Genomic DNA, 229,997 nt, shown 5'->3' on the forward strand with positions numbered 1-229,997 from the left:
GCGACTTCTGCTTCAACGGCAACCTGATCATGCGCGCGACCGGCGACCGGATGCTGCTGTCGCCGCCGCTCGTGATTTCGCGTCAGGAAATCGATGAACTCGTATCGAAGGCGAAGAAGGCCGTCGATGCGACCGCCCAGCAACTGGGCCTTTCGTAACGACTTTGCCTACAGGCGTGCGGCGGGTGCCGCGCGCCGCCATAACCCAGGGGAATTCCACCATGCGTGCCTGCTTTCTTCGCCAAGCCTGTTCCATCGCGGCCCTTGCCGCGGTGGCCGCGTTCACGTCGGTCGCCAGCCCGTCGGCGCATGCCGACGAGCTGAACGTCTACAACTGGTCCGACTACATCGCACCCGACACGATCCCGAACTTCCAGAAGCAGACGGGCATCCACGTCAAGTACGACAACTACGACAGCGACGACACGCTGCAGGCGAAGCTGCTGGCGGGCAGCTCGGGCTACGACATCGTCGTGCCGACCTCGAACTACATGGCCAAGCAGATCCAGGCCGGCGTGTACCAGAAGCTCGACAAGTCGAAGATCCCGAACCTCGCGAACCTCGACCCGCTGCTGATGAAGATGATCTCGGACGCCGATCCGGGCAACCAGTACGGCGTTCCCTGGGCCTACGGCACCGACGGCATCGGCTACAACGCGCAGGCGGTGAAGAAGGCGCTCGGCGACAAGGCGCCCGTCGACAGCTGGGCGCTGGTGTTCGACCCGGCCAACATGGAAAAGCTGAAGAGCTGCGGCGTGTCGTTCCTCGACCAGGCCGTCGACGTGTTCGCGGCCACGCTGCAGTACATGGGCAAGGATCCGAACAGCAAGAACCCCGGCGACTACCAGGCTGCGTTCGAAGTCCTGAAGAAAGTCCGCCCGTACATCACCCAGTTCAACTCGTCCGGCTACATCAACGACCTCGCGAACAACGACGTGTGCGTCGTGCTCGGCTGGTCGGGCGACGTCGGCATCGCGCACCGCCGCTCGTCGGAGGCGAAGCGCCCGTACGACATCAAGTTCTCGAACCCGAAGGAAGGCGGCCTGCTGTGGTTCGACGTGATGGTGATCCCGAAGGATGCACCGCACCCCGAGGCCGCGCTGAAGTGGATCAACTACGTGTCCGACCCGAAGGTCAATGCGGCGATCACCAACACGGTGTTCTACCCGACCGCGAACAAGGCCGCGCACCCGTTCGTCACGCCGGCCGTCGCGCAGGATCCGACCGTCTATCCGCCCGAGGACGTGCTGAAGAAGATGGTGCTGATGAAGCCGATGCCGGCCGACATCCTGCGCCTCGAGAACCGTCTGTGGGCGCAGCTGAAGACGGGCCACTGATCACGAACCATCACGGCGGCGCAGGCATCGGCTGAACGCCTGCCCGCCAGAGATCCGCGGACGCTTCGTCCGCCCGCGCGCACCGCGCGCTGTTCCATCCGGCACGAGCCGTTGTCCGCGAGTCGCGTTGTACGCCTCGCGCGGGAACGCTCACGCCTGCAATCCGTGAAGAACGAATGGTGACTCCCATGCAATCGATACCCTCTTCCGCTGCCGCACGCCACACCCAACCGGCCGCCGCGGCCCGCACGAAGAACGATGCGTTCGTGCGCATCGAAAACGTCGTGAAGAAGTTCGGCGACAGCACGGCCGTCGACAACGTGAACCTGACGATCGCGAAGAACGAGCTGTTCGCGCTGCTCGGCAGCTCCGGCTGCGGCAAGTCGACGCTGTTGCGCATGCTCGCCGGGCTCGAGACGGCGACCTCCGGCAAGATCTTCGTCGACGGCGAGGACCTCGCGTCGCTGCCGCCGTACCGCCGCCCGGTCAACATGATGTTCCAGTCGTATGCGCTGTTCCCGCACATGTCGGTCGAGTCGAACGTCGCGTTCGGGCTGAAGCAGGAAGGCACGCCGAAAAACGAGATCAAGGAACGCGTGGCCGACGCGCTCGCGCTGGTGCAGATGAGCAAGTACGCGAAGCGCAAGCCGCACCAACTGTCCGGCGGCCAGCAGCAGCGCGTCGCGCTCGCGCGCTCGCTGGTGAAGCGCCCGAAGCTGCTGCTGCTCGACGAGCCGATGTCCGCGCTCGACAAAAAGATCCGCCAGAAGACCCAGCTCGAACTGGTGAACATCATCGAGAAGGTCGACGTGACCTGCGTGATGGTCACGCACGACCAGGAAGAGGCGATGACGATGGCGAGCCGCCTCGCGGTGATGAGCGAAGGCAAGATCGTGCAGATCGGCACGCCGGGCGAAGTGTACGAATACCCGAACAGCCGCTTCTCGGCCGAGTTCATCGGCTCGACGAACCTGTTCGAAGGCCGGGTGGTCGAGGACGAACCCGATCACATCTTCGTCGAAAGCGACGACCTCGAGGCACGCATGTACGTGAGCCACGGCGTGACCGGCCCGCTCGGGATGCCGGTCGGCATCTCGGTGCGGCCGGAGCGCGTGCACGTATCGCGCGAGAAGCCGGGCTCGCATCACAACTGGGCGCGCGGCGTGGTGACCGACATCGCGTACATGGGCGCCTACTCGCTGTATCACGTGCGTTTGCCGAGCGGCAAGACGGTCGTGTCGAACCTGTCGAGTTCGCACCTGATGCACGACAGCGCGCCGGCGTGGAACGACGACGTGTTCGTGTCGTGGTCGCCGGCCAGCGGCGTCGTGCTGACGCAGTGAGGACGACATGATGAGAACTTCCGCCTCCACTCCGTCCGCGCCGGTTTCGACCGGTACCGCCGCAACGACACAGGCTTCGAAGCGCCGCAGCCGCTTCGCCGCGCTGTCGCGCTTCCTGCCGTCGGGCCGCGGCGTCGCGATCGGCGTGCCGTTCCTGTGGCTCGTGATCTTCTTCGCGCTGCCGTTCGTGCTGGTGTTCAAGATCAGCTTCGCCGACCAGGTGATGGGGATCCCGCCGTACACGTCGCTCGTCGAGATCAAGGACGGCGTCGTGCACTTCGCGCTGCAGCTGTCGCACTACGCGTTCCTGCTGCAGGACGACCTGTACATCGCGACCTATCTCAGCTCGCTGAAGATGGCCGCCGTGTCGACGCTGCTGTGCCTGCTGATCGGATTCCCGATGGCGTACTACATCGCACGCTCGGAGCCGGGCCGGCGCAACGTGCTGATGATGGCCGTGATGCTGCCGTTCTGGACGTCGTTCCTGATCCGCGTGTACGCATGGATCGGGATCCTGAAGGATGACGGCCTCCTGAACCACACGCTGATCGCGCTCGGCATCATCCACACCCCGCTGCGCCTCTATCACAGCGACGCGGGCGTCTACATCGGGATGGTCTATTCGTACCTGCCGTTCATGGTGATGCCGCTCTACGCGCACCTCGTGAAGATGGACCTCACGCTGCTCGAGGCCGCCTACGACCTCGGCGCGAAGCCGTGGGTCGCGTTCACGCGCATCACGCTGCCGCTGTCGAAGAACGGGATCATCGCCGGCAGCCTGCTGGTGTTCATCCCGGCAGTCGGCGAGTACGTGATTCCGGAACTGCTCGGCGGCGCCGACACGCTGATGATCGGCCGCGTGATGTGGGATGAATTCTTCAACAACATGGACTGGCCGATGGCGTCCGCGGTGACGGTCGCGATGGTGCTGCTGTTGCTGGTGCCGATGGCGCTGTTCCAGTACTACCAGGTCAAGGAACTGGAGGAAGCGAAATGATCAAGCCGAGCAAACCGCTGTCGACGGGCGTCCTCGCCTTCGGCTTCCTGTTCCTGTACATCCCGATCATCAGCCTGGTCGTGTACTCGTTCAACGAGTCGAAGCTGGTGACGGTGTGGTCGGGCTTCTCGCTGAAGTGGTACGCGGCGCTGTGGCAGGACGACGAGCTGCTCACCGCCGCGTGGCTGTCGCTGAAGATCGGCCTCCTGACGGCCACCGCGTCGGTCGTGATCGGCACGTGGGCGGGCTTCGTGCTCGCGCGCTTCGGCCGCTTCAAGGGCTTCACGCTGTACACGGGGATGATCAACGCGCCGCTGGTGATTCCGGAGGTGATCCAGGGGATCTCGCTGCTGCTGCTGTTCGTTGCGCTGGAGCAGATGTTCGGCTGGCCGAAGGGCCGCGGGATGGTGACGATCTGGATCGGCCACGTGATGCTGTGCGTGTCGTACGTGGCGATCATCGTGCAGTCGCGCGTGAAGGAGATGAACAAGTCGCTGGAGGAAGCCGCGCTCGACCTGGGTGCGACGCCGCTGAAGGTGTTCTTCGTGGTGACGCTGCCGCTGATCTCGCAGGCGCTGCTGTCGGGCTGGCTGCTGTCGTTCACGCTGTCGATCGACGACCTGGTGCTGTCGGCGTTCCTGTCGGGGCCGGGCTCGACCACGCTGCCGCTGGTGGTGTTCTCGCGCGTGCGGCTCGGGCTGAACCCGGAAATGAACGCACTGGCGACGCTGTTCATCACCGCGGTGACGATCGGCGTGATCGTCGTGAACCAGATGATGATCGCGCGCGAACGGCGCCGGGTGGCCGACATGAAGGCGGCGTTCGCGGCGGCCTGACGCCCCGCTTCCCTTTTCATCGATAACAAGACCCGCGCGCCGCGAGAAGCGGCGCGCGGGCCGATCACAGATTGACCAAGCGCACGACAAGGAGAATCCGCAATGAAGAAGAAACTGATCTGCCTGCTGGTGGCCGGCGCGTTGCCCGGCATCGCGCTGGCCGACTCGACCTCCGCCGAAATCAAGGCACTGCAGGCGCAGGTCGCCGCGCTGCAGAAGCAGATGAAGGCCATGCAGGCGCAACTCGCCGCGAAGCCGGGCGGCACCCCGGTCGCGCAGGCCGGCGCGACGATCGCGGCTAAGCCGGTGATCGTGGCCGCAGACCCGTCCTCGCCGGACTACGGCAAGGCTCAAGCCACGCTGACCAACGACGAAGTCAGTGAAATGAAGCAGCAGATCGCGAACCAGCAGCTGAAGGTCGACTCGCTGACGGACGCGGCCAACACCGGGCCGCTCGCGGGCCTGTCGGTCACCGGCTACATCGACCCGACCTACATCTACAACCGCGCGGCCGGCACGTCGTCGTTCCTGTTCGCGAACCACGAGAACGCGTACAACTACTTCAACAGCACGTTCGGCGATCTCTACCTCGACATCAAGAAGACCTTCGGCGTCGGCCCGATGGCGCCGTCGGCGGAGATCACGCTGATGCCGAACCGCGGCAACGGCATCACGCTGCTGCAGAACTCGCGCGGCTCGATCACCGACAACCTGCTGAACACCGCGGTCGTCAACGTGCCGATCACCGCCGAGACGACGCTGGTCGCCGGCTTGATCCCGAGCTTCGGCGGCTACGAGGTGCAGCAGTCGAACCAGATGCTCACGCTCACGCACAACCTGCTGTACGATTTCTCGGATCCGGGCAGCTACGTCGGTGTCGGCGCGAACTACACGAAGGGCGCCTGGGCGTGGAAGTTCTTCCTCGGCAACGAGCAGTACCGCACGTACGGTTCGGTCACGCAGACGGGCACCAACGCGCTCGGCGACCCGATCTCCACCAGCAACAAGGTGCCGACCTTCACCGCGCGCGCGGACTACACGTGGTCGAGCGCGCTCGACATCGGCGGTTCGTTCAACATCGGGCGGCAGACGCTGGCGAGCGCGATCGACGACCAGGGCAACGTCCACTACGGCCCGGGCGGCGCGGCACCGAGCGCCTACGGTTCGTTCTTCTTCGGCGAACTCGACGCGACCTACACGCTCGCCGACATTCAGTACAACGCCGAAGTCGACTACGGCCGACAGCAGCATGCGGCGTTCAACGGCGGGCTCGCGCAGTGGTACGGCCTGTCGCTGCTCGCGCACCGCAAGTTCAACGCGCCGGTGGTCGGCCGCATGGGCGTGACGCTGCGCTACGACCTGCTCGCCAACTCGAAGAACGGCGGCGGCGGCGGCGGTATCGCGCTGAACGGCAACGGGATGGATCCGAGCAACGGCTTCGGCGTCGACGCGGACTGTCTCGCGCAGTCGAAGGCCGGCGGCGGCCTGGGCTTCGAGTGCAAGGGCGCGGTGCGCCAGGACGTCGCACTCGACCTGCTGTTCTATCCGACCCAGCAGATCACCGTGAAGGTCGAATACCGGCACGACTGGGCGAACAACAAGGTGTTCCTGCGCAACGACGGTTCGTACGGCAAGTCCAACGACCTGCTCGCGACGCAGTTCATCTATTCGTTCTGATGCGGGCCGCGCGGGACGCCCTGCCGCGCGCATGGCGTCCCGCATCGTTTCACCCGGCCGGATCGCGGTGCGTCGCGCACCGGCGCCGGCCGTCTTCGACGGAGTCGGTTTGATGACGCAGTCTTTCACCCGCCGCGCCGACGCGCTCGCGCGCGACTCGTACTACGAAGCAACCGCCACGCGCCCCGTGGCCGACGACCCCGTGCTCGAGGAAGCGATCGACGTCGACGTGTGCGTGATCGGCGCGGGCTTCGCGGGCCTGTCGACGGCGCTCGATTGCCGTGCGCGCGGGCTGTCGGTCGCCGTGATCGATGCGCATCGGCCCGGCTGGGGCGCATCGGGCCGCAACGGCGGACAGGCGATCACGGGTTTCGCGAAAGACGAGGTGATCGAGCAGCAGCTCGGCGCCGCCGGCGCACGCGCCGCGTGGTCGCTGTCGCTCGACGGCGTCGCGCTGATCGCCGAGCGGATCGCGCGCCACGGCATCGACTGCGACTTCACGCGCGGCTACCTGACGGTCGCGACCAAGCCGCGCCGCATCGACGACCTGCGCGCCTGGATGGATGCCGCGCGCTCGCGCTGGGGCCATCCGTCGCTGTCGTGGCTCGATACCGGCGAAATCCGCGCGCGCATCGCGTCGCCGCGCTATCTGGCGGGCGTCTACGATCCGCTGTCGGGCCACCTGCATCCGCTCAAGTATTGCCTCGGCCTCGCCGAGGCCGCGCGCCGCGAAGGCGTCGCGCTCCACGCGCACACGCCCGCGCTCGACGTCGTGCGCGGCGCCCGGCCGGTGGTGCGCACGCCGTCGGGCGAGGTGCGCTGCCGCTTCGTCGTGTCGTGCTGCAACGCGGGCCCCGGCGGCATCCTGCCGGCCGCGACCGCCGCGCGCATCGCGCCGGTCGCGTCGTACATCATCGCAACCGAACCGCTCGGCCGCGCGCGCGCCGACGCGCTGATCGCGCAGCGCGAAGCCGTGTGCGACAACAACTTCTTCCTCGACTACTTCCGGCTGTCGGCCGACCACCGGATGCTGTTCGGCGGCCGTGCGAACTCCGCGGGCGCGTCGCCCGACACGCTCGCCGACACGATCCGGCAGCGCATGGTCGGCGTGTTCCCGCAGCTCGCCGACGTGCGCGTCGACCACGCGTGGGGCGGCTTCGTCGACGTCACGCGCAACCGCGCGCCGGACTTCGGCGCGCTCGATCCGAACTTCTTCTACGTCCAGGGCTTCAGCGGGCACGGCGTCGCGCTGACCGGCATCGCCGGACGCGCGATCGCTGGCGCGATCGCGGGCGACACGCGCGCGTTCGACCTGTTCGCGCAGCTGCGCCACCGGCGCTTTCCCGGCGGCGACGCATGGCGGCAGCCCGCGCTCGAACTCGGGATGCTGTATCACCGCGTGCGCGAGCTGTTCTGAGTCCCCTTCATTCGTTTTCCTGATCATGCAGACATTCGCCAACCAGCCGCACGTCGCGTCGTACTACGCGGCGACCGCCAACGATACGACCCGCCATGCGCCGCTCGCCGGCGCGACCGACGCCGACGTGTGCGTGATCGGCGCGGGCCTCACCGGCTTGTCCGCCGCGCTCAACCTCGCCGAGCGCGGCCATTCGGTGACGGTACTCGAGGCATCGCGGGTCGGATGGGCGGCGAGCGGGCGCAACGGCGGCCAGCTGATCGGCGGCTTTGCATGCGACATCGACACGTTCGGCAACTTCATGCCGGAAGGCGACGTGAAGCGGATCTGGGACATGGGGCTCGAAACGCTGTCGCTCGTGAAGTCGCGCATCGCGAAGCACGACATCGACTGCGCGCTCGTGCCCGGCTACCTGACCGCCGCGAACACCGAGCGCGACGCGGATGCGCTGAAACGCTGGCGCGACGAGGCCGCGAAGCGCTTCGGTTACGACCGCTTTCATTTCGTCGAAGCGGACGAACTCGGCGACTACGTGCAATCGGCGCGCTATCGCGGCGGCCTGTACGACCCCGACAGCGGCCACCTGCATCCGCTGAACTACACGCTCGGGCTCGCGCGCGCGGCCGCCGACGCGGGCGTGCGGATCCACGAGGACAGCTGCGTGACGCGCGTGCGCGACGTGTCGGGCGGCCACGTCGTCGAGACCGGCCAGGGGCAGGTGCGCGCGCGCTTCGTGGTGCTCGCGTGCAACACGTACGTCGGCACGCTCGCGCCCGCGCTGTCGAAGAAGATCATGCCGGTCGGCACCTACGTGATCGCGACCGAGCCGCTCGGCGCGGCGCGCGCCGCCGTGCTGATGCCCGCGCGCGCGGCGATCTGCGACAGCCGCTTCGTGCTCGACTATTTCCGGCCGGCGCCCGACACGCGGCTCGTGTGGGGCGGCAAGGTCAGCTATTCGACGCGGGAGCCGCGCAATCTCGCCGACGCGATGCGCGCGGACATGCTGAAGACGTTCCCGCAGCTCGCGGACGTGAAGGTCGACTACGCATGGGGCGGCTTCGTCGACATCACGATGAACCGCGCGCCGCACTTCGGGCGCGTCGCGCCGACGCTGTATTTCGCGCAGGGTTTCTCGGGGCACGGCGTGAACACGACCGCGCTCGCGGGCAAGCTGATCGCCGAGGCGATCGACGGCCAGGCGAGCCGCTTCGACCTGTTCGGCAAGATCCGGCATCGCGACTTCCCCGGCGGCGCGACGCTGCGCACGCCGGCGCTGGTGCTCGCGATGAGCTGGTACCGGCTGCTCGACGCGTTCGGCATGCATTGAGCGGCGGCGCACGGCACGACGCACGCGACGTACCGGCCACGCAAAACGGCCGCGCAAGCGCGGCCGTTTCATCGAATCTCGCGGCTTCGGCACGGCATGCAGGCGACCTTGCCTGCCCGACGCGCCGAAGCCGAGGTCCGCGCGCCGGTCAGTCGGTCCCGTACTTCGGCGAACGCGGCCCGTACAGCAGCCCGTTCGGCGGCCCCGCGGACAGCAGCCTGCTGCTCGTCAAACCGGCCACATCGTGCGCTTCGTCGGTCAGCGAATGCGCGACCTGCTTGACGGCCGCCTGCACCAGCATCCCGACGACCCCGAACGCGTTGACGCTCATGTTGTTGCCGACTTCCTTGCCGGTCGCACGGCCCTCGCCCTGCCACAGCACGTCGCCGGTCTTCAGGTCGACGAGCTTCGCCGACGCCGCGACCACCGTCGTGCTGTCCACCACCTGGTAGACGGATCCGTATTGCGTGATCTTCGCGTACAGCGCGGCGTCCGCGCCGAAGATTTCGCGCAGCTTCGCCGGCGACGTGCCCTGGATTTCCGCGGCGTTCGTGAGGCCGTTCTGCTTGAACGTCTCGTCCATCACCGCGACCGGCACCACGTAGTAGCCCGACTCGGCCAGCGGCTGCGTCATCTGCGACAGCACACCGTAGGTCGCGCCGACATCGGTCGTCTCGTTGAGCGGCGGCAGCACGAGGATCGAGCGCGGCTGGCTCTTCTTGAAGGCCGTGTAGTCGGGGCGTTTGACGGGCTGCGCGCACGCGCTCAACAGCGCGACGATCGACAGTACGGACAGCAGCTTGAATGAAAGTGTCTTGATCATGGCAGGCACGTCACTGTTTGGCGGGAGTCGGATCGGCATTCTTCTGGCCGGCGATCGTCTGGCCGGCGGCCGACGGATTCGCGGCCTTCGCGGCCTTCGCGTCGCCGGCTTTCTTCTTCATCAGGAAATCCATGAACGACGCGGATTCCGGAAAGAGCGCCTTCTCGGCCTGGAATTCCTGCGCGGCCTGCTGTTCGCTGCCGACGCTCGCGTAGAGCATCCCGAGATGCGCATGGAAGCCCGGCGGCGGCGTCTTGCCCTTCGCGCGAATCTCCTGCAGCGCCTTTTCGAGCGCGTCGATCTGCTCCTGCGGGGACTTCTGCCCCTTGAAGTATTCGTACACCTGCGGCTGATAGCCGTTCCATTGATAGAGCGGCGGCGTGGTCGGCGCCGCGCAGCCCGCGAGCAGCATGACGGCCGCCGTCGCCGGCAGCCAGATTCCCCGTTTCATGGTCTTGTCTCTTCTGGTTGGTGAATGATTCGTCGCGCCGTACTGCGCACGGCGCCTACTGCGGTGCCTTCAGCGTGCCGGCGTCGACCTGGTCGACGAGATGATTCACGGCTTCCTGGATCGCGAGGTCCAGCACCTTGCCGTTGAGCGTCGAGTCGTAACCGGCCGTGCCGCCGAAGCCGATCACTTCGCGGTTCGACAGGCTGAACTCGCCCGCGCCCTGGCTCGACGCGACGACTTCCGACGTCGTCGTGTCGACGATGTTCAGGTTGACCTTCGCATACGCGACCTGCGTCTTGCCGCGGCCGAGAATACCGAACAGCTGGTGATCGCCGACGTCCTTGCGGCCGAACTCCGTCACGTCGCCGGTCACGACGTAGTTCGCGCCCTTCACCGCCTGCGCCTTCTTCATGAAGCCGGCTTCCTGCTTGATCTCGTCGAGGTTCTCGCGATCGAGCACGTTGAAACGGCGGCTCTGCTGCAGGCGCGTGACGAGGATCGTCTTCGCCTGTCCGCCGAGGCGGTCGATGCCGTCCGAGAAGATGCCGCGCATGTAGCTCGAGCGGTTGTCGAACTTGCCGACCGCGATCGCGACGGGCTTGCCCGCGTACGGCTTCTGCGCGCTGCTCACGGCCGGCACGTCGAGCGTGCGCGACGACTCGGTCGCGCAGCCGGACAGCGCCGCGACGAGCGCCGCCGCCACGAGAACGGTGCGTCGTGTCTGAATGTTCACTGCGGGTCTCCTTACGTGAAAAGATTGCCCGGAACGGGCTCGCCGGCTTGCCGACAAACCGGCGGTCGATGCGATGATCGAAGCGGCCGGGGCGCGCATCGGCGCGCGCGCGACTTCATCGCCCGGACGGCGATGGAGATGGCGGCATGCGAAGGGAAATTGCACGCAACGGACGTGTTGCGGCGAGACGCGAACGCGCGGCGCATGGATCGACGACCCCGCTTGCGCCGGCTACCGCGTGATTCTGGTTACTGCGCTGTTGATCGCGCATGATCGGCCCCGTATATGATTTTGGCCGATCATACCAAGTCTGATTGTCGAGACGGGATTTCTTTAGAAGAATTGACGATCTTTACAAATCGCCGCGGATCCGTGGTGCGTCACACGCCAGCGGAGCGTGTGCGGGACGCCCGCGCCGGCCCGCGAGCCGGCGCGCCGCTGGCGGTCAGTCGGCCACCTTCTGCCGCATCGTCACGAACTCCTCGGCCGCGGTGGGGTGAATGCCGATCGTATCGTCGAATTGCGCCTTCGTCGCGCCCGCGCGAATCGCGATCGCGATGCCCTGGATGATCTCGCCCGCGTCGCGGCCGACCATGTGCGCGCCGATCACGCGCTGGCTGTCGCGCGCGACCACCAGCTTCATCAGCGTGCGCTCGTTGCGGCCCGACAGCGTGTGGCGCAGCGCCTTGAAGGACGTGCGGTAGATGTCGACGTCACCGTGCACGCGACGCGCATCGGCCTCGGTCAGGCCGACCGTCGCGACCTCCGGCTGGCTGAACACGGCCGACGGGACGTAATCGTGATCGGCCGCGACGCGTGCGCCGCCGAACAGCGTGCGCGCGAGCAGCGCGCCGTCGCGCGTCGCCACCGGCGTGAGCTGCGGCCGCGACGTGACGTCGCCGAGCGCATGGATCGAAGGCACCGACGTCGCCGAATACGCATCGACCGCGATCGCGCCGCGCGCGTCGAGCATGACGCCCGCGCGCTCGAGGCCGAGCCCTTCGACGTTCGGCACGCGGCCGGTCGCATAGAGCACCGCGTCGTACGGCCCGTGCTGCGCGTCGCCGACGTGCACGGAGAGCGTGCCGTCGTCCGCGCGCGCGATCGACTCGACCACCGCGCGCGCGTGGATCGCGACGCCCTGCTTCGTCATTTCGTCGGTGAGGAACTGGCGCACGTCGTCGTCGAAGCCGCGCAGGATCTTCTCGCCGCGATAGAACAGATCGACCTGGCTGCCGAAGCCGTTGAAGATGCCGGCGAACTCGACCGCGATATAGCCGCCGCCGACCACCGCGATGCGCTTGGGGCACGCCGGGAGCGACAGCGCCTCGCGCGACGTGATCGCATGCTCGATGCCGGGACGGTGCGGCAGCGCCGGCCGCGAGCCGGTCGCGATCGCGATGTGGCGCGCGCGGATGGTGCGCTCGCCGATCGCGACCGTATGCGCGTCGACGAGGGTCGCGCGTCCTGCGTGCATCGCGACGCCGGATTGCCGCAGCAGGTCGATGTAGATGTCGCTGAGCCGGTTGATCTCGCGATCCTTCGCGGCGATCAGCGCGGACCAGTCGAGCGTGCCGGCGCCGAAGGTCCAGCCGAAGCCCTTCGCATCGTCGAGTTCGTGCGGATAGTGCGATGCGTAGACGAGCAGCTTCTTCGGGATGCAGCCGCGCAGCACGCAGGTGCCGCCGATCTGCTCCTGTTCCGCTATGCCGACGCGCGCGCCGTATGACGCCGCCATCCGGGCGAGCCTCACGCCGCCGGAGCCGGCCCCGATGACGAACAGGTCGTAGTCGAAATCCATCGCAAGCCCTCATCGCAGTTCGGATGACGGCACGATAGCAAGATTCGGGAATTCGTGCGGAACGTGGCGCCGCAGGACGCGCGCGCCATAAAAAACGGCGAGAGACGTTGCCTCTCGCCGGTCAAACCGGCTGCCGGGTGTGCCATGCGTCACCGATCGACCACATGCCCGGCCTGCCGGCCGCGCGGCACCGGTCCGCCCGGATGCGCGAACGGCGCACCCGCGGCGGGACCAGCCGCCTTGCTCAGGCCTGCGACGTGTCGCTGCCGTCCGTCGCCTGCGTATCGTCTGCCTGCTGCGGCTGCTCTTCCTTCTTCTCGAGCATGCCTTCGATCGCCTCGGCGCCCTTGAAGCCGGCGACGGCCGCCGCCGCCTTGGTCAGCAGGCCCGCATCCGGATCGACCTTCTCCGCCGCCTCGACGGCTGCCACTGCGCCAGCGATTTCACCCACGGTGTTCAGGATACCCATCGTCATCCCCTTTCAAGAAATTCGTGAGCGCATCGTCCCACGAAAAAAAACCGGCGGACCGTGTTTGTCATCACCGGATACACAAGTTACGCACCAGGCCGGCCGCACGCGAAACGCGCGCCGGAACGACGCCCGCGCGTGCGTTGCGGCACGCGGCGGACCCTGCACGCAGCGTAGCGGAATCGCTTCGCGCGCACTGTCAAAGTATGTTCTGGAATGCCGACGGAACCCTTACGGGCGGCGTGTTCCCGATGGAGCAATCGCTGAATGGTCGTCTGCGCGCAGGAAGGCGCGTGGCGAAAAAAAAGAGGCTCCTTCCTGGAGCCTCTTCGATGCGCGCCGAACCGGGGCCGGCGCACGCGTTGACGATTTTCGTCAGAAGATATTGCGCAGGCCGATCGCGATGCCGGTCTGGTTGCTGCGACCCGGCAGCTCGACGTTCGCCGCGCCGTTCGTCTTGTTGAAGTCGACCGTGCCGTAGACTTCCGTGCGCTTGCTGAGCGCGTATTCGGCGATGCCGACGATCGCGTAGCGGTTTCCGCTCGCGAGCGTGCCGTTGGCGGTCATCGCGTTGCGCATGTGGTCGTAGTAGAACGCGCCCGTCAGCGTCAGCGGCGTGCTGACCTGCCAGCTCACGCCCGCGAACGGACCGTCGTCGATCCGGCCCGTGCCCTTCGCGACCGGAATCGACTGCTGCGCGAGCAGGCTGTCGACGAAACCGGTGTCGTCCTTCGAGCGCAGGTAGCCCGCATAGATCTTCGCCTTGCTGAACGCATACACGACGTTCGCGTGGTAGATCGTCTGCTTGCGTGCGGAGTTGTCGCTGTTCTGCTGCGCGCCGGCCGCGATGCTGAGCGGGCCCGTCACGTACGACAGCGACACGCCCCATGCGTTGCCCTTGCCGAGCGAGCCCGGGATCTGGCCCGAGAAGCCGCCGGCGCCGGTCGATTCGTAGTTGGTGCCCGTCGAGTACATCGCCTTCGCGGTCAGGCCCGCGAACGTGCCCGTGTACTTGATCTGGTTGTCCGCATACAGGCCGCCGCCGAGTGCGACCGGCAGCCATGCATTTTCGAGGTAGTTGCCGACCGTCAGCGGATCGTAGGTGTCCGACAGCAGGTCGAACAGCGGCGTCTTCTGGCGGCCGAGGGTCACCGTGCCGTACGGGCTGTCCAGGCCGACGTATGCCGCACGGTTGAACAGGCGGCCGCTGTCGGCGAATGCGCCGTTCTGCAGGTTCACGCCGCTTTCGAGCTTGAACACGGCCTTCAGGCCGCTGCCGAGGTCTTCCGTGCCGTAGATGCCGAAGCGGCTGTTGGTGATCGCGCCGTTGGACATCGACAGCAGGCCGTCGTTCTTGGCGTTCGCGTTGGTCAGGTAGCGAACGCTGACGTCGGCGACGCCCCACAGCGTGACCGAGCTTTGTGCTGCTGCGTACTGGCTGGCGAAGGCCAGCACCGCGCCCCCTGCGATGGCTGCGAGCCGGGTGGTCTGCTTCATGAGCTTTCCTTTTTGTAGGTGTCTCCATTCATGGCCGGCCGCGTGCGCAGCCGGGTGGCGATCGCGGACGCTCATGGCGCGCGCGATGTGGGCTGAATCATAAGACCAGTGCGCACGCCGAAAGAAATTGAAACGCGCGGTCGCGCGCGATTGTCGCCCTGGAACAACGTTTCCCGCGCCGGGCTTGCCTGTCGCGCGACGGATGCGGGTCGCGGCGATGGCGGGACGAAGGCTGGCGCTGTAAGGCGCGGCCGGAGCAACCGGTTTGCGCTGGGGCAGCGTGGCGGAGGGTGGCGCGATGAGCCGGTGATTCGGTCGCGCGGCGGACCGGCGGGCCGCATGGCGGCGGCCCTGCGCGCGTCAGGCCGGCCGCGGCGTCCCGCCGTCGGGGTTGCTGCCGTTGCTGCCGTTGCTGCCGTTGCTGCCGTTGCTGCCGTTGCTGCCGCGAACTTCGGCGCCCCCGTTGCCGGCCGCCCCATCGCCACTGTCACGCCCACCGCCCGCGCGCCGCCGCGCCCGCCGCACGATCTCCGCGAACGCACCGGCGAGCAGCAACACGGCGCCCCACAGCGCGACGTCCGGCACGAGCCGCGTCACGAGGCCGCCGACCACCGCGCCGGCCAGGAAGCAGAAGCTGATCGTCGCGAGCAGCGCCGAATCGTGCAGCGCGCCCGCGTCGTAGCGGGGAATCAGCCCGACGAACAGCTTCTGCGCGGCGCGCCGCAGGTTGCCGGTCGTCATCACCGACGTGTACGACAGTTCCTCGAGATGAGTAAACGACAGCGTCTGCAGCGTCGCGACGAACGAGATCCCGGGAATCAGCCACGCGCTCGACGCGCCGACGAGCCCGCTCGCGGCGACGCCGAGAAACGCGATCTCGACGATCAGGCTCGCGAACGCGGTGTGCCGCATCCAGCCGCGCTGCGCGGCGAGACCGAGCAGGTGCGCGACGAACACCGCGACCACGAAACCGCCGAGCGGCGGCACGTGATGCAGCGCGGCCGCCCATTCGCCGGCCGATACGTTGATGCCGAGCAGCGCGACGTTGCCGGTCATCGTGTTCGCGAACACGTGGCCGTGACCGACGTACGTGTACGCGTCGAGATAGCCGCCGGACAGCGTGAGCAGCGCGGCGACGGTGAGATTGCGGCTGGCGCCGTCGAGATCCATCAGGCCTCCCGTGAAGAGTCGCGCCAGTATCGCGCACGGGAGGCCGGTTGTGCGCCGCTCACTGGCCGATGCCGGTGAGCCCGATCAGCGCGCCGGCCGCGAGCAGCCACAGCGGATGGATGCGCGTGCGCCACGCGAGCACCGCGCATGCGGCGGTGATGCCCCACTGGATCGCGGAGCGGTTCGACGCTTCCGAGATCAGCACCGCGCTGGCCGCGACGAGCCCGGCCGTGACCGGCATCAGCCCCTGTTGCACGTAGCGGCGCCACGGCCGGTCGCGAAAGCGCTCCCACGCGTGCAGCGCGAGCACCGTGACGATCGACGACGGCCCGAACTTCGCGATCGATGCGACCAGCAGCCCGGCCCAGCCGGCCACATGCCAGCCGACCAGCGGCACGATCATCATGTTCGGCCCCGGCGCGGCCTGCGCGAGCGCGAACAGCGCGGTGAACGCGTGCGCGCTCATCCAGTGGTGCACGTCGACGACCTGCCGCTGCATCTCCGGCAGGATCGTGTTGCCGCCGCCGAATGCGAGCAGCGACAGCTGGCTGAAGATCGTCGCGATCGCGATCAGCGTGTCGTTCATCACCGGCCTCCGTCGCGCACGGCGGCGCGCTGCGGTGCCGGCGTCTCGCGGCGCCGCGACGCGAGCCAGATGCTCACGGGCGTCAGCACCAGCATCGCGCTCAGGAGCGGGATGCGCAGCACCGCGATCGCGGCGAATGCGAGGGCCGCGATGCCGGCCGCGGTGCGCGGCGCGTGCAGCAGCGGCTTCGCGACCTTCACGGCCATCGCGACGAGCAGGCCGGCGGCCGCGGCGGCGAGCCCGCCGAACAGGTGCTGCACGCGCGGATCGCCCTGCGTCTTCGCATACAGCACACCGAGCCCGACGACCACGAGCGTCGGGCCCGCGATCAGCCCGAGAATGCCGGCGAACGCGCCCGCGACGCCGCGAAAGCGCATGCCGACGGCGACCGACAGGTTGATCACGTTGCCGCCCGGCAGGAACTGGCACAGCCCGAGCAGATCGGTGAATTCGTCGGCGGTGAGCCATTTGCGGTCGTCGACGATCGTGCGCCTCGCGAACGGCAGCGCGCCGCCGAACGACATCAGGCCGAGCGACAGGAAGCCGGTGAACAGCTCGGCGAGGCCGACACGGCGTGGAGGCGCGGCAGGCGACGGAGAAACGGATTGCATGGGGCTCCTCATCAAACGATGCCCCGAGGTTACCGCCGTGCGGCACGCCGGCAAAACGATTTTATCGGCGCGTCCTTGTGATCTAGAATCACAAGCATGGCACGCGATCTCCCGCCCTTTTCCGCGCTTCGGGCCTTTGAAGCAGCGGCACGACATGAAAGCTTCAGCGCCGCCGGCGACGAGCTGCATGTGACTCATGGTGCCATCAGCCGGCAGATCGCCGGGTTCGAGGCGTGGCTCGGCAAGCCGGTGTTCCACCGCTACGGCAAGCGCGTGAAGCTCACCGACGAAGGCCGCCGCTATCTGGATACCGTCCGCGCCGCGTTCGACAGCATCGCGCTCGCCACCGAGCAGCTGCGCAACACCGGGGCCGCGCGCGTGCTGCGCATCAATGCGCTGCCGACGTTCGCGATGAAATGGCTGCTGCCGCGCCTGTCGCGGTTCCAGCGCGACGTGCCGAACGTCGAGCTGAAGCTGTCCACGTCGAACGCGCCGCTCGATGCGCTCGACGGTTTCGACGTCGCGATCCGCCGCGGCCCCGGCCACTGGCCGAACTGCACGAGCGGCCACTTCCTCGACGAAAGCGTGATTCCGGTCTGCAGCCCCGCGCTGCTCAAGCGCGCGCCGATCACCCGCGCGGACGATCTCGCGCGGCACGTGCTGCTGCATTCGGACACGCGGCCGGAAGGCTGGCGCGACTGGTTCGCGGCGGCCGGCGTGACGATGAAGGGGCGCAAGCGGCAGTCGTTCGACCACTTCTACCTGGCGCTGCAGGCAGCCGTCGACGGGCTGGGCGTCGCGCTCGGCCCGCTGCCGCTGATCGACGACGAGCTCGCGAGCGGGCGTCTGGTGATGCCGCTCGACGGGCCGCGCATCGCGACACGCAGCTACTGGTGGATCGCGCCGGGCACGCCGGCCGACGATCCGCTGGTCGCGCAGTTCTGCGCGTGGCTCGCAGCCCAGTCGAATGTGAACGCCTGACGCGTCGCCCCCCGCCCCCTGATCGAAACGGCCGCGATCCGCCGCCCCCCGCCTCCGCGCACGTTGCGGAAATGAAACCGAACCGCACGCGACGCGTGCGATTCCCCAGCGGAATCCCCGTCGCGCGGCCGCTGTATTTCCCCCTTCACTCCAGCCACCGCGTACCAGCCATGGCGAGCGGCCGACCAGCCCGCCGCCTCGCGTTTCACGGCTGAAACACTTCCGCCTCCGCCGCGTTGCACCGGCGCCATGCCGCGACCGCTCAGCCCCCGTTGGCGCGGCAGTCCGCGTGCTGGCCCGCTGTTTGCTGAGGCAACCGTGCACACAACGACACTGCACGGGCCAAGGGCTCGATGCAGGCGACAAACAATCATCAAGCGGGTCGGGGAAATCATGTCCAAACTCATATCGGCCGTCACACGGCTGCTGTCCATCATCACCGCTCCTGTCACGCATCCACTGATGCCGGCGGCGCGACTTCGCGCCGTGCCCGTCCGATGCGCGAACACGGCCCGCCCCGTCACCCGACGTCACGGCGCTCCGATCCGATAGGCGAATCCCCGGGAACCCGCTGCCAGGCGCATGCGCGCCAGGACGAGCCCTGCCGTTCGCGCGGGCATTGCCGCCCGCGCTCGCCCGCACGCCGACGTGCATGCGGGCGGCGACAGCCGCGCCTGACGTCCCGTGCGCCGCAGCGCCGCCAGGGTGCCGGGAGAGCGCGCCGGTCCGACTCCGCATCACACGACACGAAGGAGGTGCCCGCCCAGCCAGCGATCCGATTCAGACGCAGAGAAGACCTGTCGCGCATCCGGACCATCGAGCTTCCGTCCCGAACGACCCGCTCGCCGCACCGGCCGCGCTTTCCAGCCTTGAAGGGAGAAATTCATCATGACGCAGTCCTTACTGACCAAGGCGGCACTTGCCGCATCGCTCGCCTGCGCGGCCGTCACCGCATCGGCCGCACAGGCCAGCGCGACGTTCGGCGTATCGGCCACCGTCAACGCAACCTGCCTGATCGACTCGGCCGGCGCGTTGACCTTCCCCGCCTATACGCCGGGCACCGGCGATCAAGCCGCGCAATCGACGATCACGGTCCGCTGCACGAACGGCACGAACTTCAACATCGGCCTGAATGCGGGCACGACGTCCGGTGCCACGGTGACCAACCGCATCATGACGAGCGGCTCGAATCAGCTCAACTACTCGCTGTACCAGGATTCGAACCGCACGGTCGTCTGGGGCAACACGCCGCCGACCGATACCGTCAACGGCACCGGCCAGGGGATGGCAAGTGGCCAGGCGATCAGCAAGACCGTCTACGGCAAGGTGCCCGACCAGCCCAACGCGGTGCCCGGCAGCTACGCCGATACGGTGACGGTCACCGTGACGTTTTAGTGCCGCGCGGAGGGTGCGCCGCATCGCGGATGCGCGCGCCCCTCCCGGGCGGGATACGTCAACGCGCCGAAGCGCATCCCCTGGAGGTGGATCTGTGATGAAACCGAACGTGTGCAAACTCGCGACCTGGATCGCGGCCGTGACGCTCGCCGCCGCATGCGTCGACAGCCAGGCCACCGACTTCACCGTGTCTCCCGTTCGCGTCGAGCTCTCCGCCGCGCAACGGAGCGTCGCGCTCACGGTGAGGAACGAGTCGCCCGACCAGTCCGTCGTCGTCCAGCTGCGCACTGCGGCGTGGTCGCAGAACGCGGGCGACGACGTCTATGCGTCGACCGGCGACCTGATTGCGGCGCCGCCCATTTTCACGATCGCGCCCGGCAGTTCGCAGGTCGTGCGCATCGGCCTGCGGCACGCGCCGGGCGCGGACCGGGAAACCAGCTACCGGCTCTATCTGCAGGAGATTCCGCCGGCGCCGAAACCGGGCTTCGCCGGCGTGCAGATCGCGCTGGAGATGAGCCTTCCGATCTTCGTCAAGCCGGCCGCCGACACCGCCCCGCGGCTGCGCTGGAGCGCGGAGCCGCGACCGGGCGGCACGGGCATGCTCGCGCTGCGCGTGACCAACGACGGCACCGCGCATGCGCAGGTGGCGAACCTCGCGCTGTTCGCGCCGGGCAGCGATCGCCCCGTCGCCACGCATGCGGAATTCGCGTACGTCCTGCCGGGCCAGTCCCGCGAACTGATGTTCAAGCCCGGCGCCGGAGCCGCGCCGGCCGCTGCTTCCGGAATGCACCTGGTCGGCTACTCCGATGCGGGCGATATCGACTCCACGGTCGCGCCGAACGCGCGCTGACGCGGCGCTGCTGATCGCGATGCTCATGAGCGCGCAGACCACACTCGCGGAAGAGCGGCTTGTAGCGGCCCCGAGGGCACCGGCCGCGCAAGCGTCGCATGGCGCGGCGGCCGGCCCGGCCGAGCTGCTGTATCAGGTCGACATCAACCGCCAGGGGCTCGACGAGACCGCGTTGCTGATCAAGGCGGCCGACGGCGCGTTCTACGTGTCGGCCGACGACCTGAAGCGCTGGCGGCTCAGGCTGCCGGACGCCGCGCCGCTGGCCGGCAGCGACACGCCGTTCTACCCGCTGAACGCGATCGCGGGGCTCACGTACACCGTCGACGAGCGGAACCTGACGATGGCGATCAGCGTCCCCGCGCAAGCGTTCGTCGGCGCGACCTTCGACGAGACCGACCGGCACCGCGCGAGCGCGGTCGAGCCGGGCATCGGCGGCTTCTTCAACTACGATCTGCTCGCCGAGCAGGCCGCCGGCCAGACGCACGGCTCGGGGCTGTTCGAGCTCGGCTTCTTCAACCGCTTCGGCGTCGGCGTCGGCACGTTCCTCGCTGACGAATCGGGCCCGACCCGGCGCCTGACCCGCCTCGAAACCACGTGGACGACCGATCGGCCCGGCCACCTCGCCAGCCTGCGCATCGGCGACGCGATCAGCCGTCCGGGCATGTGGGGCCGCGCGATCCGCTTCGGCGGCATCCAGTACGCGACCAATTTCGCGACGCAGCCCGGACTCGTCACGATTCCGCTGCAGGGCGTGAGCGGGCAGGCCGTGCTGCCGTCGACCGTCGACGTCTACGTCAACAACGCGCTGACTTCGACGCGCGAGGTGGCGCCCGGCCCGTTCGCGATCAACAACGTGCCGGTGGTGACCGGCCAGGGCGACGTGCGGGTGGTGGTGCGCGACGTCATGGGCCGCGAGCAGGTGATCACCCAGTCGTTCTATGCAAGCGCGAATCTGCTGAAGCAGGGCATGCAGGATTATTCGTACGAGGTCGGCAAGGAGCGGCGGGATTTCGGCCTCGCGAGCAACGACTACGGGCGCTGGTTCGCCAGTGCGACGCACCGGGTCGGCCTGACCGACCGGTTCACCGGCGAGATCCACGCGGAAGCCGAAGGGGCCCGGCAGAACCTCGGCATCGGCGGCGTGGTGCTGGCCGGGCCGCTCGGCGTCGTCAACGCGTCCGCGGCGGCGAGCCGCAGCGCCGACGGCCCGGGCGCACTGGCGACGATCGGCGCCGAGAGCCAGGCCGGCCTCGTCGAGATCGGCGCGCACGCGCAATGGGCGACGCCGCATTTCGCACAGATCGGGCTCGAGCCGGGCACGCTCGCGCCGAAGCTGCTGACGAGCGTCAACCTCGGCATCGGGATGGGCCGCTTCGGCTCGCTCGGGCTCGCGCACGTGTTCCTCGACAATCGCGACGGCTACAAGACCCAGTTGCTGTCGCTCAGCTACAGCGCGCAACTGGGTCGCTTCGGCTTCGCCAACGTCAGCGTCAGCAAGCCGCTGAGCGGCTCGGGCACGACGATCGTCGGCGTCGCGTGGACGATCCCGGTCGACAACCGGACGAGCGCATCCGTCACGCTGACGCACCAGCAGGGCGGCACCGAAATGCTCGCGCAACTGCAGCGCAGCCTGCCGGCCGGCGAAGGATTCGGCTATGCGCTGCAGGCCGGCAACGACACGCAGGACGCGAGCGCGACGCTGCAGACGCGCACCGGCACCTACAGCGTCGAGGCGGCTGCGTATCGCGGCCGCGCCGGCGTGCGCGCCAACGCCGCGGGCGGCATCGCGTTCGTCGACGGCACCGCGCGCCTGTCGCGACAGGTCACGGACAGCTTCGCACTGGTCAAGGTGCCGGGCTTCGCCAACGTCGGCATCCTCGCGGACAACCAGCTCGTCGCGCGTACCGACGCCAGCGGCGTCGCGCTGCTGCCGCGGCTGCGCGCGTACGAAAGCAACCCAATCTCGATCGAGCAGGTCGACCTGCCGTTCGACGCGACGATCGGCACGCTGAAGCTCGACGCGGTGCCCTACTTCCGCAGCGGCATGGCGCTCGTGTTCCCGATTACGCGCTCGCGCGGCGCGGTGCTGACGCTCGATCTCGAAAACGGCGCGCACCTGCCGGCCGGCGCGACCGTCACGATCGACGGGCAGAAGGACGTGTTTCCCGTCGGCCGCGACGGCGTCGTCTACGTGACCGGACTGTCGGCGCAGAACCGCCTGCATGCGGCGTGGCACGACCGGCAGTGCGACGTGACCGTGCGCTTTCCCGCCGGCGACGACCCGCTGCCGGACCTGGGCACCCATCTTTGCAAGGGAGTCACACCATGAGACATCGCAAGCATGACGGGCGGCCGGTCCGGCTCGCACGCTTTCGCGCGGCAGCCGCGGCGCTCGCGGCCGGTGCCGTCGTGCTGGCCGCGCTGCCCGCGCGCGCGGCAACGACCTGCACGATGAATGCGCCGTCGTCGATGGCATTCGGCACGTACGACACGATCAACGCGGCCACGTCCGCCGTCACGATCTCGGTGAACTGCACCGGCAGCGGCAACGCCACGCCGACGGTCACCGCGAGCCCGGGCGGCGGCACCTTCGCGAACCGCCTGATGACGCGGACCGGCAATACGCAGACGCTCGGCTACAACCTGTATCTCGACAGCGCGCATACGTCGATCTGGGGCGACGGCACGAGCGGCACGTCGGCGATTTCGTGGGGCAAGATCACGGGCGGCGGCACCTTCAACGCCACCGTGTACGGGCTGATCCGCGGTGGCCAGAACGCCGTGCCGGGCAGCTACGCGGACCACAACATCACGATCCTGTTCAACTACTAGGCGCGCCGGCGGCGCATGCGGTGCGCATGCCGCCGTCGATCGCCATCACGGACCCGGACAATGGGGGGCAGACATGAATCGAACCGAGACAGCGAGCGCCGCCGCATCGCGGCGCGCCCGATGCGCACGGACCCGCACGCGGCCGCTCGCGCTTCGGCGGGCCGGCGGCCGCGCGGGCGCCCGGCTCGCCGCGATGGCGGCGCTGTCGATCGCGCTGCTCGGCGCCGCGCCCGGCCATGCCGATGCGAAGCAGGCCAGCCGGTCGGTGCAGGTCGGCACGACGGTCCAGGCGTATGCGCGGCTCAACGCGACCAATCCGGCGAAGCTCGTGATCGCGAACAAGGACACGAGCATCGGCAACCTGGCCGTGCCGAACACCAGCAACCCGTCCGGGACGACGCTCGCGATCCAGACCAACGACCGGGCCGGCTACACGGTGCTCGTGCAGGTCGCCGCCGCCAGCCAGTCGCAGTTCAGTTCGATCGAGATCACCGGCTTCGGCGGCAAGGTCGTGCTGCCGGGCACGGGCGGCACGATCGCCGTGCCCTATACGGCGCTGAAGACGACGTTCACGCTGACCTACCGTTTCGTGTTCGCGCCGAAGGCAAAGGACGGAACCTTTGCCTGGCCGCTCACGTTTTCGGTGCAGCCGAACCCGTGACGCCCGCGACGCCGGCGCCCGCGGCCCTGCTCCCGCCGCGGCTCACACCACCGGCCCCGGCTCCTTTTCCTTGCGCAGGATCGCGTACAGGATGATCGCGCCGAACGTCGCGGTGCCGATCCCGCCGAGCCCGAAGCCGCCGATCTTCAGCGAGAAGTCGCCGGCGCCGAGCACCAGCGTGACGGCCGCGACGATCAGGTTGCGGTTGTCGGAGAAGTCGACCTTGTTGACGACCCAGATCCGCGCGCCCGTCACCGCGATCAGCCCGAACACGACGATCGACACGCCGCCGAGCACCGGGCCCGGAATCGTCTGGATCACCGCGCCGAACTTCGGCGAGAAGCCCAGCCCGATCGCGATCAGCGCGGCGACCGCGAACACGAGCGTCGAATAGATCCGCGTGACGGCCATCACGCCGATGTTCTCCGCATAGGTGGTCACGCCGGTGCCGCCGACGCTGCCCGACACGATCGTCGCGAGCCCGTCGCCGATGAACGCGCGACCGACGTAGCGGTCGAGGTTGGTGCCCGTCATCGCGCTGACGGCCTTGATGTGGCCGAGGTTCTCCGCGACCAGGATCACCGCGACCGGCGCGAGCATCAGCATCGCGTGCGGATCGAACACCGGCGCGCGGAAGCTCGGCACGCCGAACCACGCGGCCTGCGCGACGATCGCGAAATCGACCGGCTTGCCGAGGCCCATCCCGTTGGTCGCGATCGCATAGATCACGTAGGCGATCACCAGCCCGACGAGGATCAGCAGGCGCTGCATCATCCCGCGCGCGAACACCGCGACGCCGCCGACGCACAGCACCGTGACGAGCGCCATCACCGAGTCGAAGGTCGATGCCGACACGCCCTTGACCGCGATCGGCGCGAGGTTCAGCCCGATCACCGCGACCACCGCGCCGGTGACGACGGGCGGCATCAGCGTCTCGATCCAGCGCGTGCCGATGGCCTGCACCAGCGCGCCGAGCGCGACGTACACGACGCCGCACGCGACGATCCCGCCGAGCGCGACCGGGATGTTCGGGTTCGGGCCGCTGCCGCCGTAGCCCGTCACCGCGATCACGAGGCCGATGAACGCGAAGCTCGAGCCGAGGTAGCTCGGCACGCGGCCGCCGACCAGCACGAAGAACAGCAGCGTGCCGATACCCGACATGAAGATGCACAGGTTCGGATCGAAGCCCATCAGCAGCGGTGCGAGCACGGTCGAGCCGAACATCGCGACGACGTGCTGCACGCCCATCGCGACCATCTGCGGCCACGCGAGGCGTTCGTCGGGGCCGACCACGCGCGAGACCGCGCCGGTCGGTTGCACCCGCCAGCGCGGGAAGTAGGAATCGGACATGGGGAAAAGGGCTCCTGTCGTACGCCGGCTGCGGGACGGTGCGCCGGTCTGGAATCTGGCGCGAGTTTACGGAGCGGAAATGGGGCTGGCAAGCGCGAACCGCCGGGGCGGCGGGCGTGCCTGCCGGGCGGGCATCGGCGCGGGAATCGGCGCGGGAATCGGCGCGGCGCGACCGCATCGGCGGCGGCCGGCCGGCGCACCGCGCGATGTGAGCGGGCGCTCACATCGCAGCGGACGCGACGCGGATTACGGATTGATGTACTGGAACAGCGACATGTTCTGCAGCTGCGCGTAAGCCTTCTGCGCGCCGCTCAGCGCGTTCTGCACCTGCAGGTACTGGCTGATGGTCGTGACCATGTTGGCGCTCGTCAGGTCCGACAGGTTGCTGGTCGTCTGCAGCGCCGCGGTCTGGTTGACGGTCTGCATCGCCTTGACCTCCTGCTCGCGGCCGCCGACCGAAGCCAGCACGGTCGTGACGTTGCGCATCGAGTTGCCGATCTTCGTCGCGGCCGTGCTCAGCGTGTTCGACAGCGCGGCGGTCGCCGTCGGATTGCCGGCGACGGGCGTCTTCAACGCCGTGATCATCGAATCGAGCGTCGAGAACACGTCGACCCCGCTCGCCTGCGGCGCGGGCGTGACCGAAAAGGTGTCGGTGGGCGACGGCGTGCCCGACACGGCGACCTTCATCCCGTTGCCGAGCGCGATCGCGGTGCCCGACGTATAGGCCTGCGCGGGCCCGGGAGTCGGGGGTGAAATCGAGTTGTCGGTCACCGTGTAGGTCGGCGCGGCCGCCGTGCCGCCGAAGGTGATCGTGAACTGATGGCCGTTGGTCGCAGCCGACGGATCCGTCACCGTGACGTTGCCGATGGTGGCCGTGCCGGTGTTGGCCGCGCCGGCCGCCTGGACGGGCGAGTTGCCCAGCGCCTGCACCGACATGAACACCGAGAGGCCCGAGTCGCCCTGCGGCACGCTGCGCGAATCGTCGATCTGCACGGTGCGCGTGCCCGTATCGCCGACATAGCTGATGCTGCCGGCGGCGTCCTTCGTGAACGGCGCCGTCGAATTCTGGTAGCCGGCGAACAGGTAGTTGCCCGCGCCGTCGGTCGAGTTCGCGAGCGACACCAGCTGGTCGCGGTAGCCCTCGAGCTGCGCCGCGAGCGCTGCGCGGTTATTGTCGGCGAGCGAGCCGTCGCCGGCGCGCACGATCAACGACTGGACGCTGCCGAGTACGTTGCCGACGCTCTGCAGCGCCTGGTCCTCGGCCTGCAGCGACGCGAGCGCCGTGCTCTGGTTCGCCGCGTATTGCGACAGCGTGGCCGACGTCATCGACAGCTGCACGGCCTGCGCCGCGCCCAACGGGTTGTCGGCCGGCGTCGACAGGCTCACGCCGCTCGAGATCTGCTGGTAGAGCTGCGCGAGCTGGGCCTGCTGATCGTTCATCTGGCCGACGTTCAGCTGGTAGAACTGGGTCGTGGAAATCCGCATCGTTTCTATCCTCTCGAATCCGCTCAGCTGAACAGGCCCAGCACGGTCTGGAACAGCGAAGCCGCCGTCTGGATCACCTTCGCGTTCGCCTGGTAGAGCTGCTGGTACTGCATCAGGTTCGCGGCTTCCTCGTTCTGGTTCACGCCCGACACCGACTGCTGCGCGGACGTGATCTGGCCGACCAGCGCCGTCTGTGCGGTACTCGACGACTTGAGCTGGCTCGCCGCATTGCCGATGTTGTTCACATAGTTCGCGTAGGCGCCCGTAAGCGTCGTCGTGCCGCCGCCGAGGGTCTTCGCGTTGACGAGCCGCGACAGCGCGAGCGCGTTGCTGCCGTCGCTCGTGCCGCCCGCGTACGGCCCGATCGTGAACGAATCGCCGTCCGACGGCGTGCCCGACAGCGTGACGGTCACGCCGTTCAGCGCACCGGCGGCCGTGCCCGACATCGTCATCGCCGCGCCGGTCGACGGGTCGTACGGCACGGGGTCGGTCGGATTGCTGATCGTCACCGACGTCGGCGGCGTGCCCGGGATCGTCACCGTGGTACCGGCCGGGAAGCCCGACAGCGACTGCGTCGCCGCGTCGTAGGTCAGCTTGGTCGACGGCACCTGATAGCCGGAGGTCACCCCGCTCAGCGCGATCTTGGCGGTGCCGATGTTGGTGCTCGACGCCGACGTGACGGCCGGCGACGCGGCCGCGATCGCCGAGCCGCTCGTCGTCGCGAGGCCGAAGCCCGTCAGCGCGCCGCGCGTCGGCAGCACGGTGAACTGGTCGCCGGCATTCATCGCGCCGGACGAGGACGAGAAGTTCAGCCCGCCGAGCGAGACCGGCATCGGCCCCGCCTTCTGGTCGACCACCGACCCGCTCGCGCGGTCGGTCAGCGTGTAGTTCGTGCCGTCAAACGACAGCGTGTAGTCGCTCGTCGTAGGCTGCGACGCGTTGGCGAACGAGACGGACAGCGCCGCGTTGCCGGTATTGCCCTGGTTCGAATAGACGGTCGGGTTCGCCACCGTGAACAGGTTGCCGCCCGGATTGCCCGCCAGGTCGACGCCGAGCGCGTTCTGCCCGTTGACCTGCGCGGCGAAGCTGGTCGCGAGCGCGCCGAGCTGCGCCTGCGCGGGGTCGAGCGTCTGGCTGCGGAACGCGAGCAGGCCGCCGAGCGTGCCGCCCGACAGCGACGCATCGGGCAGCGCCTGGTTCGGCCCCGGCGGGTTCGCGCCGGCGATCCCCTGCGACACGACGGTCAGCTCGCTCGGATCGGACGACGACGTGACGGTCGCGAGCTGGTAGCTCTTGTCGGCAAGAACGAGCGGCTGGCCGCCCGCGAGGAACACGCTGTAGCCGCTGTCGTTGCGCACCACCTGCACGCCGGCGAGGCTCGACAGGTTCGACACCGCGAGGTCGCGCTGGTCCATCAGCTGGTTCGGCGGCTGCCCCTGGCTGCTCGCTGCGGAGATCTGCCGGTTCAGCTGCGCGATCTGCTTGGTGTACGTGTTGATCTGCGACACGGTGTCGGTGAGCTGCGTATTCACGCTCTGGCGCAGCGCGTCGTACTGCTGGCCGGCCGCGTTGAGCTGGTTCGCGAGGATCTGCGCGTTGCTGACCGCGGTCTGCCGTACCGACGGATCGGACGCGTTGTTCGCGACGTTCTGCAGCCCGGTGAAATAGCCCGTGATCCCGGTCGAGATGCCGGCCGTCGGGCTGCCGACGTAATTGTTCAGCTGCGCGACGAGCGAATACCACGTCGACAGCGAGCCGCCCTGCGACTGCGCGCTGTTCAGCTGGTCGCTCAGATACTGGCTGTACTGCCGCTGCACGGTGACGGTATTCACGCCCTGCGGCATGTAGCCGCTCGCCGTGTACTGACCGCTCGCCTCGGCATAGACCGGGCGCTCGACCGAATAGCCGGGCGTCGCGGCGTTGCTGATGTTCTGGCCGGTCGTCGTGAGGCCCCAGAGCGCGGCATTGAGGCCGCTGACACCGAGGTTCATGAGTGAGTTGGACATGCGCGATCCTGATGAGCCGGCCGCGCTGCGGCCGCCGGGTTGCGTGACTCCCGGTATAACGGCCGCGGATCGGAAAAATTGAGGGAAAAATGCGCGCGCGACGCGCGCATGCGCGTCGTCCGGCGAGCGGCCCGGCGCACGCTGCCGGCGCCGGTGCGAGAGCGGCCCCGAACCGGGCCGCGAGCGGATGCGTCAGGCCCGCGCGAGCGAGCGGCGCTTCATCTCGAGCTGCGTGATCAGGCGCTGCAGCGTGTTCTCCGCGCTGCCCGGCAGCGACATGAAGCGAAAGCCGAGCTGGTAGCGGCGCGAGCCGTTCGGCATCTGGGTCGAACGCTGCGACACGAGCTGCAGGTCGAGCGACAGCTTGCCGTGGCCGTTCAGCTCGAGCTCCACGCCCGGCAGCAGCGTGCCGACATCGAGCGTCTCGACGCGCTCGTCGGCGGTCCGCAGGCCGACGCCGCCGAGCGACAGGTTATGCACCTCGAACATGAAGCCCTCGCCGTCCGGCAACCGGCCGCGGCACAGGAACGGATCGACGATCGGTGCATCGACGCGGAAATACTCGCGGCGCTGGATGCACATCAGCACGTCGGGGAAATCGGCGACGAACGCGGGCAGCCCCTCGTAGCGCGTCTCGCGCGGCGTGTTCGTGGTGAATTCGACGCGCACGCCTTCCGGCGCGGCCGCGAAGGTGCAATGCGACGCGCCGAGGATGCCGGCGTTCTGCTCGGACAGCGCGCCCCAGTCGAACGCGAACGTGCGCGCGCCGACGTCGACCTCGAGCAGGCGCGTGACGAGCTGGCCGCCCGGGTACTGGACGGTCAGGAAGTCGCCCCGGTTCACGAGGTTGCGCAGCTGCACGCCGATCTCCAGCGGATTGCGGCGGGCGTAGTCGGGCCCGGAATGGCCCGCATCCAGGCTCGGATCGGTCGACGTTTCGATATTCATGGCTAGCCGGTTTTCTTTTCAGGGCGCCCGGGCGACCGGTGCGCAGTAAAACCGGGCCAGAACATGGCCCGGTTACAGGTCTCTCACACTTAGCGGCAGTGCTCACCGAAAGTTTAGATCGAAACGCCGGTATTTTTCGCGCAAACGTTGAAAACCGCGCGCGGCGGGATACCGGGCACGGTTCGTAAGATTGTAAAAACGGCGGCAGGCGGGGCCATTGCGGCCCGGCCCCGTCAGCCGATCTGCTGCATGATCGAGATCAGCTTCTTCGCGTAATTCGGGTCCGTCGCGTAACCGGCCTTCTGCATTCCGTGCGCGAAACCCTCGACGCTGCGGCTCGCGCTGAGCACGCCCGCATAGCGCGGGTTGTTCTTCAGCAGGTTCGCATAGTCGGTCATCGCGTGCTCGTACGAGTCGTACGCGCGGAATTTCGCGACGACGCGGCGCGGCGTGCCGTTCACGTATTCGGTCGTCAGCGCCGACACCGTGCGGCCCGTCCAGCCCTTGTTCGCCTTGATGCCGAACACGTTGTAGCTCGTCGAGCCGTCGCTCGCGCGGATCTCGCGCTTGCCCCAGCCCGATTCGAGCGCGGCCTGGCCGACGATGAAGCGCGCCGGGATGCCGGTGGTCGCGCTCGCCGCCTGCGCCGGGCCGGCGAGCCGGTCGACGAACGCGTCGGCGTCCTGCACGCCGCTCGCGCCCTTCAGCGGCGGCGTCAGCGCGCTGCCGGCCGTGTAGCCGCGCGAGCCGGCGAGCCCGCCGTTGTTCGCCGCGTTCGCGTAGGCCCGCGCCATCGCGTTCATCGCGGCGAGGCTGCCTTCGTTGCCCGACGTGCCCGAGCCGGCCGCACCCAGGCCCGCCGCAGCGAGCCCGGCCGCGCCCGCGTCGGCCGCCGTGTCGCTGCCCGTGCCCTGCCCCGCGTTGCGCAGCAGCTGCTTCATCAGCGCGTCGGCCACGCCGATCCCGCGCTTCGACATCTGCTGCGCGAGCTGCTGGTCGAGCATCGACGTGTACATCTTCGACGTGTGCGAATCGAGCAGCCCGCCGTCGGGCGACGCATCGCGCATGCTCTTGAGCATCATCTGCGTGAACATCGCGTCGAACTGGCCCGCGACCGCCTTCGCACCGGCCTGCGGCGACTGCTTCGCCTGCGCGCGCAGCGCGTCGAAGCCCTGCACGTCGAGGGCGAAGCGCTGCGTCAGGTCGTTCGCGTTCGGAAGATTCGCCGCCATTCAGATCACCTCCAGGTCTGCGCGCAGCGCGCCGGCCGCCTTCATCGCCTGCAGGATCGACATCAGGTCCGCCGGCGTCGCGCCGAGCGTGTTCAGCGCCTTCACGACGTCGGCCAGGTTCGCGCCGGCCGTCACCATCTTGAGCGCGCCGTTGTCCTGCTTCAGCTGGATCTGCGACTGCTGCGCGACCACCGTCTGCCCGTTCGAGAACGGCCCCGGCTGCGACACCACCGGCTGCGTGTTGACGACCACCGACAGGTTGCCGTGCGCGACCGCGCAGCTTTGCAGCGTGACCATCTGGTTCATCACGATCGAGCCGGTGCGCGCGTTCAGGATCACCTTCGCGGCGGCCTTGTCCGGGCTCACGTCGAGGTTCTGCAGGCGCGCCATGAACGCGACCTGCTGCGCGGAATCCGCCGGCGCGGCGAGCTGGATCGTGCGGCCGTCGAGCGCCGTCGCGGTGCCCGGGCCGAAGCTCGAATTGACCGCGGACACGATCCGCTGCGCGGTGCCGTAGTCCATGTCGTTCAGCTGCAGCTGCAGCACGCCGTTCATCTGCGCGATCGCGTTCGGCACCGCGCGCTCGACGATCGCGCCGCCGACGATCCGGCCGGCCGCGAGCTGGTTCACCTGCACGCGGCTGCCGTTCGCACTCGCGCCCGCGCCGCCGACCGCCATGTTGCCCTGCGCGAGCGCGTACACCTGCCCGTCCGCGCCCTTCAGCGGCGTGAGCAGCAGCGTGCCGCCGCGCAGGCTCTTCGCGTTGCCGAGCGACGACACGGTCACGTCGAGCGCCTCGCCCGGCCGCGCGAACGGCGGCAGCGTCGCGGTCACCATCACGGCCGCGACGTTCTTCAGCTGCATGTTGTTCAGCGACGACGGCCCGCCGTTGGCCGAGCCGTTGTTGATCGAGATGCCGAGGTTCGCGAGCATGTTCGCGAGCGTCTGCGTCGTGAACGGCGTCTGCATCGTCTGGTCGCCGGTGCCGTCGAGGCCGACGACGAGGCCATAGCCGATCAGCGGGTTGTCGCGCACGCCCTGGATCTGCGCGAGGTCCTTCAGGCGCTCCGCGTGCGCGGGTGCCGCGCCGAGCGCGCACACCGCCAGCACGAACGCGGCGGCGATCCGCGCGACGGCACGCGCACGGGACGACAGGCGGTGGAAAAGAGGCTGCTGCATCGTCATCACCACGGTGCGATGTTGAGGAAGAAGCGCTGCAGCCAGCCCATCGTCTCGGCTTCGTTGATGTAGCCCTTCGACGAGTATTCGATCTTCGCGTCGGCGACCTGCGTCGAATAGACGGAGTTCGCGCCCGAGATCGTGTTCGGGTTGACGACCCCCGAGAAGCGCACGAATTCGTTGCCCTGGTTGATCAGCATCTGCTTCTCGCCGCTGACCACGAGGTTGCCGTTCGGCAGCACGTTGGTGACGGTCACCGTGATCGTGCCGTTGAACGTGTTCGCCGCGCTCGCGCCGCCGGTGGCCGCGAACTTGTTGGTGCCGGCCGCCGACAGGTTCGCCTTCGCGAACAGCCCGCCGAGGAAGCCGGCCGTCGGCACGTTGAAGTCGGTGTTGCCCTGGCGGTTCGTGTTCGCGCCCGACGACTTGGTCGCGTTGATGTTCTCCGCGATCATGATCGTCAGGATGTCGCCGACGTTGCGCGGCCGCTGATCCTCGAACAGCGGCCGCCCCGCATAGCCGGGGTTGTAGATCGAGCCGGGCGCCTGCATCGACATCGGCATCGGCGGCTGCGCCGTCATCGGCTGCTGGATGATCGGGTCGCGCGGAATCTGCGCGCAACCGGCGAGCGCGGCCACCGCGACCGCGCACGCGGCGCGGACGGGGGCTGACGGGAGGAGGCGAACCTGCTTCATGGCGACGACGGGACGTTCCGGTTAGCTCTTCATCTGCGTGACGGTCTGCAGCATCTGGTCGGACGTCGTCACGGCCTTGCTGTTGATCTCGTAGGCACGCTGCGTCTGGATCATGTTGACGAGCTCCTGCACGACGTTCACGTTCGACGCCTCGACATAGCCCTGGTTGAGCACGCCCGCGCCGTTCAGGCCCGGCTGCGACACGTTCGGCGCGCCCGACGACGTGGTCTCGGCGAACAGGTTCTCGCCCTTCGCCTCGAGGCCGGCCGGGTTGATGAAGGTCGCGATCTGCAGCGAGCCGATCTGCACCGCGTTGCTCGAGCCCGGCTGCGTGACCGACACGACGCCGTCCTTGCCGATCGTCAGCGACTGCGCGTTCTGCGGCACCGTGATCGCCGGCAGGATCTGGTAGCCGCTCGACGTGACGAGCTGGCCCTGTGCGTTGGTCTGGAACGAGCCGTCGCGCGTATACGCGTTCGTGCCGTCCGGCATCAGCACCTGGAAGAAGCCCGCGCCGTTGATCGCGACGTCCTTCGAGTTGCCGGTCTGCGTGAGGCCGCCCTGCGTGTACAGGCGCTCGGTTGCGACCTGCTGCACGCCGGTGCCGAGCTGCAGGCCCGACGGCAGCTCGGTCTGCTGCGTCGAGTTCGCGCCCGGTTGGCGGATGGTCTGGTACAGCAGATCCTCGAACACCGCGCGCGACGCCTTGAAGCCGTTCGTGCTGGTGTTCGCGAGGTTGTTCGAGATCACGTCCATCTGCGCCTGCTGCGCATTCATGCCGGTGGCGGCAATGTAGAGCGAACGGTTCATGTTGAATCTTCTCCTGGGTGCGAGGGCCGGGCCGCTCAGCTGAAGTTGAGCAGCTGGTTCGCCGACTGCTCGTTCTGGTCGGCCGTCTGGATCAGCTTCGACTGCAGCTGGAACGCCCGTGCGTTGTCGATCATCGCGACCATCGCGGTCACCGGGTTCACGTTGCTGCCTTCGAGCGAATTCGGCGTGACGACCACGGTCGGGTCGGCGTCGGCCGGATTGCCGTCGGCGGTGCGGAACAGCCCGTCGTTGCCGCGCGCGAGCGTGGCCGGGTCGGGGTTCACGAGCTTCATCTGGTCGACGATCGCGACCGCCGTCGGCGGGTCGCCCGGCATCAGCGCGGACACCGTGCCGTCCTTGCCGATCGTCACTTCCGCGTTCGGCGGCACCGAGATCGGGCCGCCGTTGCCGAGCACCGGCAGGTTGCTCGCGTTGACGAGCTGGCCGTTTTCATCGACGTGCAGGTTGCCGGCGCGCGTGTACGCCTCGCTGCCGTCGGCGGTCTGCACCGACAGCCAGCCGGCGCCCTGCACGGCGACGTCGAGCGGGTTGCCGGTGCGCGTGATCGGACCCGGCGCGTAATCCGCGCCGGGCGTCGACGCGAGCACGTAGGTGCGCGTCGTCGTCGGGTCGATGTTGCTGCCGTCGCCGAAATTCATCGGCACCGCGCGGTAGGTCGCGAGCTGCGCGCGAAAACCCGTCGTCGACGCGTTCGCGAGGTTGTTCGCGACGATCGCCTGCTGGTCGAGCGACTGCGACGCGCCCGTCATCGCCGTGTAGATCAGTCGGTCCATGGCTGCCGGTTATCCGCGCGTTACAGGTTGATGAGCGTCTGGTCGACGGTCTGCTGCGTCTTGATCGTCTGCGCGTTCGCCTGGTAGTTGCGCTGCGCGGTGATCAGGTTGACGAGCTGCGACGTCAGGTCGACGTTCGAGTTCTCCAGCGCGCTGCCCTGCAGCGTGCCGTGGTTCGTGCTGCCCGGCGCGGAGATCTGCGGCACGCCCGACGCGGCCGTCTCGGCGTACTGGTTGCCGCCGAGGCTGGTCAGCCCGTTCGGGTTGTTGAAGTTCGCGATCGCGATCTGGCCGAGCACCGCCGTCTGGCCGTTCGAGTAGTTGCCGGTCAGCTTGCCGTCCGAGCCGATCGAGAAGGTCGTCAGCGTGCCGCTCGCGTAGCCGTCCTGCGCGAGGTTGTTCACGCCGTCCTTGCCGCCGTACTGCGTGGTGCCGGTCAGGTCGAGCGTGAGGTTCTGCGGCGTCGCCGAGCCGTCGGTGGTCGGTACGGTGAACTGGAACTGGCCGAGCGATGCGGTCGGCGTGGCGGAACCCGGCAGCGTCGTGCTCTGGATCGCGCCCGACGTGTCGAACGTGACCGTGCCGAGGTCGGTCGCGGTGCCGCCCTGCACGCCCGCGTAGGCTTCCCACGAGCCGGCCGCCGACTTCACGAAATACATGTTGACCGCCTGCGAGCCGCCGAGCGAGTCGTACACCTGGATCGACGTCGAATAGTTGTACGTCGTGGTGTCGGTCGGGTCGAACGGCGTCTTGGCCGGCACCGTGTCCTGCGAGTTCAGGTTGAACTGGCCGGTGATCTTGGTCGTCGGGGTCGGCGCGATGTTGGTCGTCGGCGCCTGCAGCGCCACGGTCTGCGCGGTGTTCAGCACGCCGTTCTTGCCGGCCGCGTAGCCCATCAGGTTCGCGCCCGCCGAGTTGACGATGAAGCCGTTCTTGTCGCGCTGGAACGTGCCGTCGCGCGAGTACGTCGTCACGCCGTTGTTCGACATCTGGAAGAAGCCGTTGCCGTTGATCGCGACGTCGAGCGACGAGTTCGTCGTGTTGATCGTGCCCTGGCCGAACTGCTGCTGCACCGACGCGAGCGTCGTGCCGATCCCGATCTGCGTGTTGACCGACGTCGCGAGCGAGTTCGCGTACATGTCGGAGAACTGCGCGGTGCTCGACTTGAAGCCGACCGTGTTCGCGTTCGCGATGTTGTTGCCGATCACGTCGAGCGCGTTCGATGCGCCGGCGAGGCCGCTCAGACCCTGTTGATAACCCATTTCGGTCTCCGTTTTCGAGAAAGCTGGATCAGTTGCTGGTGGTCGTGCCGCCGGACGACGACGACGCGGTGTTCGGGAAAATCGACGCGACCTGGGTCAAGCCCACCGTCGTGCCGTTCGACAGCACGAGCCCCGCCGTGCCGTCGGCCTGCTTGATCACGCTCTGTACCTGCGCGGCCGCGAGCACGGTCGGCGCGTACGTCTTGCCGTCGCTGCCCGTGTACTGCGCGCTCACGGTGTACTTGCCGTCCGGCAGCGCGTTGCCGGCCGTATCCGTCGGCGTCCAGTTGAACGGCACCGTGCCGGCCGACTGCTGGCCCGCGTTGATCGTGTTCACGACGACGCCCGCGCTGTTCTTCACGGTGATCGTCAGGTTCGACACGTCGCTCGTGAGCGACACGCCGAACGGCGATGCCGCGCCGCTCTTCACCGCGACGCTGTTGCCCGGCGCGAGCACGTTCGTGCCGATCAGCAGCGCGGCCTGCGTCTGCTGGCCGGCCGCGAGTTGCGTCGACAGCGACGTGAGCGACGTATTCAGCTGCGCGATGCCGCTCACCGTGTTGATCTGCGCGAGCTGCGACGTCATCTGCGAGCTGTCGACCGGGCTCGTCGGATCCTGGTTCTGCAGCTGCGTGACGAGCAGCTTCAGGAACGTCGCCTGCAGGTCGCTCGCCGAGGTGCCGGTCGTCGACACGTTGTTGGTGTTCATCGTGTCGGTCGGCAGGGTCGACACGTTGGTGCCGCTGCTGCCGATCGTCGTGCTGGAGGAAGTCATCCTGGATAGCCTTGTGTCGAAACGGTCGGGTCTGGGCCCGGGTGTGGAAGGTCGCTCGGCGCGCGGCTTACGTGCCGATCGTCAGCGTCTTGAGCATCAGCGTCTTCGCGGTGTTCAGCGTCTCGACGTTGGCCTGGTACGAGCGCGACGCCGAGATCATGTTCACCATCTCCTGCACCGGATCGACGTTCGGCATCTGCACGTAGCCGTTCGCGTCGGCGGCCGGGTTCGCCGGGTCGTAGGTCGACTTCATCGGCGACGGATCGTCGACGACCTTCGTCACGCGCACGCCGCCCACGCCCTGGCCGGACGCGGTGCGCGCGCCGCCCATCGGGTCGGTCGCGAACACGACCTGCTTGGCCTTGTACGGCTTGCCGTCGGGGCCGGTCGCGCTGTCGGCGTTCGCGAGGTTCGACGCGGTGACGTTCAGGCGCTGCGATTGCGCGGACAGCGCCGAACCGGCGACGCCGAAGATGTTCATCAACGAGGGCATGGAGGCTCCTGGTGCTTGTGCTCGGGTTCGGTTGCGCTTACGAGTTCGTCGAGATCGCGGCGATCATCGCCTTGATCTGCTGGGTCATCACGGTCATCCCGGTTTCGTAGTGCAGCGCGTTGTTCGCGAACTGCACGCGCTCGACGTCGAGATCGACCGTGTTGCCGTCGAGCGACGGCTGCAGCGGCATCCGGTACTGCGCGCGGCCGTAGTCGTCGGCCGGGCCGCCGGCCGGCATCAGCTTCGCGGTGCCGGCCATGTGGCCGGGTGCCGTCGACACCATCGTCATCCCGCTCGCCACGCCGGCCGGCTGCGCCATCGGCAGCTGCGCGGCGTTGCTCGGCGCGAGGCCGCCGCCGGCCTGCTTCAGCGAGCGCGCGAGGGTCGACGCGAAATCGGCGTCGCGGGCCTGGTAGCCGGGCGTGTCGGCGTTCGCGATGTTCGACGACAGCAATTCCTGCCGATAGGCGCGCACGTCGAGCGCCTGTCGGCCGAACGCGAATTCGGCATCGAGTTTGTCCAGCATGTGTGCGTCTCTCCGTATGAAGCGCTGCACGCCCGTTGCGCCGGATGGCGACCCAAGGGGCTTTTTTCCATGACAGCGATGGTAGGCGGCGGGCGCAACCGGCAATCGGACGAATAACGCGGCAAAGGCCCCCTCTATTCATCGTTTGCGCGGCGGCCCGGCTCCCTAGAATGCGAATCGGATCAACGGCTTCGAGGACACGGCGATGACAGGCAGCGCACTTCGCGGCAACCACGGACGCGGCACGCGCTGGCCGCGTGCGTTCGCGCTCGCCGCGGCGCTGTGGCTCGCGGTGCCGGCCGCGCACGCGGACGACGGGATGATCGTGATTCCCGGCCGCGGCGAAACGGCCGAGACCGCGCTCGCGCAGGCGAACGCGGCGAGCGGCGGTCAGTTCGGCGGGAATTCGGGGACGGCTTCGGGTACGGGTACAGGTGTGGCCACGACGGTCGGTGCAGTCGGTGCAGTCGGTGCAGTCGGTGCAGTCGGTGCAGTCGGTGCAGTCGGTGCAGTCGGTGCAGTCGGTGCGGGTGGCGCAGGTGGCGCGGGTGGTGCTGCCGGCGTGACCGGCGCGGCCGCGGCCCGCTACGCGGCGCAGCCGGCTGGCTCGATGGTCGTGATGAATGTCCCGCCGCCGGCTGCCGTGCCGACGCCGCGCCCCGCCTACGCCGCCGCGCGCACGAACGCCACGACCACCGCGAACGCCTCGAACGCCTCGAACGCCTCGAACGCCTCGAACGCCTCGAACGCAGGTTATGGTGCCCTGCGCGCCGCCGATCCGGGCGCCGTCGCGACCGTCGTCGCCGGCGCGGCCGACCCGGCATCGAATTCCGCGCGACCGGCCATCGCCGCGCGCCTCGCCGCGGCCCGCGCCGCTTCAGCCGCGCCGGCCGCGCGCGCACCGGCGGCTGCCGCCAACCCGCCCCAGGTAGCCGCCGCGCCCCAGCCGGCGACACCGCCCGGCCAGCAGGACCCCGACACGATCCGGCGCACGGCGCTCGCATTCCTGCAGCAGCAGGTCGCGGGCCTGCCGGGCAAGACGACCGCGACCGTCGCGGCCGCGTTTCCGCGCGGGCTCGCCGCGTGCACGACGCTCGAGCCGTTCCTGCCGACCGGCGCGCGCCTGTGGGGCCGCACAACGGTCGGCGTGCGCTGCGCGGGCGAGCGGCCGTGGACCGTCTACCTGCAGGCGAAGGTTGCCGTGCAGGCCACCTATTACGTCGCCGCGCGCCAGATCGCGCCCGGCGAGCCGCTCACCGCGGCCGACCTCGTCGCGCGCGAAGGCGACCTGACTGTGCTGCCGCTCGCGGTGATCACCGATCCCGCGCAGGCGGTCGGCGCGACCGCGCTGGCGCGGATCTCGGCCGGGCTGCCGCTGCGCCAGGACATGCTGAAGAGCGCCGCGTCGGTGTCGGCCGGGCAGACGGTACGGGTCGTCGCGGCCGGGCCCGGCTTCACGATCTCGGCCGAGGGCAGCGCGCTCGCGAATGCGGCGCCGGGGCAGTCGGTGCGGGTCCGGATGGCCGCGGGGCAAATCGTCACGGCGATCGTCAAGGATGCCGGAACCGTCGAAATTCCGCTGTAGGGCCGGATCGCACCGCAAGATTGTAAAGAATTGTTTATTCGGAGAATTTCGGGCTCACGATGCTAAAGTTCGGGCCGACCCGGCCGTTATCTGGGTCATACCGTCCAGGAAACCCCATCGTGAAGATCGATTCCACTCCGAACCCGAGCCCACTCGCGTCGACCGGCAACGGCGCGGCCCGCGCGCAATCCGGCGCGGCTTCGTCGTCGTCCGCGCAGGCGGCCGACGCAGGATCGACCGGCGGCGACGCGAGCGTGAACCTGTCGGGTCTGTCCGGCCAGCTGCGTTCGCTGTCGGCCTCCGGCAGCGCCGACATCGACACGGCCCTCGTCCAGTCGATCAAGGACGCGCTGAACAACGGCACGTTGACGATCGACGTGAACAAGATCGCCGACGGCGTATTGAATACCGCCCGCGACCTGCTGCAACAGCAGCGCTCGCAGGGCAACTGAGCCGGCCCGGGGCCCGTCACGCCCTGACCGGTCCCCTGGTTTGCCGGCATGCGGCCCCGCGTGCCGGCGCGACGAGCATGACGCGATGAGAGAAGAGCTGCTGGCCACGGTCAACGACGAACACGCGACGGTCGAAGCGTTCGCGTCCCTGCTCGCCTACGAGGAAAAGGCGCTGACGACGCCGGAGCCGCTTGAAATGCTGCCCGGCATCGTCGAGAAGAAGAGCGCGCTGATCGACCGGCTCGCGCAGCTCGAGCGCACGCGCGACACGCAGCTGTCCGCGCTCGGCTTTCCGGCCGGCAAGAAAGGGATGGACCAGGCCGCCGAACGCGACGCACGCCTCGCGGGCCGCTGGCAGTTGCTGCTGCAGGCCGCCGAACGCGCGCGCCAGGCCAATGCGACCAACGGGATGCTGATCCGGATCCGGATGGACTACAACGAGCGCGCGCTCGCGGTGCTGCGCTCGGCGCCCGCGCCGGCCGGCGTCTACGGGCCCGACGGGCGGGTATCGGCGCTGATGCGCTGATTCTCCGACGTACTGATTCTCTGACGTACGGATTCCCTGACGCACCGATTCCCTGACGCACCGATTCCCTGACGCACCGATTCTCTGACGTACCGATTCTCTGACGTACGGATTCCCGACGGGCCGATCACGCCGGCGCATCGACGCGCCGCGCGTGCATCGCGCGGCCCGCCTGCGGCCGCGCGCCCCTTCCCCGCCTTACAGCAGCGGACACGCAGTGACCTGCGTGCCGCGTTCCACGCAAAGCCGTTCGTAGTCGCGCAGGTACGCGCGCTCGTCGTCGTTCAGCAGTTCGACGTCGATCAGGTCCCAGTCGTAGCCGACCGTGACGATGTTCTCGAACGCGACGGTGTCCGATGCGTCGTCGTCCGCGCGCACGATCACGATGTTCTCGATCCGCACGCCGCCCTTGCCCGCCACGTAAATGCCCGGCTCGACCGAAATCACCGCGTTCGGCACCAGCCCGTACCGCGCGCCCGGCGCGAACCGCACGCCGCCCTCGTGCACGTGGATCCCGACGCCGTGCCCGGTGCCGTGACCGAAATCGTAGCCGTGGTCGCGGCACACCTGGCGCACCGCCGCGTCGACGTCGTCGCCCGTCGCCGTCTTCGGGAAACGCGTGACGAGCCCCTTGATGCAGGCCTTCAGCGCGACCGTGTAGATCTCGCGCTGCCACGGCTGCGCGACCGTCTCCGGCCGCGTGCGGCGCAGCACGACGCGCGTGCAGTCCGTCGCGAAACCGGCGTCGTAATACGCGCCGCTGTCGAGCAGCACGAGTTCGCCTTCGGTCAGCTCGACGTCGGCGCTCGCCGCCGTGTAGTGCGCGAACGCGCTGTTCGCGCCGTTCGCCGCGATCGACGGGAAGGTCAGCGCGACCGCCGAGCGGGCGCCGTACGCGTCGTTGATCGTGCGGGCCAGGTCGTACTCGGTATGGCGCTGCCCCGGCTCGCCGGCCTTCGCCCAGCGCATCGTTTCGGCGATCGCCGCCGAACTGCGCGCGAACGCGTCGCGGAACCGGTCGAGCACCGCCGGCGTCTTGCCGGCGCGCAGCGCCTCGACCGGGTTGAAGTCGGCGTGCCGCGCGTGCGGCCACACGCGGCGCACCGACTCGACGAGCGCGCAGTTGACCGACTCGAAGCCGTAACACACGTGCTCGACCGCGAACCGCGCGAGGAAGCGCTCGAGTTCGGCGAAGTCGCGCCGGATCACGTGCAGCGCCGGATACGACGCCAGTTCGACCGGGCAGCGGTCGCAGCCCTCCGGCAGGAACAACGCGACCTGCTCGCCGATAGCGAACAGGAAGCCCAGGTGCGACGACGCATTCGGGATGTGATAGCCGCGGCTGTTCAGCAGGTACGCGAGGTCGTCCGACGCGCACGTGAAGAACGCGGTCGTGCCGGGCGCAGCGCCGGTGTGCGCGGCGAGCCGCCGGTTCAGCGCGTCGAGGTTCTGCGCGACGCTCGCGCCGGTCATCGCGTCCGGCAGCTCGAAGATCGGCCGCTCGACCACCCAGCCCGGCAGCGCGATCGCGCGGTCGATCTCGCGCTCGACGAGGCTCGTCCAGTCGAGCGATGCCGCCTGCGTCTGCTCGACCAGCCGGTCGCGCTGCGCGACGCTGATCCGCAGCGCGTCGTAGCCGACCCGCGCGAGCCGGCTCGCGTGCGCGAGCAGCCAGTCGGCCAGCGCCTGCCAGATCGTCACGTTCATGCCGAGCTTCTCGATGCGCACGCGCGCCGGGTCGCACTGCTGTTCGGCCTGCAGGTGATAGCGGCCGTCGACGAACAGCACGAACGGCGGCACGCCGAGCGCCTCGGCGGTCGCCGCGCTCAGGAAGATGCCGCAGCCGGCCGAGCCGTCGAAACCCGACAGCGCGTAGCGGGGGTTGTTGCGGCGCGGCAGGTATTCGGTGATGTATTCGTCCTGCGACGTGACCACGACCGCGTCGAGCCGGGTGGCGTCGAGCAGGCGCGACAGGCCGGCCTGCGTGTCGGCGACGGACGCGTCGTACGGGGGAAGGCCGGAGAAGCTGTATTTCAGTCGATCGATCATCGGATACCCGTTATGGATTGTTGTCGGCGGCCGGCGGCGTCACGCGGCATGGCGCACGCCTCGCGCGGCACGCTGCCCGCGCGGACGACGCGCGGCCCGGCGGGCAGCCGGGCCGTGGCGCCGTTCCAGCGGCAGGCTTTCGGGGAAATTTTTGTCTCACTTAACTTTGTTTGATGCGTGCGACAGAATCTAGAGCACGGTGAAATTGAGGTCAAGCTAAAATTTTCGTAGGGCTAAAATTGCCGATGCGTGAGGTGCGCGACGGCGGCACCGCCGTGCGCGGCGTGGCGGCGGACCGGCGCGACTGCACGGTACAATGCGCCCGCATCGTCGTCCCGACGGCCGTGCTTCGTGCGATTCGCGGAACGGCAACGTCCGGCGACTGCACCGCCCTCTCGCTCGCCTCCCGACTCGTTGCCACGAAAGAGATCCATGGATTCAGACATCATGCGTATCGGCCAGCGCATTCGCCGCCTGCGCCGGGAAGCGAAGAAAACGCTGCTGGAAGTCGCGACCGAAGCGAACCTGTCGGTCGGGTTCCTGTCGCAGGTCGAGCGCCATCTGACCGGTATCTCGCTGTCATCGCTGGTCAACGTCGCGAAAGCGCTCGACGTACCGCTCAGCACGCTGATCGACCAGCCGCGCCAGGCGCAGCCCGACTCGCACGCGGGCCGCCGCGAACCGTACGCGGTCGACGCCGCGTCGCAGTGGTACGAACGGCTGTCCACCACCTTCGACGGCAGCCAGATCAACGCGCTCAAGGTCCGGATGATGGAGGGCTACCGGTCGGAATGGGTCGCGCACGGCGGCGACGAGTTCGTGTACGTGCTGACCGGCCGGCTCTGCTACACGATCGGCAAGAAGGATTACCCGCTGTCGCCCGGTGATTCGCTGCACTTCGACGCGAGGAAGCGCCATCGCGTCGCGAACGTCGGCGACGGGCCCGCGGAGCTGATCGCGGTCGGCACGCTGCCCCTCTTCGACGACAACTGCGCCGAGTTGGGGTCCGCCGCGATGAAAATCAGGCTGCTCGCGCGCGATGCCGGCGCGACGCCGGGCGAGCCGCGCGTGAGCCGCCGCGAACCGTCACCGAAGCGGGAGCGCGACGCGGACGCCGCGCAGCCCGCCGACAAGCCGGCCGGCGCCGCGGCCAACACGGCTGCCGGGAAGTCCCGCGCGGCCACCGGCAAACGTCCGGCTGCCGCCACGCCGGCGCGCCGCACCGCCAAGCGCATGAAGAGATGACGGCTGGCGGCCGGGCGGCGCACCGCTCGGCACGGTCCGCACGATTTGCGGAATCGATTCACGGCCTGATTCGCAACCCGATTCCCCCGCCTATTCCGCGATCGCCAGCGCCTGCTTGACGGCCTCGACCCGCGCGCGATGCACGGCGTCCTTGATCTGCATCGCATCGTTGCCGACGCCGCGCGCGATCGCGCCCGCGTCGACGCTGCGCGCCGCCACCAGCGCCACGCGCAGCCGCTCGGCCTGCGGATACGGCTGCGTGTCGAGCCCGAGCCGGCCGCGCGCATCCGCTTCGCACGCCTGCAGCATCTCCGCGAAGCGCGCCGGCTTGCGCAGCGCGTCGCTGCGCTCGAAGAAACGCACCAGCGCGGCCGCGCCCATTTCCATCACGCGATGCAGGTTGCCGTGCTCGCGCGCGACCACCAGCGCGAGATCGCGGCAATCGTTCGGCACGCGCAGCCGCTCGCACAGCGGCTTGATGAGGTCGACGCTGCGGCCTTCGTGGCCGACATGGCGCGGCAGCACGTCGGCGGGCGTCGTCGCCTTGCCGAGATCGTGCGTGAGCGCCGCGAAGCGCACCGGCAGCGAATAGCCCTGCTTCGCCGCGTAGTCGACGACCATCATCACGTGCACGCCGGTGTCGACTTCCGGGTGATAGTCGGCGCGCTGCGGCACGCCCCACAGCGCGTCGACCTCGGGCAGGATGCGCGCGAGCGCGCCGCACTCGCGCAGCACCGCGAACATCCGCGACGGTTTCGCCTCCATCAGCCCGCGCGCGATCTCCTGCCACACGCGCTCGGGCACCAGCGCATCCGCTTCGCCCGCGTCGACCATCCGCCGCATCAGCGCGAGCGTGTCGTCCGCGACCGTGAAATCGGCGAAGCGCGCGGCAAAGCGCGCGATCCGCAGGATCCGCACCGGATCCTCGACGAACGCGTCGCCGACATGCCGGAACACGCGTGCGCGCAGGTCGGCCTGCCCGTCGAACGGATCGATCACCGGGCCGACCAGCGCGCCCTCCGGGCTCACTTCGCGCGCCATCGCGTTGATCGTCAGGTCACGCCGCGCGAGGTCCTCTTCGAGCGTCACGTCCGGCGCATAGTAGAACTGGAAGCCGTGATAGCCGGCCGCCGTCTTGCGCTCGGTGCGCGCGAGCGCGTATTCCTCCTGCGTGCCCGGATGCAGGAACACGGGGAAATCCTTGCCGACCGGCCGGAAGCCCTGCGCGGCCATCTGCTCGGGCGTCGCGCCCACCACCACGTAGTCGCGGTCCTGCACCGGCACGCCGAGCAATTCGTCGCGGATCGCTCCGCCTACTGCGTAGATGTTCATGGCGTCGGTTCGTATTCGGCGATCACGTTGGTTTCGCGGCGCGCGCCATCGATCCAGCGCTGCACCGCCGGCAGTGCCGTCACGCGCGCCGCATACCCGGCCGCTTCCGGCGACAGCGCCGGCGCATACGTGTTGAAGCGCATCACGACGGGCGCATACATCGCATCGGCGATGCCGAATTCGCCGAACAGGAACGGGCCGCCCGAGGCCTCGATGCACGCGCTCCACAGCGCGTCGATGCGCGCGACGTCGGCGAGCGCCTCGGGCGTCGCGCCGCGCCCCGGCATCGACGCGCGCACGCTCATTCCCATCTGCGTGCGCAGCGCGGCGAAGCCCGAATGCATCTCGGCCGAGATGCAGCGCGCATGCGCGCGATCGAGCGGATCAGCGGGCCACATCGGGAACTGCGGATAGCGCTCGGCGAGCGTCTCGGCGATCGCGAGCGAATCCCAGATCGCGACGCCGTGGTCGTCGATCAGGCACGGCACCTTGCCGGTCGGCGAATACTCGCGGATGCGCGCGGCCGTGTCGTCGCGGCGCAGCTCGATCACGATCTCGTCGAACGGGATGCCGAAATGCGCGAGCAGCAGCCACGGCCGCATCGACCACGACGAGTAGTTCTTGTCTCCAATGACGAGTTTCATGGCGGTGTTCCGGAAAGCGCGAAAGTGAATGACGGAAGCGACGGTCCGCGGCGCCTAGCGGCGGCGCGAGCGGAACCAGTCGAAGCGGGAGCGCCGCGCGGCATGGCCGAGATACGCGGGCGCGATACTCTCGAGACTCGCGGGCGAGATCCCGAGTTCCGGTGCGAGCGGCCCGGACAGCACGTTCGGCACCGACATCGACGCGAGATTGTCGCGCGTGATCACCGGCTCGCCGGGCAGGCATTCGAACACGCTCGCCTGCAGCCGCGCGAGCGCGTCGGGCAGCCGCACGATGCGTGCCTGCCGGCCGACCAGCGTGCCGCAATAGCGCACCAGCTGCTCGAGCGTATAGACGGTCGGGCCGCCGAGTTCGTAGGTCTTGCCGTGCGCGGCCGCGAGATCGAGCGTGTTGACGAACGCGCGCACGACGTCGCCGACGAACACCGGCTGGAAGCGCGCATCGGGCATCGCGAGCGGCAGCACCGGCAGCGTGCGCTGCAGGTTCGCGAATGTGTTCAGGAATGCGTCGCCGGGGCCGAAGACGACCGACGGGCGGAAGATCGTCAGCGTGAGCGAATCGGTCGCCGCGACCGCATGCAGCGCGGCCTCGCCGTCGCCCTTCGAGCGCTGGTACATGCTCGGGCCGTGCGAATCGGCGCCGAGCGCGCTCATGTGCAGCACGCGCCGCACGCCGACTTCGACGCACGCGGCGGCCAGCGCGGCCGGCAGCGCGACGTGCGCGCGCTCGAACCCGGGCCCGTACGGCGTGCCACGGCCGCCGTGCAGCACGCCGACGAGATTGACGGCCGCATGCGCGCCGGCGACGAACCGGGCGAGCGTGCGCGTATCGAGCGCGTCGAGCTCGACGATCTCGACCGGCAGCATCTGCAGGTGGCGTGCGTGCTCGCGCCGCCGCGTGCCGATCCGCACCTGCTTGCCGGCGTCGATCAGCGCGTTGACGAGCCGGCTGCCGATGAAGCCGGTGCCGCCCAGCAGCGCGACGGTCTGGCGATCCATGTTCGGGTCCTCAAAAGAACACTGCCGCGTCTCGCGCGGCAGTGTGAAGATTGCGGATCAGGGCGAGATCATGCCTAGGCGTTTCTTCAACGACTGCGGTTTGCCCTCGAAGAGCGCCGCGTAGTAGACGGTGTTCGACAGCACGTTCTTCACGTAGTCGCGCGTCTCGTTGAACGGAATCGTCTCCGCGAAGATCGCGCCTTCGACCGGCTGCGTCAACACCTGGCGCCACTGGCGCGGCCGGCCCGGGCCCGCGTTGTAGCCGGCGGTTGCCAGCACCGGCGAGCTGTCGAAGTTGTTGTAGATGTCCGCCAGATACCAGGTGCCGAGCTGGATGTTGGTATTGATGTCGTGCATCTGCGCACGCGTGATCGTGCCCATCCCGAGCTTCTTCGCGACGAGCTGCGCGGTGGCCGGCATCAGCTGCATCAGGCCGCCCGCGCCGACCGACGAACGCGCGTTCGTGATGAAGCGCGACTCCTGGCGGATCAGCCCGTATGCCCATTCGATGTCGAGGCCCGACGACTGCGCGTAGCGCTCGACGATGTCACGGTACGGCGACGGGTAGCGCAGCGTGAAGTCGTGCTCGGCCTTCGTGCGGTCGGCCGTGTTGACGGTGCGGTCGAGCAGGTCGATGCGCTTGCCGTATTCGGCGGCCGCGAGCAGCTGGCGATCGGTCATCCCGCGCAGCGGCCAGTTCCATTCGCGGTTGCCTTCGAGACGCAGGTTCAGCCCGTAGAAGCGTTGCGCGAGCGCGAAGCCCGGGATCTTGCTCATCGCGTCGATGTCGCCATCGCTCACCTTCGTGCGCGGCGGGATCGACGTGCGCTGGCCGAGCTCTTCGCCGGCGAGCTGCCCGTAGAAGTTGTACTGGCCCGCGACCTGCTCGAATTCCTGGTTCGCCTGCAGCGTGTCGCCGCTCTGCTTGAGCGCGCGCGCATGCCAGTAGATCCATGCCGGATCGTCGCGCAGCGACGGCGGCATCTGTTCGATCGACCAGCGCACCATCGGCCAGTTGCCGGCGAGCAGCGCGGCGCGCGTGCGCCATTCGTAGCCCGGGTTCGACAGCGGCGCGTTCGCGGATTTCGCATACCAGACCGACGCGAGCGCCGAGCGCTTGATCGCGCCCTGGTAGCCGATCGCGCCCCACGCGATCGCCTGCTCCTGCTTCGTCAGCGAGCCGGCGATCGACGTCAGCATCCCGGCCGCCGCGTCCGGATCGTTGCGCGCCATGCGGCCGAGCGCGATCAGCGCGAGCTGGTGCGATGCCGCGTCGGGGCCGACGCCGCGCGCGAGGTACAGCGGCGGCGCGCTGGTCGCCTGGTCGAAACCGACCGGGCGCGCGCCGAGCGCGTCGACGATCTTGCCGCCGAGCGTCGTGTAGTTCTGCTCGTACGCGAGGCGCGCCTGCTGCCACACGTCGTCGCTGGTGAACTGCTGGTTGACGGTGAGCGCCGTAATCAGGTCGACACAGGCGTCGCCGTAGTATTTCGGCTCGACGAGCAACGCACGCGCCGCCTCGGCGACGTTCTCGCCGCGCGCCGCGCGCGATTCGAGCGCGTAGCACTTGACCTGCGTGTCGTCGTCGAGCACGAAGCGCTTGTACTGGTCGTCGAAGTTGCGCCAGTCGTGACGCGCGCCGAGCACGAGCAGGTAGTCGTTGCGCAGGCGGTCGGCGATCGCCTGGCCGTCGTAGCGCTGCAGGAACGACTGCACCGGCGCGTCCGGTGCGTCGACGCGTGCGCGGCCGGTCGAATCGAACAGCTGCGGCTTGATCTGGAAATACTCGACGTAGGACGGGACCGGATAGTTCGGGATCATCGACGCGAGCTGCGCGGCCTTCGCGGCGTCGTTGCGGCGCGCGGCTTCGCGCAGCTGCACGAAGATCTGGTCGTCCCCGGCGAGCGTGTCGTCGCCCGGTGCGGCGCACGCGGCCGTGCCCGCGACGAGCGCGGCGGCCGAAAGCGTGAGCGCGACCGCGCGATATACTCGGAAAAGGCTGTTCGACATCGTTATGAATGGAGCACGAAGTGAGCGAAAGCATAGCATGCAACCCTGTGCCGAACCCGAAGGTTGCACTGCGCAAAACGCTGTCCGGCGCGCGTCGCGACGCCGCGTCGCAGCCCGCCGCGAACGCCGCGCTCGACACGCGGCTGCGGCGGTTGCTCGAGCGCCTCGCGCCCGCGACGGTCGGCTTCTACTGGCCGCTGCCGGGCGAATTCGACGCGCGCGACGCGGTGCTCGCGTGGGCCGCGGCCGGCACGGGCCGCCGCGCCGCGCTGCCGGTGATCGGCGAGCGTCACACGCCGCTCGCGTTCCATGCGTGGGATGCGGATACGCCGATGCGCGAAGGCCATCACCGGATTCCGGAACCGGCGTCGGGCGTCGTCGTCGTGCCCGACCTGCTGCTGATTCCGTGCGTGGGATTCGATCTGCAGCGCTACCGGCTCGGCTACGGCGGCGGCTACTACGACCGCACGCTCGCGGTGTGGCCCGGCGACACGCTGCCGGTGACGGTCGGCATCGCGTATGAAGCGTGCCGCGTCGATGCGTTGCCGGCCGAGGCGCACGATCTCGCGATGCGCTGGATCGTGACCGACGGCGCGCTGTACCCGGCCGCCTGATGACGCGGCGCGCGCTGCTGCGTGAGCGGCATGCCGCGCGTCACCGCGCTCACCCTCCCGTCCGCAATCGTTTACAGCGACGCCGCCGCGCGCGCGGCCGTGTCGTAGAGGCCCGATGCGTGGCGCAGCAACTGCGCCGCGTCGCCGATCTGCTCGTTGGTGAGGCCGCTGTCCTTGAGCGTCTCGATCAGGCAGTGCTCGCGCACCTCCCGATACTTCAGGCACAGCTCGCGGCCCGCCTCGGTCGCGAAGAAGAACACCTCCTTGCCGCTCTTCTCGCTCTTCACATAGCCGCGCGCGATCAGTTTTTTCAGCGCATAGGTCGCGACGTGCGTATCCTCGATATTGAGCACGAAGCAGATGTCGGCGAGCTTCTTCTTGCGTTCGCGGTGGCTCACGTGATGCAGCAGCGACACCTCGACCGCCGTCATGTCCTTCGCGCCCGCGGCCGACATGCAGCGCACCATCCAGCGGTTGAATGCGTTGCCGGCCATGATGAGCCCGTATTCGAGTTCCGACAGCTCCGCGCTCGAATCGGAAACGAGGTGTTCGGATGACACGATCTTGGTCGCAGGACGCTTCATGGAAAGGCGGAGCAAGCCGGATGACAGGGTGTGCCGAGTGTACGCCAGAAGCCCGGACATACGGGCTAGGCGAAAACGCTTATTGGGAAGTTGTCGATATTTTATTGACAATGTGCGCTAACATTGCCGTCCGAACCGTGCCAGTCCGATGACGCAACCCCGCATTTATCCGCTCGGCGATGCCGCCCTCGTCTGCGAGGTGCCGCCGCCCGCCACGCTCGATTGCCAGCGCCGCGTCTGGGCCGTCGCCGAGGTCGCGCGCGCGTGGCCCGACGTGATCGACGTCGTGCCGGGCATGAACAACCTGACGATCGTGTTCGACGCGCTCGCCACGACGGCCGACTCGCTCACGCCGGCGCTGCGCGACGCGTGGGAAACCGCCGACGTCGAGCACGCGGACGGCCGGGAAATCGACATCCCGGTCGAATACGGCGGTGCCGCCGGTCCCGACCTCGCGGCCGTCGCCGCGCACACCGGGCTGTCGGCCGACGAAGTCGTCGCGCGCCACGCGGCCGGCGCCTACGTCGTGTTCTTCGTCGGCTTCCAGCCGGGCTTCGCGTATCTCGGCGGCCTCGATGCGTCGCTGCACACGCCGCGCCGCGCGGCCCCGCGCCTCGAGGTGCCGGCCGGCTCGGTCGGCATCGGCGGCGCGCAGACGGGCATCTATCCGGCCACGTCGCCCGGCGGCTGGCAACTGATCGGCCGCACGTCGCACGTGCTGTTCGACCCGGCGCGGCCGCAGCCGACGCTGCTGCTGCCCGGCGACCGCGTGCGCTTCACCATTGCCGGAGTCGACGCGACATGAGCCAGAACACCGCACCGGGCACGATCGAGGTCGTCCGCGCCGGCCCGCTGTCGACCGTGCAGGATCTCGGCCGCCGCGGCACACGCCATCTCGGCGTCGCGCAGGGCGGCGCGCTCGACGGCCTCGCGCTCGAGGTCGGCAACCGGCTGGTCGGCAACCGCCCCGACGCGGCGGCCGTCGAAATCACGATCGGGCCGGCCGCGTTCCGCTTCACGCGCGCGACGCGCATCGCGATCACCGGCACCGAATTCGGCGCAACGCTCGACGGCCGGCCCGTGTATTCCTGGTGGAGCCTGCCGGTCGACGCCGGGCAGACGCTCGTGCTGCCGGCCGCGAAACGCGGCATGCGCGGCTACCTGTGCATCGCGGGCGGCATCGACGTGCTGCCGATGCTCGGCTCGCGCAGCACCGATCTCGCGTCGCGCTTCGGCGGCCTCGGCGGCCGCGCGCTGCGCGACGGCGACCGGCTGCCGGTCGGCGTGCCGCCGGCCGGCGCCGGCTGCCTCGCGGCCGACGCGCCCGAATTCGGCGTGAAGGCGCCCGCGTGGTGCGCGTTCGTGCGCGTCGACGAACCGCCGCGCCGCCACCGGCCCGCGCATGCGCCGTGGGCGATGCCCGTGCGCGTGCTGCCGGGCCCCGACTACGCGTCGTTCGCGGCCGATTCTCAGCAGGCGTTCTGGGACGAGGAATGGCTCGTCACCGCGAACAGCAACCGGATGGGCTATCGTCTCGCCGGCGCCGAACTGGTGCGCGAGCGGCCGGTCGAGCTGCTGTCGCACGCGGTGCTGCCCGGCACGATCCAGGTGCCGCCGAACGGCCAGCCGATCGTGCTGATGCACGATGCGCAGACCACCGGCGGCTATCCGAAGATCGGCACGGTGATCCGCGCGGATCTCTGGAAACTCGCACAGGCTCGGCTCAACCTGCCGATCCGCTTCGTGCGCACGACACCCGACGCCGCGCGCGCCGCCCTGGTCGCAGAACGTGCCTATCTGCGCCAGATCGACGTCGCGATCGAGATGCGCGAGGAAACGCGCCGCCGCGCGCAATCGCGCGCAGCGTGACAATGACGGAAGCAGGACGAAGGACGCGCCACGCACCCGTGGACGAGGAACATCATGGAAATCGATCTGAATGCCGATCTCGGTGAAGGATGCGGATCGGACGAGGCGCTGCTCGACCTCGTCACGTCGGCGAACATCGCGTGCGGCTGGCATGCAGGCGGCGCCAATGCGATGCGCGACTGCGTGCGCTGGGCCGTGCAGAAAGGCGTGTCGATCGGCGCGCACCCGAGCTTTCACGACCCGGAGAATTTCGGCCGCAAGGAAATGCAGCTGCCGGCCGGCGACATCTACGCGGGCGTGCTGTACCAGCTCGGCGCGCTGTCGGCGATCGCGCAGGCCGAGGGCGGCCGCATCGCGCACGTTAAGCCGCACGGCGCGCTGTACAACCAGGCCGCGCGCGACCCGCTGATCGCCGACGCGGTGGTGTCCGCGATCCACGACTTCGATCCGTCGCTGGCCGTGTTCGGGCTCGCGAACAGCGTGTTCGTCGCGGCCGCGCGCCACGCGGGGCTCGCCGCGGTGGAGGAAGTATTCGCCGACCGCGGCTACCGCGCGGACGGCTCGCTCGTGCCGCGCAACCAGCCCGGCGCGCTGATCGACGATGAAGAAGCGGTGCTCGCGCGCACGCTCGACATGGTGCGCGAGCGGCAGGTGCGGGCAGTGAGCGGCGAGTGGGTGCCGCTCAACGCGCAAACGGTCTGCCTGCACGGCGACGGCCCGCATGCGCTCGCGTTCGCGAAGCGGATCCGCGCGGCGCTCGAAGCGGCGGGTGTCGATGTCGTCGCGCCCGGCGCGCTGCAGGCCGGCGAAGACGCATGATGACGTGACGCGTCGTCGAAGCGCTCAGCCGTCGCAGGTCGAAAACCGCCGCCACAAAAGAAAAAAGCGCCCTCGTGGCGCTTTTCTGTTGGCGCAATCGCCGCGGACTTCGCCGTCTGTCGATTCGCCCCCCGAAACCGTCTGTCGACGGTGACCGGAAACATGCTCCGGATCAAAAAACGTCCGCCGCCGCCCGCTTGCTGCTTCCCCCGGTCGGACGACGGAACGTTGCTTATGCCGCAAGTCTGTCGCATGCATTTGTTGTGCCGACGATGTTTGGCCCCGCCGTGCATGCAGACACTCCGCGGCCGGCACGTTACATACGTGCCGGCTACGCTAACCCCGCGCTTTGTTTTCTGCTACCCCGTAGAACTTATCTATTCTTTTCATTTTTTCAACTTGTGGGATGAAGAATAGAGATTGGCAGAACCGGATGTCAATCGTTTTAAACGCTATTTCCTGAAGATTCGAGGGTTTTCCTTATCGAGCCGCGTGGCCGCGCGGGCGCCTCGCAGCGCGTGCATCTCGTCGATCAAACAGGGGAGGATCGGCGCGCGGTGCGCGGCGCGATCAGTTCGCGTCGACCTGATACCCTTGCTGGCGCAACAATTCGAGCACGCCGCGCGGGCCGCCCAGATGCAGCGCGCCGATGGCCACGAATACCGGCCGGTTCGGCGCGGCGATTGCCGTCATCCGTGCAACGAAGCGCCGGTTGCGCTCGTACAGGATCTTGTTGTCGATCGACGCCGACAGCGCCTTCGAACGGGCCAGCCGCTCGCTCTTCGCGACCGCCCACGCCGAGATCGCGTCGGCGTCGCCAATTCGCCACAGCCGGTGCAGCGCCTTGATGTCGTCGGCGTTCTGCGCCGGGGTCTGCACCATGTCCTGCGCGAGCATCTCGCGCTGCTCGGCGAGCGTCAGTCCGGTGAACGCGCGCATCTGCTCGGCGAGCGTCTCGAGCCCGATCACGCGGCCGCCCTTCTTCTTCAGGAACACGTTCTGCAGCTGCGCCTCGGTGCCGTACTCGGTCTGCAGGCCGGCCGCCAGCGAGTCGTAGGTTTCGACGACCAGCGCCGCGAGCCACGGCCGCATCCGGCGGATCTCCGCGAGCGCGGCCGGGTTGCCGCGCAGGCGCGCCGCGAGGCGCTGCCACTGCGGCTCGGGCAGCAGGCGCTGCAGGCACGGGTAGCGGCACACGCCGTACTTCGACACGTCGTCCTGCGATTCGAGGAGATCGTCCGGCGACAGCTCGAGCGCGAGCGTCGGCGACGCGGCGAGCGCCGCGAGGATGCGCGGCCGGAACGGCTGCGCGGGCGGATAGTCGGACGGGTCGCCCGTGTGCAGCGTGCCGAGCACGTACAGCGTGACCCTGCCCCGGGTCGCGACATAGAACGGCATGCGCGCGGGCTGCACGCGCACCGTGCCGCGCGCGACCGTGCCGTTCGACACGGACGGCACGTGGAAGCCCGGCAGGTTCATGCCGGGCGGCGGAACCTGCGACGGATGGATCGGCGAACTCGCCGGCGCGCGCCTTTCGGCACGCGCGGCGTCGACCGGGACCAGCACGCTGGCCGCCACGCACGCGCCGGCCAGCGCCGCGCCCGTGACCGTGCGCACGCTCCAGCGCCGTGCGTTGCGGCACGCGCGCATCACGCGCGCGCGGCCGCCCCCCGAACGGCGCACGCCAGGCGCGCGCGCCGCCAAACCATCAGGCATTCACCTCCCCTACCTCCTCGGCGCGATGGCAGGCCACGCGGCGTCCGTCGACGTCGCGCAGCTGCGGTTCCTCGACGCGGCAGCGCTCGACCGCGTACGGGCAGCGCTGGTGAAACGCGCAGCCCGACGGCGGATTGAGCGGCGACGGCAGCTCGCCCTGCAGCTTGATCTGCACGCGGCGGTCTTCCTCGAAGATCGCCGGCGTCGCCGACATCAGCGCGCGCGTGTACGGATGGCGCGGATGCGCGTAGATCGTCGCCTTGTCGCCGAGCTCGGCGACGCTGCCGAAGTACATCACCATCACGTCGTCGGCGACGTGCTCGACCACCGACAGGTTGTGCGAGATGAACACGTAGCTCGTCTTGAACTGCTCCTGCAGGTCCATGAACAGGTTCAGGATCTGCGCCTGGATCGACACGTCGAGCGCGGACACCGGTTCGTCGGCGACCACGATCCGCGGATCGAGGATCATCGCGCGCGCGATCGCGACCCGCTGGCGCTGGCCGCCCGAGAACATGTGCGGATAACGCTTCGCGTGCTCGGGCCGCAGGCCGACCGTGCGCATGATCTGCGCGACGCGCTGCGCGCGTTCGGCGGCCGTCAGGTTCGCGTTGATCTCGAGCGGCTCGGAGAGCGTCTGCTCGACGGTCTTGCGCGGGTTCAGCGACGCGAACGGGTTCTGGAACACCATCTGTACGCGGCGGCGCAGGTCGGCGACCGTCTCGCGGCTCGCGCCGGCCACGTCCTTGCCGTCGATCGTCAGGTGGCCCGAGGTGGGCGTCTCGATCATCGTGAGCTGGCGCGCGAGCGTCGATTTCCCGCAGCCCGACTCGCCGACGACGGCGAGCGTCTTGCCGCGCTTGAGCGTGAACGACACGCCGTTCAGCGCCTTCACGGTGCCCTGCCCGAACATCCCGCGCTTGACCGTGTAGTGCTTCGCGAGCCGGTCGGCGACCAGCACCGCTTCCTCGTCGTGCGGCGTGGCACGCGTTTCGTGGACTGCATTCATCGTGCGCCTCCCGTCAGGTCGAGGTTGGAAACATTGAGCGGCTTGATGCAGCGCGCGCGCATCGCATCGTTGGCCGGCACCAGCGTATCGAGCGCCGGACGCGCCTTGCGGCAATCGTCGACGACGTACTTGCAGCGCGGCGCGAACAGGCACCCGGACGGGCGATCATCGCGGCCCGGCACCATGCCCGGCAATGCGGCAAGGCGACGCGCCCCCTGATTGTGCTCGGGAATCGCCGCGAGCAGCGCTTCGGTATACGGATGATGCGGCGCACGGAAGATGTCCGGCACGCGATTGGTCTCGATGACCTCGCCCGCATACATCACGGCGACGCGCTGCGCGACCTCCGACACGACGGCCAGGTCGTGCGAGATCAGCACGAGCGCCATCCCGCGCTCCTTCTGCAGCTTCACGAGCAGGTCCATGATCTGCGCCTGGATCGTCACGTCGAGCGCGGTGGTCGGCTCGTCGGCGATCAGCAGCTTCGGGTTGCACGCGACCGCCATCGCGATCATCACGCGCTGGTTCATGCCGCCCGACATCTGGTGCGGGAACGCCGTGATGCGGTTCTTCGCATCCGGAATGCCGACCTGGTCGAGCAGCTCGAGCGCGCGCCGGTGCAGCGCGTCGCCGCGCAGGCCTTCGTGCAGCTTCAGCACCTCCTTGATCTGGTAGCCGACCGTGTAGCTCGGGTTCAGGCTCGTCAGCGCATCCTGGAACACCATCGCGATGTCCTTGCCGACGATCTTGCGGCGCGCCTTCGGCGACGCCTTCAGCAGGTCCACACCGTTGAACGTGACCTCGTCGGCCGTCACCTTGCCCGGCGCATCGATCAGGCCCATCAGCGCCATCATCGTCACGCTCTTGCCAGAGCCCGATTCGCCGACGACGCCCACCACCTCGCCCGGCGCGATCGACAGGTTGATCCGGTCGACCGCGGGCAGGCCGTTGAAGTTCACCGCGAGATTGCGGATAGTCAGTAGATCTTGGCTCATGGTCACGCCATCCGCTTCAGTTTGGGATCGAGCGCGTCGCGCAGCCCGTCGCCGAGCAGGTTGATCGCGAGCACCGAAATCAGGATCGACAGGCCGGGCATCGTCACGATCCACCACGCGTTGTCGATGTAGTCGCGCGCGGACGCGAGCATCGCGCCCCACTCGGCGGTCGGCGGCTGCACGCCGAGGCCGAGGAAGCCGAGCGCGGCCGCGTCGAGGATGGCCGACGAGAAGCCGAGCGTCGCCTGCACGATCAGCGGCGCCGTGCAGTTCGGCAGCACCTGCGAGAACATCAGGCGCAGCGTGCCGGCACCGGCCACGCGCGATGCCGTCACGTACTCCTTCTGCAGTTCGCCGAGCGCGGATGCGCGCGTGAGGCGCACGTAGGCCGGCAGCGCGACGATCGCGATCGCGAACATCGTGTTGGTGAGGCCCGGGCCGATGATCGCGACGACCGCGACCGCGAGCAGCAGCGACGGCAGCGCGAGCAGCACGTCCATGATGCGCATCACGGGCGTGTCGGCCCACTTCTGGAAGAACGCGGCGATCAGCCCGAGCACGATGCCGGGGATCAGCGCGAGCACGACCGACACGAAGCCGATCCAGAACGACATGCGCGCGCCGAACATCAGGCGCGAAAGGATGTCGCGGCCCGCTTCGTCGGTGCCGAGGATGAACTGCCAGTTGCCGCCCGCGAGCCATGCGGGCGGGATCTTCACGTAGTCGCGGTATTGCTCGACCGGGCTGTGCGGCGCGATCAGCGGCGCGAACAGCGCGACCAGGATCAGCACCAGCACGACGATGCCGGCGCCGACGGCGCCGCGGTTGCGCGAGAAGTTGGCCCAGAACTCGCGCAGCGCGAGCGCACGGCCGCCGGCCGGCGCGGATTCGCTCGGCAGGGTGTTTTGCAGATTGCTCATGGAATTACCTCGTGTGGCGGATGCGCGGATTCAGCACGCCGTACAGCAGGTCGACGACCAGGTTCACGACGATCACGAGCGTCGCGATCAGCAGGATGCCGCCCTGGACGACCGGATAGTCGCGGCGGCCGATCGCATCGATCAGCCACTTGCCGACACCGGGCCACGAAAAGAGCGTCTCGGTCAGCACGGCGCCGGCCAGCAGCGTGCCGATCTGCAGGCCGATCACGGTGACGACCGGGATCAGCGCATTGCGCAGCGCATGCACGACGACCACGCGCACGGGCGACAGCCCCTTCGCGCGCGCCGTGCGGATGTAGTCCTCGCGCAGCACTTCGAGCATCGACGAGCGCGTCATCCGCGCGATCACCGCGAGCGGGATCGTGCCGAGCACGATCGCCGGCAGGATCAGGTGGCTGACCGCCGATTTGAACGCGCCTTCGTCGGGTGCGAGCAGCGCGTCGATCAGCATGAAACCGGTCGGATGCGGGAAATCGTATTCGACCGCGATGCGGCCCGACACGGGCGTCCAGCCGAGGTACGACGAAAACACCATGATGAGGATCAGCCCCCACCAGAAGATCGGCATCGAGTAGCCGGTGAGCGCGGTGCCCATCACGCCGTGATCGACGACCGAGCCGCGCCGCAGCGCGGCGATCACGCCGGCCGGCAGCCCGACCGCGAGCGCGAACACGAGCGCGCACAGTGACAGTTCGACGGTCGCCGGGAAGCGCGCGAAGAATTCGCCCGCGACGCTGGTGTTGGTGATGATCGACGTGCCGAGGTCGCCATGCAGCGCCCGGCCGATGTAGTGGATGTACTGCAGGGGCAGCGGCTGGTCGAGCCCGAGGCGTTTCATGGCCTCCGCATGCATCGCGGGATCGACGCCGCGCTCGCCCATCATCACTTCGATGGGGTCGCCCGGTATCAGGTGAATCAGCGCAAACGCCAGGATGGTGATGCCGATGAAGGTCGGGATCACCATGCCCACGCGGCGCAACACGAATGTGAACATGATGCGTCTCGTATTTTCTTGTGGGAAATGTACGACCGGCGACGAGGGGCTTTTGGCCCCTCGTCGCCGGATGATTTCAAGCCGGTCTTCTCAAGACGACAGCTTACGCCAGGCCGGTTACTTCACGCTGACACCGTCGAAACGCGCATAGCCGAGCGGCTCGATGCGCATGTCGACCACGTTCTTGCGTACCGGCTGGTAGACCGTCGAGTTCGCGATCGGCGAGAACGGCAGCTGCTGCGCGAAGATCTGCTGGGCCTGCGTGTAGATCTTCGTGCGCGCGTCCTGGCCCGTCGTCGTGCGACCCTTCTGGATCAGGTCGTCGAACGGCTTGTAGCACCAGTGCGAGAAGTTGTTGCCCTTGATCGCCTCGCAGCCGAGCAGCGTGCCGAGCCAGTTGTCGGGGTCGCCGTTGTCGCCCGTCCAGCCGATCAGCATCGTGTCCTGCTCGCCCGTGTGCGCGCGCTTGATGTACTCGCCCCACTCGTACGTGACGATCTTCGCCTTCACGCCGATCTTCGCCCAGTCGGCCTGGATCATCTCGGCCATCAGGCGGGCGTTCGGGTTGTATGCGCGCTGCACCGGCATCGCCCACAGCGTGATGTCGAAACCGTTCGGATAGCCGGCCTTCGCGAGCAGCGCCTTGGCCTTCTCGGTGTCGTTCGGGGCCATCTTCAGGTTCTTGTCGTACGACCATTGGGTCGGCGGCATCGGCGCGCTGGCGGCCTGGCCGGCACCCTGATAGACGGATTCGAGAATCGCCTTCTTGTTGATCGCCATGTCGAGCGCCTGACGCACTTCGAGCTTGTCGACCGGCTTGTGCTCGACGTTGTACGCGAGGTAGCCGAGGTTGAAGCCCGGCTGCGACGGCATGTCGATGCCCGAGTCGGCCTTCAGCGCCGCGATGTCGGCCGGACGCGGATAGCTCATCACCTGGCATTCGTTGCGCTTGATCTTCTGCACGCGCACGCCCGGGTCGGGCGTGATCGAGAAGATCAGCTTCGACAGCTTCACCGCGCCCTTCTTCCAGTAATCAGGATTGCCATCGAAACGGATCGTCGCGTCCTTCGTATAGCTGCGGAAGATGAACGGGCCCGTGCCGACCGGCTTCTGGTTGATGTCGGCGGCCTTGCCGGCCTTCATCAGCTGGTCGCCGTACTCGGCCGACAGGATCGACGCGAATTCCATCGCCATGTTCTGGATGAACGGCGCGTTCGGCTCGGACAGCGTGAACTTCACGGTGTACGGATCGACCTTCTCGATCTTCGTGATCAGCTTGTCGAGGCCCATGTCGGTGAAGTACGGGAACGACACCGGGTAGGCCTTGCGGAACGCATTGTTCGGATCGAGCATGCGCTCGAACGAGAACACGACGTCGTCCGCGTTGAATTCACGCGTCGGCTTGAAGAAGTCGGTCGTGTGGAACTTCACGCCATGACGCAGGTGGAACGTGTACACCTTGCCGTCGGACGAGACGTCCCACTTCTCGGCGAGGCCGGGCTCGACCTTGGTGCCGCCGCGCTCGAATTCGACGAGGCGGTTGTAGACGGTGAACGTGGCGGCGGTGAAATCGACGCCGGTCGTGAATTGCGCGGAATCAAAACCCGCCGGGCTGCCTTCTGAGCAGTAGACGAGCGTTTTGTTCGGGATCTGTGCGAATGCAGAACCCGCGACGCCGAGCGATGCCGCTGCCACGCCTGCGATGGCGGTAACACGCAGGGTGTGCAACAGACGGTTGTATTCCATGTTTCCTCCAGGTCTCCAGATCGGAACCGGTCCCCCTGGGGGCCGGGTACGCGGATATTACTTGAGCTAGCGATTTTGCAACAAGCTGGAGAAAAAACTCTTCTAGACGCGCATCCACGCGGGTTTTTGCCGATGTCTTGCACACGCGAAAAGTGCCTCTGCGCGCACGAGCGGCCATTTCGTTCATCCCGCGCATGTTTCGTTCGACAACTAAACAATTCGGGCGCGAACGCAGAGGGTTGTCGCGCCGTGTTCGCGGCCAGTCCGCACATCGTTGCGGCTTCCGAAACGATGCATGCGATGCAATGCAACCGTCAGGCCGGCGCGTCGAGATCCGCGCTGCGCGCGGGCACGAACGCGACCGCGACGATCGACAGTGCGATTCCCGCCATCACGTAATAGGTCGGTGCGAGCGGCGTGCCCGTCACCTTGATCAGCCACGTGACGATGAACTGCCCGAAACCGCCGAACAGCATCACCGCGACGTTGTACGCGATCGACAGCCCGGTCGAGCGCACGTTGGCCGGGAACAGCTCGGCGATCATCGCGCCGAACGGCCCGTAGTAGCCGGCGAGCGTCACCGACAGCACGGCCTGCACCACGATCAGCCGCGCGATGCTCGGCGCCGCGTCGAGCCACGCGAACAGCGGATACATCAGCACGAGCGTCAGCCCGAGCGACCACAAAGACAGACCCTTGCGGCCGATGCGGTCCGACCATGCGCCCGCGACCGGCGACAGCACCATCAGCAGCAGGTTGCCGATGATCACCGCATAGAACGATTGCGCATACGGCAGCTTCAGCTGCTTCACCGCGAAGGTCGGCAGATAGCTGATCAGCACGTAGACCGTCACCGTCAGCGCGATCACCGAGCCGAGCCCGCACAGCACCTCGCGCGGATGGCGCGTGAACACTTCGCCGAGCGTCGCGCGGCGTGCGCTTTGCTGCGCATGCAGGAACGCTTCGGAATCGGCGAGATGACGGCGGATGTAGAAACCGATCGGGCCGATCACGAGCCCGAGGATGAACGGCACGCGCCAGCCCCAGCTGCGCAGCGCGTCGTGCGACAGCCCGCGCGTGACGGCCGCGCCGACGAGCGCGCCGATCAGCAGCGCGCCCGCCTGGCTCGCCATCTGCCAGCTGCCGTAGAAGCCGCGTTTCGAGAACGGCGCGGCTTCGATCAGCAGCGCCGTTGCGCTGCCGAATTCACCGCCCGCCGAGAAGCCTTGCAGCAGGCGGCCGAGCACGATCAGGAGCGGGCCGCCGATGCCGATCGCCGCATAGGGCGGCGCGATCGCGAGCAGGAAGATGCCGGCCGTCATCAGCAGGATCACGAGCGACAGCGCGGCCTTGCGGCCCGCGCGGTCGGCGTACAGCCCGAACACGATGCCGCCGATCGGGCGCATGAAGAACGCGACGCCGAAGGTCGCGGTGGTCAAGAGCAGCGACGAGTATTCGCTGGTCGTCGGGAAGAACAGTTCGGCGATCACGACGGTCATGAAGCCGAACACCGTGAAGTCGTACCACTCGAGCGCGTTGCCGATCACGGCGGCGACTACCGCGCGGCGGTTCAGCGCGCGCTCGGGCCGGATCGTTTTCGTTGAATTCGCAATCGTCGCCATGCGAGCCTCGTTCTCGTGAATCCGCCGTATCGGGCGCGGCGCGCGGAGGGCCCGCGGCGCGTTGGTTTGCAGCGAGTGTAGAAAGCGACGGAACCGTTTTCAAGCATAAAAAACGCCCGCCATCGTCCGATGGCGGGCGTTTTGCGGTTTTCGCCACATTGCGGCATCGCACGATGCCGCCGCGGGCATCAACCCATCTTCGAGAATGCGCTGCACCAGCCCTTCGCCGATACCTGCTTGCCCGGGAATGCACCGCACGGGCCCGACGCCGAGCCCTTCTTGCCCTGGTACAGCATGCAGGCCGCGCAATCCTGGCCCGCTGCGTATTTCGGATACTTCGTCTTGTCGACCTTCGTCGCATCGGCCTTGTAGCCGAGCGCCACGGCGGTCGGATCCGTTTCCGACAGCATCGGCGCATCGGCCAGCGCTTCGCGCGACAGCGCCAGCGCGGACACGGCGCCGATGCTCGTGATCAGGAAACTCCGACGGGATGTTTTCATGGGGGACTCGCTCCAACGTTATCGGTTTGAAAGCCGTTCTGGCGACGGCCGTTCAACAGAATAACGCTCAAGCGCATGAATGTGCGCGCCGAAATGCCGGAGATAAGGGATTTCACACAAGGGATTTCACACGGGTCTCGCCCGGGGTTTCGCACGGCCGGCCCGCACGGATGCGGGCCGTGAGTGTCAGCCATGCGACGTCATGTCGGCGACGCGCTGCCCGAGCGCGAGCGACGCGGTCAGCCCCGGCGACTCGATGCCGAACAGGTTCACGAGGCCGCGCACGCCGTGCTGCGCCGTGCCTTGCACGATGAAGTCGGCCGGCGGCTCGCCGGGCCCCGCGAGCTTCGGCCGGATCCCCGCGTAGGCCGGCTGCAACGCGTCGTCCGGCAGGTCGGGCCAGTACGTGCGGATCGACGTGTAGAACGCCTGCGCGCGCGCCGGATCGACTTCGTAGCGCAGCGCATCGACCCACTCGACGTCCGGGCCGAAGCGCGCGTGCCCGGCGAGATCGAGCGTCAGATGCACGCCGAGCCCCGCGCGGTCGGGTATCGGATAGACGAGATGCGAGAACGGCGCGCGGCCGGACAGGCTGAAGTAGTTGCCGCGCGCGAGATAGAGCGGCGGCACCCAGCGCGGATCGAGGCCGCGCGTGCGGCGCGCGAGCGCCTGCGCGCCGAGGCCCGCGCTGTTGATCACGCACGCGGCCTCGATTTCGGTCGGCGCGTCGCCGCCGGTGCGCACGACGAAGCGGCCGCCGCGCAACACGTCGATCGACTCTACCGGGGATTTCAGCGCGCACACCGCGCCGTCGCGCTCCGCGTCGCCGAGCAGCGCGAGCATCAGCTGGTGGCTGTCGACGATGCCGGTGCTCGGCGAAAACAGCGCCTCCACGCAATCGAGCGCGGGCTCGAGCGTCTGCGCCTCGGTACGCGTGAGCGGCATCAGGTCGAGCACGCCGTTTTCCGCCGCGCGCGCGGCGATCGCCTTCAACTGCTTCACCTGCGCGGCGCTTGTCGCGACGAGCAGCTTGCCCACGCGCCGGTGCGGCACGTGACGCGTCTCGCAGAACTCGTACAGCAGGTCGCGCCCGCGCACGCACGACATCGCCTTCAGCGAGCCGCGCGAGTAGTAGAGCCCCGCGTGAATCACCTCGCTGTTGCGCGAACTCGTGCCCGTGCCGATTGCGTCGGCCGCCTCGAGCACGATCGTTTCGCGTCCGCGCGCGGCCAGCTCCCGCGCAATCGCAAGACCGACGACACCCGCGCCGATCACCACACAATCCATCTGCTCCATGGCGTTTCGCGTCGCTCACGCGTCGAGGGGAGAGAAGAGAATTGTACGTCCCGGTTCGCCCGCCTGCCGAACGCGCTTGCATCGGCATGTCGCGTGCGCCGCGCCGCACGGCGCGACGCGCGCAGGCCGCGGCGAGGCGCGCGCCGCCGGCTCAGAACCCGATCGGCCGGCGCTTCGCCGCGCCCTCGTCGGCGCGGATGTCGGACGGTGCGATCACGTCCCGGCCGTCGAGCCGCGCGGCGCCGAACGCATGCAGCAGCGCACGGCGCATCGTGCGCGGCGGCGTCGCGGCCAGCACGTCGAGCGCGTCGTCGTCGAGCGTGTCGGGGAAGCGCCGCCCCCACGCGTGCGACGTGCGGATCTCGTCGTAGATCGTCTGCGCGATCCGGCGCGCGCCGGCCGCGTCCGGCGGCGCGATCTCGTAAACGTTCATCCGGTTCAGCAGCGGCTCCGGGATCGCCTGCGCATCGTTCGCGGTCGCGACCCAGATCACGTTGCCCGCATCGATCGGCACCTCGGCGAATTCGTCGACGAACGCGCGCGCGGTGTCGTGCTCGAGCAACGCGTACAGCGCGCCGAGCGGATCGTATTGCGCGTCGCTGCCCGCCTTGTCGATCTCGTCGACCGCGATCACCGGGTTCGCGTAGCTGCCGTTGACGAGCGCTTCGAACACCTTGCCGGGCTTCGCGTTCTTCCATTGCGACGATGCGCCCGACAGGATCCAGCCGGCTGTCAGCGAACTCATCGGCACGTAGTGGTACGCGGTGCCGAGCAGCTGCGCGAGCGCCTTCGCGAAATGCGTCTTGCCGATGCCGGGCGGCCCGAGCAGCAGGATCGGCATCAGTTCGAGCCGGTCGTCGGTCTCGAGGCACAGCGCGACCTGCTTGCGCACGTCGTCGAGGGGTTCGGTGAAATTGGGCAGCGCGTCGCCGAGTTCGTCGAACGACGGCATCCGGTTCGGCTTCACGCAAAAGCGCAGATTGCCGGTCTTGAGCATCCGCTCGTAGGTGGCGCGCAGTGCGTCGCTCGCGCTCTCGTTCAGCTCGTTCAACGCGGTCTCGACCTGCTCGAGGTCGTACACCGTGCTGAAGGACGCCACCGCCAGTTCCTGTTTCACCATCGCCGTCGTCATACCAACCTCGCCGCTGCTGCCGTCACACGATCATCAGACCCTTACGATTTCAGTGTAGCGATCCCGCATCGGCGTGCAAGCAAGCAGCCACCGCGGTCTGCTGCTAACACCGTGCGCGCGCTGCGGCGTCGCGCCGCGCGGCGTATGATCGATGGTTCACCGGCCGTCGCGCCGGCCTCGCCACGGCGCCCGCACGGCGCCGCGCGCTTCGTCTCGAAGGGTTGCCGATGTCCGTCCCCGCTGCTGCCCCGCGCGTCGATCCCGACGCGATCCACGCCGTCGACGCTGTCGACGCCGCGCTCAAGTCGCGCCGCGCGATTCGCGCGTTCCTGCCGACGCCCGTGCCGCGCGACACGCTCGAGGCAATCCTCGAAGCCGCGAGCCGCGCGCCGTCGGGCACCAACATCCAGCCGTGGCACGTGTACGTCGCGACCGGCGCGACCCGCGACGCGCTCGCCGCGGCCCTCACCGCGGCATACGACGATCCGGCGCGCGACGAGAAATACGTCGCCGAGTACGACTACTATCCGCGCGAATGGGTGTCGCCGTACATCGACCGGCGCCGCAAGGTCGGCTGGGACCTGTATGGTCTGTTGAACATCGGCCGCGACGAAAAGGCCCGCATGCACGCGCAGCATGCGCGCAACTTCCGCTTCTTCGATGCGCCGGTCGCACTGTTCTTCACGCTCGACCGCGTGATGACGCACGGCGCATGGCTCGACTGCGGGATGTTCCTGCAGGGCGTGATGACGGCCGCGCGCGCACGCGGCCTCGACACCTGCCCGCAAGCCGCGTTCGTGCCGTTCCACCGGATCGTCGCCGAGCATCTCGGCATCCCGGCCAACGAGCAACTCGTGTGCGGGATGTCGCTCGGCCATGCGGACCCGCACGCGATCGAGAACCGCCTCGTCACCGAGCGCGCGAGCGTCGCCGAGTTCGCGCGCTTTTTCGCTTGAAAACGCGTGACGCGCACCTACCTTTCGATCAGGACCAGATCGTGCTGCGAACCCGCGGCGACGCATCGTGTCACGCGACCGTCCGGATCGATCGGGCGTAAGATGTGCGTCCGTTCCCCGCTACCCCGCGTTTCCGGAGAAGTTTCATGCTGAAACACGGCCTGGCCGTCCTGCTCGCGAGCGCCGCGCTCGCGGCCCATGCGCAGAGCGCCGCACCGGCAGCCGTCGCATGGGAGATCCAGGTGGTGCGCGACGGTCAGACGATCGACACGTTCCAGCAACGCACCACCGTCGGTCAGACCCGCACCGACACCCATCGCTATCCGTCCGCCGTGCCCGTCGGCTGCGGCAACGCCGCGCGCGTCGTGCCGACCGAGCGCTCGCGCTCGGTGACGGTCGCGCCGCTCACCGTCGACGACGCCGCCCGCACCGTGTCGCTCGCGCTCGACGTGCAGGAAACCCTCGACGACGAAAACGCGACGCGCAGCGATCCGTGCGTGCCCGCGTCGCCGCGGCAGATCGTCGCGAGCCATCCGGGGCTGTCGGTCGGCGGCGACGCATGGACCGACTGGACGCTCGTCGAGCAACGCCCGCATCTCGTCTACCGCGTGCGCGCGCACGTCGCGAAGGACTGAGCGCCATGTCCGCCGACGCCCTGTCCCTCCCGTTCGCCGAACCGCACGCCGCGCCCGACGAAATCACCGCGGTCAGCTGGAACCTGCACAAGGGCCGCTCGCCGCTCGGCTTCACCGCATGGAACGCGATGCGCAACTGGATGCAGTCGACGCACGCCGACGTGTATTTCCTGCAGGAAGCGATGGCGCGCCGCATGCCGCGTCCGATGCTCGCCCCCGGCTTCGGCGCGCCGATGGACGACGCGGTCGACGACGTGTGGCACTGCCAGGCCACCGAGATCGCGCAAGCGCTCGACTGGCAGATCGCGCTCGGACCGAACGTGTTCAAGCCGTCGTGGCGGCACGGCAACGCGATCCTGTCGCCGCACCCGCTCGACCTCGGCGGCCGCTGGGACATCTCCGCGCACCGCTTCGAGCGGCGCGGGCTGCTGGTCGCGCGCGCGACGCTCGCCGGCGCGCGGCCCGTCACGCTCCTGTGCGCGCACCTCGCGCTCACGCGTGCGGCGCGGCTGCGCCAGATGCACTGGATCGCGCACTGGATCGTGCGCAACGCGGGCGACGACCCGCTCGTGCTCGCCGGCGACTTCAACGACTGGCGCAACGATTCGGTCGCGCTGTTCGCCGAGATCGGGCTGTCCGAGGTCGCGACGCTGCTCGGCGAGTCGGGCCGCACGTTCCCCGCGTTCTCCCCGGCGCTCGCGCTCGACAAGATGTTCGTGCGCGGGCTGACGCCGCTCGAATGGCAGGCGCCGTCCGGCGAAACCGCGTGGCTGTCGGACCACCTGCCGTATATCGCGCGGCTGCGCCTCGATTCGCGGTGACGCGGCAGCACCGCATGCCCGCGACTACCGAAGCGCATATCGCAGCGGCCGGTTCACCTGCGTGACCGGCTCGAAAGCGTGCGCGTTCCGGACCAGCATGTTCGCGGCGCGAAGCTCGCTGCCGATTACTGAAAGCTGTTTGCAAGATTCCGTTGCGCCAAATCCGCGCAGCCGCGCGGGTCAAGCCCGCATCTGCCCCAAGCAGGGTAAAATAAAGAGTTCATCAAACGTCTGTCATCGAGAAGGCGCGTGTCCGACGCGCCGGCCGGCCGATCCGCGATCGGGCCGACGCACTCGGTTTTTTTGCCCGTTTTTGGGCCCGTTACACGCGTCCGCTACGCGCGTCCGTTTTCAAAGCCATGAGCAAATACGACACCGCCACCGTCCAATCCGTCCATCACTGGACCGACACGCTTTTCAGCTTCACCTGCACCCGTGAGCCGAGCCTGCGCTTCAACAACGGCGAATTCACGATGGTCGGCCTCGAGGTCGACGGCAAGCCGCTCGCGCGTGCCTACTCGATCGTCAGCCCGAACTACGAAGAGCACCTCGAATTCTTCAGCATCAAGGTCCAGAACGGCCCGCTGACGTCGCGCCTGCAGCACCTGAAGGTGGGCGACTCGGTGCTGATCGGCAAGAAGCCGACCGGCACGCTCGTCGCCGACAACCTGCTGCCCGGCAAGACGCTGTGGATGCTGTCGACCGGCACGGGCCTCGCGCCGTTCATGTCGATCATCCGCGACCCGGACATCTACGAACGCTTCGACAAGGTCATCCTGACGCACACCTGCCGCCTGAAGGGCGAGCTGGCGTACATGGACTACATCAAGCACGACCTGCCGGGCCACGAGTACCTCGGCGACATCATCAAGGAAAAGCTCGTCTACTACCCGACGGTCACGCGCGAAGCGTTCGACAACGAGGGCCGGATCACCGACCTGATCGCGACGGGCAAGCTGTTCACGGACCTCGGCGTGCCGGCGTTCTCGCCGGAAAACGACCGCGTAATGCTGTGCGGCAGCACCGCGATGCTGAAGGACACGACCGACCTGCTGAAGCAGGCCGGCCTCGTCGAAGGCAAGAACAGCGCGCCGGGTCACTACGTGATCGAGCGTGCATTCGTGGACTGATCGAACCCCGAATTTGTGCCGTATCAAGAACCGGAGCCAAAGCTCCGGTTTTTTTTCGTCCCTACTTGGCGAATTCGTAACAAACTGGGACTATTCCATGTCAAATCGTTACATTTGGATACGCGCAACGCCGGTGCTTTCGTGTCGGTGTTTTTCCTACAGCCAGCTTCATTCCGATTATTCACATTTACCCTTAAACCTCCGTCTGACATGACCTTTTCAAAATTTTTGAGATATTATTCGGCCCGCATGGTTGGCGTCGGGACGGTCATTGAAGGGTCGGACTCAAACGTTACAAATTGTAACTTCTGTTACCTCGGCAAGGGGCGATTCTCTGACGGCGACCGTCATCGAAACGGCAGCCGATCCACGCAGCCAGCCGGTGCCCGAACCGCTTTCTGACAGCAGGGAGAGTCATGGATACGTCGCTCAACGCGCCCCCGGGCGCCCACGCCCCGTTCCCGTCGCAGCCGCGCGTGCCTGGCGACGGCGCGGCAGCAGCCCCCGTGGCCGAAGCCCTGCCCAACCGCGACGCGTCCGCCGCCCGGATCGCGGCGCTGTCCCTTCAGCTGACGGCCGCCGACGAAGCGGCCCGCCGCCATCTGGCCGGCGAACTGCACGACGGGCTCGGCGCCGAACTCACCGCCGCGCGTTTCGCGCTCGCAAACGTTCAAACGTGGCTGCCGGCCGATGCGCCGGAGGGCTGCCTGCGCGCGCTCGAGCTGGCGCAGCGGTCGCTCGACGCCGCGACCGACGCCAACCGCAGGCTGATCGACGAGCGCGACACGCCGGCACTCGACGGCGGCGTCGTCGGCGCACTGTCGACGTGGGCCGACAGCCACGCGGCCCGCACTGGCCTGCGTACGAGCTTCGTCTGCGCGGCCGACGCGCGCCTCACGCAACTCGGCGGCGCCGGCGCGCTCGCGATCTTCCGTGTCGCGCAGGAAGCGCTGTCGAACGTCGCGAAGCATGCGCGCGCGGCGTCCGTCGACGTGCAGATCGACACGGACGCCACGCATCTGTCCCTGATCGTCACCGACGACGGGACCGGTTTTACCCGCAGCCGGCGCGCCGGCTACGGCCTCGCCGGGATGCGCGCACGCTGCGAGGCGTTCGGCGGCAGCTTCGACGCGCGTGCGCCGGAAGCGGGCCGCGGCACGCGCGTCATCGCGCGCTTCGCGTGGGACTCGCTGTTCGCGGTGCCGGCCGCCGCGCGCCGCGCGTCGCTTTCGTGAGGTCGCCATGAGCCTGAACATCCTGCTCGTGGACGATCATGCGATCGTCCGCCAAGGGATCCGCCACCTGCTGATCGACCGCGGTGTCGCGCGCGACGTGACCGAAGCCGAGACCGGCAGCGATGCGATGGCCGCGGTCGACCGCCAGGCCTTCGATGTGATCCTGCTCGACATCTCGCTGCCGGACGCGAACGGCATCGAGGTGCTCAAGCGCATCAAGCGCAAGCTGCCGGGCGCGCCGGTGCTGATGTTCTCGATGTACCGCGAGGATCAGTACGCGGTGCGCGCGCTGAAGGCCGGCGCCTCCGGCTACCTGTCGAAGACGGTGAATGCCGCGCAGATGATCGGCGCGATCCAGCAGGTCGCGGCCGGCCGCAAGTACGTGAGCCCGGCGATGGCCGAGGCGCTCGCCGAATACGTGTCGTTCGAGAACGAACCGCTGCCGCACGAGAAGCTGTCCGACCGCGAATACCAGACGCTCTGCATGCTCGCGTCGGGCAAGCGCCTCACCGACATCGCGAACACGCTGTCGCTGTCGGTGAAGACGGTCAGCGTGTACCGGTCGCGGCTGCTCGAGAAGATGCGGCTGTCGAACAACGCGGAACTGACGTTCTACGTGATGAGCAACCGGCTCGTCGAGATGACGCCCGCGTCGGGCGCCTGATCCGCCGGATTCACCGGAATCGCGCCGTTCACCGCGCCGGCCTGCGCCGCGCCGGCGCCGGCCGCCGAATGCTGCGCGCAAGCGCTTGTTTTGTCGGGCGATTCCGGAGCACGCCGCTGCGCCGCAGCGGGTCTTTCACGCCAAATCGGCTAAAATTGCGGGTTTTCACTCACTCGGCGCCGCCGCGCTCGCGCGCGCCGGAGACACATCCGCAATGTCCCTCTTCCGCAAGAAAAACGTCGATCGCATGATCGCCGGCGCGCACGGCGCCGGGCTCAAGAAAGCGCTCGGCGCAATCGACCTCACCTTCCTCGGCATCGGCGCGATCATCGGCACCGGCATCTTCGTGCTGACCGGCACGGGCGCCGTGCAGGCCGGCCCAGCGCTGATGCTGTCGTTCGTGATCGCCGCGATCGCATGCGGCCTCGCGGCGCTGTCGTACGCCGAATTCGCGTCGACGATTCCGGTCGCGGGCTCGATCTACACGTATTCGTACGCGACGCTCGGCGAGCTCGTCGCCTGGATCATCGGCTGGGACCTGATGCTCGAATACGGCCTCGCGGCGTCGGCCGTGTCGGTCGGCTGGTCGGGCTACCTGCAGTCGCTGCTGCAGGGCTTCGGGCTCTCGCTGCCGACCGTGCTGACGGCCGCACCCGGCGCGATTCCGGGCGTCGTCACGTGGTTCAACCTGCCGGCATTCCTCGTGATGCTGGTGATCACGACGCTGCTGTCGATCGGCATCCGCGAGTCGACCCGCATCAACAACATCATGGTGTTCATCAAGGTGTCGGTTGTGCTGCTCGTGATCGCGGTCGGCGTGTTCCACGTGACGCCCGCGAACTGGAAGCCGTTCATGCCGCACGGCTGGAACGGCGTGTTCGGCGCCGCGGCCGTGATGTTCTTCGCGTTCATCGGCTTCGACGCGGTGTCGTCGGCGGCCGAGGAAGTGAAGAACCCGAAGCGCGACCTGCCGATCGGCATCATCGCGTCGCTCGCGGTGTGCGCGGTGCTGTACGTGACGGTCGCGGCGGTCGCGACCGGCATCGTGCCGTCGGCGCAGTACGCGAACGTGTCGCACCCGATCTCGTATGCGCTGCAGATCGCCGGCGAGAAGTGGGTCGCGGGCTTCATCGACCTCGGCGCGGTGCTCGGCATGCTGACCGTGATCCTCGTGATGAGCTACGGCCAGACGCGGATCATCTTCGCGATGTCGCGCGACGGGCTGCTGCCGGCGACGCTGTCGCGCGTGCATCCGCGCTACGCGACGCCGTTCCTGACGACCTGGCTCGTCGGCCTGTTCTTCGGGCTGATCGCCGCGCTCGTGCCGCTCAACGTGCTCGCCGAGCTGATCAACATCGGCACGCTCGCCGCGTTCTCGATGGTGTCGATCGCGGTGCTGGTGCTGCGCCGCACGCACCCGGAACTGCCGCGCGCGTTCCGTTGCCCGGGCGTGCCGGTGGTGCCGATCCTCGCGGTCGGCGCGTGCCTGTTCCTGATGCTGAACCTGCAGCCCGTCACGTGGGCCGCGTTCGGCATCTGGCTCGTGATCGGCCTCGTGATCTACTTCCTGTATTCGCGGCGCCACTCGAAGCTCGCGCACGGTCACCACGACGCGCATTGACCGCCGCCGCTGCGCGCGCACACCGCGCGCAGCACCCAGCGTGTAGCGGTACGACGCCACGCCGGGCCGGCACCGGCCCCGTGCGCCCCGCTCCCTCCCGCCTGAATCGTCTCCCGCCCGAATCGTCCTCGCCACAGGCGCACCCGCGCGGGCGGCGCGACATGCGCCGCTTCGCCCCGCCCGCGCACGATCGCTGCCCGATCGTCGCGATTTCTTGCCCGATCGTCCGGATTTGCCGCCACGATCTGCACGCTGCCGGCACGCGCGCGCCGGCCGGTTCATAATCCCGCCATCGAACGACGGCCCGGCCCGGCGGGCCGTCCGGCAACAGGAACAGGATGATGGAAAGCGTCGATCTCGATGTACTGAAATCCAGCGCGCGCTGGCTCGACGAAGGGCGCCGCGTGCTGCTCGTGACGGTCGTGAAGACGTGGGGCTCGTCGCCGCGCCCCGAAGGCGCGATGCTCGCGGTGCGCGAGGACGGGCTCGTGGTCGGCTCCGTGTCCGGCGGATGCATCGAGGACGACCTGATCGCCCGCGTGCATGCGAGCGGGATCGCGGCCGACGCGCGCCCGGAAGCCGTCAAGTACGGCGTGACGGCCGAGGAAGCGCACCGCTTCGGGCTGCCCTGCGGCGGCACGATCCAGCTCGTGCTGGAGCCGCTCACGCGCGACAGCGGGATCGCCGCGTTGTGCGCGGAAGTCGAAGCCGGCCGCCTCGTCACGCGCACGATGACGCTCGCGACCGGGCGCGCGTCGCTGTCACCCGCGCAGGCGACCGACGGGCTCGCGTTCGACGGCGAGCGGCTCGTGACGATCCACGGGCCGCGCTACCGGATGCTCGTGATCGGCGCCGGGCAATTGTCGCGCTATCTGTGCCAGATCGCGGTCGGCCTCGACTATCAGGTGACGGTTTGCGATCCGCGCGAGGAATACACGGATGCGTGGGATGTGCCGGGCACGCGCGTCGTGCACACGATGCCCGACGACACGGTGCTCGACATGAAGCTCGACGCGCGTTCGGCCGTGATCGCGCTCACGCACGACCCGAAGCTCGACGATCTCGCGCTGATGGAGGCGTTGAAGACGCCCGCGTTCTACGTGGGCGCGCTCGGCTCGCGACGCAACAATGCGGCGCGGCGCGAGCGGCTGCTCGAATTCGACCTGAGCGAGGCGGAACTTGCGCGGCTGCACGGGCCGGCCGGCATCTACATCGGCAGCCGCACGCCGCCCGAAATCGCGATCTCGATCCTCGCCGAAGTGACGGCCGCGAAGAACAACGTGTCGCTGCCGACGATCCTGCAGGTCGAGGGCGCGAAGGCCGCCCGCGAAATCGCGGCAAACGGCGGCGCGGCCTGCGGCCTCTGAGGCCCCCTCCAAACCGGTCGCTTCGCGCCAGCCCCCCAAGGAGACTTCCTTCGGGACGGAAAACCTGGGGCGGCCCGGCGTTTTCTTGACGCCGTCGCTGCGGTGCAAGGCCGCGCCGGATGGCCGTCATGCGTCGGCGAAAACCGGCGCGCGTCGATGCCGACGTCAGGCGAGTCCCGCCGCGAGCGCCGCAGCGACCGAGCCGGCCACCAGCACCACGCCGACCGTGCGGCGCTTGTTCAGCTCCGTCCACAGCAGCACGCCCGTCAGCGATAGCAGGATCAGCGAACCCGCGATCGTGTCCATCAGCAGCACCCAGCCGAGATTCATGCCGACGCCGCGATGCAGGTTGTTCAGCGTCGTCAGGAACGTGTTGCCGGTGCGCTTCACCGACACGTAGCCGTTGCCGACCCAGTATTCCGCCTGCAGGTTCTGGTGCGGACCGAACAGGCCCATCTGCCAGTGCTCGGGCTGCATCACGCGCTTGTCGCCCCAGGTGACCGGCTGCGCAGGCTCCTTGCGCACGCGGCCCGGCCGGCCGTCGAAGTGCAGTTCCTGCTGGAGCCACTTCGTCATCGCGGCGGGCGACTTCGGCACCGGGTCCGGCAGCGCGATCTGCATCTGCTCGACCTGCGGTTCCCCGGTCGGGATCTTCAGCGGCGGCGCACGGTGGTTCAGCAGTACGCCCGTCACGCCGAACAGCAATCCGAGCACCGCGCCCCACAGTCCGATCCAGCCATGCACCTTGCGCAGCCATTTGATGAAGGTCGCGCGGCGCGAGCGCTGGCGGCGCACCGCCAGTTCGGCGTCGCTCAGGGGCCGTGCGGCCGGATGGAGCACGGTAACGCCCGCGGGGGGCCTGCCGGCCTGCGGGGGGGCGATAGTTTCGGGCGCGTTCACGCGAGAGTATCCATTCGTTCAAAGCAACGGGCGGCGCACGGAAAACGTACGCCGCCAGGACAGCATGAAAATGAGAATGGATATCATTACACAAATGACGCGACCGCTCAATCCGCCGGCACACGCCGGAGCGGGCGAGAAAGTCCAGAGATAACCGAAAAAGCATACAGATCGCGCACAGATTCCGGTCAATAGACGAAAAATGCCGACGAAATGATCGCGAAAGACCCGGACAGCATTTCGCAAGAAAACCCGGGGGGAGGCGTGGACGCGGACTCAGCGACTCAGCGGCGCAGCGGCGGCAACGGAAAGCGCGGCGCGGCGTCATCCGGTTCGGGCTCGGTGCGATCGAGCGCATACAGCCACGCGAGCAGATCCGCGACGGCGTGGTAAAGCTGCGGCGGAATCCGGTCGTCGAGGTCGACCTGCATCAGCAGCGACACCATCTCCGGCGCGGTATGCACGTACAGCCCCGCATCACGGGCACGCGCGACGATCATCTCGGCGAGCAGGCCATACCCCTTCGCGACCACGCGCGGCGCGGCATCGCCGCCTTTCGGATCGTAGACGAGCGCGGCCGCGCGCTTGCGCGACGTCATGCTCATCGCGGCACCTCGTCGTCGGCGCCCGGCATGCCGCCAGCCGCACTGCGCGCATACGCGGCAGCGGCGGCCTGCGCGACGAGCGGATCGAAGCCGTCCGGCTCGTCGCCGACCGCGCGGATCGACAGTCCGCCGAGCTGCAGGCCCGATCCCTCGAACCGTTGCCGCAACGCCGCCTCGTTTCGCGTGAGCCGGTCGGCGCCGGCCGAATTCGCGCGCAGCCGCGCGACGAGCTGCTTGCCGTTCAACACCAGCTCCGCGTCGACCGTGCCGAGCGACGGCAACGTGAGCGTCAGCCGGGTGCGCCAGGCGATCCCGTCCCCCGTGTCGTCGCCGCCGCGCGACGCGCGGCCGCCCGGCTCGTCGGGCTCGATCGTCCAGTCGAGCCGCGCGCCGGGCCATGCCTCGCCCGCCCAGCGAAACTGGTCCGTCGCGAGTGCGTCGAGCTGCTGCCGGACGATCGGCACGGCGGCCGGATGCACGGGAGCCGATGCCTGCGCCTGCGGATCGGCCGACGCGGCGGCCAGTTCGGCGCGCGCCGGCGTCCAGCGCGGGTCGGGATGGTCGCCGAGCGGGTCGGTCAGCGCGGCCGTGCCCGACGCGGTACCCGGCCGGGCGACCAGCTGGGCGTTCTGCACAGGCTCGTGCGGCACTGCACCGCTCGGCGCGGGCGCGCCCGGTTGCATGGCGAATCGCGGCGCGGCCGCCGGCAACGGCAGACGCGGCGCGAGCAGTTCGTCGAGCACATCGGGCGCATCGTGCTGCGCGGCATCCGGGGCGGGCTGCACCGGCACGGTCGTGAGGCGCGCCTGCGGTTCGCGCATCAGCGCGGCGAGCGGGCGCTGGCCGGCCAGCCACTGCGCGAGATGGGATTCGTAGAAGAGGCCGCTTTCGCTCACGGCCTGCGCGAGCGCCGCGCGCAGCGCCGCGACGGGCGGTGCGGCAGCCGCAGCCCGCGTGGCCGCGACGTCGGACGCGGGCGACGCGGTTGAAGAAGTGCTGGAAGAAGCGGTGTAGGAAGCAGTGGAAGAAGCGGCGGCCGAAGCGGCCGGATCGGAGGCGCTCTGCCCGACCGGCGGCGCGGTCGCCGCGCCGCCCAGCAGCACGGAAGGGTCGGCCAGCAGCGGCGTGCGCCCGACGATCACGGGCGTCGCGACACCGCCCGAGCGCGAGATCGCATCGAGCACGAGCGCGACATCGGATAACGCCGTCTGCGCGGACGCCGGCGGCGCGGCCGGCGTGGCCCCCGTCGCGGGCGGCGACGACGCGCCGGCACCCGGCGTGCCGACTTGCGCGGTCGCGCCGCCGCCGGCGGGCGCCGTCACGGTGCCGGCCAGCAGGCTGTCGAGGCGGCTCGCCAGCAGGGCGGCCGCAACGGAGTCGATACCGGTCATGATCGAAGCCTGCTCACCTCAGCCACATCGTTGCGATGCCGGGCACGCGGCTACCGCCGCCCCGGCAAACGGGCACTATCCGCGAGCGCGGTAGAGATCGGTCAATACCTCGGTCGAGCGCCGCGCCTCGAACAGCGCGGACAACCGCGCGACTTCCGGGCTCGCGAGATCGCGGATCGCGGCGTCGTCGGCGAGGATGCGGCGGATCAGCGCGAGCTTGCGGCCGAGGTCCGCTTCGTCGAGCGCGACACCCGGAGCGGCCGCCTTCAACCCGTCGACGAGCCTCAGGAATTCGGCCTGCAACTCCGGCAGCGCGCGCCAGTCCGCGCCGCGCGCCGCGCACAGCATGCGGCCCGACACGGCCGCGAGCGCCTCGTAGCGAGCGAAGTATTCGGCCTTGAGATTCATCGCGCCGCGCCCGCCGCCTGTTGCGCGGCCATGCGCGCGACTTCCGGAGCGATGCCCGTCCATGCTTCCTCGAGCGTCGCGAGCAGCCCGTCGACCTCGACCAGCATCGCGTCGCTCGCGTGCATGTTGGCTTCCAGCAGGCGCCGGCCGATATAGGTGTACAGCGCGTCGAGGCGCTCGGCGATCTGGCCGCCCGCGTCGCGATTCAGCGACACCTGCAGGCCGTTCTCGACGATCCCGATCGCCTTGCCGATCGCTTCGCCGCGTGCGGACACGTTGCCCTGCTGCAAATGCATGCGCGCGAGCGCGATGGCCTGCCGCGCGCCCTGATACAGCATCGCGATCAGCCGGTGCGGGGAGGCGCCCATCACCCCCGTCTCGACGCCGACACGCGCGTACGCACTGGCTCCAGCGTGTCCTGGGGAAAACATGCGCTTCTCCTTGTGATGCGTTGGCTATGCGGTGGCCGCCGCCTTGCGATGCACGACGCGGCCTCGTTCCAGAGTTATCGGAACGGAATTGGAAAGCTTTAGGTGCGCGGGCCGCCGGCGCGGCAGGCAGGCTGCTCCCCTGGGCGGCTGCCCCGGGAAGCCCGTCGCCGGATGCCCGTCGCCGGTTGCCGGCGGGTCAGACCGACATCTGCATGATGTCGTTGTACGCGCTCACGAGCTTGTTGCGGACCTGGAGCCCGAACTGGAAACCGATGTTGGCCTTCTGCATGTCGACCATCACGTCGTTCAGCGACACGTTCGCCGCGCCGACCTCGAACGCGTGCGCCTCGCCGAGCGCGTGCTGCTGGTCGCCGCTGATCTTGTCGAGCGACGCCTTCATCGCGCTCGCGAACGTGCCGGCCGTCGCGGCGCCCGAGCCGGCGAGCGCTGCCGCCGGGCTCCCGACGCCGCCGCTCGCCTGCGCGGCCATCGCCTGCATCTGTTGCAACACCGAACCGATTCCGCTGACGTTGGCAGCCATGTTGTCCCCAGACCTGTAAGAGATGAGACCCGGGCACACCGGGCGTTTCCGACGGCGCCGTACGACGCGCACCATGCCGGATCGCGAAAAAGGATAGCAGCGCGGCGCGCGCCAAAGCCGCGAAAGTACGGGGGAAACCCCGCTCTTTTCGGTCGATCGGAGTCGCGCCCGGGTCCCGATAATCGCATCGTGTCATTGTCCGTCCGCTCGTCCGAGCGGCTCAGTCGTCCCGCTCCGGAGAAACTCCACGCATGGATTCGCAGGCCAACTCGCTGATCAACCCCGACGCCCGCACGGGCCTCGCCAGCCCGGTGCCAGGCGCCACCGCGGCCGCCGCGTTGCCGGGAGCAGGCGGCGCCGGCGCGGACTTCGGGTTCGGCGGCTTCGCGGAACGCATCCCCGGCATCTCGCGGATGAAGGGCAACCCGAAGCTGCCGTTCGTGATCGCGGTCGCGTTCGCCGTCGCCGCGATCACCGCGCTCGTGCTGTGGAGCCGCGCGCCCGACTATCGCGTGCTGTACAGCAACCTGTCGGACCGCGACGGCGGCGCGATCATCACCGCGCTCCAGCAGGCAAACGTTCCCTACAAGTTCGCCGACGCGGGCGGCGCGATCCTGGTGCCGTCGAACCAGGTGCACGAAACGCGCCTGAAGCTCGCCGCGATGGGCCTGCCCAAGGGCGGCTCGGTCGGCTTCGAGCTGATGGACAACCAGAAATTCGGCATCAGCCAGTTCGCGGAGCAGGTGAACTACCAGCGCGCGCTCGAAGGCGAGCTGCAGCGCACGATCGAGTCGATCAACGCGGTGAAAACGGCGCGCGTGCATCTCGCGATCCCGAAGCCGTCGGTGTTCGTGCGCGACAAGGAAGCGCCGAGCGCGTCGGTGTTCGTCGACCTCTACCCGGGCCGCGTGCTCGACGAGGGCCAGGTCCAGGCGATCACGCGGATGGTGTCGTCCGGCGTGCCCGACATGCCGGCCAAGAACGTGACGATCGTCGACCAGGACGGCAACCTGCTGACCCAGACGGCGTCGGCCTCCGGCCTCGACGCGAGCCAGCTCAAGTACGTGCAGCAGGTCGAGCGCAACACGCAGAAGCGCATCGACGCGATCCTCGCGCCGATCTTCGGCGCCGGCAACGCGCGCTCGCAGGTCAGCGCGGACGTCGATTTCTCCAGGCTCGAGCAGACCTCGGAAAGCTACGGCCCGAACGCCTCGCCGCAGCAGACCGCGATCCGCAGCCAGCAGACCAGCACGGCCACCGAACTCGCGCAGGGCGGCGCCTCGGGCGTGCCGGGCGCGCTGTCGAACACGCCGCCGCAGCCGGCCTCCGCGCCGATCGTCGCCGGCAACGGCCAGAGCGGGCCGCAGTCGACGCCCGTCAGCGACCGCAAGGACCAGACGACCAACTACGAACTCGACAAGACGATCCGCCACGTCGAGCAGCCGATGGGCAACGTGAAGCGGCTGTCGGTCGCCGTCGTCGTCAATTACCAGCCGGTGGCCGACGCGAAGGGCCACGTGACGATGCAGCCGCTGCCACCCGCGAAGCTCGCCCAGATCGAGCAGCTCGTGAAGGACGCGATGGGCTACGACGAGAAGCGCGGCGACTCGGTGAACGTCGTGAACAGCGCGTTCTCGACCGCGAGCGATCCGTACGCCGACCTGCCGTGGTGGCGCCAGCCGGACATGATCGCGATGGCGAAGGAAGCCGCGAAGTGGCTCGGCATCGCGGCGGCCGCGGCGGCGCTCTATTTCATGTTCGTGCGCCCGGCGATGCGCCGCGCGTTCCCGCCGCCCGAGCCGGCCGCGCCGGCGCTCGCGGCGCCGGAGGATGCGGTCGTGCTCGACGGCCTGCCCGCCCCGGACAAGGCCGACGAGCCCGATGCGCTGCTGCTCGGCTTCGAGAACGAAAAGAACCGCTACGAACGCAACCTCGACTACGCGCGCACGATCGCCCGCCAGGATCCGAAGATCGTCGCCACCGTCGTGAAGAACTGGGTGTCCGATGAACGCTGAAGGCCTGACCAAGAGCGCGCTGCTGCTGATGTCGATCGGCGAGGAAGAGGCCGCTGAAGTATTCAAGTTCCTCGCGCCGCGCGAGGTGCAGAAGATCGGCGCCGCGATGGCCGCGCTGAAGAACGTCACGCGCGAGCAGGTCGAGGACGTGCTGCAGGAGTTCGCGAGGGAAGCCGAGCAGCACACCGCGCTGTCGCTCGATTCGAGCGATTACATCCGCTCGGTGCTGACCAAGGCGCTCGGCGAGGACAAGGCCGGCGTGCTGATCGACCGGATCCTGCAGGGCAGCGACACGAGCGGCATCGAGGGCCTGAAGTGGATGGACTCGGGCGCGGTGGCCGAACTGATCAAGAACGAGCATCCGCAGATCATCGCGACCATCCTCGTGCACCTCGACCGCGACCAGGCGTCCGAGATCGCATCGTGCTTCACCGAGCGGCTGCGCAACGACGTGCTGCTGCGGATCGCGACGCTCGACGGCATCCAGCCGGCCGCGCTGCGCGAGCTCGACGACGTGCTGACCGGCCTGCTGTCCGGCAGCGACAACCTGAAGCGCAGCCCGATGGGCGGCATCCGCACCGCGGCCGAGATCCTGAACTTCATGACGAGCAATCATGAGGAAGGCGTGCTCGAAAGCGTGCGCCAGTACGACGCGGAGCTCGCGCAGAAGATCATCGACCAGATGTTCGTGTTCGAGAACCTGCTCGACCTCGAGGATCGCGCGATCCAGATGGTGCTGAAGGAAGTCGAGTCGGAAACGCTGATCATCGCGCTGAAGGGCGCGCCGCCCGCGCTGCGCCAGAAGTTCCTCGCGAACATGTCGCAACGCGCGGCCGAACTGCTCGCCGAGGATCTCGACGCGCGCGGCCCGGTGCGCGTGTCCGAAGTCGAGACGCAGCAGCGCCGCATCCTGCAAATCGTCCGCAATCTCGCCGAAAGCGGCCAGGTCGTGATCGGCGGCAAGGCGGAAGACGCGTATGTCTGATTCCGCGCGCGAGCCCGCCGGCACCCTCACCGCGTACCAGCGGTGGGAGATGGCGTCGTTCGATCCGCCGCCGCCCCCGCCGCCGCCCGACGCTGCCGCAGCGGCCGCCGCCGCGCTCGCCGCGGACCTGCAGCGCGTGCGCGACGCCGCGCATGCCGAAGGCCATGCGGCCGGTCACGTCGAAGGCCAGGCGCTGGGTTATCAGGCCGGTTTCGACCAGGGCCGCGAGCAGGGTTTCGAAGCCGGCCAGGCCGAAGCCCGCAAACAGGCCGCGCAGCTCGCGGCGCTCGCCGCGTCGTTCCGCGAAGCCGTGTCGAGCATCGAGCACGATCTCGCGTCCGACCTCGCGCAGCTCGCGCTCGACATCGCGCAGCAGGTCGTGCGCCAGCACGTGAAGCACGATCCGGCCGCGCTCGTCGCGGCGGTGCGCGACGTGCTCGCCGCCGAACCGGCGCTGTCCGGCGCGCCGCATCTCGCGGTGAATCCGGCCGACCTGCCCGTCGTCGAAGCCTATCTGCAGGACGAACTCGATACGCTCGGCTGGAACGTGCGCACCGACGCGTCGATCGAGCGCGGCGGCTGCCGCGCGCACGCCGCGACGGGCGAGGTCGACGCGACGCTGCCCACCCGCTGGCAGCGCGTCGCCGCCGCGATCGGCAAGGTGAGCGCATGGTGACGCCCACGCCCGAATCGATCCTGCACGACGGAATGACGCCGCTCGAGCGCGAACTCGCGCTCGCGTCGTTCGGCCCCGACGGTCCGCACGACACCGCGCACGACGCGCCGGCACACGCGACGGATGCCGCCTGCGACACGCCGCGCGCGCCGCACAATCCGCATCTCGCGCACTGGCGCACGCACCTGAACGGGCTCGCGACACGCAGCCACCGCGCGCTGCCGCTGCGGCCGTGCGGGCGCCTCACGCGCGCCGCGGGCCTCGTGCTCGAGGCGATCGGGCTGCGCCTGTCGGTCGGCGCCGAATGCACGATCGAATTGCCGCCCGGCAGCACGCTGCCGCACGCGGAAGCGGAAGTCGTCGGGTTCTCCGGCGATCGCCTGTTCCTGATGCCGACCACCGACGTCGCCGGCGTCCTGCCCGGCGCGCGCGTATGGCCGCTGGAGGCCGCGCCCGTCGCCGATCCGCTCGCGGGCGCCAAGCGGCTGCCGGTCGGCTGGGAAATGCTCGGGCGCGTCGTCGACGCGTCGGGCCGCCCGCTCGACGGCCTCGGCCCGCTCGGGTCGAAGGTCGATGCGCCGCTGTCGGCGCCGTCGATCAACCCGCTCGATCGCGAGCCGATCCACCACGTACTCGACGTCGGCGTGCGCGCGATCAACGGCCTGCTCACCGTCGGCCGCGGGCAGCGGATGGGCCTGTTCGCCGGCTCCGGCGTCGGCAAGTCGGTGCTGCTCGGCACGATGGCGCGCTACACCAGCGCGGAAGTGATCGTGATCGGGCTGATCGGTGAACGCGGCCGCGAAGTGAAGGAATTCATCGAACAGATCCTCGGCGAGGACGGGCTCGCGCGCTCGGTCGTCGTCGCGGCGCCGGCCGACGTGTCGCCGCTGCTGCGGATGCAGGGCGCCGCCTACGCGACGTCGCTCGCCGAGTATTTCCGCGACCAGGGCAAGCACGTGCTGCTGCTGATGGATTCGCTGACGCGCTACGCGATGGCGCAGCGCGAGATCGCGCTCGCGATCGGCGAGCCGCCCGCGACCAAGGGTTATCCGCCGTCGGTGTTCGCGAAGCTGCCCGCGCTCGTCGAGCGCACCGGCAACGGGCCCGAAGGCGGCGGCTCGATCACCGCGTTCTACACGGTGCTGACCGAAGGCGACGACCAGCAGGACCCGATCGCCGACTCGGCGCGCGCGATCCTCGATGGCCACGTCGTGCTGTCGCGCGCGCTCGCCGAGGCCGGCCACTATCCGGCGATCGACATCGAGGCGTCGATCAGCCGCGCGATGACCGCGCTGATCGACGAACCGCATCTCGACCGCGTTCGGCAGTTCAAGCAGATGCTGTCGCGCTACCAGCGCAATCGCGACCTGATCGCGGTCGGCGCCTATGCGCCCGGCCGCGACGCGCAGCTCGACCGCGCGATCGCGCTCTACCCGCGCATCGAATCGTTCCTGCAGCAGGGCTTTCGCGAATGCGCACCGTTCGAATCGAGCCTCGCCGCGCTCGATGCGCTGTTCGACGTACACGGAGGCTGATCCCGATGGCACACGGCTTTCCCCTTCAACTGCTGCTCGACCGCGCGCAGGAAGATCTCGATACGGCCGCGAAGCAGCTCGGCACCGCGCAGCGCGACCGCACCGCTGCCGCCGAGCAGCTCGATGCGCTGCTGCGCTATCGCGACGAATACCACGCACGCTTCGCGCAGTCCGCGCAGAGCGGGATGCCGGCCGGCAACTGGCGCAATTTCCAGGCGTTCATCGACACGCTCGACGCTGCGATCGCGCAGCAGCGCAACGTGCTGGCCGCAGCTGAACGCCGCATCGACGAGGCGCGCCCGAACTGGCAACAGAAGAAACGCACCGTCGGCTCATACGAAATCCTGCAGGCGCGCGGCGTCGCGCAGGAAGCGCAGCGTACCGCGAAGCGCGAACAGCGCGACGCCGACGAACACGCCGCGAAGATCCTGCGCATGCGGGCCGACGCCGCCCGCTCGGCATAGCCGCTCACCGCTTTCGAACGAGAGAATCGTCATGCCTCCCCTGCCCCTGCTCGGCGCGCTGCTCGACACCGCCGGCACCGCACTCAAGGCCGTCCGCGACGCGGGTTCGTCGGCCGCCGCCGGCAACGATGCCGCCGCCAGCCCGGCCGCCGTGCCGTTCGCACAGACGCTGAAGCAAAGCGTCGACACGCGGCACGACGCGACGAATGCCGGCATGCCGGACGCCGCGACGAAACAGGTGTCGGCGACGCCGGCCGCCGGCACCAAGCCGTACGGCACGGGCGACGACAAGCCGATCGACGATGCGAACGCGACGCCCAATCCCGACGCCGCCGCACTCGCTGCGGCCGCCGCCGTGCAGGCGCAACTGCTGGCTCGCACGAACGACGCGGCGCCGGCCGATGCCGACAGCACCGCTGCCGCCGCGCAGACGACGGCCGTGTCCGGCCAGCCCGACGCCACGGCCGCGCTGCCGAATCATGCCGGCAAGGATGCGGCCGCCGAGCCGGCTGCCCCCGCGTCGGGTCGCGACGCGCTGCAGGCCGCGCTGGCGAAGCTGACCGGCGGTGCGGGCGCGATCGCGATGCCCGCGACGGGCGCGGCGGCGACCGCAGCGCCGGCACCGGCAGCGACGACGTCGGCCTCGGCCGCCGCCCCGCTGACGCCGAAGGTCCCGACCTTCGACCGCGCGCTCGCCGACGCCAAAGGCGCGCCCGCGACACAGCAGCCCGCCACGCAGGCCGCCGCACCGCTGCAGGCCGGCGCAACGGCCCAACCCGCCGCGCAACATGCATTCGCGGCCGCCGAAGAAACCGCCAGCCCGGCCGCCGACGCAACGGTCGCTGCCGCCGCCACGGCTGCGGCAGCCGCCCAGGCGAACCTCCAGGCATCGCCCGCCGCAAGCACGATCGCCGCGGCCAATCCGCACGTGCTGGCCCCGCACGTCGGCACCGCCGACTGGACGGATGCGCTGAGCCAGAAGGTCGTGTTCCTGTCGAATGCGCACCAGCAGAGCGCCGAGCTGACGCTGAACCCGCCGGACCTCGGCCCGCTGCAGGTCGTGCTGCGCGTCGCGGACAACCACGCGCATGCACTGTTCGTATCGCAGCACGCGCAGGTGCGTGACGCGGTGGAAGCCGCGCTGCCGAAGTTGCGCGAGGCGATGGAAGCGGGCGGGCTCGGCCTGGGCAGCGCGACGGTCAGCGACGGCGGCTTCGCGTCGCAGCAGCAGAACCCGCAGCAAAGCTTCGCCGGCGGCCGGTCGTCGCCGCGCGCGCGCGCCGGATCGTCAGCCGTCGACGCACCGGTCGACGCCGCGCAATCCGCATCGGCCGCCGCCACCGTGAGCCGCGCGGGCCTCGTCGATACGTTCGCCTGAGCATCGCGTCGCTCGCGTGCCGGTATGTGCCGGTACGTGCGAGTATGTGCCGCTCAGCGGCCGTGCGCGGCCGCGGCCGCCTCGCCGCGCGGCACGCTGCCCCGGCGCGCCGCGACGATGAAGTCCGCCGCGCGTTCGCCGATCATCACCGACGGCGCATTCGTGTTCCCGCCGATCAGCGTCGGCATCACCGACGCATCCACCACCCGCAGCCTTTCGACACCCCGCACGCGCAGTTGCGGATCCACGACCGCGCGCGCATCCGAGCCCATCCGGCAGGTGCCGACCGGGTGATAGATCGTGTCGGCGTGCGCGACGATCGTCGCGCGCAGCTCGGCTTCGCTCTGGCCCGCGCGCGTGTACAACTCGCGCCCGCCCTGCGACGCGAGCGGCGCCTGCGACAGGATCCGGCGCATCGCCTGCGCACCGCGCACGAGCAGGTCGAGATCGCGCGTATCGCTGAAGAAACGCGGATCGATCAGCGGCGCGTCGCGCGCATCGCCGCTCGCGAGCGCGACCGTGCCGCGGCTGAACGGGCGCAGCGCGCACACGTGCAGCGAATAACCGAAGCCCCAGTGCATCTTGCGGTTGTGATCGTCGACGAGCGCCGTGCAGAAATGCAGTTGCAGGTCCGGACGATCGAGCGACGGATCGCTCTTGATGAAGCCGCCGGCCTCCGCGACGTTGCTCGTCATCATCCCCGTGCGGCTCGAGAAATAGCGCGCGAGCGCCGGCGCCATCTTCGCGATCCCGCGCAGGCAGATGCCGACCAGCTCCGACGAATTCACGCGCGTGTTGATGATGAAGTCGATATGGTCGATCAGGTTGGTGCCGACATCCGGTGCGTCCTGCACGACCGCGATCCCGTGCCGGCGCAGTTGTTCCGCCGGCCCGATCCCCGAGCACATCAGCAGTTGCGGCGAATTGAACGCGCCGGCCGACAGGATCACTTCCGCGCGCGCGCCGAGCGTCTCGACGCGTCCGTCGCGCGACACCACCACACCGACCGCGCGCCTGCCGTCGAAGCCCACGCGCAGCACCGTCGCATCGGTGATCACATGCAGGTTCGGCCGGTCACGGTCGTAGATGTACGCACGTGCAACGCTGCAGCGCGAGCCGTCGCGATGCGTGACCTGATAGAAGCCGACGCCTTCCTGCGTCGCGCCGTTGAAGTCGTCGTTGAGCGGATAACCGGCCGCGTGCGCGGCCTGGATGAATCGTTCGGAGAACGGATTGCGAAAGCGCAGATCGGACACCGTCAGCGGCCCGTCCGCGCCGTGCCAGGCGTCGGCGCCGCGCGCGTTGCCTTCCGCGCGGCGGAAATACGGCAGCACGTCCTGCCAGCCCCAGCCCGTCGCACCGAGTTGTGCCCACTCGTCGTAGTCGCCCGGATGGCCGCGCGTGTAGATCATCGCGTTGATCGCGCTCGAGCCGCCCATCCCGCGTCCGCGCGGCTGGTAGCCGCGGCGGCCGCCGAGGCCCGGCTGCGGCACCGTCTCGTAGCCGTAGTTCGTGCCGAGCTTGAACGGCACGAGCGCCGCGATCCCCACCGGCATGTTGACGAGCAGGTTGCGCGCCGTGTGCGAACCGGTCTCGATCAACGCGATCGTCGCGTCGGGGCATGCATCGGCGAGGCGGCTCGCGAGGCTCGACCCGCCCGATCCTCCGCCGACGATGATGTAGTCGTATTGCATGTCACGTCTCCTTCGTGTCATGAACGGCGCCCGGCGCGGCCCGGCTCCCGCTTGTAATGTTCGGGCATTGTAGGAATGGCCGTCGCGCGCGCGGCACGCCGATTCAAGAGCGATTCCTCTAAACGCCCGCGTGAACTAAATTTAAGATGTATCGATGAATTCGACGCGATGCAGCGGCCGCCAGAAGCCGCGCCGTCGCGAAACTGGGGAGACGACGATGCAGCGCGACGTTCTGCAGGCCGCGTGCCGACCGGGTTGTCCGGACGCACCGCGCGCGGCCCGCATTTCATTTCAAACGGATGCCTTGGCGGTGACGTGCAACACCGTGCGCGCGGCCGGTCGAAATCGAACGACGCCGCGTATCGCCGACCGTTTGAACGGCGCGTCGCATGCGCGGCTCGACCTGCCGATTCATGCATCGTCGCGCGCATCGCGTCATGCCGCTTCGGTGCGCCGGCAAGCATCGGCAATTCGCGATCGCGCACCATTCGGAAGTCGCAGCGAGCCGCACGCGCACCCCGAGCAATCCCGTTTTCGAACACGAATACCGTCGCGCGGATACGACGCTTGCCGCACGTTGCACCCTGTTTTCGACCGTGCATTGCATCCGGCCCCGTGCCGCGCGACGCGCGCCATCCCGACCCGCCCCACCACGCTCGCCGAGCGGGTACGTGCGGCCTGACTGCTGGCCGACGTGCCACGCCCAACTGGAGTAGACGACATGAAGAACGACCTGCCCGAACTGGCCCCGCAAACGGCGCCGTCGGTCGATGCGCTGACGTCGCTGCTGCGCGACCAGCGCGCGGCCTACCTGCGCGCGCCGTATCCGGAGTGGGACACCCGCGCGCAGCACCTGCGCGCGCTGCGCACGATGCTGCTCGATCACGCGGATGCGCTCGCCGATGCGATCAGCGCCGACTTCGGGCATCGCGCGAAGCAGGAAGTACTGCTGTCGGAAATCTGGATGGCGAAGGAAGAGATCGACGATGCGCTCAAGCACGGCAAGCGCTGGATGAAGCCCATCCGCAAGCCGATGAACAAGTGGCTGCGGCCGGCGCGCGCGAAGGTGCTGCCGCAGCCGCTCGGCGTGGTCGGCATCGTCGTGCCGTGGAACTATCCGCTCCTGCTCGCGGCCGGGCCGCTGATCTGCGCGCTCGCGGCCGGCAACCGCGCGATCATCAAGATGTCCGAACTGACGCCGCGCACGTCGGCGCTGTTCGCGCAACTGATCGGGAAGACCTTCTCGCGCGACCACGTCGCGGTCGTGAACGGCGATGCGGAGATCGGCGCCGCATTCAGCGCGCTGCCGTTCGATCACCTGCTGTTCACCGGGTCGACGCACGTCGGCCGCCATGTGATGCGCGCCGCGGCCGACAACCTCACACCCGTCACGCTCGAACTCGGCGGCAAGTCTCCGGCGATCGTCGGTCCGAATGCGCGCTTCGATGCGGCCGTCGACGCGATCATCGGCGGCAAGACGCTGAACGCGGGCCAGACCTGCATCGCGCCCGACTACGTGCTGCTGCCGCGCGGGATGGAAGCCGCGTTCATCGAGCGGGCACGAGCGCGCTTCGCGAAGCTGTATCCGGACCTGTCGACCAACGGCGACTACACGACGATCGTGTCGCCGCGCCATTACGCCCGGCTGCAGCAACTGGCGACCGACGCGCAGGCGGCAGGCGCGCAATTGCATCCGCTGTCGGACGCGCAGTCCGATCCCGCGTCACGCCGCTTCGTGCCGTGCGCGGTCACGCACGTGCCGGCCGCGTCGCAACTGATGCAGGAGGAAATCTTCGGGCCGTTGCTGCCGCTCGTGCCGTACGAGCGGCTCGACGAGGCGATCGCGTACGTGAACGCGCGGCCGCGGCCGCTCGCGCTGTACCTGTTCGACGAGGATGGCGGCACGGTCGAGCGCGTGATGCGCGAAACGATCTCGGGCGGCGTGACGGTGAACGACGCACTGCTGCACATTGCGTGCGGCAGCCTGCCGTTCGGCGGCGTCGGCGCGAGCGGGATGGGCGCGTATCACGGCTACGACGGCTTCGTGACGTTCTCGAAGATGAAGCCCGTGCTCACGCAGGCGCGCCTGAATACCCGTGGGCTGATCGCACCGCCTTACGGCAAGCGCTTCGCCGCGGTCATCAGGATGATGCTGAAGTTCTGAGCGATGCGGGCCGCGCGCCACACGCGCCGGCCCGCCCGCGAACGCCGCGCGGCGACGCTGCCGCGCGCGCCGTCGCACGTCACACGGGCCAGAGCGGCCCTTCCTGCATCGCGCCGATCTGCTCGCGCAGCTCGAGCACGCGTGCTTCCCAGTAGCGATGCGTGTTGAACCACGGGAACGCGGCCGGAAACGCCGGATCGTCCCAGCGGCGCGCCAGCCAGGCCGCGTAGTGGATCAAGCGCAGCGTGCGCAGCGCTTCGACCAGATGCAGCTCGCGCGGCTCGAATTCGCAGAAGTCCTCATAACCTGCGAGCAGGTCCGCGAGCGCGCGCGACGCGCCTTCGCGATCGCCCGGCAGCAGCAGCCACAGATCCTGGACGGCGGGCGCCATCCGGCTATCGTCGAAGTCGACGAAATGCGGGCCTGCGTCGGTCCACAACACGTTGCTCGGATGGCAGTCGCCGTGCGTGCGCAGCAGGCGAATCTCGCCCGCACGCTCGAACGCGGCCTCGACGCCTTCGAGCGCGAGGTTCACCGCCGTCTCGTAGGCGGGCCGGACATCGTCGGGAAGAAAATCGTGCGCGAGCAGGTAGTCGCGCGGCTCGTAGCCGAACGTGCGGATGTCGAGCACCGGACGCGCGACATACGGCTCGGTCGCGCCGACCGCGTGAATCCGGCCGATGAAGCGGCCGAGCCATTCGAGCGTGTCGCTGCGGTCGAGATCGGGCGCGCGGCCGCCGCGCCGCTCGAAGATCGAGAAGCGGAAGCCGTCGAACGCATGCAGCGTGCGGCCGTCGAACGCGCGCGCGGGCACCGCCGGAATCTCGCGCGCGGCGAGCTCGGCGACGAAGGCGTGTTCTTCCAGGATCGCGTCGTCCGACCAGCGCGCGGGCCGGTAGAACTTCGCGACGACCGGCGGGCCGTCTTCGATGCCGACCTGGTAGACGCGGTTCTCGTAGCTGTTGAGCGCGAGCAGGCGCCCGTCGGTGCGCAGCCCGGACGGCATCAGCACGCTGTCGAGCGCGTCGAGCACGCACTCGGGCGTGAGGCCGGCGAACGGCGGGCCGGCGGGAGCTGCGGGGGCGGAAGTGTCGTCTTTCATGCCCCGCATTGTGCCGTCAGCCGCGCCGAAACACGAGCGCCCGGTGCGGCACGCGCGCTCAGTGGATCGCGGCGCCGGCCGGCAGCACGGATTCGCCGGTGTCGATCAGGTCCTCGAGAAAGAACGGCTCGGTGTTGAGTTCCTTCGACTCGCCCGGCACGCCCGCGTACCAGGTCACCATGGCCATGTCGCCCAGAACGCGCTGAACGATGCCGCGCGCGCCCTTCGGCACTGCGATATGGGTAGTGCAGACAATCGACCCGACATGCATGATGGTTCCCCACTCTTGAAACTTGAAACCCGGCTCGCTGGCGAGCCGGCAAATGCACGATCCGCGCCGCCCTCGTCGGGGTGTTGCGCGTGATCCCATTGTTCACGGTTTATCGAAGCGCGAAAAGAAGAAGAAGCAGGCGAAGTGCCGCGAATTCGTCGAATGTCTCCAATCAACCACTGCGCCGCGCGTGCGCTTGCACGGGCGGATACCCCCATCATACCCTGTCGAATGTGACTGTCCGCCGAATCCGGCCATACGCGCGGCGCGCACGCGAATCGCACGACAGGCTTATCGTCTGCCCTTTGCCCGGTCGCGAGGAGACTTCGCGTGAGCGCAGCGAACGGAACCACGCCCGCGGCCTCGCGCCTCAATGCCGCGCCCCCTACCTCGAACGAGACTCACGAAGCTACCGGCGCGCGGCGTGCGGCGTGATGTCGTAGTGTCGTGGCGCCATAGCGTATGGCGGTGCCGGTGCGCCAGCGGTTGCGCTGCACGGCCGCCTTGCGTTACCTTTGACGTTCATTCGCGTTCAAGCGCATTTCGACACGATGCATCCGCTCACGTCCGCTCTCGCAAAATCCCGGCCGCAGTTCGACTCGCGGCCGCAGGCGTGCGCGCATCCGTCGGTCCTCCCTCCTCCTGTCGCACCGCCGCGCGTCGGCGCCGCGCCGCCCCCGCCGGCGGCACACGTCGGCTGACCAGCCGGCTTTCGGTTTCCGTTTTCCATTTGCCCGTTTGGGCCGTTCGTGCGTGATCGCGCACGACGCGTTCCCGCACGCGCGACATGGAACGTTTCGATCCGTTCGACAGGTGGATTCACATGGTTTCGTTCAAACACGCGCTCGCCGCGCATGGCGTGACGTCGCTCTTCGTCCTGCTGTGGAGCAGCGGCGCGATCTTCGCGGAACTCGGTCTGCATCACGCATCCGCGTTCGTCTTTCTCACCACGCGATTCGCGCTCGCGTCACTCGTGCTGCTCGCGCTGGCCGTCATGCGCGGACGCTGGCTGCCGCCACGCGGCGAGCGCCGCATGGCCGCGCTGACCGGCCTGCTGATGATGGGCGGCTATTCGATCTTCTACCTGCTCGCGCTCGATCGCGGGATCGCGCCGGGCGTGCTCGCGACGATCCTCGGCGTGCAGCCGATCCTCACGCTCGCGATCGTCGAGCGGCGCTGGCAACCGATACGTATCGCCGGGCTCGGGCTGTCGTTGGCTGGTCTCGCGCTCGTCGTGTGCCGCGGCGTGGGCGGCACCGGCCTGCCGGTCATCGGCGTCGCCTGCGCGCTCACGGCGCTCGTCGCGCTGACCGCCGGCTCGCTGCTGCAAAAGCGCGTGCGCGCGGCGCCTGCCGACGTGCTGCCGCTGCAGAACGCGATCGGCCTCGTGCTGTGCGTGGCGATCCTGCCGTTCCGGCCGATCTCGCTCGAGATCGGCTGGGCGTTTGTCGTGCCGCTGCTGTGGCTCGGGATCGTGATCTCGGTGATCGCGCAGTTGCTGTTCTACCGGTTGATGCAGCGCGGCGATCTCGTCAACGTGACGAGCCTGTTCTATCTCGTGCCCGTCGTCACCACGCTGATGGACGCGCTCTGGCTCGGCAACCGGCCCGAACCGCTCGCGCTCGCCGGCATGGGGGCGATCGTCGGGGGCCTCGCGCTCGTGTTCCGCACGCCCGCCGTTCGCGCGCAACCCGATCGCGCGTAAGCGGCTGGGCTGCCGCGCCCGCGGGTGCGGCAGCCCGTAGCGAACACGTACGACGTTTCCGCGCCAATCGAAAGGAACGGGAAAGACTGGCGCAAGGCATTCGTCCAATTCGCGGGAAAAATGCGGAATCCCCGGGGTTTTCCGCATACTTTTAATGGTTCGGATAGCGAAAAACGCGGCGAGCTTGCCTATACTCGAACTGTCCGACCCGCTCGCAATCGCGAATCGGTCGGCCGAACAAGAGAAATGCCCGGCATGGGGCTGGAAGACGCGCATGCGCCTGTTCCGGCCGACTACGGAGACACGCATGACGACCTATTTCACGATCGGCGACTTCATCCTGTTGATTCCGATGGCGCTGGCCGGAGCGCTATTTCTCGGCGCGGTGCCGTGCGCAACCGAATTCCGCCACAACCTGCTGCGCGTGCTCGGCGTCATCCTCGGCGTCGGCGTTGCGGTATTGCTCGTCGAGGGCCTGCCTGCACTCCTCTAGCCACGCGTCGGCGCGCGGCGGTCACGTCGCTGCATTGCAGCGACGCGACGGCGTGTGTGCGTGCGCGGCGATACGGCATGCAATGCTTCGCATCCCGTATCGACGGTCGTTGCTGCCGGTCAGATCGCCTGATCGGTGGACGGCTTTTCCCACAGATTGATGCCGCCCTCGATCGCGTGGCGATCGATCTCCGCGAGTTCGTCGGCCGAGAATTCGAGATTCTTCAGCGCGCCGACGTTTTCACGCACCTGCTCCGCACGGCTCGCGCCGATCAGTGCGGACGTCACGCGGCCATTGCGCAGCACCCACGCGAGCGCCATTTGCGCGAGGCTCTGCCCGCGCCGCTCGGCGATGCCGTTGAGCTTGCGCACGTGCTCGAGGTTCTCCGCGCTCAGGTGATCCTGCTTCAGCGAGCCGCCGCCCGGTTTGTTCACGCGTGCGTCGTCCGGCACGCCGTTCAGGTATTTCGACGTCAGCAGCCCCTGCGCGAGCGGCGTGAACGCGATGCTGCCCGTGCCGATCTCGTCGAGCGTGCCGAGCAGGTCCGGCTCGATCCAGCGGTTCAGCATGTTGTAGGACGGCTGGTGGATCAGCAGCGGCACCTTGTATTGCGCGAGCAGTTCGGCCATCTCGCGCGTCTTCGCGGCCGAGTACGACGAGATGCCGATATACAGCGCCTTGCCCTGCTGCACGGCCGATGCGAGCGCGCCGGCGGTTTCCTCGAGGGGCGTGTGTGCGTCGAAGCGGTGCGAATAGAAGATGTCGACGTAGTCGAGGCCCATGCGCTGCAGGCTCTGGTCAAGGCTCGCGAGCACGTACTTGCGCGACCCGCCGCCGCTGCCGTACGGCCCCGGCCACATGTCCCAGCCGGCCTTCGTCGAGATCAGCAGCTCGTCGCGGTACGGCCGGAAATCTTCCTTCAGCAGCCGGCCGAAGTTGGTTTCGGCGCTGCCGTACGGCGGCCCGTAGTTGTTCGCGAGGTCGAAGTGATTGATGCCGAGGTCGAACGCGGTGCGCAGGATCTCGCGCTGCGTCGCGATCGGCGTCGAGTCGCCGAAGTTGTGCCACAGGCCGAGCGACAGGGCGGGCAGTTTGAGCCCGGATTTGCCGCAGGTGCGGTATTGCATGTCGGCATAACGTTCGGAAGCTGCTTCGTAGGCCATGAGTCGGTTCCGTCAGGACGTCGGGGAAGGGACGCGCGCCGCGCGCGAACATCACGCGCCGGCGGCGAAGGAAACATACGACGGCTATGGTAGCGAACGTGGCCGACGCGCGCACGGCAATGGACGCGGCTGCGCGCGTCGCCTACACTGCGGCGTCTCGAATCACCGTTACAGCGAGGTTGGTATGTCCCGGGTCATCTCGGTTGCGCTGCTCGTCGGCGGCGTCGTGCTGCTGTATTTCGGCGGCCAGTCGTTCCATTCGATCAACGACAACGTGTCGCGCTTCTTCACCGGCTCGCCCGCCACGAAAACGATCCTGCTGATCGCCAGCGGCGCCGTCGCGATGCTGATCGGCCTGATCGGCCTCGCGATGCCGGCCAACAAGCGCTGATCACGCAGTCGCGCGACGCACGACGACGTTCCCGCCTCGCGTGATGCGGGCCGCACAAAACGCAACGGGCGGCCAGGCCGCCCGTTTCTTCATCCGCTCATGCGGCCGCCGCGCCGCATCGAACCATCGACGCGGCTGCAGCGCCGCCCGAACCGCTGCTAGAACTGCACTTCCGGCTTCGCCGCCGAACGCGTGCCCGGCACCGGCCGGTTGCTCACGCCGTGATACGTGTAGACGAGCGAGAACTTCACCTGGTCGGAGCGGTTCTGCCCCGCCGAATGCAGCGTGTTGCAGTGGAAAAACACGACGTCGCCCGTCTGGAGCGGCGGGCAGGTTGCCGCGTCGATCATCTTGCGGTTTTCCGGCAGGTCGCTGCGGAAGAACTTCGCGTCGTCGAACGCTTCCGGCCCGAATTCGGCCGTGTGCGAACCCGGCACCAGCCAGAGCGCCCCGTTTTCATTCGTTTCCGGGCCGAGCGCGAGCCACACCGACACCATGTCCGCGCGTTCGAACGACCAGTAGCGGAAGTCGCGATGCCAGCCCGTCAGGCTGCCGTACGCCGGATGCTTCGTCATCATGCAGTTGTGATGCGCGCGCGACAGCACCGGCTGCTCGCCGAAGTACTCGCGCATCCACGCGCCGATTTCCGGCGCGATCGCGCGCTCGGCGAACGCCGGATCGCGCGTGTAGGCGTCCAGCAGCCGCCGCACCGTATGCCCGCCCGGCGCATGCTTCGACTCGGGCGCGCCCGGGTAGCGCAAATCCGCCTCGAACTCGATCGGCTCCGCCGCTTCCTGCAACTGGCGCGCCGCGATCCGCTTGAGCGTCGCGCACTGCGCTTCGCCGACGAGGCCGCGCGCGACGACGAAGCCGCGTTCGCGCAATTCCGCGACTTGCGCGCGGATCGATTCCGACTGCAATGAAGACGACATGGGATGCCAGACGTTTATTGTGTGAATGTGACGATTGTAAATCGGCGCCGGATGCCGCGAACAGCGCCATTGTCGTACGCAGGGGCATGCCAATCGCCGATTTGATCTGGCTCAAGGGAACTGTGCGGCGCGGCGCGAGCCTCAGCGACAGGCGGTATGCGACGACACGCTTGCGGCACAAGGGTTTATCGCGACTTTTGCACGTCATGAAACCCCGGTAGCCTGTCGCGGCCTGTCAATTCTGGCGGGCGCGGCGCGCAACGACTTTCGGTAAGATCCGTTGCGCCATCCGAGGCCGTTCATACCAGTGCGCTCTTCAAGGGCGCCATCCATACAAGCGAAGCATCGTTCACATGCCATTCCGTCTGACTTCCCGTCTCAGCCGCGCTGCGAAGCGCGTCGTGCCGTCCGCTCCCGCCCGCCCGCTGCGCCATCACCGCGCGCGCACGCAGGCGCTCGCCGAGCACACGCACGCGCACAGCCGGCTGGACGGCATCCGCGCGTGGTTCCACGCGTTCTTCTCGATGATGAGCGCACAGGCGTTCGCCCGCCGCGCCGGCCTGCGCTCGCTGCTGCAGAAGCCGTCGTCGCTGCGCGCGCTCGCGCTGCGCCGCACGCTGGGCCCGCAGCGCCGCGTCAATCGCCCGCGCCGCCTCGCGGCCAGCAACGGCTGGTTCGGGTTCGGCGCACGCTGAAGCCGAGCCGGCGGCACGCTGCCCGCCACGATCGTCGCGCGCGCGTCATTCCGCCGGCGCGCGACGCGCATAAAAAAACCCCGGCATGCCGGGGTTTTTCGTTTCAGGCGGACGACGCTTATGCGACGCGTGCCGTCGGCTCCACGCCAGCCGCTTCGGCCAGCGCGAGTGCCTTGTCGGTTGCTTCCCACGAGAATTCCGGCTCGTCGCGGCCGAAGTGGCCGTAAGCGGCCGTCTTCTCGTAGATCGGGCGCAGCAGGTCGAGCATCTTGATGATGCCCTTCGGACGCAGGTCGAAATGCTCGCGGACGAGCTTCGTGATCACCGCATCCGACACGCGGCCCGTGCCGAACGTGTTGACCATCACCGAGGTCGGCTCGGCAACGCCGATCGCGTACGACACCTGGATCAGCGCGCGCGATGCGAGACCTGCCGCGACGATGTTCTTCGCGACGTAACGGCCGGCATACGCTGCCGAACGGTCGACCTTCGACGGATCCTTGCCCGAGAACGCGCCGCCGCCGTGCGGTGCGGCACCGCCGTAGGTATCGACGATGATCTTGCGACCCGTCAGGCCGCAGTCGCCCTGCGGGCCACCGATCACGAACCGGCCGGTCGGGTTCACCAGGAACTTGATGTCGCCCTTGATCAGGTCGGCCGGCAGCGTCGGCTTGATGATTTCCTCGATCACTGCTTCGCGCAGCGCCGGCAGCTCGATGTCCGGTGCGTGCTGCGTCGACAGCACGACGGTGTCGATCGAATCGGGCTTGCCGTCGACGTAGCGGACCGTGACCTGCGACTTCGCGTCCGGGCGCAGCCACTGCAGGCGGCCGTCGCGGCGCAGGCTGGCCTGGCGCTCGACGAGACGGTGCGACAGGTAGATCGGCAGCGGCATCAGTTCCGGCGTTTCGTCGCATGCGTAACCGAACATCAGGCCCTGGTCGCCCGCGCCTTGATCGAGGTTGTCGTCATGCGCGCGGTCGACGCCCTGCGCGATGTCCGGTGACTGCTTGTCGTACGCGACGAGCACCGCGCAGCCCTTGTAGTCGATGCCGTAGTCGGTGTTGTCGTAGCCGATGCGCTTGATGGTGTCGCGCGCGATCTGGATGTAGTCGATGTTGGCCGTCGTGGTGATTTCACCGGCCAGCACGACGAGACCCGTGTTGCACAGCGTTTCGGCCGCAACGCGGGAGTATTTGTCCTGCTCGAGGATGGCGTCGAGAATCGCGTCCGAGATTTGGTCCGCGACCTTGTCCGGATGGCCTTCGGAGACGGATTCGGACGTGAAGAGATAATCGTTTGCCACTTTTTCAGGCTCCTGTGTGGTTACGGTGGGTTTCACGTAGCCAGCTTCGTTGGCCTGAAGCGGCGACGCTTTAGCGGATTACCAGGACCGGGCAGCGCGCTTCGCGCCAGCCGGCTTCGCCCCGCAAGTTGTCAGTTAACTCGGCGAAGCCCGTATTATAGCGGCTTTCGTGAATTGTCACAGAGCGCCACACGTGCTGCATCGTCCGCTGTCCTACCCCCCTGTTCGCAACGCGCCGGCCAGCCGGCCCCACGGAGATTCCGCATGCTAGGCCGCCTCGGCACGCACCTCGCCATCGGCTTGCTGAAGCTGCTCGCCCTGCTGCCGTACGGTCTGACCGCACGGTTCGGCGACGGCCTCGGCTGGCTGCTGTACCAGATTCCCAGCCGGCGAAAGCGCATCGTACATACCAATCTGAAACTCTGCTTCCCCGACTGGAGCGACGAGCGGCGCGAGGAAGTGGCGGGCCGGCATTTCCGCCACGCGATCCGCAGCTACGTCGAGCGCAGCGTCCAGTGGTTCGGCTCCGAGCGCAAGCTCGCGAAACTGATCCAGGTCGACAGCGCGGTCGATCTCACGGACCCCGATCTGCCCCCGACGCTGTTCCTGGGCCTGCATTTCGTCGGCATCGAAGCCGGCTCGATCTGGCTGAACCGTTCACTGCAGCGCCGTTGCGGATCGCTGTACCAGCCGTTCTCGAATGCGATACTCGAGGAAGAAGCGAAGAAGGCGCGCGGGCGTTTCGACGCCGAGATGGTCGGCCGCGCGGACAGCGCGCGCGTCGTGCTGCGCTGGCTGCGCGACCGCAAGCCGGTGATGCTCGGCGCCGACATGGACTACGGGCTGCGCAATTCGACGTTCGTACCCTTCTTCGGCGTGCCCGCGTGCACGCTGACGGCCGTCGGCCGGCTCGCGAAGACGGGCCGCGCGCAGGTCGTGCCGTTCATCGGCGAAGTGCTGCCGAACTACCAGGGTTACCGGCTGAAGGTGTTCAAGCCGTGGGATCACTATCCGACCGGCGACGACGATCTCGACGCGCGGCGGATGAACGAATTCCTCGAAGAGCAGATTCCGCTGATGCCCGAGCAGTATTACTGGGTGCACAAGCGCTTCAAGACGCGCCCGCCCGGCGAGCCGAGCCTCTACTGAGTCGAACCCGCGGGCGCGTCGTCAGATACGCGCCTGTACCCTCGCCACTTTCGGCGCGCCTTTCGCGCGCGCCTGCCAGAGATCGTAGGCCGACTGCTGCGCCAGCCACAGATCCGCCTTCCCGCCGTTTTCCTCGCCCAGCCACGCTTCGAGACGCAGCGCCATTTCAGGCGAGATGCCGGCATGGCCGTGCAGGATGCGCGACAGCGCCGCGCGCGTGACGCCGAGCTGCGCGGCGGCTTCGGTGACGGTCAGGCCGAGCGCCGGCAAGACGTCGTCGCGCAGCGCCTCGCCCGGATGGGGCGGATTGAAGATGCGAGTCATGGCGTTGAATGACCTCAGTGATAGTCTTGATAGTTGACCAGGACGGCATCCGGGCCCTCGAATCTGAACGTCAGGCGCCAGTTGACGCTCACGCTCACCGAGCAGTAACCCTCCAGCCCGCCGGCGAGGCCATGCAGGCGCCAGCCGGGTACGTTCATGTCGAACGGCTGGCTCGCCATGTCGAGACGGGCAAGCTGGCGCCGCAACCTCGGGGCATGATCCGGCCGGATGCCAGCCTTGCTCCCGTTCGTGAAAAACGCTTCCAGCCCCTTGTGCTGCCATGACTTGATCATGGGCCTCCCACACTCGAGTGCGATTCGACGGCATGGCCCACATGGCGTATAGCCAGACTATACGAATCGCCTGATTGATTTGTCAATTTGACCGGTACGAAAACGCGCACGCGGCGAAATCCCGTGCGCTGGAAACGGCGCGACGCGTACCGCCGGATTCACCTGTCCCGACAACGCTCGCCACACCGCACCACCTCAATCTGCCGACTCGGTGCCCACGCGACCAGTCAGCCGATCGGCCGGCATCGCCGCGCTCCGCCGCCCGAACGGCACCCGGCGCCCCGCCCGCGCAGGACGCCCCTGTCGGCTGCATGTATCATTTGCGGTTGAGATCAGCACGACGAACGACGCCGCCCGGCATGACGGCGCGCCGCGTCCGTCGTGCCGGCCGCCCTGTTCGCCATGGAATTCCGGACCCAGTGAAACTCTCGTTCACCAAGATGCACGGCGCGGGCAACGACTTCGTCGTGCTCGACAGCTATTCGCGCGCGCTGCCGCCGCTCACCGAGGCGCAGGTGCGCGCGCTCGCCAACCGACACTTCGGCATCGGCGCCGACCAGTTGCTGCTCGTCGAGAAACCGACCGTCGACGGCGCGGATTTCAAGTACCGGATCTTCAATTGCGACGGCGGCGAAGTCGAACACTGCGGTAACGGCGCGCGCTGCTTCGTGAAGTTCGTCAGCGACCGCGGCCTGACCGACAAGCGCAGCGTGCGCGTGCAGGTGATGAAGGGCCTGATCACGTTGACGATGCAGGACAACGGCGAAGTCGTCGTCGACATGGGCGCGCCCGTGTTTGCGCCGGCGGAGGTGCCGTTCGACGCCGCGGGGCTCGACGGCCGGACGGAAGGCAACGACACGCTGTGGCCACTCGACGTCGGCGGCCACACGCGCTGGATCTCGACGGTGTCGATGGGCAACCCGCACGCGGTGCAGGTCGTCGACGACGTCGAAGCGTATCCCGTGCTCGACGAAGGCCCGCTGATCGAGCGCCACGCCCGCTTCCCGCAGCGCGTGAACGCCGGCTTCATGCAGATCGTGTCGCGCAGCGAGGTGAAGCTGCGCGTGTACGAACGCGGCGCGGGCGAGACGCTCGCATGCGGCACCGGCGCGTGCGCGGCGGTGGCGGCCGGCATCCGGCGCGGCCTGCTCGATTCGCCGGTGACCGTGCACACGCATGGCGGCACGCTGACGATCGGCTGGGGCGGCGCGCGCGACGAAGCCGCCGCGCTGATGATGTCCGGGCCCGCCACGACCGTGTTCGAAGGCGAGATCGACCTGAACGTCTGACCCTTCAACGTCCCGATAACCGAAGAACGCTCCAGCCACATGAACGATCGCGAAGTCGCCGACTACCTGCTCGCCAATCCCGAATTCTTCGCGCAACACGCGGAATTGCTCGCGACGATCCGTCTCGCGAACCCGCACGGCAAGGCCGCGATCTCGCTGCAGGAGCGGCAGATGGAGATGCTGCGCGACAAGAACAAGCATCTCGAGCGCCGGCTCGCCGAACTCGTGCGCTACGGCCACGAGAACGACAGCCTGTCCGCGAAGTTCAGCCGCTGGACCGCGCGCGTGATCGCGGAACGCGACCCGTACGCGCTGCCGCGCACGATCGCCGAAGGCATCGCCGACGTGTTCGATGTGCCGCAAACCGCGCTGCGCGTTTGGGACGTCGCCGACACCTATGCGCAGGCCGATTTCGCGCGCCAGGTCGGCGAGGAAGTGCGGCTCTTCACGAACGGGCTGTCGACGCCGTACTGCGGCGCGAACACCGGATTCGAAGCGGCCCAGTGGCTCGCGCCCGCGCTCGCGGCGCCGGCCGCGAATGCGGCGGAAGGCGCCGAAGCCGCGCCGGCCGGCGACGGCGCGGCCACGTCGGTCGCGCTGCTCGCGCTGCGTGCGCCGCTCGGCGGCACCGATGCGCCCGCGTTCGGCCTGCTCGTGCTCGGCTCGCCCGATCCGCGCCGCTTCCACGACGGGATGGCGACCGACTTCCTCGCGCAGATCGCGACGCTCGCGAGCGCCGCGCTCACGCGTCTGCTGCCGCATTGAGATCGCTCCCGCGATGACCGACGATCCGATCGCCGCCTACCTGTCGAACCTGAAACACGTCAGGCAGCTGTCGGAACACACGCTGCGTGCGTACACGCACGAACTCGACGAACTGAAGAAACTCGCCGCCGGCCGCCCGCTCGACGCGCTGACGGCCGCCGACATGCGCGGCGCGGTCGTGCGCGCACACGCGGGCGGCTTGTCCGCTCGCTCGATCTCGCACCGGCTTTCCGCATGGCGTGCGTTCTATCGCTGGCTCGCGCAGCGCGTCGAGCTGCCCGCGAATCCCGTTGCCGGGGTGCGCGCGCCCAAACGCGAGAAATCGCTGCCCAAGGCGCTGTCGGTCGACGATGCGGTCGCACTCATGGATACGCCGCTCGCCGGCACGACCGAAGGCATCCGCGATCACGCGATCCTCGAGCTGTTCTATTCGTCCGGGCTGCGCCTCGCGGAACTGGTCGGGCTCGACGTCATGTATACGCAGGCCGACGGCTACCGCTCGGCCGGCTGGCTCGATCTCGCCGAAGCCGAAGTCACCGTGCGCGGCAAGGGCAACAAGGAGCGCAAGGTGCCGGTCGGCCGCAAGGCGATCGACGCGCTGAACGCGTGGCTCGCGGTGCGCGGCGAATTCGTGAAGCACGATCCGCATCCGCTGTTCGTGTCGGTGCGCGGCAACCGGATGGCGCCGGGCGTCGTGCGCGACCGCGTGAAGCGCGCGGCGCTGGCCGCGGGCATCCCCGCCAACGTCCACCCGCACGTGCTGCGCCATTCGTTCGCGACGCACGTGCTGCAGTCGAGCGGCGACCTGCGCGCGGTGCAGGAGCTGCTGGGCCACGCGAGCGTCGCCGCCACGCAGGTCTACACGTCGCTCGACTTCCAGCATCTCGCGAAAATTTACGACAGCGCGCATCCGCGCGCGAAGAAGCGCGACTGACGCGCGTTCCGCCCTACCCGCCGCGCGCGGCGGCCGGCAACGGCCAGCGCCGTCCGCGGCCCCAATCGATCCGATCATGCAAACCGTCACACTCAGACCGTCCAAGGAAAAATCGCTGCTGCGCCGGCATCCGTGGATCTATGCCAATGCGATCGACCGCGTCGACGGCACGCCCGCCCCCGGCGCGACCGTGGTCGTGCGCGCGCACGACGGCCGCTTCCTCGCGCGCGGCGCGTACAGCCCGCAGTCGCAGATCCGCGTGCGCGTGTGGAGCTTCGACGAAAACGAGCCGATCGATCACGCCTTCTTCAAGCGCCGCGTGCAGCGCGCGGTCGCGCACCGCACGACGATGGTGTCGGGCACGGGCGCGGTGCGGCTCGTGTTCGGCGAAGCCGACGGGCTGCCGGGGCTGATCGTCGACTACTACATCGCGGACACGGCGGAGCCGGGCGCCGCGCCGCGCGGCCAGCTCGTGTGCCAGTTCATGGCCGCGGGCGTCGAGGCATGGAAGGATGCGATCGTCGCGGCGCTCAGCGGCGCGACCGGCTGCCCGAACGTGTACGAACGCTCGGACGTGTCGATCCGCGACAAGGAAGGGCTCGCGCAGACGACCGGCGTGCTCGCCGGCGACGCGCCGCCCGCTACGCTGATCGCGAACGAAAACGGCGTGCGTTATCACGTCGACGTGCCGAACGGCCACAAGACCGGCTTCTACGTCGACCAGCGCGACAACCGCGCGCTCGTCGCGCAATACGCGGACGGCCGCGACGTACTGAACTGCTTCTGCTACACGGGCGGCTTCTCGCTCGCGGCGCTCAAGGGCGGCGCGAAACGCGTCGTGTCGATCGATTCGTCGGGCGACGCGCTCGCGCTCGCGCAGCAGAACGTCGTCGCGAACGGTTTCGATCCCGACCGCGCGACCTGGCTCGACGCGGACGCGTTCAAGACGCTGCGCCGCCTCGTCGACGAAGGCGAGCGCTTCGACCTGATCGTGCTCGATCCGCCGAAGTTCGCGCCGACCCGCGACAGCGTCGATCGCGCGTCGCGCGCCTACAAGGACATCAACCTGAGCGGCTTCAAGCTGCTGCGTCCGGGCGGCCTGCTGTTCACGTACTCGTGCTCGGGCGCGATCGACATGGACCTGTTCCAGAAGATCGTCGCGGGCGCGGCTGCCGACGCGAAGGTCGACGCGCGGATCCTGAAGCGGCTCGGCGCGGGCGTCGATCACCCGCTGCTCGCCGCGTTCCCGGAAGGCGAATATCTGAAGGGCCTGCTGTTGCAAATCGTCTGATCGCCCCGATCTAGACGCACACCCGTCCGCCGGCCGTTCGTGCGCTGGCGGAACCGCGCTCTCGCCTGTCGTCCGGACGACGGGCGAGGGCTTGACAGGTATGTTTCAATGGATGGTTGTGCGCCCCGGCTCGCGAGTCGACGGCGCGACGCACACATCCTGGTTTTGACCCCGATTCACGAACCACAGGCGACCGACATGGCCACTCCCGTCACCATCCTCACCGGCTTCCTCGGCAGCGGCAAGACGACGCTGCTCAAGCGCATCCTGAATGAACAGCACGGCATGAAGATCGCCGTGATCGAGAACGAGTTCGGCGAAGAGAACATCGACAACGAGATCCTCGTCCAGGACACGAACGAGCAGATCATCCAGATGAGCAACGGCTGCATCTGCTGCACGATCCGCGGCGACCTCGCCCGCGCGCTCGGCGATCTGGCCGCGAAGAAGCGCGAAGGCAAGCTCGACTTCGACCGCATCGTGATCGAGACGACCGGCCTCGCGAACCCGGGCCCCGTCGCACAGACCTTCTTCATCGACAGCGAGATCGCCGACGATTTCCTGCTCGACGCCGTCATCACGCTGGTCGACGCTAAGCATGCGAACGCGCAGCTCGACGAACACGAAGTGGTGCAGCGCCAGGTCGGCTTCGCCGATCGCCTGTTCATCACGAAGTCGGACCTCGTCGACGACCAGGCCGTCGCGGCGCTCAAGCACCGCCTGATGCACATGAACCCGAAGGCGACGATCAAGGTCGTGAATTTTGGCGAAGCCGACATCAAGGAAATCTTCGACCTGCGCGGCTTCAACCTGAACGCGAAGCTCGAGATCGACCCGGACTTCCTCGCCGAGGACGACCACGCGCACCATCACCACGATCACGACCATGATCACGATCACGCGGATTGCGACCACGATCACGGTCAATGCGCGCACGATCACGACCACGGCCATCATCATCACGCGCACCACGACGACAAGATCAAGTCGTTCGTGTACCGCAACGACCGTCCGTTCGACCCGAACAAGCTGGAAGACTTCCTCGGCGGCATCCTGCAGATCTACGGGGAACGGATGTTGCGCTACAAGGGCGTGCTGTACATGAAGGGCGTCGACCGCAAGGTCGTGTTCCAGGGCGTGCACCAGATGATGGGCAGCGACCTCGCCGCGAAGTGGCTGCCGGTCGAGAAGAAGACCAACAAGATGGTGTTCATCGGCGTCGACCTGCCGCAGGACCTGATCACCGACGGCCTCGACGCCTGCCTCGCCTGAGCGGTCGGGCCGGTGTCGCAGGCCTTCCGTGCGGCCGCCTTCGCGGGCGGCCGCGGGGCTTGCGGGGTGCCGTTTCCGGGCAGGGTTTCGCCGTCATCGCTTTTTCGCGATTTGCGCGTTATATTTTCTAGATATTGGCGCAGCCGACGGGGATCGACCCGATACGGCGCCCGCTTGCGATTCAGTTACAATACGTGCCCGCTGGAGTACGGCAATAACAGGCCCGGTTCTTGCAGAACCATTACCCGGGCATCGCAACCGCGCCGGATCGCCCATCCGCCACCCGGCCGCGGCCGATGCGATCTGCCGCGCAGTACCGGTTCGCCGCGCGCGCAAATCCGCGCCAGGCCTGTCCTGGTATTTGAGAACCGGTTTTCCAGAGGCTTTCGGCCCCGCGACGGCAAATCGCAAATGATTGCAAGCGGCAGTTGCGGGTAATCCCAAAGTGCAGGCACTATCTCCTGATTTGCCGCACATTGAAGAAGCAAGCAGATGACGAAGAAACTCTTGACCGAAGCCGAAATCCTGAAGATGAGCGACAAGGATTACATGAATGAGGATCAGCTCGCCTTCTTCAAAAATCGGCTCGAACAGTTGCAGGCGGACATCCTCAAGAACGCAGGCCAGACGACCGAGAACCTGCGCGAGACGGTGATCGTCCCCGATCCCGCCGACCGCGCGACGATCGAGGAAGAGCACGCGCTCGAGCTGCGCACGCGCGATCGCGAACGCAAGCTCCTCAAGAAGGTTCAGCAGTCGCTCGCCCGCATCGATTCCGGCGACTACGGCTGGTGCGAGGAAACCGGCGAACCGATCGGCATTCCGCGCCTGCTCGCGCGTCCGACGGCCACGCTGTCGCTCGAGGCGCAAGAGCGCCGCGAGCTGCGCCAAAAGCTGTTCGGCGACTGATCGAGCGGCGTTCCGCTCCGACACGCTGCTTCCCGAAAGCGCGCGGCCTGCCGCGCGCTTTTTGTTTTTCCGGCACCGGTTCCCGGCCCGCCGGCCGATTTGCGTCCCCCTCTTGATATCCCGGCGCCCGCCCTAAAATGAAACGGACGCGCGCCGGGCCGCTCCCCGGCGCACTGCGGATTCACGCGGCGGCGCGTCGCGCCGCCCGACTCTTCCCCGTTTTTCTCAAGGAACGCAGATGGAGCAATTTCACGGCACGACCATCGTTTCGGTCCGGCGCGGCGACAAGGTCGCGCTCGGCGGCGACGGCCAGGTAACCCTCGGCAACATCGTCATGAAGGGTGGCGCGCGGAAAGTGCGGCGGATCTACAACAACCAGGTACTGGTCGGATTCGCGGGCGGCACCGCCGATGCGTTCTCGCTGCTCGATCGCTTCGAGGCGAAGCTCGAGAAGCACCAGGGCAACCTGACCCGCGCGGCCGTCGAGCTCGCGAAGGACTGGCGCACCGACCGGATGCTGCGCCGCCTCGAGGCGATGCTGATCACGGCCGACGCGACCACCACGCTCGTGATCACCGGCAACGGCGACGTGCTCGACCCGGAAGGCGGCATCTGCGCGATCGGTTCGGGCGGCGCCTATGCGCAGGCCGCGGCCCGCGCGCTCGCGGAGAACACCGAGCTGTCGCCGCGCGAGATCGTCGAGAAGTCGCTCGAGATCGCCGGCGACATGTGCATCTACACGAACCACAACCGCATCATCGAAACGATCGAGTAAGGACCGCCCCATGAGCACCATGACCCCTGCCGAGATCGTCTCGGAACTCGACAAGCACATCATCGGCCAGGCCAAGGCGAAGAAGGCCGTCGCGGTCGCGCTGCGCAACCGCTGGCGCCGCCAGCAGGTCGCCGACCCGCTGCGCCAGGAAATCACGCCGAAGAACATCCTGATGATCGGGCCGACGGGCGTCGGCAAGACCGAAATCGCACGACGCCTCGCGAAGCTCGCCGACGCGCCGTTCATCAAGATCGAAGCGACCAAGTTCACCGAGGTCGGCTACGTCGGCCGCGACGTCGACAGCATCGTGCGCGACCTGATCGAGATCTCGGTCAAGCAGACGCGCGAATCCGAGATGCGCAAGGTGCGCAGCAAGGCCACCGACCAGGCGGAAGACCGCATCCTCGACATCCTGCTGCCGCAGCCGCGCGCGGTGGGCTTCGGCGGCAATGCCGACCACGCGAACGACGACAACAACGCGACGCGCCAGACCTTCCGCAAGCGCCTGCGCGAAGGCCAGCTCGACGACAAGGAAGTCGAGCTCGACCTCGAGCAGCCGTCGGCCGGCATGGACATCATGGCGCCGCCGGGGATGGAAGAAATGACCGAGCAGATCCGCTCGATGTTCTCGAACCTCGGCAGCGGCAAGAAGCAGCGCCGCAAGGTGAAGATCAAGGAAGCGCTGAAGCTGCTGACCGACGAGGAAGCGGCGAAGATGCTCAACGACGAGGAAGTGAAGACGAAGGCCGTGCAGAACGTCGAGCAGAACGGCATCGTGTTCCTCGACGAGATCGACAAGATCACGTCGCGCAACAACGAAGGCAGCGGCGGCGAAGTGTCGCGCCAGGGCGTGCAGCGCGACCTGCTGCCGCTCGTCGAGGGCACGACGGTCAACACGAAGTACGGGATGGTGAAGACCGATCACATCCTGTTCATCGCGAGCGGCGCATTCCACCTCGCGAAGCCGAGCGACCTGATTCCCGAACTGCAGGGCCGCTTCCCGATCCGCGTCGAGCTCGACTCGCTGTCGGTGAAGGATTTCGAGGCAATCCTCGTCGCGACCGATGCCAGCCTCGTCAAACAGTACCAGGCGCTGCTCGCCACCGAAGACGTGCAGCTCGAGTTCGCCGAAGACGGCATTCGCCGCCTGGCCGAAATCGCGTACGCGGTCAACGAGAAGACCGAGAACATCGGTGCGCGCCGGCTCTACACGGTGATCGAGAAGCTGCTCGAGGAAGTGTCGTTCTCGGCCGGCAACCACGCCGGCGAGCGCGTGACGATCGATGCGCAGTATGTCGACCGTGCGCTCGGCGAAGTGTCGCAGGACGAAGACCTGTCGCGCTACGTGCTGTAACGCGCGCGGTGGCGAATGCGAAACGGGCGGCTCCTTCGGGGCCGCCCGTTTTCGTTGGGGCGGCCGGCCGCTGCCGCCGCACCGCTTACTGGCGCACCGGCTTCTTCGCGAGCTTGCGCTGCAGCGTGCGGCGGTGCATGTTCAGCGCGCGCGCGGTTGCCGAAATGTTGTTGTTGTTCTCCGCGAGCACGCGCTGGATGTGCTCCCATTCGAGCCGGTCGACCGACAGCACGACCGGATTCTCGAGCGCCTCGTCGGCCTGCACTTCGCTCGCGTTGGTCTGCAGCGCGGCCAGGATCGACTCGATGTTCGCCGGCTTCGCGAGATAGTTGTCGGCGCCTTCCTTCACGGCCTGCACGGCGGTCGCGATGCTCGCGTAGCCGGTCAGCACGAGAATCCGCGCGTCGGGCTGCAGGTCGCACAGCGGCGCGATCAGGCTCAGCCCCGAATCGTCGCCGAGATGCAGGTCGACGGTGATGAACTGGAACTTGCCGCCGGCCGCGAGCCGCAGCGCCGCCTCCTTGTCGTGCGCCTGCTGGACCGCGTAGCCGCGGCGCTCGAGGCCGCGCGCGAGCGTGCCCGCGAACACCTCGTTGTCGTCGATCACCAGGAAATTGTTCTCGCTCATGTGGTTTCTCCGTCTACGTGTTGGTTGAGGCGGCCGGCGCCGTGACGCGCGCCACCGGCAGGCGCAGCACCGCGCGGGTGCCGCGGCCGGTGACGCCAGCCGGGCGGCTGTCCGGCGCGGCTGCCGCTCGTTCGCTCGCGCGCTGGCCCGACGCAGCAGCGGCGTGACCGTTCGCACCGCCACCCGCGCGCCCGTTGCCGCCCGCCGCGCGCGGCGTGACATCGGACAGCTCGACCTCGCCGCCGAGGCGCGCGGCCGCGCTGAACGCAAGATACAGGCCGACCCCGTGCCCGCCCTGCGTGCTGTCGACCGGCATCGCGCCGAGCGATTCGCGCAATGCGGCCGGAATGCCCGGGCCGTCGTCGCATACTTCGAATTCGATCTGGTCGCCCGCCCGGTCGTTGTGCGCGAGCTTCGCGGCCAGCGTCACGCGGTGCGGGCTCGCCCGCGCGGCATTGTCGAGCAGGATCGTCAGGATCTGGCCGGCCGCGACCGTGTCGTCGAGCGCGACGCCAGACGGGCGCGCACCCAGCAGCTCGAACTGCACGTGCGGATGCCGCAGGCGCCAGTGCTCGACGAACGTGTCGAGCCAGTCATCCACCGGCTGACGGCTCGCCGGCGCGCTCGCGCGGCTGCGCAGCCGCGCGAGCGCCGACGTGCAGAGCGTCATCTGTTCTTCCAGCACCTTCAGGTCGCCCTCGTAGCGCGCGAGCCCCGGATCGGCGCGGGCCGCATCGCGCAGTTCCTCCGCGAGCATCGCGATCGTCGACAGCGGCGTGCCCATCTCGTGCGCGACGGTGGCCGCCTGCACGCCGAGCGCGACCGCCCGCTCGTCGCGCAGCAGGTGCGCCTGCGCCTCGCCGAGCGCCGCATCGCGCTGGCGCAGCGCGTTCGACATGCGCGCGACGAACCATGCGATCAGCCCGACGCTGACCATGAAGTTCGCCCACATCCCGGTGCGGTAGTAGTCGAACAGGTTCGCCGGGTTATCCATGTTGAGCGGCACCGAATCGAAGCCGAGCGCCGCGTAGCACGCGACCGCGAACGCCGCGAGCCAGATCATCAGGTGCCACGGCAGCACGGCCGCCGCGATCGCGAGCGACGGCAGGTACAGCGACACGAACGGGTTGGTCGTGCCGCCCGACAGGAACAGCAGCGCCGACAATGCGCCGAGGTCGACCCACAGCTGGCCGAGCAGCTCGAAATTGGTCTCGGGCCGCGCGCGCAGCACGCGCACCCAGGTCAGCGCGTTGAAAACGATTTCGAGCGCGATGACCATCAGCATCGCCGGCAGCGGCAGATGCACGCCGAAATAGGTCTGCACGACGCCGATCGTCACGAGCTGGCCGATGATCGCGAGATTGCGCAGCCAGAACAGGTGACTGAGGTTGACGCGCCCGGTGGTGGTGATTCGTTGCATCCGAGCAGTTTACCCGTTTAGCGCCCGGCGCCTCTACCGGGGGCCGGATCGGTGGGGACGAACGGAGCACCGGGCGAGCCGGCGTCGCATCGGGTTGCACGGGCCGGCAACCGTCAGCCGGCCGCACCGGTCATGCGTTGCGCGATCTCGTCGGCGAGGCACTCCGGACAGCGGCAACGCGTACCGGCTGCCGACGGCGCGCCGCCGGGCAGGGCCGGCATCGATGCACACCAGCACTCGAACGGCTGCGTGCCGGCGCCGCAGTCGAAGCCGCGCCCGCAGTGCGGGCAACGCGCTCGGCGCGGGGTCGAACGGGCGGCGGCGGCGGAATCGGTCATGGCTCAAGCGTGAAAGCGGGCATGCACGTCGCCCTACGCGACAAGCATAGCGCGGCGCACGGATTTTGCACGTCTGCCGTCCGGCCGATGCGTGCCGCCGACACCGCGCCGCACGCGGCGCACGTCGCCCCGCTCGCGCCGCCGGCGCGGGGGTCGGCGCAGGGTTCGGCGTGGGGTTCGGCGTGGGGTTCGGCGCAGGGTCCGGCGCAGGGTCCGGCGCCATGGCCGACGGGCCGCCGCGCGTGGCGCCGGGCCCGCGCGATCGGCCGTCCGGCCAGCCCAAAAACCCGATGCTGCGCTGCGCCACTCCTGTACAATTCGCCCTGTTTCAACCGTTCCCAGCCAGAGCCGCCGCCATGTCCGAGCCCATCGACCTCTCGCAGATCGCCCCCACGCTGAAGGCAGAAATCCTCGCCGAGGCGCTGCCGTACATCCGCCGCTACCACGGCAAGACCGTGGTGATCAAATACGGCGGCAACGCGATGACGGAAGAGCGGCTCAAGCAGGGTTTCGCGCGCGACGTGATCCTGCTGAAACTGGTCGGCATCAATCCGGTGATCGTCCACGGCGGCGGCCCGCAGATCGATCATGCGCTGAAGAAGATCGGCAAGGCCGGCACCTTCATCCAGGGCATGCGCGTCACCGACGAAGAAACGATGGAAGTCGTCGAATGGGTGCTGGGCGGCGAAGTCCAGCAGGACATCGTGATGCTGATCAACCACTTCGGCGGCCATGCGGTGGGCCTGACGGGCAAGGACGGCGGCCTGATCCATGCTCGCAAGCTGCTGATGCCGGACCGCGACAATCCGGGCCAGTACATCGACATCGGCCAGGTCGGCGAAGTCGAGGCGATCAACCCGGCGGTCGTGAAGGCGCTGCAGGACGACGCATTCATCCCGGTGATCTCGCCGATCGGCTTCGGCGAGGACGGCCTCTCATACAACATCAACGCCGATCTGGTCGCGGGCAAGCTCGCCACGGTGCTGAACGCCGAGAAGCTGCTGATGATGACCAACATCCCCGGCGTGATGGACAAGGACGGCAACCTGCTGACCGACCTGTCGGCGCGCGAGATCGACGCGCTGTTCGAGGACGGCACGATCTCGGGCGGCATGCTGCCGAAGATCTCGTCGGCGCTCGACGCGGCGAAGAGCGGCGTGAAGTCGGTGCACATCGTCGACGGCCGCATCGAGCACTCGGTGCTGCTGGAAATCCTGACCGAGCAGCCGTTCGGCACGATGATCCGCTCGCATTGAGCGCGCGCCGCAAGACCACCCGCCCCGACCTGCCGGCGTCGCTGCGACGCCGGCGCATCTCCCGCAGCCGGCCGCGCGCCGGCTCGCCTGTCTGGCTGTTCGATCTCGACAACACGCTTCACCACGCATCGCACGCGATCTTCCCGGAGATCAACCGCGCGATGACGCAATACATCATCGACACGCTCCACGTCGGGCGCGTCGAAGCCGATCGCCTGCGCACCGGCTACACGCAGCGCTACGGCGCCGCGCTCCTCGGCCTCACGCGCCACCATCCGATCGATCCGAACGACTTCCTGCGGGTCGTGCACACGTTTTCCGACCTGCCCGCGATGCTGCGCGCCGAGCGCGGCCTTGCGCGCATCATCGCCGCGCTGCCGGGCCGCAAGTTCGTGCTGACCAACGCGCCCGAGAACTACGCGCGCGCGGTGCTGCGCGAGCTGCGCATCGAACGCCTGTTCGAGCGCGTGATCGCGATCGAGCACATGCGAGACCGGCGTGCGTGGCGCGCAAAGCCCGATCACACGATGCTGCGCCGCACGCTGCGCGCCGCGCACGCGCGGCTCGCCGACGCGATCCTCGTCGAGGATACCCGCAGCCACCTGAAGCGCTACAAGCGCCTCGGCATCGGCACCGTATGGATCACGGGCCACCTTCCGGGTCATCTGCCGAACATCGGCCGGCCGCATTATGTCGACCAGCGCATTCGTTCGTTAAAATCGCTGCGACTGGGCACACGATCGGGGCGACAAAAATGCAGCCGACTTACCCGCAGGACCAAGCCGTAACGGAAGACCAGGCCACGCCGTCCCGCCCGCGCCCGAAGCCGGGCGAGCGGCGCGTGATGATCCTGCAGACGCTCGCCGCGATGCTGGAGGCGCCGAAGCCCGAAAAAATCACGACGGCCTCGCTCGCGGCCCGGCTCGACGTGTCGGAAGCCGCGCTGTACCGGCACTTCTCCAGCAAGGCGAAGATGTACGAAGGGCTGATCGAGTTCATCGAGCAGGCGCTGTTCGGCCTCGTCAACCAGATCGTCGCGAAGGAGCCGAACGGCGTGCTGCAGGCACGCACGATCGCGCTGACGATGCTCAATTTCGCCGCGAAGAACCCCGGCATGACGCGCGTGCTGACCGGCGAGGCGCTGGTCGGCGAGGACGAGCGGCTCACCGAGCGCGTGAACCAGCTGCTCGACCGGATCGAGGCGACCGTCAAGCAGTGCCTGCGGGTCGCGCGCACCGAATCCCAGGCGCCCGACGGCGCGGCGCCGTTCGTGCTGCCGGCCGATTACGATCCCGCCGCGCGCGCAAGCCTGCTCGTCAGCTATGTGATCGGCCGGTGGCATCGCTTTGCCAAAGGCGGGTTCCAGAAGCCGCCCGGGGAACAGGCCGATGCGCATTTGCGGCTGATTCTGCAGTGACGCGCGCTTCCATCCGACTCGGCACGACCGGACAAGTGAGCCAGCGCTTCTCGATATCGGCCAGCCTCCGCGCGGAAGGCAACCTGTCCGACTACTCGGTGGCCACGGGGCAATTCACGGCAAAGTACCGCTGCTGGTAACGGGCCAGCGGGCCGCACGCCCCGATGCAATCCGCCTCCGGCGGAATTCCGCTATACTTTGCCGACTTGCCGCCCCCTTGGCGGCAGGCCGGAAGCGCGCCGATTTGCTGACTCGATTGCGGGCGCGCGAACCGGCCGGGGCCTTGACGCGTCGATGCGTCGTTCCCCGGCGGTTCACTACAAATGCGGCTAAAGAGGTCGTCAGCCGCGCACCTTCGACTCCGCGCCTCGCCGACACCATTTAGCCGCCCAGTCATATGGCATAAGGCGGAACGAATGGAATCGATCGGCATCGTCGCTCCACAGACCATGCACTTCGCCGAACCGCTGCGCTTGCAAAGCGGCAGCGTGATCGGCAACTATCAGCTCGTCGTCGAGACGTACGGCGAGCTCAACGCCGCGCGCTCGAACGCGGTGCTCGTCTGCCACGCGCTCAACGCGTCGCACCACGTCGCCGGCGTCTACGCGGACGATCCGCGCAGCACCGGCTGGTGGGACAACATGGTCGGCCCCGGCAAGCCGCTCGACACCAACCGCTTCTTCGTGATCGGCGTGAACAATCTCGGGTCGTGTTTCGGCTCGACCGGCCCGATGAGCATCGATCCGTCGACCGGCAAGCCGTACGGCGCGCGCTTCCCCGTCGTCACCGTCGAGGACTGGGTGCACGCGCAGGCGCGCGTCGCCGACGCATTCGGCATCGAGCGCTTCGCCGCCGTGATGGGCGGCAGCCTCGGCGGGATGCAGGCGCTCGCGTGGAGCCTGATGTATCCGGAGCGCGTCGCGCACTGCATCGACATCGCGTCGACACCGAAGCTGTCCGCGCAGAACATCGCGTTCAACGAGGTCGCACGCTCGGCGATCCTGTCCGATCCCGACTTCCACGGCGGCGACTACTACGCACACGGCGTGAAGCCGAAGCGCGGCCTGCGCGTCGCGCGGATGATCGGCCACATCACGTACCTGTCCGACGACGACATGGCCGAGAAATTCGGCCGTGCGCTGCGCCGTGCGGACGGCGCGCTCGACGCGTACAACTTCAGCTTCGACGTGGAGTTCGAGGTCGAGTCGTACCTGCGCTATCAGGGCGACAAGTTCGCCGACTACTTCGACGCGAACACCTATCTGCTGATCACGCGCGCGCTCGACTACTTCGATCCGGCGAAGGCGTTCGACGGCAACCTGACGGCCGCGCTCGCGCACACGCAGGCGAAATACCTGATCGCGAGCTTCTCGACCGACTGGCGCTTCGCGCCGGCGCGTTCGCGCGAGATCGTGAAGGCGCTGCTCGACAACAAGCGCACGGTCAGCTACGCGGAAATCGACGCGCCGCACGGCCACGACGCGTTCCTGCTCGACGACGCGCGCTATCACAACCTGCTCCGCGCGTATTACGAACGAATCGCCATCGAGGTGGGGGCATGAACCAGCAAGCACTGAATTCCCTGTCCGCCCGCGCGGACTTCCGCGCGATCGCCCGCTGGGTCGAACCGCGCGCGACCGTGCTCGACCTCGGCTGCGGCGACGGCTCGCTGCTGTCGCTGCTGTCGGAAGAACTCGACGTGTCCGGCTACGGGATCGAACTGAACGACGCGGGCGTGCTCGCCAGCGCGAAGAACGGGATCAACGTGATCCAGCAGAACCTCGAGGACGGCCTGCGCCTGTTCGAGGATCACAGCTTCGATTTCGCGATCCTGTCGCAAACCCTTCAGACGATCCACCAGACGGCCGCGATCCTGCGCGAAACCGCGCGCGTCGGACGCGAATGCATCGTGTCGTTCCCGAACTTCGGCTACTGGGCGCACCGGTTGTCGGTGCTGCGCGGCCGGATGCCGGTGTCGAAGTCGCTGCCTTACCAGTGGCACAACACGCCGAACGTCCGGGTGCTGACGATCAAGGATTTCGAGGCGCTCGCGCCCGAAGTCGGCGTCACGATCCTCGACCGCATCGTGCTGCACGAAGGCCAGCCGATTCGATGGGGAGCGAACTGGCGTGGTAGTCTTGCTGTCTATCGCGTCAAGCGCAGCTGAGCCGGGGGGCCGTTGACGGACGCCGACGGCCCGCACGCACGTACGGCCGCGCTCCTGTGCTACCCGCGCCGCCGCCTGCGCTGCCGCCGCCATCAGTCAACGCTACCCAGTTTCCGTCCATGTCCAAAACGCCACACGAGGCGCCCGCACTCACCGCTCACGAGGATCACCCCGGCTGGCGCGCCTATCTGAACACGCACATGCTGATCTGCGTGTTCCTGGGCTTCACGTCGGGGCTGCCCCTGTTCACGCTCGTCTACCTCGTGCAGGCATGGCTGCGCTCCGAGGGCGTGAACCTGAAGGAAATCGGCCTGTTCGCGCTGATCCAGTTCCCGTATACGTGGAAGTTCCTGTGGGCGCCGCTGATGGACCGCTACATCCCGCGCCTGCCCGGCTGGCGGCCGGGCCGCCGGCGCGGCTGGATGCTGCTCACGCAGGTGCTGGTCGCCGGCGCGATCGCCGCGCTCGGCTTCGTGTCGCCGCGCGACTCGATCTGGACGGTCGCCGCGCTCACGACGCTCGTCGCGTTCTTCGGCGCAAGCTCCGACATCGTGATCGACGCCTATCGCCGCGAACTGCTGCGCGACACCGAGCAAGGCCTCGGCAACGCGGTGCACGTGAACGCATACAAGCTCGCCGCGCTGATCCCCGGCTCGCTCGCGCTGATCCTGTCCGACCACATGCCATGGGACGCCGTGTTCGCGCTCACCGGCGCGTTCATGCTGCCGGGCATCCTGATGACGCTGCTCGTGCGCGAACCGGAAGTCGTCGGCGCGCCGCCGCGCAACCTGCGCGACGCGATCGTGCTGCCGTTCCGCGAATTCATCCAGCGCGACGGCTGGAGCGGCGCGCTGCTCGTCATCGCGTTCATCTTCCTGTTCAAGATCGGCGACACGATGGCCACCACGCTGTCGACGTCGTTCTTCCTCGACATCGGCTTCACGCGCACCGAGATCGGCATCGTCGCGAAGACCACCGCGCTCGTCGCGAGCGTCGCCGGCGGCATCATCGGCGGCGTCTGGCTCGTGAAGATCGGGATCGGCCGCGGGCTGTGGATCTTCGGCGCGCTGCAGATGGTGTCGACGCTCGGCTTCGCATGGCTCGCGCAACTCGGCCCCGGCTCGCCGGTGCTCGCGATGCTGTACGACTTCACGGTATCGACGAGCCATGCGATCGCGGCGGCGCTGTCCGTGTTCGGCGTCGCGGTCACGCCGCAATTCAGCCCGATGACGGTCGCGCTCGCGATCGTCTACGGCGTCGAAACCTTCACGACCGGCCTGACGATGGCCGCGTTCGTCGCGTATATCGCGAGCACGACCGATCCGCGCTACACGGCCACGCAGTTCGCGCTGTTCACGAGCCTCGCGTCCGTGCCGCGCACCCTCGCATCGGCCGCGAGCGGCTTCATCGTCGCGAAGATCGGCTGGTTCGACTACTTCATCGTGTGCACCGCGCTCGCGATCCCCGGCATGCTGCTGCTGTTCAAGATCGCGCCGTGGAACGGCACCGCGCGCAACGGCGAGGCCAGCCGTGCGCAATGACCGCCTGCATCGCGTGGCGCGCGTCGCCGCCGCGCTGGGCGTCGGCTTCGCGACGCTTGGCGCGGCGGGAAGCGCTCATGCGTCCGACACCGTTGCGGCCATGGCCGGCTCCGCGCCCGCTGCCCCGGCATCGCCGTCCACACCGGCTGCATCCGCTCCCCCGCCTGCAGCCGAAGCCGCGCAGCCGACCGGCGCCGCCGTGCCCGCGAAAGCCTATACGCCGGCGCCGCAGCAGGTTCGCTACGGCAATGCGATCGCGTTCCGCACGCTGATCCCGTCGCCGCTGCTCGAACAACTCACCGCGAACGAATACGCGCAGATCGTCCAGGCCGCCGCCGACAGCGACCGCCTGCTGCCCGCGAACCAGCCGCGCGTGAAGCGGCTGCGCGCGATCGTCATGAAGCTCGCGCCGTATTCGGTGAAGTGGAACGATCGTGTGAAGAGCTGGGCGTGGGACGTCAACGTGATCCGCTCGCGCGACATCCGCATCACCTGCCTGCCGGGCGGCAAGGTGCTCGTGTACGGCGGGCTGCTCGATCGCGTCCGCCTGAACGACGACGAGTTCGGCGTGCTGATCGCACACGGCATCGCGCATGCGCTGCGCGAACACGCGCGCAGCAATTTCAGCGCGACGTCGCAAACGTCGCTGCGCGCCGCCACGCTGCCGCCGCTGTTCGGCGTCGGCGATCCGTTGCCGCAGGCGCTGAACCTCGGCGAACGCCTGCAGACGCTGCGCTACGACCCGACCGACGAAACCGAAGCCGACGTGATCGGCGGCGACATCGCCGCCCGCGCGGGCTTCGATCCGCGCGCGGCGATCACGCTGTGGGACAAGCTCGCGGCGGCGACGCGCGCGAACAAGACGTCGGGCTTCATCTACATGCATCCGTACAGCGCCGCGCGGCGGCAGGATCTGCTGAACCGCCTGCCGGACCTGATGCCGCTGTATGCGAAGGCGACGGCCAAACGCGTCGACACGCTGCCCGACTACGCGGGCATCAGCGCGCAGCGGCGCAAGGTCGTACGGCGCTGAGCGCCGCACCCGGCGGCTTCCCCGGGAATCACCGGCACGCATCACCGGCGCACGAGGCCAGGCGCTACGCGCCGACTTCCGACTCGACCGGCCGGCTGCCGATTTCGCGCATCCAGCGTACTTCGTCTCCCGGGCTGCGGCCGAACAGCCGCTTGAACTCGCGGCTGAACTGCGACGCGCTCGCATAACCGACCCGTGCCGACGCCGCACCCGCGCCGAGACCGTCCTGCACCATCATCAACCGGGCCTGGTGCAGGCGCGCGGCCTTCACATACTGCATCGGCGACGTCGCCGTCACGTGCTTGAACTGCGCGTGGAACACCGCAACGCTCATCCCGGCCTCGCGCGCGAGCGTCTCGACGTCGAGATCGGCCTTCAGGTCCGCATGGATGCGCCGCAGCGCCTTCGCGATGCGGCCGAAATGATGCTGCTGGACGAGCGCCGCCCGAATCGCGTCGCCCTGCGCCCCCGTCAGCACGCGGTATGCGATCTCGCGCATGATCGCCGGCCCGAGCACGCACGTGTCGTGCGGCGACGCGAGCGCTTCGAGCAGCCGCACCACCGCGTCGGCGAGCGGCGCGTCGAGCGGCGTCGAATAGACGCCGTGCGGCTCGCTGACTGAAGCACCCAGCGTCTCGTCGAGCAGGATCGCGAGCTCGGCGATCACCGCGAGATCGACGCGGATCGAGATCGCGAGAAACGGCTCGTCCATGCTCGCGAAGGTCTCGCATTCGAACGGTAGCGGCACCGACAGCACGAGATACTGCTGCGCGTCGTAGACGAACGAGCGGTCGCCGAGATAGCCGAGCTTGCGGCCCTGGCACACGACGATGATGCTCGGTTCGTACAGCACCGGCATGCGCGGCACGGGGCGGTTCACGCGGAAGAAGCGCACGCCGTCGAGCGCCGCCGGCGTATCGCCCTCGTTCGGCGCGAGACGCGCATGCAGCTCGATCATGCGGCGCCGCACACGGTCGCCCGTGTCGTCGAAAAGGGGTTGGAAGCTCACGGGCGTCGTCATGTCCGGCAAGAGAATCAGGCTCGCAATGTAGCACCTTGAAAGCGTTTTGACGGCCGTTCGCGTGCACTTCGAGAGGAATAGGCAAATCTTCGAGACCTTCGTGTATTTCGCCGACGCGGCCCGCTCCTTACGATGGGCACCTGTCTCGCCGCGTCGCCACATGATGCGGCGGCAGTCTGATTCGCCGGACTTTTTGCCGGACAAGGAGCCCCCTGCATGAGCACAACCTACGCTTACGCGGCGACCGACGCGCGCTCGCCGCTCGCCCCGTTCGAATTCCAGCGCCGCGCGCTGCGCGACCTCGACGTCCAGATCGAGGTGCTCTACTGCGGCGTCTGCCACTCGGACCTGCACCAGGCCCGCAACGAATGGCGCAACACGATCTACCCGGTCGTGCCGGGCCATGAAATCGTCGGCCGCGTGACCGCGACCGGCCCGCAAGTGTCGCGCTTCAAGGTCGGTGAGCTGGTCGGCGTCGGCTGTCTCGTCGATTCGTGCCGCACCTGCCCGAGCTGCGCGGAAGGCCTCGAGCAGTATTGCGAGAACGGCTTCGTCGGCACCTACAACGGCCAGGACCGCGTGACCGGCGACGTCACGTACGGCGGCTATTCGACGCAGCTCGTCGTCGACGAGGCATTCGTGCTGCGCGTGCCCGAGACACTCGACCCGGCCGGCGCCGCGCCGCTGTTGTGCGCGGGGATCACGACCTATTCGCCGCTGCGCCAGTGGAACGTCGGGCCCGGCAAGAAGGTCGGGATCGTCGGCCTCGGCGGCCTCGGTCACATGGGCGTGAAGCTCGCGCGCGCGATGGGCGCGCACGTCGTGCTGTTCACGACGTCGCCGTCGAAGATCGAGGACGGCAAGCGTCTCGGCGCGCATGAGGTCGTGATCTCGAAGGACGAAGCGCAGATGAACGCGCACCTGAACAGCTTCGACTTCATCCTGAACACGGTCGCCGCGCAGCACGACCTGAATCCGTTCCTGCACCTGCTGAAGCGCGACGGCACGATGACGCTCGTCGGCGCGCCGGAGCACGACCATCCGTCGCCGCAGGTGTTCAACCTGATCTTCAAGCGCCGCCGCCTCGCGGGCTCGCTGATCGGCGGGATCGCGGAAACGCAGGAAATGCTCGACTTCTGCGCGGAGCACGGCATTACGTCGGATATCGAAACGATTCCGATGCAGCAGATCAATGCCGCTTACGAGCGGATGCTGAAGAGCGACGTGAAGTACCGGTTCGTGATCGACATGGCGTCGATCAAGCAGTAAGCGACGCACCAAACGAAACGGGGCCGCATGTTCGACATGCGGCCCCGTTTTGCGTCCGGCGACCGGACGACTCGACGGCGACGCGCAGCGCGTCGCGCCGACGCTCACTTCTTGTAGTCGTAATCGACCGTCAGCGGCGCGTGATCGCTGAACTTGATGTCCTTGAAGATCGACGTGCGCTTCGCGGTGCCGGCCACGCCCGGCGTCGCGATCTGGTAATCGATCCGCCACCCGACGTTCTTCGCGTACGCCTGGCCGCGATTGCTCCACCACGTGTACTGCTCGGGGCGCGGATCGAGCGTGCGGAACACGTCGACGTAGCCGACATCGTCGAACAGCTGCGTGAGCCACGCGCGCTCTTCCGGCAGGCAGCCCGAATTCTTCTGGTTGCTCTTCCAGTTCTTGATGTCGATTTCCTTGTGCACGATGTTCACGTCGCCGCACAGGATCACCTCGCGCTTCTTCTTCAGCTCGGCGAGGTGCGGCATGAACTCGTCCATGAAGCGGTACTTCGCCTGCTGGCGCTCTTCGCCGCTCGAGCCGGACGGCACATACACCGACACGACCGACAGCTTGCCGTAGCGCGCCTCGACGTAGCGCCCCTCGGAGTCGAATTCGCTGCTGCCGAAGCCGATGATCACGTCATCGGGCTCGTGGCGGCTGTACACGCCCGCGCCGCTGTAGCCCTTCTTCTCGGCGTGATGGAAGTAGCTCCTGAAGCCGTGCGGCTCGACGAATTCGGCCGGCAGGTCGTCGGCCGATACCTTGATTTCCTGCACGCACACGCAGTCGGCATTCTGTTCGCCGAGCCATTCGAAGAAGCCCTTCTTCGCGGCGGAGCGGATGCCGTTCAGGTTGGCGGTAATCACTCGCATCATGTCGGGTTCCGTTGTTCAGTTCAGTTCGATGTGGTTGCAGGTTCGCAGCCTAGCGGATCTTCACGCCTTCGAGTTCCGGCTTCGGCGGCGGGAATTCGAGCTTCATGTCGGTCATCGTGCGCAGCAGCAGCTCGGCGATCATCACGTTGCGGTGCGTCTTCGAGTTCGCCGGGATCACGTACCACGGCGCATGCTCGGCCGACGTCGCGGCGAGCGCATCGCGGTACGCCGACTGGTACGCCTCCCAGTGCTTGCGCGCGTCGAGATCGGCGATGTCGAACTTCCAGTGCTTGGTCGGATCGTCGATGCGCGCCTGCAGCCGCTCGCGCTGCTCGTCCTTCGAGATGTGCAGGAAGCACTTGACGATCGTCGTGCCGTTCTCGAACAGCATCGTCTCGAAATCGCGGATCTGCCGGTAGCGGCGCTCGCATTCCTTGTCATCGATCGCGCCGATCACGCGCGGCACGAGCACGTCTTCGTAGTGGCTGCGGTTGAAGATCGCGAGCTCGCCCGCGGCCGGTACCTGCGCATGCACGCGCCAGAGGAAGTCGTGCGCGGCCTCGATCGGCGTCGGCGCCTTGAACGACACGACGCGCAGGCCGAGCGGATCGACCTCGCGGAACACGGCGCGCACGGTGCCGTCCTTGCCGCTGGTATCCATCCCCTGCAGCACGAGCAGCACGCGCTTCTTCTGCTGCGTGTGCAGGCGCTCCTGCTGGACGTCGAGCTCGGTCGATACGGCCGACAGCCGTTCGCGGTCGGCGTCCTTCGACCCCGACGAAAACGGCTTCGCGGCCGGATCGAACGCATCGAGCTTGAATGCGGCAGCTTCCTTCTCGCGCGTGCTGTACGGCACGCGGAAATCGTCGAGCGACGGTTGTTTCGCCATTCGTTCCTCCGTTGGACGGTGCGATGCACACGCGCACACGATAACGCATGCACCAAAACGACGGGCCGCCCCGAACAGGTTCGGCGGCGGCCCGTGGTCAGGCGCGGTTCAGGCGCGCGGCCATGCTCAGCCGAGTTTCTTCTTCAGCAGCTCGTTGACCTGCTGCGGATTGGCCTTGCCCTTGGTCGCCTTCATCGCTTGGCCGATCAGCGCGTTGAACGCCTTTTCCTTGCCGGCGCGGAACTCCTCGACCGACTTCGCGTTCGCCGCCAGCACCTCGTCGATGATCGCTTCCAGCGCGCCGGTGTCGGAAATCTGCTTCAGGCCCTTCGCGTCGATGATGCGGTCGGCCGCGCCTTCGTCGGTCGCCTTCTCGTCCCAGATCGTCGCGAAGATTTCCTTCGCGATCTTGTTCGAGATCGTGCCGTCGGCGATGCGCTGCAGCACCAGCGCAAGCTGCGCGGCCGACACGGGAATCGCGTCGATCTCGATGCCGTCGCGGTTCAGCTGCGACGACACGTCGCCCATCAGCCAGTTCGCGGCGATCTTCGCGTTCGCCGCGCCGGCCTTCGCGACCACCGCCTCGAAGTAGGCGGCCATCGCCTTGCTCGACGTCAGCACGCCCGCGTCGTACGCGGACACGCCGTACTGCTCGACGAAGCGCTGCTGCATCGCGGCCGGCAGCTCGGGCATGCCGGCCTGCACGCGCTCGACCCAGTCACGGCCGATCACGAGCGGCATCAGGTCGGGGTCGGGGAAGTAGCGGTAGTCGTGCGCGTCTTCCTTGCTGCGCATCGAACGCGTCTCGCGCTTGTCCGGATCGTAGAGGCGCGTTTCCTGCACGACTTCGCCGCCGTCCTCGATCAGCTCGATCTGGCGGCGCACTTCGTAGTTGATCGCCTCTTCAAGGAACCGGAACGAGTTCAGGTTCTTGATCTCGGCACGCGTGCCGAACTTTTCCTGGCCGACCGGGCGCACCGACACGTTCGCGTCGCAGCGGAACGAGCCTTCCTGCATGTTGCCGTCGCAGATGCCGAGCCACACGACGAGCGCGTGCAGCGCCTTCGCATACGCGACGGCCTCGGCCGCGCTGCGCATTTCCGGCTCGGTGACGATCTCGAGCAGCGGCGTGCCCGCGCGGTTCAGGTCGATCCCGGTCATCCCGGCGAAGTCTTCATGCAGCGACTTGCCCGCATCTTCCTCGAGGTGCGCGCGGGTCAGGTTGACGGTCTTCTCGTACGCTTCCTTGCCGGCCTTTTCGTTGGCGGGCACCTGGATCGTGATCTGGCCGCCCTGCACGACCGGAATCTCGTACTGGCTGATCTGATAGCCCTTCGGCAGATCGGGGTAGAAGTAATTCTTGCGCGCGAAGATGCTGCGCGGCGCGATGGTCGAGCCGATCGCGAGGCCGAAGCGGATCGCGCGCTCGACCGCGCCGCGGTTCAGCACCGGCAGCACGCCCGGCAGCGCCAGGTCGACCGGGCAAGCCTGCGTGTTCGGCTCCGCGCCGAACTGCGTCGACGCGCCCGAGAAAATCTTCGAGACGGTCGACAGTTGCGCGTGCGTCTCGAGACCGATGACGACTTCCCATTGCGTAGTCATTGCTTACACCCCTGCCGGAACTTGCTTGTGCCAGTCGGTCGCGCGCTGGAACGCGTCGGCGACCTGCAGCATCCGGGCTTCGTTGAAATAGTTGCCGATGATCTGCAGACCGACCGGGCGCTTCGCGTTCGCGCCGGCGCCGAAGCCGCACGGCACGCTCATGCCGGGCAGACCGGCGAGGCTCACCGACAGCGTGTAGATATCCGCGAGATACATCTGCACCGGATCGTCGCCCTTCGCGCCGAGATCCCATGCGACCGTCGGCGACGCCGGGCCCATGATCACGTCGCACGACTTGAACGCTTCCTGGAAATCGTTCGCGATGATGCGGCGGATCTTCTGCGCCTGCAGGTAGTACGCGTCGTAGTAGCCGTGCGACAGCACGTAGGTGCCGACCAGGATCCGGCGCTTCACCTCGGGGCCGAAGCCTTCGGCGCGCGACTTCTTGTACATGTCGAGCAGGTCGCCGTACTGCGCGGCGCGGTGGCCGAAGCGCACGCCGTCGAAACGCGACAGGTTCGACGATGCTTCCGCCGGTGCGATCACGTAGTACACGGGGATCGACAGTTCCGTCTTCGGCAGCGACACCGGCACGAGCGTCGCGCCGAGCGCTTCATACTGCTTGAGCGCCGCGTCGATCGACGCGCGCACGTCGTCGGCCAGACCATCACCGAAATACTCGTTCGGCAGGCCGATGCGCAGCCCCGCGAGCGGCTTGCCCGCATCGTTGCCGGCCGCCCACGGCTGGCCGAGGTGACGCGTGAAATCCTCGTCGTCGCGCTCGAGGCTCGTCGAGTCGCGCTCGTCGAAGCCGGCCATCGCGTTCAGCAGCAGCGCGCAGTCGGACGCGCTCTGCGCCATCGGGCCGCCCTGGTCGAGCGACGACGCGAACGCGATCATCCCGTAGCGCGACACGCGGCCGTAGGTCGGCTTGATGCCCGTTACGCCCGCGAACGACGCGGGCTGGCGGATCGAGCCGCCGGTGTCGGTGCCGGTCGCGGCCGGCGCGAGGCGCGCGGCGACGGCCGCCGAGCTGCCGCCCGAGCTGCCGCCCGGCACGGCGTTCGTGTCCCACGGGTTCTTCACCGCGCCGAACGCCGAGTTCTCGTTGGACGAGCCCATCGCGAACTCGTCCATGTTGGTCTTGCCGAGCGTGACCATGCCGGCCGCCTGCAGGCGGGCGACGACGGTCGCGTCGAACGGGCTTTCGTAGTTCGCGAGCATCTTCGAGCCGGCGGTCGAGCGCCAGCCGCGCGTGACGAACACGTCCTTGTGCGCGATCGGCAGGCCGGTCAGCGCGCCGCCCGCGCCGCGCGCGAGCTCGGCGTCGGCGGCCTTCGCCTGCGCAAGAGTGAGGTCGGCATCGACATGGACGAACGCGTTCAGGTCGCGTGCCGCGTCGATCCGTTTCAGGTAGAGCTGCGCGAGCTCGACGGCCGAGCATTCCTTGGCGGCGAGCGCGGCGCGCAGTTCGGTCAGGCTTTTTGCGTGCATTGAGTGGTTTTCCTGGGAATTCTGGGTGGCGCGCGGCGCAGGCCGGCCGGCGCGCTTCTCATCGAATGCTTACTCGATCACCTTCGGCACGAGATAGAGGCCGTCCTGGACGGCCGGCGCCGGACGCTGGTTGTCGTCGCGATTGACGACTTCCGTCACGGCGTCGTCGCGCAGGCGCTGCGCGACTTCCTGGATCTGTTCGATCGGGTGGGCGAGCGGCGCGATGCCGGCGGTGTCGACCGCCTGCATCTGCTCGACGAGGCCGAAGAATTCATTGAGCTGGCCGAGCGTATGCTCGGCGTCGGCGTCGGCCATTTCGAGTCGCGCGAGGTGCGCGATGCGTTTCACATCGGTCAGGGTCAGGGCCATGCGATCACCGGAAAAACAAGGCTGCGCAGCGCATCGAAAAGCGCGCTGCGGCGGGGGGTTGGAGGGTACGATCCCACCCTCAAAAATCAGGGCCGAAGCGGCAAAAATACCGTCCGTTTCGATTCAAATACCGCGAAATTATAAGGTATCATTACGCGTTCGACCCAAACCCGGCAGCCTTTTCCCGCACCGTTTCGCCCCGCTTCGGCAAGCCGTGCGTGCTTCGTGCGATTCCCGGTAGACATCACTCGCAGCTTCGTGCGCCGCGGCGGCCGCTTCCGCCACGCTTCCCGAGGCTGTTATTTTTTCCGCTGCCCGCCCTCAGCGTTCGCTATGCAGGGCCGGCCCAGAGCGAAACAGGATTCTGAATGTTCGGTTTTTTGCGCAGCTACTTCTCCAACGACCTGGCGATCGACCTCGGCACCGCAAACACCCTGATCTACATGCGCGGCAAGGGCATCGTGCTCGATGAGCCGTCGGTCGTGTCGATCCGCCAGGAAGGCGGCCCCAACGGCAAGAAGACGATCCAGGCAGTCGGCAAGGAAGCCAAGCAGATGCTCGGCAAGGTGCCGGGCAACATCGAGGCGATCCGCCCGATGAAGGACGGCGTGATCGCCGACTTCACCGTCACCGAGCAGATGATCAAGCAGTTCATCAAGACGGCGCACGAGTCGCGCATGTTCTCGCCGTCGCCGCGCATCATCATCTGCGTGCCGTGCGGCTCGACCCAGGTCGAGCGCCGCGCGATCAAGGAAGCCGCGCACGGCGCCGGCGCATCGCAGGTCTACCTGATCGAGGAGCCGATGGCGGCCGCGATCGGCGCCGGCCTGCCGGTGTCGGAAGCCACCGGCTCGATGGTCGTCGACATCGGCGGCGGCACCACGGAAGTCGGCGTGATCTCGCTCGGCGGCATCGTCTACAAAGGCTCGGTGCGCGTCGGCGGCGACAAGTTCGACGAAGCGATCGTCAACTACATCCGCCGCAACTACGGGATGCTGATCGGCGAACAAACCGCCGAGGCGATCAAGAAGGAAATCGGCTCCGCGTTCCCGGGCTCCGAAGTCAAGGAAATGGAAGTGAAGGGCCGCAACCTGTCGGAAGGCATTCCGCGCAGCTTCACGATCTCCAGCAACGAAATCCTCGAAGCGCTGACCGATCCGCTGAACCAGATCGTGTCGTCGGTGAAGATCGCCCTCGAGCAGACGCCGCCGGAACTCGGCGCCGACATCGCCGAGCGCGGGATGATGCTGACGGGCGGCGGCGCACTGCTGCGCGACCTCGACCGCCTGCTCGCGGAAGAAACCGGCCTGCCGGTGCTCGTCGCCGAAGATCCGCTCACCTGCGTCGTACGCGGTTCGGGCATGGCGCTCGAACGCATGGACAAGCTGGGCAGCATCTTCTCGTACGAGTGATCGACGAGTGATCGCCTAAGCAGTCCCGTTTGATATGGCGCACCCGCGGCGTGGCCGGATCGCTCGTTCAGAACGAACCGCCACGCCGTTCGCGCGTCTGAGCATTATTTAACCGATCGCCACGCGCCCGGCGCCGACCATGGAATACAGTCCGCCGCCCCTCTTCAAGCAAGGTCCGCCCGCGCTCGCGCGGCTCATCTTCTTCGTCGCCCTCGCCATCGCGCTTCTCGTATCGGACGCGCGCTTCAGCACGCTCGAAATCGTCCGCGGCGTGCTCGGCACCGTGCTGTACCCGCTGCAGCGCGCGGCGCTCGTGCCGCGCGACCTGTTCATGGGCGCGGCCGACATCGCCGTCACCGGTGCGTCGCTGCGCCACGAGAACGACGCGCTGCGCAAGCGCAACCTGCAGCTGTCCACGCAGGCCAACCAGGCCGCGGTGCTCGCGCAGGAGAACACGCATCTGCGCGCGGTGCTCGAGCTGCGCCAGCACATCGCGACGCATTCGACGCCGGTCGAGATCCAGTACGACACCAGCGACCCGTTCACGCAGAAGATCGTGATCGGCCAGGGTTCGCAGCAGGGCATCCAGAACGGCGCGCCGGTCGTCAGCGAGGACGGCGTGATCGGCCAGGTCACGCGCGTGTTCCCGCTGCAGGCCGAAGTCACGCTGATCACCGACCGCGATCTCGCGATTCCCGTGCAGGTGCTGCGCACCGGCCTGCGCAGCGTGATCTACGGCACGCCGAAGGGCGATTCGCTCGACCTGCGCTTCGTGCCGACGAGCTCGGACCTCGTCGCGGGCGACGAGCTCGTCACGAGCGGCCTCGATGGCGTCTATCCGCCGGGCCTGCCGGTCGCGAAGGTCGCGAAGGTCGACAAGCTCGCCGATACCGCGTTCGCGCGCGTGACCTGCGCGCCGGTCGCCGCCGTGCGCGGCGCGCGGCAGATGCTCGTGCTGCATTACCAGAACGATGTCCCGCCGCGCCCGGCCGAGCCCGAGCCGGCCGACAAGAACGCGAAGGGCAAGAAGGGCGCCAAGGCCGCCTCGAAGGGCGACAAGGCCGAGAAGGCCGACGCGAACGCGAAGCCGGCCGCCGCGGCCGCACCCGGCGCGAAACCGGCGCCGGCTGCACCTGCCGCCCCCGCCGCTCCGGCCAAGCCCGCCGCCGCGCCCGCGAAGCCCGCGGCCGGGCAACCAGGAGCCCAGCGATGAACCGCCCGCAATACATCCTGCAGCCGGTCAACCCGTACTTCATCGTCTTCAGCCTCGCCGCCGCGTTCCTGCTGAACCTGATGCCGTGGGGCCGCCTGCCCGGCGTGCCCGACTTCGTCGCGCTCGTGCTGCTGTTCTGGAACATCCACCAGCCGCGCAAGGTCGGAATGGGCGTCGCGTTCGCGCTCGGCATCCTGATGGACGTGCATGACGCGGGGCTGCTCGGCGAGCATGCGCTCGCCTATACGCTGCTGTCGTACGGCGCGATCACGATCCACCGCCGCGTGCTGTGGATGCCGATCGGCGTGCAGGTGCTGTACGTCACGCCGCTGCTCGTCGTCGCGCAGCTGGTGCCGTTCGTGATCCGCCTCGTGATGGGCGCCGCGTTTCCCGGCTGGCGCTATCTGGTGGACGGCTTCGTCGAGGCCGCGCTGTGGCCGATCGCGAGCCACCTGCTGCTGATGCCGCAACGCCGCCCGGTCGACCCGGACGATACGCGCCCCATCTGAGCCGGACCGACCTTGAATACCCGCCGCCCCCACGCCCGCGCGCCGCGCTCCGGGGCGGCTCCTCGCCCGCGCGCGCTCGCCGCGCACGGGCCAGATCGATCGTAACCGCATGACCGAATTCAACGACACCCAACAGCAGCTCTCGAAGTTCCGCCTGCGCGTCGCGGCGGCGGGCGTGTTCGTGTTCGTCTGCTTCGGGCTGCTCGCGAGCCGCTTCTTCTACCTGCAGCTGATGCAGCACGGCAAATACGCGCTGCAGGCCGAGGAAAACCGCATCTCGGTCGCGCCGATCGTGCCGAACCGCGGGATCATCACCGACCGCAACGGCGTGGTCCTCGCGAAGAACTATTCGGCCTACACGCTCGAGATCACGCCGTCGAAGCTCGACGACACGCTCGACAACACGATCGACAAGCTGTCCGAGATCATCCCGATCGACGCGCGCGACCGCCGCCGCTTCAAGAAGCTGCAGGAAGACTCGAAGAACTTCGAGAGCCTGCCGATCCGCACGCGCCTCACCGACGCGGAAGTCGCGCGCTTCACCGCGCAGCGCTTCCGCTTTCCCGGCGTCGACGTGCGCGCGCGGCTGTTCCGCCAGTACCCGCTCGGCATGACGGCCGCGCACGTGATCGGCTACATCGGCCGGATCTCGAAGCGCGACCAGGATCGCATCGACGCGATGAGCGACGACAACGACAGCGACCAGGAACACTACGATCCGCGCCGCGACGCGAACAACTACAAGGGCACCGACTACATCGGCAAGATCGGCGTCGAGCAGAGCTACGAAACCGAGCTGCACGGCCTCACGGGCTTCGAGGAAGTCGAGGTGACGGCCGGCGGCCGGCCCGTGCGCACGCTGTCGCGCACGCAGGCGACGCCCGGCAACAACCTCGTGCTGTCGCTCGACATCGCGCTGCAGCAGGTCGCCGAGCAGGCGTTCGCCGGCAAGCGCGGCGCGCTCGTCGCGATCGAGCCGAAGACGGGCGACGTGCTCGCGTTCGTGTCGTCGCCGAGCTTCGACCCGAACTCGTTCGTCGACGGCATCGACCAGCAGACCTGGGACGAACTGAACAACTCGCCCGACAAGCCGCTCCTGAACCGCCCGCTGCACGGCACCTACCCGCCCGGCTCGACGTACAAGCCGTTCATGGCGCTGGCCGGCCTGACGCTCGGTAAGCGCACGCCGGGCTGGGGCTTCCAGGATCCCGGCTACTTCACGTTCGGCGGGCACACGTTCCGCAACGACGTGCGCTCGGGCCAGGGCTGGGTCGACATGAACAAGGCGATCATGGTGTCGAACGACACCTACTTCTACATGCTCGCGCGCGATCTCGGCGTGAACGCGATCGCGAACTTCATGAAGCCGTTCGGCTTCGGCCAGATCACCGGCATCGACATCCAGGGCGAGGCGCGCGGGATCCTGCCGTCGACCGACTGGAAGAAGAAAGCGTTCAAGAAGGCCGCGCAGCAGAAGTGGTTCGACGGCGAGACGATCAGCCTCGGGATCGGCCAGGGCTACAACTCGTACACGATCCTGCAGCTCGCGCATGCCACCGCGACGCTCGCGAACAACGGCGTCGTGATGAAGCCCCACCTCGTGAAGGAAGTCGAGGATCCGATCACGCGCGGGCGCCACCTGACCGTGCCGAAGGAAAGTGAAACGATCCCGCTCAAGCAGGCCGACATCGATGTCGTGAAGCGCGGGATGGAGAACGTGATCGAGAATCCGTCCGGCACCGCGTACAAGGTGTTCCGCGGCGCGTCGTACCTCGCGGCCGGCAAGACCGGTACCGCGCAGGTGTTCTCGCTGCAGGGCTCGAACTACAAGGGCCACCTGCTCGCCGAGCACCTGCGCGACCACGCTCTGTTCATCGCGTACGCGCCGGTCGACCATCCGCAGATCGCGCTCGCGCTGGTCGTCGAGAACGGAGGCTGGGGCGCGCAGGCCGCGGGCCCGATCGCGCGCCGCGTGCTCGACTTCTATCTCGTCGAGCGCCAGAAACCGGAGAACGAGGCGGCCGCCGTCGCCGCCGCCGCGTCGGCGACCGAGCCGATCAGCGCACCGGTGATCGGCGATGCCTCGAAGGCCGTGTCCGTCGCGGCCGGCTTCAAGGCGCTGCCGCAGCCCGTCGTGCCGGCCGCGGCCAGCGCGGCGGATGCGGCATCGGCCGCGTCGGCGCCCGATGCGTCGGGTGCGGCCGCGGCAAGCGCGGCGCAGCCCGCCGACGCGAGCGCCGCGGCGCCGAGGGCCGCGAGCCTGCCGCCGATCCGGCGCCCGCACCGGCCGCGCCGGCCCGCCAGCGACGCGCAGCCGCTCGCCGCCGCGCCGCGCGACGACAACTTCCGTGTCACGGCCTCCGCGAAAGCGGTGAACGCCGGCACCGCTCATTAACGGAGAAAGGCATGCAATTCGACAAGCGCGCCTGGCTCGACAAGATCAAGCAGATGTTCGCGGGCTTCGACCGCCCGCTCGCCCTCATCGTGTTCCTGCTGCTGTGCGTCGGCATCGTCACGCTGTACAGCGCGTCGATCGACATGCCGGGCCGCGTCGAGGATCAGCTGCGCAACATCCTGCTGACGTTCGTGCTGATGTGGGTGATCGCCAACATCCCGCCGACGACACTGATGCGCTTCGCGGTCCCGCTCTATACGTTCGGGGTCACGCTGCTGGTCGCCGTCGCGCTGTTCGGGATGACCAAGAAGGGCGCGAAGCGCTGGCTGAACGTCGGCGTCGTGATCCAGCCGTCGGAAATCCTCAAGATCGCGACACCGCTGATGCTCGCGTGGTACTACCAGCGCCGCGAAGGCGGGCTGCGCTGGTACGACTTCATCGCCGCGTTCGCGATCCTGCTGGTGCCGGTCGGCCTGATCGCGAAGCAGCCCGACCTCGGCACGGGCCTGCTCGTGTTCGCGGCCGGCTTCTTCGTGATCTACCTCGCGGGCCTGTCGTTCAAGCTGATCGTGCCGGTGCTCGTCGCGGGCGTGATCGCGGTCGGCTCGATCGCCGTGTTCGAAGAGCGCATCTGCCAGCCCGAAGTGCAGTGGCCGCTGATGCACGACTACCAGAAGCACCGCGTGTGCACGCTGCTCGATCCGACCTCCGACCCGCTCGGCAAGGGCTTCCACACGATCCAGGCCGTGATCGCGATCGGCTCGGGCGGCGCGCTCGGCAAGGGCTACCTGAAGGGCACCCAGGCCCACCTCGAATTCATTCCGGAGAAGCACACCGACTTCATCTTCGCGGTGTTCTCGGAAGAATGGGGGCTCGCCGGCGGCCTCGTGCTGCTGACGCTGTACATGGCGCTGATCGCACGCGGACTCTATATCGCCGCGCAGGGCGCGACGCTGTTCGGCCGGCTGCTCGCGGGCTCGCTCACACTCGCGTTCTTCGTCTACGCATTCGTCAACATCGGGATGGTGAGCGGCGTGCTGCCCGTCGTCGGCGTGCCGTTGCCGTTCATGAGTTACGGCGGCACCGCACTCGCGACGCTCGGTGTCGCGATCGGCATGATCATGAGCGTCGGGCGACAGCGGCGGTTGATGAAGAGCTGACGGCGCGGCGCGACACGGCACGCAGTCGCAAGTAATGAAAAACGGCGCCTCGGCGCCGTTTTTTCGTTCTGCGCGTATCGCATGGCGCCGGCGCTGCCTACTCACTGCGGTGGCGTCGCGCGCGGGCTCCCATGATCCGCACCGGCGCCCGATGCAGGCTCCTGCGCCTTGAGCCGCGCGCTCAGTTCCTTGAATTTCAGCCCGGCCGTCTCGTCGCCCTGCGCGGCCGCGGCCGCGTAATACGCGCGCGCGATGTTCAGGTTCTGCGTGACGCCGTCGCCACCGCGCTCGTAGAACGACGCGGTCACGTACTGCGCGGTCGGCTCGCCCGCGTCGGCCGCCTGCTTGTACCACTCGAACGCCCGCCGGTTGTCGCGCGGCGTGCCGCGCCCGTCGAGGAACTGGTTCGCGAGCGACAGCTCGGCCTGCACGTGCCCCTGCTTCGCCGCGCGCAGGAACCAGCGGTGCGCTTCGGCCGGGTTGCGCGCAACGAACTCGCCGTCGTCGAACATGCGCCCGTACACGTACTGCGCATGCGACATGTTCGCGTCGGCCGCCCGCTTCAGCCAGCGCAGCCCTTCGTCGACGTTCGCGGTCACGCCGACACCCGTGAGCAGCATCATCGCGTAGTTGAACTGCGCGAGCCGGTCGCCGCGTTCGGCCGCGTCGTGGAACTGCACCAGCGCCGCGCGATAGTCGCCCGCGTTGTAGTCGGCCACTGCGGATTGCGTCTCGCGCGCCGGGTCCGGCTTCGCGTGCGGCGCATTCTGCGCAACCGCCGCGACGCATACGGCCCACAGCCCGAGCAGCGCGCCGATCCGCCCGCGTACACCGGCCGCAAGCCGCACACCATCGTGCCCCGCGCCGTCGCCATCGTTCATGACCGCACCTCCTGCAATGCCTGGCGCGTCGCACGCAGCAGCCAGCTCACGTCGGCCGACAGCGTGATCATCCGGAAGCCGGCCTCGCGATACTGGCGCGCGGTTGCGGTATCGCTCGCAAAGATGCCGACCGCGACGCCGGCCTGCTTGCCGGCCGCGAGCACGCGCGCGATCGCGGTTTCGACGTCCGGATGGCGGCTGTCGCCGAGGTGCCCGAGGCTTGCCGCCAGATCGGCCGGGCCGACGAACAGGCAGTCGACGCCCGGCGTCGCGGCGATCCGCTCGACTTCGTCGATACCGCGCGCCGATTCGATCTGCACGATCACCGCGACCTGCGCGTTCGCCGTCTGCAGGTAATCGCGGCGCATGCCGAACGCCGCCGCACGCACCATGCCGGCCACGCCGCGCAACCCGTCGGGGGAATCCGGCGACGGGAAGCGCGTGAGCCGCACCGCGTGCGCGGCCTCGTCGGGCGTCTCGATGCACGGGAACATCAGCGTGCGCGCGCCGGCGTCGAGCGCGCGCTTCACGAGCCACGGCTCGCGCCCCGGCACACGCACGACGGGCTCGCTCGGCAGGTGCGCGGCGGCCAGCGCGCGCAGTTGCGACGCGACGTCGCGGCTGTCGTTCGGCGCATGCTCCATGTCGATGCAGAGCCAGTCGTAGCCGGCGTGGGCGAGCGCTTCCGCGGCCGAATCGCAGCCGAGCGACAGCCACAGGCCGTACAGCGGCTCGTCGCCGTCGTGCAGGCGTTGTTTGAGGGAATTGGTGAGCGTGCTCATCGATACGGGCTCCTGGACGGAACGGCAATCGAACGGGACAAGCAACGGGCGAAGCGGGCGCAATGCGCCGGGCCGCGATGCCCGGCGGCGCCGGACCGGGCCCTGGAACGTCAGTCGGTCGTGAGCAGCGGATCTGACAGCGCGGGCCGCGCGATGTCGCACGGATGCGTTTTCCGGTGCCACGCAACGATCATAGCGCGGCGTCACGCGGAATGTGGGAACAGGCGGGGAACGGCGCCGGGCGAGGCCGCGCGGCGTGGCGGCAGGCAGCCCGCGCCGGCTGGCGGGGCTGCCGGGAAGGCAGGATCAGCGGCCGGGCTGGCGCTCGACGTCGGCCCAGCAGTTCGGCGTTTCGTACAGGCGCACGCGCTCCAGGCGCAGGTTCACGCCGTAGTGCGCGTCGTACACGTTCGCGAGGATGTCGAACGCGATCGCCGCGAGGTTCTCGACGGTCGGGATCCGGTCGAGCACGACGGTCTTGTGGTCGGCCATCTGCTCGAGGAACGAGCGCACGACTTCGTCGCGCGCGTAGACCAGGAACGCGTGATCCCACTTGTTCACGAGGTGCTCGACCGCGAGCGCCTTCACGTCGGCGAAGTCCATTACCATGCCGCGGTCGGGCGCCCCCTCGGTATCGACGAGATCGCCGCGCAGCGTGACTTCGAGCACGTAGCGATGGCCGTGCAGGTTGCGGCACTGGCTGCGGTGATCGGGAATGCGGTGGCCCGCGTCGAATTCGAGTTTTCGGGTAATCAGCACGATGTCAAAAGCCGTGGCTCAGGGAATGTTCAGATATTTGTGGGTCTGCATCGACAGCCGCCATTGCGGATGCCGCTTGCACCAGTCGATCGCGAGCTTCGTATTGAGATCGCGCGACGGGCCGTCCATCGGCTGCACGAGAAAATACTCGAAATCGAGCTTCGCGTAATCGGCCAGCCGCTGGTTGTCCTGCGGGATCACGACCTTCAGTTCGTTGCCCTTCGTGACGACGAGCGGCGCGTCGGCCTTCGGGCTCACGCAGATCCAGTCGATCGTCTCGAGCACCGGCAGCGAGCCGTTGGTCTCGATCGCGATCTCGAAGCCCGCCGCGTGCAGCGCGTCGACGAGCGGCTGGTCGAGCTGCAGCATCGGCTCGCCGCCCGTGCAGACGACGAAGCGGTGCGCCTCGCCGTCCGGCCACAGGCCGGCGATCGTCGCGACGAGCGCGTCGGCGTCCTTGAACTTGCCGCCGTTCTCGCCGTCGGTGCCGACGAAGTCGGTATCGCAGAAGCGGCACACGGCGTCCGCCCGATCCTCTTCGCGACCCGACCACAGATTGCAGCCGGCGAACCGGCAGAACACGGCCGGACGGCCCGCGTTCGCGCCCTCGCCCTGCAACGTGTAGAAAATTTCCTTGACCGCGTAAGTCATCGTGCTTCGTCCGGCTCGCGCCGCTCGTTGTCGATCAGAATCCGTTATCCATCCGGCACTGCCGGCGCACCCGCGTCACAGCGGTGCTTCGGTCACGCGCTCGCCCTTCAGGTAGGCCTCGTAGCCGCGCTTGCGCAGCTTGCAGGCCGGGCATTCGCCGCAGCCGAAGCCCCAGTCGTGCAGTTCCGCGCGCTCGCCCACGTAGCACGTGTGCGTCTCGACGCGGATCAGCTCGACGAGCGCCTCGCCGCCGAGCTGCTCGGCGAGTTGCCAGGTCTGCGCCTTGTCGAGCCACATCAGTGGCGTCTCGAGCACCATGCGCGTGTCCATGCCGAGGTTCAGCGCGACCTGCAGCGCCTTCATCGTATCGTCGCGGCAGTCCGGGTAGCCCGAGAAATCGGTCTCGCACATCCCGCCGACCAGCACGCGCAAGCCGCGGCGATAGGCGATCGCGGCCGCGATCGTCATGAACAGCAGGTTGCGGCCCGGCACGAACGTGTTCGGCAAGCCGTTCGCCGCGGTCTCGATCTCGATCGTGCGGGTCATCGCGGTATCGCTGATCGCGCCGAGCACCGACAGGTCGACCATGTGATCGTCGCCGAGGCGGTCGGCCCAGGCGGGAAACTGACGCTTCAGCGCGTCGCGCACGCCTTCGCGACATTCGAGTTCGACGCGGTGGCGCTGGCCGTAATCGAAGCCGAGCGTCTCGACCGTCTGGTAGCGTTCGAGGGCCCAGGCCACGCACGTGGCCGAGTCCTGCCCGCCGGAAAACAACACGAGCGCGCCGTCTTTAGCGTCTGTCCGAATCACCGTGATACTCCGTGAATGTGTAGGCTCGCGTCGCGCTGCGCCCCGGGGCCGGCTGCCGCCGGGCGGCCCGACGCGTGCCGGCCTGCGCCGGCTCGACCAGTATAGGCAGCGCGGTCGGCCGCGAACGCGGCGGAGCGCTTATACCGCCCATCGCGCGGCTTCGTTGCCGCACATCACGGCAGCGCCTGCGGGCAACCTTGCCGTGCGCATGAAGCGATGCGCTAAGTCATTGAGCGGGCACGGATTTTATCACGCCCCGGCGAATGCTGCCGGACGCACCGCCGACGCCGCGCGAACCCACCACAAACGAAAAACCCCAAGAACCTTCCGATTCTTGGGGTTGGAACTGCTGGTGGCCTGGGACGGAATCGAACCATCGACACGCGGATTTTCAATCCGCTGCTCTACCAACTGAGCTACCGGGCCAACGAAGAAACAAAGTATATCGAGCTTTATTGAGTCGCACAAGGGGTTTCGTGAAATTTCTTATACGGCCCCTTCCGACGGCTTCTTGCCGAGCTCGACGCCGAGCTGCTTGAGCTTGCGATACAGGTGCGTGCGCTCGAGGCCCGTCTTCTCCGCGACGCGCGTCATGCTGCCGTTCTCGCGCGCGAGGTGATATTCGAAGTACGCGCGTTCGAACGCGTCGCGCGCTTCGCGCAACGGGATGTCGAACGAAATCGCGGCCGTCTGGCCCGCGAGGCCGAGCGCCGCGGCCATGTCGTCGCCGAGCGTCGGCAGCGCGGCCGCGGACGCGACCGCCGCCTGGCCCGATGCCTGGCCGCCACCCGCCTTCGCCGCCGCATTGGCAGACACCGGTGCCGCGCCGCGCGCGAGACCGTGCTCGACGGACTTCAGCAGCTTCTGCAGTGCGATCGGCTTCTCGAGGAAATCGAGTGCGCCGATCTTCGTCGCCTCGACGGCGGTATCGATCGTCGCGTGCCCGGACATCATGATCACGGGCATCGTCAACAGGCCCTGCGCCGCCCATTCCTTGAGCAGCGTGACGCCGTCGGTATCGGGCATCCAGATATCGAGCAGCACGAGATCGGGCGCCTGATTCAGACGGTATTCCCGCGCGGCCTGCGCGTTTTCCGCCGCCTCGACGACATGTCCTTCATCGCTGAGGATCTCCGAGAGCAATTCCCGGATGCCCATTTCATCATCTACCACCAGGATGGTTGCCATTTACGCTGCCTTTGTCTGCACACTTGCTTTTGTCTTGGCGGGAGCCGCCCCGCCCTGCGCGCCGGATTCGACGCCTGGCGTATCGCTCGCCATCTGCAGGAACAGGATCGACACCTGCGCACCCTCGACGGTCTCGCCGTGCATGCGATTGCGCAGATCGATCCGCGCGCCGTGCTCATCGACGATTTTCTTGACCGTGGCCAATCCGAGCCCCGTGCCCTTCGCCTTCGTCGTCACGTAAGGCTCGAACGCACGGGTCAGGATGCGTGCCGGAAAACCGGGCCCGTTGTCGGACACGGTAAGACGTACCGCGACGCGCGTTTTGCCCTCGGCGTCGGGGTCGCCATATTCTACTGTCTTGGTTTCGATCAACACACGCGGATGCGCGACTTCCGCGACCGAATCCTGCGCGTTCTGCAGCAGGTTGTGAATCACCTGGCGCAGTTGCGTCGCGTCGCCGCGGATCACCGGCAGCGACGGCGCGAGTTCGGCGACGATCGCGCTCTTGCCTTCGCCGACACCATACAGCCCGAGCACCTCGCTCGCCAGTTCGTTCAGCTGCAGGTTGGCGAGCACCGCCGGCGGCGTGCGCGCATATTCGCGGAAGTCGTCCACCATCCGCTTCATCGCGGCCACCTGGTTGACGATCATCGTCGCGCCGCGCTTGAGCACGTCGGCATCGGGCGGCGCGAGCTTGTCGGACAGCTTCATCTGCAGCCGCTCGGCCGACAGCTGGATCGGCGTCAGCGGGTTCTTGATCTCGTGCGCGAGCCGCCGCGCGACCTCGCCCCATGCGACCGAACGCTGCGCGGAAATCACGTCGGAGATGTCGTCGAACACGACGACGTAGCCGGACGTCTGCGGATCGTCGGCCTCGCCCTCGACGGTCGATACGAGGCGCGTGCCGCGTACGAGCAAGGTCAGCGGATCGGCTTCGCCCGGCACTTCGATCGCGAACTGCTGCTGCCAGTGGCCGCGGTCGCCGCCGCCGTCGTCGGACGCCGCTTCGCGATCGGCGAACGCCTTGCGCACCATCGCGCCGAATTCCGCGACGACGCCGATCCGGTCGAGCGCCGTGCCGATCATCGCGCCGAACGGCTGGCGGAAAATTCGCTCGGCGCCGCGGTTGGCCGTCGTCAGCCGGAACTGGCGGTCGAGCACGAACACGCCGGCGGTCAGGTTCGCGAGGATGCTCTCGAGATAGGTCTTCGAATGCTCGAGCGCGACGCGGTTCTTCTCGACCGCGAGCCGCGCCTCGGACAGCTGGCGCGTCATCGCATTGAACGACTGCGTGAGGAAGCCGAGCTCGTCGCGCGACTTGATCTCGCGCTTCGGCGTGTAGTCGCCTTCCGTGATCTCCTTCGTGCCCTGCGCGAGCAGGAACAGCGGCCGCGCGAGCTGCTGGCCGAGCGCGAGCGCGAGCATCATCGCGATGAAGGTCGCGAGGAACAGCGCGAGCGTCAGCGTGCCGATGTACATCTTGCGCAAGCCCGTGCGGCCGAGCGATTTTTCCTGGTACTCGCGATACGCGCGCTGCACTGCGTCCGCATTGTGCGCGAGCGTGGGCGGCACCGGCTGCGTGAGCTGCAGGAACCGCTCCGCCGGCTGCAGCAGCGACGTCGTCGCATCGGGAATCGGCCGCACGACGCGCAGCCGCAGCGCGCCCTTCGCGCCATGCGCGCGCGGGTCGCCGTCGACCTCGCCCTCGATCGCCGCATACGCGCCGTGTTCGCGCGCCTGGCTCAGCATCAGCGGTGTCGGCAGGTCGTCCGGAATCAGCGCGGCGAAATTGCCCGATGCCTGCGCGACGATGTGCAGGTCGGGCGCCGCGCCGGAGCCGCCGCGGCTCGGCTCGACGATCGTCGCATCCTGCACGCCGAACTGGTCGCGCAGGCGCAAGAGCGTGAGCGTCGTGCCGTTCGTGTTCGCATCGACGCTCGCGAGCTGGTCGGACATCAGCCGCGCCTTCGTCTGCAGGTCGGACAGCGACGCGTCGAGCATCCCGCGGCCGAGGTTCAGGCCGGCCGTCAGCGCGGTCTCGACGTTCACGTCGAACCACGACTCGATACTGCGCGACACGAACTGGTACGACACGATGTAGATGATCCCGCCCGGCACCACGCCGACGAGCGCGAAGAACACCGCGAGCTTCGCGAGCAGCCGCGTGCCGAACTTGCCCTTCCTCAGGCGCACGACGATCATCCCGATCAGCCCGAGCACCACGAGCAGGAACACGAGCGCGACGACGATATTCGTCGCGTACAGCCACGAGTAGTAGCGGTCGAAGAATTCGGTGTTCGCGCTCGCGGCCGCGAGCAGCACGAGCAGCAGCAATGCGGTGATCGCGACGGTCGAGACGATCACGCGAACGAGGAGGCTCTTCCCGCTGGCCGCGCGGCGCACTTTATTTAGCACGTTCGGTCACCGTGAAGGTAAAGCGCTTCCAGTCCGACCCGAGCGTCCAGTCGCGGTTGTTCACCGCGTCGACCTGGAACGGCTTCGGCATCAGCGCCGTATCGAGCTGCATCCGCACCGAGGCCGTGTAGGTTTCGCCGGCACGCACCTGGTTGCGGTCGATCACGTGCCACGACGTGATGTGCCGGACGACCGCGAGTGCGTCCTTCAGCGACGGGAAGCCGAGTTGCAGGCCGCCCGTCGACACGCGGTACTCGCGCGTGAGCGGCTGGAACGACAGCCGGATCGTCTGCGACACCGACACCGGCTGCTCGTCGAACCAGTACCAGCGCGCGCGGCCCAGTTCGAAATCGGTCGTGAAGTACAGCGGAATGCCCTTGTTGACGGCATCCTCGAGGTTCGGATTCAGCTCGAAATCGAAGCGGGCATCGAGGCTCCAGCCGCTTCCGTCAGCCTGCAGCGATGCACGCTGCACGGCGATCGACTCGGCGCGCGCCGGCCGAACGACCGTCAGGCACAGCGTCAACGCGACCAGCAGGACGGCCGCAAGCCGAAGTGGAAAAAGGTGTTTGATCGTCACCGTTTCTGAAACCGCGCGTAGAAAAATCCGTCGTGATCGGTGTTCTGGTCGCGTGCGCCGGCCGCCCCGCCGTGCACGCCGCCCGGCAGCAGTTGGCCGGGCGCGTCCAATCGTACCGCATCTTCACAGGCCGCTTCAAACCAGCGCGCCTGCAATTCACCTTCCTCGGGGAAGATCGAACAGGTCACGTAGAGCAGTTCGCCGCCCGGTTTCACCAGCGGCCACAACGCGCTCAGGATGCGGCGCTGTTCCGCGACGAGCGCGGCGATGTCGGCTTCGCGGCGCAGCCAGCGGATGTCGGGATGACGGCGCACGATGCCGGACGCCGAGCACGGCACGTCGGCCAGGATGCGATCGAACGGACGGCCGTCGTACCACGCGTCCGGTGCGCCCGCGTCGCCGACGCGCACGTCCGCCGCGAGCGACAGGCGCGCGAGGTTCTCGCCGATGCGCGCCGCGCGGGTCGCGTCGCTTTCGAGCGCAACGACTTCCGCGTCGGCCAGTTCGAGGATATGCCCGGTCTTGCCGCCCGGTGCCGCGCACGCGTCGAGCACGCGCATGCCGTCGCGCGCACCGAGCCATTCGGCCGCGAGCTGCGCGCCTGCGTCCTGCACCGACACGACGCCATCGGCGAAGCCCGGAATGCGATCGACCGGCAGCGCCGACGCGAGCCGCACCGCGTGACGGCCGATCGCGGTCGCGTCGATCCCGCTCGCACGCAGCGTGTCGAGATACGCGTCGACGCTCGCGCGGCGCGCGTTCACACGCAGCGTCAGCGGCCCCTGGCGCTCGCCGGCCGCGAGGATCGCCTGCCATGCGTCGGGCCATGCGCGCTTCACCGCGTCGACCCACCAGGTGCGGTAATTCCAGCGCGCGACCGGATCGTCCTGCAGCGCCGCGACGAGCACGTCGCGCTCGCGCAGGAAACGCCGCAGCACCGCGTTGACCAGCCCCTTCGCGAACGCGTATTCGCGTCGCGCGCCGATTACAGTCACGGCCTGGTCGACGATCGTGAACGCCGGATATGCAGCCGTTTCCTCCGGATCGAGCAGCAGCGCGAATGCGCCGGCGAGCACCGCATGCACATGCGCGGGCGGCGCTTTGCTGACGAGCCGGCCGATCAGCCAATCGGCGCTCCCGAGACGACGCATCGTCCGGTATGCAACGTCCTGCGTCGCGCCACGCGCGAGCGCCTGCGTGCCGGCCGGCATCTGCGCGAACACCGCGGCCAGTGCCGCCGGCAGCGCGGTGCCGCGCCGCACCGCATCGACTGCCTGCGCGGCCGCGTCGAGCGCGAAGCCCAGCGAATCGGGCGCGAGATGCAGCGCGGACGGGCGCGCCGGGCGGCCGGAGGAAGACGGGGCGGAGGAACGGGTTCGTGTCATCGGAGCAAAATCGGCAAACGGGTGCCGCGAGCGGCGGGAACCCTGCGGCCGCATGGCCGCCGCGATTCCAAACCGCGCATTGTAGCGTGAGGTCATGCGGCCCCTTTACGGGGCGCACAAATGAAACACCCCGCAGCGCGGGGCATGCGGGGCGATGTGTCGAGCGCTGCGCGACTTAGTCGAAGCGGCCGGTACGGGCCATCTCCATCAGGCGCGCGATGCGTTCCTCGGTCGCCGGGTGCGTGGAGAACAGGTTCTGCAGGCCGCCGCCGTGCAGCGGGTTCATGATCATCATCTGCGCGGTGGCCGGATGCGCTTCGGCCGCTTGGAACGGGATGCCTGCCGCATAGCGATGGATCTTGTCGAGCGCGGTGGCGAGCGACTGCGGATCGCCGGAGATCTGCGCGCCGCCGCGGTCGGCCTCGAACTCGCGCGCCCGCGAGATCGCCATCTGGATCAGCGCACCGGCGATCGGCGCGAGCAGCGCGACCGCAATCCCCGCGATCGGGTTGGCCGGACGGCCGTTTTCGTCGCGGCCGCCGAAGAACATCGCGAAGTTGGCCAGCGCCGAAATCGCGCCCGCCATCGTCGCGGTGATCGTCGAGATCAGGATGTCGCGGTGCTTCACGTGCGCGAGCTCGTGCGCCATCACCCCGCGCATCTCGCGCTCGGACAGCACGCGCAGGATGCCCGTCGTCGCGGCGACTGCCGCGTGCTCGGGGTTGCGGCCCGTGGCGAACGCGTTCGGCGCGTCCTCGTTGATCAGATAGACGCGCGGCATCGGCAGGTTCGCGCGCGTGGCGAGCTCGCGCACCATCCGGTAGAACTGCGGCGCCGTGTTCTCGTCGACTTCCTGCGCGTTGTACATGCGCAGCACCATCTTGTCGGAGAACCAGTATGAGAAGAAATTCATGCCGAGCGCGAACAGCAGCGCGATCGTCATGCCGCGCGAGCCACCGATCATGCCGCCGATCACGATGAACAGGGCCGTGATCGCGGCCATCAGCATCGCCGTTTTGACCCAATTGAACATACCCACTCCTTATCCGTCAGGGGACCCGCCGACTTCACAATGCACGGCGGAAAATTGTAAGCGATTTGTTAGATAAGGTCTTGCCGGAAAAATTCAATTTCAGCGTTGCGTCGCCGCGAGCCGCAGCCCGAGGCCGACGAAGGCGCTGCCCACCGTGCGATCAAGCCATTTCCTGACGCCCGGCTTGCCGGAAAAGCGCTGCGTGACGCTACCCGCGACCCACGCGACGATGCAGCTCCAGACGGTACTCATCACGAGGAACACCGACCCGAGGGCCAGGAACGCCAGCGCCTTGTGCGGGCTGTCGGCCGACACGAACTGCGGGAAGAAGGACACGAAGAACAGCACGACCTTCGGATTCAGCACGTTGGTCCAGAAACCCTGCATGAACAACTGGCGCAGCGGCTTCGCGGCCGTGGCCTGCGCCGCCTCGGCGCCTGCCGGCGCGGCGGCCTGCTTCGTGATGATCATGCGCACGCCGAGGTAGATCAGGTAAGCGGCACCGACCAGCTTGATCGCCGTGAACGCGGCCGCCGACGCCGCGAGCAGCGCGGTCAGGCCGAATGCACACGCAAGCGTGTGCACGCAGCAGCCGGCCGAGATGCCGAGCGCCGACATCAGCCCCGCGCCACGGCCCTGCGCGACGCTGCGGCCGACGATGTACGCCGTATCGGGGCCGGGCGTGACGTTCAGCAGGAAGACCGCGAGCACGAAGAAGCCGAAATGGGTGATGCCAAGCATGAGAACCTCGAAACCGGAATGCGCAGGGAAATTCTACGCGCGCCCGCCGCGCTGCGCGACTCGGCCATCCGGCCGATTGCGCGCGGACGCGATGCCGTGTCGAATGACGCTCAGGCCGCGTCAGGCAACGCGAAGCGCTGGCCCACGGCGAGCGGCGAGCCGGCCAGGAATTCGCGCGCGGGCAGCCGCTTGCCGCCCGGTTTCTGCAGTTGCGTGACGCGCAGCGCGCCGCTGCCGCAGGCGACGACCACGCCCTCCGGCGCAGCCTCGACGATCGTGCCGGGCGCCATGTCGACAGTCGTGCCGCGCGCCGCCACCGGCTCGGCCGCCCACAGCTTGATTGCCGCGCCGTCGAGCGTGGCGACGCCGCCCGGGAACGGGTCGAACGCGCGCACCTGGCGCGCGAGCACGTCGGCCGGCTTGCGCCAGTCGAGCGCCGCTTCGTGCTTGCCGATCTTTTCCGCATAGGTCACGCCGTCGGCCGGCTGCGGCGTGGCGGGCAGCGTGCCGTCGCGCTCGAGCCGCACCAGCGCATCGACGATCAGCCGCGCGCCGTCGGCGGCGAGCCGGTCGTGCAGCGTGGCGGTCGTGTCGTCGGACGCGATCGCGACGCGCGCTTCCTCGATCATCGCGCCGGTGTCGAGGCCGACGTCCATCTGCATCAGCGTGACGCCCGTCTCGGCGTCACCGGCCTCGATCGCGCGGTGGATCGGCGCGGCGCCGCGCCAGCGCGGCAGCAGCGACGCGTGGATGTTGATGCAGCCGGCACGCGGAATGTCGAGCACTTCCTGCGGCAGCAGCAGGCCGTATGCGGCGACCACCATCACATCGTGCGGGGTCGCGCGCAGCAGCTCGATCGCGTCGGCCGCCTCCGCCGGGTACTTGCCCGCGCGGCGCAGCGACGGCGGCTGCGCGACGGGCATCCCGTGCTCGACGGCATAGCGCTTCACGGCGCTCGCCTGCAGTTTCATCCCGCGCCCGGCCGGGCGATCGGGCTGGGTGAGCACGAGCGGCACCGGAAAACCGGCCTCGTGGATCGCGGCGAGTGCGGCCGCGGCGAATTCCGGCGTGCCGGCAAAAATCACGCGCAACGTATGGGTCATGACAGCGTTCGGGATCGGGCTGGGCACACGCGCGTCACATCGCGCGTTCGAGTTTCTTCATCTTCGTCTTGATGCGGGTCTGCTTCAGCGGCGACAGATATTCGACGAACACGCGCCCCATCAGGTGATCCATCTCGTGCTGCACGCACACGGCCAGGAGGCCCTCGCAGTCGAGCTCGAAAGTCTCGCCGTGCTCGTTGAGCGCACGTACACGGACGTGGTCGGGACGCTCGACTTCGTCGTAGATCCCGGGCACCGACAGGCAGCCCTCCTCGTAGACCTGTTTCACGTCGCTCGACCAGATGATCTCGGGGTTGATGAACGCGCGCAGCTCGTTCTTCTCCTCGGAGACGTCGATCACGATCACGCGCTCGTGCACGTCGACCTGCGTCGCCGCGAGGCCGATGCCCGGCGCGGCGTACATGGTTTCGGCCATGTCGGCGACGAGCTTGCGGATCCGGTCGTCGACCTTGTCGACGGGCTTCGCGACCTTGTGCAGTCGCTTGTCGGGGTAATGAAGAATGTTCAGCAAAGCCATGGTGTTCGGTATTCGGTGGAGCGGCGTGCCGCATCGGCCATCCGGCCGGCTGGCGCCGCCGCCGGGATGCAATGAAGATGAGGCAGACGCGCGGCATATCAACGCCGCGGGTCATGCCTCCTGCAATTGGCCGGGCGCTCGTGCGCGCGGCCCTGTCGAGTATTTCGGATGATGAAAATTTTATCATGGCGCCACGCGCTCCGCTGGCCGCCGCGTTCGAGGGGAACCTCATGTCGCCGCAAGCGCTGACGACTTCCGCATTGCGCGCGTGGCTGCAGCTCGCGCATGCGCCGGGCATCTCACCCGCCGTGCTGCATGCGTTGCTCGACGCATTCGGCTCGCCGGCGGGGGGGGGGGGCGGGGGGGGCCCGGGGGGGGGGGGGGGGGCGGGCGGGGCCCCCCCCCGGGGGGGGGGGGGGGGCCGCGGCGGCGGCGGGCGCCCCGCGCCCCCGGCGCGGCGCGCGGCGCCCGCGCGGGCCCGCCCCCCCCCCCCCCCCCCCCCCCCCCCCCCCCCCCCCCCCCCCCCCCCGCCGCCGCGCGGGCGGTGCGCGCCAGCGAGCGGGACGACCTCGACGCCTGCACCGACGCCGCACTGGCATGGCTCGATACACCGGGCAACGCGATCGTCACGCTCAACGATCCCGTCTATCCGCCACGGCTGCGCGACCTGCACGACCCGCCGCCGCTGCTATATGTAAAGGGCAGGCTCGACCTGCTGCACGCACGCGGGCTCGCCGTGGTCGGCAGCCGCCATGCGACGCCGCAAGGGCTCGCCGACGCCACGCGCTTCGCCCATGCGCTGTCCGACGCGGGGCTCGCGATCGTCTCCGGCCTCGCGCTCGGCATCGACGGCGCCGCGCATCGCGGCGGGCTCGACGGCCGCGCCGGCACGGTCGCGGTGATCGCGACGGGCACCGATCTCGTCTATCCGGCGCGGCACCGCACGCTCGCGCACGACATTGCCGCGCGCGGCGTGATCCTGTCCGAATGGCCGCTCGGCACGCCCGCGCGGGCGTCGCATTTCCCTCAGCGCAACCGGCTGATCGCCGCGCTCGCGCTCGGCGTGCTCGTCGTCGAAGCCGCGCCGCGCTCCGGCTCGCTGATCACCGCACGCCTCGCGAATGAGTTGGGCCGCGACGTGTTCGCGATGCCGGGCTCGATCCACGCGCCGCTCGCGCAGGGCTGCCACGCGCTGATCCGCGACGGCGCGAAGCTCACCGCGACACCGCTCGACGTGCTCGAGGAGTACGGGCTGGACAAACCGGCAGCGCACACCGCCCACGCCGCGGCGAATTCGGGTACGCGCCCCGATAACGGCGAAACATCCGGCACGCTGGGGCGACGCGCGGGTGAGCATGTCGGGAAACCGGATTGCGCCGTTCCATCCATCGCATCGGCCGCAAACGAAGGCGTGCCGCCCGACAACCCGACCGAGCGATCCGTGCTCGCCGCACTGGGATACGGCCCCGTTACTTACGAGTGGCTCGCCGAGCACAGCGGCCTGTCGGATGACGCGCTGCACCGCGCGCTGCTCGCGCTCGAACTGGCCGGCCGCGTCGCGAGCGTGCCCGGCGGACGCTTCGCGCGGCTTGACGTGGCGCCCACTCCGCCCGCGTCCGGCGTGCTACAGTCCCCCGCATAGGGCGGCCCGTGCCGCCGACGCTACCCAAGGAATTCCATGCCCGCGCTGAATCTCGACACCGATGCCGATCGGATCGCCGAGCGCCTCGCCGATCCCGACACGCTGCTGGTCGCCTGCCTGTGCGCCGAGTGGTGCGGCACTTGCCGCGACTACCGGACGGCCTTCGACCAGCTCGCCGATAGCCATCCCGACGCCTGCTTCGCGTGGATCGACATCGAAACCCATGCCGACCGGCTCGACGATCTCGACGTCGAGAATTTCCCGACGATCCTGATCGAGGACGCGAACACCGCGCGCTTCTTCGGCACGGTGCTGCCGCACGCGACGATCGTCGAACGGATGCTGTCCGACTTGAGCGCCGTGCCCGGCGCGCCGCACGCACCGAAATTGCGCAATATCCTGAACGTCGAGGCGTGAACCGCGCACCGGCCGGGCGGCTTTTCGCGCCGTTGCGCGTGCCGCCGCGCCGGGCGCGCTTGCCGCCGTTGCGCCCCCCCTCTATGATGAGCCGCTTTTTGCACGCCGAGCCGCCGTCGCTGCGGCGTGTGCTATAAAGCCGTCGTAAAAGGGACCCACGCCGGCGAACCCGGTCTACCAACACACATCTGTCATGTCCAAAGCTCTGATCATTGCGGAAAAGCCTTCTGTCGCGAACGACATCGCGCGCGCTTTGGGCGGCTTTACCAAGCATGACGAATACTTCGAGAGCGACGAATTCGTCCTGTCGTCCGCGGTCGGCCACCTGCTGGAAATCGCCGCCCCGGAAGAGTACGAGGTCAAGCGCGGGAAATGGAGCTTCGCTCATCTGCCCGTCATCCCCCCGCATTTCGACCTGAATCCGATCGCAAAAAGCGAGTCGCGCCTGAAAGTCCTGACCAAGCTGATGAAGCGCAAGGACGTCGATCGCCTGATCAACGCATGTGACGCGGGGCGCGAGGGCGAGCTGATTTTCCGCCTGATCGTGCAGCACGCGAAGGCGAAGCAGCCGGTCCAGCGCCTGTGGCTGCAGTCGATGACGCCGCAGGCGATTCGCGACGGTTTCGCGCACCTGCGCACCGACTCGGACATGCAGCCGCTCGCCGACGCCGCACGCTGCCGCTCGGAAGCCGACTGGCTGGTCGGGATCAACGGCACGCGCGCGATGACCGCGTTCAACAGCAAGGGCGGCGGCTTCTTCCTGACGACCGTCGGCCGCGTTCAGACGCCAACCTTGTCGATCGTCGTCGAACGTGAAGAGAAAATCCGCCGCTTCATCCCGCGCGACTACTGGGAAGTGAAGGCCGAGTTCGCATGCGCGGGCGGCTTCTACGAAGGCAAGTGGTTCGACCCGAAATTCAAGCGCGACGAATTCGATCCGGAAAAGCGCGACTCGCGCCTCTGGAGCCTGCCGGCCGCCGAAACGATCGTCGCCGCGTGCCGCGACCAGGTCGGCACGGTGTCCGAGGAATCGAAGCCGTCGACCCAGCTGTCGCCGCTGCTGTTCGACCTGACGAGCCTGCAGCGCGAAGCGAACAGCCGCTTCGGCTTCTCCGCGAAGAACACGCTCGGCCTCGCGCAGGCGCTGTATGAAAAGCACAAGGTACTCACGTACCCGCGTACCGACGCGCGCGCGCTGCCGGAAGACTACATTTCGACGGTGCAGTCCACGCTCGAGATGCTCAAGGAGAGCCACAACTACCTGCCGCATGCGAAGCAGGTGCTCGACAAGGGCTGGGTGAAGCCGAACAAGCGGATCTTCGACAACTCGAAGATCAGCGACCACTTTGCCATCATCCCGACGCTGCAGGCGCCGAAGTCGCTGTCCGAGCCGGAGCAGAAGCTGTACGACATGGTCGTGAAGCGCTTCCTCGCGGTGTTCTTCCCGGCGGCCGAGTTCCGCGTCACGACGCGGATCACCGAAGTCGCCGGCCATCACTTCAAGACCGAAGGCAAGGTGCTCGTCGAGCCGGGCTGGCTGCAGGTGTACGGCCGCGACGCCGAAGGCGCGGACGCGAACCTCGTGCCGGTGCAGAAGGACGAGAAGGTGAAGACGGACGAGATCGCCGCCGTCGCGCTCGTCACGAAGCCGCCCGCACGCTACTCGGAAGCGACACTGCTGTCCGCGATGGAAGGCGCGGGCAAGCTCGTCGAGGACGACGAGCTGCGCGAGGCGATGGCCGCGAAGGGCCTCGGCACGCCGGCGACGCGCGCGGCGATCATCGAAGGCCTGCTCGGCGAGAAGTATCTCGTGCGCGAAGGCCGCGAGCTGATCCCTACCGCGAAGGCATTCCAGCTGATGACGCTGCTGCGCGGGCTCGGCGTGAAGGAGCTGACCGCGCCCGAGCTCACTGGCGAATGGGAATACAAGCTGTCGCAGATGGAGCGCGGCAACCTCGGGCGAGACGCGTTCATGCAGGAAATCGCCCGCATGACGCAGCAGATCGTCAAGCGCGCGAAGGAATACGATTCCGACACGATCCCCGGCGATTACGCGACGCTCGAGACGCCGTGCCCGAACTGCGGCGGCCAGGTGAAGGAAAACTACCGCCGCTTCGCATGCACGAAGTGCGAGTTCTCGATCTCGAAGATTCCGGGCAGCCGGCAGTTCGAGATCGCGGAAGTCGAGGAGCTGCTGCGGGAAAAAACCATCGGCCCGTTGTCCGGCTTCCGCAGCAAGATGGGCCGTCCGTTCTCGGCGATCCTGAAGCTCTCGTTCGACGACGAAACGAAGAACTACAAGCTCGAGTTCGACTTCGGCCAGGACCAGGGCGGCGAGGAAGGCGAAGCGCCCGACTTCTCCGCGCAGGAACCGGTCGGCGCATGCCCGAAGTGCAAGGGCCGCGTGTTCGAGCACGGGATGAGCTATGTGTGCGAGCACTCGGTCGCGAATCCGAAGACCTGCGACTTCCGTTCGGGCAAGGTGATCCTGCAGCAGGAAATCACGCGCGAGCAGATGGCGAAACTGCTGGCCGACGGCCGCACGGATCTGCTGCCGAACTTCAAGTCGTCGCGCACGGGCCGCAACTTCAAGGCATTCCTCGTGAAGCAGCCGGACGGCAAGATCGGTTTCGAGTTCGAGAAGAAGGAACCGAAGGCCGCGGCCGCGAAGAAGACGGCAAAATCGGCGACGAAGGACGCCGAAACCGTGACGGAAGGCGCCGACGAGAAACCGGCACCGGCGCGCAAGACCGCCGCCCGCAAGACGACGGCGCGCAAGACGGGCTCCTGACGCACCAAGCGCCGGGGTCTGCCCGGCCCGCAGTACGCCGGTGAACCGTCGATAAAAAAACGCGGATCGATCACTCGATCCGCGTTTTTTCTTGGTGCCTGCTGCCGGCCGTGCCGGTGCGCGGCCGCCGCGCCGTTACAGCGGCGACGGCACCGCGACGCGCGCGCGCGGCGAACGCGCGAGCCGCGGCTGCAGGTTCGGGTCGGTCGACCCGGGCGGCTCGGCACGCATCTCGACGCCGATCGGCGCAGGCGCCGCGCTCTGTGCGGCCCACTGTTCGCCCATCATCGCGTCGGTCGAGTGGCTGAAATATTCGACGAGGTGGTCGATGAACGTGCGCACCTTCGCGGGCAGGTGGCGCCGGCTCGGATACGCGATGTTGATCTCGACCTGCGGCAGCCGGAAATCCGGCAGCAGCCGGACCAGCGCGCCGCGCGCGATGTCGCTGCCGATCAGGTAGCTGGGCAGGATCGCGACGCCCATCCCGAGCAGCGCGAACTGGCGCAGCATCGCGGTATTGTTCGCGACGATCACGTTGGTCGGGCGCACGCGCACTTCGCCGTCCGGCCCGGTGAACACGCGCTCGTCGCCCCAGTATTCGGTCGGCAGGCTCAGCGCCGGGTGTTCGGCGAGATGCTCCGGATGGGTCGGCACGCCGTGCTTTTCCAGGTAGCTCGGCGTCGCGCACACGGTCATGCAGCCCGTGGTCAGCCGACGCGTGACGATGCTCGCGCTGCGCATCTGGCGCGTCACGACGATGCCGACGTCGAAACCTTCCTCGACGAGATCGACCTGGCGGTCGACCAGCGTCAGATCCGGCACCACTTTCGGGAAATTCTCGGTGTACGACTGCAGGACGGGCGCAAGGTTGTGCAGGCCGAACACGACCGGCGCGACGATGCGCAACGTGCCGACCGGCTCGTGATTGCGCGCGACGACCATCTGCTCGACATCCTCGAGCTCATCGAGAATCTGGCGCGCCCGCTCCAGATAGACCTGGCCCGACTCCGTCAGCGAAAGGCTGCGCGTGGTGCGGTTCAGCAGGCGCGTGCCGAGCCGGCCTTCCAGATCGGCGACGTGACGCGTCGCGACCGCGTTGGAAATATCCATTGCACTCGCGGCCCGCGCGAAACTGCCGAGATCCGCAACCTTGACGAACACGCGCATCGACTGCAAATGATCCATAACGACTCCTGCCGCTGTTACAACTTCAAAAAGTTGAAGCAAATGCGTAATTCTCCTACGACAGCGGAAATGATGCAGAGTTGCTCAACAAGGGCCGCCTTGACGATAAAAATAGTCAAAAATCCTCACTCATCGCGAATGGATGATCCAATTATTCTGATTGAAGCAACAATTGGGTGAACCTCCTCCGGTAAGCTGCCGAATCAGAAAGGACGTGTCTGATGCGACACAACATCGCATCCCGACGCGTCCGAGGGGAGCGGCGCCGGCTCAGGCCGGCGCCGATTGCGGCGGAGCGTAACAACCTGTTAAAAAGACACCACGACGTGCGCCGACGTAGCATCATGTCGGCCCCGGCCGGGCGGGACGGGTGCGCGACCTGCGCCGCCGCCGCTGCCGCTTTCAACGCGCGACTCCCGCTGATCATGAAAATTGCCATCCTCGACGACTACCAGGACGCCGTCCGCAAGCTGAACTGCTTCGAGATGCTCGCCGAGCACGACGTGAAGGTCTTCAACAACACGGTACGCGGCCTGGGGCAACTCGCGAGCCGCCTGGCGGAAGTCGAGGCGCTCGTGCTGATTCGCGAGCGCACGCCGATTTCGTCGCAACTGCTCGCCAAGCTGCCGAACCTGCGCATGATCAGCCAGACCGGCCGCATCTCGAGCCACATCGACCTCGAAGCGTGTACCGACCGCGGCATCGCGGTGCTCGAAGGCACGGGTTCGCCGGTCGCGCCCGCCGAGCTGACCTGGGCGCTCGTGATGGCCGCCCAGCGCCGCATTCCGCAATACGTCGCGAACCTGAAGCAGGGTGCGTGGCAGCAGTCGGGCCTGAAGACGTCGGCGCTGCCGCCGAACTTCGGCCTCGGCCAGGTACTGCGCGGCCAGACGCTCGGCATCTGGGGCTACGGCAAGATCGGCCGGCTGGTCGCCGGCTACGGCAAGGCGTTCGGGATGAACGTGCTGATCTGGGGCCGCGAGCATTCGCTCGAGGCCGCGCGCGCCGACGGCTACACGGCCGCCGAGAGCCGCGAAGCGCTGTTCGAGCAGAGCGACGTGCTGTCGCTGCACCTGCGCATGCACGACGACACGCGCGGGATCGTCAAGCAGGAAGACCTGATGCGGATGAAACCGACGTCGCTGCTCGTCAACACGAGCCGTGCCGAGCTGCTCGAGGAGAACGCGCTCGTCAACGCGCTGTCGCACAACCGTCCGGGGATGGTCGCGATCGACGTGTTCGAGAGCGAGCCGATCCTGCAGGGCTACAGCCTGCTGCGGATGGAAAACGTGATCTGCACGCCGCACATCGGCTACGTCGAGCGCGAAAGCTATGAGCTCTATTTCAGCGCGGCGTTCAAGAACATCCTCGCGTTCGACCAGGGCGATATGTCGAGCGTCGTCAATCCGGAAGCGCTGACGCCGCGCCGCGTGCGTTGACCGACTCCGACCGGTGCTGACCGGCACGGGCCGCGCTCGCCGCGCGGCTCTGCTGCCGGGCTTCCCGCCTTCCCCGCCTTCAGGCGGCCACGCGGCCGCCCGTCATTGCGTCGACGCGCGTGAGGAAATGCTCGCCGTCGCGCCGTCCGAGATCGTATGCATGCCGCATCTGCGACGGACTCGTGTAATCCCAGCTCGAAATCGGCACCTTGCTCGACGGCTGCACATACAGCCGCCGCTGGTCGCCGTGCGCGACCGTGAACATCTGCGGGCGCGGATACAGCCGCGTGACGAGCACCAGCACGTCGCCCGGCGACGTGTCGAGCGCGTCGACCGGCACGTTGTCGACCATCCCGCCGTCGAGTACCGGCCGGCCGCCGCGGCGCAGCACCGGCGTGAACGGCGGCGTGCACGACGACTGCAGGATCAGGTCGGCGAGTTCCTCGACACTCGCGCACGCCTGCGCGCGCACGAACTCGGGCCGGAAACCGAGCGTGCGCCCGAGCGTCGGGTGCAGCGTCTTGCGCAGGTACTTTTCGATGTTGTATGCGACGAGGCCCGCGGCGACCGCGCTGCGCGCGCCGAGCCAGCGCGGCACGTGCGACACGCCGATGCGGATCTCCGGCGCGTCGGCGAGCCGCGCGAACGGCTCGCCGTAGATGTCGAGCAGCGCCTGACGGTAGATCCGGTAATGCGGAAACACCGGCTCGCGGCCGAACAGGTTGCCCCAGTACGCGTTCTTGCGGTTGTGGCGCAGCGCTTCCTCGTAATAGCGCATCACCCACGCGGCGTCGCGTGTATACAGCATGCAGGCGGTCGCCGCGCCGGCCGAGATCCCCGCGATCACGCGCGGGCGCAGGCCGAGCGCCGGCTGCGCGACGTCCCAGAAGCCGGCCTGCCACCAGCAGCGATTGCCGCCGCCCGCGAAGACGATCTGGTCGAACATGGCGCCGCTCAGCTGACGAGCGCGTAGGTCGACGTCGCGTGAACGGCCATCTTGCCGTCCTCGTCGAACAGCTCGACTTCGCCGAATACCAGGTTGCGGCCCATCCGCAGCACGCGCGCGGTGACGAGCACGTCGCCCTTGCGCACCGGACGCATGAAGTTCGTGTTCAGCGAGACGGTGGTCATCGGCCGGAACTCGCCGAGCGCGGCCGAGATCGCGACCACCATCGCGGTGTCGGCGGCGGCCGTGAACACCTGGCCGCAGATGACCCCGCCCGAATGACGGAATTCGCCGGAAAACGGCAGGCGCATCGTGACGCTGTCGTCGCCGATCGATACGGGGACCAGACCGAGCGAGCGGACCCACGGGGCCAGCAGGCGATCCAGCAATTCGCGGACTGCGTTTTCGTCCATCTTCGAATGTCCAGAAAACGTTGCGCGACCGCCGCGCAACGGGTGTGGACGTCATCATACCGGGAGCGCGCCAACTGCGATGGCTCATTACCGCGGCGACGGCGGCCGTCGCCGCCACGAAATATTTTGAGGAAATTCGCAGAAAGGGCTTGCCAAGTCCAAAATACACGGGCATAATCTTTCTTCTGTTGGGGGCGTTAGCTCAGTTGGTAGAGCAGCGGACTCTTAATCCGTAGGTCGAGTGTTCGAGTCACTCACGCCCCACCAAGCATTTAGAAAGGCCGGTCAGCGAAAGCTTTCCGGCCTTTTTCTTTTTCCGGTCCATATCCGGCAGCGCTTCAACGATCTGCCGGCCGGCCCCTCCCTGGAAAAGCGGAAGTCAGTACTGTATATTTATACATACCCATTCTTAGCGGCGCGCCAGTGTCGCAGGGCTATGTCAAAAATGCACAAAGCCCTCGACGACCTGCACCTCGCTAGGTATGTCGACCGGGAAACCGTGCCGCCGTTTTCATCAGGACTTCCACCGCCTGCCGAGGCGCGAACCTCCGGCCCCTATATTTCCTTGCTTTAATCTGCCCCTTATTTTCGCCTTACGTTCTCTTAATCCGTAGGTCGAGTGTTCGAGTCACTCACGCCCCACCAGGAATTCCAAAGGCCGGTCAGCGCAAGCTGACCGGCCTTTTTCCATTTCCGGCGCCGCCCGGCCTCGGCCCCTCCTCGCGACACGCAATCACATTGATGCCTCGCCGAGGTACTTTCCGCTAGAATCGTCCGACAAAATATCACACGACCGGGACGGCGATCGCCGTATCGCCGCCGGCACTGAGAGAGCATGGGACGTCAGACATGGAATCATGTGAACGAGACGCGACCATTCAGAGGGCATGGTCACGCCGACAACGGCACGCACATCGTGTCGCCTCCTTCCCCCGATCGCATCCGGGCCCGTCGCGTGACGCGCACTACGGATCCGGCCATGCCGCGTAAGGACGCGCTCGTCGCACTCGCGCTCGGCGTTGCGCTGCTCGTGGTCGCAGCCATGCTCGCCGTCACCGCGAGCCATGCGGCCGGCGACCTGATCCGTACGCCGGGCACGGTCGTGCGCATCGTGCAGGACAGCGACGCGATGCGTGCATACCGCCCGATCGTCGCCTATTTGGCGAACGACGGCCGCCGCCGCGAAGTCGCCGGCAATACCGCATCGGTGGTCCCGGCCTACGACATCGGCGAAAGCGTGGACGTCCTGGTCGATCCGGCCCATCCGAACCGTCCCGCACTGATCGACGATTTCACGCAACGCTGGTTGCCCGTCGCGGTGCCGGCGCTGCTTGCAGTCGCATCGCTGGCGATCGGCAGCCTGCTGTATGTGAGTGCGCGCCGCGGCCGGCAGGCCGACGCGCTGCCCGCGCCGGCCGCCCGCACAGGGGTCCGGCGCCGCTGGAACATCGCGATCGTGCTGATTCCGATCGCGATCGGCACCGGCTTCCTGGCCGGCGCCGGCGCCGCCGGGCTGCGCCAGTGGCAGATCGCCCGCCATTACGCGCACTCGACCGGCCATGTCGTCGAGATCGCCGAAACCGCCCAGTCGTCCCGCACGCGCACGTCGCTCTATTCGGCGACCATCGCGTTCACGACCGACAGCGGCCGCCCCGTCACGTTCGCGCAAGGCTCGACCTCGTCGCGCCCCGGACTGTACGAAGGCGAGGTGGTCGACGTGCTGTACGACCCCGTCACGCCCGAGCGCGCGGTCATCGACCGGTTCTGGGACCGGTGGGGGCTCACGGCCATCCTGTTCGCGATCGGCGCGCCGTTCCTCGTCGCCGGACTGTTCGTCGTCGGGGCGCTGTGGCCCGAGCCTCGGCCGCACGAACTCGCCGAATGACGAACGCGGAAAAACCGGGCCGTCAACGTCGCGACCACGGCTTCACCGCTCCCTGAACGCCTCCACCTTCGCTCGGTTGCCGCACGTGCGCATGTCGCACCAGCGGCGTCCGACGCCGCGGCCGCGATCGACGAAGAACCACGTACAGCGGCCGCACTGGCGCACGCGCGCGAAATCGTCGCCGCGCAGCAGATGCTCGAACCCGAGCGCGGCCGCGTCGATCCAGCGCGACGCGGCGCGCGCATCGGGCCGCCATGCGAAGCGGCCGTCGACCGCGTCGAATCTGCTGCGCCCGATCGCATCGCGAATCGCCTCGGCGAGCCGGTCCGCCGCTCGCGCGCCGGCACTGCCGCCTTCGCCGGCGGTCAGGTGCGCGAGCGCCGCATACGCATCCTCGCGAAAACCGTGCAGCGCGACGAGTTCGTCCGCGCCGTCCTGCCGGGGATGACGCAGAAACCGCGTCAGGTCGGCCTCCGCCAGCAACCCCGACTTCCCGGCCCAGGCACGCACGGCCGGCCAGTCGACGAGTTTGTCCTCATCGCGCGTCTTGCCCGTGTCGGCCACCGTGTTCAGGAAATCGAGCGCCGGATGGCCGCCGACGAAATCGGCCGCACGCCATGTATGCGCCGCTCGCGCAGGCTCGTGTCGAGTAACCATTTATTTTCACCTATCGGTTTCACATCCGAGCGAACAGGCGTAACCTGTTAACAACCAAAACAGGTTAGCACGGAGGCGCCGATGCTCGAGCTCGCCAATCGCTACAATTTTGAAGGTCACCGGATCGCATGGGGCACGCTCGGCGAAGGGCCGCCGCTCGTGCTCGTGCACGGGACGCCGTTCTCGTCGCAGGTGTGGCGCCGCATCGCGCCGTGGCTCGCACGGCGTCATCGCGTGTTCTTCTACGACCTGCTCGGCTACGGCCAGTCGGACATGCCCGACACGGACGTCTCGCTCGGCCGGCAGAACGTGCTGTTCGGCGCGCTGCTCGCCGAATGGAAACTTTCACGCCCGCGCGTACTCGCGCACGACTACGGCGGCGCAACCGTGCTGCGCGCGCATTTCCTCGACGGTATCGCGTATTCGGACCTGACACTCGTGAACCCCGTCGCGATCGCGCCGCAAGGCTCGCCGTTCGTGCGTCACGTCGCGCAGCACGAAGCCGCGTTCACCGGGCTGCCGGCGTACGCGCATCACGCACTCGTGTCGGCCTATATCGGCAATGCGGTCGCACGGCCGTTGAGCGACGACGTGCTGTCGATCTACCGCTCGCCGTGGCTCACGCCGGCCGGCCAGCCGGCGTTCTATCGGCAGATCGCGCAGATGCGCCAACGCTATATCGAGGAAGCCGAGGCCCGTTATGCGCCGCCGGACTTTCCGGTGCGCATCGTGTGGGGCGAGGACGACGCGTGGATTCCGCGCGAACAGGGGCAGGCGCTCGCCGATCGCATCACGGGCGGAAAGCTGATCCGCGTGCCGCGCGCGGGGCACCTGGTCCAGGAGGATGCGCCCGAGGCGATCGTCGCCGCGGTGCTCGACGCGCACGGACAGGATTGATCGCCCACGCAGCCGCGTAGCGTAGCAAATCAGAAGGCCGGCACGCCCTGCGCGAGCGTCGCGACGAACTTCGCGGTGCGCGGATCGCGCGGCCGCCCGAACAGCTCGCGCGACGCACCGGCCTCGACCACGCGGCCATCCGCGAGAAACACCGCATCGTGCGCGACCGACGCAGCCAGGCGCAGGTCGTGCGTGGCCATCAGCATCGTCGTGCCTTCCCGCGCGAGCTGGCGCAGCACTTCGACGACTTCGACGGACAATTCGGGATCGAGCGCGGACGTCGGCTCGTCGCACAGCAACACCTGCGGCGACGGCGCGAGCGCGCGTGCGATGGCCACGCGCTGCTGCTGGCCGCCCGACAACGTCGCGGGCCATGCGTCGGCCTTGTCGGCGATACCGACCTTGTCCAGCAACGCGAGCGCCCGTTCGCGCGCCTGCTCGCGCGGCCAGCGCTGCACGGTCACGAGCCCTTCCATCACGTTCTGCACGACGCTCAGGTGCGGAAACAACTGGAAGTTCTGGAACACCATGCCGGTCTGACGGCGCACCGCGAACACGTGATCGCGCGACGGGCGGCGCCCCGCCGCGAAGTCGATGCGGGCGTCGCCGACCGTGAGCGCGCCCGCCTCCGGCACTTCGAGCAGGTTCACGCAGCGCAGCAGCGTGCTCTTGCCGCTGCCGGACGGCCCGATCAACGCGGTCACGCTGCCGGGCTGCAATGCGAGGTCGATGCCGGTCAGCACGCGCTGCGCGCCGAACGACTTGTCGATGCGTTCGAGACGGATCATCGCAACTCCGCATGGAACAGCGCATGGCGCCCGAAGCGCAGCTCGAGCCGACGCTGCAGCGACGAGAGCACCGAGCTGAACAGCAGATAGATCAGCGCGGCTTCGGTATAGAGGATCAGCGGCTCGTAGGTGACGGCCGCGATGCGCTGCGCGGCCTGGAAGATCTCGGGAACGGTCAGCACGGCCGCGAGCGACGTGTCCTTTACCAGCGAGATGAACGAATTCGACAGCGCGGGCAGCGCGACGCGCGCGGCCTGCGGCAGGATCGCGCGGCGCAGCGCCTGCGCGCGCGTCATCGCCATCGAGTACGCGGCTTCCCACTGCCCTTTCGGGATCGATTCGATCACGCCGCGGATCACCTCGGCGTTGTACGCGCCGACGTTCAGCGAGAAGCCGATCACGGCGGCGGTCAGCGGATCGAGCACGATGCCGACGTTTGGCAGTCCGTAGAAGATCACGAACAGCTGCACGAGCAGCGGCGAGCCGCGAAACAGCCAGATGTAGAAACGTATGGCGGCCTGCGCCCAGCGCGGCCCGAACAGGCGCGCGAGCGCCGCGCCGAACGCGAGCAGCAGGCCGATCGCGAACGACGCGAGCGTGAGCGGAACCGTGAACACGAGCCCTGCCACCAGCAGGGGCCGCAGCGATTCCGCCATCAAGTGCAGCCAGGGCGGCATCGGTCAGCCTCGCGTCACGGCTGCGACACGTCGCGGCCGAAGTACTTCTGCGAGATCTTCGCGTAGGTGCCATCGGCCTTGATGTCCGCGAGCGCCTTGTCGATCGCCGCCACCAGCGCGGGACTGCCCTTGCGCAGCAGCACGCCCGATGCATCGCCGGCGCCGCTCGTGTCGGTCGCCGCGATCTTCAGTTTCGCGTCGGGCTTGTGCTTGCGGAAATCGAGGTACGACAGCGAATCGTTGATCGTCGCGTCGACGCGTCCCGCGCTCAGCAGGTCGATCGATTCGTTGAAGCCCTGCACGGGCACCACGTCCGCGCCGTGCGCGGCCGCGAGCTTGCCGAAATTGCTGGTCAGCGTGTTCGCGGATTTCTTGCCCTTCAGGTCGTCGAACGAGCGGATCGACGTGTTGTCCGCGCGCACGATCAGCACCGCGCGGGACGTGATGTACGGCGTCGAGAAATCGTATTTCGCCTTGCGCGCATCGGTGATCGACACTTCGTTGACGACCGCGTCATAGCGGTTCACGTCGAGGCCCGCGATCAGCCCGTCCCACTTGCCTTCGACGAACTCCGCCTTCACGCCGAGCCGTTGCGCGATCGCGCTCGCGATGTCGACGTCGAAGCCGGTCAGCTTGCCCGACGCATCGTGATACGTGAACGGCGCGTACGTGCCTTCGGTGCCGACCCGGAACACGCCGGCCGACTTGATCTGCGCGAGATCGTCGGCCGCCAGCGCGCTCGTGACGGCAGTGGCCTGCAGCAATGCGACGACCAGGATGGAGCGAAGGAATTTCATGGTGCGGACCCCGAACGATGGAAGGGAGTGGACCCGCCGGCCCGAACGGCCGCGCGAGAGGTCCGCGAATTCTACCGACGCGCCGATATCCGGCAAAAACGCAAATCCGCTAACGATATGAGCGCGTCGAATAACGCGCCGGCGAGCCGCGCCCATTCCGCAGACGAAATCCCACGCGATGCAGCGCGGCGATCGTCTGACGAACCGTTACCTGCGGTTACAGAAGCGACACTGCGGTATCACCCATTGGGCATGCGCTACGTACCATGAAGGCAGGTAAAACGATTGCTCGCGGGCCTGGTCCCCGCGGACGGAGTGAACGGCAAATGAGACGCATCCTGTTGTCCAGTGCCGTCGGCATCGCGGCCGCCTGCCTGTCGGCAAGTGCGTTCGCGCGTGCCGACGTCGGCGTGTATTTCGGCGTGCCGGGGCCCGTGATCGAGGCGCCGCCGCCTGTCTACTACGCGCCGCCGCCGCCCGTCGTGTACGAGCCGGCGCCGGTCTATTACGGCCCGTACTACGGCGAATACCGTTACCGCTACTACCGGCACGACAACGGCTGGCATCGCGGCTGGCGTCATCACCATCACGACGACGATTGACCGTCGCGAGGCGGCCGTCACGGCCGCCTCCCGCCATGGGGAAATTGCACGCGCCGGCCTTCGAGCCGGCGCGTGTGCATCACACACCGCCTACCACGGGAGCGAGTAGGTCTTCGTGTTCGTGAAGCTCTTCATCGCCTCCTGCACGCCTTCCTTGTAGCCGAGGCCCGAATCCTTCACGCCGCCGAACGGCGTCAGCTCGAGCCGGTAGCCCGGCACCTCGCGCACGTTCACGCTGCCGACTTCCAGCTCCGTGATGAAGCGCGTGATGCTGTCGAAGCGGTTCGTGCAGACCGACGACGACAACGCATAGTCGGTGCTGTTCGACATCCGGATCGCCTCGTCGATGTCGCGAAAACGCATGATCGGCGACACGGGCCCGAACGTCTCGTACTTCACGAGCGGCATGTCGGGCGTCACGCGATCGACGACCGTCGGCGAATACAGCGCGCCGTCGCGCACGTTGCCGACCAGCAGCCGCGCACCGCGCGCAATCGCGTCGTTCACCTGCTGCTCGCAGAACTTCGCGGCCGCTTCGTCGATCACGGTGCCCATGTCGACCGACGGATCGGCCGGGTTCCCGTAGGCCCACGCGCGGGTTTTCTCGACGACCAGCTCGGTGAAGCGATCGGCCACCGCCTCGTGCACGAGCATCCGCTTGATCGCGGTGCAGCGTTGCCCCGAGTTCTTGTACGAACCCGACACCGCCAGCGTGCTCGCTTCGTCGAGATCGGCGTCCTCCATCACGATGATCGGATCGTTGCCGCCGAGTTCCAGCACCGCGCGCCGGTAGCCCATCCGCGCCGCGATCGACTTGCCGATCGACACGCCACCGGTGAACGTGATCAGGTCGATCGCCGGATTCGTGATCAGCTCGTCGGCGATCTCCTTCGGGTCGCCGGTGATCACCTGCAGCATCTGCGGCGGCAGGCCGGCTTCATACAGGATGTCCGCGAACAGGTAGCACGACAGCGGCACCTTCTCCGACGGCTTCACGACGATCCGGTTGTTGGTCGCGACCGACGGCACGACCTTGTGCGCGACCTGGTTCATCGGATGGTTGAACGGCGTGATCGCGGAAATCACGCCGAGCAGCGGTTCGCGCTGCGTGTACACGCGGCGCTTCTTGCCGTGCGGCGTCAGATCGCACGAGAAGATCTGTCCGTCGTCCTTCAGCACTTCGCCCGCACCGAACGTGAGCACGTCGGCCACGCGCCCGGCTTCATACGTCGAATCCTTGATGCACAAGCCGGCCTCGGCCGTGATCAGCGCCGCGATCCCGGCGGTGCGCGCACGCACGATGTCGGCCGCGCGGCGCAGGATCGCCGCGCGTTCGTGGCGCGTGAGCGACGGCCGGTACGCACGCGCGACCGCGAATGCGCGCCGCACGTCGTCGAGCGTCGCCTTCGGCACGGTGCCGACGAGCGAGCCGTCGTACGGGTTGCGTACCTCGATCACCGCATCGCGCTGAATCCTTTCACCATCGATTCGCAGTGCTTCACGATGAACCGTGCGAACCTTCGTCGATGCTGCAATGGCGTTCATGAGTGTCTCCTGGCGGATGCGTCCGCGTCACTGCAGATGGTTGAGCGCGATGTCGATGATGTCGAAGTTGCGCAGCCGCGCGCGGCCCGCGACGTCGGTCGCGACCGGCTTGCTGAAGATCAGCGGCACGATCTGCTCGGAGATCCCGCCGTGCGAGCGCAGCGGCACGTCGAGGCCCGACAGGTCGTGCTTGATGCGGCGCGTGCCGAGCACGACGTCCTGCTTCGAGATCACGATCAGGTCGCCCATCCGCTCGGGCGGCAGCTCGAAGCGCGCGCAGCCTTCGGCGCCCGTCAGCACGACCTCGATGCCGTCCACCGCGGCGAGCCGCGCGCGCAGCGCGTCGGGATCGGCGTCGTCCGGCACGTAGACGGTCGCGAACGAGCCGAGCGCGCCGTGGTGCACGACGTACGGATCGGTGATCGGCAGGATCACGCGCGCCGCGTCGTGGCCGAGCCAGTCGTCGAACAGCTCCTGCAGATAGATCACGTTCGGCTCGCCGGTCTCGCCGTCGTGCTTCGCGTTCATCCCGTGGTCGGCCGTGATCGCGACGATCGCGCCGAGTTCGTCGAGCCGCTTCAGGTACGCGTCCATCATCTGGTAGAACGCGTTCGCGCCGTCGGTGCCGGGCGCGCACTTGTGCTGCACGTAATCGGTCGTCGACAGGTACATCAGGTCGATCGGGCGCGTCTCGAGCAGGCGCACGCCGGCCGCGAACACGAACTCCGACAGGTCCGCGCTGTACACGCTCGGCACCGGCTTGCCGACCAGCTCGAGCACGTTGTCGATGCCGTTTTCCTCGAGGCTCGCCTCGTCGGCCTTCTCCGACGAGAAGCAGATGCCTTTGAGCCCCTTGCCCAGCAGGCGGCGCAGCTTGTCCTTCGCGGTGACGACCGCGACGCGCGCGCCCTGTTCCGCGAAGGTCGCGAGCACGGTGGGCGCGACCAGGTACTTCGGATCGTTCATCAGCACCTCGGCGCCGGTGTCGCGATCGTAGAAGTAGTTGCCGCTTATCCCGTGGATCGCCGGCGGCACGCCGGTAACAATCGACAGGTTGTTCGGGTTCGTGAAGCTCGGCACCACGCACTCGCCCTTGAGCGCCGTGCCCGGCTTCAGCAGCGTGCGCAGGAACGGCGCGACGCCGGCCTCGGCCGCCATCTCGAGATACTCATAGGCGCAGCCGTCGACGCAGACCACCACCACGGGGCGGCGCATCCAGTTGTAGCGGCGGCCGTTCACTTCCACGGATACAGGCGTTTCAGTCATGACGTTCAGTCCTTTCGGTTCGAAGGGGTTGAGCTGTCGGCGCCCGCGCCGCGCCGAGGAGGTGTTTTCCATGCTTGACATTAAAATTGATGATTTGTAGATTGTCAACAACATGCAGAGAACAGAAAGCAAAAGACGGAAACACGAGGCAGTACGAAGAGGGCTGGTCTCCACTCATCCGCCGCATGCCGCGGCGCCACGGTCAAGGGGTCTGAAGATGAACGAAGTGCCGGTACAGAAGCGTTTCAATGCATGGGCGACGGGCGCGGCGCGCGTCGCGCTGGCCGCCGCGGTCGCGCTCGGCGCGGCGCAGGCGGCGCATGCGAAGACGTCGCTGCTCGTCTACACCGCGCTGGAGGACGAGGCGATGAAGCCCTACAAGGACGCCTTCGAGAAAGCGAACCCCGACATCGAGATCCGCTGGGTGCGCGACTCGACCGGCTCGGTCACCGCGAAGCTGCTCGCGGAGAAGAACAACCCGCGCGCGGACGTCATCCTCGGCCTCGCCGCATCGAGCCTCACGCTGCTCGACCTGCAGGGGATGCTGATGCCGTATGCGCCGAAGGGCTTCGACCAGCTCACGCGCAAGTACAGCGACGCGAACACGCCGCCGCACTGGGTCGGCATGGACGTGTGGGGCGCGACGATCTGCTACAACCGCGTCGCCGCGCAGGCGAAGAACATCCCGAAGCCGACGTCGTGGGAAGACCTGACGAAGCCGGTCTACAAAGGCGCGATCGTGATGCCGAGCCCGGTGTCGTCGGGCACCGGCTATCTCGACGTCACCGCGTGGCTGCAGACCTTCGGCGACGACCGCGGCTGGAAATTCATGGACGCGCTCGACAAGAACGTCGCGCAGTACGTACATTCGGGCTCGAAGCCGTGCACGCTCGCCGGCACCGGCGAATTCCCGATCGGCATCTCGTTCGAGTTCCGCGGTCATGAACTGCAGGCGCAGGGCGCGCCGATCGATCTCGTGTTCCCGAAGGAAGGGCTCGGCTGGGACATGGAAGGCACCGCGATCATGAAGACGACCAGGCAGCCCGACGCCGCGAAGAAACTCGCGGACTTCATGGCGAGCAAGGACGCGAACCAGATCACCGCGCGCTGGTGGGCGATCGTCGCGTACCCGGGCGTCGCGCGCAAGCTGGCCGGCATCCCCGACAACTACGCGGACCTGCTCGTGAAGAACGACTTCGTGTGGTCGGCGAAGAACCGTCAGTCGATCCTCGATACCTGGCAGAAGCGCTACGGGGCGAAAGCACAGCAATGACGCGGCGATAACGCCGCACCAGGCAGCGGGGCCGCGACACGCGCCGCCCCGCCTCCCTTCCGATCGTCGTATCCGGCCCGCATCCGGGCCGCCCGCAGCGTGGAGGCGTGCATGGCACCCTATCTGAGCGTAGAACGCATCGAAAAGCGGTACAACGACACACAGGTCCTCACCGACATCAACCTCAGCGTGATGAAGGGCGAGATGATCTGCTTCCTGGGGCCGTCCGGCTGCGGGAAAACCACGCTGCTGCGGATCATCGCGGGGCTCGAGGCGCAAAGCGCCGGCCACATCATGCAGGACGGCCGCGACATCTCGCGGCTGCCGCCGCAACTGCGCGACTACGGGATCGTGTTCCAGTCGTACGCGCTGTTTCCGAACCTCACCGTCTTCGACAACGTCGCGTACGGGCTCGTGAACCGCAGGATGAAGCGCGACGCGATCCACGAGCGCGTGCATACGCTGCTCGCGCTGGTCGGCCTGCCCGACAGCCATCGCAAGCATCCCGGTCAGTTGTCCGGCGGCCAGCAGCAGCGCATCGCACTCGCGCGCGCGCTCGCGACGTCGCCCGGCCTGCTGCTGCTCGACGAGCCGCTGTCGGCACTCGATGCGCGCGTGCGCGTGCGGCTGCGCCAGGAGATCCGCGCGCTGCAGCAGCGGCTCGGCGTGACGACGATCATGGTCACGCACGACCAGGAAGAGGCGCTGTCGATGGCCGACCGCATCGTCGTGATGAATCACGGCGTGATCGAGCAGATCGGCACGCCGCTCGAAATCTACCGCCAGCCCGCGTCGCCGTTCGTCGCGGACTTCATCGGCCGCGTCAACACGATCCCCGCCGAAGTCGCGCAGGACGGCACGCTGCGCGCGGGCGGCATCGGCTTCGACTGCCGGCATGGCGCGAACCGGCCGGCCCAGGGCGCGGCCGTGTCGGTCTACGTGCGGCCCGAGGATCTGCGCATCCGCATTCCGGGCGAGACGGCCGACAACGTGCTGGCCGGCCGCGTCGAGAAGCTCGAGTTCCTCGGCGCGTTCTGTCGCGTGAGCTTCCGGATCGACGGGCTCGACGGCCAGGAAGTCGTCGCCGACCTGTCGTATCACGACGTCGACCGCACCGGCGTGCAGGCCGGCGCACGCATCGACCTCGCGCTCGATCGCGAGCATGTCCGCGTGTTCCCGAGCGCGAAGGAGCGACTGCAATGAGCGCCGTCCTCACCGAACGCCGCCGCGGCGCGGCCGCCTCCGCCGACGTGCGGCAGCTCACGCACTGGCACGACCGCCTCGCACAGCTCGCGCTCGTCGCGATGGCCGCGCTGATGTCGCTGTTCCTGCTGCTGCCGCTCGCGCTCGTCGTGCAGAAATGCTTCGTCGATACGGACGGCCGCTTCGTCGGCGCACACAACTTCGTCGAGTATCTCGAGGACAGCGGCGTGCTGCGCTCGATGCTTCATTCGCTGACGGTCGGCGCGCTCGTCACGATGATCGTCGTGCCGATGGCGTTCACGTTCGCGTATGCGCTGACACGCTCGTGCATGCCGCTGAAGAACGCAGCACGCACGATCGCGCTACTGCCGCTGCTCGCGCCGACGCTGCTGTCCGCCGTGTCGTTCATCTACTGGTTCGGCAACGCGGGGCTGCTCAAGCCGCTGCTGCACGGCCACTCGATCTACGGACTGCCGGGGATCGTGCTGAGCATGGTGTACGCATCGTTTCCGCACGTGCTGATGATCCTCGTCACCGCGCTGTCGCTCGCGGACGGCCGGCTCTACGAAGCCGCCGACGCGATGGGCACGAGCCGCGTGCGCAAGTTCTTCACGATCACGCTGCCGGGCGCGAAGTACGGGCTGATCAGCGCGACGATGGTGGCCTTCACGATGTGCATCAACGACTTCGGCGTGCCGGTCGTGATCGGCGGCTCGTACAACGTGCTGTCGACCGACATCTACAAGCTGATCATCGGGCTGCAGGACTTCAACCGCAGCGCGGTCGTGAGCCTGATGCTGCTGTGCCCGGCGCTGGTCGCGTTCGGTGTCGACTTCTTCATCCGCCGCCGCCAGCAGTCGCAGCTCGGCGCGCGCTCGACGCCGTACCAGCCGAAGCCGTCACGCGGATTCGACGCCGCGATGCTCGCGTACTGCGCATTGGTGTGCGCGTTCTTCATCGCGGTGGTCGGCATCTCGGTGTTCGCGTCGTTCGTGAAGTTCTGGCCGTACCAGATGAGCGTCGGGCTGCAGCACTACGAGATGGGACTGATCGGCGCCGGCATCTTCGACGCGTACAAGAACAGCCTGCGGATGGCCGCGACCGTCGCGCTCGGCGGCACGATCGTCGTGTTCGGCGGCGCCTACCTGATCGAGAAGACCCGCGGCGCACGCTGGCTGCGCGGCTTCATCAGCCTGTGCGCGATCCTGCCGATGGGCGTGCCGGGCCTCGTGCTCGGCATCAGCTACATCTTCCTGTTCAACGCGCCCGGCAATCCGCTCAACGGGCTGTACGGGTCGCTGTGGCTGCTCGCGATCGTCACGGTCGTCCACTACTACGCGTCGAGCCACCTGACCGCCGTCACCGCGCTGCGGCAGATCGACAGCGAGTTCGAGGCCGTGTCCGCGTCGCTGAAGGTGCCGTTCTACAAGACCTTCCTGCGCGTGACCGTGCCCGTGTGCCTGCCCGCGATCCTGCTGATCGCGCGCTACCTGTTCGTCAACGGGATGACGACGGTCTCCGCCGTCGCGTTCCTGTACTCGCCGGACACGCAGCCCGCCTCCGTCGCGATCCTGAACCTCGACGACGCGGGCCAGATGGGTCCGGCCGCCGCGATGGCGACGCTCGTGCTCGCGACCTCGTCGTTCGCGTGCGTGCTGTTCGCCTGCATCTCGCACCGCCTGTTGCGCCGCACGCAGGCCTGGCGCACCCCGCACCGCCGCTGATCCGTTCGCCGCATTCACGTGACGTCCCGACTTCACCAAGGAGACACCATGACGCTCGCCACCCAGCCCATCCTGCTCACCCCCGGCCCCCTGACGACCTCGGAGCGCACGCGCGACGCGATGCTGCGCGACTGGGGTTCGTGGGACAGCGACTTCAACGCGATCACCGCACGGCTGCGCGAACGGCTGCTGCAGATCGTGCACGGCGAAGGCACGCACGAATGCGTGCCGCTGCAGGGTAGCGGCACGTTCTCGGTCGAGGCGGCGATCGGCACGCTCGTGCCGCGCGACGGCCACGTGCTGGTGCCGAACAACGGCGCGTACTGCCAGCGCCTCGCGAAGATCTGCCGCGTGCTCGGCCGCAAGCTCACGACGATCGACTACAGCGAGGACCGCCGCGTCGATCCGGCCGACGTCGAGCGCGCGCTCGCCGGCGATCCGACCATCACGCACGTCGCGCTCGTGCACTGCGAAACCGGCGCCGGCGTGCTGAACCCGCTGCACGAGGTCGCGCAGGTCGTCGCGAAACACGGCCGCGGGCTGATCGTCGACGCGATGAGCTCGTTCGGCGCGATCGACATCGATGCGCGCACGACGCCGTTCGACGCGGTGATCGCCGCGTCGGGCAAGTGCCTCGAAGGCGTGCCGGGGCTCGGCTTCGTGATCGCGAAGCGCACCGCGCTCGAACGCTGCGAAGGCAACAGCCATTCGCTCGCGATGGACCTGTACGACCAGTGGGTCTACATGCAGCGCACGACGCAGTGGCGCTTCACGCCGCCCACGCACGTGGTTGCGGCGCTCGATGCGGCCGTCGCGCAATACGTCGACGAAGGCGGGCTCGCCGCGCGCGGCGGCCGCTACCAGCGCAACACGCGCGCGCTGATCGACGGAATGCGCGCGCTCGGGTTCCGGCCGTTCCTCGATTCCGCGATCCAGGCACCGATCATCGTCACGTTCCATGCGCCGGACGATCCGAACTACGACTTCAAGCGGTTTTATCAGGAGGTCAAAAAGCGCGGCTACATTCTGTATCCGGGCAAGCTGACCGAGGTCGACACGTTCCGCGTCGGCTGCATCGGCCACTTCGGCGAGGCCGGCATTCCAGGCGCGGTCGCCGCGATCGCCGACACGCTGAAGGCGATGGGCGTGCGGCGCGTGTCGGCCGAAGCGGCGGCCTGACGCGCTGCATCCGCCGTACCGCGGCGCGCGGCCGGTCGCCGTGCGTTGCGGTGCGGCGGGTTCGCTTTCGTTTTGCGTTTTACCGCCGTGTGCGGCACGGCAATTCTCTCGACCCTTACCGGCACGACATCCGATGCGACCCTTCTGGATCGAACAAGCACTGTTCAACGACGGCGATCTCGCCCCCGCGCTGCAGGGCACGATAGAGGCCGACGTCTGCATCGTCGGCGGCGGCTTCACGGGGCTCTGGACCGCGATCCAGGCGAAGCAGCAGAACCCGGCGCTCGACATCGCGATACTCGAGGCCGACCTGTGCGGCGCCGGCGCGAGCGGGCGCAACGGCGGGTGCCTGCTCACGTGGTCAGCCAAATTCCTGACGCTGCGGCGCCTGTTCGGCGAAGCGGAGGCGATCCGGCTCGTGAAGGCGTCGGAGGCGGCCGTCCAGCACATCGCCGACTTCTGTCGCACGCATCGCATCGATGCCGAACTGCGGCTCGACGGCACGCTGTACACCGCGACGTCGCGCGCGCAGGTCGGCACGCTCGCGCCGGTGCTCGACGCGCTCGCCGCGTGCGGTATCCACAGCTACGAGCCGCTGCCGGCAGCTGAAGTCGCGCGCCGTTCGGGCTCGGCCCGCAATCTCGACGGCGTGTACTCGCCGATCGCCGCGACCGTGCATCCGGGCAAGCTCGTGCGCGGGCTGCGCCGCGTCGCGCTCGAGATGGGGATCCGGATCTACGAGCGCACGCCGCTCGTCGACTTCACGCCAGGGCAGCCGGCCGTCGTTCGGACGCCGTCCGGCAGCGTGCGCGCCGGCAAGCTGGTGTTCGCGATCAACGCGTGGATGGCGAGCCGTTTCCCGCAGTTCGAGCGCACGATCGCGGTCGTGTCGAGCGACATGGTCATCACCGAGAAATGCCCGGAACTGCTGGAACGGACCGGGCTCGTCGACGGCGTGTCGGTGCTCGATTCGCGGATCTTCGTGTACTACTACCGCACGACCGCCGACGGCCGGCTGATGCTCGGCAAGGGCGGCAACACGTTCTCGTGGCGCAGCCGCATCGCGCCGGTGTTCGACCGGCGCTCGCCGTACGAGGCGCAGCTCTCGCAGAGCCTGCGCGAATTCTTCCCGTCGCTCGCGGGCGTGCCGGTCACCGCGAGCTGGAACGGCCCGTCGGACCGCTCGGTGACGGGCTTCCCGTTCTTCGGCCGCCTCGATGGCGCGCCGAACGTGTTCTACGGCTTCGGCTATTCAGGCAACGGCGTCGGGCCGACCTACATGGGCGGGCAGATCCTGTCGTCGCTGGTGCTCGGCCTCGACAACGCGTGGACGCGCAGCCCGATCGTGCGCGGCCCACTCGGCCATTTCCCGCCGGAGCCGATCCGCTATGTGGGCGCGCACGTGGTGCGCAATGCGATTCGTCGCAAGGAGCGTGCGGAAGACGAAAGCCGGCGGCCGGCGATGGTCGATACGTGGCTCGCGAAGTTCGCGAGCGCGGCGGGGAAGGCGGACAAGGCGTGATGGCGGGCGCCATGCAATAAAGGGGCAAGTAACGCACAGCGCTCGTGAACGTTGCGGCATCGCCAATTTTTATCGAAACGCGTGTATCACCTCACCAGATCGCGAACACGCGAAAACCTTCGATAGAACAAGTCAAATCACCAGCGTGGCGTCTTCTCTCGAACCGGCGGCGCTGCATGCAAATAGCCGCATGAATATAGGACGCGTCCTGCCGCACACGATCCATATCTTCGGGTCCACGATTCCAACATGCCGCTATCGGGTTCGATGGAGTCGTACGAGCAGAAAACGTTCGAAGCGGGGCGTTGCATCGATAGCGTCTTGAATTATCTGCATTGCCAACAAATCGGCATGCAACGCGATACCATCGACTCCCTCATCAACTCGTCCGACGACATCCGAAGAAATGACACGGTTTCTTCTATTGCCCGCACTCATCGTGATGATCAGCGCATGCTCGAAACACATAGATGAAAAATGGATGGCGCTTCAAGACATGCCTGCCTTCGCCGAGCCGAATGACGATCGAACCCAGCCCGTCTTTACGATCAAGAAAGGCGAATCCTGCGTGCCATTGACGGATCGCGCCGCAAAAATTTACGCCTACACACAGGTGAGCTGCGAGACTGGCACCGGCTGGGTTCTGGACGATCTCTTCGATAAACGGAGCGGCAAATGATCAACGCGCCGACGATCACCACCATCGGCTCGGATCTCGTCACCTTCGGCGGGAACTGAACCCGTCAGGCGCGACGAACATCACGCACCGCAAGTAACCGCGCCAGCGATGCAAAAAACAAAAGGCGCTGACCGATCGGTTCAGCGCCCTGTCGCCATCGACGCGCGGTGAAACCCGCGCCGCAACCCGCTCACGCGCCGGCTTTCTCCCGCGCCGCCTTCCCCGCCGCAGGCAACCCCTGCTCGTGCGTGCGGCGCATCCGCGCGAGGCCGTGCGCGACATGCTCGCGCACCAGTGCGACCGCCTTCTCCTCGTCGCCGCTCGCGAGCGCCTGCACGATCTTGTCGTGCTCGGCCGCCGACACCGCGATCGCATCCTCCTCGGCCTCGATCGCGGCCTGGCGCAGCAGCCCGAGCTGGCGCACGAGCCGGCGATAGGTGTCGGTGAGATGCGTATTGCCGACGCCGACCACCATCGCGTCGTGGAACTGCACGTTCAGCTCGGTATAGCGCGTGACGTCGTGCGTCTTCGCGGCATCCTTCATCGACTGGATGATGCCCTTCAGCACCTTCAGCGTGTCGGGCGAAATGCGTTTCGCGAGCGCGCGCGCGACCGACTCGTCGAGCATCGCGCGCACTTCGTAGATCTCTTCGGCCTCGCGCAGCGGCACGACGCGCACCGTCACGCCGCGGTTCTTCTCGTTGCGCAGCAGCCCGGCCTGCTCGAGCGCGCGGAATGCTTCGCGCACGGGGCCGCGCGACACGTTCAGCTTCGTCGCGATATCGACTTCGTTGAGCTTCTCGCCCGGCGCATATTCGCCGGACACGATCGCGCGCTCGAGCATGTCCTGGACAATCATCGCGAGCGACTGGCTTTGCAGGAGTTCGATGGCGTTGAGCGCGTTCGGGGCAGTCATGGTCGGGCAGGCAGCGACGCTGCGGAAGAAAAACGAGGGCGCCATGTCGGCGAATGATCGTTATATACCCTCGGCCCGATATATTGTCAACAGTTTTCAGTTTCCAAAAACCGGTTCCGCGTGCCGGAATGCAACCGGCACGCGGCATCGTGCGGCCGGCGTGAGCACGCCGAACCGCTCGATGCGGGCCCGCCGTCAGGCCGTCTGCTTCACCGGCCCCGGGTCGCTCTGGCTCGGCCGCCCCGTCTCGACGTGGCCCGCGAAGCGGCGCACGACCTTGTCGTCGCCACCGCGCAGCGTGGTCGCGGTGATCGTCAGATCGTACCAGCCGTGGCTCGACGACAGCTCGAAGTGATCCTCGATGCGCTCGCCCGGCTCCAGCGTGTAGCTGCGCGCATGCGCATGGCTGTACGCGTTGTCGACGACCACGCGGCACGCCGCGCCGCCGCTGTTGCGCAGCTGCAGGTACACGTGGCGGTTGCGCACGTCGTAGCCGATCTTCGCTTCCGGGTTCGCGTGGCGGCCGTCCGCGGCCAGCCGCGTGTTGCCCTGGAATTCGCACAGATAGCCGTTCGGGCCATAGGCGGCGAGATGGTAGTCGCCGCGCGCGGCCGACGTGCTCCAGGTATCGGCGAAGCGGTCGTGCGAGGACACCGCGTAACGGCGCGGCGGCGTCGCCGGATTGCGGCGGTCGTACACGTAGAATGCGGCGCCCGCGTCACCCGAATTCGCGAAATCGAGCGACACGCTGTCGTCGCGGCCGTTCACGCGGGCATGCACGAACAGCTCGTACGGCAGCGCCCGCGCCGGACGCGTGCCGGGCTCCTGCGCCGGCATCGACTGCTGCGCGGGCACCTGGTACGCCTGGCCGGCCGTCTGGATGTGCTGCGGCACCGTGAAGCTCACCGTGCGCGTATCGGGTCGCGCGGAGAAATCGAATGCCGACGTGAGGTCGCCGCAGACCGAGCGGCGCCACGCGCTGATGTTCGGCTCCTGCACGCCGAAGCGCGCTTCGAGGAAACGCAGCACCGACGTGTGGTCGAACGTCTCCGAGCAGACCCAGCCGCCCTTCGTCCAGGGCGAGATGATGATCAGCGGCACGCGCGGCCCGAGGCCGATCGGCTGGATGCCGCCCGGGTCCGCACCCGGCACGAGCGGGCTCATCTCGCCCGGGTACTTGTTCAGGTCGAGCAGCTCGTCGCCGAGGTTCGACAGCAGGTTCGACGACACGATGCCCTGGCCGCCCACGCCGCTCCTGACCGGCGGCACCGGCGGCACGACGTGGTCGAACAGCCCGTCGTTTTCGTCGTAATTGAGGATGAACACCGTCTTCGCCCACACCTCCGGGTTCGACGTCAGCGCCTCGAGCACCATGTTGATGTAGAACGCGCCGTCGGTCGGCGACGCCTGCGGGTGTTCGCTGTACTTGTACGGCGACACGATCCACGACACCTGCGGCAGCCGGTTCGCCTGCACGTCGGCCTTCAGCTCGGCGAGCGTGTGGTCCGACGCGCCCTTGTCGACCAGCGGGCCGCTCGCGCCTTCCTTCACCTGGAAGCGCTTGAAGAACATCAGCGAGTTGTCGGTGTAGTTGTCCGTCGGGTCGCCCGGGATGCCCGTGCCGCCCTGGTACAGCTTCCAGCTGATCTTCGCGTTCTCGAGGCGTTCCGCGTAGGTCGTCCACGTGTAGCCGTTCGTGTTGTTGCGCTCGCCGATGCCGGGGCCGTTCGGCTGCGTGCCGTAGACGTTGCGCGAATCGATCGTGCCGGTCCACAGGTAGATGCGGTTCGGCGCCGTGTCGGCGTGCGCGGAGCAGAAGTACGAATCGCAGATCGTGAACGCGTCGGCGAGCGCGTAGTGGTACGTGAGGTCCTGGCGCTTCAGGTAGCCCATCGTCAGCACGTCCTGCTTCTGGTTCACCCACTGGTCCCACTGGCCGTTGTTCCAGGACAGGTGGCCGCTGCTCCAGCCGTGGTTGGTGCCCGGCTGGAATTCGGTCGTCTGCTTCGGGTCGAGGTAGAACGGCAGCACGTACGGCGCGGACGGGTCGAGCCCGCGCGAGTGGTAGTTCTTCGTGAACACCGACGCCGGCGGCTGCTGCCACACCGGCGCGCCGCTCGGCAGCAGGTGCGGGCGCGGGTCGTTGAAGCCGCGCACGCCGCGCAGCCCGCCGAAGTAATGGTCGAACGAGCGGTTTTCCTGCATGAAGATCACGACGTGTTCGACGTCGCGGATCGTGCCGGTGCGATAGGCGGCCGGCATCGCGAGCGCCTTGCGGATCGCCGGCGGGAAGCCGGCGTAGGCGGCCATCGCGCCGGCCGACTGGGCGGCGAGGCGCAGGAAATCGCGTCGATTGGTGGCGGACATGAGGAGGATCCTGTGGGTCGGTAAGGGTGGCGCCGGTCGAGCGGGGCCGGCGGTCGGTGCGTTGCCGCTATTACTCCGCACCGGCATGTCCCGGCCGTGACCGGTTCCAGCAGGTTTCTTGCGGTCACCCCCAGCTTTTTTTCGAAGCGGCGCACGACGCACCTTTCACGTGGCCGACACACGCATGCGCTACGCTGACGCGCGATGAAGAGGGGGGAGAAGCCGAGTCGTGTTCGATCAGCTGAAGGCGTTCCACGCGACCGTCCGGCAGGGCAGCATCACGCGCGCCGCGCGCCACCTGGGCGTGAGCCAGCCGACGATCGCCGCGCAGATCCGGCAGGTCGAGCAGTTGTACGGCGTCGAGCTGTTCTATCGCAGCGGCCGCAAGCTCGAGGTCACCGAGACCGGCATCGAGCTGCTGCCGCTCGTCGAGAAGATGATCGCGCTCGAGGCGCAGGCCGACATCATGCTGCGCAACGTCGGCGGCCTGTTCGAAGGCCATCTGCGGATCGGCGCGACCGGGCCGTACTACATCATGGACGCGGTCGGCCGCTTCTCGCACGCGCATCCGTCGATCGCGCTCACGTGCCGGATCGGCAATTCCGAGGAAATCCTGCAGGCGCTGCACGAATTCCGCATCGACCTCGCGGTGTCGTCGCAGCGCAATGACGCGGACGGCCTCGAACGCAAGGTGATCTCGACCGATCCGCTCGTGCTCGTCGTGCATCGCGACCATCCGCTCGCACGCTTCGACGCGATCGACGCCGCGCAGCTCGCCGACGTGCGGCTCCTGATTCGCGAGGAAGGGTCGGTCACGCGTCGCTGCACGGAGACGATCCTCGCGGCGGCCGGGGTCGCGGCCACGTCGGTCGCCGAGATCGGCAGCCGCGAAGCGATCCGCGAGGCGATCCTGCATGGCGTGGGCGGAAGCCTGTTTCCGCGCGGCGAGGCCGAGCGTCACCCGGACCTGCGCGTCGTCGCGCTGCGCGGCGTCGACACGACGATCGACGAATACGTGTACTACCTGAAGGCGCGCCGCCAAAGCCCGGCGATCGATGCGTTCCTCGCGTGCATCGTACCGGCGCAGTCCGCGACCCGCGACGCAACGCACGCGACGCGGCCGGTGAACGCGCGCTGAGCCGCCGCGCGTTCGTCGGCTTCGCGTTTTTCCCTTCGCGCTTCCCGGCGCTTTTCCGGGCGCGTTTCCCGCGTTGTTCCCGCGTTGTTCCCGCGCCTTCCGTCGTTGTGTTCCTCGTGCCTTCCTTGCCGCTTCCCGCCGCGCGTCACTTCGGCAGCGCGGGGATCATCCACGTCAGCACGTGCTGCTGCAGGAACACGAGCACGCCGAGCAACAGTGTGAGGATCACGCTGTGCCAGAACGTGCGCGCGAACACGATGCCTTCCTGCCCCTTCAGGTCGGTCGTCGAGACGCCCGTCGCGATGTTCTGCGGCGAGATCATCTTGCCCATCACGCCACCCGACGAGTTGGTCGCGGCCATCAGTACCGGATCGAGGCCGAGCTGCCGCGCGGCGACCACCTGCAGGTTGCCGAACAGCGCGTTGCCGGACGTGTCGCTGCCGGACAGGAACACCGCGATCCAGCCGAGCGACGCCGACACGAGCGGGAACAGCGCACCGGTCGACGCGACACCGGTGCCGAGCGTGTAGCTGATTCCCGAGTAGTTCAGCAGGTACGCAAGCCCGACGATCATCATCACCGTGATGATCGCGATCCACGTCTGCCGCCACGTCTTGACCACGCATTCGAGGAACGCGCCGGCGCCGGTGCGCGTCAGCACGGCCGTGATGATCGCCGACAGGAGGATCGCGGTGCCGGTGCCGAGCGGCTGGAAGTCCCAGATCGCCGCATACGGCTTGTGGTACAGCGACACGAAGACCGCGTTGTGCAGGCCCGGCCACTTGATCTTCACGTCGCCGATCGCCGCGATGTTCGCGTGCACCCAGACGATCACGACCACCGACACGACGATCCACGGCAGCCAGCCGCCGAAGCCCGCGCGCGCGGCGCCGGCCGTCGCGGGCACGCTGCGCGCGAGCGCGTATTGCGGATCGGGCTGCGGCTTCCACACCTGCAGGAAGCCGATCGTGACGATCAGCGACGTGAGCGACGACAGCACGTCGGTGAGCTGGTAGCCGAGGAAATTCGACGTGACGAACTGCGCGATCGCGAAGCTCGCACCCGACACGAGCAGCGCGGGCCACAGTTTCGAGATCGAGCGCAGGCCGCCGTACGCGCCGACCACGTAGAACGGCAGCAGCAGCGCGAAGAACGGCAGTTGCCGGCCGACCATCGCGCCGAGCGTCGCGGGCGGCAGCGACGTGACCGCGCCGAGCACGGTGATCGGCACGCCGAGCGCGCCGAACGCGACTGGCGCCGTGTTGAACAGCAGCGTGTAGGTGAGCGCTTCGAGCGCGGGGAAGCCGAGCGCGATCAAGAGTGCGCTGGTGATCGCGACCGGCGTGCCAAACCCGGAGATCCCTTCGAGCAGGCAGCCGAAAGAGAACGCGACGACGAGCAGCACGAGGCGGCGGTCGTCGGGCAGGTGGTCGAGCATCCACTGCCGGAACTGGTCGAAGCGGCCCGACTTCACCGCGATGTTGTACAGCAGCAAGGCGTTGAACACGATCCACATCACCGGCACGACCGCGAGCGCCATGCCGGCGCCGACCGCGTTGAACGCGAGGCCGGCCGGCATGCCCCACGCGCCGATCGCGACCGCGAGGCCGGTGACGAGGCCGGCGAGCGACGCCTGCCATGCCGGCCGGCGCAGCACGCCGAGCGCGATCAGCGCGACCGCGATCGGGATCACGGCAACGAGGAACGACAGGAACAGCGAGTTGGCGACGGGCGTCAACGGCTGCGCGAACAGGATGCCGGGCGGCAGGGTTGCGGTGGGATTCATCGTGTCTCCGTGTCGACAGGAGTTAGCGCTTTAGCGCTTACTCCTGTCCCATGCTTCGCGGTCGACAGGAGTTAGCGCTTTAGCGCTTACTCCTGTCCCATGCTTCGCGGTCAACAGGAGTTGGCGCTTTAGCGCTTGCTCCTGTCCCATGCTTCGCGGTCGACAGGAGTTAGCGCTTTAGCGCTTGCTCCTGTCCCATGCTTCGCGGTCAACAGGAGTTGGCGCTTTAGCGCTTGCTCCTGTCCCGTATCAAACGTGCGTTCCACGACGGCGAAGATCACCCGACGCTTGCGCATGCAACCATGCCGCAGCGCCGACCGATCGGTCGCTTAAAAAAGGTTAGGAGGCGCATCGCGCTTGCACAAGGAGGGCAAGCCCGATGCGCGCGGCGTCGACACACGGAATCCGCCGCACGCTGAACGGCGGCTGGCGCCGCACTGACACGCACGCCAGCATGCCGCCGGCGCAATGTTGCTCAGGCGACAAAGGTGACTGACGGCACGCGGGGTGTTTCGTTTGGCGTCCGAAGCCTAGACTGGCTGCATCGATTCCGCCCGCGCCGACGAAGGGCGCGGCGCCGGATACCTCACGGAGCAAACACGATGAAGACCATAAAACTTGCGGCGTGCGCATTCCTGCTGATCGGCTCGGCTGTCGCCGCCCAGGCCCAGGCAGCGTCGACGCTGACGCGCGCGCAAGTTCGCCAGGAACTCGCGGAACTGCAGGCCGCCGGCTACCGGCCGAGTCTCGCCAGCAGCCCGGACTTTCCGCAAAACATGCAGGCGGTCATGCAGCGCGCCGCGCAGGCGCGCGGCGACGCGGCCGGCTACGGCAGCAACGGCCATGCGAATGTGGAATCAGGAAAACCGGCACTGCCGCACGTGGTCGATCGCGACACGTACGCGCATCACTGAAGTGGACGAAACCGGGCCGGGCGCGTGACTGCGCAACCGGCCTGCCCGCCGCGCAATGCGCAGCGGGCAGCGGGCAGCGGCCATCAAACGCTGAAGCGGTTCAGCGTATACGCACGATAGGCCGCGACGAACGCGTCGAACGATCCGGCCTCCTTCGTTTCCAGCTCGGCCTGCTCGGCCAGCGACTTCGCGGCGAGCGCCTGCTCGGCGCGCATCGTCTCCGCCGACGGCGGGTTCGCGCGCAAATGCGCGGCATGCGCTTCGCTGTGTGCGCACGCGAACGCGAGGAACGACTGCCCGTTCTCGCGCATCGTGCGCAGCACGCGCGCCGACGGCGTGCGCTCCGGATCGGCGAGCTTCTCGCGCTGCGCGGCAATCGCACGCACATGCTCGTCGCCACCGCGGATCTCGTCGAGACGGCGCCCGACGGTTTCGATATCGGTCATCAGGTCGTCCGCCCACGCCTGCAGCGTGACCGGCTGGCCGTCGCGCGTCAGCGTCAGCCCGGGCTTGCGCCCGTCCATCGTCACGCTGCCGAAGTTCGCGTTCGCTTCCTTGTACGCGTCGCAGTCGAGCGCGGGGCTCTCGTCGAGCGCGCACGCGAGCAGGAATGCGTCGATGAAGCGCGCGGTCTCCAGCGCGATGCCGGTCGGCTCGAACGGATCGATGTCGAGGCAGCGTACTTCGATGTACTGCACGCCGCGCGACGCGAGCGCATGCAGCGGGCGCTCGCCCGAATACGTGACGCGCTTCGGCCGGATCGTCGAGTAGAACTCGTTCTCGATCTGCAGCACGTTCGTGTTGATCTGGATCCACTCGCCGTCGCGATGCGTGCCGATCGCCTCGTATGGCGGATACGGCTCGCTCACGGCCTTCGACAGCGCGTCGAGATAGCCGGGCAGCGTGTTGTAGTCGACTTGCAGCGCGGCCTGCGCGGTCGTGTTCGAGTAACCGAGGTCGCTCATCCGCAGGCTCGTCGCATATGGCCGGTACAGCGTATCGGCGTCGAACGTGTCGAGCTTGTGCGGCTTGCCGCGCAGGAACTTCGTGTCAAGCGCGGGCGACGCGCCGAACAGGTACATCAAGAGCCAGCTGCGGCGGCGGAAGTTGCGGATCTGCGCGAGATAACGCTCGGACTGGTAGTCGACCAGCGTGGCCGTCGAGCCCTCTTCCGCATGCAGGCGCCGCCACACTTCCTCGTGCAGCGAGTAGTTGTAGTGGATGCCGGCGATGCACTGCATCGTGCGGCCGTAGCGATACGCGAGGCCGCGCCGGTACACCGTCTTCAGGCGGCCGATGTTCGACGTGCCGTAGTCGGCGATCGGGATTTCGTCGTCGGCCGGCAGTTGGCCCGGCATCGAGTTATTCCACAGCATCTCGTCGCCGAGCGACGCATACACGTAGCGGTGCAGATCGTCGAGGCGTTCGAGCGTGATCGACGCGTCGGCTTCCGCCGGCGTGATCAGTTCGATCAGCGCTTCGGAATAGTCGGTCGTCAATGACGGGTGCGTGAGTGCCGAACCGAGCGCGCGCGGATGCGGCGTGAACGCGATCATCCCGTCGCGCGTCACGCGCAGGCTTTCCTTTTCGATGCCGCGCAGGCCGTCGGGCAGATGCTGCCGCGTCGGGCCCGAGCTCAGCGCTTCGAGACGATTCAGCAGCAGTTCGGACTGGCGGTGAGTCATGGTGTTCGACATGGAGACGCAAGTGCGTGACGGCCGCGCGCAGGATGCCGCGCGGCCGGCTGGATTATTGGTCGCTTCGTTGGTAGCGGGCACTTTAACATCTCGCCGTCACGCGCGCTTGAGGTGACTCCGGGTGGTGCGCGCCCGCCGCGGCGGGCCGCCGGGCGGGCCGATGACGACGATCGCCGCGCGCGCGGCGGACCGTCCGTCGGCACCGCCGGACGCGACGATCACGCGAAATTCGTCGGAAGTAACATGAGCCGTGCACGCCACGGCGCCGCCAGGTGCAACCCGCGCAGCCGAACCCGCGATGCGTCGCCGTCACGCTCGAGCCGTCCGCACGCCGGGGGATGACGGCCGCCGGAACGGGGTGATCGCCGTCAAGCGTCGCAACCGTGAGCACCACCGACCGATCGCTGCCGGCCCGGCGCCGTTTGCGGGTCGCAGCGCGGCCCTGCCCCGCGCACCCGCCGGCCGGCCGCGGCGACCGTCATCCGCCGCGCGCGCCGCCGGCCCGGTCGGCCACGTCGTTCCACAGATGCAGCGCCGCATACGCGCGCCACGGCCGCCAGCCTTCGGTGCGGCGCTTCTGGCTCGTGAGCCGGTCGAGCGACGGATCGCGCGCGGTGATCGACTGCATCAGCACGAGATCGGACGCCGGCCATGCGTCCGGGTCGCGCCACGCACGCATCGCGATGTATTCGACGGTCCACGGGCCGATGCCGGGCAGGTCGAGCCAGGCGCTCCGCAGCGTCGCGAGATCGGCCTGGGCGGGATCGAGCGGCGCGTGGCCGGCCGCCACCGCGCGCGCCACGCCCGTCAGCGCCGCGGCCCGCTTGCCGGGCATTCCGATCTTCTCCAGATCGCAGGCTGCGAGCGCGTCCGGCGTCGGGAAACGCCAGGCGGGCACGCCGTCCGACGCCGCCATGCCGTCGTCGTGCGCGACGCGCTCGCCGGCCCGCTGGACGAGCCGGCCGACGATCGTCGTCGCCGCCTTCACGCTCACCTGCTGGCCGACGATCGCGCGCACCGCGAGCTCGAATCCCGACCATGCGCCCGGCACGCGCAGCCCCGGGGCTGCATCGACGAGTGGCGCGAACCACGGATCGCGTGCAAGCCCGCTCCCGATCGCGGCCGGATCGGCGCCGAGGTCGAACATCGACGCGACGCGGCGCGCGAATGCATCGTCGACATGCCGCGCGGCCGCCCCGTCGACCGTCGCGATCAGGCAATGCCTGCGCGGATGCTTCGTGACGGTGAGCCGGCCCGCGTCGCCGTGCAGGTCGACGATGCGGCGATACACGCCGTCGACGACCTGTTCGACGCCCGGAATCGCCCGTCCGCTGAAGAAGCGCAGCACGCGCGCCCAGTCGTACGGCGCCTTGAAGCGCAGTTCCATCTGCGCGGACGGCGGCACCTGGCCGCCATCCGCGATCGACGTAATCGTGTTTTTTTCGATGCTCAAACTGCGTTGCCCTCCGCAACGGCTTCGGTTTCATCGTCGTGCGCATGGCGCGCCTCGGACGCGAGCAGCGTCGCCTTGCGGCGCACGCCCCAGCGATATCCGGCGAGCGCGCCGCCCTTCTGCACGACACGGTGGCACGGGATCGCGAGCGCGACCGGGTTCGACGCGCAGGCCGATGCGACGGCCCGCACCGCACGCGGCGCGCCCAGTGCCTCGGCGATCTCCGAGTAGCTGCGCGTTTCGCCGTACGGGATGTGCGTCAACGCTTCCCAGACGCGCTGCTGGAACGCGGTCGGCGCGATGTCGAGCGGCAGGTCGAACGCGTGCCGCGTGCCGTCGAGGTAGGCGCGGATCTGCGCGACGAACGGCGCGAGCCGCGAAGGCGATTCGACCAGCTCGGCACGCGCGAACGCATCCGTCAGTTCGCCGACGAGCGATGCAGGCTCGTCGCCGAACGCGATCCGGCAGATGCCCTGTTCGGTCGCGGCGACGAGCACCGTGCCGAGCGGCGTCGACGCGGTCGCGTAGTCGATCCGCAGGCCGGCGCCCTGGCGACGGAACGCGGACGGCGCCATCCCCAGTTCGCGCGGCACCGATGCGTAGAGCCGCGACGGCGAGTTGAAACCCGCGTCGACGGCCGCCTGCGTGACCGGCTGCCCGCTTTGCAGCGCCTCGCGCAAGGCGGCGCCGCGCTGCGCGGCCTGGTACTGCCGCGGCGACACGCCGACCACGCGCTTGAACAGCCGCTGCAGGTGGAACGGGCTTACGTGCACGGCGTCGCTCAGTTGCTGCAGCGTGAGCCGCTCCGCATGCGCGTCGAGCACCGCGCAGGCACGATTGACGATCTCGAGCTCGCGCGGCAGCCCTTCCGGCTGGCAGCGCTTGCACGGACGAAAACCGGCCGCGCGCGCGTCGGCCGGACTGGCAAAGAAGGACACATGCTCGCGCCGCGGCAGCCGCGACGCGCAGCTCGGGCGGCAGAACACACCGGTCGTGCGCACGGCGTAGAAGAACGCGCCGTCCGCATGCGGGTCGCGGGCGGTCACGGCGCCCCAGCGGGCATCGTCGGTCGGATAGGCGGTTTTCATCTGAACCTCGCACTCTCTAGTGTAGATGGTGCCTACTCTAGACATCGGCATGGGCCGTCGCGCCCTGAATCTTGCTCTGTGATTCGCACCGGCGAAACCGGGGGCACATCGCAATCGATCAATCGGACGAAACACCGCGCAAAGCGCTGCTCCGGCACCGCTTTCGTCATCGGCGCGTCACCCTTTTGCTGCAGTGCGGCTGCGACCAATCGCCGTCCTGACCATTTTTTACACTCGGAATATTGCAACGCACCATCGCCGTGTGTATAGTTGGAACTGTCTCCTCCATGTCTCCTCCTGATATGGATTAAGCCCGTTCCGCTCTGCGTGAACGGGCTTTTTTTCGTCCGTCGATCGTGCAGCATTGCGGCATCCTTAGCCGGCGCGGTCTACACTCGGTGCACGCCATCCGAAGGAGTGCCCCGCTCATGAAACCGACCATCCGCGCGATCGATCACGTCGTGCTGCGCGTGACCGACATGGCTGCGATGACGCGCTTTTACTGCGATGCCGTCGGCTGCCACGTGGAGAAGGAACAGCCCGACCTGGGCCTCGTGCAGTTGCGCGCCGGCGACGCGCTGATCGACCTGCTGGCGGTCGGCGGCCCGATCGATCGTCCCGACAGCGGCCCGCCCGGCACCGGCCGCAACCTCGACCATCTGTGCCTGCGCGTCGAGCCGTTCGACGCCGACGCGCTGATCGAGCATTTCGCCGCGCATGGCGCGCGCCCCGGCGCCCCCGCCGATCGCTACGGCGCCGGCGGCTACGGGCCGTCGATCTATCTGTTCGATCCCGAAGGGAACATGCTGGAATTCAAGGGGCCGCCCGCCGCGTTCGGCTGAGCGGCGCGCCGGCGGTCAAGCGTCGGCGAACGGCTTCAGCACCGTCCATTCGACCGCCACCGGATCGTGGTCGGCGCTCGAGATCCAGGCGGCGCCGTCCTGCACCGTGCACTGCAGGCGCATCGTGCGCTCGGCGAGACGCCCGAGCGCGGCCGCGACGCCATCGGCCAGCGACAGCACCTGCACGTTGCGCAGCCGCTCCACCTTGCTGCGCACGCCCTGCCACCAGATATCCGAGGTCTTGCCGCCGTACGCGATCACCGTGACCTGCCCGGCGCGGCCGGCCGCCTTCGAGATGCGCCGTTCGTCGGGCTGGCCGGCCTCGATCCATACGTCGATCGCCCCCGTCAGGTCCTTCTGCCACAGATCGGGCTCGTCGACGTCCGACAGCCCCTTGCAGAATTCGAGACGCTCGTGCGCGAACAGCGCGAACGCGACGATGCGCACCATCATCCGGTCGTCGGTTTCGGACGGGTGACGGGCGACCGTCAGCGCGTGATCGGCGTAGTAGTGCCGATCCATGTCGGCGATTTGCAGCTCGGCTTTGTAGATCGTGGATTTCAGCGCCATGCGGATACGGCCCGGGCGGGCATTCGGTTCGGTCGGGCCGTGATGATACCGAATGCGCGCCGCCCGGCGCGTGACGGGCGCGCCACAGCACGACGGCCCGGCATCGGCCGGGCCGCGTTCGGGTCGCGCCGCCGGCGGTTGCGGCAGGCGCGCGGGGGCGAGAGGTGCGCGTGCGGGTTACTGCTTGACGAAGCGCGAATCGGTCCAGAGGCCCTGCTGGTCGCTGTTGTCGGCGCTGACGAACTGGACGTCGCCCTGATCGACCGACACCACGCGGAAGCGCTGGCCTTCCGGCACCGACAGGCAACGGTAGTCGTCGAAGTACTGCTGCTTCGCCTGCGACTTGCCGTCACGTTCGTGACTCAGTACGGAGTCCAGATTGTCTTTCGACAGACAGCCCCACGCATTCTTCGTCAGCTGGATTTCCTGCTTCGGCTGGACAGCCGCATCGCCGCCCGCCTGGGCGATCGACACCACGGAAAATGCGCCGACGAGGGCAAAAAGGACACCGGTACGCTTCATCATGTTCTGTCTCCAGGCTTGCGGGCACCAGGCTCGGTTAGCTATGTGTTTAAAGGTGATCGTGAACCCGCGTTTTTCACTTTAGAAGACCGGCAAGCGATATCAAGCACATTTGTTGTGCGATCGCAATAGCGGCGAATTGTCGCACCCTGCGCGCGCCCGGTTTTTCACTTGCTGCGGCGTCTGCCGTCCGGCGGATTCGCCCGCGCCGCCGGAAGCAAAGCCTCATCCGGCAAGCCTTTCGGAGAAACTACAGTCCATCGGCTGAACGGTTTGGATAATTCATTTCAATAGCGGGACCGTTTTGATGCGTTGCACATAAAGTCATCCGAAATGATCTGAATTTACCGCAGTGCGGCACCGGATTTACCTGATACAAGAAAAATGCCAGGTATAAGCGCACTCGTATTTACCCGTATTTTTCCGGGCAGGCTTGGCGCCCGCTGCAGCGGAGCCGCAGCGGGCGTTCGCCAGTATTTTTACCCCACCTTATTTAGATCGCTTGCGGACGCTCGAAATAATCGCGCTGGAAAATGCACATGCGATAAGCGTTGTGATACGCGCCGTTTCCGAAAAATTCTTCCTTCAATTCCGCCTCGTGCTGGAATCCGCATTTCTCGTACACGTGGATGGCCGCCGCATTCGACGTGTCGACGATCAGGTACAGCTTGCGCATGTTCAGCACCTTGAACGCATATTCGATCGCGAGGCGCGTCGCCTGCCCCGCATAGCCGCGCCCCTGGCATTGGGGCGCGATGATGATCTGGAATTCGCCGCGACGGTGAATGTAGTCGAGCTCAATCAGCTCGACGAGGCCGACCAGCTCGTCCTGCGGATCGACCGCGACGAAGCGGCGCTCGCGCTGGTCGTGCACGTGACGGTCATACAGTTGCGACAGCTCGGAGAAGGTTTCGTACGGCTCCTCGAACCAGTAGCGCATGATCTTCGCGTCGTTGTTCAGCTCGTGAACGAAGCGCAGGTCCTGGCGCTCCAGCGGCCGTAGTGCAAGCGTGTGCTTGTCGTTCTGGAGTTGCATGTTCGTGTCCTTTTTGATGCCCGCGCGCGCATGAAACACCCGTGCGGCGGCGCCGCGAACGGGGCGCGTTCCGCGCTGTAAGAAGTTGACCGCGGGCGAAGGTCAGAGCCTAGAATGGACACAAGGGTTCCTGCCACCGCAAGGAGGCTATCGTGATCGAGCAAGTCATACTCGGCATCTTCCTCGTGCTGCCACTCATGATCGTGGCTGCGCTGTTCTCCGACGAACTGTGGCAGGAACATCGGCGCCAGCATCCGCGCGACGAAAATGCACCGCATATCGACTGGAAACATCCGTGGCGCCGGGTGCGGCGCGGACACTGAGCCGATCGCCATCCCCGCAGCGCACCCGCGCGGGCGGGGCGCTGCACACGGTGCAAACGGTGCAACCGCTTTCCGCCACGAACCGCGTCGAACCGAATCCCGTCCAACCAGCGAGCCGCCGCCGTGAACGACAAACCCGCTCTCCCTCCGCACGATATCCCCGGCGAAGCGATCGACCTGCAGATTGCCGACGTGCTGGCGGCCGTCCGTTACCCGGCCAACAAGGATGCGATCGTCGACGCCGCACGCGACGCCGGCGCCAGTAACGAAGTGCTGTCGATGCTCGACGGCCTGCCCGAACAGGACTACGCGGACGTCGATGCCGTCACGCGCTGGGTCGCAGGCAACTTCGGCCCCGGCCTCGGTATTTGAGCGCACGCCAATAACGCGATAGGATCGGGCCGCACCGGTTGCGCTGCGGCCGGATGCATGCTGCCCGGCGCCAAGACCGGGCGTGACCGCACGAGTGCCCGGGGGAATCCATGGAAGGCATCCTGATCCAGCATACGACGCGTCGTCAGCTTTGGTTCGGCGCGCTCACGGCACTCGTCATCATGCTCGCGCTGGCGATCGCCGTGCCGCACGCAAACGTCACGCTGCCGGCCGTCGAGCCGTTCATGCCGATGTGCGCGCTGACCGTGTTCACCACCGCGAGCATCGCCGCCTTCTTCCTCGGCGCGCAGTTCACCGTCACGCGCCAGCCCGTGCTCGGTGCGCTCGGCGGCGCCTATGCGTTCACCGCACTCGCCGTCGCGCTGCAGCTGCTCACCTTCCCCGGCGTGTTCGCGCCGCAAGGCCTGCTCGGCGCGCGTCCGCAAAGCGCCGCGTGGATGTGGGTCTTCTGGCACGCCGGCTTTCCGTGCTTCGTGATGGCCGCGCTGCTCGCGCGCGAGCGGCTCACGCATGCGCCGGTCGGCGCGGCGCAGACGCGCCTGTGGACCTTCGCGCTGGTCGGCGGCCCGGCCGTCGCGGCCGCGCTGCTGTGCGTGCTCGCGCTGAACGTCGCCCTGCCGCCCGCGTTCCATCCGCCGGGCGATGCAGCCGCGCTGCCCGTCGACGGGATCGCGCTGGTCGTGTGGCTGCTCAATGCGCTCGCGCTCGTCGCCGTGCTGGCTTCCGGCCGACTGCGCACGACGCTCGACCTGTGGCTCGCGATCGCGGTGCTCGCCTGCCTCACCGATACGACGCTGAACCTGCTGACCACGAGCCGCTTCACGGTCGGCTGGTATCTCGCACGCGTGTTCAGCATGTTCACGCCGGGCGTGCTGGTGTGCGTGCTCGCCTGGGAAGTGACGAAGCTGTATCAGCAGCTGTTCGAGGCGCACGCGACGCTGGTTCGTTCGTCCGCGCGCGACGGGCTGACCGGCGCGTTCAATCGCAGCCACTTCAACGATCACTTCCACACGTTGTTCCTGCAGGCGCGGCGGCAAGGCGAGCCGCTGTCGCTGCTGATGGTCGACGTCGATCACTTCAAGGCGTACAACGACGCGTTCGGTCACGTGAAGGGCGATGCGTGCCTGATCGCGGTCGCGAATGCGCTGGCCGGCGCGGTGCGGCGGCCGGCCGATATCGTCGCGCGCTACGGCGGCGAGGAGTTTGCCATCGTGCTGCCGAACACCGGTGCGCGCGGGGCACGGGTCGTTGCCGAGGAAGCGCGCGAAGCGGTGCTGCGGATCGATCTCGCGATGCCCGGGTCGCCGGCCGGGCGCGTGAGCGTCAGCGTCGGCTGCGCGACCGTGTCGGCCGACGACCTGTCGACGCCCGATGCGTTGATCGAAGCCGCCGATGCCGCGCTGTATCGTGCGAAGGATGCGGGGAGAAACCGCGTCGTGGCGGCGTGAAAACGTCTGCGGATTGGGGATTTGTTACGGTCATTGTGACCGGAATAATCCGCCGTTACGGATTGCCGCACAGGGAAACGATCGCTTACAGCCGGTGTTGAAGGCGCTCGCTATGCTGGGTTCATGTCGAATCCGAGCAGGTGAGCGTGATGAAGAAAACCCTTTTGCTGATTGCCGGTGTCGCCGTGCTGTTGAGCGGCTGCATCGTGGTGCCGGATGGTGGCGGGTATGGGTATTACGGTGATGGCGGGTATTACCACCATCATCATCGGCATTGGGATTGATGCATTGCACCCCGGCTGTCGCGACGACGCAGTCCGGATCAGTCCATTGATCCGGATCGCTGGGGACGGGAATTCGAAGCGCCGGTGTTCCGTTGAAATGCCCGCCTACTTGCCAATACAGAAGCAAGAGAAAGCTGTCTACCCATTTGAATCTAAAGCGTTTTTTGGATTTCACTTTAGGTGCTTGGACATAAACTTGGACATACGTTCATGTTCTAGCGCTTCTTGGCCGATTGTGGATAACAGTGGAGACACTAGATGCCACGCGGAAGCGGGTTCTGTGGATATCTTCCGCTGCCAATCGTCGGTCAACGCCGGCCAAGAGACAGGCCCTGTCTCTCATGGAAGCCAGACGTGCTTGATTCTAGCCTCGAAGCCCACTTTTTTCACGCCCTTGTTCGCCCGTAAATAGGAACTGGCGCATGCCGGATTGTTCGACGACACGAAGGCAGGCTTCGGCTGACATATGGCCCATCTGGCTACCTCGCCAGGACCGTATGGAGACCGAACATGTTCGACCAAACCAACCCCTCGTCCAATGATTCGCGCGCCTCGACCAACCCCCGCTCGCCCGGCAATGTCAGCGTCCCTCTGGGCTTGCTGCTCGATGAGCGGCTGACGCCGCTGGAGCGCAATGCCTGGATGGTCTTCCGCGCCCGCGTGGGTGAAGACGGCACCAGCGCGCTGCCCAACTACGAACAGATGCGCCCGTTCCTGGCCTGCAAGGCAGGCAATCAGAGGGCAGCGTACGAGACAGCCTCGCGCACTGTCTGCGTGCTGCGCATGACGCGTTGGGTGCATCTGGCGGGGCATCGCCGTGACCCACTCACCGGCCAGGTGCAGAACACGCTCTACGCCGTGCATGACACTCCGCAATCCTGCCCGGAGGTGTGTGCCTCGGACCCCGAGTACATCGAGTTGCTGGAACGCTCGGTCGCGCATCCCAACCACGTCGTGCGCTCGGTGGCGATCGGCGTCTTGAATGAACTGGCAGCGGACCGGGACTTGCCCGCGACTCTTCGCCAGCAGATTGCCTTGGCCCGCGCACGGGCCGGGCTGGCGGACGATGACAACCCCAGCAACCCGCCTCCGTCTCCGCCGCCAAAGGGGAAAGCACCTTTGCCAGTCGCCCACGACAACGCGGGTTCGACCACATCGAAAGCTGATTCGCCAGTACGTACGTATAAGTATTCTTTAAAAGAAGTACGTACGTTCCGCGCGAGCGCGCAAGAAAGCGACCCACCAAAATCGGCGTTCGCTCTGCGGTTGCCACCATGCCTGGACAAGATGGCACCGGACCAGCACCGCGATGTGGAGATGGCCTTGCGGCGTCTGCCAGGTGAGCACCAGCAAGATGTGCTGGACGAGTTGGAGGCGCGCGTTCGGCAGGGGGCTGTGCGCAATGCCGTGGCCTATCTGTTCGGCCTGGTGCGGCGTGTGTTGGCAGGGGAATTCCGCTTGTGGGCGGCGAGGAAACCCGCCAGCACGGACCCCGCTAATGCGCCTGTCCACAAGGTAACCCCGGCTGCGCCGCCTGCACCGCCGACACCTGCGCATAAGCCTGCGGCGCCCGAGGTGGCGCAGGCACAGCTTGCCCGGGCTCGCAGGCTCTTGGGGCTCCCGGAACGGGCCGGTGACCTTGTGGCCGAGCGGTTCCTGCAGGGTGTCCACATGCGGCCAAACTCCGCGTAAGCCGCTGGCCCAGTTTCGCGGCCTGCGGCCTTGACCAAGAGGTGCCGCCTCTTGGAACTCCGTTCTTGCCGAAGGGCAAGGGTGCAGGGGGTAAAGCCTCCCTGCACCCCGCCGTGAGGCTTGGGTCGCTGCGTGGGCATCAATGGTGCGCTGCGCCGGGTGCTCGCCCGTTCGGTGCTCGCCTGCGGCTGCGTTCCGCTGCGGCCTGTGCGCCCGCCATTGCCCCCCACTGCGCGACGTCCAGCACCTCCCAGGCAAGCCGCTGCACAAATCACGCTGCCCGTGCTGGGTGTGCAATGGGGAACCCATTGCGCGCCCAGGGCGGGTAGCCGACAAGCCCCGTAGGGGCGGCGTCAGCAGGCACGCACACGACTGGCCCAGCAGCCCCTATGCGCGGTGCTGCCGCAGCGCCTTTGGTTTCTTGCACGGCACCCTAGCAACGCGATGGGGCCGTCACTGCACACCGCAGTGACGGCCCCACGGAACCCGCGCGAAATATGGGTTTGCGCGCGTTCCTATTGTTTGCGGCATGCGTGACGAGGCCCTCCTACACTGGCCCTGCAGTACGCCAAGACCGATGGGCTTTGTTCATCGGCAACCCCAAAGACGCAGGTTCCTGCAAGCGTCTCCCTGACCAGGGCGGAACCATCCCCAGGCATGCCCAGGCTCCCCCGCATGCCGCTCCTACCCACGGGGCAGAGCCATTTTTCTCCGGCTGTTCTCGTCAATCCTGCGCCCACGGCGCGCTATTCCTGCGGCCACGTTTTGAGCGCAACGCTCGCGACCGGCTCTACCCATCCCACTCACTCAAAGGAGGTTTTCATCCCCGCCACTGGCTTGTTTGGTCTTTCGCTGACCCTCTGCCCCATCTCCCTCCAGGGAGTACGGCAGACGCCTCATTTCGAGGCAAAACCGGTGTTCTGAGCACCATGCCCTCGTCCTTCGGGAGCCTCGCCTAGCGAGCCGGCAATTTCACTTACCGATTCGATCTCAGAAAGCAAGACAAGACGCAACACCCAGGAGGTGCGCCATGGATGATTTGACCTACGGGCTGCGGCAGCTTTGCCGGCGCAACAAGGATGGCAGCCACACCACCCAGGCCGACCGGCTGCGCGGGCTGACGCTGGTAGCTCGCCAGTTGGGCGAGGCGGGTTTTCGGCGGATGTCGCCGAACTCGCTCAAGGGCAAGCATGTGCAGGCGCTGGTCGAGCGCTGGCAGGCCGAAGGCTTGTCGGCCGGCACCGTGAAAAACCGCATGTCGCATCTGCGCTGGTGGGCCGAGAAGGTAGGCAAGGCCGGCATCCTTCCCGCCGACAACGCCCGCCTCGGCATCCCTGAGCGGCAGCATGTGACCAATGCCGATAAGTCAAAGGCGTTGGGGGATGCACTCGACAGCGTGCGCGATGCGCATGTGCGGATGAGCCTGCAATTGCAGCAGGCTTTCGGGCTGCGGCGCGAAGAGTCCATCAAGTTCCAGCCCGGCTATGCCGACCGGGGCGACCACATCGCGCTCAAGGGCAGTTGGACCAAGGGCGGGCGCGAACGGACCGTGCCGATCACGACGGCCGAGCAGCGGCGCGTACTCGACCTGACGCACCAACTGGCCGGCGCAGGCTCGCTGATCCCGGCGCATAAAAGCTATATCGGGCAGCGCCACACCTACGACGGGCAGTGCAAAGCGGCGGGCCTGAGCAACATGCACGGTCTGCGGCATCGTTACGCGCAGAATCGTTACGAAGCGTTGACGAGCTGGAAAGCGCCGGCCGCTGGCGGTCCTTCGGCGCGGTCGCTGACGCCGGCGCAGCGCGCCTTGGATGCGCAGGCGCGGCAGGCGATCAGCCGCGAGCTGGGGCACGGGAGGACGCAGATTACGGCGGTGTACTTAGGGCGATGATCATTTCTCTTTCAAATCGATCTCGCGTTCGAACTTGCGCAGTTCATTACGATCTTCCCCATCTTTGGGCAGAGAAAGGGATAGAACATCTGCGCCGAATTGAGCAATGAATCGGGAGTTTTTCTCACCCGAGGCCCACATTCGGCGGAAAGCGTCCAGTGCAACTTGGACAGAGTACTTTCGAGCGATCATATCCCCAACAGAGAAGCGCAACTTCTCATCATCATAACCTTTTGAGTTATTAACCAAGGCTTCCAACAGGATGCCTTTTTGATCAATGGAGAGCTTCTCAAAGTCGTTGTAAATTCCAGAAATGAACCCCTCTATACCTTTTCTGGAGAAAATCAGAGGATCCGAAAATACCTCCAGATACAGTGAAAATATATTCCCGGGCAGGGGGGAAACCGTTAAAGACAGGTACTCTAGTGCGAACGCAATCTCTGCGACCTCTTTTCGCCTAGATTTTGCTCGCAAAGCGTTTATACGAAACCGTAGTTCGTCAATAGTCGTCGTCATGGTGTCATCGCGTTAGCGGGAATAGTCCGCCATAGATGTGGCACCAAGCATGGAATCATCTGAATAGCCCGATATGCGAAGATATAGAAACGCAATCAGTGAGTCACTCTGGAGGCTAGCTCGCTGTCAAGTGCGCTAGATATATCCGTTTCTGCCTTTACTGCGGCCAATGATTTTTCAGTAACAACAAAATCTGAATCAGGAAGTATTTTTACTTCAGGCATTCCTTTCGCATTTGCCAGCATTACCGCATATCCCTTGGTTTTGCCTTTTATCGGAAACCCAATTACCGTCAAATCCGTCTCAAGGGCTTTACGCAAAACAAAATAAGGATTTTCGTTTTCCTTATTTCTATATTGATATTCAATCGACTGGAGCACAGAGTATTCACGCTTGTTGATGGCTTCATTTTTCATGGCCCCTCCATCGCATCCGCAAAGAATAGCCGCTATAAACACCCAATACTTTTTAATCACATCAACCTCACGGCCTGTTAAAAACCGAGAAGATTTCTGGAATTTTCCCGCCTTTTGGAATGTCAATTATGGTCGCGGCATTTCTTTGAGCGATGACACCCGTATCTATTGGGAAAGGACTTGTCAATGGAACGAAAACGGATTTAACTCCACCGGCTTCAAGGGCGTTCTGAGTTCGCGTTGCACATGTGTCCCGCGCAGCCGCACTTGGACTTTTCGTTGGATCCGGCAGAGGAGTATTTCTGTACTCTTGAATCTTTTCTAACATTTCAGCCTCTTGCTGTGGCGTGGTTTTGATCGTGTATACGGTCGTATCTCGATACTTGGCTTGCTTCTCAAGATAATCAGTCACACTCCCCCCGAGTGGTGTACCCGTGCCATAGCTATAGACCCCCTGCCCCGAAAATCCGATTGCAACGTGGCCAAACGGATTGCTTAATATGCCTCGACCATGAATAACAACCGTATCCAGCCCCAGTGGATCGAGTGAAGTTAGCGGATTCCCGCCCGCGTAAAGATAAAGATTAAGGCCACCAGCGAAACCAAGCAGGTCTTTAGTTATATAGCGAGCACCATGCGGATCGTAGTACCGATGCCGGTTGTAGTGCAGCCCCGTCTCATGGTCATGGTACTGCCCCTGGAACCGGATCGGGTTACGCAATTCCACGCGCCCACCGGAGGCCTTGCGGATCACTTCCTTGACTGCGCCCCAAGCACGATACTCCGCGCTCCACGCAATCTCGCTATGCTCGTCCGTCAACTCCTGCGGCGTGCCCAGATGGTCGCACTGGTACCACGCCAGACTGTCGATGGCCGGCGCGGGCGGCGGCGATAGCCACAGCGGGTCTTCGTCCTGCCGGTAGTAGTCGCCGTACTCAGGCTGGTCGGGCAGTTCGATGGCATCCTGTCGCACCGCCTGCGCCACCGGCACGAAACTGCCCGGCTCGTAGACGTAATGCGTGGTGCGCGCACCGAAGCCGTCTTCGTCGGCGATCTTGCTCTCCCACGCCAGCGTATCGCCATCCCAGCCGTACAGCGTGAAGCCGCATTGCAGTTCGCGGTTGCGCTTGACGCGCTCGCCGCGGTTCCAGTGCGGCCCGGCCTCGCGGCGTTCCTCGTAGTGGGCCTTGCTGTGCTTTGTCAGGCGCCGGCCGAGGGCATCGTAGCTGTAGTCCGCCTGCAGTCGCTCGTCTTCGTAGTGCGTCAGGCGGTCGAACAGGTCCCAGGTGTAGCGGCTCTCCTTGCCCTGGTGCCAGCGCTTGCTCAGGTTGCCCCGCGCGTCGTACTGGTAGTGGGTGCCGGCGTACTGCTTGAGCAGGTTGTCCAGCGCCTTCGGACGCGGCATGTGCTGGCGCTGTGTTTCCCTTTCGGCCTCGGGGTCGATCAAGTTGCTGGCCGGATCGAACGCGAAGGGTTCGTGGCCGAGGCGGCTCTGTGCTTCCAGCAGCCGACCCACCGGATCGTAGCGGTAGGCAAGCTGGCCGCGCCGCGTGTCGTTGATGTCGGTGAGCTGGCCGCTGGCATCGTAGCGGTAGCGGCGCACCAGCAAGCGGCCGCCGCCAGCAGTCTGCGCGGCCGGCCCTTTGGCCTCGTGAGCGAGCACCTGTTCGCTGAGACGGCCCAGCGCGTCCCACTGCTGCGTCTGTAGCAGGCGGTTGCCCTGGGTGCGGAGGACTTCTCGGTGCAGGTCGTCGCGCTCGTAGCTGACCAGTTCGCGCTCGTCCAGTTGCAGGGCCAGCAGGTGGCCGCTGCCGTAGGTGAGCCAGCTTACGCGGTGCCCGTCCGGGCGCACAGTGGCGGTGCGCTGATTGAGCGCGTCGTATTCGTGCTGCCATACCGCCACCAGCGGCTTGCCCAGGCTGCGGTAATGCTGGTGCTCGCGCACCAGGTTGCCGGCTACGTCGTGGAACCATTGCAGGCGGCTGTCGGCGTTGGTCGCCAGCGCGAGGTTGCCGTTGAGGTCATACGCGAAGCGTTCCACCTGCCAGTCCCGCTCGCTAGGTTCGGCATCGCCGGTTTGCAGCGCCGCGCGCCGCTCGGCAAGGCGGCCCATGGCGTCGAAGGTGTAGGCCGTGATGCGCTGCCCGTCCACGGCGCGTGCCAGCTTGCCGGTTTCTTCCTCGTACTCGTAGCGGGTGGTCGCGCCGTCGAAGCCGGTTTCGGCGAGCAGGCGACCCACCGGGTCGTAGTGGAACTCGGCATCGCGGCCGTTTTCGTTGCGCAACGCGGTGAGTTGGCCGAGCTTGTCCCACTGGTAGCCCAGGCGCTGGCCGGCCGCGTCCACTCGGCTGGCGAGCAGCCCGGCCTCGGTGTAGTCCCATTCGGTGCGCCGCCCCAGCGCGTCGATGTGGGTCAGCAGGCGCCCTCCGGCATCGCGCTCGAAGTGTTCTTCGCTGTTGTCCGGGTGGCGGATAGCGGCAAGCTGGCCCGCGTCGTAACGGTAGCGGGTGACCTGTCCCGCCGCGTCGGTGAACTGCACGAGCTGGCCGCGTTCGTCGTAGGTCCATGCGCTGGCCTTGGCGGAGCAGTCGACGTAGCGGGTAAGCTGGCCGTTGGCGTTGTACTCGAGTTGCTTGGTCTTGCCGTTAGCGTCGGTGATACCGATGGGCAAGCCCATCAGGTTGTACGCGTACTCGGTCTTGTTGCCCAGCGGGTCGATGGCCTCCGTGAGCCGGCCGCGCGTGTCGTAATCGCGCAGCCAGAGGCCGCCCTCGGCGTCGCTGATCTTGATGAGCTGGTCTTTCGTGTCCCACGCGTAGTGCACGGTGGTACCGTCCGCGCGGATGTGCTCCAGCAGGTTGCCGTTCTCGTCGTAGGCGTAGCGATCGTCGCTGCCGTCGGGACGGATGTGGTGGACGATGTTCTTGGCGTCGTCGCGGTGGAACCACTCGGAACGTTTGTCCGGATGGATGATGCGGTAGGTGTAGCCGAGCCTATCGTAGTAATGCCTTGTTTCCTGCCCGTGGGCATCAGTGACGTAGGTGAGGCGGATGTTTTCGTCCCACGCCAGACGCATCGCAAAGCTGCCGTCGTCGGCCCATTCGTGCACGGCGCGGGCATCGGGGCCTTCGCCCTGCCAGGCGAGGTTCATACCCCGGCCGGTACGGTCGGTGTAGCGGGTGATCAGGTGGCGCTGGTACTGGTAGGTCCAGACCTCGGCGTTCTCGTCCTGGGCCAAGGTGAGGTCGCCAGCCTCGTCGTAGCGATACAGGCTCAGGCGTCGCAGGGGCTCGTCCTCGCCCATCAGCCACAGGCCGATGATGCGTCCATGCGCGTCCACGTTGGTGCCCAGGTGGGTATGCGGCTGGCTCGGGTCGTCCTGGTAGGTGACGAGGTCGGAGAGCACCACGCGCTCGCCCACGCGGTGGTCGTAGCCGAGCAGCAGGCCAGCGCCGCCGCGCAGCTCGATCTGCACGAGCAGGAAACGCTCGCCGTGGCGCTGGTAGGTTTCGCGTTGCTCGTAGCCGCGGCACAGGACGAGCTGGTGGTCGCTTGCGCGCACGAGGAGGAGGTCTTCGATGCGATCCTCATGGAACTGCCCGACCTTGGGTAACGGGTAGTCATGGCTGCGGCCGTCGGCGCCGTGATAGCGCAGGCCGTCGCCTTGCACGTCGAAGCGTGTGGTGTACGGCGTGATCCAGCGCGCGCCCTGTTCACCCGCATCGTAGGCTCCCAAGTTGGAGCGGTAGGTGCGCGTCCAGGTAAGGGGGAACGGGCCCGGCAGGGCGAAGTCGGTGTGCGAGAGGGTTTCGGTGCCCGTGGCAAAGCTGATGCTGCTGCCGCTACCCGACGGTGCGCCGTTCTTGCACATACTGGGATCTTGCTCCGCGGGCCGCTCCTTGACCCGTACATCAAGGGACTCGCCGGGGACCTGGCGCCCAGCGATGCTGGTCGCGTCTGGCTTGATGCTGGCACTCTGCCCGGCGCCCGCTGTCCGGGCATCAAGCGAGCGGACCAATCCTGCTGCAACCCACCCCACGCAGCCTGCCTGCGTGGCCTTGCCTTGTTGCCGCACCTGCTTGCCCAATAATGCGGCGAACTGGCGCAATGCCTGGGCGTTGGTGCTGACCAGCGCCGGCGACTCAAGGGGCGAACTCTGTTCGAGAGGGGGACGGGCAGCCGCGTTGCTGCGAAGGAATTGATAGGCTGCGTCGTAGAGGTTGGAAAACGCAGCGGCTGGATCGCGCAGTTCGGTCGTTGCCGATGCGCTGGCCCCCAGGGTAGCCGGCGCAGAAGGCTTCGCCCGGGCCAGTGCCTCCAGGCCATTGGCAAGGTCCAATAGCAGGCTTTCGCCAAACGCCGCCGCCGCGTCTAGCAGACCGGGTAGCCTTAACTGCACCTGTCGCGCGAGGTTATCCAGTTCCCCCTCGATACTGTTGTTCAGGTTGGCGGTCAGGGTACGCCGTGCCGCCTCGCCCACCAGCGCATTACCGCCCTGCAGGAGTTCCTGCCGCGCCAAGAACAGGGTGGGCCGCAACACCATACGGGCAGCGGCGGTACCCGGCTCGGGCATCAGGCCGATCAGGTTGAGGCTGACGCTCAACCAGTCAGAGGCATGAGGCTCGGGGTGGGTCGTAAGGGTGACGATATCGCCGAGCAGGTCGGCCAGGTTCAAGATGTTGAGGACTGCAGGAAAATTCCCAGCGACGGTGCGCAGGCGGTTCAAGTTCGCGCTGCCATGGCTGATTGCGCCAAGCCATTCGTCAAACGCTGAAATACTGAGGGTCACGTCGCCCAACTGAATCTGGTTGAGCGGCGCGACCGAGATTTGGCGCTCAAGGGATACGTCGGTGGACATGCTGGATGCTTGGCTTGCCATAGATGCTCCAAGTGGGCTGAGCACCTACGGTTGCTGCCGCCAGGGCACGGCTGGCAGCGGGCTCTCAGCAGATATAGGACGTCCGTGGGCGTACATGGACGCCCACGGAAGCAAGCCTAGGTATCTGCCGTTCCCATGTATATGGGACAGGTTCGAAAAACATAACGCTGTCCAACGGCACAGCAGCGTCAACATTCCTGTGCCAAGAAGCAAGCTCCGGAGCAGATGGAAAAAGGCCAGATGCAAAGACCAAGGGAAGGGGTTCAAGGGAGAGAAGCCCTACCCGAAAAGGTCAAGAGGCCTTGGCTACGGCCGTGAAACAACCAAGTTTGCGCAAGGTACAAGCGTGTCGATGGTATCGGACCATGCTTGCAACATCGCCTTGCGTTGTTCCGCGTATTCGGCCCGGTTGTAGACACCGCGCACGCCACCAATGGTGTGATTGAGCGCCTTCTCTACGACGTCGGATGCCCAGCCCTTTTCATGGAGCAAGGTGGATGCCGTCCGGCGCAGGTCGTGGATGGTGAACGCTGGAATATCCTGCCCCCGCAGCGACACGTTTAGCGCCTGGTTGAGCGCGTTATGGGCGAACGGCTTCGTCTGTGTGCCACGTCCAGGCAAGGCCCACTCGCTTGTGCCTGCGAGCACGAAGAGTTCGCGGAACAGCATTACCGCCTGCTTTGACAGATAGACGATGTGCGGCTTGCCCGTCTTCGAGTTCTCCTGGGGGATGTGCCACTCGGCCTCTTCGAGATGCACGTCCTTTTGCTTGGCCAACAGCAGCTCCGACTTGCGGACCAGCGTCATCAGGATGAGTTGCAGGCTGATCTTGAACTGACGGCGGACGTTCGACAGGTGTACAGCTTGGAGGAACTGCTTGACTTCCTCGGTGGGCAATGCACGTTCACGCGAGGCAGCTTTGTAGATATGCCGCATGGGCAGTGCCATGACTGGATTGGCCGAGATCAGCCCGCATGTCACCGCGTAATCCAGCATGCGTTTAAGCAGGCCGCGCACCTGGCCCGCCGCCGCGTCGAAACCCTGCTCCTTCTTGCGCCAGATAACCGACCGAACGTCTTCGGCCGTGAGTTCACATACCGGCTTCATGCCGATGTGCGGAAGAATGTCCTTGTCCAGATAGCGGCGCGGCATCGTGTTGTTCTTGCGGTCGCGCTGCTGGATCTCCTTGAAAAAACGCTCGGCGAATTGGCTCAGGGTGGTGTCTTCCGGGCCGGCCACCTTGGCGCGCTGTTTCTTCTGCGCAGGAGACTCGCCAATGGCCGCCATCTGCGATGCGCCGTCGCGCATGAGCCTGGCGTTCTTGAGGGTCAATGCCGGGTACTTGCCCAGCGTGAGCTTTTCGTACTTGCCGTTCAGCCGGTAGCGGTAGCGCCAGACCATCCCCCCGGTTGGAAATACCTCCAGGTACAGGCCGCGATCGTCGCTAACGGTGTAGGTCTTGTCCCTGGGCTTGAGTGCCTTAAGGGCGGTGTCGGTGAGTGCCATCTTCTTCCTCCGTATGTCCAAGTAGAGGAAGGCCTGGGCCAAAACCGCTACTTGGACATAAACTTGGACATAAAAACAGACGGCTTTCAGTGTGCTTCAGCAGAGCTTGATGGGCAAGAAACCTAGTATTCATGCGGGTTTCAAGGGTTTCAGTGGACCTTGATGGAGCCCGGTGGAAGCGAGGTTATTTCCCAATACAAAACCTGCTGAAAATCACGCCCAGCAGATCATCCGAAGTGAACTCCCCGGTAATCGCATTGAGTTGCTCCTGCGCGAGCCGCAGTTCCTCCGCAAACAGATCGAGCGATTGCGCGCGCTGCTCGGCGTGATCCGCCGCCTGCGCCAGATGCTCCTGCGCAGCCCGCAGCGCAATCAAGTGCCGCTCGCGCGCCAGATAAACGCCTTCCGCCCCCGCCTGCCACCCCGCGATCCGCAGCAGTTCCGCGCGCAACATGTCGATGCCGTCGCCGCGCTTGGCCGACAGATGCACCTCGGTCAGGTCGCCTTCGGCCGCCGGATGCTCGACGCACGCCGGCACGCCGGTGAGGTCCGTCTTGTTCAACACCCGCACCACCGGCACGCCATCCGGGAACCGTGCCGCGATCGTCTCGTCGTCCGCCGTCATCCCCGTGCGCGAATCGAGCAGATGCAGCACGACGTCGGCGCGCTCGATCTCGCTCCACGTGCGCGCAATCCCGATCCGCTCGACTTCGTCCTCCGTCTCGCGCAGCCCGGCCGTATCGATGATGTGCAGCGGAATCCCTTCGACCTGGATCGTCTGCGCGACCTTGTCGCGCGTCGTGCCCGCGATCGGCGTAACGATCGCCAGCTCCGCGCCGGCGAGCGCATTCAGCAGCGACGACTTGCCGACGTTCGGCTGCCCCGCGAGCACGACCGACAACCCTTCACGCAGCAGCGCGCCCTGCCGCGCGTCACCGAGCACGTGCGCCAGTTGCTCGCGGATCCTCGCGAGCTTGCCGCGCGCATCGGCCGCTTCCAGGAAGTCGATTTCCTCTTCCGGGAAATCGAGCGTCGCCTCGACCAGCATCCGCAGCGTGATCACATCCTCGACGAGCGCGTGGATCTGCCGCGAGAACGCGCCGTCGAGCGAGCGCCCGGCCGAGCGCGCCGCCGCTTCAGTACTCGCCTCGATCAGGTCGGCCACCGCCTCGGCCTGCGCGAGGTCGAGCTTGTCGTTCAGAAACGCGCGCCGCGTGAACTCGCCCGGTTCCGCGAGCCGCAACCCGAAGCCGCGCCCCGCATCGAGGCAACGCTGCAGCAGCAGCTGCATCACGATCGGCCCGCCGTGCCCCTGCAACTCGAGCACGTGCTCGCCGGTGTACGAATGCGGCGCGGGGAAATACAGCGCGATTCCGCGGTCGAGCGGCGCGCCGTGCGCGTCGAGGAACGGCACATAGCTCGCATGGCGCGGCGCGAGCCGCTGCCCGCACAACGCGTCGATCAGCGGCAGCGCGGCCGCCTCGCCGCCGCGCCCGAACGACACGCGGACGACGCCGATGCCCCCCCGGCCGGCAGCAGTGGCAATGGCGACGATCGGATCGGAATCGGTAGCGAGCATGGGAATCGGATGAATCGGGTGAACAGAGCGTCAGTGGTGCGCCCGCACAACAGTTCGGGCATCGGGACGCCGGCATTGTAGCCTGCCGGCCCGCACGCCACCGGACGCCTGATCGGCGTCGAACTTACCCGAATTTATCCCGACGGGGATAAGTCGAGTATCAATGCCGGACAATCACGTCCTGTCCATTTCGGACGAGTATGCCTTTCCGAACGGTCCGACACTGCGGCCCCAATTCCGCCGCACGGTCCACGGCAGGTTGGGATTCGTCCGTATAGGCTATGTTTAGCCTATATGGTTGTCTGAGACGTGTCGGCGGAATTGCACAATCACCCCCATGCCGACACCCGAAGAAAAAGCAGCGTTCTCGGAACGCCTGAAATTCGCCTTGCGGCGCAGCCCGGACAAGGTCACCGGCGCGACGGAACTCGCGAACCGGTTCAATCTGCGTCACCGCGGTGCGCAGCCGGTTTCGCCGCAAACCGCGCACAAATGGCTGACGGGCCGCACGATTCCGACGCCGGACAAACTCGAAACGCTCGCCGACTGGTTGCGCGTCGAACTGCATTGGCTGCATTACGGCCCGTCGCCGAGCGTGACCGAACACACGACGCCGCAACCGCTGCCGCGCGACGAGCGTTATCCGCCAACACCCGAGACGATCGAACTCGCGTCGAAGATCGAGGCGTTGCCGCCGCATCAGCGTTACCTCGTTCAGGAACTGATCGAGCAGTTCTACGGCGGCGACACGAAAATCGAAGCGAAGAAAGCCTGAACGGCAGCGGTCAACGCCCCCGCGCCGCCACGCGACAGAAACAAAAAAGCCGCATGGATGAAACCATGCGGCTTTCTTACGTGCATCGCGGACGGCTGGCCGCCCGCGTGTGCCAAGGGCGTCAGGCCTTCTTGCCGCCGCCGAGCTTGCGCGTGATGTAGTACTGCTGCGCGATCGACAGCACGTTGTTCACGACGTAGTACAGCACGAGACCTGCCGGGAAGAAGAAGAACATCACCGAGAACGCGATCGGCATGAACTTCATCATCTTCGCCTGGACCGGGTCCGGCGGCGTCGGGTTCAGGCTCGTCTGCACGAACATCGAGACGGCCATCAGCACCGGCAGGATGAAGAACGGGTCGCGCTGCGACAGGTCGTGAATCCACAGAATCCACGGCGCGCCGCGCATTTCGACCGACGCGAGCAGCACCCAGTACAGCGAGATGAACACCGGGATCTGGATCACGACCGGCAGGCAGCCGCCGAACGGATTGACCTTCTCGGTCTTGTACAGCTCCATCAGCGCGGCGTTCATCTTCTGCGGATCGCTCTTGAAGCGTTCGCGCAGCGCCTGCATGCGCGGCGTGATTTCCTTCATGCGCGCCATCGACTTGTAGCTGGCAGCCGACAGCGGGAAGAACACCGCCTTGATCAGCACCGTCAGCAGCACGATCGCCCAGCCCCAGTTGCCGACGAAGCCGTGGATCTTCTCGAGCAGCCAGAACAGCGGCTTCGCGATGATCGTCACCCAGCCGTAGTCCTTCACGAGTTCCAGGCCCGGCGCGACGCCCTCGAGCATGCGCTCTTCTTCCGGACCGGCGAACAGGCGCGCCTGCACGTCGGCCGACTGGCCCGGCGCGATCGCGGCGACCGGCTGCTTCACGCCGACGCGGTACAGCGCCGGATCGATCTTTTCAGCGTAGATGTCGCGCTTCGCGCCCTGCTGCGGAATCCAGGCCGACGCGAAGTAGTGCTGCACCATCGCGACCCAGCCGTTGTCGGAGGACTTCTCGAAGTTCGCCTTGTTCTTGTCGAGGTCGCTGAAGTCGATCTTCTGGAAGTGCTTCGCGTCCGTGTAGACCGCCGGCCCGAGGAACGTATGCGAGAACATCGGCGTTTCGACGGCCGTGTTGTCGCGCACCAGTTCCATGTAGACCGTCGGCGTGACCGGTGCCGTGCCGACGTTGTCGATCTTCGTGTCGACGCCGATCACGTAGCTGCCGCGCGTGAACGTGTAGGTCTTCACGACCTTCACGCCGCCCTTCACCGGCGATTCGAACGACAGCTTCAGCGTGTTCTGGTCGCCCGTCAGCGACGTCGGGCCCGCGTTGACCTGCGTGTAGACGTCGTTGTGGTTCGGGAAGTCGCCGCCGAGCAGGCCCGAGCGCGCGAGATACGTGTGGCCGGCCGTATGGTCGAACAGCGTGATGTACAGGTCGGGCTGCTTGCCGTCGCCCTGCTTCTTCAGCGTCAGCTTCGCGAGCGTGCCGCCGCGCGTGTCGATTTCGCCGTCATACACGTCGGTCGAGAACTTCACGAGCTGCGCCTGCGCGGCCGGTGCCGTCGTCGACGGTGCGGTGCCTGCGGCTGCGGCAGGTGCGTCACCTACGGTCGTCGTCGTCGCGCCCGTGCCCGATGCACCGCCCGCAGCCGCGGGGGCCGTTTGCGTGGCGCTCGGGAAGAACATCGACGGGCGTCCATGGTCGCGCTGCCAGTTGTCGTACAGCATGACAGCTGACATGAAGAAGATCACCCATAGGACGGTGCGTTTGATATCCATGCGTTGTCTCAGAGTCGATGGGACCGCGCGTCGGCTTCGCCGCGAGCGCGAGTGTCGGAGTTGGGCGGCGGGACGAGGTCGATGCCGCCCGCGGAAAACGGATGGCATCGGCACACGCGCCTGACGGCGAGATACGTGCCGCGCGCGGCGCCATGATACTGGATTGCCTCGCGCGCGTAATCCGAACAGGAAGGATAAAAACGGCAACGGTTGCCGAGCATCGGGCTCACGGCAACCTTGTAGAAGCGCAGCAAGGCGATCAATACCGTTTCCATACCTTGGGCGGCGCCGTAAGACGCCGCGTCAAAACCGGCCGGGCAGGCGCGAACGCCGCACCGGACACGGATGCGTCACTCGGACGCGGGCTTCGACGCCCGGCGGGCGATTTCCCGGACTGCCCTGTCGAGCAGTTCGCGGATCTCGGCCGCGCACATCGCCGCGAGCGGGGCGGAAGCCGCGCTCGGCAGCGCTTTCTTGTCGAAGCGCGTGTGCTGCCGCAGCAGCAGGTCGTAACCGGCGAATTCGGTCCGGCGCAGGCGAAACGCGTCGCGCGCCAGCCGCTTCACGAGGTTACGTGTTACTGCACGCGGCGCATACTTCTTGCCGACGACGAGCCCCAGACGCGCGGGCTGACCGGTCGGCTTGCCGTAGATCACGAAGTGCGCGGAGCGCCGCCAGGGGCGCAAACGAAAAACGGATGAAAATTCATCCGTTTTCAGAAGTCGCGCAGCTTTCGGGAAGGCGGCTTTCGTCTGCGACGGATTCGCACCCGGCTCGACGGCACCTTCCGCAGGACTGCGGACGGCGGACACAGCGCGCAACCTGCCTTAGATGGCGAGGCGCTTGCGGCCCTTCGCGCGGCGAGCGTTGATGACCTTGCGGCCACCTGCCGTCTTCATGCGGACACGGAAGCCATGGGTGCGCTTGCGGCGCGTCACGGACGGTTGGTAAGTACGTTTCATGATGTTCTCACTTGTTCGAGAATGTCGAAATTCAGGGGACCGCGTGCCCTTAACCGGAGGCATTCGGGCGAACGCAATCGCCGGGAATACAGGATTGGTTTTCGCGGAACCCGCTATTTAAACCGTTTTTCTCTTGACGGTCAATACTTTAGGAGTCGCTCGCCTGTGCCGGCCCGCGCCGATCCGGCCCCGCGACCCACAATCCCGGCCTGTGGATAACTCGCGCTGTGGCCGCGTTTGGCGGTAGAATCTCGCCTTATCTCCAAGAATCCCGCACGCCGCCTCGGCCCGCGCCTGCCCCTCCAACACTGTGACGCAGGCGTCCGAGGCACGCTCGCACGACCGCTTCGGGCCTTGTTGCGCAACCGCGACAAGGGCGCCGGCGAGCCGCGCTGTGCACGCAAAAAACGACAGTTACTTGATGAACGATTTCTGGCAACACTGTTCCGCACTGCTGGAGCGCGAGCTGACGCCCCAGCAGTACGTGACGTGGATCAAACCCTTGGCCCCGGTGGCCTTCGATGCGTCGGCGAACACGCTGTCCATCGCCGCGCCGAACCGCTTCAAGCTGGACTGGGTCAAGAGCCAGTTTTCGGGACGGATCTCAGATCTGGCCCGAGATTTCTGGAATGCGCCGATCGAAGTCCAGTTCGTCCTCGATCCGAAGGCAGGCATGCGCAGTGCAGCGGCCAGCGCCGCACCGGGCGCAGCCGCGCCGCGTGCGCCGCTCGCACCGAGCGGCCCGGCCGCCACGGTGGCCGCGATCGCCGCCAATCTGACCGCGAATGCATCGGCCGCACCGAGCGCGCCGGCCGACGTGCCGATGACGCCATCGGCTGCCGCCGCGCATCACCTGAACGCCGACGACGCCGACATCGACCTGCCGAGCCTGCCCGCGCACGAAGCGGCGGCCGGCCGCCGCACGTGGCGTCCGGGCCCCGGTGCGGCACCCGCGAACGGCGGCGAAGCCGATTCGATGTACGAGCGCTCGAAGCTGAACCCCGTGCTCACGTTCGACAACTTCGTGACCGGTAAGGCGAACCAGCTCGCGCGCGCCGCCGCGATCCAGGTCGCGGACAACCCGGGCATCTCGTACAACCCGCTGTTCCTGTACGGCGGCGTCGGCCTCGGCAAGACCCACCTGATCCACGCGATCGGCAACCAGCTGCTGCTCGACAAGGCCGGCGCGCGGATCCGCTACATCCATGCGGAACAGTACGTGTCCGACGTGGTGAAGGCGTACCAGCGCAAGGCGTTCGACGACTTCAAGCGCTACTACCACTCACTCGACCTGCTGCTGATCGACGATATCCAGTTCTTCTCCGGCAAGTCGCGCACGCAAGAGGAATTCTTCTACGCGTTCGAGGCGCTGGTCGCGAACAAGGCGCAGGTGATCATCACCAGCGACACGTATCCGAAGGAAATCTCGGGCATCGACGATCGCCTGATCTCGCGCTTCGACTCGGGCCTCACCGTCGCGATCGAGCCGCCCGAGCTGGAAATGCGCGTCGCGATCCTGATGCGCAAGGCGCAGTCGGAAGGCGTGAACCTGTCGGAAGACGTCGCGTTCTTCGTCGCGAAGCACCTGCGCTCGAACGTGCGCGAACTCGAAGGCGCGCTGCGCAAGATCCTCGCGTATTCGAAGTTCCACGGCCGCGAGATCTCGATCGAGCTGACCAAGGAAGCGCTGAAGGACCTGCTGACCGTGCAGAACCGGCAGATTTCGGTCGAGAACATCCAGAAGACCGTCGCCGACTTCTACAACATCAAGGTCGCCGACATGTATTCGAAGAAGCGCCCCGCGAACATCGCGCGGCCGCGGCAGATTGCGATGTATCTCGCGAAGGAACTCACGCAGAAGAGCCTGCCGGAAATCGGCGAGCTGTTCGGCGGGCGCGATCACACTACCGTGCTGCACGCGGTGCGCAAGATCGCCGACGAGCGCAGCAAGGACGCGCAGCTCAACCATGAGCTGCACGTGCTGGAACAGACGCTGAAGGGCTGAGCGCGCGCACCGCGCTTGATAATTCGGCCTCCGCCCCAATTTAAGGGGGGCGGTTCGGTTTTGAGGCACAATACTGGTTTGACCGCCCCGGTGGTGGCGGGCCAAGAGCCCGGCCGGCGGGGCGCTGCGAGGCTGCTGCGCTGCAGGCCGTTACTCAACGAAGGAACTCTATGCAACTGGTCAAGACCGAACGAGACACACTCCTCAGGCCGCTGCAAACGGTCAGCGGCATCGTCGAACGCCGCCATACGTTGCCGATCCTCGCCAACCTGCTGATCACCAAGAACGGCCCGGACGTTTCGTTCCTGTCGACCGACCTGGAGCTGCAGATCACCACGCGCGCCGATTTCGGCGTCGGCGGCGACCAGGTCGCGACCACCGTCGCCGCGCGCAAGCTGCTCGACATCCTGCGCGCGATGCCTGACGGCCAGGTCACGCTGTCGCTCGCCGACAAGCGCCTCACCGTTCAATCGGGCAAGAGCCGCTTCGCACTGCAGACGCTCGCGGCCGACGAGTTCCCGACCGTCGCGCAGGCGAAGGATTTCGGCGCCACGCTCACCGTCCCGCAGAAGTCGTTCCGCCAGCTGCTCGGCATGGTTCACTTCGCGATGGCGCAGCAGGACATCCGCTACTACCTGAACGGCATGCTGCTCGTCGTCGACGGCGACCAGCTGATGGCCGTGGCCACCGACGGCCACCGCCTCGCGTTCTCGTCGATGAAGCTCGAAGGCGGCACGTTCGGCCGCCAGGAAGTCATCGTGCCGCGCAAGACGATTCTCGAGCTGCAGCGCCTGCTCGAAGACATCGACGACACCGTCACCATCGACATCGCGCAAACCCAGGCCAAGTTCACGTTCGGCCAGGTCGAGCTCGTGTCGAAACTCGTCGAGGGCAAGTTCCCCGACTTCCAGCGCGTGATCCCGAAGGCGCACAAGAACACGTTCGAGATCGGCCGTGAAGAACTGCAGCGTTCGCTGCAGCGCGCGGCGATCCTGACCTCGGACAAGTTCAAGGGCGTGCGCTGCATCATCGCACCGGGCCAGCTGAAGATCATGTCGACCAACGCCGATCAGGAAGAGGCGCAGGAAGAACTCGAAATCGCCTACCAGGGCGATACCGTCGACATCGGCTTCAACGTCACGTATCTGCTCGACGTGCTCGCGAACCTGAAGGTCGACACCGTGCAGGTGAGCCTCGGCGACGCCAGCTCGAGCGCGCTGATTACCGTGCCCGAGAACGACGAGTTCAAGTATGTCGTGATGCCGATGCGCATCTGACGCGCACGACATCGCGACACACACCAGGGGGCGGCAAGCCCCTTTGGCGTTTTTATGGCGAACCGACAACCCGCCCTTTTAGTGCCTTTTCGGCACTTCGGGCGGGCCAGGAAACTGGAGCGGCCCGGCGATTTCTCGCTGAAACGCACCGCGCCGCCACCTGAGTGGCCTCGCAGAACCGGAAGATATCCATGAGTGAACAGCACAATTCGCAACCCGATAACAGCAGCTACGGCGCCTCGTCGATCCAGATCCTCGAAGGTCTGGAAGCGGTGCGCAAGCGCCCCGGGATGTACATCGGCGACACGTCTGACGGCACCGGTCTGCACCACCTCGTGTTCGAGGTGCTCGACAACTCGATCGACGAAGCGTTGGCCGGGTACTGCAACGACATCCACGTGACGATTCACGCCGACAACTCGATTTCCGTGACCGACAACGGCCGCGGGATTCCGACCGACGTGAAGATGAACGACAAGCACGAACCGAAGCGCAGTGCGGCTGAAATCGTGATGACCGAGCTGCACGCCGGCGGCAAGTTCGACCAGAACAGCTACAAGGTGTCGGGCGGCCTGCACGGCGTGGGCGTGTCGTGCGTGAACGCGCTGTCGAGCTGGCTGCGCCTCACCGTGCGCCGGAACGGCAAGAAGCATTTCATGGAGTTCCATCGCGGCGTCGCGCAGGAGCGCGTGCTCGAGACGGTGGACGGCGTGGAAGTTTCGCCGATGCTGATCACCGGCGACACCGAGAACCGCGGCACCGAAGTGCACTTCATGGCCGATCCGACCATTTTCGGCACGGTCGAGTATCACTACGACATCCTCGCGAAGCGGATGCGTGAACTCTCGTTCCTGAACAACGGCGTGCGGATTCGTCTCACGGACCTGCGCTCGGGCAAGGAAGACGATTTCGCGTTCGCCGGCGGTGTGAAGGGCTTCGTCGAGTTCATCAACAAGACGAAGACCAACCTGCACCCGACGGTGTTCTTCGCCAACGGCGAGAAGGATGGCGTGGGCGTCGAAGTCGCGATGCAGTGGAACGACAGCTACAACGAAAACGTGCTGTGCTTCACGAACAACATTCCGCAGCGCGACGGCGGCACGCACCTGACCGGCCTGCGGGCCGCGATGACGCGCGTCATCAACAAGTACATCACCGACAACGAAATCGCGAAGAAGGCGAAGGTCGAGACGACCGGCGACGACATGCGCGAAGGGCTGTCGTGCGTGCTGTCCGTGAAGGTGCCGGAGCCGAAGTTCAGCTCGCAGACGAAGGACAAGCTGGTTTCTTCCGAGGTTCGTGCGCCGGTTGAAGAGGTTGTGGCGAAGGCGCTGGAAGAGTTCCTGCTCGAAACGCCGATCGACGCGAAGATCATCTGCGGGAAGATTGTTGAGGCTGCTCGCGCACGTGATGCAGCGCGGAAGGCACGCGAGATGACGCGCCGTAAGGGCGTGCTCGATGGCGTTGGCCTGCCGGGCAAGCTCGCGGACTGCCAGGAGAAAGACCCGGCGAAGTGCGAAATCTACATCGTCGAGGGTGACTCGGCAGGTGGCTCGGCGAAGCAAGGGCGTGATCGCAAGTTCCAGGCGATCCTGCCGCTGCGCGGCAAGGTGCTGAACGTCGAAAAGGCACGCTACGACAAGCTGCTGTCGTCGGAACAGATCGTCACGCTCGTGACCGCGCTCGGGTGCGGGATCGGCAAGGAAGATTACAACCTCGAGAAGCTGCGTTATCACCGCATCATCATCATGACCGACGCGGACGTCGACGGGGCGCACATCCGGACGCTGCTGCTCACGTTCCTGTATCGCCAGATGCCGGACATGATCGAGCGCGGGTACGTGTATATCGCGCAGCCGCCGCTTTACAAAATCAAGGCGGGCAAGGACGAGCGGTATCTGAAGGACGACGTGGAGCTCAACGCGCATATGCTGCGGTTGGCGCTGCAAGGGTCGGAGCTGGTGCCGGGTGAGAATGCTGCGGCGATTTCGGGTGATGCGCTTGGGGAGTTGGCACGGTCGTATCTGCTGTCGCAAAGCGTGATCGAGCGGTTGAGCCGGTTGTATGACCCGGCTGCGCTGGAAGCGGTCATGGATGGGGTGGTGATCGATCTTTCCACTGAGACTTCGACTGAGGCTTCGGCTAAAGCGCTGCACGCTGCGTTGCATGATGAAGCGCTGAAGAACGAAGTTCGTGTCGTGCCTTCGTATGACCCGGTTCGCGAACAGCGGTCGCTGCATGTCGAACGTACCCATCACGGCAACGTGCGGGTTTCGGTCATCGACCAGGAATTCCAGCACACGGCGGATTATCAGCAGCTCGTGACCACCGCGAATACGTTCAAGGGGCTGATTGGGGAAGGCGCGGTCATCAAGCGCGGTGAGCGCAGCATGGCCGTGGCGGACTTCAAGAGCGCGATGAAGTGGCTGCTGGCCGATGCTGAACGCAACGTCTCCAAACAACGCTATAAGGGGCTCGGCGAGATGAACCCCGAGCAGCTGTGGGAAACGACGATGGATCCGGCAGTGCGGCGGTTGCTGCGTGTGCAGATCGAAGATGCGATCGCTGCGGATGGGATCTTTACTACCCTCATGGGGGATGATGTCGAGCCGCGGCGGGCGTTTATCGAGTCGAATGCGTTGCGGGCGGGGAATATTGACGTTTGAACGCCCTGCCAGCTGTCGAATGTCACTATAAGTGAAAAATTCGACACAAAAGCTGAAAACTGAAGACACATTTCGTGAAAATTTCCGAAGAAATTTGGCGTGCGTTATGCACTGTTCCTAGCGGAAATTTTGAAAAGCAAGTGCAAAGCCATAGCGTTGAAGCTTGACTTTGCAGTACCCAGTTGAGGGGTTTGCCCCCCTGCTCCTCGACAACCATTCCAATTCTGTTTCATTCGCAAACCCCGCTTTCCGTATGGCTCGCGGGGTTTTTATTTGCTTTTCTGGATTTGGGTTTCCCTTCACAGCCCAGAGAATTCGGCCACGTTTTCCTACTCGCCATGGATTTATGCTCTCTTGTCACGAACGTTGCCACATACGCCTTGACTTTGTCGACGAAAGCTATTGCCAGGGATTTATAACGTTGAACGCCACGAGAAAGCAGAAGGAAAGCGTCCGGGCAACCAGTCGTGCTCACGCAGGTGATAGGTAGCTCAAATTTCTTTGAATCGACGGAAGAACTATTTTCTTTCGCGAGTCCCGCGCGTAGCGTGGGTTAGCGAGCGAAATACACCAACTCGCCGGTTAAGCGCATGAGGGGTCCAGATAGGCATGCAGTGCAAAATGCAGTACATTTGCATGACATTATTGCTGAGACACCGTCATGTCACGCCTGAAAGACGAAACCCTTTCCATCCGCACTTCTGCCGACATCAAGCAACTGCTGCGCGTGGCTGCTGCGCATGAGCGCAGGTCGGTGGCATCAATGATCGAGATTCTTGTGCTGGAGTATGCGCAGCAACACGGCTTGCACGCAGACGGTCCTCAGCACGCGTCGCCCAAGAGAACACAATCGAAATGAATCGTCCGTTGCCAACCGTCACCCTCGGCCAGCTCGAAGGCCACCTCTGGGAATCCGCCAACATCCTGCGCGGCCCCGTGGATGCGGCTGACTTCAAAACCTATATCTTCCCGTTGTTGTTCTTCAAGCGCGTCTGCGATGTCTGGGACGAGGAGTATCAGGAGATCGTTGAGGAGACTGGCGACGAGCAACTCGCCTGGTTCCCGGAATCGCACCGATTTCAAATCCCGGAAGACTGCCACTGGAACGACGTCCGCACCAAAGCCAGCAACGTCGGGGCAGCGCTGCAACGCGCGATGCGCGAAATTGAGAAGTCCAATCCAGACACGCTGTATGGCGTGTTCGGCGACGCGCAGTGGTCCAACAAGGAACGCCTGTCCGACGCGCTACTCAAGGATCTGATTGAGCATTTTTCGGCGCTGCCCCTTGGCAACGACAACGTCAACTCAGACCTCCTCGGAGATGCCTACGAGTACCTGATCAAGAAGTTCGCGGACGCAACGAACAAGAAGGCGGGCGAGTTCTATACCCCGCGCAGCGTGGTACGGCTGATGATCGACATGCTAGACCCCAGGGAAGCCGAGACCATCTACGACCCGGCCTGCGGCACCGGCGGCATGTTGCTGGCTGCCGTGCAGCACGTCAAAGAGATGCATGGCGACGTCAAGCGCCTGTGGGGCAAGCTGTACGGGCAGGAAAAGAACCTCACCACTTCATCCATCGCGCGGATGAACCTGTTCCTACATGGCATTGAGGACTTCCAGGTGGTGCGCGGTGACACGCTGCGCAACCCAGCCTTCTTCGAGGGCGACCGGCTGGCCACCTTTGATTGCGTGATCGCAAATCCGCCGTTCTCGTTGGAAAAGTGGGGCGAGGACCTGTGGCTGAACGATCCTTTTGGCCGCAACTTTGCTGGTCTACCACCGTCATCCAGCGGGGACTTCGCTTGGGTGCAGCACATGGTCAAGTCGATGGCAGACATGACCGGCCGGATGGCGGTGGTGCTACCCCAGGGTGCCCTGTTCCGCAAAGGTGTGGAAGGCAGCATCCGCCAAAAACTGCTGGAGTTGGATCTGATCGAGGCCGTGATTGGGCTCGGGCCCAACCTGTTCTACGGAACAGGGCTCGCGGCATGCATCCTGGTACTGCGTAAGCGCAAACCGACCAAGCACAAGAAAAAGGTGCTGATCGCCGATGCCTCACGACTGTTCCGTCGGGGGCGTGCCCAAAACTATCTGGAGCCCGAGCACGCCACCGCAATCCTGGGCTGGTATCGCGGCTTTGCCGACGTTCAGGACGCGGTTCGTGTGGTCAGCTTCGACGAGATCAAGGCCGAGGACTGGACCCTAAACATTTCACGCTACGTCCCGCCACCACTGCAAGAAGATATCCCACCACTGCCTGACGCCATCGCGGCATTCAAGGATGTGCTTACCCGCTGTCGCGAGGCAGAAGAGCGGCTGGGGCAGATCATGATTGACGGGGGATGGCTGCAATGAGTTCAGACCGCCCCTTCAAGGACAACAAGATCTTCACTGAAGAAATGGCGCACGCTGCGCGTGCGCGACTGAAGGACAAGTTTGCCCAAATGGAACAAGAGAAGACTGGTAACCCTAAGCGCATCAGCCAGCAAGAGCTGGAAAGCTACCTGTGGGGCGCTGCCGTGCTCCTGCGCGGCCTCATCGACGCAGGTGACTACAAGCAGTTCATCTTCCCGTTGCTGTTCTACAAGCGCATGTCGGATGTCTGGGACGAGGAATACCGAGTGGCACTGGCCAACTCGGACGGCGATCTTTCCTACGCGCAGTTTGCCGAGAACCACCGATTCCAGATCCCTGCGGGTGCGCACTGGAATGACATGCGACAGACCACGAGGAACGTCGGTGCAGCCATTCAGAAGGCCATGCGCGCCATCGAGACGGCCAACCCGGATCTGCTCGATGGCATCTTCGGCGATGCCCCTTGGGCCAACCGCGAGCGCCTGCCCGACGAAACGCTGAAGAACCTGATCGAGCACTTCTCGACCCAAACGCTGTCGGTGGCCAACGTCCCCGAGGACGAGCTGGGCAACGCGTACGAATACCTGATCAAGAAGTTCGCGGACGACTCCGGCCATACGGCCGCCGAGTTTTACACCAACCGCACCGTTGTCCACCTGATGACGCAACTCCTGGCGCCGCAGGCGGGCGAGTCGATCTACGACCCCACGTGCGGCACCGGCGGCATGTTGATCTCAGCGCTGGACGAAGTGAAGCGCTCCGGCGGCGAATACCGCACGCTCAAGCTCTACGGGCAGGAGCGCAACTTGATCACCTCATCCATCGCCCGCATGAACTTGTTCCTACACGGCGTGGAGGACTTCGAGATCATCCGGGGCGACACACTGGCCGACCCCAAGCACATCGAGGGTGATCGTCTGCGCCAGTTTGATGTGATCCTGGCCAACCCGCCGTACTCCATCAAGCAGTGGAACCGCGAGGGTTGGAGTAGTGACAAGTGGGGCCGCAACTCGCTGGGCACGCCGCCGCAGGGCCGCGCCGACTATGCGTTCCAGCAGCACATCCTGACCAGCCTCACAGCCAAAGGCCGCTGTGCGGTGCTCTGGCCCCACGGTGTCCTGTTCCGCAATGAAGAACAGACGATGCGCACCAAGATGGTCGAACAGGATTGGGTCGAAGCCGTCATCGGCCTGGGGCCGAACCTGTTCTATAACTCCCCGATGGAGTCGTGCGTCATCATTTGCAACCGCAAGAAAACGGCAGCACGAAAAGGCAAGGTGATCTTTATCGATGCGGTGAACGAGGTCACCCGTGAGCGAGCGCAGAGCTTCCTCAAGCCCGAGCACCAGGAGCGCATCTTGGCGGCCTACAAGACGTTTGCGGATGTGTCCGGTTTCGCCAAGGTCGCCACCTTGGTCGAGATCGGCGCGAACGCTGGCAACCTGTCGATTCCGCTATACGTGAAGCGCATTGCCGCAGCCATTGCAACCGACCGCAATGGCGACGCGCTATCGCTGCGCTCTGCCTGGGGGCAGTGGCAGAACGACGGCCGCGCCTTCTGGCAGCAGATGGACGCACTCGTGGAAACGCTGGATGGACTGACTACGGAGGACATCGAGCGTGTCTGACAAGAAGAACAAGAACCTGAAACCCGGTTGGCGCGAGGTGAAGTTTGGCGATGTGGTGCGGCTCTCGAAGGCTCGCAGCCAAGATCCGCTGGCCGATGGCTTTGAACGTTACGTCGGTCTGGAACACCTCGAACCAGGCGATTTGCGCATCCGCAGTTGGGGCAACGTCGCTGACGGTGTTACCTTCACCAGCGTGTTTCAACCCGGGCAGGTGTTGTTCGGCAAGCGCCGCGCCTACCAACGCAAGGTGGCCGTGGCGGATTTCTCCGGCGTTTGCTCCGGTGACATCTACGTGCTGGAGACTAAGGATGCGCAGGTCTTGCTGCCGGATTTGCTGCCTTTCATTTGCCAGACCGATGCCTTTTTCAATCACGCGGTAGGCACATCGGCCGGCTCGTTGAGCCCGCGCACGAACTGGACGAGTTTGGCGGATTTCGAGTTTGCGCTGCCGCCGATGGATGAGCAGCGACGCGCAGTGCGCTTGCTTTTGTCTGTAGACGAGCAAGCCGAGGCTGTTCTGTGCGCACTCAGAGCCGCAACAAAATTAAGGAAATCATTCGCGTTGGACGCATTCTCCACGCTTGAATACCCGAAGGTAAAGATGGGGTCGGTTGCAGAGATCAAGAACGGCTCAACTCCTCGGCGGGCTAAGGATGAGTATTGGAAAGGGACAATTCCTTGGCTTCCAACCGGGAAGGTAAATGACCGCGTGATTCTGGAAGCTAACGAATTCATTACCGAAAAGGCTCTCTCAGAATGCCCACTGACATTGATTCCAGAAGGCTCAACATTGGTTGCCATGATAGGCGAAGGCCAGACACGAGGACGTGCAGCAATGCTCGGCATAGATTCGTGTATTAACCAAAACTTCGGTGCTGTCATTCCTGGTGCGTCGCTTGATCCTTGGTATCTCTTCTACCTTTTGGAATCCAACTATGAAGCTCTGCGGCATTGGTCGCAGGGCACCAATCAGCACGCACTAAGTTGCGGACTGCTAAAAAACTTCCCGATTTCAATTCCCCCAATTGAGGTACAGCGCGGGTTAGTCGGTCAGCTCAGGGAAATTGAGACGACAGAAAGCCAGTTGACAAAGAGACTCGGCGCAACTCATGAGATCCGCCGTGCCGCTCATCTAGCAGCGTTATCAATGGAGTAGCACGATGGCTATATTCAACGAATCCAACACTGTCGAAGCCTACGTCCGTGATTTGCTGGCAGGCCCCGTCAAGGCTGTCCCTGCCAACACCGTCCAGGAGCCCCAAGCAAGCTACGGTCCCATCCCCAACGGCATCGGCTGGCGCTACGTCGCCCCAGCTGACGTGCCGCGTCAGATTCAGGAGGTGCTGGTCGAGCCCTGGCTGCGCGATGCGCTGATTCGCCTGAACCCGGAGATTGCCGCCCAACCCGACCGCGCCGATGAAGTGCTCTACAAGCTGCGCGCCATCGTGCTGTCGGTGCGCTCGGATGGGCTGGTCCGCGCCAACGAGGAAATGACCGCCTGGATGCGTGGCGAGCGCTCGATGCCGTTTGGCCCTAACAACGAGCATGTGCCGGTACGACTGATCGACCTGGATGACCTGTCTCAGAACCAGTACATCGTTACCCAGCAGTACACCTATCGCGCCGGCCCCACCGAGCGCCGTGCCGATCTGGTGCTGTTGGTCAACGGACTGCCGCTGGTGCTGATCGAGGCCAAGACGCCGGTCAAGAAGTGCATCAGCTGGGTCGACGGTGCGGTGCAGGTGCACGACGACTACGAGAAATTCGTGCAGGAGCTGTTCGTCTGCAACGTGTTCTCTGTGGCCACCGAGGGCAAGGCCTACCGCTACGGCTCTATCGGTCTCCCGGTCAAGGATTGGGGACCGTGGCACCTGGACGGTGGCGATGCGCAGCACCACCCACTGAAGTCGCTCAAGCTGTCGGCCGAGAGCATGCTGCGCCCGCATGTGGTGCTGGACATCCTCGGCAGCTTTACCTTGTTCGCAACGGACAAGAAGAAGCGTCGTATCAAGATCATCTGCCGCTATCAGCAGTACGAGGCGGCCAACAAGATCGTCGAGCGCGTGCTGGCGGGCTATCCCAGGAAGGGTTTGATTTGGCACTTCCAGGGCTCGGGCAAGTCACTGCTGATGGTATTCGCCGCGCAGAAGCTGCGCATGCATGCCGGCCTGAAGAACCCCACCGTTCTGATCGTGGTGGACCGGATCGATCTCGATACGCAGATCACCGGGACCTTCACCGGGGCGGACATTCCCAATCTGGAAAAGGCCGACACGCGCGAAAAGCTGCAGCAACTGCTGGCGCAGGATGTGCGCAAGATCATCATCACGACGATCTTCAAGTTCGGCGAGGCCACAGGCAGCCTCAACGACCGCAGCAACATCATCGCGCTGGTGGACGAAGCCCACCGCACCCAGGAAGGTGACCTGGGCCGCAAAATGCGCGAAGCCCTGCCCAATGCGTTTCTGTTCGGCCTGACCGGCACGCCGATCAACCGCGCCGACCGCAACACCTTCTACGCCTTCGGTGCCGACGAAGACGAAAAGGGCTACATGAGCCGCTACGGCTTCGAAGAGTCGATCCGCGACGGCGCCACACTGAAGCTGCACTTCGAGCCTCGCCTGATCGACTTGCATATCGACAATGCGGCGTTGGACGCCGCGTACAAAGACCTGACCGGCGGTCTGTCGGATCTGGACAAGGATAACCTTGGTAAGACCGCTGCCAAGATGGCCGTGCTTGTCAAAACACCCGAGCGCATCCGCAAGATCTGTGAAGACATCGTCGAGCACTTCCAGACCAAGGTGGAACCCAACGGCTTCAAGGGCCAAATTGTCACCTTTGATCGTGCGTCCTGCCTGCTGTTCAAGGCCGAGCTGGACAAGCTGTTGCCGCCAGAGGCCACCGACATCGTGATGTCGGTGCAGGCTGCCGACAAGAAGGAGCATCCCGAGTACGCGCCTTACGACCGCAGCCGCGACGAAGAGGAACGTCTGCTGGACCGCTTTCGTGATCCGGCCGATCCACTGAAGCTGATCATCGTCACTGCCAAACTGCTGACGGGCTTCGACGCGCCCATCCTGCAGGCGATGTACCTGGACAAACCGTTGCGTGACCACACGCTGCTGCAGGCTATTTGCCGGGTGAACCGGACATACTCCGAACAGAAGACTCACGGTCTGATCGTCGACTACTTGGGCATCTTCGACGACGTGGCCGCTGCGCTGGAATTCGACGACCAGAGCGTCAAGCAGGTGGTCAGCAACATTCAGGAGCTGAAGGACAAGCTGCCTGAAGCAATACAGAAATGCTTGACCTTCTTCCACGGCTGCGACCGCACGCTGCAAGGCTACGAAGGCCTGATTGCGGCGCAGCAGTGCCTGCCCAACAACGAGGTGCGCGACAACTTCGCGGCCGAATACAGCCTGCTCAACAAGATCTGGGAAGCGCTGTCACCTGATACGGTTTTGGGGCCCTTCGAGAAGGACTACAAGTGGCTGTCGCAGGTGTACCAGTCGGTGCAGCCGTCCAGCGGCCATGGCAAGCTGATCTGGCATTCTCTCGGCGCCAAGACCATTGAACTGATCCATCAGAACGTGCATGTGGATGCGGTGCGAGATGACCTCGACACTCTGGTGCTGGATGCCGACTTGCTGGAAGCGGTGCTTTCGAACCCCGATCCGAAGAAGTCCAAGGAGATCGAGATCAAGCTCAACCGCAGGTTGCGCAAGCACGCGGGTAACCCGAAGTTCAAAAAACTGTCGGAACGGCTCGACGCGCTCAAAGACCGCTTTGAGTCTGGACAGATCAACAGCGTCGAGTTTTTGAAGCAGTTGCTGGAGATTGCCAAGGAAACCCTGCAAGCCGAGAAGGAGGTCCCGCCTGAGGAAGACGAAGATCGCGGCAAGGCGGCGCTGACCGAGCTTTTTAACGAAGCAAAGACTGCCGAGACACCCATCATGGTCGAGCGAGTGGTGGCAGACATTGACGAGATTGTGCGCCTGGTCCGCTTCCCCGGTTGGCAAGGAACGCAAGCCGGGGAGCGTGAGGTGAAGAAGGCTCTGCGCAAGGCCCTCTTCAAGTACAAGCTGCATGCGGATGAGGAACTATTCGAGAAGGCCTACAACTACATCCGGCAGTATTACTGAGGGGAAAAAATGAGCGATATCTCGTGTCAGACTTGGTCTTACCCTGGTGCGCGCTGGTGGAAATTCGACTTCCACACGCACACGCCCGCGTCCAAGGACACCACCGCCTGGCAGGCGGTTATTGACACGCCTCAAGCGCTTAAGCCTGAGACCTGGCTGCTCAAGTACATGGACGCGGGGATTGACTGCGTGGCCGTGACCGACCACAACAGTGGTGAATGGATCGATAAGCTGAAAGGCGCCTATGCCGAGATGAAACGCCAGGCCGATGCCGGCAGCGCGCCAGCAGGTTTTCGCGAGTTGCATCTGTTTCCCGGCGTGGAGATTTCGGTCCAGGGTGGCTTCCACCTCCTTGCCATTTTTGGCCCCAACGCCTCAAGCCAAACCATCAGCGATCTATTGGCCAAGGTGGACTACTCCGGTACGCGCGGTGACAGCGACGAGGTGACGCGCGAGGGGGCGGGCAAGGTCGTGGAGAGGGTACTAGCTGAGGGAGGCATTGCCATTCCCGCACATGTTGATGGCGATAAGGGGCTGCTTCAAACCGAGACGGGCACGCGCAAATGCTTGCTTGACACCACGACCGTCAAGCAGGTACTTCAGGAGCCTGGCATTCTTGCCATGGAATGGGTTACGTCAAGCAGCCCCAAACCCACGATCCTGGATGAACTGAAGCTGACGTTCGCGAGCGTGGTGGGCAGCGACTGCCACACCTTCCAGGGCTCAGCCGTTCCCGGCTCTCGCTACACGTGGATTAAGATGGCAACGCCAAGCCTGGAAGGTTTGCGTTTGGCGCTGCTTGATGGGCAAGACGTGTCGGTTCGTCGCAGTGACGATAGTGCTGGCTTTACGCCCTTCAACACACCTGAACACTTCATTGAGTCTATCGAAATCCGCGACGCGCGCTTTATGGGGAGGGGTAAAGCAGCCACACGCTTGCCATCCAACCCATATTTCAACGCACTGATCGGTGGGCGCGGCACCGGCAAATCGACCATCGTCCATGCCCTTCGCTTAGCCTACCGGCGTGAGAAAGAGTTGTCCTTGCCCTCGGAAGCTGGGCAGACCTTCAATCGATTCAATAAGGTCGCAAAGACTCGAAATGACGATGGTGGCTTGCGAGCGGATACTGTTATCAGCGTTCAAGTTCACCGCGACGGAACCTCATATCGCCTGCTTTGGCAACAGGACAGCCAGGGCGATGTGGTCGAGGAATGGGACCCCGCCACTCGGTCCTTCAAGCCCTCTGGTAGCCAGGCCATTACAGAGCAACGCTTTCCCGTTCGACTATTCAGCCAGGGGCAAATCGCCGCGTTGGCCGGTGATAGCCAGCAAGCCCTGTTGAAAGTGATCGACGATGCGGCCGGTACACGAATGCAGCAAGAGGCATTCGACGAAGCCAAACGCACTTTTTTGGCGACGCGGGCACAGATGCGCGAACTGGAAGGCAAGCTTCAAGGGCGCGAATCCTTGAACCTGTCGCTGCAGGACGTACAGCGCAAGCTGGCCCGTTTTGAAGGCGCCGATCATGCGGCGGTGCTGAAGAACTACCAGCGCACCAGCAGGCAAAGCAGTGAACTGGAGCGCCAGTTCGAAAGCACTGTCGAACTTTCAACACGCCTGAAGAAGTTTGCCGCAGACTTGCTGGCAGAAGACCTGCCGGACGGGCTGTTTGACGCCAGTGACGACAGCGCTGCGCTGCAGCTTGTTCAAGAGCTGAAGGCCACCGTTGACAAGGCCAGGGAGGAAGTAGAGCGCACTGCCTCAGCACTGGAGGCGAGAGGACGCTCACTCCGAAGCGAGTTGGAAGTCTCTCCGTGGTTCGCTCGAATTAGCGAAGCGAAGTCGACCTACGACAAGCTGAAAACCGACCTGCAACAGCAGGGGGTCAGCGATCCAAGTGAGTACGGCCGGCTTGTGCAGGAGAAGCAGCGAATCGAAACCGAGGTGAAACGACTAGATGCGCTAAAGACGCAGCATGAGGCTCTGAGAGAAAAGGCCCTGTCGCAATTGGAGCAGGTTCAGATTGCGCGTCAGGCTATCAGTGCCCAGCGCGCGACATTCTTGCAAGCGACTTTGCACGATAACTCTTATGTACGCATTGAACTGGTTCCGTACAGCAGGGATGGGCAGAGCATCGAGCGCTCGCTGCGGGACGTGCTGGGCGCAGCTGAGGGCAAGTACATTGACGACTTGTACCTGGAGGCGCAAGACGATATACCGGCCAAGGGCGTGGTGGCGGATTTGATTCGCACGGTCGAGCTCGTTGAGAAACCGGGCGAATGGGATACGGCAGCGTTTGAACAGTCCCTGAAAGCACAAAAGAAGCGCCTGGCCAAGGCGGGGCGCGGCGAGGGCGAATTTGGTGGATGGTTCAACAAGTTCCTAAAGGCCGAGGCTGACAAGCGGCCCGAGTACATCGATCACATCCTTTGCTGGTTCCCAGAAGACGGTTTACAGGTGGAGTACAGCCGCAAGGGGGATGGCAAGGATTTCCAATCTATCGGCCAGGCATCGGCGGGCCAGCGCGCTGCCGCCATGCTCGCTTTCCTGCTAGCACATGGCAATGAGCCGCTGGTACTGGACCAGCCTGAAGACGATCTCGACAACCATCTAATCTACGGTTTGGTCGTTCAGCAGATTCGCTCGAACAAGCTGCGTCGCCAGCTCATCGTCGTCACTCACAACCCGAACATTGTCGTTAACGGTGACGCCGAACTCATTCACGTGCTGGACTTCAACCACCAGTGCCATATCAAACAAACGGGCTCCCTGCAGGATAAGGCGATGCGCAGGGAGGTATGTCAGGTGATGGAGGGCGGCGAAGAGGCATTTGAGCGACGCTATCAACGCTTGGGAAGAGAGGTTTGAGGGCTTCGCAAAGCTGATGAATCGCAATTGCGCGGCCTGCATGCCGAAATCGAATGCGGTGACGACGGTGCTGAAGCTCGTCATCGCGCTCCAGCGCTACAACGATGAACATTCTCACAGCGTGCTTGCAACGACCGAGTCGTCGGACGGTCGCTTCCACTTCGTCAAAAATCTTCGACCCGCGACTCCACCTTCGATCACTTTGCTCAACCCTCGAAGGCATATCGTAATTTTACGGCACGCACACATAGTGCCACACCCCGACGCTGCGAAATACCCCCAGTGCCCCGGCTCAACGACTGAAATCCATCGACCATTGGAACGATTTTAACGAATAGCCGATGTAATAGAGAAATTTCATCGCGTCTTCCGCCTGGTCTGAATGCACCGGGTGAGTCCAATTTTTTGGACGCGATCAAATAGCCAAATTTCGGAAAACTCTTTCACATACGATAGAAATTGAGAATTTCACCCCTCAATTTCACACGCGGCCTCGGATCGGAACGAAAAAAAACATTTATTTTGTCGCTATCTGGACAAATTCCATCCGCTACTTGTTCCATCATATTCGGCACATTGTGTTACCGGGAGATTGCCGGTGAATAAGGCGATCGATATCCTGATACACATTCCAATCTTCCTAATGTTGTCGACTCTATGACTGCCCTCGGAAACTTCGTTCGAGATCGTCGCATCGAGCTCGGCCTAACCCAGGCCACGCTGGCGACACGTATGGGCGTGGACGACACATACATCAGCGCAGTAGAGACGGGACGGCGAACGCCCGATAGTTCGCCATTCCTGGAGATGCTCGGTCGAGCTCTGGAGCTTGACAGTGATCGCGTTCGTCAGTTGTTCAACGTGGCGCGCAGATCGCAACGATTTTTTCGCCTGCCGGAAGAGCTGTCGCCCCGCAAGCACGCCGTGTTCATGGCAATCGCGGAAGACCTGCCGCGATTGAGCGCGGAAGACGTCGAGGTAATCGCAAGCGTTCACACGGCACTAGTGCGGAACCGGAAATCTGACGCTCCACATAATGCCGATGTGATTGAAGGAGGGACCATGTAAAGAAAAAGCGCCGCAAACCCGAGGGGCCAGCAGCGCTCTGTGGTCGGAACAAAAGAAGATTCGTGATTTGGCGATTTCGAGTCTCCTCCGCTCCGCCCCCAGAGTCAAGCCCTTCTTTTTCCTGTCGATCCGCTGCCCCATGCGATTCGAGCAAATTTTGTCGAGTCGCGGATAGCGCTCGCCCATCGTCAGCGCAATTCTCGACAACGTTTGGTTGTCGAGGGGGTAGCTCACACCTGAAAAGGAGCAGAAGTGAAAGCGAGGTACTCGACACCGCTTCCATGGGTCACCGGTCATGAGCCGGTCCGCAAAATCGTGTCGCGGTCTGGCGGAATTCCACGCGGACTCTTCCCGAGTCACAAAAATAACCGAATGGTCGGATATGAACACTTGCTCGAGGCAGATGCATGCGTCCTATTCGAGATGTCCCCCCAAATCGCGGCCTATCATGAACAACCAATACGCATCTCGTTTCCCGACGGAGATCGGACACGCCTTTACACACCCGACTATCAGCTCGAACTGACGGACGGCAGGCAATTCCTGGTCGAGATCAAACCGGCGCGTCGCCTGGCCGCCCCGGAGATTCGTGACAAATTCGATCGCATCGAAGAGCACATGCATCGACTCGGGTTGTCATTCCTAGTTCTAACGGACGAGCTCATTCGCAAGCAACCGCGATTGACCAACCTCCGGCGCCTGCGATATGACGCGCCACTCTTCGCAGTCGACTACGATGCGATTCGCCGCAGCCTGAGGACGGTATCTCATTCTGGGATCGTTACATTAGGACAACTTATCGAACTCCTCGATTCAAGTACCGTTGTTGATCTTCTTATGCGTGGGCATGCGACATGCCCCCTCGATCGTCCACTCAGCCATGACACGCCTGTCAACATATCTCTGGAGAGTAAGCATGAATGGTTTCTCATTGACGAAGGGACAGGTTTTTAAGATCGATGGCGTGAAATTCCGTATCGAACGCACACTCGATAATGGAATTGTCACACTTGAGAATTGCGAGACATTGGACCTGATCCGTAAGACAAGGCAGGAGATTTTGGAGGCTTACGCGGAAGGACGAGTGGTGGTCGTACCCCGACGTCTCACCGAGGCAGATGCCCCTTCTGACGACGCCGCTTTGCGCTCCCGATATGGGCGTCCGTTTTGCGAGCTTAAAAAATCAGTACAAGTAGCTGCACTCCGGCGGAAAGCATACGTGGATCTCATTTTATCGAATGGTCGCCCATCATACACACCGAAAATTTTACAACCATTCATACTGCAAGTAGCCCAGACAATCAACGATAAAAAACCTCCGAGTCCCACAACCATTTATCGCTGGTGCGAAGCGATTGGAACCTCAAACGATCCCCGCCGGCTAATACCCCGACACGACCTCAAAGGCCCACGCAAACCGCGAACGGACCAGAAAGTCATTGACCTCTTCATGGAAAGCATTGTTGAGGAAGCAGCCATCGCTCGCAAACTGGTGATGACAAATGTCGAGGACCGCCTTTCAAAAAAGATCACCCACGCCAATCACTTTCTCCCAGAAAACGAGCATCTTCAGATTCCCGATACGAGGACTCTGTATCGATTGTTCGGCAGAGTGCCTGAGTACGACATCACTATACTCAATGAAGGAAAACCTGTCGCTGACCGACGATATCGAATTGTTCGACGAGGTGTACAAGTTTCCCGTGTCCTTGAGCGGGTAGAAATCGACCATACACCATTCGACGTGTTTCTCTTGGACGAAAAAACGTGGCTTCCGTGCGGTCGGCCAACCTTGACAATGCTGATCGACGTCTTCAGCCGCATGCCGTTAGGCTATTACATTAGCTTTGACGACACATCAACACTGGCAGTCATGCGCGCCGTCCGACATGCACTTCTTCCAAAGAAGCCAGCTAGAGCCGTCGTGCCAAACCTGATCGTGCAGAACCCTTGGCCCTGCTACGGCCGGTTCGAAGTGCTGGTGTGCGACAACGGCGCGGAGTTTCACAGCGCCTCCCTAGCTGCCGCCTGCTTCGACTTGCAAATACAGTTGTTGTTTTGCCCAAAGAGGCAACCTCGGTTCAAGGGCGTGGTAGAGCGCTTTCTGAAGACTTGCAATTATTCCTTTGCTCATAGATTGCCGGGTACCAGCCTTGCACATTTCGCAGCTCGCGGCGACTACGATCCACTCACCAACACGGTTCTAACAATTTCCGAATTCACCCATCTCTTTGAGAAGTGGCTTCTTGATGTTTACGCGCAAACCGTACACAAAGGTATCGGTACCACTCCGAGCAAAAAATGGGAAGAAGGAATTGCCGGCGTATCTCAGAATCTTCCTGCGTCGGCCGAAGAAATCGCTTTGCACCTTGGAATCTACAAAAGGCGTAGCCTGCGCCATGACGGTGTGTTGCTCAATGGCCTTTACTACGCAAGCGACGAACTACTACCGATCATCTCTACATACGGCATAGGCGTACGTGTCCGAGTTGCGTACGACCCCGAAGACCTTGGCTCTATATGGCTTTGGGCGCCCGACGGGCAAGAGAAAATTCGCGTGCCGGCCGTCGAAGCAGGCTACGCCAAAGGACTTCGCTTGGCACAGCACAAATTGATCAGCAAGTACCGTCGTGATAGCGAGGAAAACGGTGAGCGCGCCAAGAGCCTAATGGAAGCACGCATCGAAATTGCCGAGGCCTTATCTGGCCTTGCAAGCTCGAAGCATCTCCGGCAGCGACGAAAGGCGGCTAAAGCGCTAGGCGTGAGCAACGAAAACCCGTCCGGGAACGCAACGCCGAGTCTTCCCCCTCCTCAGAAATCTCGTGTGACGACCTCCCCAGTCAACGCCCGAGATTCCTCTGTAAAGCTAAATCGAATCCGGCGAAACATCATCTAACGGGTGGAAAAATGAAGGAAATCTCAGCCTTGTCTGCAAAGCAGTTGGATGCCTTGGATCGGTTTCGCCGTGAAACCCTCATGTTTCCACAATTCGAGACCGCCTATCGCAGCATATCGGAATCGCTGACCCTGTACCGAAGAACGGGGCTCGCCGAATGCTTGGCTATATACGGTGAAACTGGCTGTGGCAAAACTACGGTGTGCAAAGTTGTCGAGGGTGAAAATCAGCGCTACTCTGAACCGCACCGCGACGTCGTTCCTGTCCTCTATGCTTCTATCCCAGCACTAGCGACCATCAGTTCGGTCGCCGAGTGTCTCCTGACGAAAATTGGAGATCCGGCTCCATCCAAAGGGACCAACTCGTCGAAGACCGAACGATTGATTGGACTCATTCAGGCATGTTCGGTCGATTTGGTCATACTCGACGAGTTGCAACATGTTCACGATCGAGGGCAGTCGCCAACGATCTACAAAGTGGGCGATTGGATCAAGAACTTCGCGGACCGAATCGCGAAACCCGTCGTTCTTGTCGGTATTCGCCGTGCCGAGATACTTGTCGCCACAAATGGGCAGCTCCGTCGTCGATTTTCGGCCGCTCTGCCCATGGATCCCATGACGTTCGATAGCGAGCAAGGAATTCAGGAATTCATGGCTCTGGTGTCGACTCTATTCGACGCGCTACCAGTTCAATGTGCACTCCAGCCCTCGTCATACCAAGCACTCGAGCGACTGTACTACGCGACCGATGGTCGGATCGGCTATTTGGTCTCGCTATTTCAACGCGCGCTCATGCTTGCATTCCGCTCCGATTCGAAAATCGTTTCGGAAGCTATCCTAGAGCAAGCCTTCGTCGAACAAATTTGGGAGGCTGGCTATGGCCAACTCAACCCGTTCAACAAAGACTTCTGTCTTCGTCGCTTGGACAGACGGCTAGAACCCTTTGCGGCGGAGAGCATTGGTGCGAAACCGAAGACGAGCCGTCAATCGAGAAGGGGAGCAAGATGAGCCGCGCACCTCTCTTGCTCCGCGATCCACCTCACAAAGATGAGAATCTCACCGAGTATCTGCGCCGGCTCCTGGGTATCAATGGATACCCAGGAAGCTTCGATTGCGTCAAAGACATCCTTCAAAAAAATCCCGTCACTATCGAAGATCTTGCCGATCTAACCCTCGTTTCGGCCAAACAGCTGAATTGCCTGCCGGAGCCGTGGCCTTCGTGGATCAAACGGGACGGCAACACAGCTTCGCCGGAGAAGGAGTCGTGGCTCAATAGAATCCGTATGCGTTGGTGTCCGGCATGCCTAGCCGATGACCACTACATGAGGTCAGCATGGTCGCTAAGCGTATTCGTAGCATGTCCGACACACGGCGCGATGCTAAGAGAGTCGTGCGACGCATGCGGCAAAGTGGTGACGTGGAGGAGCGGGTCCTACATACAGTGCTCGTGCGGTCGGAGGTTTACCGAAATGCCAATGGAGCCAGCATCGGAAGCGCATATGACGTTAATGCAATGGTGCAGCAGTAACGGCTCGAGGCAGCTAGTCAGTTCCGAGCAACGAGCTTCGCGCCGTGTTGTCACGCCTTTTGCACGCCTTTCACAAACTCAACTCTTGCGCCTGCTCCATGCATTGGCGCCGCACATATCCGCTCGCCCTACACATCGTCATGGTCGGACACCAGAGCTTCAGAATTTGAGCACGGCCGCAGACTATGTGGATCAATGCTCTCAACTTTTGCTGCACTGGCCATATAGCTTCCAGACTATGATGGCCAAGTACGATGAAAAGACCACTACCGAAACGAGCATTCGTCGAAAATACTCCGCCCTTTATCGCTTACTTTACAAGACACTCGCGGGCGATGAATTCGACTTCATGAGGCGAGAGTTCGAAGCACACCTCGATGGCCACTGGTATGGGGCAATCGACGGACGGCATCGCGCGTTCAGCAAGCGAAAGTGGCACACCATGCTGTCCGCATCCGAGATTCGCCGAGAGTTGGGGTGCTCGCGCAGCATGATCTGGCGGCTGATTTCGACCGGCCGACTCAATGCTCGCGTTCTTCGTAGTCCAATTGGACGACGCTTTGCTGTCGCGGACGCAAACAGTGTTGCGCAGACGAGGGCCGCTCTTCGCGATGCCATCGATCTACATGCAACTAGCGAACTGCTTGGCATAAGCCGCCGCCGGATTCGCATCTTGTTGACTGCCGGCTTGATCGGGGAAGCTCCAAATTATCATAGGAGCAAGTGGTCTATATCCGTGCACGAAGTGCGCCGCCTGCTTGATCTTCCCGCATGCGACCGCGCGGACCATTCGCCCGAGGAGACTCTGCTGCTCAGACATGTACTCCGGCACATGTGTAGAGATAACGCGGTGTTCTTGAGGGTCGTCGAGTCGCTGCTTAGCGGGGCAATACGATCGTTCGGGAAGGCAGCAGGCGTCCGCGGAATTGGAGCATATCTGGTGCACAAGGACGACGTCCGTTCGGTTATCTGCGATGCGAAGTGTCTTCCCCCATCGACGATGAGCGCCCAGGTAGTCGCACAGGCGCTTTCAATAAAGGAGGAGGTTGCGTATCACCTGATCCGATCCGGTCTATTGCCTCATGAGGTGTATCGCGTCAATGGTCGAGCGATAGATCTGGTCACTAAAGATGACGTCGTGAAGTTCCGATCAACCTACGTCTCACTGGTCGATATTGCCAAACGTTGGAACGTCTCTCCGAAGGCGGCTCTGCGCCGCCTCAGCGAACGGGGGGTCGATGCAATCACGGGGCCGTCCGTGGATCGCTCACGGCAGTATTTCTATCGCGTTGCGGATGTCTCCGCCACTTAACAAGTAGCCGCTACTACTGCAGGAACCGGCAAGGGCACGAACCGTCGCCGGGCGATTTCACCCGGCGACGGTTCGTGCAGTTGAGAATCGAACCTACAATTTCAAACCCAATGAAAATCGAACCTATCGATCTTGAGAAAATACACAGCAGTGCTTCGCAAAGCGATACCCCTTATCGTCTCAAGTTAGACACCTATCCAGCTCGCGGCAACCATAACGTCGCATTCGGCCTCACACTGCGAACGCTCCGAACATCTCAAAATCTCACGCAGGAAACGCTGGCGTTTGCTGTAAACCTAGACCGAACGTACATCTCGCTCTTGGAGCAGGGTCGCCGGTCACCAACGCTCGACACAGTCGCCGCGCTGTGCAGAGGGCTCGGGTTTTCGATTGTTGAGTTTCTCTCGATCGTCGAGTCGCGGCTTGCGCCCGCGCCGATAGAGTAACGCGAGCCTACATAGCGAACGCGAAACGCGGATCCTTATATCGCTACCAATCTGGTGCTCAACACCAAGGGGGGACAATGCGAATTTTTGTTGATACAGAGTTCACCGACTTCATCGACTGCAATCTAATCAGCGTTGCGTTGGTCGCCGACGATGGCCAGGAGTTCTACGCCGAGTGCAACGACTTCGATCGACGCGCCTGCAGTGCATTTGTCCATGAAGCGGTACTGCCGCAGCTAGGTCGATATCCTGATCGCGTGTTCTCTCGCCAAGATCTCCAGCTGGCGCTTCATGAGTGGTTGCGCCCATTCAAGGGTGGCATCTTCTGCATGGACTTCGCAGGAGACTGGGATCTTCTTGTAGATCTCCTCGATGGCGTACCGAGTGGCTGGCAGGGGCTTCTCATACGTGACGAGATCGACCAGGTTCGGTTGGAGTCCTACTACGCCAAGTTCGGCGGTCGCCACCATGCGCTACACGATGCCCGCGCTCTGCATTACGCGATGCAAGATGGACGTGCGTCTACGCATCCCGCGAAGTCTGGCTCAGACTGACATCGATCACTACCACTCAGGAAACGAACTCATCAATCTGTTGAAGTATGGCGGGATCGTCTATCCCACGAGTCGGATCGCATACAACGAGGCGGGATAGTAGTTCCGGGGCAGACGCGAATTCCTTGGGGGCGTCGTCCAGAATCAGGACATCGGCTAACGTCAGCCGACGCCTTCGCATATAGTCCGTTATCCGTAGCGAGCGGCTCTCGATGCGCCGGTTCGTGAGATAAATTTCGGTAGCTGCGCTCAGCTCGCGCAGATACTCATCTTGCAAGCGTTTGAGGTCGAACATATAGATCCAGGTGCTGTGGATTGCAATGTCGACCGCTTTCCCGCTGACACGTTCGGCAAGCTTGGTCTGCAGTGAACAGACACCCTGTCCGACGACCGCCGGTCCGTTGGGCCCATACTCGAGTTCGCCCACCGAATTTGGATGTAAGACTCCATCGATGTCGAGGAATATCGTTGCCCTTTTGCTCATTGCGGAACTCGCCCATAGGGGACAATAAAAGCACGCCAGATCAGCAACAACGCTGGCGGATGCGCGCTCCTTCCGACACTATTCTATGCTAAGTGATTGCTCTCGCAGGTAGGTAGTTCAACAGCAACAACAACGATGATGATGATTGTTTAAAAGATTGTTGCGAGCTGTCGGCCGAGTACGTTTTCATCGCACCTCGGCCTCAAGTGTGTCGTCAACGTGCCGTTATGCAGTTAACTCGTACGACACAATCCTACGCCACGCCATACGGCATGGTTAGCGACTAGTGATATCGGTCGAATAGGCAGAACTATGGACGCGAATACAAAATTTCTTGCACCGGAGGCTGTTCGGGCCACCTTCGAAATCGTTCGGCGAGCAATCCAGTCCAATCGCCCCAAAAGGACTCTGACTCCCGTCGAAGTGAATGCCGACAAGGCGATTGCCATTTTCCTCTTTTGTGCGGGCTTCGGCTTTGCTTTATTGCTCTGCCTTTATATGATTCACCACTTCTGGCCTACCCCGGTTCTGGCCACTCTGGCATTGAGTGTTGCGATCAGCGTGGAAATCGCCAGTTTGCTGTCGCTAATTGCGGTCGTGATACAAGCCATCCCCATGTTAAATCGCATCCGAAAAAAACCCGTTGGTCCGATACTTGAACTGGCCAGCGTTGATATTGATCGATTGCTGCCGTACTGCAACGACCTCATGCGCTTTTCCTTGCCTGAATTGGCCTATGTTCGCGGACAAATCTCTCACCAGCGAGACGCGTTTGACAATCGACGTGGGCGGTTGATTGGTCAACTTGACAAAATTGGGACGTTTCCGGCGCTCGCAACTCTTGGGATCAGCGTCGCCAAACTGATGCAAGATCAACACATTGCCCTGAACAGCTCAATTGCCTGGTCGATCGCAGGATCGCTTGCGGCATTCTATCTCCTCAGTCTTCTGCTTGCTGATACAAGCGACAAGCTAACACAAGTAATCGAATTGCTGAATTTCGTCATCGACAATCACCCGGAGAAAGAGAACGATGAGTAGCATTGGCGTGCCAAAGTAAGGGGCTTTTGACGCACAAATCTAATACGACGGATCCTCACGGTTGCTCTCAGCACTTATACGCCATACGCACATGCAAAAATTCACGCGCCAGCTATTTAATGTTCGTTCGTACCTCAAGGTTCAATTGGCCCCGTTCGACCGCTCGTTTTTTTGGTCCGCGATCGTGCCAATAGAGGGATTGAGGATTGCATTTTGGTGGGCCGCACCAGCTACAGTCGCCGTGTTGTTTATCACACACTTCAAAAACCAACTACCCGCCAGTTATCTGGAAGCCGCTATTTCTGATGGAATAGGTCCACACATATGGAACGTGGTGGGTATGCTCGGATTGGTACTTTTCGGTCTTGCAGTTCTGTTCCCAAAGATCAAATTTATTGCTACCGGGGCATATCAAGTTTTGATCAACACTTATGGGATGGGTGGTTTAGCCATCGGCCTATTGATTGGAAAAATTGTGGCTCAGCTGCCGCCTTCACTGTCAAAACTCGAGATGTTGAAGGCTTGGCTCGCTGGCACCGGCATCGCTCTACTTATGCTCGAGCTGTTCGTGCTCAATTTTTCACTTTGGTGCTTCGCAAGCTTGATGCGATCAACAAAAGAGGATGATGGATTTCTACGCCACGTAGCAAGCATCGACCTGCGGCTACGCCTACTTGCATTCATCTTGCTGTCTATCTTGCCTCCCGTAGTGTTTCTTGTCCGTGGACACTAGATCTCGGAGCATCCGACATGCTCGCTGGGTCAGCACGTTCGACATGCATCGCTGATGCACGCAATGACTTCCATCAATATGAGCGACGTGCCGCGTCAGGTCTTCATGGAGCTAACGGATGTCATTGCTAATTAGATCCGCAAGCGTCCGCTCAAAAAAAAATACACCGCTAGCCAAAATAAACTGGAGGATGCGCGCGAGGCGAATGAAAAGAGCATCACTTACGCTGATGAGTACCAGGAGAAGCACGATAACGAGTACTCGTAAGACACATATAGTTAGACGCGACCAAGCAGACGGCGTCAGATCGCCTGACTCAGTTTGGCCAGAAGCAGTTAGTCGACACGATCTTCCTGCGAACGCATAATCTCACCAGACGACGTGGGCGATACGCAACCAGTCGAGCGTCCCGGTTGCTGCGTCGACGGTATAACTACGAAGAACAGGAGGAAAATTTGGCTGATTCAGAGCACCTTAAAGATTTGAAGTCTGTATGGGGCAACTCATGCCAGTCTATGTGGGCCGAATTACTGGCCTTGTCCATTGCAGAGTCACACGTCATATCAAATTATGCTCAAATTCCTTCTGAACGCCTTTTAACCGACATGTTTTATGTACCAAAATTGGATGGTCGGCTGAGGGATCTGCGGCGTGACACGTTTCTCGAACGTGTAACCGTATACAAGCAATCGGTGATAACAAATAGGCTGGTCGTTCTCTCTGCCAGCTTCGAAATATATTTGTCAAATTTTATTGATGCCTTCGCCAAGAAGAAACCGAAGTTCTGGGATCCGATTGCATCGGAGTACACTGCTGATGGAAATAAATTCATCGGCACTGTTCGCCAGACCCGCGGACTCGACCAGAAAATATTGAAATTCGGAGAGCTTGCCCCTTCGAAAATAAAGTCAATAGGGCCGCATCTACCCTTTTTAGTAGACGTTTATATGCTTCGCAACGTCCTTGCTCATCGAGCGGGTCTCGTGGATGCCGGTGCCGCCGGAGTTTTCAAACACGTCAAAATTGCAGCTGGTGAGCGTGTAACAATAACCACTGAGCAATTACTGGAGTTGGCGGCTCCGGTGATCAAGATCGCTGAAGCATTAGACAAGAAACTTTAGGCGATTGGAGCTTCGATGGTCGTGCGAAACGTCTAATGTGTTGCGCCGACCGGTTGAATCCGCCGTCGAACTGCGCCGGTCGCACTTCGCAGGGCGGTTGCCGGCCGACTTCGGGCCAGTTGCGGACGCTCGACATATGTGGCTAGATTGCTGACAATCCTGTTGCCTAGAATCTACCTGATTTTCCTTTATATCTAACAGGATGCGAGATGGACAAGAGTCATGCCGATCATATCATTGAACACTTCGAAAAGAATGCCGCTTGGGCGAGGGAACGCAACCACTTCTTCGAGTCACTTTGCGCGGCCGAATTTCATTGGTTCTTTGTTCAGGGTATAGACGCGATTCGGAACGAATTCTACGTTCCAGGAGCTTCCTCACTACTAAACGGGATCGAGGCGAGTCTGCGCGTCACCATTGCGCAAGTAACTGGAGCTGAACCTGGTAAACCCTTGGACGAATTGTCCCCCTACCGCGTTCTCAGCAATAACCTCATTGTTAATGCTTCAGACGTAGGAATGCCGGTAAGCGCACTAGCCTTTCCCGGGGAAAGTGATTTTCTACAAAAACTCACAACTTCAAAACCCAATCGCGTAGATGTGGAGATC

209 protein-coding genes, 2 tRNA genes and 3 pseudogenes (1 of these 214 running past the window's edge) are annotated in these 229,997 nt (G+C 66.3%); 110 read left to right on the forward strand and 104 right to left on the reverse strand.

The features are described from left to right. From DIE04_RS13620 to DIE04_RS13655, 8 genes and pseudogenes are all read left to right on the forward strand, one after another. Window positions 1-158 (forward strand): annotated as a pseudogene (locus DIE04_RS13620) (aspartate aminotransferase family protein); the annotation flags it as partial. 62 nt (window positions 159-220) lie between these two features. Next, window positions 221-1,336, forward strand: a complete 1,116-nt coding sequence (locus tag DIE04_RS13625) for a polyamine ABC transporter substrate-binding protein (RefSeq protein ID WP_124486634.1) — start codon at window positions 221-223, stop codon at window positions 1,334-1,336. 188 nt (window positions 1,337-1,524) lie between these two features. Continuing rightward, window positions 1,525-2,679 (forward strand): ABC transporter ATP-binding protein, encoded by a 1,155-nt coding sequence (locus DIE04_RS13630; RefSeq protein ID WP_124486635.1) that lies wholly within the window; start codon window positions 1,525-1,527, stop codon window positions 2,677-2,679. Window positions 2,680-2,689: 10 nt separating this feature from the next. After that, a complete protein-coding gene (locus DIE04_RS13635) occupies window positions 2,690-3,676 on the forward strand; it encodes an ABC transporter permease subunit (protein ID WP_124520605.1) in 987 nt (328 codons plus the stop codon). After that, on the forward strand, window positions 3,673-4,512 hold the full coding sequence (locus DIE04_RS13640; RefSeq protein WP_044847895.1) for an ABC transporter permease subunit: 840 nt from the start codon (window positions 3,673-3,675) through the stop codon (window positions 4,510-4,512). Before DIE04_RS13635 ends, DIE04_RS13640 begins: the two co-directional genes overlap by 4 nt. A gap of 102 nt (window positions 4,513-4,614) precedes the next feature. Further along, complete coding sequence (locus tag DIE04_RS13645; RefSeq protein ID WP_124520515.1) at window positions 4,615-6,189, forward strand: DUF3138 family protein; 1,575 nt, start codon at window positions 4,615-4,617, stop codon at window positions 6,187-6,189. Between the two features lie 112 nt (window positions 6,190-6,301). Next, complete coding sequence (locus DIE04_RS13650; protein WP_124520516.1) at window positions 6,302-7,606, forward strand: FAD-binding oxidoreductase; 1,305 nt, start codon at window positions 6,302-6,304, stop codon at window positions 7,604-7,606. Between the two features lie 25 nt (window positions 7,607-7,631). Next, window positions 7,632-8,933, forward strand: coding sequence for an FAD-binding oxidoreductase (locus DIE04_RS13655; protein WP_124520517.1), 1,302 nt, complete (start codon window positions 7,632-7,634; stop codon window positions 8,931-8,933). Window positions 8,934-9,081: 148 nt separating this feature from the next. On the opposite strand, the gene DIE04_RS13660 is transcribed toward DIE04_RS13655, so the two are convergent. The 9 genes from DIE04_RS13660 to DIE04_RS13700 form a co-directional block, all read right to left on the reverse strand. Beyond that, window positions 9,082-9,756, reverse strand: a complete 675-nt coding sequence (locus DIE04_RS13660; protein ID WP_044847891.1) for a DUF799 domain-containing protein — start codon at window positions 9,754-9,756, stop codon at window positions 9,082-9,084. A gap of 10 nt (window positions 9,757-9,766) precedes the next feature. Then, window positions 9,767-10,207 carry a DUF4810 domain-containing protein gene (locus DIE04_RS13665; protein ID WP_124520518.1) on the reverse strand — a complete coding sequence of 147 codons (441 nt, stop codon included), beginning with the start codon at window positions 10,205-10,207 and terminating at the stop codon, window positions 9,767-9,769. 55 nt (window positions 10,208-10,262) lie between these two features. Next, window positions 10,263-10,934 (reverse strand): CsgG/HfaB family protein, encoded by a 672-nt coding sequence (locus DIE04_RS13670; protein ID WP_185500359.1) that lies wholly within the window; start codon window positions 10,932-10,934, stop codon window positions 10,263-10,265. A 451-nt stretch (window positions 10,935-11,385) separates the two neighbouring features. Further along, the gene (gene gor, locus DIE04_RS13675; protein ID WP_124520519.1) at window positions 11,386-12,741 is read right to left on the reverse strand and encodes a glutathione-disulfide reductase; all 1,356 of its coding nucleotides are present in this window, start codon (window positions 12,739-12,741) and stop codon (window positions 11,386-11,388) included. Window positions 12,742-12,985: 244 nt separating this feature from the next. Next, complete coding sequence (locus DIE04_RS13680; RefSeq protein ID WP_014895816.1) at window positions 12,986-13,210, reverse strand: hypothetical protein; 225 nt, start codon at window positions 13,208-13,210, stop codon at window positions 12,986-12,988. A 375-nt stretch (window positions 13,211-13,585) separates the two neighbouring features. Continuing rightward, the gene (locus tag DIE04_RS13685) at window positions 13,586-14,707 is read right to left on the reverse strand and encodes a porin (RefSeq protein WP_044847888.1); all 1,122 of its coding nucleotides are present in this window, start codon (window positions 14,705-14,707) and stop codon (window positions 13,586-13,588) included. Between the two features lie 360 nt (window positions 14,708-15,067). Further along, entirely contained in the window at window positions 15,068-15,877 is an 810-nt protein-coding gene (locus DIE04_RS13690) for a YoaK family protein (RefSeq protein ID WP_124573047.1), read from the reverse strand. A gap of 58 nt (window positions 15,878-15,935) precedes the next feature. Further along, the gene (locus tag DIE04_RS13695; protein WP_124520521.1) at window positions 15,936-16,463 is read right to left on the reverse strand and encodes a chromate transporter; all 528 of its coding nucleotides are present in this window, start codon (window positions 16,461-16,463) and stop codon (window positions 15,936-15,938) included. Continuing rightward, window positions 16,463-17,074: a chromate transporter gene (locus DIE04_RS13700; protein WP_124520522.1), complete on the reverse strand. Its 612-nt coding sequence runs from the start codon at window positions 17,072-17,074 to the stop codon at window positions 16,463-16,465. Before DIE04_RS13700 ends, DIE04_RS13695 begins: the two co-directional genes overlap by 1 nt. A gap of 96 nt (window positions 17,075-17,170) precedes the next feature. On the opposite strand from DIE04_RS13700, the gene DIE04_RS13705 reads away from it, so the two are divergent. The 6 genes from DIE04_RS13705 (at window position 17,171) to DIE04_RS13730 (ending at window position 23,793) form a co-directional block, all read left to right on the forward strand. After that, complete coding sequence (locus DIE04_RS13705) at window positions 17,171-18,055, forward strand: transcriptional regulator GcvA (protein ID WP_124520523.1); 885 nt, start codon at window positions 17,171-17,173, stop codon at window positions 18,053-18,055. A gap of 888 nt (window positions 18,056-18,943) precedes the next feature. Next, entirely contained in the window at window positions 18,944-19,450 is a 507-nt protein-coding gene (locus DIE04_RS13710) for a spore coat U domain-containing protein (protein WP_124520524.1), read from the forward strand. 97 nt (window positions 19,451-19,547) lie between these two features. Beyond that, a complete protein-coding gene (locus DIE04_RS13715; protein WP_124520525.1) occupies window positions 19,548-20,300 on the forward strand; it encodes a molecular chaperone in 753 nt (250 codons plus the stop codon). A gap of 25 nt (window positions 20,301-20,325) precedes the next feature. Next, on the forward strand, window positions 20,326-22,629 hold the full coding sequence (locus tag DIE04_RS13720; protein WP_260426207.1) for a fimbria/pilus outer membrane usher protein: 2,304 nt from the start codon (window positions 20,326-20,328) through the stop codon (window positions 22,627-22,629). After that, window positions 22,626-23,132, forward strand: a complete 507-nt coding sequence (locus tag DIE04_RS13725; RefSeq protein WP_124520526.1) for a spore coat U domain-containing protein — start codon at window positions 22,626-22,628, stop codon at window positions 23,130-23,132. The genes DIE04_RS13720 and DIE04_RS13725 overlap by 4 nt, the downstream gene beginning before the upstream one ends. A gap of 73 nt (window positions 23,133-23,205) precedes the next feature. After that, complete coding sequence (locus DIE04_RS13730; protein ID WP_124520527.1) at window positions 23,206-23,793, forward strand: hypothetical protein; 588 nt, start codon at window positions 23,206-23,208, stop codon at window positions 23,791-23,793. Between the two features lie 42 nt (window positions 23,794-23,835). Here DIE04_RS13730 and DIE04_RS13735 read toward each other — a convergent pair whose 3' ends face one another. From DIE04_RS13735 to DIE04_RS13795, 13 genes are all read right to left on the reverse strand, one after another. Continuing rightward, complete coding sequence (locus DIE04_RS13735; RefSeq protein ID WP_124486643.1) at window positions 23,836-25,143, reverse strand: solute carrier family 23 protein; 1,308 nt, start codon at window positions 25,141-25,143, stop codon at window positions 23,836-23,838. Window positions 25,144-25,389: 246 nt separating this feature from the next. Beyond that, window positions 25,390-26,628, reverse strand: a complete 1,239-nt coding sequence (flgL, locus tag DIE04_RS13740; protein WP_124520528.1) for a flagellar hook-associated protein FlgL — start codon at window positions 26,626-26,628, stop codon at window positions 25,390-25,392. Window positions 26,629-26,651: 23 nt separating this feature from the next. Beyond that, window positions 26,652-28,634, reverse strand: coding sequence for a flagellar hook-associated protein FlgK (gene flgK, locus DIE04_RS13745; RefSeq protein ID WP_124520529.1), 1,983 nt, complete (start codon window positions 28,632-28,634; stop codon window positions 26,652-26,654). A gap of 192 nt (window positions 28,635-28,826) precedes the next feature. Then, entirely contained in the window at window positions 28,827-29,582 is a 756-nt protein-coding gene (locus DIE04_RS13750; RefSeq protein WP_124520530.1) for a flagellar brake protein, read from the reverse strand. Between the two features lie 233 nt (window positions 29,583-29,815). Further along, window positions 29,816-30,814, reverse strand: a complete 999-nt coding sequence (gene flgJ / locus DIE04_RS13755; RefSeq protein WP_044847879.1) for a flagellar assembly peptidoglycan hydrolase FlgJ — start codon at window positions 30,812-30,814, stop codon at window positions 29,816-29,818. Continuing rightward, the gene (locus DIE04_RS13760; RefSeq protein WP_124520531.1) at window positions 30,815-31,993 is read right to left on the reverse strand and encodes a flagellar basal body P-ring protein FlgI; all 1,179 of its coding nucleotides are present in this window, start codon (window positions 31,991-31,993) and stop codon (window positions 30,815-30,817) included. Window positions 31,994-31,998: 5 nt separating this feature from the next. After that, on the reverse strand, window positions 31,999-32,688 hold the full coding sequence (flgH, locus tag DIE04_RS13765; RefSeq protein WP_044847878.1) for a flagellar basal body L-ring protein FlgH: 690 nt from the start codon (window positions 32,686-32,688) through the stop codon (window positions 31,999-32,001). A 21-nt stretch (window positions 32,689-32,709) separates the two neighbouring features. Continuing rightward, on the reverse strand, window positions 32,710-33,498 hold the full coding sequence (gene flgG, locus DIE04_RS13770) for a flagellar basal-body rod protein FlgG (RefSeq protein WP_014895799.1): 789 nt from the start codon (window positions 33,496-33,498) through the stop codon (window positions 32,710-32,712). Between the two features lie 35 nt (window positions 33,499-33,533). After that, window positions 33,534-34,292 carry a flagellar basal-body rod protein FlgF gene (flgF, locus tag DIE04_RS13775; RefSeq protein WP_044847877.1) on the reverse strand — a complete coding sequence of 253 codons (759 nt, stop codon included), beginning with the start codon at window positions 34,290-34,292 and terminating at the stop codon, window positions 33,534-33,536. Window positions 34,293-34,312: 20 nt separating this feature from the next. After that, on the reverse strand, window positions 34,313-35,554 hold the full coding sequence (flgE, locus tag DIE04_RS13780; RefSeq protein WP_044847876.1) for a flagellar hook protein FlgE: 1,242 nt from the start codon (window positions 35,552-35,554) through the stop codon (window positions 34,313-34,315). 28 nt (window positions 35,555-35,582) lie between these two features. Further along, window positions 35,583-36,329 carry a flagellar hook assembly protein FlgD gene (locus DIE04_RS13785; RefSeq protein ID WP_044847875.1) on the reverse strand — a complete coding sequence of 249 codons (747 nt, stop codon included), beginning with the start codon at window positions 36,327-36,329 and terminating at the stop codon, window positions 35,583-35,585. 67 nt (window positions 36,330-36,396) lie between these two features. Continuing rightward, entirely contained in the window at window positions 36,397-36,822 is a 426-nt protein-coding gene (gene flgC, locus DIE04_RS13790) for a flagellar basal body rod protein FlgC (RefSeq protein WP_044847874.1), read from the reverse strand. Window positions 36,823-36,859: 37 nt separating this feature from the next. Beyond that, window positions 36,860-37,348, reverse strand: a complete 489-nt coding sequence (locus tag DIE04_RS13795; RefSeq protein ID WP_124520532.1) for a flagellar basal body rod protein FlgB — start codon at window positions 37,346-37,348, stop codon at window positions 36,860-36,862. Between the two features lie 205 nt (window positions 37,349-37,553). Between DIE04_RS13795 and flgA the strand changes: the two genes are divergently transcribed. The 3 genes from flgA (at window position 37,554) to DIE04_RS13810 (ending at window position 39,911) form a co-directional block, all read left to right on the forward strand. Then, on the forward strand, window positions 37,554-38,933 hold the full coding sequence (gene flgA, locus DIE04_RS13800; RefSeq protein ID WP_124573049.1) for a flagellar basal body P-ring formation chaperone FlgA: 1,380 nt from the start codon (window positions 37,554-37,556) through the stop codon (window positions 38,931-38,933). 119 nt (window positions 38,934-39,052) lie between these two features. After that, a complete protein-coding gene (gene flgM, locus DIE04_RS13805) occupies window positions 39,053-39,385 on the forward strand; it encodes a flagellar biosynthesis anti-sigma factor FlgM (RefSeq protein ID WP_124520534.1) in 333 nt (110 codons plus the stop codon). A gap of 85 nt (window positions 39,386-39,470) precedes the next feature. Continuing rightward, complete coding sequence (locus DIE04_RS13810) at window positions 39,471-39,911, forward strand: flagella synthesis protein FlgN (protein ID WP_039317824.1); 441 nt, start codon at window positions 39,471-39,473, stop codon at window positions 39,909-39,911. 198 nt (window positions 39,912-40,109) lie between these two features. Here DIE04_RS13810 and DIE04_RS13815 read toward each other — a convergent pair whose 3' ends face one another. Beyond that, window positions 40,110-41,960 carry a M24 family metallopeptidase gene (locus DIE04_RS13815; RefSeq protein WP_124520535.1) on the reverse strand — a complete coding sequence of 617 codons (1,851 nt, stop codon included), beginning with the start codon at window positions 41,958-41,960 and terminating at the stop codon, window positions 40,110-40,112. 432 nt (window positions 41,961-42,392) lie between these two features. Here DIE04_RS13815 and DIE04_RS13825 point away from each other — a divergent pair, with 432 nt between their 5' ends. Further along, entirely contained in the window at window positions 42,393-43,205 is an 813-nt protein-coding gene (locus DIE04_RS13825) for a helix-turn-helix domain-containing protein (protein WP_124520537.1), read from the forward strand. A 90-nt stretch (window positions 43,206-43,295) separates the two neighbouring features. On the opposite strand, the gene DIE04_RS13830 is transcribed toward DIE04_RS13825, so the two are convergent. From DIE04_RS13830 to DIE04_RS13845, 4 genes are read right to left on the reverse strand one after another with little or no spacing between them, the layout of a single operon-like run. Then, window positions 43,296-44,537 carry a multifunctional CCA addition/repair protein gene (locus tag DIE04_RS13830; protein ID WP_124486654.1) on the reverse strand — a complete coding sequence of 414 codons (1,242 nt, stop codon included), beginning with the start codon at window positions 44,535-44,537 and terminating at the stop codon, window positions 43,296-43,298. Then, window positions 44,534-45,181, reverse strand: a complete 648-nt coding sequence (locus DIE04_RS13835) for a glutathione S-transferase family protein (protein ID WP_124486655.1) — start codon at window positions 45,179-45,181, stop codon at window positions 44,534-44,536. The genes DIE04_RS13830 and DIE04_RS13835 overlap by 4 nt, the downstream gene beginning before the upstream one ends. A 54-nt stretch (window positions 45,182-45,235) precedes the next feature. Further along, the gene (locus DIE04_RS13840; RefSeq protein WP_124520538.1) at window positions 45,236-46,198 is read right to left on the reverse strand and encodes a complex I NDUFA9 subunit family protein; all 963 of its coding nucleotides are present in this window, start codon (window positions 46,196-46,198) and stop codon (window positions 45,236-45,238) included. 57 nt (window positions 46,199-46,255) lie between these two features. After that, entirely contained in the window at window positions 46,256-48,208 is a 1,953-nt protein-coding gene (locus DIE04_RS13845) for a lytic transglycosylase domain-containing protein (protein WP_124486656.1), read from the reverse strand. Window positions 48,209-48,216: 8 nt separating this feature from the next. Here DIE04_RS13845 and DIE04_RS13850 point away from each other — a divergent pair, with 8 nt between their 5' ends. Beyond that, window positions 48,217-48,822 (forward strand): 5-formyltetrahydrofolate cyclo-ligase, encoded by a 606-nt coding sequence (locus tag DIE04_RS13850; protein WP_124520539.1) that lies wholly within the window; start codon window positions 48,217-48,219, stop codon window positions 48,820-48,822. 71 nt (window positions 48,823-48,893) lie between these two features. On the opposite strand, the gene DIE04_RS13855 is transcribed toward DIE04_RS13850, so the two are convergent. Beyond that, window positions 48,894-49,406 carry a winged helix DNA-binding protein gene (locus DIE04_RS13855; RefSeq protein ID WP_059448486.1) on the reverse strand — a complete coding sequence of 171 codons (513 nt, stop codon included), beginning with the start codon at window positions 49,404-49,406 and terminating at the stop codon, window positions 48,894-48,896. A 148-nt stretch (window positions 49,407-49,554) separates the two neighbouring features. Between DIE04_RS13855 and pxpB the strand changes: the two genes are divergently transcribed. The 3 genes from pxpB to pxpA are packed head-to-tail and all read left to right on the forward strand — an operon-like array spanning window position 49,555 to window position 52,094. Next, window positions 49,555-50,211, forward strand: coding sequence for a 5-oxoprolinase subunit PxpB (pxpB, locus tag DIE04_RS13860; RefSeq protein WP_044847862.1), 657 nt, complete (start codon window positions 49,555-49,557; stop codon window positions 50,209-50,211). Beyond that, window positions 50,208-51,275 carry a biotin-dependent carboxyltransferase family protein gene (locus tag DIE04_RS13865; RefSeq protein ID WP_124520540.1) on the forward strand — a complete coding sequence of 356 codons (1,068 nt, stop codon included), beginning with the start codon at window positions 50,208-50,210 and terminating at the stop codon, window positions 51,273-51,275. The genes pxpB and DIE04_RS13865 overlap by 4 nt, the downstream gene beginning before the upstream one ends. Window positions 51,276-51,329: 54 nt before the next feature. Beyond that, the gene (pxpA, locus tag DIE04_RS13870; RefSeq protein ID WP_124486658.1) at window positions 51,330-52,094 is read left to right on the forward strand and encodes a 5-oxoprolinase subunit PxpA; all 765 of its coding nucleotides are present in this window, start codon (window positions 51,330-51,332) and stop codon (window positions 52,092-52,094) included. A gap of 570 nt (window positions 52,095-52,664) precedes the next feature. Here pxpA and DIE04_RS13875 read toward each other — a convergent pair. The 10 genes from DIE04_RS13875 to DIE04_RS13920 all read right to left on the reverse strand — a co-directional run bounded on the left by DIE04_RS13875 (window position 52,665) and on the right by DIE04_RS13920 (window position 64,045). Next, window positions 52,665-53,810, reverse strand: coding sequence for a TraB/GumN family protein (locus DIE04_RS13875; protein ID WP_124486659.1), 1,146 nt, complete (start codon window positions 53,808-53,810; stop codon window positions 52,665-52,667). Continuing rightward, the gene (locus DIE04_RS13880) at window positions 53,803-54,819 is read right to left on the reverse strand and encodes a peptide ABC transporter ATP-binding protein (protein ID WP_044848858.1); all 1,017 of its coding nucleotides are present in this window, start codon (window positions 54,817-54,819) and stop codon (window positions 53,803-53,805) included. Before DIE04_RS13880 ends, DIE04_RS13875 begins: the two co-directional genes overlap by 8 nt. Beyond that, a complete protein-coding gene (locus tag DIE04_RS13885; RefSeq protein ID WP_044848857.1) occupies window positions 54,816-55,814 on the reverse strand; it encodes an ABC transporter ATP-binding protein in 999 nt (332 codons plus the stop codon). The genes DIE04_RS13880 and DIE04_RS13885 overlap by 4 nt, the downstream gene beginning before the upstream one ends. A gap of 2 nt (window positions 55,815-55,816) precedes the next feature. After that, window positions 55,817-56,734 (reverse strand): ABC transporter permease subunit, encoded by a 918-nt coding sequence (locus DIE04_RS13890; protein ID WP_044848856.1) that lies wholly within the window; start codon window positions 56,732-56,734, stop codon window positions 55,817-55,819. A gap of 4 nt (window positions 56,735-56,738) precedes the next feature. Beyond that, window positions 56,739-57,749 carry an ABC transporter permease subunit gene (locus DIE04_RS13895; protein WP_044848855.1) on the reverse strand — a complete coding sequence of 337 codons (1,011 nt, stop codon included), beginning with the start codon at window positions 57,747-57,749 and terminating at the stop codon, window positions 56,739-56,741. 117 nt (window positions 57,750-57,866) lie between these two features. Next, a complete protein-coding gene (locus DIE04_RS13900; RefSeq protein WP_044848854.1) occupies window positions 57,867-59,495 on the reverse strand; it encodes an ABC transporter substrate-binding protein in 1,629 nt (542 codons plus the stop codon). A gap of 314 nt (window positions 59,496-59,809) precedes the next feature. Then, on the reverse strand, window positions 59,810-61,117 hold the full coding sequence (locus DIE04_RS13905; protein ID WP_124492201.1) for an MFS transporter: 1,308 nt from the start codon (window positions 61,115-61,117) through the stop codon (window positions 59,810-59,812). Window positions 61,118-61,305: 188 nt separating this feature from the next. After that, the gene (locus tag DIE04_RS13910; protein ID WP_021163765.1) at window positions 61,306-61,617 is read right to left on the reverse strand and encodes a high-potential iron-sulfur protein; all 312 of its coding nucleotides are present in this window, start codon (window positions 61,615-61,617) and stop codon (window positions 61,306-61,308) included. A gap of 186 nt (window positions 61,618-61,803) precedes the next feature. After that, window positions 61,804-62,913, reverse strand: coding sequence for an NAD(P)/FAD-dependent oxidoreductase (locus DIE04_RS13915; RefSeq protein WP_124520541.1), 1,110 nt, complete (start codon window positions 62,911-62,913; stop codon window positions 61,804-61,806). Window positions 62,914-63,064: 151 nt separating this feature from the next. Then, window positions 63,065-64,045 (reverse strand): AAA family ATPase, encoded by a 981-nt coding sequence (locus tag DIE04_RS13920; RefSeq protein WP_044848851.1) that lies wholly within the window; start codon window positions 64,043-64,045, stop codon window positions 63,065-63,067. A 227-nt stretch (window positions 64,046-64,272) separates the two neighbouring features. Between DIE04_RS13920 and DIE04_RS13930 the strand changes: the two genes are divergently transcribed. From DIE04_RS13930 to DIE04_RS13970, 8 genes are all read left to right on the forward strand, one after another. Then, entirely contained in the window at window positions 64,273-65,001 is a 729-nt protein-coding gene (locus tag DIE04_RS13930) for a nitroreductase (protein WP_124486663.1), read from the forward strand. A gap of 146 nt (window positions 65,002-65,147) precedes the next feature. Further along, complete coding sequence (locus DIE04_RS13935) at window positions 65,148-65,636, forward strand: hypothetical protein (protein WP_044848849.1); 489 nt, start codon at window positions 65,148-65,150, stop codon at window positions 65,634-65,636. Window positions 65,637-65,641: 5 nt separating this feature from the next. Next, window positions 65,642-66,457 (forward strand): endonuclease/exonuclease/phosphatase family protein, encoded by an 816-nt coding sequence (locus DIE04_RS13940; RefSeq protein WP_124520542.1) that lies wholly within the window; start codon window positions 65,642-65,644, stop codon window positions 66,455-66,457. A gap of 359 nt (window positions 66,458-66,816) precedes the next feature. Further along, on the forward strand, window positions 66,817-67,587 hold the full coding sequence (locus tag DIE04_RS13950) for a ferredoxin--NADP reductase (protein ID WP_059535031.1): 771 nt from the start codon (window positions 66,817-66,819) through the stop codon (window positions 67,585-67,587). Window positions 67,588-68,003: 416 nt separating this feature from the next. Beyond that, a complete protein-coding gene (gene rqpS, locus DIE04_RS13955) occupies window positions 68,004-68,822 on the forward strand; it encodes a quorum system sensor histidine kinase RqpS (protein ID WP_124520543.1) in 819 nt (272 codons plus the stop codon). 7 nt (window positions 68,823-68,829) lie between these two features. Further along, entirely contained in the window at window positions 68,830-69,486 is a 657-nt protein-coding gene (gene rqpR / locus DIE04_RS13960) for a response regulator transcription factor RqpR (protein ID WP_044848845.1), read from the forward strand. A gap of 214 nt (window positions 69,487-69,700) precedes the next feature. After that, window positions 69,701-71,107 carry an amino acid permease gene (locus DIE04_RS13965; protein ID WP_124520544.1) on the forward strand — a complete coding sequence of 469 codons (1,407 nt, stop codon included), beginning with the start codon at window positions 69,701-69,703 and terminating at the stop codon, window positions 71,105-71,107. A 341-nt stretch (window positions 71,108-71,448) separates the two neighbouring features. Then, entirely contained in the window at window positions 71,449-72,474 is a 1,026-nt protein-coding gene (locus DIE04_RS13970; protein ID WP_044848843.1) for an XdhC family protein, read from the forward strand. A gap of 165 nt (window positions 72,475-72,639) precedes the next feature. On the opposite strand, the gene DIE04_RS13975 is transcribed toward DIE04_RS13970, so the two are convergent. The 6 genes from DIE04_RS13975 to fliE form a co-directional block, all read right to left on the reverse strand. Further along, complete coding sequence (locus DIE04_RS13975) at window positions 72,640-73,374, reverse strand: PepSY-associated TM helix domain-containing protein (RefSeq protein WP_124520545.1); 735 nt, start codon at window positions 73,372-73,374, stop codon at window positions 72,640-72,642. A 284-nt stretch (window positions 73,375-73,658) separates the two neighbouring features. Next, entirely contained in the window at window positions 73,659-73,979 is a 321-nt protein-coding gene (locus DIE04_RS13980; protein ID WP_124520546.1) for an EscU/YscU/HrcU family type III secretion system export apparatus switch protein, read from the reverse strand. After that, entirely contained in the window at window positions 73,976-75,370 is a 1,395-nt protein-coding gene (locus tag DIE04_RS13985) for a flagellar hook-length control protein FliK (RefSeq protein ID WP_124520547.1), read from the reverse strand. The genes DIE04_RS13980 and DIE04_RS13985 overlap by 4 nt, the downstream gene beginning before the upstream one ends. Before the next feature lie 75 nt (window positions 75,371-75,445). Beyond that, window positions 75,446-75,778 (reverse strand): flagellar protein FliT, encoded by a 333-nt coding sequence (locus DIE04_RS13990; protein WP_044849239.1) that lies wholly within the window; start codon window positions 75,776-75,778, stop codon window positions 75,446-75,448. Then, window positions 75,775-76,209, reverse strand: a complete 435-nt coding sequence (gene fliS / locus DIE04_RS13995) for a flagellar export chaperone FliS (RefSeq protein ID WP_044849240.1) — start codon at window positions 76,207-76,209, stop codon at window positions 75,775-75,777. Before fliS ends, DIE04_RS13990 begins: the two co-directional genes overlap by 4 nt. Window positions 76,210-76,405: 196 nt before the next feature. Continuing rightward, window positions 76,406-76,750 carry a flagellar hook-basal body complex protein FliE gene (gene fliE, locus DIE04_RS14000; protein ID WP_044849241.1) on the reverse strand — a complete coding sequence of 115 codons (345 nt, stop codon included), beginning with the start codon at window positions 76,748-76,750 and terminating at the stop codon, window positions 76,406-76,408. A gap of 251 nt (window positions 76,751-77,001) precedes the next feature. On the opposite strand from fliE, the gene fliF reads away from it, so the two are divergent. Genes fliF through DIE04_RS14035 form a run of 6 tightly spaced genes read left to right on the forward strand, consistent with a single transcriptional unit; the run spans window position 77,002 to window position 83,803 of the window. After that, window positions 77,002-78,765, forward strand: a complete 1,764-nt coding sequence (fliF, locus tag DIE04_RS14010; protein ID WP_044849242.1) for a flagellar basal-body MS-ring/collar protein FliF — start codon at window positions 77,002-77,004, stop codon at window positions 78,763-78,765. Then, window positions 78,755-79,750, forward strand: a complete 996-nt coding sequence (fliG, locus tag DIE04_RS14015) for a flagellar motor switch protein FliG (protein WP_124486673.1) — start codon at window positions 78,755-78,757, stop codon at window positions 79,748-79,750. Before fliF ends, fliG begins: the two co-directional genes overlap by 11 nt. Further along, the gene (fliH, locus tag DIE04_RS14020) at window positions 79,743-80,426 is read left to right on the forward strand and encodes a flagellar assembly protein FliH (protein ID WP_124486674.1); all 684 of its coding nucleotides are present in this window, start codon (window positions 79,743-79,745) and stop codon (window positions 80,424-80,426) included. Before fliG ends, fliH begins: the two co-directional genes overlap by 8 nt. Then, window positions 80,420-81,961 carry a flagellar protein export ATPase FliI gene (gene fliI, locus DIE04_RS14025; protein ID WP_124486675.1) on the forward strand — a complete coding sequence of 514 codons (1,542 nt, stop codon included), beginning with the start codon at window positions 80,420-80,422 and terminating at the stop codon, window positions 81,959-81,961. The genes fliH and fliI overlap by 7 nt, the downstream gene beginning before the upstream one ends. A 5-nt stretch (window positions 81,962-81,966) precedes the next feature. Continuing rightward, window positions 81,967-82,425, forward strand: coding sequence for a flagellar export protein FliJ (gene fliJ, locus DIE04_RS14030; RefSeq protein ID WP_044849246.1), 459 nt, complete (start codon window positions 81,967-81,969; stop codon window positions 82,423-82,425). 31 nt (window positions 82,426-82,456) lie between these two features. After that, the gene (locus tag DIE04_RS14035; protein WP_124520548.1) at window positions 82,457-83,803 is read left to right on the forward strand and encodes a flagellar hook-length control protein FliK; all 1,347 of its coding nucleotides are present in this window, start codon (window positions 82,457-82,459) and stop codon (window positions 83,801-83,803) included. Between the two features lie 53 nt (window positions 83,804-83,856). Here the strand turns inward: DIE04_RS14035 and DIE04_RS14040 are convergent, their stop codons facing one another. Beyond that, a complete protein-coding gene (locus DIE04_RS14040; protein ID WP_124520549.1) occupies window positions 83,857-85,497 on the reverse strand; it encodes a GMC family oxidoreductase in 1,641 nt (546 codons plus the stop codon). A gap of 217 nt (window positions 85,498-85,714) precedes the next feature. Between DIE04_RS14040 and DIE04_RS14050 the strand changes: the two genes are divergently transcribed. Both DIE04_RS14050 and DIE04_RS14055 read left to right on the forward strand, forming a co-directional pair. Continuing rightward, complete coding sequence (locus DIE04_RS14050; RefSeq protein WP_124486678.1) at window positions 85,715-86,179, forward strand: hypothetical protein; 465 nt, start codon at window positions 85,715-85,717, stop codon at window positions 86,177-86,179. A 39-nt stretch (window positions 86,180-86,218) separates the two neighbouring features. Beyond that, the gene (locus tag DIE04_RS14055; protein ID WP_124486679.1) at window positions 86,219-87,661 is read left to right on the forward strand and encodes a coniferyl aldehyde dehydrogenase; all 1,443 of its coding nucleotides are present in this window, start codon (window positions 86,219-86,221) and stop codon (window positions 87,659-87,661) included. Window positions 87,662-87,740: 79 nt separating this feature from the next. On the opposite strand, the gene DIE04_RS14060 is transcribed toward DIE04_RS14055, so the two are convergent. Together DIE04_RS14060 and DIE04_RS14065 are read right to left on the reverse strand one after the other, a co-directional pair. Beyond that, on the reverse strand, window positions 87,741-88,772 hold the full coding sequence (locus DIE04_RS14060) for a serine/threonine protein kinase (protein WP_124520550.1): 1,032 nt from the start codon (window positions 88,770-88,772) through the stop codon (window positions 87,741-87,743). 49 nt (window positions 88,773-88,821) lie between these two features. Next, window positions 88,822-89,034 carry a hypothetical protein gene (locus tag DIE04_RS14065; RefSeq protein ID WP_011886311.1) on the reverse strand — a complete coding sequence of 71 codons (213 nt, stop codon included), beginning with the start codon at window positions 89,032-89,034 and terminating at the stop codon, window positions 88,822-88,824. Between the two features lie 823 nt (window positions 89,035-89,857). Here DIE04_RS14065 and DIE04_RS14075 point away from each other — a divergent pair. Then, window positions 89,858-90,739: a DMT family transporter gene (locus DIE04_RS14075; protein WP_124520551.1), complete on the forward strand. Its 882-nt coding sequence runs from the start codon at window positions 89,858-89,860 to the stop codon at window positions 90,737-90,739. Window positions 90,740-91,046: 307 nt separating this feature from the next. Next, a complete protein-coding gene (locus tag DIE04_RS14080; protein ID WP_014895742.1) occupies window positions 91,047-91,232 on the forward strand; it encodes a hypothetical protein in 186 nt (61 codons plus the stop codon). A 119-nt stretch (window positions 91,233-91,351) separates the two neighbouring features. Here the strand turns inward: DIE04_RS14080 and mgrA are convergent, their stop codons facing one another. Then, window positions 91,352-92,395, reverse strand: coding sequence for an L-glyceraldehyde 3-phosphate reductase (gene mgrA, locus DIE04_RS14085; protein ID WP_124486683.1), 1,044 nt, complete (start codon window positions 92,393-92,395; stop codon window positions 91,352-91,354). 184 nt (window positions 92,396-92,579) lie between these two features. Here mgrA and DIE04_RS14090 point away from each other — a divergent pair, with 184 nt between their 5' ends. Next, complete coding sequence (locus DIE04_RS14090; RefSeq protein ID WP_124520552.1) at window positions 92,580-92,786, forward strand: DUF3185 family protein; 207 nt, start codon at window positions 92,580-92,582, stop codon at window positions 92,784-92,786. Between the two features lie 158 nt (window positions 92,787-92,944). Here DIE04_RS14090 and DIE04_RS14095 read toward each other — a convergent pair whose 3' ends face one another. Then, window positions 92,945-93,718, reverse strand: coding sequence for a phytanoyl-CoA dioxygenase family protein (locus DIE04_RS14095; protein ID WP_124486684.1), 774 nt, complete (start codon window positions 93,716-93,718; stop codon window positions 92,945-92,947). A 353-nt stretch (window positions 93,719-94,071) separates the two neighbouring features. Between DIE04_RS14095 and DIE04_RS14100 the strand changes: the two genes are divergently transcribed. After that, complete coding sequence (locus DIE04_RS14100; protein ID WP_044847852.1) at window positions 94,072-94,413, forward strand: hypothetical protein; 342 nt, start codon at window positions 94,072-94,074, stop codon at window positions 94,411-94,413. Window positions 94,414-94,531: 118 nt separating this feature from the next. On the opposite strand, the gene metK is transcribed toward DIE04_RS14100, so the two are convergent. Then, window positions 94,532-95,719, reverse strand: a complete 1,188-nt coding sequence (gene metK / locus DIE04_RS14105; protein ID WP_044847851.1) for a methionine adenosyltransferase — start codon at window positions 95,717-95,719, stop codon at window positions 94,532-94,534. A 264-nt stretch (window positions 95,720-95,983) separates the two neighbouring features. Between metK and lpxL the strand changes: the two genes are divergently transcribed. Further along, window positions 95,984-96,868, forward strand: a complete 885-nt coding sequence (gene lpxL, locus DIE04_RS14110; RefSeq protein WP_044847850.1) for a lauroyl acyltransferase LpxL — start codon at window positions 95,984-95,986, stop codon at window positions 96,866-96,868. A 21-nt stretch (window positions 96,869-96,889) separates the two neighbouring features. Here lpxL and DIE04_RS14115 read toward each other — a convergent pair whose 3' ends face one another. Together DIE04_RS14115 and DIE04_RS14120 are read right to left on the reverse strand one after the other, a co-directional pair. Continuing rightward, on the reverse strand, window positions 96,890-97,192 hold the full coding sequence (locus DIE04_RS14115; protein ID WP_044847849.1) for a HigA family addiction module antitoxin: 303 nt from the start codon (window positions 97,190-97,192) through the stop codon (window positions 96,890-96,892). A gap of 14 nt (window positions 97,193-97,206) precedes the next feature. Continuing rightward, complete coding sequence (locus DIE04_RS14120; RefSeq protein ID WP_124486685.1) at window positions 97,207-97,485, reverse strand: type II toxin-antitoxin system RelE/ParE family toxin; 279 nt, start codon at window positions 97,483-97,485, stop codon at window positions 97,207-97,209. 419 nt (window positions 97,486-97,904) lie between these two features. Between DIE04_RS14120 and dapF the strand changes: the two genes are divergently transcribed. The 8 genes from dapF (at window position 97,905) to hslU (ending at window position 106,074) form a co-directional block, all read left to right on the forward strand. Beyond that, window positions 97,905-98,774: a diaminopimelate epimerase gene (dapF, locus tag DIE04_RS14125; protein WP_124486686.1), complete on the forward strand. Its 870-nt coding sequence runs from the start codon at window positions 97,905-97,907 to the stop codon at window positions 98,772-98,774. A gap of 39 nt (window positions 98,775-98,813) precedes the next feature. After that, entirely contained in the window at window positions 98,814-99,539 is a 726-nt protein-coding gene (locus DIE04_RS14130; RefSeq protein ID WP_124486687.1) for a DUF484 family protein, read from the forward strand. A 13-nt stretch (window positions 99,540-99,552) separates the two neighbouring features. Beyond that, window positions 99,553-100,473, forward strand: coding sequence for a tyrosine recombinase XerC (gene xerC / locus DIE04_RS14135; protein WP_124486688.1), 921 nt, complete (start codon window positions 99,553-99,555; stop codon window positions 100,471-100,473). A gap of 76 nt (window positions 100,474-100,549) precedes the next feature. Then, window positions 100,550-101,764 (forward strand): class I SAM-dependent rRNA methyltransferase, encoded by a 1,215-nt coding sequence (locus tag DIE04_RS14140; RefSeq protein WP_124520553.1) that lies wholly within the window; start codon window positions 100,550-100,552, stop codon window positions 101,762-101,764. Window positions 101,765-101,962: 198 nt separating this feature from the next. After that, window positions 101,963-103,036 carry a GTP-binding protein gene (locus DIE04_RS14145; RefSeq protein ID WP_124486689.1) on the forward strand — a complete coding sequence of 358 codons (1,074 nt, stop codon included), beginning with the start codon at window positions 101,963-101,965 and terminating at the stop codon, window positions 103,034-103,036. 492 nt (window positions 103,037-103,528) lie between these two features. Continuing rightward, window positions 103,529-103,945, forward strand: a complete 417-nt coding sequence (dksA, locus tag DIE04_RS14155) for an RNA polymerase-binding protein DksA (protein ID WP_006477498.1) — start codon at window positions 103,529-103,531, stop codon at window positions 103,943-103,945. A 238-nt stretch (window positions 103,946-104,183) separates the two neighbouring features. Continuing rightward, complete coding sequence (gene hslV / locus DIE04_RS14160; protein ID WP_006760749.1) at window positions 104,184-104,720, forward strand: ATP-dependent protease subunit HslV; 537 nt, start codon at window positions 104,184-104,186, stop codon at window positions 104,718-104,720. A 10-nt stretch (window positions 104,721-104,730) separates the two neighbouring features. Beyond that, window positions 104,731-106,074, forward strand: a complete 1,344-nt coding sequence (hslU, locus tag DIE04_RS14165) for an ATP-dependent protease ATPase subunit HslU (protein ID WP_044847842.1) — start codon at window positions 104,731-104,733, stop codon at window positions 106,072-106,074. A gap of 85 nt (window positions 106,075-106,159) precedes the next feature. On the opposite strand, the gene DIE04_RS14170 is transcribed toward hslU, so the two are convergent. The 3 genes from DIE04_RS14170 to DIE04_RS14180 all read right to left on the reverse strand — a co-directional run bounded on the left by DIE04_RS14170 (window position 106,160) and on the right by DIE04_RS14180 (window position 108,460). Beyond that, the gene (locus DIE04_RS14170) at window positions 106,160-106,702 is read right to left on the reverse strand and encodes a response regulator transcription factor (protein ID WP_044847841.1); all 543 of its coding nucleotides are present in this window, start codon (window positions 106,700-106,702) and stop codon (window positions 106,160-106,162) included. 13 nt (window positions 106,703-106,715) lie between these two features. Then, window positions 106,716-108,122 (reverse strand): ATP-binding protein, encoded by a 1,407-nt coding sequence (locus tag DIE04_RS14175; RefSeq protein ID WP_044847840.1) that lies wholly within the window; start codon window positions 108,120-108,122, stop codon window positions 106,716-106,718. A gap of 113 nt (window positions 108,123-108,235) precedes the next feature. After that, a complete protein-coding gene (locus DIE04_RS14180; RefSeq protein WP_124486691.1) occupies window positions 108,236-108,460 on the reverse strand; it encodes a cysteine-rich CWC family protein in 225 nt (74 codons plus the stop codon). Window positions 108,461-108,816: 356 nt separating this feature from the next. Here DIE04_RS14180 and argB point away from each other — a divergent pair, with 356 nt between their 5' ends. The 7 genes from argB (at window position 108,817) to DIE04_RS14225 (ending at window position 115,874) form a co-directional block, all read left to right on the forward strand. Then, window positions 108,817-109,716, forward strand: coding sequence for an acetylglutamate kinase (gene argB, locus DIE04_RS14190; protein ID WP_006490510.1), 900 nt, complete (start codon window positions 108,817-108,819; stop codon window positions 109,714-109,716). Beyond that, window positions 109,713-110,504, forward strand: a complete 792-nt coding sequence (locus DIE04_RS14195; protein ID WP_124486692.1) for an HAD-IA family hydrolase — start codon at window positions 109,713-109,715, stop codon at window positions 110,502-110,504. The genes argB and DIE04_RS14195 overlap by 4 nt, the downstream gene beginning before the upstream one ends. Continuing rightward, window positions 110,471-111,133 (forward strand): nucleoid occlusion factor SlmA, encoded by a 663-nt coding sequence (slmA, locus tag DIE04_RS14200; RefSeq protein ID WP_124486693.1) that lies wholly within the window; start codon window positions 110,471-110,473, stop codon window positions 111,131-111,133. The genes DIE04_RS14195 and slmA overlap by 34 nt, the downstream gene beginning before the upstream one ends. Before the next feature lie 416 nt (window positions 111,134-111,549). Next, entirely contained in the window at window positions 111,550-112,695 is a 1,146-nt protein-coding gene (locus DIE04_RS14210; RefSeq protein WP_044847831.1) for a homoserine O-acetyltransferase, read from the forward strand. Further along, complete coding sequence (gene metW / locus DIE04_RS14215; protein ID WP_044847830.1) at window positions 112,692-113,300, forward strand: methionine biosynthesis protein MetW; 609 nt, start codon at window positions 112,692-112,694, stop codon at window positions 113,298-113,300. Before DIE04_RS14210 ends, metW begins: the two co-directional genes overlap by 4 nt. A 119-nt stretch (window positions 113,301-113,419) precedes the next feature. Further along, complete coding sequence (locus tag DIE04_RS14220) at window positions 113,420-114,841, forward strand: AmpG family muropeptide MFS transporter (protein ID WP_124486695.1); 1,422 nt, start codon at window positions 113,420-113,422, stop codon at window positions 114,839-114,841. Continuing rightward, window positions 114,831-115,874: a M48 family metallopeptidase gene (locus DIE04_RS14225; RefSeq protein WP_124520554.1), complete on the forward strand. Its 1,044-nt coding sequence runs from the start codon at window positions 114,831-114,833 to the stop codon at window positions 115,872-115,874. The genes DIE04_RS14220 and DIE04_RS14225 overlap by 11 nt, the downstream gene beginning before the upstream one ends. Before the next feature lie 64 nt (window positions 115,875-115,938). On the opposite strand, the gene DIE04_RS14230 is transcribed toward DIE04_RS14225, so the two are convergent. Continuing rightward, entirely contained in the window at window positions 115,939-116,883 is a 945-nt protein-coding gene (locus DIE04_RS14230; RefSeq protein WP_044847827.1) for an AraC family transcriptional regulator, read from the reverse strand. Between the two features lie 228 nt (window positions 116,884-117,111). On the opposite strand from DIE04_RS14230, the gene DIE04_RS14235 reads away from it, so the two are divergent. Further along, entirely contained in the window at window positions 117,112-118,164 is a 1,053-nt protein-coding gene (locus tag DIE04_RS14235) for an NAD(P)-dependent alcohol dehydrogenase (protein WP_124520555.1), read from the forward strand. A gap of 104 nt (window positions 118,165-118,268) precedes the next feature. On the opposite strand, the gene DIE04_RS14240 is transcribed toward DIE04_RS14235, so the two are convergent. The 5 genes from DIE04_RS14240 to gatC all read right to left on the reverse strand — a co-directional run bounded on the left by DIE04_RS14240 (window position 118,269) and on the right by gatC (window position 123,396). After that, window positions 118,269-119,042, reverse strand: coding sequence for an exodeoxyribonuclease III (locus DIE04_RS14240; protein WP_044847825.1), 774 nt, complete (start codon window positions 119,040-119,042; stop codon window positions 118,269-118,271). Between the two features lie 49 nt (window positions 119,043-119,091). Beyond that, entirely contained in the window at window positions 119,092-119,931 is an 840-nt protein-coding gene (locus tag DIE04_RS14245) for a polyphosphate kinase 2 family protein (protein WP_124486698.1), read from the reverse strand. 126 nt (window positions 119,932-120,057) lie between these two features. Beyond that, the gene (gatB, locus tag DIE04_RS14250; protein ID WP_044847823.1) at window positions 120,058-121,533 is read right to left on the reverse strand and encodes an Asp-tRNA(Asn)/Glu-tRNA(Gln) amidotransferase subunit GatB; all 1,476 of its coding nucleotides are present in this window, start codon (window positions 121,531-121,533) and stop codon (window positions 120,058-120,060) included. 3 nt (window positions 121,534-121,536) lie between these two features. Beyond that, complete coding sequence (gene gatA / locus DIE04_RS14255; RefSeq protein ID WP_124486699.1) at window positions 121,537-123,027, reverse strand: Asp-tRNA(Asn)/Glu-tRNA(Gln) amidotransferase subunit GatA; 1,491 nt, start codon at window positions 123,025-123,027, stop codon at window positions 121,537-121,539. Window positions 123,028-123,096: 69 nt separating this feature from the next. Beyond that, window positions 123,097-123,396: an Asp-tRNA(Asn)/Glu-tRNA(Gln) amidotransferase subunit GatC gene (gatC, locus tag DIE04_RS14260; protein ID WP_006407213.1), complete on the reverse strand. Its 300-nt coding sequence runs from the start codon at window positions 123,394-123,396 to the stop codon at window positions 123,097-123,099. Window positions 123,397-123,764: 368 nt separating this feature from the next. Here gatC and DIE04_RS14265 point away from each other — a divergent pair, with 368 nt between their 5' ends. The 5 genes from DIE04_RS14265 to rodA all read left to right on the forward strand — a co-directional run bounded on the left by DIE04_RS14265 (window position 123,765) and on the right by rodA (window position 130,085). Then, window positions 123,765-124,808, forward strand: coding sequence for a rod shape-determining protein (locus DIE04_RS14265; protein ID WP_004189550.1), 1,044 nt, complete (start codon window positions 123,765-123,767; stop codon window positions 124,806-124,808). Between the two features lie 139 nt (window positions 124,809-124,947). Continuing rightward, window positions 124,948-126,021, forward strand: a complete 1,074-nt coding sequence (gene mreC / locus DIE04_RS14270) for a rod shape-determining protein MreC (RefSeq protein WP_124520556.1) — start codon at window positions 124,948-124,950, stop codon at window positions 126,019-126,021. Further along, a complete protein-coding gene (gene mreD / locus DIE04_RS14275) occupies window positions 126,018-126,530 on the forward strand; it encodes a rod shape-determining protein MreD (protein ID WP_009687274.1) in 513 nt (170 codons plus the stop codon). Before mreC ends, mreD begins: the two co-directional genes overlap by 4 nt. Window positions 126,531-126,639: 109 nt before the next feature. Then, complete coding sequence (mrdA, locus tag DIE04_RS14280; protein WP_124486701.1) at window positions 126,640-128,925, forward strand: penicillin-binding protein 2; 2,286 nt, start codon at window positions 126,640-126,642, stop codon at window positions 128,923-128,925. Between the two features lie 11 nt (window positions 128,926-128,936). Then, a complete protein-coding gene (gene rodA / locus DIE04_RS14285; RefSeq protein WP_044847360.1) occupies window positions 128,937-130,085 on the forward strand; it encodes a rod shape-determining protein RodA in 1,149 nt (382 codons plus the stop codon). A gap of 101 nt (window positions 130,086-130,186) precedes the next feature. On the opposite strand, the gene DIE04_RS14290 is transcribed toward rodA, so the two are convergent. The 14 genes from DIE04_RS14290 to def form a co-directional block, all read right to left on the reverse strand. Further along, the gene (locus DIE04_RS14290) at window positions 130,187-130,966 is read right to left on the reverse strand and encodes a tetratricopeptide repeat protein (protein ID WP_124520557.1); all 780 of its coding nucleotides are present in this window, start codon (window positions 130,964-130,966) and stop codon (window positions 130,187-130,189) included. Further along, on the reverse strand, window positions 130,963-131,748 hold the full coding sequence (locus DIE04_RS14295) for an HpcH/HpaI aldolase/citrate lyase family protein (protein WP_044847358.1): 786 nt from the start codon (window positions 131,746-131,748) through the stop codon (window positions 130,963-130,965). The genes DIE04_RS14290 and DIE04_RS14295 overlap by 4 nt, the downstream gene beginning before the upstream one ends. 306 nt (window positions 131,749-132,054) lie before the next feature. Next, window positions 132,055-132,507: a 6-carboxytetrahydropterin synthase QueD gene (queD, locus tag DIE04_RS14300; protein ID WP_044847357.1), complete on the reverse strand. Its 453-nt coding sequence runs from the start codon at window positions 132,505-132,507 to the stop codon at window positions 132,055-132,057. 18 nt (window positions 132,508-132,525) lie between these two features. Continuing rightward, window positions 132,526-133,158, reverse strand: coding sequence for a 7-carboxy-7-deazaguanine synthase (queE, locus tag DIE04_RS14305; protein WP_044847356.1), 633 nt, complete (start codon window positions 133,156-133,158; stop codon window positions 132,526-132,528). A 75-nt stretch (window positions 133,159-133,233) separates the two neighbouring features. Next, the gene (queC, locus tag DIE04_RS14310) at window positions 133,234-133,968 is read right to left on the reverse strand and encodes a 7-cyano-7-deazaguanine synthase QueC (protein ID WP_044847355.1); all 735 of its coding nucleotides are present in this window, start codon (window positions 133,966-133,968) and stop codon (window positions 133,234-133,236) included. Between the two features lie 350 nt (window positions 133,969-134,318). Then, window positions 134,319-134,394: transfer RNA gene (locus DIE04_RS14315), tRNA-Phe, on the reverse strand. 60 nt (window positions 134,395-134,454) lie between these two features. After that, on the reverse strand, window positions 134,455-135,156 hold the full coding sequence (esaR, locus tag DIE04_RS14320) for a response regulator transcription factor EsaR (protein ID WP_124520558.1): 702 nt from the start codon (window positions 135,154-135,156) through the stop codon (window positions 134,455-134,457). Next, the gene (gene esaS / locus DIE04_RS14325) at window positions 135,157-137,571 is read right to left on the reverse strand and encodes a sensor histidine kinase EsaS (RefSeq protein WP_044847353.1); all 2,415 of its coding nucleotides are present in this window, start codon (window positions 137,569-137,571) and stop codon (window positions 135,157-135,159) included. Beyond that, a complete protein-coding gene (locus DIE04_RS14330) occupies window positions 137,561-138,151 on the reverse strand; it encodes a DUF4390 domain-containing protein (protein ID WP_044847362.1) in 591 nt (196 codons plus the stop codon). Before DIE04_RS14330 ends, esaS begins: the two co-directional genes overlap by 11 nt. Then, window positions 138,148-139,536, reverse strand: a complete 1,389-nt coding sequence (rsmB, locus tag DIE04_RS14335; RefSeq protein ID WP_124486705.1) for a 16S rRNA (cytosine(967)-C(5))-methyltransferase RsmB — start codon at window positions 139,534-139,536, stop codon at window positions 138,148-138,150. The genes DIE04_RS14330 and rsmB overlap by 4 nt, the downstream gene beginning before the upstream one ends. 175 nt (window positions 139,537-139,711) lie before the next feature. Further along, entirely contained in the window at window positions 139,712-140,569 is an 858-nt protein-coding gene (gene htpX / locus DIE04_RS14340) for a zinc metalloprotease HtpX (protein ID WP_006485774.1), read from the reverse strand. Window positions 140,570-140,668: 99 nt separating this feature from the next. After that, window positions 140,669-141,310, reverse strand: a complete 642-nt coding sequence (locus DIE04_RS14345) for a LysE family translocator (RefSeq protein ID WP_124520559.1) — start codon at window positions 141,308-141,310, stop codon at window positions 140,669-140,671. Between the two features lie 110 nt (window positions 141,311-141,420). Beyond that, window positions 141,421-142,413, reverse strand: coding sequence for a methionyl-tRNA formyltransferase (gene fmt / locus DIE04_RS14350; RefSeq protein WP_124486706.1), 993 nt, complete (start codon window positions 142,411-142,413; stop codon window positions 141,421-141,423). A 34-nt stretch (window positions 142,414-142,447) separates the two neighbouring features. Continuing rightward, on the reverse strand, window positions 142,448-142,951 hold the full coding sequence (def, locus tag DIE04_RS14355) for a peptide deformylase (protein WP_057924826.1): 504 nt from the start codon (window positions 142,949-142,951) through the stop codon (window positions 142,448-142,450). A gap of 185 nt (window positions 142,952-143,136) precedes the next feature. Between def and dprA the strand changes: the two are divergent. The 3 genes and pseudogenes from dprA to DIE04_RS14375 all read left to right on the forward strand — a co-directional run bounded on the left by dprA (window position 143,137) and on the right by DIE04_RS14375 (window position 147,801). Further along, window positions 143,137-144,593: pseudogene (dprA, locus tag DIE04_RS14365) on the forward strand (DNA-processing protein DprA). Between the two features lie 36 nt (window positions 144,594-144,629). Continuing rightward, window positions 144,630-145,010, forward strand: coding sequence for a thioredoxin family protein (locus DIE04_RS14370; protein WP_124520561.1), 381 nt, complete (start codon window positions 144,630-144,632; stop codon window positions 145,008-145,010). A gap of 193 nt (window positions 145,011-145,203) precedes the next feature. Next, window positions 145,204-147,801: a DNA topoisomerase III gene (locus DIE04_RS14375; RefSeq protein WP_044847346.1), complete on the forward strand. Its 2,598-nt coding sequence runs from the start codon at window positions 145,204-145,206 to the stop codon at window positions 147,799-147,801. Between the two features lie 135 nt (window positions 147,802-147,936). Here the strand turns inward: DIE04_RS14375 and DIE04_RS14380 are convergent, their stop codons facing one another. Next, window positions 147,937-148,986, reverse strand: coding sequence for a LysR family transcriptional regulator (locus DIE04_RS14380; RefSeq protein ID WP_124520562.1), 1,050 nt, complete (start codon window positions 148,984-148,986; stop codon window positions 147,937-147,939). 425 nt (window positions 148,987-149,411) lie between these two features. Between DIE04_RS14380 and DIE04_RS14385 the strand changes: the two genes are divergently transcribed. Then, complete coding sequence (locus DIE04_RS14385) at window positions 149,412-150,425, forward strand: D-2-hydroxyacid dehydrogenase family protein (RefSeq protein WP_044847344.1); 1,014 nt, start codon at window positions 149,412-149,414, stop codon at window positions 150,423-150,425. Between the two features lie 79 nt (window positions 150,426-150,504). On the opposite strand, the gene DIE04_RS14390 is transcribed toward DIE04_RS14385, so the two are convergent. Together DIE04_RS14390 and DIE04_RS14395 are read right to left on the reverse strand one after the other, a co-directional pair. Further along, window positions 150,505-151,371: a patatin-like phospholipase family protein gene (locus DIE04_RS14390; protein ID WP_124486709.1), complete on the reverse strand. Its 867-nt coding sequence runs from the start codon at window positions 151,369-151,371 to the stop codon at window positions 150,505-150,507. A gap of 8 nt (window positions 151,372-151,379) precedes the next feature. Next, entirely contained in the window at window positions 151,380-151,784 is a 405-nt protein-coding gene (locus DIE04_RS14395) for a PaaI family thioesterase (protein WP_044847342.1), read from the reverse strand. Between the two features lie 191 nt (window positions 151,785-151,975). Here DIE04_RS14395 and DIE04_RS14400 point away from each other — a divergent pair. Continuing rightward, window positions 151,976-152,051, forward strand: a tRNA-Lys gene (locus tag DIE04_RS14400). A gap of 568 nt (window positions 152,052-152,619) precedes the next feature. Next, the gene (locus DIE04_RS14405) at window positions 152,620-153,669 is read left to right on the forward strand and encodes a DUF3592 domain-containing protein (RefSeq protein WP_124520563.1); all 1,050 of its coding nucleotides are present in this window, start codon (window positions 152,620-152,622) and stop codon (window positions 153,667-153,669) included. Between the two features lie 42 nt (window positions 153,670-153,711). Here the strand turns inward: DIE04_RS14405 and DIE04_RS14410 are convergent, their stop codons facing one another. Continuing rightward, on the reverse strand, window positions 153,712-154,326 hold the full coding sequence (locus DIE04_RS14410; RefSeq protein WP_124520564.1) for a CGNR zinc finger domain-containing protein: 615 nt from the start codon (window positions 154,324-154,326) through the stop codon (window positions 153,712-153,714). Between the two features lie 81 nt (window positions 154,327-154,407). Here DIE04_RS14410 and DIE04_RS14415 point away from each other — a divergent pair, with 81 nt between their 5' ends. Continuing rightward, window positions 154,408-155,223 carry an alpha/beta fold hydrolase gene (locus DIE04_RS14415; protein WP_124520565.1) on the forward strand — a complete coding sequence of 272 codons (816 nt, stop codon included), beginning with the start codon at window positions 154,408-154,410 and terminating at the stop codon, window positions 155,221-155,223. A gap of 29 nt (window positions 155,224-155,252) precedes the next feature. Here the strand turns inward: DIE04_RS14415 and DIE04_RS14420 are convergent, their stop codons facing one another. From DIE04_RS14420 to DIE04_RS14430, 3 genes are read right to left on the reverse strand one after another with little or no spacing between them, the layout of a single operon-like run. After that, the gene (locus DIE04_RS14420) at window positions 155,253-156,011 is read right to left on the reverse strand and encodes an amino acid ABC transporter ATP-binding protein (RefSeq protein WP_124486713.1); all 759 of its coding nucleotides are present in this window, start codon (window positions 156,009-156,011) and stop codon (window positions 155,253-155,255) included. Next, window positions 156,008-156,688 (reverse strand): amino acid ABC transporter permease, encoded by a 681-nt coding sequence (locus tag DIE04_RS14425; RefSeq protein ID WP_044847337.1) that lies wholly within the window; start codon window positions 156,686-156,688, stop codon window positions 156,008-156,010. The genes DIE04_RS14420 and DIE04_RS14425 overlap by 4 nt, the downstream gene beginning before the upstream one ends. Window positions 156,689-156,702: 14 nt before the next feature. Beyond that, window positions 156,703-157,485, reverse strand: a complete 783-nt coding sequence (locus DIE04_RS14430) for an amino acid ABC transporter substrate-binding protein (protein WP_124520566.1) — start codon at window positions 157,483-157,485, stop codon at window positions 156,703-156,705. A gap of 326 nt (window positions 157,486-157,811) precedes the next feature. On the opposite strand from DIE04_RS14430, the gene DIE04_RS14435 reads away from it, so the two are divergent. Then, the gene (locus tag DIE04_RS14435; protein ID WP_124486715.1) at window positions 157,812-158,087 is read left to right on the forward strand and encodes a hypothetical protein; all 276 of its coding nucleotides are present in this window, start codon (window positions 157,812-157,814) and stop codon (window positions 158,085-158,087) included. A 90-nt stretch (window positions 158,088-158,177) separates the two neighbouring features. Here the strand turns inward: DIE04_RS14435 and phnY are convergent, their stop codons facing one another. Then, a complete protein-coding gene (gene phnY / locus DIE04_RS14440) occupies window positions 158,178-159,632 on the reverse strand; it encodes a phosphonoacetaldehyde dehydrogenase (RefSeq protein WP_124520567.1) in 1,455 nt (484 codons plus the stop codon). A gap of 27 nt (window positions 159,633-159,659) precedes the next feature. After that, window positions 159,660-160,898, reverse strand: coding sequence for a phosphonoacetate hydrolase (phnA, locus tag DIE04_RS14445; protein WP_124520568.1), 1,239 nt, complete (start codon window positions 160,896-160,898; stop codon window positions 159,660-159,662). A 217-nt stretch (window positions 160,899-161,115) separates the two neighbouring features. Here phnA and DIE04_RS14450 point away from each other — a divergent pair, with 217 nt between their 5' ends. From DIE04_RS14450 to DIE04_RS14480, 7 genes are all read left to right on the forward strand, one after another. Further along, entirely contained in the window at window positions 161,116-162,171 is a 1,056-nt protein-coding gene (locus DIE04_RS14450) for a putative 2-aminoethylphosphonate ABC transporter substrate-binding protein (protein ID WP_124520569.1), read from the forward strand. A gap of 111 nt (window positions 162,172-162,282) precedes the next feature. Beyond that, entirely contained in the window at window positions 162,283-163,374 is a 1,092-nt protein-coding gene (locus tag DIE04_RS14455; protein ID WP_124520570.1) for a putative 2-aminoethylphosphonate ABC transporter ATP-binding protein, read from the forward strand. Next, window positions 163,371-165,098, forward strand: coding sequence for a putative 2-aminoethylphosphonate ABC transporter permease subunit (locus tag DIE04_RS14460; RefSeq protein WP_124520571.1), 1,728 nt, complete (start codon window positions 163,371-163,373; stop codon window positions 165,096-165,098). The genes DIE04_RS14455 and DIE04_RS14460 overlap by 4 nt, the downstream gene beginning before the upstream one ends. A gap of 48 nt (window positions 165,099-165,146) precedes the next feature. Continuing rightward, window positions 165,147-166,277 (forward strand): 2-aminoethylphosphonate--pyruvate transaminase, encoded by a 1,131-nt coding sequence (locus DIE04_RS14465; RefSeq protein WP_124486721.1) that lies wholly within the window; start codon window positions 165,147-165,149, stop codon window positions 166,275-166,277. A gap of 133 nt (window positions 166,278-166,410) precedes the next feature. Further along, a complete protein-coding gene (locus DIE04_RS14470) occupies window positions 166,411-167,799 on the forward strand; it encodes an FAD-dependent oxidoreductase (RefSeq protein WP_124520572.1) in 1,389 nt (462 codons plus the stop codon). A 249-nt stretch (window positions 167,800-168,048) separates the two neighbouring features. After that, entirely contained in the window at window positions 168,049-168,273 is a 225-nt protein-coding gene (locus tag DIE04_RS14475; protein ID WP_124520573.1) for a hypothetical protein, read from the forward strand. Window positions 168,274-168,280: 7 nt separating this feature from the next. Next, window positions 168,281-168,478, forward strand: a complete 198-nt coding sequence (locus DIE04_RS14480; RefSeq protein ID WP_124520574.1) for a hypothetical protein — start codon at window positions 168,281-168,283, stop codon at window positions 168,476-168,478. Window positions 168,479-168,668: 190 nt separating this feature from the next. Here DIE04_RS14480 and DIE04_RS14485 read toward each other — a convergent pair whose 3' ends face one another. Together DIE04_RS14485 and DIE04_RS14490 are read right to left on the reverse strand one after the other, a co-directional pair. Next, window positions 168,669-169,394 carry a phosphonate utilization associated transcriptional regulator gene (locus DIE04_RS14485; RefSeq protein WP_044847361.1) on the reverse strand — a complete coding sequence of 242 codons (726 nt, stop codon included), beginning with the start codon at window positions 169,392-169,394 and terminating at the stop codon, window positions 168,669-168,671. A 195-nt stretch (window positions 169,395-169,589) separates the two neighbouring features. Beyond that, on the reverse strand, window positions 169,590-171,761 hold the full coding sequence (locus DIE04_RS14490; protein ID WP_124520575.1) for a phosphocholine-specific phospholipase C: 2,172 nt from the start codon (window positions 171,759-171,761) through the stop codon (window positions 169,590-169,592). Between the two features lie 229 nt (window positions 171,762-171,990). Between DIE04_RS14490 and DIE04_RS14495 the strand changes: the two genes are divergently transcribed. Then, window positions 171,991-172,899: a LysR family transcriptional regulator gene (locus DIE04_RS14495; protein WP_124520576.1), complete on the forward strand. Its 909-nt coding sequence runs from the start codon at window positions 171,991-171,993 to the stop codon at window positions 172,897-172,899. A gap of 145 nt (window positions 172,900-173,044) precedes the next feature. On the opposite strand, the gene DIE04_RS14500 is transcribed toward DIE04_RS14495, so the two are convergent. Continuing rightward, the gene (locus DIE04_RS14500) at window positions 173,045-174,685 is read right to left on the reverse strand and encodes an L-lactate permease (protein WP_124486726.1); all 1,641 of its coding nucleotides are present in this window, start codon (window positions 174,683-174,685) and stop codon (window positions 173,045-173,047) included. 602 nt (window positions 174,686-175,287) lie between these two features. On the opposite strand from DIE04_RS14500, the gene DIE04_RS14510 reads away from it, so the two are divergent. Continuing rightward, complete coding sequence (locus tag DIE04_RS14510) at window positions 175,288-175,599, forward strand: DUF4148 domain-containing protein (protein WP_124520577.1); 312 nt, start codon at window positions 175,288-175,290, stop codon at window positions 175,597-175,599. A gap of 83 nt (window positions 175,600-175,682) precedes the next feature. Here the strand turns inward: DIE04_RS14510 and gshA are convergent, their stop codons facing one another. The 3 genes from gshA to ada form a co-directional block, all read right to left on the reverse strand. Continuing rightward, window positions 175,683-177,296 carry a glutamate--cysteine ligase gene (gene gshA, locus DIE04_RS14515; RefSeq protein WP_185500353.1) on the reverse strand — a complete coding sequence of 538 codons (1,614 nt, stop codon included), beginning with the start codon at window positions 177,294-177,296 and terminating at the stop codon, window positions 175,683-175,685. A gap of 478 nt (window positions 177,297-177,774) precedes the next feature. Then, window positions 177,775-178,749, reverse strand: coding sequence for a DNA-3-methyladenine glycosylase (locus tag DIE04_RS14520; protein WP_124520579.1), 975 nt, complete (start codon window positions 178,747-178,749; stop codon window positions 177,775-177,777). Beyond that, window positions 178,746-179,837, reverse strand: a complete 1,092-nt coding sequence (ada, locus tag DIE04_RS14525) for a bifunctional DNA-binding transcriptional regulator/O6-methylguanine-DNA methyltransferase Ada (RefSeq protein ID WP_044847321.1) — start codon at window positions 179,835-179,837, stop codon at window positions 178,746-178,748. Before ada ends, DIE04_RS14520 begins: the two co-directional genes overlap by 4 nt. Window positions 179,838-180,265: 428 nt before the next feature. Here ada and DIE04_RS14535 point away from each other — a divergent pair, with 428 nt between their 5' ends. Then, window positions 180,266-180,679, forward strand: coding sequence for a VOC family protein (locus DIE04_RS14535; RefSeq protein ID WP_124520580.1), 414 nt, complete (start codon window positions 180,266-180,268; stop codon window positions 180,677-180,679). Between the two features lie 15 nt (window positions 180,680-180,694). Here the strand turns inward: DIE04_RS14535 and DIE04_RS14540 are convergent, their stop codons facing one another. The 3 genes from DIE04_RS14540 to speG all read right to left on the reverse strand — a co-directional run bounded on the left by DIE04_RS14540 (window position 180,695) and on the right by speG (window position 182,807). Then, the gene (locus tag DIE04_RS14540; protein WP_124486733.1) at window positions 180,695-181,249 is read right to left on the reverse strand and encodes a YaeQ family protein; all 555 of its coding nucleotides are present in this window, start codon (window positions 181,247-181,249) and stop codon (window positions 180,695-180,697) included. A 177-nt stretch (window positions 181,250-181,426) separates the two neighbouring features. Beyond that, window positions 181,427-181,774: a surface attachment protein Sap1 gene (gene sap1 / locus DIE04_RS14545; RefSeq protein ID WP_044848669.1), complete on the reverse strand. Its 348-nt coding sequence runs from the start codon at window positions 181,772-181,774 to the stop codon at window positions 181,427-181,429. 490 nt (window positions 181,775-182,264) lie between these two features. Then, window positions 182,265-182,807: a spermidine N1-acetyltransferase gene (speG, locus tag DIE04_RS14550; RefSeq protein ID WP_124520581.1), complete on the reverse strand. Its 543-nt coding sequence runs from the start codon at window positions 182,805-182,807 to the stop codon at window positions 182,265-182,267. Window positions 182,808-182,959: 152 nt separating this feature from the next. On the opposite strand from speG, the gene DIE04_RS29755 reads away from it, so the two are divergent. The 6 genes from DIE04_RS29755 to DIE04_RS14570 all read left to right on the forward strand — a co-directional run bounded on the left by DIE04_RS29755 (window position 182,960) and on the right by DIE04_RS14570 (window position 188,841). Continuing rightward, the gene (locus tag DIE04_RS29755) at window positions 182,960-183,130 is read left to right on the forward strand and encodes a hypothetical protein (protein ID WP_044848668.1); all 171 of its coding nucleotides are present in this window, start codon (window positions 182,960-182,962) and stop codon (window positions 183,128-183,130) included. Between the two features lie 123 nt (window positions 183,131-183,253). After that, a complete protein-coding gene (locus DIE04_RS14555; RefSeq protein WP_006756942.1) occupies window positions 183,254-183,502 on the forward strand; it encodes a DUF2795 domain-containing protein in 249 nt (82 codons plus the stop codon). 110 nt (window positions 183,503-183,612) lie between these two features. Further along, window positions 183,613-184,971 carry a sensor domain-containing diguanylate cyclase gene (locus DIE04_RS14560; protein WP_124520582.1) on the forward strand — a complete coding sequence of 453 codons (1,359 nt, stop codon included), beginning with the start codon at window positions 183,613-183,615 and terminating at the stop codon, window positions 184,969-184,971. 149 nt (window positions 184,972-185,120) lie between these two features. Beyond that, entirely contained in the window at window positions 185,121-185,255 is a 135-nt protein-coding gene (locus DIE04_RS30135; protein WP_257773917.1) for a hypothetical protein, read from the forward strand. 510 nt (window positions 185,256-185,765) lie between these two features. Beyond that, entirely contained in the window at window positions 185,766-186,947 is a 1,182-nt protein-coding gene (locus tag DIE04_RS14565) for an STY4528 family pathogenicity island replication protein (RefSeq protein ID WP_124520583.1), read from the forward strand. 1,030 nt (window positions 186,948-187,977) lie between these two features. Further along, window positions 187,978-188,841 carry a phage integrase N-terminal domain-containing protein gene (locus tag DIE04_RS14570; RefSeq protein WP_124520584.1) on the forward strand — a complete coding sequence of 288 codons (864 nt, stop codon included), beginning with the start codon at window positions 187,978-187,980 and terminating at the stop codon, window positions 188,839-188,841. Here the strand turns inward: DIE04_RS14570 and DIE04_RS14575 are convergent, their stop codons facing one another. The 6 genes from DIE04_RS14575 to mnmE form a co-directional block, all read right to left on the reverse strand. Then, complete coding sequence (locus DIE04_RS14575) at window positions 188,842-189,357, reverse strand: hypothetical protein (protein ID WP_124520585.1); 516 nt, start codon at window positions 189,355-189,357, stop codon at window positions 188,842-188,844. After that, the gene (locus DIE04_RS30380) at window positions 189,354-189,416 is read right to left on the reverse strand and encodes a hypothetical protein (protein WP_409333450.1); all 63 of its coding nucleotides are present in this window, start codon (window positions 189,414-189,416) and stop codon (window positions 189,354-189,356) included. Before DIE04_RS30380 ends, DIE04_RS14575 begins: the two co-directional genes overlap by 4 nt. Window positions 189,417-189,452: 36 nt before the next feature. Then, window positions 189,453-189,773: a hypothetical protein gene (locus DIE04_RS14585; protein WP_185500354.1), complete on the reverse strand. Its 321-nt coding sequence runs from the start codon at window positions 189,771-189,773 to the stop codon at window positions 189,453-189,455. Between the two features lie 67 nt (window positions 189,774-189,840). Next, complete coding sequence (locus DIE04_RS14590; RefSeq protein ID WP_185500355.1) at window positions 189,841-194,631, reverse strand: RHS repeat-associated core domain-containing protein; 4,791 nt, start codon at window positions 194,629-194,631, stop codon at window positions 189,841-189,843. A 327-nt stretch (window positions 194,632-194,958) separates the two neighbouring features. Continuing rightward, window positions 194,959-196,158, reverse strand: a complete 1,200-nt coding sequence (locus tag DIE04_RS14595) for a site-specific integrase (protein WP_124520588.1) — start codon at window positions 196,156-196,158, stop codon at window positions 194,959-194,961. A gap of 184 nt (window positions 196,159-196,342) precedes the next feature. Then, on the reverse strand, window positions 196,343-197,737 hold the full coding sequence (mnmE, locus tag DIE04_RS14600) for a tRNA uridine-5-carboxymethylaminomethyl(34) synthesis GTPase MnmE (RefSeq protein ID WP_124520589.1): 1,395 nt from the start codon (window positions 197,735-197,737) through the stop codon (window positions 196,343-196,345). 337 nt (window positions 197,738-198,074) lie between these two features. On the opposite strand from mnmE, the gene DIE04_RS14605 reads away from it, so the two are divergent. Further along, window positions 198,075-198,512 carry a helix-turn-helix domain-containing protein gene (locus tag DIE04_RS14605; protein WP_124486743.1) on the forward strand — a complete coding sequence of 146 codons (438 nt, stop codon included), beginning with the start codon at window positions 198,075-198,077 and terminating at the stop codon, window positions 198,510-198,512. A 121-nt stretch (window positions 198,513-198,633) separates the two neighbouring features. Here the strand turns inward: DIE04_RS14605 and yidC are convergent, their stop codons facing one another. The 4 genes from yidC to rpmH form a co-directional block, all read right to left on the reverse strand. Beyond that, the gene (gene yidC, locus DIE04_RS14610) at window positions 198,634-200,292 is read right to left on the reverse strand and encodes a membrane protein insertase YidC (RefSeq protein WP_124520590.1); all 1,659 of its coding nucleotides are present in this window, start codon (window positions 200,290-200,292) and stop codon (window positions 198,634-198,636) included. A gap of 8 nt (window positions 200,293-200,300) precedes the next feature. Then, entirely contained in the window at window positions 200,301-200,567 is a 267-nt protein-coding gene (gene yidD / locus DIE04_RS14615; protein ID WP_006750110.1) for a membrane protein insertion efficiency factor YidD, read from the reverse strand. A 75-nt stretch (window positions 200,568-200,642) separates the two neighbouring features. Next, window positions 200,643-201,104, reverse strand: coding sequence for a ribonuclease P protein component (rnpA, locus tag DIE04_RS14620; RefSeq protein ID WP_069746674.1), 462 nt, complete (start codon window positions 201,102-201,104; stop codon window positions 200,643-200,645). Window positions 201,105-201,119: 15 nt separating this feature from the next. Further along, a complete protein-coding gene (gene rpmH / locus DIE04_RS14625) occupies window positions 201,120-201,254 on the reverse strand; it encodes a 50S ribosomal protein L34 (protein WP_004198824.1) in 135 nt (44 codons plus the stop codon). 421 nt (window positions 201,255-201,675) lie between these two features. Between rpmH and dnaA the strand changes: the two genes are divergently transcribed. The 17 genes and pseudogenes from dnaA (at window position 201,676) to DIE04_RS14705 (ending at window position 226,010) form a co-directional block, all read left to right on the forward strand. Then, window positions 201,676-203,259: a chromosomal replication initiator protein DnaA gene (gene dnaA, locus DIE04_RS14630; protein WP_044848662.1), complete on the forward strand. Its 1,584-nt coding sequence runs from the start codon at window positions 201,676-201,678 to the stop codon at window positions 203,257-203,259. A 170-nt stretch (window positions 203,260-203,429) separates the two neighbouring features. Next, window positions 203,430-204,536 (forward strand): DNA polymerase III subunit beta, encoded by a 1,107-nt coding sequence (gene dnaN / locus DIE04_RS14635; protein WP_006756934.1) that lies wholly within the window; start codon window positions 203,430-203,432, stop codon window positions 204,534-204,536. A gap of 191 nt (window positions 204,537-204,727) precedes the next feature. Next, on the forward strand, window positions 204,728-207,202 hold the full coding sequence (gene gyrB, locus DIE04_RS14640) for a DNA topoisomerase (ATP-hydrolyzing) subunit B (RefSeq protein WP_124520607.1): 2,475 nt from the start codon (window positions 204,728-204,730) through the stop codon (window positions 207,200-207,202). 661 nt (window positions 207,203-207,863) lie between these two features. Further along, a complete protein-coding gene (locus DIE04_RS14645) occupies window positions 207,864-208,061 on the forward strand; it encodes a hypothetical protein (RefSeq protein WP_124573055.1) in 198 nt (65 codons plus the stop codon). Continuing rightward, complete coding sequence (locus DIE04_RS14650) at window positions 208,058-209,560, forward strand: class I SAM-dependent DNA methyltransferase (protein ID WP_124573057.1); 1,503 nt, start codon at window positions 208,058-208,060, stop codon at window positions 209,558-209,560. The genes DIE04_RS14645 and DIE04_RS14650 overlap by 4 nt, the downstream gene beginning before the upstream one ends. Further along, a complete protein-coding gene (locus DIE04_RS14655; protein ID WP_221621946.1) occupies window positions 209,557-211,188 on the forward strand; it encodes a class I SAM-dependent DNA methyltransferase in 1,632 nt (543 codons plus the stop codon). Before DIE04_RS14650 ends, DIE04_RS14655 begins: the two co-directional genes overlap by 4 nt. After that, entirely contained in the window at window positions 211,181-212,344 is a 1,164-nt protein-coding gene (locus DIE04_RS14660) for a restriction endonuclease subunit S (RefSeq protein WP_124573059.1), read from the forward strand. Before DIE04_RS14655 ends, DIE04_RS14660 begins: the two co-directional genes overlap by 8 nt. Before the next feature lie 4 nt (window positions 212,345-212,348). Beyond that, window positions 212,349-215,336: a type I restriction endonuclease subunit R gene (locus tag DIE04_RS14665; RefSeq protein WP_185500356.1), complete on the forward strand. Its 2,988-nt coding sequence runs from the start codon at window positions 212,349-212,351 to the stop codon at window positions 215,334-215,336. A 9-nt stretch (window positions 215,337-215,345) separates the two neighbouring features. Continuing rightward, window positions 215,346-218,207 carry a TrlF family AAA-like ATPase gene (locus DIE04_RS14670; protein ID WP_124573061.1) on the forward strand — a complete coding sequence of 954 codons (2,862 nt, stop codon included), beginning with the start codon at window positions 215,346-215,348 and terminating at the stop codon, window positions 218,205-218,207. 657 nt (window positions 218,208-218,864) lie between these two features. Further along, window positions 218,865-219,275: a helix-turn-helix domain-containing protein gene (locus tag DIE04_RS14675; protein ID WP_124573063.1), complete on the forward strand. Its 411-nt coding sequence runs from the start codon at window positions 218,865-218,867 to the stop codon at window positions 219,273-219,275. 390 nt (window positions 219,276-219,665) lie between these two features. Then, window positions 219,666-220,229, forward strand: coding sequence for a TnsA endonuclease N-terminal domain-containing protein (locus tag DIE04_RS14680; RefSeq protein WP_185500357.1), 564 nt, complete (start codon window positions 219,666-219,668; stop codon window positions 220,227-220,229). Beyond that, on the forward strand, window positions 220,192-222,171 hold the full coding sequence (locus DIE04_RS14685; protein WP_185500358.1) for a Mu transposase C-terminal domain-containing protein: 1,980 nt from the start codon (window positions 220,192-220,194) through the stop codon (window positions 222,169-222,171). Before DIE04_RS14680 ends, DIE04_RS14685 begins: the two co-directional genes overlap by 38 nt. A gap of 11 nt (window positions 222,172-222,182) precedes the next feature. Next, window positions 222,183-223,178, forward strand: coding sequence for a TniB family NTP-binding protein (locus tag DIE04_RS14690; RefSeq protein WP_124573069.1), 996 nt, complete (start codon window positions 222,183-222,185; stop codon window positions 223,176-223,178). Then, a pseudogene (locus DIE04_RS30385) lies at window positions 223,175-223,540 on the forward strand (TniQ family protein); the annotation flags it as partial. The gene DIE04_RS14690 and the pseudogene DIE04_RS30385, both read left to right, overlap by 4 nt. Before the next feature lie 399 nt (window positions 223,541-223,939). Then, on the forward strand, window positions 223,940-225,010 hold the full coding sequence (locus tag DIE04_RS30140; RefSeq protein ID WP_260426902.1) for a hypothetical protein: 1,071 nt from the start codon (window positions 223,940-223,942) through the stop codon (window positions 225,008-225,010). A gap of 110 nt (window positions 225,011-225,120) precedes the next feature. Then, on the forward strand, window positions 225,121-225,456 hold the full coding sequence (locus DIE04_RS14700) for a helix-turn-helix domain-containing protein (protein WP_124573073.1): 336 nt from the start codon (window positions 225,121-225,123) through the stop codon (window positions 225,454-225,456). A gap of 77 nt (window positions 225,457-225,533) precedes the next feature. After that, on the forward strand, window positions 225,534-226,010 hold the full coding sequence (locus DIE04_RS14705; protein WP_124573075.1) for a 3'-5' exoribonuclease: 477 nt from the start codon (window positions 225,534-225,536) through the stop codon (window positions 226,008-226,010). Between the two features lie 16 nt (window positions 226,011-226,026). Here DIE04_RS14705 and DIE04_RS14710 read toward each other — a convergent pair whose 3' ends face one another. Then, window positions 226,027-226,494, reverse strand: a complete 468-nt coding sequence (locus tag DIE04_RS14710; protein WP_124573077.1) for an HAD domain-containing protein — start codon at window positions 226,492-226,494, stop codon at window positions 226,027-226,029. 312 nt (window positions 226,495-226,806) lie between these two features. On the opposite strand from DIE04_RS14710, the gene DIE04_RS14715 reads away from it, so the two are divergent. From DIE04_RS14715 to DIE04_RS14730, 4 genes are all read left to right on the forward strand, one after another. After that, entirely contained in the window at window positions 226,807-227,535 is a 729-nt protein-coding gene (locus DIE04_RS14715) for a hypothetical protein (RefSeq protein WP_124573079.1), read from the forward strand. A 91-nt stretch (window positions 227,536-227,626) separates the two neighbouring features. Next, window positions 227,627-228,268, forward strand: a complete 642-nt coding sequence (locus DIE04_RS14720; RefSeq protein ID WP_124573080.1) for a hypothetical protein — start codon at window positions 227,627-227,629, stop codon at window positions 228,266-228,268. 455 nt (window positions 228,269-228,723) lie between these two features. Beyond that, complete coding sequence (locus DIE04_RS14725; protein WP_124573082.1) at window positions 228,724-229,389, forward strand: hypothetical protein; 666 nt, start codon at window positions 228,724-228,726, stop codon at window positions 229,387-229,389. 209 nt (window positions 229,390-229,598) lie between these two features. After that, on the forward strand, window positions 229,599-229,997 hold the 5' portion of the coding sequence (locus DIE04_RS14730) for a hypothetical protein (RefSeq protein ID WP_124573084.1). 192 nt of this gene lie beyond the right edge of the window; only the first 399 of its 591 coding nucleotides appear in the window; its start codon is at window positions 229,599-229,601; its stop codon lies beyond the right edge, outside the window.

Origin of the sequence: Burkholderia sp. Bp8994 (assembly GCF_003853805.1) — a bacterium.
Classification (GTDB): Bacteria; Pseudomonadota; Gammaproteobacteria; order Burkholderiales; family Burkholderiaceae; genus Burkholderia.

Coding starts and splice junctions, on each gene's coding strand:
- DIE04_RS14265 (WP_004189550.1), top strand. CDS start 123,765: ATGTTCGGTTTTTTGCGCAGCTACTTCTCCAACGACCTGGCGATCGAC.
- hslU (WP_044847842.1), top strand. CDS start 104,731: ATGAGCACCATGACCCCTGCCGAGATCGTCTCGGAACTCGACAAGCAC.
- DIE04_RS13880 (WP_044848858.1), bottom strand. CDS start 54,819: ATGAATGCAGTCCACGAAACGCGTGCCACGCCGCACGACGAGGAAGCG.
- DIE04_RS14095 (WP_124486684.1), bottom strand. CDS start 93,718: ATGTCGTCTTCATTGCAGTCGGAATCGATCCGCGCGCAAGTCGCGGAA.
- DIE04_RS30140 (WP_260426902.1), top strand. CDS start 223,940: ATGGCCAAGTACGATGAAAAGACCACTACCGAAACGAGCATTCGTCGA.
- mrdA (WP_124486701.1), top strand. CDS start 126,640: ATGACCGAATTCAACGACACCCAACAGCAGCTCTCGAAGTTCCGCCTG.
- gor (WP_124520519.1), bottom strand. CDS start 12,741: ATGGATTTCGACTACGACCTGTTCGTCATCGGGGCCGGCTCCGGCGGC.
- flgH (WP_044847878.1), bottom strand. CDS start 32,688: ATGAAGCAGGTTCGCCTCCTCCCGTCAGCCCCCGTCCGCGCCGCGTGC.
- DIE04_RS13690 (WP_124573047.1), bottom strand. CDS start 15,877: ATGGATCTCGACGGCGCCAGCCGCAATCTCACCGTCGCCGCGCTGCTC.
- flgF (WP_044847877.1), bottom strand. CDS start 34,292: ATGGACCGACTGATCTACACGGCGATGACGGGCGCGTCGCAGTCGCTC.
- DIE04_RS14410 (WP_124520564.1), bottom strand. CDS start 154,326: ATGGTTACTCGACACGAGCCTGCGCGAGCGGCGCATACATGGCGTGCG.
- DIE04_RS13725 (WP_124520526.1), top strand. CDS start 22,626: ATGAGACATCGCAAGCATGACGGGCGGCCGGTCCGGCTCGCACGCTTT.
- DIE04_RS13885 (WP_044848857.1), bottom strand. CDS start 55,814: ATGAGCCAAGATCTACTGACTATCCGCAATCTCGCGGTGAACTTCAAC.
- DIE04_RS13890 (WP_044848856.1), bottom strand. CDS start 56,734: ATGAGCAATCTGCAAAACACCCTGCCGAGCGAATCCGCGCCGGCCGGC.
- DIE04_RS13850 (WP_124520539.1), top strand. CDS start 48,217: ATGGAGCACGAAGTGAGCGAAAGCATAGCATGCAACCCTGTGCCGAAC.
- DIE04_RS13695 (WP_124520521.1), bottom strand. CDS start 16,463: ATGAACGACACGCTGATCGCGATCGCGACGATCTTCAGCCAGCTGTCG.
- DIE04_RS14425 (WP_044847337.1), bottom strand. CDS start 156,688: ATGCCGCCCTGGCTGCACTTGATGGCGGAATCGCTGCGGCCCCTGCTG.
- DIE04_RS14395 (WP_044847342.1), bottom strand. CDS start 151,784: ATGGACGAAAACGCAGTCCGCGAATTGCTGGATCGCCTGCTGGCCCCG.
- DIE04_RS13795 (WP_124520532.1), bottom strand. CDS start 37,348: ATGCTGGACAAACTCGATGCCGAATTCGCGTTCGGCCGACAGGCGCTC.
- DIE04_RS14380 (WP_124520562.1), bottom strand. CDS start 148,986: ATGGATCATTTGCAGTCGATGCGCGTGTTCGTCAAGGTTGCGGATCTC.
- DIE04_RS14585 (WP_185500354.1), bottom strand. CDS start 189,773: ATGAAAAATGAAGCCATCAACAAGCGTGAATACTCTGTGCTCCAGTCG.
- ada (WP_044847321.1), bottom strand. CDS start 179,837: ATGAAAACCGCCTATCCGACCGACGATGCCCGCTGGGGCGCCGTGACC.
- phnY (WP_124520567.1), bottom strand. CDS start 159,632: ATGAACGCCATTGCAGCATCGACGAAGGTTCGCACGGTTCATCGTGAA.
- DIE04_RS13715 (WP_124520525.1), top strand. CDS start 19,548: ATGAAACCGAACGTGTGCAAACTCGCGACCTGGATCGCGGCCGTGACG.
- DIE04_RS13650 (WP_124520516.1), top strand. CDS start 6,302: ATGACGCAGTCTTTCACCCGCCGCGCCGACGCGCTCGCGCGCGACTCG.
- DIE04_RS14605 (WP_124486743.1), top strand. CDS start 198,075: ATGCCGACACCCGAAGAAAAAGCAGCGTTCTCGGAACGCCTGAAATTC.
- DIE04_RS14665 (WP_185500356.1), top strand. CDS start 212,349: ATGGCTATATTCAACGAATCCAACACTGTCGAAGCCTACGTCCGTGAT.
- DIE04_RS14245 (WP_124486698.1), bottom strand. CDS start 119,931: ATGGCGAAACAACCGTCGCTCGACGATTTCCGCGTGCCGTACAGCACG.
- DIE04_RS13855 (WP_059448486.1), bottom strand. CDS start 49,406: ATGAAGCGTCCTGCGACCAAGATCGTGTCATCCGAACACCTCGTTTCC.
- esaR (WP_124520558.1), bottom strand. CDS start 135,156: ATGGCAACCATCCTGGTGGTAGATGATGAAATGGGCATCCGGGAATTG.
- DIE04_RS14575 (WP_124520585.1), bottom strand. CDS start 189,357: ATGACGACGACTATTGACGAACTACGGTTTCGTATAAACGCTTTGCGA.
- DIE04_RS13875 (WP_124486659.1), bottom strand. CDS start 53,810: ATGCCTGATGGTTTGGCGGCGCGCGCGCCTGGCGTGCGCCGTTCGGGG.
- DIE04_RS14710 (WP_124573077.1), bottom strand. CDS start 226,494: ATGAGCAAAAGGGCAACGATATTCCTCGACATCGATGGAGTCTTACAT.
- DIE04_RS13895 (WP_044848855.1), bottom strand. CDS start 57,749: ATGTTCACATTCGTGTTGCGCCGCGTGGGCATGGTGATCCCGACCTTC.
- DIE04_RS13940 (WP_124520542.1), top strand. CDS start 65,642: ATGTCCGCCGACGCCCTGTCCCTCCCGTTCGCCGAACCGCACGCCGCG.
- DIE04_RS14700 (WP_124573073.1), top strand. CDS start 225,121: ATGAAAATCGAACCTATCGATCTTGAGAAAATACACAGCAGTGCTTCG.
- DIE04_RS14100 (WP_044847852.1), top strand. CDS start 94,072: ATGCCATTCCGTCTGACTTCCCGTCTCAGCCGCGCTGCGAAGCGCGTC.
- dnaA (WP_044848662.1), top strand. CDS start 201,676: ATGAACGATTTCTGGCAACACTGTTCCGCACTGCTGGAGCGCGAGCTG.
- DIE04_RS14720 (WP_124573080.1), top strand. CDS start 227,627: ATGCAAAAATTCACGCGCCAGCTATTTAATGTTCGTTCGTACCTCAAG.
- DIE04_RS14175 (WP_044847840.1), bottom strand. CDS start 108,122: ATGCAACGAATCACCACCACCGGGCGCGTCAACCTCAGTCACCTGTTC.
- DIE04_RS14645 (WP_124573055.1), top strand. CDS start 207,864: ATGTCACGCCTGAAAGACGAAACCCTTTCCATCCGCACTTCTGCCGAC.
- DIE04_RS13965 (WP_124520544.1), top strand. CDS start 69,701: ATGTCCCTCTTCCGCAAGAAAAACGTCGATCGCATGATCGCCGGCGCG.
- DIE04_RS14655 (WP_221621946.1), top strand. CDS start 209,557: ATGAGTTCAGACCGCCCCTTCAAGGACAACAAGATCTTCACTGAAGAA.
- fliG (WP_124486673.1), top strand. CDS start 78,755: ATGAACGCTGAAGGCCTGACCAAGAGCGCGCTGCTGCTGATGTCGATC.
- DIE04_RS13845 (WP_124486656.1), bottom strand. CDS start 48,208: ATGTCGAACAGCCTTTTCCGAGTATATCGCGCGGTCGCGCTCACGCTT.
- flgG (WP_014895799.1), bottom strand. CDS start 33,498: ATGAACCGTTCGCTCTACATTGCCGCCACCGGCATGAATGCGCAGCAG.
- DIE04_RS13835 (WP_124486655.1), bottom strand. CDS start 45,181: ATGAAACTCGTCATTGGAGACAAGAACTACTCGTCGTGGTCGATGCGG.
- gshA (WP_185500353.1), bottom strand. CDS start 177,296: ATGTCGAACACCATGACTCACCGCCAGTCCGAACTGCTGCTGAATCGT.
- DIE04_RS14715 (WP_124573079.1), top strand. CDS start 226,807: ATGGACGCGAATACAAAATTTCTTGCACCGGAGGCTGTTCGGGCCACC.
- flgL (WP_124520528.1), bottom strand. CDS start 26,628: ATGCGGATTTCCACGACCCAGTTCTACCAGCTGAACGTCGGCCAGATG.
- DIE04_RS14590 (WP_185500355.1), bottom strand. CDS start 194,631: ATGTCCACCGACGTATCCCTTGAGCGCCAAATCTCGGTCGCGCCGCTC.
- rpmH (WP_004198824.1), bottom strand. CDS start 201,254: ATGAAACGTACTTACCAACCGTCCGTGACGCGCCGCAAGCGCACCCAT.
- rsmB (WP_124486705.1), bottom strand. CDS start 139,536: ATGACACGAACCCGTTCCTCCGCCCCGTCTTCCTCCGGCCGCCCGGCG.
- DIE04_RS30135 (WP_257773917.1), top strand. CDS start 185,121: ATGAAGAAAACCCTTTTGCTGATTGCCGGTGTCGCCGTGCTGTTGAGC.
- dnaN (WP_006756934.1), top strand. CDS start 203,430: ATGCAACTGGTCAAGACCGAACGAGACACACTCCTCAGGCCGCTGCAA.
- DIE04_RS14670 (WP_124573061.1), top strand. CDS start 215,346: ATGAGCGATATCTCGTGTCAGACTTGGTCTTACCCTGGTGCGCGCTGG.
- DIE04_RS14375 (WP_044847346.1), top strand. CDS start 145,204: ATGTCCAAAGCTCTGATCATTGCGGAAAAGCCTTCTGTCGCGAACGAC.
- DIE04_RS13645 (WP_124520515.1), top strand. CDS start 4,615: ATGAAGAAGAAACTGATCTGCCTGCTGGTGGCCGGCGCGTTGCCCGGC.
- DIE04_RS14145 (WP_124486689.1), top strand. CDS start 101,963: ATGGCCACTCCCGTCACCATCCTCACCGGCTTCCTCGGCAGCGGCAAG.
- rqpS (WP_124520543.1), top strand. CDS start 68,004: ATGGATACGTCGCTCAACGCGCCCCCGGGCGCCCACGCCCCGTTCCCG.
- DIE04_RS13905 (WP_124492201.1), bottom strand. CDS start 61,117: ATGGCGACGATTGCGAATTCAACGAAAACGATCCGGCCCGAGCGCGCG.
- DIE04_RS14535 (WP_124520580.1), top strand. CDS start 180,266: ATGAAACCGACCATCCGCGCGATCGATCACGTCGTGCTGCGCGTGACC.
- DIE04_RS13750 (WP_124520530.1), bottom strand. CDS start 29,582: ATGAATATCGAAACGTCGACCGATCCGAGCCTGGATGCGGGCCATTCC.
- fmt (WP_124486706.1), bottom strand. CDS start 142,413: ATGACCCATACGTTGCGCGTGATTTTTGCCGGCACGCCGGAATTCGCC.
- DIE04_RS14675 (WP_124573063.1), top strand. CDS start 218,865: ATGACTGCCCTCGGAAACTTCGTTCGAGATCGTCGCATCGAGCTCGGC.
- rqpR (WP_044848845.1), top strand. CDS start 68,830: ATGAGCCTGAACATCCTGCTCGTGGACGATCATGCGATCGTCCGCCAA.
- DIE04_RS14370 (WP_124520561.1), top strand. CDS start 144,630: ATGCCCGCGCTGAATCTCGACACCGATGCCGATCGGATCGCCGAGCGC.
- DIE04_RS13920 (WP_044848851.1), bottom strand. CDS start 64,045: ATGACGACGGCGATGGTGAAACAGGAACTGGCGGTGGCGTCCTTCAGC.
- DIE04_RS14290 (WP_124520557.1), bottom strand. CDS start 130,966: ATGAACGATGGCGACGGCGCGGGGCACGATGGTGTGCGGCTTGCGGCC.
- DIE04_RS14065 (WP_011886311.1), bottom strand. CDS start 89,034: ATGCATGTCGGGTCGATTGTCTGCACTACCCATATCGCAGTGCCGAAG.
- fliI (WP_124486675.1), top strand. CDS start 80,420: ATGGTGACGCCCACGCCCGAATCGATCCTGCACGACGGAATGACGCCG.
- DIE04_RS14595 (WP_124520588.1), bottom strand. CDS start 196,158: ATGGCACTCACCGACACCGCCCTTAAGGCACTCAAGCCCAGGGACAAG.
- DIE04_RS14035 (WP_124520548.1), top strand. CDS start 82,457: ATGCCTCCCCTGCCCCTGCTCGGCGCGCTGCTCGACACCGCCGGCACC.
- DIE04_RS13705 (WP_124520523.1), top strand. CDS start 17,171: ATGGCACGCGATCTCCCGCCCTTTTCCGCGCTTCGGGCCTTTGAAGCA.
- DIE04_RS13660 (WP_044847891.1), bottom strand. CDS start 9,756: ATGATCAAGACACTTTCATTCAAGCTGCTGTCCGTACTGTCGATCGTC.
- DIE04_RS14240 (WP_044847825.1), bottom strand. CDS start 119,042: ATGATGCGAGTGATTACCGCCAACCTGAACGGCATCCGCTCCGCCGCG.
- slmA (WP_124486693.1), top strand. CDS start 110,471: ATGCAGCCGACTTACCCGCAGGACCAAGCCGTAACGGAAGACCAGGCC.
- DIE04_RS14075 (WP_124520551.1), top strand. CDS start 89,858: ATGGTTTCGTTCAAACACGCGCTCGCCGCGCATGGCGTGACGTCGCTC.
- DIE04_RS14500 (WP_124486726.1), bottom strand. CDS start 174,685: ATGAATCCCACCGCAACCCTGCCGCCCGGCATCCTGTTCGCGCAGCCG.
- DIE04_RS13700 (WP_124520522.1), bottom strand. CDS start 17,074: ATGCAATCCGTTTCTCCGTCGCCTGCCGCGCCTCCACGCCGTGTCGGC.
- DIE04_RS13785 (WP_044847875.1), bottom strand. CDS start 36,329: ATGACTTCCTCCAGCACGACGATCGGCAGCAGCGGCACCAACGTGTCG.
- DIE04_RS14120 (WP_124486685.1), bottom strand. CDS start 97,485: ATGATCAAGTCATGGCAGCACAAGGGGCTGGAAGCGTTTTTCACGAAC.
- DIE04_RS13760 (WP_124520531.1), bottom strand. CDS start 31,993: ATGCAGCAGCCTCTTTTCCACCGCCTGTCGTCCCGTGCGCGTGCCGTC.
- DIE04_RS14115 (WP_044847849.1), bottom strand. CDS start 97,192: ATGACTCGCATCTTCAATCCGCCCCATCCGGGCGAGGCGCTGCGCGAC.
- mgrA (WP_124486683.1), bottom strand. CDS start 92,395: ATGGCCTACGAAGCAGCTTCCGAACGTTATGCCGACATGCAATACCGC.
- DIE04_RS13930 (WP_124486663.1), top strand. CDS start 64,273: ATGTCCGTCCCCGCTGCTGCCCCGCGCGTCGATCCCGACGCGATCCAC.
- DIE04_RS14475 (WP_124520573.1), top strand. CDS start 168,049: ATGCCGCTATCGGGTTCGATGGAGTCGTACGAGCAGAAAACGTTCGAA.
- DIE04_RS14685 (WP_185500358.1), top strand. CDS start 220,192: ATGAATGGTTTCTCATTGACGAAGGGACAGGTTTTTAAGATCGATGGC.
- gatC (WP_006407213.1), bottom strand. CDS start 123,396: ATGGCCCTGACCCTGACCGATGTGAAACGCATCGCGCACCTCGCGCGA.
- DIE04_RS13680 (WP_014895816.1), bottom strand. CDS start 13,210: ATGGGTATCCTGAACACCGTGGGTGAAATCGCTGGCGCAGTGGCAGCC.
- DIE04_RS13665 (WP_124520518.1), bottom strand. CDS start 10,207: ATGAAACGGGGAATCTGGCTGCCGGCGACGGCGGCCGTCATGCTGCTC.
- DIE04_RS14345 (WP_124520559.1), bottom strand. CDS start 141,310: ATGCTTGGCATCACCCATTTCGGCTTCTTCGTGCTCGCGGTCTTCCTG.
- DIE04_RS14080 (WP_014895742.1), top strand. CDS start 91,047: ATGACGACCTATTTCACGATCGGCGACTTCATCCTGTTGATTCCGATG.
- metW (WP_044847830.1), top strand. CDS start 112,692: ATGAACCAGCAAGCACTGAATTCCCTGTCCGCCCGCGCGGACTTCCGC.
- DIE04_RS14565 (WP_124520583.1), top strand. CDS start 185,766: ATGTTCGACCAAACCAACCCCTCGTCCAATGATTCGCGCGCCTCGACC.
- DIE04_RS14415 (WP_124520565.1), top strand. CDS start 154,408: ATGCTCGAGCTCGCCAATCGCTACAATTTTGAAGGTCACCGGATCGCA.
- DIE04_RS14560 (WP_124520582.1), top strand. CDS start 183,613: ATGGAAGGCATCCTGATCCAGCATACGACGCGTCGTCAGCTTTGGTTC.
- DIE04_RS13840 (WP_124520538.1), bottom strand. CDS start 46,198: ATGGATCGCCAGACCGTCGCGCTGCTGGGCGGCACCGGCTTCATCGGC.
- flgA (WP_124573049.1), top strand. CDS start 37,554: ATGACAGGCAGCGCACTTCGCGGCAACCACGGACGCGGCACGCGCTGG.
- DIE04_RS14460 (WP_124520571.1), top strand. CDS start 163,371: ATGAGCGCCGTCCTCACCGAACGCCGCCGCGGCGCGGCCGCCTCCGCC.
- dksA (WP_006477498.1), top strand. CDS start 103,529: ATGACGAAGAAACTCTTGACCGAAGCCGAAATCCTGAAGATGAGCGAC.
- DIE04_RS14690 (WP_124573069.1), top strand. CDS start 222,183: ATGAAGGAAATCTCAGCCTTGTCTGCAAAGCAGTTGGATGCCTTGGAT.
- rodA (WP_044847360.1), top strand. CDS start 128,937: ATGCAATTCGACAAGCGCGCCTGGCTCGACAAGATCAAGCAGATGTTC.
- DIE04_RS14540 (WP_124486733.1), bottom strand. CDS start 181,249: ATGGCGCTGAAATCCACGATCTACAAAGCCGAGCTGCAAATCGCCGAC.
- DIE04_RS14295 (WP_044847358.1), bottom strand. CDS start 131,748: ATGAGCACGCTCACCAATTCCCTCAAACAACGCCTGCACGACGGCGAC.
- DIE04_RS13830 (WP_124486654.1), bottom strand. CDS start 44,537: ATGAACATCTACGCAGTAGGCGGAGCGATCCGCGACGAATTGCTCGGC.
- DIE04_RS13635 (WP_124520605.1), top strand. CDS start 2,690: ATGAGAACTTCCGCCTCCACTCCGTCCGCGCCGGTTTCGACCGGTACC.
- fliS (WP_044849240.1), bottom strand. CDS start 76,209: ATGTTTTCCCCAGGACACGCTGGAGCCAGTGCGTACGCGCGTGTCGGC.
- gatB (WP_044847823.1), bottom strand. CDS start 121,533: ATGACTACGCAATGGGAAGTCGTCATCGGTCTCGAGACGCACGCGCAA.
- DIE04_RS14420 (WP_124486713.1), bottom strand. CDS start 156,011: ATGATCCGTCTCGAACGCATCGACAAGTCGTTCGGCGCGCAGCGCGTG.
- DIE04_RS13900 (WP_044848854.1), bottom strand. CDS start 59,495: ATGGAATACAACCGTCTGTTGCACACCCTGCGTGTTACCGCCATCGCA.
- fliF (WP_044849242.1), top strand. CDS start 77,002: ATGGATTCGCAGGCCAACTCGCTGATCAACCCCGACGCCCGCACGGGC.
- DIE04_RS14455 (WP_124520570.1), top strand. CDS start 162,283: ATGGCACCCTATCTGAGCGTAGAACGCATCGAAAAGCGGTACAACGAC.
- argB (WP_006490510.1), top strand. CDS start 108,817: ATGTCCGAGCCCATCGACCTCTCGCAGATCGCCCCCACGCTGAAGGCA.
- fliJ (WP_044849246.1), top strand. CDS start 81,967: ATGGCACACGGCTTTCCCCTTCAACTGCTGCTCGACCGCGCGCAGGAA.
- DIE04_RS14040 (WP_124520549.1), bottom strand. CDS start 85,497: ATGCAATACGACTACATCATCGTCGGCGGAGGATCGGGCGGGTCGAGC.
- mreD (WP_009687274.1), top strand. CDS start 126,018: ATGAACCGCCCGCAATACATCCTGCAGCCGGTCAACCCGTACTTCATC.
- xerC (WP_124486688.1), top strand. CDS start 99,553: ATGACCGACGATCCGATCGCCGCCTACCTGTCGAACCTGAAACACGTC.
- DIE04_RS13990 (WP_044849239.1), bottom strand. CDS start 75,778: ATGAATCTCAAGGCCGAATACTTCGCTCGCTACGAGGCGCTCGCGGCC.
- flgE (WP_044847876.1), bottom strand. CDS start 35,554: ATGGGTTATCAACAGGGTCTGAGCGGCCTCGCCGGCGCATCGAACGCG.
- DIE04_RS13655 (WP_124520517.1), top strand. CDS start 7,632: ATGCAGACATTCGCCAACCAGCCGCACGTCGCGTCGTACTACGCGGCG.
- fliE (WP_044849241.1), bottom strand. CDS start 76,750: ATGGCTGCCAACGTCAGCGGAATCGGTTCGGTGTTGCAACAGATGCAG.
- DIE04_RS13970 (WP_044848843.1), top strand. CDS start 71,449: ATGGAAAGCGTCGATCTCGATGTACTGAAATCCAGCGCGCGCTGGCTC.
- DIE04_RS13630 (WP_124486635.1), top strand. CDS start 1,525: ATGCAATCGATACCCTCTTCCGCTGCCGCACGCCACACCCAACCGGCC.
- DIE04_RS14430 (WP_124520566.1), bottom strand. CDS start 157,485: ATGAAATTCCTTCGCTCCATCCTGGTCGTCGCATTGCTGCAGGCCACT.
- DIE04_RS13915 (WP_124520541.1), bottom strand. CDS start 62,913: ATGGAGCAGATGGATTGTGTGGTGATCGGCGCGGGTGTCGTCGGTCTT.
- DIE04_RS14490 (WP_124520575.1), bottom strand. CDS start 171,761: ATGTCCGCCACCAATCGACGCGATTTCCTGCGCCTCGCCGCCCAGTCG.
- DIE04_RS13825 (WP_124520537.1), top strand. CDS start 42,393: ATGGATTCAGACATCATGCGTATCGGCCAGCGCATTCGCCGCCTGCGC.
- DIE04_RS13720 (WP_260426207.1), top strand. CDS start 20,326: ATGAGCGCGCAGACCACACTCGCGGAAGAGCGGCTTGTAGCGGCCCCG.
- DIE04_RS13815 (WP_124520535.1), bottom strand. CDS start 41,960: ATGATCGATCGACTGAAATACAGCTTCTCCGGCCTTCCCCCGTACGAC.
- speG (WP_124520581.1), bottom strand. CDS start 182,807: ATGCAACTCCAGAACGACAAGCACACGCTTGCACTACGGCCGCTGGAG.
- DIE04_RS14385 (WP_044847344.1), top strand. CDS start 149,412: ATGAAAATTGCCATCCTCGACGACTACCAGGACGCCGTCCGCAAGCTG.
- gatA (WP_124486699.1), bottom strand. CDS start 123,027: ATGCACGCAAAAAGCCTGACCGAACTGCGCGCCGCGCTCGCCGCCAAG.
- DIE04_RS13865 (WP_124520540.1), top strand. CDS start 50,208: ATGAGCCAGAACACCGCACCGGGCACGATCGAGGTCGTCCGCGCCGGC.
- yidC (WP_124520590.1), bottom strand. CDS start 200,292: ATGGATATCAAACGCACCGTCCTATGGGTGATCTTCTTCATGTCAGCT.
- DIE04_RS14405 (WP_124520563.1), top strand. CDS start 152,620: ATGGGACGTCAGACATGGAATCATGTGAACGAGACGCGACCATTCAGA.
- DIE04_RS14485 (WP_044847361.1), bottom strand. CDS start 169,394: ATGACTGCCCCGAACGCGCTCAACGCCATCGAACTCCTGCAAAGCCAG.
- DIE04_RS14060 (WP_124520550.1), bottom strand. CDS start 88,772: ATGCGGGGCATGAAAGACGACACTTCCGCCCCCGCAGCTCCCGCCGGC.
- yidD (WP_006750110.1), bottom strand. CDS start 200,567: ATGGAAACGGTATTGATCGCCTTGCTGCGCTTCTACAAGGTTGCCGTG.
- DIE04_RS13935 (WP_044848849.1), top strand. CDS start 65,148: ATGCTGAAACACGGCCTGGCCGTCCTGCTCGCGAGCGCCGCGCTCGCG.
- DIE04_RS14570 (WP_124520584.1), top strand. CDS start 187,978: ATGGATGATTTGACCTACGGGCTGCGGCAGCTTTGCCGGCGCAACAAG.
- DIE04_RS14050 (WP_124486678.1), top strand. CDS start 85,715: ATGCAGCGCGACGTTCTGCAGGCCGCGTGCCGACCGGGTTGTCCGGAC.
- DIE04_RS14705 (WP_124573075.1), top strand. CDS start 225,534: ATGCGAATTTTTGTTGATACAGAGTTCACCGACTTCATCGACTGCAAT.
- DIE04_RS14435 (WP_124486715.1), top strand. CDS start 157,812: ATGAGACGCATCCTGTTGTCCAGTGCCGTCGGCATCGCGGCCGCCTGC.
- DIE04_RS14130 (WP_124486687.1), top strand. CDS start 98,814: ATGAACGATCGCGAAGTCGCCGACTACCTGCTCGCCAATCCCGAATTC.
- DIE04_RS13730 (WP_124520527.1), top strand. CDS start 23,206: ATGAATCGAACCGAGACAGCGAGCGCCGCCGCATCGCGGCGCGCCCGA.
- sap1 (WP_044848669.1), bottom strand. CDS start 181,774: ATGATGAAGCGTACCGGTGTCCTTTTTGCCCTCGTCGGCGCATTTTCC.
- DIE04_RS14450 (WP_124520569.1), top strand. CDS start 161,116: ATGAACGAAGTGCCGGTACAGAAGCGTTTCAATGCATGGGCGACGGGC.
- DIE04_RS13685 (WP_044847888.1), bottom strand. CDS start 14,707: ATGAAGCAGACCACCCGGCTCGCAGCCATCGCAGGGGGCGCGGTGCTG.
- DIE04_RS13810 (WP_039317824.1), top strand. CDS start 39,471: ATGAGAGAAGAGCTGCTGGCCACGGTCAACGACGAACACGCGACGGTC.
- DIE04_RS14465 (WP_124486721.1), top strand. CDS start 165,147: ATGACGCTCGCCACCCAGCCCATCCTGCTCACCCCCGGCCCCCTGACG.
- flgC (WP_044847874.1), bottom strand. CDS start 36,822: ATGCCCTCGTTGATGAACATCTTCGGCGTCGCCGGTTCGGCGCTGTCC.
- DIE04_RS13985 (WP_124520547.1), bottom strand. CDS start 75,370: ATGACCGGTATCGACTCCGTTGCGGCCGCCCTGCTGGCGAGCCGCCTC.
- hslV (WP_006760749.1), top strand. CDS start 104,184: ATGGAGCAATTTCACGGCACGACCATCGTTTCGGTCCGGCGCGGCGAC.
- DIE04_RS14510 (WP_124520577.1), top strand. CDS start 175,288: ATGAAGACCATAAAACTTGCGGCGTGCGCATTCCTGCTGATCGGCTCG.
- DIE04_RS14470 (WP_124520572.1), top strand. CDS start 166,411: ATGCGACCCTTCTGGATCGAACAAGCACTGTTCAACGACGGCGATCTC.
- flgK (WP_124520529.1), bottom strand. CDS start 28,634: ATGTCCAACTCACTCATGAACCTCGGTGTCAGCGGCCTCAATGCCGCG.
- phnA (WP_124520568.1), bottom strand. CDS start 160,898: ATGACTGAAACGCCTGTATCCGTGGAAGTGAACGGCCGCCGCTACAAC.
- DIE04_RS13910 (WP_021163765.1), bottom strand. CDS start 61,617: ATGAAAACATCCCGTCGGAGTTTCCTGATCACGAGCATCGGCGCCGTG.
- htpX (WP_006485774.1), bottom strand. CDS start 140,569: ATGTTCAATTGGGTCAAAACGGCGATGCTGATGGCCGCGATCACGGCC.
- pxpA (WP_124486658.1), top strand. CDS start 51,330: ATGGAAATCGATCTGAATGCCGATCTCGGTGAAGGATGCGGATCGGAC.
- DIE04_RS14210 (WP_044847831.1), top strand. CDS start 111,550: ATGGAATCGATCGGCATCGTCGCTCCACAGACCATGCACTTCGCCGAA.
- pxpB (WP_044847862.1), top strand. CDS start 49,555: ATGACGCAACCCCGCATTTATCCGCTCGGCGATGCCGCCCTCGTCTGC.
- DIE04_RS14235 (WP_124520555.1), top strand. CDS start 117,112: ATGAGCACAACCTACGCTTACGCGGCGACCGACGCGCGCTCGCCGCTC.
- DIE04_RS14055 (WP_124486679.1), top strand. CDS start 86,219: ATGAAGAACGACCTGCCCGAACTGGCCCCGCAAACGGCGCCGTCGGTC.
- DIE04_RS14480 (WP_124520574.1), top strand. CDS start 168,281: ATGGCGCTTCAAGACATGCCTGCCTTCGCCGAGCCGAATGACGATCGA.
- gyrB (WP_124520607.1), top strand. CDS start 204,728: ATGAGTGAACAGCACAATTCGCAACCCGATAACAGCAGCTACGGCGCC.
- DIE04_RS14090 (WP_124520552.1), top strand. CDS start 92,580: ATGTCCCGGGTCATCTCGGTTGCGCTGCTCGTCGGCGGCGTCGTGCTG.
- fliH (WP_124486674.1), top strand. CDS start 79,743: ATGTCTGATTCCGCGCGCGAGCCCGCCGGCACCCTCACCGCGTACCAG.
- def (WP_057924826.1), bottom strand. CDS start 142,951: ATGGCTTTGCTGAACATTCTTCATTACCCCGACAAGCGACTGCACAAG.
- DIE04_RS13735 (WP_124486643.1), bottom strand. CDS start 25,143: ATGTCCGATTCCTACTTCCCGCGCTGGCGGGTGCAACCGACCGGCGCG.
- DIE04_RS13950 (WP_059535031.1), top strand. CDS start 66,817: ATGAGCAAATACGACACCGCCACCGTCCAATCCGTCCATCACTGGACC.
- mnmE (WP_124520589.1), bottom strand. CDS start 197,737: ATGCTCGCTACCGATTCCGATCCGATCGTCGCCATTGCCACTGCTGCC.
- DIE04_RS14390 (WP_124486709.1), bottom strand. CDS start 151,371: ATGTTCGACCAGATCGTCTTCGCGGGCGGCGGCAATCGCTGCTGGTGG.
- DIE04_RS13640 (WP_044847895.1), top strand. CDS start 3,673: ATGATCAAGCCGAGCAAACCGCTGTCGACGGGCGTCCTCGCCTTCGGC.
- lpxL (WP_044847850.1), top strand. CDS start 95,984: ATGCTAGGCCGCCTCGGCACGCACCTCGCCATCGGCTTGCTGAAGCTG.
- DIE04_RS14650 (WP_124573057.1), top strand. CDS start 208,058: ATGAATCGTCCGTTGCCAACCGTCACCCTCGGCCAGCTCGAAGGCCAC.
- DIE04_RS14180 (WP_124486691.1), bottom strand. CDS start 108,460: ATGACCGATTCCGCCGCCGCCGCCCGTTCGACCCCGCGCCGAGCGCGT.
- queE (WP_044847356.1), bottom strand. CDS start 133,158: ATGACTTACGCGGTCAAGGAAATTTTCTACACGTTGCAGGGCGAGGGC.
- DIE04_RS13980 (WP_124520546.1), bottom strand. CDS start 73,979: ATGAGCATGACGTCGCGCAAGCGCGCGGCCGCGCTCGTCTACGATCCG.
- DIE04_RS13625 (WP_124486634.1), top strand. CDS start 221: ATGCGTGCCTGCTTTCTTCGCCAAGCCTGTTCCATCGCGGCCCTTGCC.
- flgJ (WP_044847879.1), bottom strand. CDS start 30,814: ATGGCGGCGAATCTTCCGAACGCGAACGACCTGACGCAGCGCTTCGCC.
- DIE04_RS14220 (WP_124486695.1), top strand. CDS start 113,420: ATGTCCAAAACGCCACACGAGGCGCCCGCACTCACCGCTCACGAGGAT.
- DIE04_RS14140 (WP_124520553.1), top strand. CDS start 100,550: ATGCAAACCGTCACACTCAGACCGTCCAAGGAAAAATCGCTGCTGCGC.
- mreC (WP_124520556.1), top strand. CDS start 124,948: ATGGAATACAGTCCGCCGCCCCTCTTCAAGCAAGGTCCGCCCGCGCTC.
- DIE04_RS14170 (WP_044847841.1), bottom strand. CDS start 106,702: ATGAGCGAGAACAATTTCCTGGTGATCGACGACAACGAGGTGTTCGCG.
- DIE04_RS13710 (WP_124520524.1), top strand. CDS start 18,944: ATGACGCAGTCCTTACTGACCAAGGCGGCACTTGCCGCATCGCTCGCC.